The 224003-nt window shown below is 66.9% G+C and carries 212 protein-coding genes, 3 tRNA genes, 6 pseudogenes and 1 riboswitch (2 of these 222 only partly in view); of the genes and pseudogenes, 117 read left to right on the forward strand and 104 right to left on the reverse strand.

Annotation, left to right across the window (positions count from 1 at the left end):
• Positions 1-13 carry the end of an HPr family phosphocarrier protein gene (locus tag ACYX4P_RS04340; protein WP_248119329.1) on the forward strand. The gene continues 260 nt to the left of window position 1, outside the view, so 13 of the gene's 273 nt are visible here — the last part of the coding sequence; its start codon lies off the left edge, out of view; it ends in the stop codon at positions 11-13.
• A 151-nt stretch (positions 14-164) separates the two neighbouring features.
• On the opposite strand, the gene ACYX4P_RS04345 is transcribed toward ACYX4P_RS04340, so the two are convergent.
• Together ACYX4P_RS04345 and ACYX4P_RS04350 are read right to left on the reverse strand one after the other, a co-directional pair.
• Positions 165-959: a hypothetical protein gene (locus tag ACYX4P_RS04345; protein WP_248119328.1), complete on the reverse strand. Its 795-nt coding sequence runs from the start codon at positions 957-959 to the stop codon at positions 165-167.
• Positions 960-1331: 372 nt separating this feature from the next.
• Positions 1332-2432: a phytase gene (locus tag ACYX4P_RS04350; RefSeq protein ID WP_248119327.1), complete on the reverse strand. Its 1101-nt coding sequence runs from the start codon at positions 2430-2432 to the stop codon at positions 1332-1334.
• Positions 2433-2674: 242 nt separating this feature from the next.
• Between ACYX4P_RS04350 and ACYX4P_RS04355 the strand changes: the two genes are divergently transcribed.
• Together ACYX4P_RS04355 and lpdA are read left to right on the forward strand one after the other, a co-directional pair.
• Positions 2675-5551, forward strand: a complete 2877-nt coding sequence (locus ACYX4P_RS04355; RefSeq protein WP_292048181.1) for a TonB-dependent receptor — start codon at positions 2675-2677, stop codon at positions 5549-5551.
• A gap of 178 nt (positions 5552-5729) precedes the next feature.
• Positions 5730-7136, forward strand: coding sequence for a dihydrolipoyl dehydrogenase (lpdA, locus tag ACYX4P_RS04360; RefSeq protein ID WP_248119326.1), 1407 nt, complete (start codon positions 5730-5732; stop codon positions 7134-7136).
• A gap of 60 nt (positions 7137-7196) precedes the next feature.
• On the opposite strand, the gene mutS is transcribed toward lpdA, so the two are convergent.
• The gene (mutS, locus tag ACYX4P_RS04365; protein ID WP_374322515.1) at positions 7197-9893 is read right to left on the reverse strand and encodes a DNA mismatch repair protein MutS; all 2697 of its coding nucleotides are present in this window, start codon (positions 9891-9893) and stop codon (positions 7197-7199) included.
• Positions 9894-9969: 76 nt separating this feature from the next.
• Positions 9970-10156: riboswitch (cobalamin riboswitch) on the forward strand.
• Positions 10157-10306: 150 nt separating this feature from the next.
• On the opposite strand from mutS, the gene ACYX4P_RS04370 reads away from it, so the two are divergent.
• Positions 10307-12136, forward strand: coding sequence for a TonB-dependent receptor plug domain-containing protein (locus ACYX4P_RS04370; RefSeq protein WP_248119325.1), 1830 nt, complete (start codon positions 10307-10309; stop codon positions 12134-12136).
• Here ACYX4P_RS04370 and ACYX4P_RS04375 read toward each other — a convergent pair.
• The 3 genes from ACYX4P_RS04375 to ACYX4P_RS04385 all read right to left on the reverse strand — a co-directional run bounded on the left by ACYX4P_RS04375 (position 12120) and on the right by ACYX4P_RS04385 (position 14433).
• Positions 12120-12980 (reverse strand): aldo/keto reductase, encoded by an 861-nt coding sequence (locus ACYX4P_RS04375; protein ID WP_292075055.1) that lies wholly within the window; start codon positions 12978-12980, stop codon positions 12120-12122. The genes ACYX4P_RS04370 and ACYX4P_RS04375 overlap by 17 nt on opposite strands.
• 155 nt (positions 12981-13135) lie before the next feature.
• Positions 13136-13768, reverse strand: coding sequence for a maleylacetoacetate isomerase (maiA, locus tag ACYX4P_RS04380; RefSeq protein WP_248119323.1), 633 nt, complete (start codon positions 13766-13768; stop codon positions 13136-13138).
• Positions 13765-14433 (reverse strand): fumarylacetoacetate hydrolase family protein, encoded by a 669-nt coding sequence (locus ACYX4P_RS04385; RefSeq protein ID WP_248119322.1) that lies wholly within the window; start codon positions 14431-14433, stop codon positions 13765-13767. The genes maiA and ACYX4P_RS04385 overlap by 4 nt, the downstream gene beginning before the upstream one ends.
• 149 nt (positions 14434-14582) lie before the next feature.
• On the opposite strand from ACYX4P_RS04385, the gene ACYX4P_RS04390 reads away from it, so the two are divergent.
• From ACYX4P_RS04390 to ACYX4P_RS04450, 13 genes and pseudogenes are all read left to right on the forward strand, one after another.
• The gene (locus tag ACYX4P_RS04390; protein WP_248119321.1) at positions 14583-14927 is read left to right on the forward strand and encodes an ElaB/YgaM/YqjD family protein; all 345 of its coding nucleotides are present in this window, start codon (positions 14583-14585) and stop codon (positions 14925-14927) included.
• Positions 14927-15337 carry a hypothetical protein gene (locus ACYX4P_RS04395; RefSeq protein ID WP_248119320.1) on the forward strand — a complete coding sequence of 137 codons (411 nt, stop codon included), beginning with the start codon at positions 14927-14929 and terminating at the stop codon, positions 15335-15337. The genes ACYX4P_RS04390 and ACYX4P_RS04395 overlap by 1 nt, the downstream gene beginning before the upstream one ends.
• Positions 15338-15448: 111 nt before the next feature.
• Entirely contained in the window at positions 15449-15631 is a 183-nt protein-coding gene (locus ACYX4P_RS04400) for a DUF1328 domain-containing protein (protein ID WP_087121113.1), read from the forward strand.
• Positions 15632-15774: 143 nt separating this feature from the next.
• A complete protein-coding gene (locus ACYX4P_RS04405; RefSeq protein WP_248119319.1) occupies positions 15775-16398 on the forward strand; it encodes a hypothetical protein in 624 nt (207 codons plus the stop codon).
• 2 nt (positions 16399-16400) lie between these two features.
• Positions 16401-16727, forward strand: coding sequence for a winged helix-turn-helix domain-containing protein (locus tag ACYX4P_RS04410; RefSeq protein WP_476070201.1), 327 nt, complete (start codon positions 16401-16403; stop codon positions 16725-16727).
• Positions 16724-17503: a tyrosine-protein phosphatase gene (locus tag ACYX4P_RS04415; RefSeq protein ID WP_248119317.1), complete on the forward strand. Its 780-nt coding sequence runs from the start codon at positions 16724-16726 to the stop codon at positions 17501-17503. The genes ACYX4P_RS04410 and ACYX4P_RS04415 overlap by 4 nt, the downstream gene beginning before the upstream one ends.
• On the forward strand, positions 17500-18819 hold the full coding sequence (locus ACYX4P_RS04420; protein ID WP_248119316.1) for an anthranilate synthase component I family protein: 1320 nt from the start codon (positions 17500-17502) through the stop codon (positions 18817-18819). Before ACYX4P_RS04415 ends, ACYX4P_RS04420 begins: the two co-directional genes overlap by 4 nt.
• 88 nt (positions 18820-18907) lie before the next feature.
• A pseudogene (locus ACYX4P_RS04425) lies at positions 18908-19138 on the forward strand (type II and III secretion system protein family protein); the annotation flags it as partial.
• 7 nt (positions 19139-19145) lie between these two features.
• The gene (locus ACYX4P_RS04430; RefSeq protein WP_248119308.1) at positions 19146-19823 is read left to right on the forward strand and encodes a CpaD family pilus assembly protein; all 678 of its coding nucleotides are present in this window, start codon (positions 19146-19148) and stop codon (positions 19821-19823) included.
• A 4-nt stretch (positions 19824-19827) separates the two neighbouring features.
• The gene (locus ACYX4P_RS04435; protein WP_248119307.1) at positions 19828-21366 is read left to right on the forward strand and encodes a CpaE/TadZ family protein; all 1539 of its coding nucleotides are present in this window, start codon (positions 19828-19830) and stop codon (positions 21364-21366) included.
• Between the two features lie 3 nt (positions 21367-21369).
• Entirely contained in the window at positions 21370-23022 is a 1653-nt protein-coding gene (locus ACYX4P_RS04440; RefSeq protein ID WP_248119306.1) for a TadA family conjugal transfer-associated ATPase, read from the forward strand.
• A 3-nt stretch (positions 23023-23025) separates the two neighbouring features.
• Positions 23026-24003 (forward strand): type II secretion system F family protein, encoded by a 978-nt coding sequence (locus ACYX4P_RS04445; protein WP_248119305.1) that lies wholly within the window; start codon positions 23026-23028, stop codon positions 24001-24003.
• A 10-nt stretch (positions 24004-24013) separates the two neighbouring features.
• The gene (locus ACYX4P_RS04450; protein WP_248119304.1) at positions 24014-24994 is read left to right on the forward strand and encodes a type II secretion system F family protein; all 981 of its coding nucleotides are present in this window, start codon (positions 24014-24016) and stop codon (positions 24992-24994) included.
• Here ACYX4P_RS04450 and ACYX4P_RS04455 read toward each other — a convergent pair.
• Positions 24991-25425 carry an SRPBCC domain-containing protein gene (locus ACYX4P_RS04455; RefSeq protein ID WP_248119303.1) on the reverse strand — a complete coding sequence of 145 codons (435 nt, stop codon included), beginning with the start codon at positions 25423-25425 and terminating at the stop codon, positions 24991-24993. The two genes, ACYX4P_RS04450 and ACYX4P_RS04455, sit on opposite strands and share 4 nt — an antisense overlap.
• A gap of 122 nt (positions 25426-25547) precedes the next feature.
• Positions 25548-25901, reverse strand: a complete 354-nt coding sequence (locus ACYX4P_RS04460) for a hypothetical protein (protein ID WP_248119302.1) — start codon at positions 25899-25901, stop codon at positions 25548-25550.
• 90 nt (positions 25902-25991) lie between these two features.
• Between ACYX4P_RS04460 and ACYX4P_RS04465 the strand changes: the two genes are divergently transcribed.
• Positions 25992-27296: an amidohydrolase gene (locus ACYX4P_RS04465; RefSeq protein ID WP_248119301.1), complete on the forward strand. Its 1305-nt coding sequence runs from the start codon at positions 25992-25994 to the stop codon at positions 27294-27296.
• 78 nt (positions 27297-27374) lie between these two features.
• Positions 27375-27447: transfer RNA gene (locus ACYX4P_RS04470), tRNA-Arg, on the forward strand.
• 455 nt (positions 27448-27902) lie between these two features.
• On the opposite strand, the gene dapE is transcribed toward ACYX4P_RS04470, so the two are convergent.
• Positions 27903-29090: a succinyl-diaminopimelate desuccinylase gene (dapE, locus tag ACYX4P_RS04475; protein ID WP_248119300.1), complete on the reverse strand. Its 1188-nt coding sequence runs from the start codon at positions 29088-29090 to the stop codon at positions 27903-27905.
• Between the two features lie 42 nt (positions 29091-29132).
• Here dapE and ACYX4P_RS04480 point away from each other — a divergent pair, with 42 nt between their 5' ends.
• Together ACYX4P_RS04480 and ACYX4P_RS04485 are read left to right on the forward strand one after the other, a co-directional pair.
• Positions 29133-29609 (forward strand): cupin domain-containing protein, encoded by a 477-nt coding sequence (locus ACYX4P_RS04480; RefSeq protein ID WP_248119299.1) that lies wholly within the window; start codon positions 29133-29135, stop codon positions 29607-29609.
• A gap of 32 nt (positions 29610-29641) precedes the next feature.
• Entirely contained in the window at positions 29642-30898 is a 1257-nt protein-coding gene (locus ACYX4P_RS04485) for an MFS transporter (RefSeq protein ID WP_292048191.1), read from the forward strand.
• Positions 30899-31071: 173 nt separating this feature from the next.
• On the opposite strand, the gene ACYX4P_RS04490 is transcribed toward ACYX4P_RS04485, so the two are convergent.
• Positions 31072-32097, reverse strand: coding sequence for a 2'-deoxycytidine 5'-triphosphate deaminase (locus ACYX4P_RS04490; protein ID WP_248119298.1), 1026 nt, complete (start codon positions 32095-32097; stop codon positions 31072-31074).
• Positions 32098-32178: 81 nt separating this feature from the next.
• Between ACYX4P_RS04490 and apaG the strand changes: the two genes are divergently transcribed.
• Together apaG and ACYX4P_RS04500 are read left to right on the forward strand one after the other, a co-directional pair.
• Positions 32179-32586: a Co2+/Mg2+ efflux protein ApaG gene (apaG, locus tag ACYX4P_RS04495; RefSeq protein WP_248119297.1), complete on the forward strand. Its 408-nt coding sequence runs from the start codon at positions 32179-32181 to the stop codon at positions 32584-32586.
• 20 nt (positions 32587-32606) lie between these two features.
• A complete protein-coding gene (locus tag ACYX4P_RS04500; RefSeq protein ID WP_248119296.1) occupies positions 32607-32939 on the forward strand; it encodes a hypothetical protein in 333 nt (110 codons plus the stop codon).
• Positions 32940-33115: 176 nt separating this feature from the next.
• On the opposite strand, the gene gcrA is transcribed toward ACYX4P_RS04500, so the two are convergent.
• Positions 33116-33661, reverse strand: coding sequence for a cell cycle sigma 70 cofactor GcrA (gcrA, locus tag ACYX4P_RS04505; protein WP_248119294.1), 546 nt, complete (start codon positions 33659-33661; stop codon positions 33116-33118).
• Positions 33662-33940: 279 nt separating this feature from the next.
• Here gcrA and ACYX4P_RS04510 point away from each other — a divergent pair, with 279 nt between their 5' ends.
• The 5 genes from ACYX4P_RS04510 (at position 33941) to argF (ending at position 38280) form a co-directional block, all read left to right on the forward strand.
• Entirely contained in the window at positions 33941-34774 is an 834-nt protein-coding gene (locus ACYX4P_RS04510) for an ABC transporter permease (protein WP_248119292.1), read from the forward strand.
• A gap of 43 nt (positions 34775-34817) precedes the next feature.
• The gene (locus ACYX4P_RS04515) at positions 34818-35807 is read left to right on the forward strand and encodes a M28 family metallopeptidase (protein WP_476070202.1); all 990 of its coding nucleotides are present in this window, start codon (positions 34818-34820) and stop codon (positions 35805-35807) included.
• Positions 35804-35980, forward strand: coding sequence for a hypothetical protein (locus ACYX4P_RS04520; RefSeq protein WP_248119289.1), 177 nt, complete (start codon positions 35804-35806; stop codon positions 35978-35980). Before ACYX4P_RS04515 ends, ACYX4P_RS04520 begins: the two co-directional genes overlap by 4 nt.
• A 107-nt stretch (positions 35981-36087) precedes the next feature.
• The gene (locus tag ACYX4P_RS04525; protein ID WP_248119491.1) at positions 36088-37263 is read left to right on the forward strand and encodes an aspartate aminotransferase family protein; all 1176 of its coding nucleotides are present in this window, start codon (positions 36088-36090) and stop codon (positions 37261-37263) included.
• Positions 37264-37365: 102 nt separating this feature from the next.
• Entirely contained in the window at positions 37366-38280 is a 915-nt protein-coding gene (gene argF, locus ACYX4P_RS04530; RefSeq protein ID WP_248119287.1) for an ornithine carbamoyltransferase, read from the forward strand.
• A 7-nt stretch (positions 38281-38287) separates the two neighbouring features.
• On the opposite strand, the gene ACYX4P_RS04535 is transcribed toward argF, so the two are convergent.
• From ACYX4P_RS04535 to ACYX4P_RS04545, 3 genes are all read right to left on the reverse strand, one after another.
• Complete coding sequence (locus ACYX4P_RS04535; protein WP_248119285.1) at positions 38288-39076, reverse strand: hypothetical protein; 789 nt, start codon at positions 39074-39076, stop codon at positions 38288-38290.
• A 97-nt stretch (positions 39077-39173) separates the two neighbouring features.
• Positions 39174-39671 carry a pyridoxamine 5'-phosphate oxidase family protein gene (locus tag ACYX4P_RS04540; RefSeq protein ID WP_248119283.1) on the reverse strand — a complete coding sequence of 166 codons (498 nt, stop codon included), beginning with the start codon at positions 39669-39671 and terminating at the stop codon, positions 39174-39176.
• A gap of 74 nt (positions 39672-39745) precedes the next feature.
• Positions 39746-39964: a hypothetical protein gene (locus ACYX4P_RS04545; protein ID WP_248119281.1), complete on the reverse strand. Its 219-nt coding sequence runs from the start codon at positions 39962-39964 to the stop codon at positions 39746-39748.
• A 219-nt stretch (positions 39965-40183) separates the two neighbouring features.
• On the opposite strand from ACYX4P_RS04545, the gene ACYX4P_RS04550 reads away from it, so the two are divergent.
• From ACYX4P_RS04550 to ACYX4P_RS04560, 3 genes are all read left to right on the forward strand, one after another.
• Positions 40184-43033 (forward strand): hypothetical protein, encoded by a 2850-nt coding sequence (locus ACYX4P_RS04550; RefSeq protein ID WP_248119279.1) that lies wholly within the window; start codon positions 40184-40186, stop codon positions 43031-43033.
• A gap of 61 nt (positions 43034-43094) precedes the next feature.
• Positions 43095-44018: a sulfite exporter TauE/SafE family protein gene (locus ACYX4P_RS04555; protein WP_248119277.1), complete on the forward strand. Its 924-nt coding sequence runs from the start codon at positions 43095-43097 to the stop codon at positions 44016-44018.
• Positions 44015-44836 (forward strand): TIGR02186 family protein, encoded by an 822-nt coding sequence (locus ACYX4P_RS04560; protein ID WP_248119276.1) that lies wholly within the window; start codon positions 44015-44017, stop codon positions 44834-44836. Before ACYX4P_RS04555 ends, ACYX4P_RS04560 begins: the two co-directional genes overlap by 4 nt.
• Here ACYX4P_RS04560 and gluQRS read toward each other — a convergent pair.
• The 3 genes from gluQRS to ACYX4P_RS04575 are packed head-to-tail and all read right to left on the reverse strand — an operon-like array spanning position 44820 to position 46221.
• A complete protein-coding gene (gene gluQRS / locus ACYX4P_RS04565) occupies positions 44820-45680 on the reverse strand; it encodes a tRNA glutamyl-Q(34) synthetase GluQRS (RefSeq protein WP_248119275.1) in 861 nt (286 codons plus the stop codon). The genes ACYX4P_RS04560 and gluQRS overlap by 17 nt on opposite strands.
• Before the next feature lie 2 nt (positions 45681-45682).
• The gene (locus ACYX4P_RS04570; protein ID WP_248119274.1) at positions 45683-45973 is read right to left on the reverse strand and encodes a type II toxin-antitoxin system RelE/ParE family toxin; all 291 of its coding nucleotides are present in this window, start codon (positions 45971-45973) and stop codon (positions 45683-45685) included.
• Positions 45970-46221, reverse strand: coding sequence for a type II toxin-antitoxin system ParD family antitoxin (locus ACYX4P_RS04575; RefSeq protein ID WP_292075022.1), 252 nt, complete (start codon positions 46219-46221; stop codon positions 45970-45972). The genes ACYX4P_RS04570 and ACYX4P_RS04575 overlap by 4 nt, the downstream gene beginning before the upstream one ends.
• 112 nt (positions 46222-46333) lie before the next feature.
• Here ACYX4P_RS04575 and ACYX4P_RS04580 point away from each other — a divergent pair, with 112 nt between their 5' ends.
• The 5 genes from ACYX4P_RS04580 to ACYX4P_RS04600 all read left to right on the forward strand — a co-directional run bounded on the left by ACYX4P_RS04580 (position 46334) and on the right by ACYX4P_RS04600 (position 50172).
• Positions 46334-46984: a DNA-3-methyladenine glycosylase family protein gene (locus ACYX4P_RS04580; protein WP_292047914.1), complete on the forward strand. Its 651-nt coding sequence runs from the start codon at positions 46334-46336 to the stop codon at positions 46982-46984.
• Positions 46981-47640: a trimeric intracellular cation channel family protein gene (locus ACYX4P_RS04585; protein ID WP_248119268.1), complete on the forward strand. Its 660-nt coding sequence runs from the start codon at positions 46981-46983 to the stop codon at positions 47638-47640. The genes ACYX4P_RS04580 and ACYX4P_RS04585 overlap by 4 nt, the downstream gene beginning before the upstream one ends.
• Before the next feature lie 142 nt (positions 47641-47782).
• Positions 47783-48343: an HNH endonuclease gene (locus ACYX4P_RS04590; protein ID WP_248119267.1), complete on the forward strand. Its 561-nt coding sequence runs from the start codon at positions 47783-47785 to the stop codon at positions 48341-48343.
• 99 nt (positions 48344-48442) lie between these two features.
• Complete coding sequence (locus ACYX4P_RS04595) at positions 48443-48868, forward strand: DUF2231 domain-containing protein (protein WP_248119265.1); 426 nt, start codon at positions 48443-48445, stop codon at positions 48866-48868.
• On the forward strand, positions 48865-50172 hold the full coding sequence (locus ACYX4P_RS04600) for a PQQ-dependent sugar dehydrogenase (RefSeq protein WP_248119264.1): 1308 nt from the start codon (positions 48865-48867) through the stop codon (positions 50170-50172). The genes ACYX4P_RS04595 and ACYX4P_RS04600 overlap by 4 nt, the downstream gene beginning before the upstream one ends.
• A 6-nt stretch (positions 50173-50178) precedes the next feature.
• On the opposite strand, the gene ACYX4P_RS04605 is transcribed toward ACYX4P_RS04600, so the two are convergent.
• From ACYX4P_RS04605 to ACYX4P_RS04620, 4 genes are all read right to left on the reverse strand, one after another.
• Complete coding sequence (locus tag ACYX4P_RS04605) at positions 50179-50649, reverse strand: hypothetical protein (protein WP_248119262.1); 471 nt, start codon at positions 50647-50649, stop codon at positions 50179-50181.
• A 110-nt stretch (positions 50650-50759) separates the two neighbouring features.
• Positions 50760-51512: a ligase-associated DNA damage response endonuclease PdeM gene (pdeM, locus tag ACYX4P_RS04610; RefSeq protein ID WP_248119260.1), complete on the reverse strand. Its 753-nt coding sequence runs from the start codon at positions 51510-51512 to the stop codon at positions 50760-50762.
• Entirely contained in the window at positions 51509-54049 is a 2541-nt protein-coding gene (locus tag ACYX4P_RS04615) for a ligase-associated DNA damage response DEXH box helicase (protein ID WP_374322395.1), read from the reverse strand. The genes pdeM and ACYX4P_RS04615 overlap by 4 nt, the downstream gene beginning before the upstream one ends.
• Entirely contained in the window at positions 54010-54198 is a 189-nt protein-coding gene (locus tag ACYX4P_RS04620) for a hypothetical protein (protein ID WP_248119257.1), read from the reverse strand. The genes ACYX4P_RS04615 and ACYX4P_RS04620 overlap by 40 nt, the downstream gene beginning before the upstream one ends.
• A gap of 80 nt (positions 54199-54278) precedes the next feature.
• Between ACYX4P_RS04620 and ACYX4P_RS04625 the strand changes: the two genes are divergently transcribed.
• The 5 genes from ACYX4P_RS04625 to hisC are packed head-to-tail and all read left to right on the forward strand — an operon-like array spanning position 54279 to position 60539.
• Positions 54279-57134, forward strand: coding sequence for an ATP-dependent DNA helicase (locus tag ACYX4P_RS04625; protein ID WP_248119256.1), 2856 nt, complete (start codon positions 54279-54281; stop codon positions 57132-57134).
• A 3-nt stretch (positions 57135-57137) separates the two neighbouring features.
• Positions 57138-57611 carry a Cys-tRNA(Pro) deacylase gene (ybaK, locus tag ACYX4P_RS04630; protein WP_248119254.1) on the forward strand — a complete coding sequence of 158 codons (474 nt, stop codon included), beginning with the start codon at positions 57138-57140 and terminating at the stop codon, positions 57609-57611.
• Between the two features lie 48 nt (positions 57612-57659).
• Positions 57660-58715, forward strand: coding sequence for a DUF2125 domain-containing protein (locus ACYX4P_RS04635; protein WP_248119252.1), 1056 nt, complete (start codon positions 57660-57662; stop codon positions 58713-58715).
• A complete protein-coding gene (locus ACYX4P_RS04640; protein ID WP_248119250.1) occupies positions 58715-59401 on the forward strand; it encodes a hypothetical protein in 687 nt (228 codons plus the stop codon). Before ACYX4P_RS04635 ends, ACYX4P_RS04640 begins: the two co-directional genes overlap by 1 nt.
• 13 nt (positions 59402-59414) lie before the next feature.
• A complete protein-coding gene (gene hisC / locus ACYX4P_RS04645) occupies positions 59415-60539 on the forward strand; it encodes a histidinol-phosphate transaminase (RefSeq protein WP_248119249.1) in 1125 nt (374 codons plus the stop codon).
• Positions 60540-60560: 21 nt separating this feature from the next.
• Here the strand turns inward: hisC and ACYX4P_RS04650 are convergent, their stop codons facing one another.
• The 5 genes from ACYX4P_RS04650 to ACYX4P_RS04670 are packed head-to-tail and all read right to left on the reverse strand — an operon-like array spanning position 60561 to position 64330.
• Positions 60561-61349: a MipA/OmpV family protein gene (locus tag ACYX4P_RS04650; RefSeq protein WP_248119247.1), complete on the reverse strand. Its 789-nt coding sequence runs from the start codon at positions 61347-61349 to the stop codon at positions 60561-60563.
• 25 nt (positions 61350-61374) lie between these two features.
• On the reverse strand, positions 61375-62106 hold the full coding sequence (locus ACYX4P_RS04655) for a lysophospholipid acyltransferase family protein (RefSeq protein ID WP_248119245.1): 732 nt from the start codon (positions 62104-62106) through the stop codon (positions 61375-61377).
• Complete coding sequence (locus ACYX4P_RS04660) at positions 62107-62748, reverse strand: YdcF family protein (protein WP_248119244.1); 642 nt, start codon at positions 62746-62748, stop codon at positions 62107-62109.
• Positions 62745-63653 carry a cell division protein FtsX gene (locus tag ACYX4P_RS04665; RefSeq protein ID WP_248119242.1) on the reverse strand — a complete coding sequence of 303 codons (909 nt, stop codon included), beginning with the start codon at positions 63651-63653 and terminating at the stop codon, positions 62745-62747. The genes ACYX4P_RS04660 and ACYX4P_RS04665 overlap by 4 nt, the downstream gene beginning before the upstream one ends.
• Positions 63650-64330 (reverse strand): cell division ATP-binding protein FtsE, encoded by a 681-nt coding sequence (locus ACYX4P_RS04670; protein ID WP_248119240.1) that lies wholly within the window; start codon positions 64328-64330, stop codon positions 63650-63652. The genes ACYX4P_RS04665 and ACYX4P_RS04670 overlap by 4 nt, the downstream gene beginning before the upstream one ends.
• Positions 64331-64429: 99 nt before the next feature.
• Here ACYX4P_RS04670 and ACYX4P_RS04675 point away from each other — a divergent pair, with 99 nt between their 5' ends.
• From ACYX4P_RS04675 to ACYX4P_RS04695, 5 genes are all read left to right on the forward strand, one after another.
• Positions 64430-65386 carry an MJ0042-type zinc finger domain-containing protein gene (locus ACYX4P_RS04675; protein WP_248119238.1) on the forward strand — a complete coding sequence of 319 codons (957 nt, stop codon included), beginning with the start codon at positions 64430-64432 and terminating at the stop codon, positions 65384-65386.
• Positions 65379-65912, forward strand: a complete 534-nt coding sequence (locus ACYX4P_RS04680) for a phosphoribosyltransferase (protein WP_248119237.1) — start codon at positions 65379-65381, stop codon at positions 65910-65912. The genes ACYX4P_RS04675 and ACYX4P_RS04680 overlap by 8 nt, the downstream gene beginning before the upstream one ends.
• 177 nt (positions 65913-66089) lie before the next feature.
• Entirely contained in the window at positions 66090-66644 is a 555-nt protein-coding gene (gene rplU, locus ACYX4P_RS04685) for a 50S ribosomal protein L21 (RefSeq protein ID WP_248119236.1), read from the forward strand.
• A 98-nt stretch (positions 66645-66742) separates the two neighbouring features.
• On the forward strand, positions 66743-67030 hold the full coding sequence (rpmA, locus tag ACYX4P_RS04690; protein ID WP_248119235.1) for a 50S ribosomal protein L27: 288 nt from the start codon (positions 66743-66745) through the stop codon (positions 67028-67030).
• Between the two features lie 166 nt (positions 67031-67196).
• Complete coding sequence (locus tag ACYX4P_RS04695; RefSeq protein ID WP_476070203.1) at positions 67197-67712, forward strand: GNAT family N-acetyltransferase; 516 nt, start codon at positions 67197-67199, stop codon at positions 67710-67712.
• A gap of 39 nt (positions 67713-67751) precedes the next feature.
• On the opposite strand, the gene ACYX4P_RS04700 is transcribed toward ACYX4P_RS04695, so the two are convergent.
• A complete protein-coding gene (locus ACYX4P_RS04700; protein ID WP_248119233.1) occupies positions 67752-67946 on the reverse strand; it encodes a hypothetical protein in 195 nt (64 codons plus the stop codon).
• A 116-nt stretch (positions 67947-68062) separates the two neighbouring features.
• Positions 68063-68578 carry a hypothetical protein gene (locus ACYX4P_RS04705; RefSeq protein ID WP_476070204.1) on the reverse strand — a complete coding sequence of 172 codons (516 nt, stop codon included), beginning with the start codon at positions 68576-68578 and terminating at the stop codon, positions 68063-68065.
• Between the two features lie 131 nt (positions 68579-68709).
• Here ACYX4P_RS04705 and ACYX4P_RS04710 point away from each other — a divergent pair, with 131 nt between their 5' ends.
• Together ACYX4P_RS04710 and ACYX4P_RS04715 are read left to right on the forward strand one after the other, a co-directional pair.
• Positions 68710-69912: a threonine ammonia-lyase gene (locus tag ACYX4P_RS04710; protein ID WP_248119231.1), complete on the forward strand. Its 1203-nt coding sequence runs from the start codon at positions 68710-68712 to the stop codon at positions 69910-69912.
• Positions 69893-70408 carry an FKBP-type peptidyl-prolyl cis-trans isomerase gene (locus tag ACYX4P_RS04715; RefSeq protein WP_248119230.1) on the forward strand — a complete coding sequence of 172 codons (516 nt, stop codon included), beginning with the start codon at positions 69893-69895 and terminating at the stop codon, positions 70406-70408. Before ACYX4P_RS04710 ends, ACYX4P_RS04715 begins: the two co-directional genes overlap by 20 nt.
• A gap of 330 nt (positions 70409-70738) precedes the next feature.
• On the opposite strand, the gene queG is transcribed toward ACYX4P_RS04715, so the two are convergent.
• From queG to ACYX4P_RS04745, 6 genes are all read right to left on the reverse strand, one after another.
• On the reverse strand, positions 70739-71866 hold the full coding sequence (queG, locus tag ACYX4P_RS04720) for a tRNA epoxyqueuosine(34) reductase QueG (protein WP_248119228.1): 1128 nt from the start codon (positions 71864-71866) through the stop codon (positions 70739-70741).
• Between the two features lie 148 nt (positions 71867-72014).
• Positions 72015-72272 (reverse strand): DUF6953 family protein, encoded by a 258-nt coding sequence (locus ACYX4P_RS04725; protein ID WP_248119227.1) that lies wholly within the window; start codon positions 72270-72272, stop codon positions 72015-72017.
• Complete coding sequence (locus ACYX4P_RS04730; protein WP_248119225.1) at positions 72269-72490, reverse strand: YodC family protein; 222 nt, start codon at positions 72488-72490, stop codon at positions 72269-72271. Before ACYX4P_RS04730 ends, ACYX4P_RS04725 begins: the two co-directional genes overlap by 4 nt.
• A 34-nt stretch (positions 72491-72524) precedes the next feature.
• Positions 72525-72872: a toll/interleukin-1 receptor domain-containing protein gene (locus ACYX4P_RS04735; RefSeq protein WP_248119223.1), complete on the reverse strand. Its 348-nt coding sequence runs from the start codon at positions 72870-72872 to the stop codon at positions 72525-72527.
• Between the two features lie 466 nt (positions 72873-73338).
• Positions 73339-74025, reverse strand: a complete 687-nt coding sequence (fzlA, locus tag ACYX4P_RS04740; RefSeq protein WP_248119221.1) for an FtsZ-binding protein FzlA — start codon at positions 74023-74025, stop codon at positions 73339-73341.
• A gap of 44 nt (positions 74026-74069) precedes the next feature.
• Positions 74070-75065 carry a cation diffusion facilitator family transporter gene (locus tag ACYX4P_RS04745; RefSeq protein WP_248119219.1) on the reverse strand — a complete coding sequence of 332 codons (996 nt, stop codon included), beginning with the start codon at positions 75063-75065 and terminating at the stop codon, positions 74070-74072.
• 138 nt (positions 75066-75203) lie between these two features.
• On the opposite strand from ACYX4P_RS04745, the gene ACYX4P_RS04750 reads away from it, so the two are divergent.
• From ACYX4P_RS04750 to ACYX4P_RS04805, 12 genes are all read left to right on the forward strand, one after another.
• Positions 75204-76004, forward strand: a complete 801-nt coding sequence (locus ACYX4P_RS04750; protein ID WP_248119218.1) for an undecaprenyl-diphosphate phosphatase — start codon at positions 75204-75206, stop codon at positions 76002-76004.
• Between the two features lie 3 nt (positions 76005-76007).
• Entirely contained in the window at positions 76008-76907 is a 900-nt protein-coding gene (locus ACYX4P_RS04755; RefSeq protein WP_248119212.1) for a class I SAM-dependent methyltransferase, read from the forward strand.
• Between the two features lie 178 nt (positions 76908-77085).
• Positions 77086-77835, forward strand: a complete 750-nt coding sequence (locus tag ACYX4P_RS04760; protein ID WP_248119211.1) for a pseudouridine synthase — start codon at positions 77086-77088, stop codon at positions 77833-77835.
• A gap of 18 nt (positions 77836-77853) precedes the next feature.
• Positions 77854-78114, forward strand: coding sequence for a type II toxin-antitoxin system Phd/YefM family antitoxin (locus tag ACYX4P_RS04765; protein ID WP_248119209.1), 261 nt, complete (start codon positions 77854-77856; stop codon positions 78112-78114).
• Positions 78115-78117: 3 nt separating this feature from the next.
• Positions 78118-78531: a type II toxin-antitoxin system VapC family toxin gene (locus ACYX4P_RS04770; protein WP_248119207.1), complete on the forward strand. Its 414-nt coding sequence runs from the start codon at positions 78118-78120 to the stop codon at positions 78529-78531.
• The gene (locus tag ACYX4P_RS04775) at positions 78528-79169 is read left to right on the forward strand and encodes a phosphoribosylanthranilate isomerase (protein ID WP_248119205.1); all 642 of its coding nucleotides are present in this window, start codon (positions 78528-78530) and stop codon (positions 79167-79169) included. The genes ACYX4P_RS04770 and ACYX4P_RS04775 overlap by 4 nt, the downstream gene beginning before the upstream one ends.
• 74 nt (positions 79170-79243) lie before the next feature.
• The gene (trpB, locus tag ACYX4P_RS04780; RefSeq protein WP_248119490.1) at positions 79244-80446 is read left to right on the forward strand and encodes a tryptophan synthase subunit beta; all 1203 of its coding nucleotides are present in this window, start codon (positions 79244-79246) and stop codon (positions 80444-80446) included.
• Positions 80446-80916, forward strand: coding sequence for a hypothetical protein (locus ACYX4P_RS04785; protein WP_248119203.1), 471 nt, complete (start codon positions 80446-80448; stop codon positions 80914-80916). Before trpB ends, ACYX4P_RS04785 begins: the two co-directional genes overlap by 1 nt.
• Positions 80913-81332: a hypothetical protein gene (locus ACYX4P_RS04790; protein ID WP_248119202.1), complete on the forward strand. Its 420-nt coding sequence runs from the start codon at positions 80913-80915 to the stop codon at positions 81330-81332. The genes ACYX4P_RS04785 and ACYX4P_RS04790 overlap by 4 nt, the downstream gene beginning before the upstream one ends.
• Positions 81329-82171, forward strand: coding sequence for a tryptophan synthase subunit alpha (gene trpA, locus ACYX4P_RS04795; RefSeq protein ID WP_248119200.1), 843 nt, complete (start codon positions 81329-81331; stop codon positions 82169-82171). Before ACYX4P_RS04790 ends, trpA begins: the two co-directional genes overlap by 4 nt.
• 10 nt (positions 82172-82181) lie before the next feature.
• On the forward strand, positions 82182-83072 hold the full coding sequence (gene accD / locus ACYX4P_RS04800) for an acetyl-CoA carboxylase, carboxyltransferase subunit beta (RefSeq protein WP_248119198.1): 891 nt from the start codon (positions 82182-82184) through the stop codon (positions 83070-83072).
• Between the two features lie 7 nt (positions 83073-83079).
• A complete protein-coding gene (locus ACYX4P_RS04805) occupies positions 83080-84354 on the forward strand; it encodes a bifunctional folylpolyglutamate synthase/dihydrofolate synthase (RefSeq protein ID WP_248119196.1) in 1275 nt (424 codons plus the stop codon).
• Between the two features lie 13 nt (positions 84355-84367).
• Here the strand turns inward: ACYX4P_RS04805 and ACYX4P_RS04810 are convergent, their stop codons facing one another.
• The 8 genes from ACYX4P_RS04810 to ACYX4P_RS04845 form a co-directional block, all read right to left on the reverse strand.
• Complete coding sequence (locus ACYX4P_RS04810) at positions 84368-84562, reverse strand: hypothetical protein (protein ID WP_248119195.1); 195 nt, start codon at positions 84560-84562, stop codon at positions 84368-84370.
• A gap of 73 nt (positions 84563-84635) precedes the next feature.
• Complete coding sequence (trxA, locus tag ACYX4P_RS04815) at positions 84636-84974, reverse strand: thioredoxin (RefSeq protein ID WP_248119194.1); 339 nt, start codon at positions 84972-84974, stop codon at positions 84636-84638.
• Positions 84975-85156: 182 nt separating this feature from the next.
• Positions 85157-88669 carry a double-strand break repair helicase AddA gene (gene addA, locus ACYX4P_RS04820; RefSeq protein ID WP_248119193.1) on the reverse strand — a complete coding sequence of 1171 codons (3513 nt, stop codon included), beginning with the start codon at positions 88667-88669 and terminating at the stop codon, positions 85157-85159.
• A complete protein-coding gene (gene addB / locus ACYX4P_RS04825; protein WP_248119191.1) occupies positions 88666-91755 on the reverse strand; it encodes a double-strand break repair protein AddB in 3090 nt (1029 codons plus the stop codon). The genes addA and addB overlap by 4 nt, the downstream gene beginning before the upstream one ends.
• A complete protein-coding gene (gene murU / locus ACYX4P_RS04830; RefSeq protein ID WP_248119489.1) occupies positions 91752-92444 on the reverse strand; it encodes an N-acetylmuramate alpha-1-phosphate uridylyltransferase MurU in 693 nt (230 codons plus the stop codon). Before murU ends, addB begins: the two co-directional genes overlap by 4 nt.
• 20 nt (positions 92445-92464) lie before the next feature.
• Positions 92465-93556: an N-acetylmuramate/N-acetylglucosamine kinase AmgK gene (amgK, locus tag ACYX4P_RS04835; protein WP_248119189.1), complete on the reverse strand. Its 1092-nt coding sequence runs from the start codon at positions 93554-93556 to the stop codon at positions 92465-92467.
• The gene (tsaE, locus tag ACYX4P_RS04840; protein ID WP_248119187.1) at positions 93549-94007 is read right to left on the reverse strand and encodes a tRNA (adenosine(37)-N6)-threonylcarbamoyltransferase complex ATPase subunit type 1 TsaE; all 459 of its coding nucleotides are present in this window, start codon (positions 94005-94007) and stop codon (positions 93549-93551) included. The genes amgK and tsaE overlap by 8 nt, the downstream gene beginning before the upstream one ends.
• Entirely contained in the window at positions 94004-94858 is an 855-nt protein-coding gene (locus ACYX4P_RS04845; protein ID WP_248119181.1) for a GNAT family N-acetyltransferase, read from the reverse strand. The genes tsaE and ACYX4P_RS04845 overlap by 4 nt, the downstream gene beginning before the upstream one ends.
• A 122-nt stretch (positions 94859-94980) precedes the next feature.
• Between ACYX4P_RS04845 and ACYX4P_RS04850 the strand changes: the two genes are divergently transcribed.
• A complete protein-coding gene (locus tag ACYX4P_RS04850) occupies positions 94981-97059 on the forward strand; it encodes a S9 family peptidase (RefSeq protein WP_248119180.1) in 2079 nt (692 codons plus the stop codon).
• 1 nt (position 97060) lies between these two features.
• Here ACYX4P_RS04850 and ACYX4P_RS04855 read toward each other — a convergent pair whose 3' ends face one another.
• Positions 97061-97444: a type II toxin-antitoxin system VapC family toxin gene (locus ACYX4P_RS04855; RefSeq protein ID WP_248119179.1), complete on the reverse strand. Its 384-nt coding sequence runs from the start codon at positions 97442-97444 to the stop codon at positions 97061-97063.
• Positions 97441-97686: a type II toxin-antitoxin system Phd/YefM family antitoxin gene (locus ACYX4P_RS04860; protein WP_248119177.1), complete on the reverse strand. Its 246-nt coding sequence runs from the start codon at positions 97684-97686 to the stop codon at positions 97441-97443. The genes ACYX4P_RS04855 and ACYX4P_RS04860 overlap by 4 nt, the downstream gene beginning before the upstream one ends.
• 111 nt (positions 97687-97797) lie before the next feature.
• On the opposite strand from ACYX4P_RS04860, the gene ACYX4P_RS04865 reads away from it, so the two are divergent.
• The gene (locus tag ACYX4P_RS04865) at positions 97798-99915 is read left to right on the forward strand and encodes a S9 family peptidase (protein ID WP_248119176.1); all 2118 of its coding nucleotides are present in this window, start codon (positions 97798-97800) and stop codon (positions 99913-99915) included.
• Between the two features lie 78 nt (positions 99916-99993).
• Here the strand turns inward: ACYX4P_RS04865 and ACYX4P_RS04870 are convergent, their stop codons facing one another.
• Complete coding sequence (locus ACYX4P_RS04870; RefSeq protein WP_248119175.1) at positions 99994-100311, reverse strand: hypothetical protein; 318 nt, start codon at positions 100309-100311, stop codon at positions 99994-99996.
• A 180-nt stretch (positions 100312-100491) separates the two neighbouring features.
• Here ACYX4P_RS04870 and ACYX4P_RS04875 point away from each other — a divergent pair, with 180 nt between their 5' ends.
• A complete protein-coding gene (locus ACYX4P_RS04875; protein ID WP_248119173.1) occupies positions 100492-102537 on the forward strand; it encodes an AsmA family protein in 2046 nt (681 codons plus the stop codon).
• Between the two features lie 65 nt (positions 102538-102602).
• Positions 102603-103454: an alpha/beta hydrolase gene (locus tag ACYX4P_RS04880; RefSeq protein WP_248119170.1), complete on the forward strand. Its 852-nt coding sequence runs from the start codon at positions 102603-102605 to the stop codon at positions 103452-103454.
• A gap of 12 nt (positions 103455-103466) precedes the next feature.
• Here the strand turns inward: ACYX4P_RS04880 and ACYX4P_RS04885 are convergent.
• From ACYX4P_RS04885 to ACYX4P_RS04915, 7 genes are all read right to left on the reverse strand, one after another.
• Positions 103467-103551: transfer RNA gene (locus ACYX4P_RS04885), tRNA-Leu, on the reverse strand.
• A 55-nt stretch (positions 103552-103606) separates the two neighbouring features.
• Complete coding sequence (locus ACYX4P_RS04890) at positions 103607-104365, reverse strand: hypothetical protein (RefSeq protein ID WP_248119167.1); 759 nt, start codon at positions 104363-104365, stop codon at positions 103607-103609.
• Positions 104362-104898: a CcdC protein domain-containing protein gene (locus ACYX4P_RS04895; protein ID WP_292048730.1), complete on the reverse strand. Its 537-nt coding sequence runs from the start codon at positions 104896-104898 to the stop codon at positions 104362-104364. Before ACYX4P_RS04895 ends, ACYX4P_RS04890 begins: the two co-directional genes overlap by 4 nt.
• A gap of 67 nt (positions 104899-104965) precedes the next feature.
• Entirely contained in the window at positions 104966-105985 is a 1020-nt protein-coding gene (locus ACYX4P_RS04900; RefSeq protein WP_248119164.1) for a fumarylacetoacetate hydrolase family protein, read from the reverse strand.
• Between the two features lie 45 nt (positions 105986-106030).
• Positions 106031-106297 (reverse strand): hypothetical protein, encoded by a 267-nt coding sequence (locus tag ACYX4P_RS04905; protein ID WP_248119162.1) that lies wholly within the window; start codon positions 106295-106297, stop codon positions 106031-106033.
• Between the two features lie 3 nt (positions 106298-106300).
• A complete protein-coding gene (locus ACYX4P_RS04910; RefSeq protein WP_248119159.1) occupies positions 106301-107377 on the reverse strand; it encodes an isoaspartyl peptidase/L-asparaginase family protein in 1077 nt (358 codons plus the stop codon).
• A gap of 121 nt (positions 107378-107498) precedes the next feature.
• Positions 107499-107864, reverse strand: a complete 366-nt coding sequence (locus tag ACYX4P_RS04915; protein ID WP_248119157.1) for a hypothetical protein — start codon at positions 107862-107864, stop codon at positions 107499-107501.
• Between the two features lie 59 nt (positions 107865-107923).
• Between ACYX4P_RS04915 and ACYX4P_RS04920 the strand changes: the two genes are divergently transcribed.
• Positions 107924-108337, forward strand: coding sequence for an SCO4402 family protein (locus ACYX4P_RS04920; protein ID WP_248119156.1), 414 nt, complete (start codon positions 107924-107926; stop codon positions 108335-108337).
• Between the two features lie 33 nt (positions 108338-108370).
• Here ACYX4P_RS04920 and ACYX4P_RS04925 read toward each other — a convergent pair whose 3' ends face one another.
• The 3 genes from ACYX4P_RS04925 to hppD all read right to left on the reverse strand — a co-directional run bounded on the left by ACYX4P_RS04925 (position 108371) and on the right by hppD (position 109989).
• Positions 108371-108613, reverse strand: coding sequence for a hypothetical protein (locus ACYX4P_RS04925; RefSeq protein ID WP_374322347.1), 243 nt, complete (start codon positions 108611-108613; stop codon positions 108371-108373).
• A gap of 89 nt (positions 108614-108702) precedes the next feature.
• Positions 108703-108888, reverse strand: a complete 186-nt coding sequence (locus ACYX4P_RS04930; protein ID WP_248121361.1) for a hypothetical protein — start codon at positions 108886-108888, stop codon at positions 108703-108705.
• Positions 108889-109989: a 4-hydroxyphenylpyruvate dioxygenase gene (gene hppD / locus ACYX4P_RS04935; protein ID WP_476070205.1), complete on the reverse strand. Its 1101-nt coding sequence runs from the start codon at positions 109987-109989 to the stop codon at positions 108889-108891.
• A 225-nt stretch (positions 109990-110214) separates the two neighbouring features.
• Between hppD and ACYX4P_RS04940 the strand changes: the two genes are divergently transcribed.
• From ACYX4P_RS04940 to ACYX4P_RS04950, 3 genes are read left to right on the forward strand one after another with little or no spacing between them, the layout of a single operon-like run.
• Entirely contained in the window at positions 110215-110790 is a 576-nt protein-coding gene (locus tag ACYX4P_RS04940) for a YqaA family protein (protein WP_248121365.1), read from the forward strand.
• A gap of 39 nt (positions 110791-110829) precedes the next feature.
• A complete protein-coding gene (locus ACYX4P_RS04945) occupies positions 110830-111375 on the forward strand; it encodes a disulfide bond formation protein B (RefSeq protein WP_248121367.1) in 546 nt (181 codons plus the stop codon).
• 8 nt (positions 111376-111383) lie between these two features.
• A complete protein-coding gene (locus ACYX4P_RS04950) occupies positions 111384-111947 on the forward strand; it encodes a demethoxyubiquinone hydroxylase family protein (RefSeq protein ID WP_248121369.1) in 564 nt (187 codons plus the stop codon).
• A 245-nt stretch (positions 111948-112192) separates the two neighbouring features.
• Here ACYX4P_RS04950 and ACYX4P_RS04955 read toward each other — a convergent pair whose 3' ends face one another.
• Both ACYX4P_RS04955 and ACYX4P_RS04960 read right to left on the reverse strand, forming a co-directional pair.
• A complete protein-coding gene (locus ACYX4P_RS04955) occupies positions 112193-113395 on the reverse strand; it encodes an acetyl-CoA C-acyltransferase (RefSeq protein ID WP_248121371.1) in 1203 nt (400 codons plus the stop codon).
• Positions 113396-113544: 149 nt separating this feature from the next.
• A complete protein-coding gene (locus ACYX4P_RS04960) occupies positions 113545-114453 on the reverse strand; it encodes an SDR family NAD(P)-dependent oxidoreductase (RefSeq protein ID WP_248121372.1) in 909 nt (302 codons plus the stop codon).
• A 153-nt stretch (positions 114454-114606) separates the two neighbouring features.
• Between ACYX4P_RS04960 and ACYX4P_RS04965 the strand changes: the two genes are divergently transcribed.
• From ACYX4P_RS04965 to aguB, 5 genes are all read left to right on the forward strand, one after another.
• Positions 114607-115761 (forward strand): OmpA family protein, encoded by a 1155-nt coding sequence (locus ACYX4P_RS04965; protein WP_292049424.1) that lies wholly within the window; start codon positions 114607-114609, stop codon positions 115759-115761.
• 299 nt (positions 115762-116060) lie between these two features.
• Positions 116061-117428, forward strand: a complete 1368-nt coding sequence (locus ACYX4P_RS04970; protein WP_248121160.1) for a capsular biosynthesis protein — start codon at positions 116061-116063, stop codon at positions 117426-117428.
• A gap of 166 nt (positions 117429-117594) precedes the next feature.
• A complete protein-coding gene (locus ACYX4P_RS04975) occupies positions 117595-120108 on the forward strand; it encodes a TonB-dependent receptor (RefSeq protein ID WP_248121162.1) in 2514 nt (837 codons plus the stop codon).
• Positions 120109-120259: 151 nt separating this feature from the next.
• Complete coding sequence (locus tag ACYX4P_RS04980; protein WP_248121164.1) at positions 120260-121267, forward strand: agmatine deiminase family protein; 1008 nt, start codon at positions 120260-120262, stop codon at positions 121265-121267.
• Positions 121264-122127 carry an N-carbamoylputrescine amidase gene (gene aguB / locus ACYX4P_RS04985; protein ID WP_248121166.1) on the forward strand — a complete coding sequence of 288 codons (864 nt, stop codon included), beginning with the start codon at positions 121264-121266 and terminating at the stop codon, positions 122125-122127. Before ACYX4P_RS04980 ends, aguB begins: the two co-directional genes overlap by 4 nt.
• A gap of 33 nt (positions 122128-122160) precedes the next feature.
• Here aguB and ACYX4P_RS04990 read toward each other — a convergent pair whose 3' ends face one another.
• Positions 122161-122901 carry an alpha/beta fold hydrolase gene (locus tag ACYX4P_RS04990; RefSeq protein WP_248121168.1) on the reverse strand — a complete coding sequence of 247 codons (741 nt, stop codon included), beginning with the start codon at positions 122899-122901 and terminating at the stop codon, positions 122161-122163.
• A gap of 78 nt (positions 122902-122979) precedes the next feature.
• On the opposite strand from ACYX4P_RS04990, the gene ACYX4P_RS04995 reads away from it, so the two are divergent.
• The 5 genes from ACYX4P_RS04995 (at position 122980) to rplT (ending at position 126802) form a co-directional block, all read left to right on the forward strand.
• Positions 122980-123942 carry a glycosyltransferase family 9 protein gene (locus tag ACYX4P_RS04995; protein ID WP_248121170.1) on the forward strand — a complete coding sequence of 321 codons (963 nt, stop codon included), beginning with the start codon at positions 122980-122982 and terminating at the stop codon, positions 123940-123942.
• Positions 123943-124067: 125 nt separating this feature from the next.
• Positions 124068-124589, forward strand: a complete 522-nt coding sequence (gene infC / locus ACYX4P_RS05000; RefSeq protein WP_201099872.1) for a translation initiation factor IF-3 — start codon at positions 124068-124070, stop codon at positions 124587-124589.
• Positions 124590-124673: 84 nt separating this feature from the next.
• A complete protein-coding gene (locus ACYX4P_RS05005) occupies positions 124674-125978 on the forward strand; it encodes an MFS transporter (protein ID WP_248121172.1) in 1305 nt (434 codons plus the stop codon).
• Between the two features lie 165 nt (positions 125979-126143).
• Positions 126144-126341, forward strand: coding sequence for a 50S ribosomal protein L35 (rpmI, locus tag ACYX4P_RS05010; protein ID WP_003166435.1), 198 nt, complete (start codon positions 126144-126146; stop codon positions 126339-126341).
• Between the two features lie 107 nt (positions 126342-126448).
• Positions 126449-126802, forward strand: a complete 354-nt coding sequence (gene rplT / locus ACYX4P_RS05015) for a 50S ribosomal protein L20 (RefSeq protein ID WP_017506327.1) — start codon at positions 126449-126451, stop codon at positions 126800-126802.
• Between the two features lie 93 nt (positions 126803-126895).
• Here the strand turns inward: rplT and ACYX4P_RS05020 are convergent, their stop codons facing one another.
• Positions 126896-128503, reverse strand: a complete 1608-nt coding sequence (locus tag ACYX4P_RS05020) for an ATP-binding protein (protein WP_248121174.1) — start codon at positions 128501-128503, stop codon at positions 126896-126898.
• 172 nt (positions 128504-128675) lie between these two features.
• On the opposite strand from ACYX4P_RS05020, the gene ACYX4P_RS05025 reads away from it, so the two are divergent.
• Genes ACYX4P_RS05025 through pheT form a run of 5 tightly spaced genes read left to right on the forward strand, consistent with a single transcriptional unit; the run spans position 128676 to position 134027 of the window.
• Complete coding sequence (locus ACYX4P_RS05025) at positions 128676-129659, forward strand: polysaccharide deacetylase family protein (RefSeq protein ID WP_476070206.1); 984 nt, start codon at positions 128676-128678, stop codon at positions 129657-129659.
• A 41-nt stretch (positions 129660-129700) separates the two neighbouring features.
• Positions 129701-130777 carry a phenylalanine--tRNA ligase subunit alpha gene (gene pheS / locus ACYX4P_RS05030; RefSeq protein ID WP_248121178.1) on the forward strand — a complete coding sequence of 359 codons (1077 nt, stop codon included), beginning with the start codon at positions 129701-129703 and terminating at the stop codon, positions 130775-130777.
• Between the two features lie 12 nt (positions 130778-130789).
• Positions 130790-131203: a hypothetical protein gene (locus ACYX4P_RS05035; protein WP_248121180.1), complete on the forward strand. Its 414-nt coding sequence runs from the start codon at positions 130790-130792 to the stop codon at positions 131201-131203.
• Positions 131200-131607, forward strand: a complete 408-nt coding sequence (locus ACYX4P_RS05040) for a hypothetical protein (protein WP_248121181.1) — start codon at positions 131200-131202, stop codon at positions 131605-131607. Before ACYX4P_RS05035 ends, ACYX4P_RS05040 begins: the two co-directional genes overlap by 4 nt.
• Positions 131604-134027 carry a phenylalanine--tRNA ligase subunit beta gene (gene pheT / locus ACYX4P_RS05045; RefSeq protein WP_248121183.1) on the forward strand — a complete coding sequence of 808 codons (2424 nt, stop codon included), beginning with the start codon at positions 131604-131606 and terminating at the stop codon, positions 134025-134027. The genes ACYX4P_RS05040 and pheT overlap by 4 nt, the downstream gene beginning before the upstream one ends.
• Positions 134028-134151: 124 nt before the next feature.
• Here pheT and ACYX4P_RS05050 read toward each other — a convergent pair whose 3' ends face one another.
• Positions 134152-134775, reverse strand: a complete 624-nt coding sequence (locus ACYX4P_RS05050) for a LysE/ArgO family amino acid transporter (protein WP_248121185.1) — start codon at positions 134773-134775, stop codon at positions 134152-134154.
• Positions 134776-134843: 68 nt separating this feature from the next.
• On the opposite strand from ACYX4P_RS05050, the gene ACYX4P_RS05055 reads away from it, so the two are divergent.
• Positions 134844-135737: a LysR family transcriptional regulator ArgP gene (locus ACYX4P_RS05055; protein WP_248121187.1), complete on the forward strand. Its 894-nt coding sequence runs from the start codon at positions 134844-134846 to the stop codon at positions 135735-135737.
• Between the two features lie 140 nt (positions 135738-135877).
• Complete coding sequence (locus ACYX4P_RS05060) at positions 135878-136489, forward strand: DUF1134 domain-containing protein (protein WP_248121188.1); 612 nt, start codon at positions 135878-135880, stop codon at positions 136487-136489.
• A gap of 128 nt (positions 136490-136617) precedes the next feature.
• Here the strand turns inward: ACYX4P_RS05060 and ACYX4P_RS05065 are convergent, their stop codons facing one another.
• Both ACYX4P_RS05065 and ACYX4P_RS05070 read right to left on the reverse strand, forming a co-directional pair.
• Positions 136618-137508: a Rossmann-fold NAD(P)-binding domain-containing protein gene (locus ACYX4P_RS05065; RefSeq protein WP_248121190.1), complete on the reverse strand. Its 891-nt coding sequence runs from the start codon at positions 137506-137508 to the stop codon at positions 136618-136620.
• Between the two features lie 26 nt (positions 137509-137534).
• Positions 137535-138764 (reverse strand): NAD-dependent epimerase/dehydratase family protein, encoded by a 1230-nt coding sequence (locus ACYX4P_RS05070; protein WP_476070207.1) that lies wholly within the window; start codon positions 138762-138764, stop codon positions 137535-137537.
• A 356-nt stretch (positions 138765-139120) separates the two neighbouring features.
• On the opposite strand from ACYX4P_RS05070, the gene ACYX4P_RS05075 reads away from it, so the two are divergent.
• The 4 genes from ACYX4P_RS05075 to ACYX4P_RS05090 all read left to right on the forward strand — a co-directional run bounded on the left by ACYX4P_RS05075 (position 139121) and on the right by ACYX4P_RS05090 (position 143024).
• Positions 139121-140068, forward strand: coding sequence for a DUF4167 domain-containing protein (locus tag ACYX4P_RS05075; RefSeq protein ID WP_248121194.1), 948 nt, complete (start codon positions 139121-139123; stop codon positions 140066-140068).
• Between the two features lie 71 nt (positions 140069-140139).
• Positions 140140-141450, forward strand: a complete 1311-nt coding sequence (locus tag ACYX4P_RS05080; RefSeq protein WP_248121196.1) for a hybrid sensor histidine kinase/response regulator — start codon at positions 140140-140142, stop codon at positions 141448-141450.
• A 41-nt stretch (positions 141451-141491) separates the two neighbouring features.
• Complete coding sequence (locus ACYX4P_RS05085; RefSeq protein ID WP_248121197.1) at positions 141492-142199, forward strand: DUF4893 domain-containing protein; 708 nt, start codon at positions 141492-141494, stop codon at positions 142197-142199.
• Between the two features lie 63 nt (positions 142200-142262).
• Positions 142263-143024, forward strand: a complete 762-nt coding sequence (locus ACYX4P_RS05090) for a DUF4893 domain-containing protein (protein ID WP_248121199.1) — start codon at positions 142263-142265, stop codon at positions 143022-143024.
• Between the two features lie 121 nt (positions 143025-143145).
• Here ACYX4P_RS05090 and ACYX4P_RS05095 read toward each other — a convergent pair whose 3' ends face one another.
• From ACYX4P_RS05095 to ACYX4P_RS05105, 3 genes are all read right to left on the reverse strand, one after another.
• The gene (locus ACYX4P_RS05095; RefSeq protein ID WP_314137218.1) at positions 143146-143601 is read right to left on the reverse strand and encodes a hypothetical protein; all 456 of its coding nucleotides are present in this window, start codon (positions 143599-143601) and stop codon (positions 143146-143148) included.
• A gap of 105 nt (positions 143602-143706) precedes the next feature.
• Positions 143707-145359, reverse strand: a complete 1653-nt coding sequence (locus tag ACYX4P_RS05100) for a serine hydrolase (protein WP_248121203.1) — start codon at positions 145357-145359, stop codon at positions 143707-143709.
• A gap of 46 nt (positions 145360-145405) precedes the next feature.
• On the reverse strand, positions 145406-147292 hold the full coding sequence (locus ACYX4P_RS05105) for a BCCT family transporter (RefSeq protein ID WP_476070208.1): 1887 nt from the start codon (positions 147290-147292) through the stop codon (positions 145406-145408).
• A 163-nt stretch (positions 147293-147455) separates the two neighbouring features.
• Between ACYX4P_RS05105 and ACYX4P_RS05110 the strand changes: the two genes are divergently transcribed.
• Both ACYX4P_RS05110 and clpB read left to right on the forward strand, forming a co-directional pair.
• Positions 147456-149735, forward strand: a complete 2280-nt coding sequence (locus ACYX4P_RS05110) for a TonB-dependent receptor domain-containing protein (protein WP_248121207.1) — start codon at positions 147456-147458, stop codon at positions 149733-149735.
• Positions 149736-149877: 142 nt separating this feature from the next.
• Positions 149878-152466: an ATP-dependent chaperone ClpB gene (gene clpB, locus ACYX4P_RS05115; RefSeq protein WP_248121208.1), complete on the forward strand. Its 2589-nt coding sequence runs from the start codon at positions 149878-149880 to the stop codon at positions 152464-152466.
• Here clpB and ACYX4P_RS05120 read toward each other — a convergent pair whose 3' ends face one another.
• From ACYX4P_RS05120 to prmC, 3 genes are all read right to left on the reverse strand, one after another.
• Positions 152467-153987, reverse strand: a complete 1521-nt coding sequence (locus tag ACYX4P_RS05120; protein ID WP_292048091.1) for a GNAT family N-acetyltransferase — start codon at positions 153985-153987, stop codon at positions 152467-152469.
• Positions 153899-154396: an ASCH domain-containing protein gene (locus tag ACYX4P_RS05125; RefSeq protein WP_248121212.1), complete on the reverse strand. Its 498-nt coding sequence runs from the start codon at positions 154394-154396 to the stop codon at positions 153899-153901. The genes ACYX4P_RS05120 and ACYX4P_RS05125 overlap by 89 nt, the downstream gene beginning before the upstream one ends.
• Positions 154397-154741: 345 nt before the next feature.
• A complete protein-coding gene (gene prmC / locus ACYX4P_RS05130; RefSeq protein WP_248121214.1) occupies positions 154742-155653 on the reverse strand; it encodes a peptide chain release factor N(5)-glutamine methyltransferase in 912 nt (303 codons plus the stop codon).
• A 77-nt stretch (positions 155654-155730) separates the two neighbouring features.
• On the opposite strand from prmC, the gene ACYX4P_RS05135 reads away from it, so the two are divergent.
• The gene (locus tag ACYX4P_RS05135) at positions 155731-157029 is read left to right on the forward strand and encodes a YihY/virulence factor BrkB family protein (protein WP_248121216.1); all 1299 of its coding nucleotides are present in this window, start codon (positions 155731-155733) and stop codon (positions 157027-157029) included.
• A gap of 49 nt (positions 157030-157078) precedes the next feature.
• Here ACYX4P_RS05135 and hslU read toward each other — a convergent pair whose 3' ends face one another.
• Both hslU and ACYX4P_RS05145 read right to left on the reverse strand, forming a co-directional pair.
• Positions 157079-158380 (reverse strand): ATP-dependent protease ATPase subunit HslU, encoded by a 1302-nt coding sequence (gene hslU / locus ACYX4P_RS05140; protein ID WP_292074944.1) that lies wholly within the window; start codon positions 158378-158380, stop codon positions 157079-157081.
• Positions 158381-158449: 69 nt separating this feature from the next.
• Entirely contained in the window at positions 158450-159439 is a 990-nt protein-coding gene (locus tag ACYX4P_RS05145; protein ID WP_248121220.1) for a DUF2268 domain-containing putative Zn-dependent protease, read from the reverse strand.
• Between the two features lie 155 nt (positions 159440-159594).
• On the opposite strand from ACYX4P_RS05145, the gene ACYX4P_RS05150 reads away from it, so the two are divergent.
• Positions 159595-160125 carry a GNAT family N-acetyltransferase gene (locus tag ACYX4P_RS05150; protein WP_248121222.1) on the forward strand — a complete coding sequence of 177 codons (531 nt, stop codon included), beginning with the start codon at positions 159595-159597 and terminating at the stop codon, positions 160123-160125.
• A 68-nt stretch (positions 160126-160193) separates the two neighbouring features.
• Here the strand turns inward: ACYX4P_RS05150 and ppa are convergent, their stop codons facing one another.
• A complete protein-coding gene (gene ppa / locus ACYX4P_RS05155; RefSeq protein WP_248121224.1) occupies positions 160194-160751 on the reverse strand; it encodes an inorganic diphosphatase in 558 nt (185 codons plus the stop codon).
• 130 nt (positions 160752-160881) lie between these two features.
• On the opposite strand from ppa, the gene ACYX4P_RS05160 reads away from it, so the two are divergent.
• Positions 160882-161565, forward strand: coding sequence for a DUF599 domain-containing protein (locus tag ACYX4P_RS05160; protein WP_248121226.1), 684 nt, complete (start codon positions 160882-160884; stop codon positions 161563-161565).
• Positions 161566-161799: 234 nt separating this feature from the next.
• Here the strand turns inward: ACYX4P_RS05160 and ACYX4P_RS05165 are convergent, their stop codons facing one another.
• Positions 161800-162624, reverse strand: a complete 825-nt coding sequence (locus tag ACYX4P_RS05165) for an N-formylglutamate amidohydrolase (RefSeq protein WP_248121228.1) — start codon at positions 162622-162624, stop codon at positions 161800-161802.
• Positions 162625-162735: 111 nt separating this feature from the next.
• Here ACYX4P_RS05165 and cpdR point away from each other — a divergent pair, with 111 nt between their 5' ends.
• Together cpdR and ACYX4P_RS05175 are read left to right on the forward strand one after the other, a co-directional pair.
• Positions 162736-163092, forward strand: a complete 357-nt coding sequence (cpdR, locus tag ACYX4P_RS05170) for a cell cycle two-component system response regulator CpdR (RefSeq protein ID WP_248121230.1) — start codon at positions 162736-162738, stop codon at positions 163090-163092.
• Between the two features lie 126 nt (positions 163093-163218).
• Positions 163219-163293, forward strand: a tRNA-Val gene (locus ACYX4P_RS05175).
• A 250-nt stretch (positions 163294-163543) separates the two neighbouring features.
• Here ACYX4P_RS05175 and ACYX4P_RS05180 read toward each other — a convergent pair.
• Entirely contained in the window at positions 163544-164350 is an 807-nt protein-coding gene (locus ACYX4P_RS05180; protein WP_248121232.1) for a hypothetical protein, read from the reverse strand.
• A 623-nt stretch (positions 164351-164973) separates the two neighbouring features.
• On the opposite strand from ACYX4P_RS05180, the gene ACYX4P_RS05185 reads away from it, so the two are divergent.
• Together ACYX4P_RS05185 and ACYX4P_RS05190 are read left to right on the forward strand one after the other, a co-directional pair.
• Positions 164974-165930, forward strand: coding sequence for a DUF4238 domain-containing protein (locus ACYX4P_RS05185; RefSeq protein ID WP_476070209.1), 957 nt, complete (start codon positions 164974-164976; stop codon positions 165928-165930).
• The gene (locus ACYX4P_RS05190; protein WP_476070210.1) at positions 165930-167174 is read left to right on the forward strand and encodes a hypothetical protein; all 1245 of its coding nucleotides are present in this window, start codon (positions 165930-165932) and stop codon (positions 167172-167174) included. Before ACYX4P_RS05185 ends, ACYX4P_RS05190 begins: the two co-directional genes overlap by 1 nt.
• Positions 167175-167530: 356 nt before the next feature.
• On the opposite strand, the gene ACYX4P_RS05195 is transcribed toward ACYX4P_RS05190, so the two are convergent.
• Entirely contained in the window at positions 167531-167794 is a 264-nt protein-coding gene (locus tag ACYX4P_RS05195) for a helix-turn-helix domain-containing protein (protein ID WP_476070211.1), read from the reverse strand.
• Between the two features lie 124 nt (positions 167795-167918).
• Between ACYX4P_RS05195 and ACYX4P_RS05200 the strand changes: the two genes are divergently transcribed.
• The 3 genes from ACYX4P_RS05200 (at position 167919) to ACYX4P_RS05210 (ending at position 170086) form a co-directional block, all read left to right on the forward strand.
• Positions 167919-168425 carry a GIY-YIG nuclease family protein gene (locus tag ACYX4P_RS05200; RefSeq protein WP_476070212.1) on the forward strand — a complete coding sequence of 169 codons (507 nt, stop codon included), beginning with the start codon at positions 167919-167921 and terminating at the stop codon, positions 168423-168425.
• Positions 168425-168730: a helix-turn-helix transcriptional regulator gene (locus tag ACYX4P_RS05205; RefSeq protein WP_476070213.1), complete on the forward strand. Its 306-nt coding sequence runs from the start codon at positions 168425-168427 to the stop codon at positions 168728-168730. The genes ACYX4P_RS05200 and ACYX4P_RS05205 overlap by 1 nt, the downstream gene beginning before the upstream one ends.
• 93 nt (positions 168731-168823) lie before the next feature.
• On the forward strand, positions 168824-170086 hold the full coding sequence (locus ACYX4P_RS05210) for a hypothetical protein (RefSeq protein ID WP_476070214.1): 1263 nt from the start codon (positions 168824-168826) through the stop codon (positions 170084-170086).
• A 52-nt stretch (positions 170087-170138) separates the two neighbouring features.
• Here ACYX4P_RS05210 and ACYX4P_RS05215 read toward each other — a convergent pair whose 3' ends face one another.
• A complete protein-coding gene (locus tag ACYX4P_RS05215) occupies positions 170139-170798 on the reverse strand; it encodes a hypothetical protein (protein WP_248118002.1) in 660 nt (219 codons plus the stop codon).
• Positions 170799-170892: 94 nt separating this feature from the next.
• Here ACYX4P_RS05215 and ACYX4P_RS05220 point away from each other — a divergent pair, with 94 nt between their 5' ends.
• The 3 genes from ACYX4P_RS05220 to ACYX4P_RS05230 all read left to right on the forward strand — a co-directional run bounded on the left by ACYX4P_RS05220 (position 170893) and on the right by ACYX4P_RS05230 (position 173277).
• The gene (locus ACYX4P_RS05220; protein WP_476070215.1) at positions 170893-171306 is read left to right on the forward strand and encodes a hypothetical protein; all 414 of its coding nucleotides are present in this window, start codon (positions 170893-170895) and stop codon (positions 171304-171306) included.
• Positions 171307-171648: 342 nt separating this feature from the next.
• On the forward strand, positions 171649-172791 hold the full coding sequence (locus ACYX4P_RS05225; RefSeq protein WP_476070216.1) for a tyrosine-type recombinase/integrase: 1143 nt from the start codon (positions 171649-171651) through the stop codon (positions 172789-172791).
• Between the two features lie 39 nt (positions 172792-172830).
• Entirely contained in the window at positions 172831-173277 is a 447-nt protein-coding gene (locus ACYX4P_RS05230; RefSeq protein WP_248117998.1) for a hypothetical protein, read from the forward strand.
• 32 nt (positions 173278-173309) lie between these two features.
• Here the strand turns inward: ACYX4P_RS05230 and ACYX4P_RS05235 are convergent, their stop codons facing one another.
• Positions 173310-173534, reverse strand: a complete 225-nt coding sequence (locus ACYX4P_RS05235) for a helix-turn-helix domain-containing protein (protein ID WP_282438811.1) — start codon at positions 173532-173534, stop codon at positions 173310-173312.
• A 186-nt stretch (positions 173535-173720) separates the two neighbouring features.
• Between ACYX4P_RS05235 and ACYX4P_RS05240 the strand changes: the two genes are divergently transcribed.
• Positions 173721-174542 carry a hypothetical protein gene (locus ACYX4P_RS05240; protein WP_248117994.1) on the forward strand — a complete coding sequence of 274 codons (822 nt, stop codon included), beginning with the start codon at positions 173721-173723 and terminating at the stop codon, positions 174540-174542.
• A gap of 329 nt (positions 174543-174871) precedes the next feature.
• Here ACYX4P_RS05240 and ACYX4P_RS05245 read toward each other — a convergent pair whose 3' ends face one another.
• From ACYX4P_RS05245 to kduI, 9 genes and pseudogenes are all read right to left on the reverse strand, one after another.
• Positions 174872-175063 carry a hypothetical protein gene (locus ACYX4P_RS05245; protein WP_248117991.1) on the reverse strand — a complete coding sequence of 64 codons (192 nt, stop codon included), beginning with the start codon at positions 175061-175063 and terminating at the stop codon, positions 174872-174874.
• A 297-nt stretch (positions 175064-175360) separates the two neighbouring features.
• Positions 175361-176550, reverse strand: a pseudogene (locus ACYX4P_RS05250) (IS3 family transposase).
• Positions 176551-176945: 395 nt separating this feature from the next.
• A complete protein-coding gene (locus ACYX4P_RS05255; protein ID WP_248117989.1) occupies positions 176946-177941 on the reverse strand; it encodes an alpha/beta hydrolase in 996 nt (331 codons plus the stop codon).
• The gene (locus tag ACYX4P_RS05260; RefSeq protein WP_248117987.1) at positions 177938-180958 is read right to left on the reverse strand and encodes a beta-galactosidase; all 3021 of its coding nucleotides are present in this window, start codon (positions 180956-180958) and stop codon (positions 177938-177940) included. The genes ACYX4P_RS05255 and ACYX4P_RS05260 overlap by 4 nt, the downstream gene beginning before the upstream one ends.
• Positions 180925-181242, reverse strand: coding sequence for an L-rhamnose mutarotase (locus tag ACYX4P_RS05265; protein WP_248117985.1), 318 nt, complete (start codon positions 181240-181242; stop codon positions 180925-180927). Before ACYX4P_RS05265 ends, ACYX4P_RS05260 begins: the two co-directional genes overlap by 34 nt.
• Positions 181243-181328: 86 nt before the next feature.
• Positions 181329-182537 (reverse strand): rhamnogalacturonan acetylesterase, encoded by a 1209-nt coding sequence (locus ACYX4P_RS05270; protein ID WP_248117983.1) that lies wholly within the window; start codon positions 182535-182537, stop codon positions 181329-181331.
• A 28-nt stretch (positions 182538-182565) separates the two neighbouring features.
• Entirely contained in the window at positions 182566-183624 is a 1059-nt protein-coding gene (locus tag ACYX4P_RS05275) for a PfkB family carbohydrate kinase (RefSeq protein ID WP_476070217.1), read from the reverse strand.
• A gap of 20 nt (positions 183625-183644) precedes the next feature.
• Positions 183645-184403, reverse strand: coding sequence for a 2-dehydro-3-deoxy-D-gluconate 5-dehydrogenase KduD (gene kduD, locus ACYX4P_RS05280; protein WP_248117979.1), 759 nt, complete (start codon positions 184401-184403; stop codon positions 183645-183647).
• A gap of 23 nt (positions 184404-184426) precedes the next feature.
• Complete coding sequence (gene kduI / locus ACYX4P_RS05285; protein ID WP_248118073.1) at positions 184427-185272, reverse strand: 5-dehydro-4-deoxy-D-glucuronate isomerase; 846 nt, start codon at positions 185270-185272, stop codon at positions 184427-184429.
• A 307-nt stretch (positions 185273-185579) separates the two neighbouring features.
• On the opposite strand from kduI, the gene bglB reads away from it, so the two are divergent.
• The 4 genes from bglB to ACYX4P_RS05305 all read left to right on the forward strand — a co-directional run bounded on the left by bglB (position 185580) and on the right by ACYX4P_RS05305 (position 194574).
• Positions 185580-186686, forward strand: a complete 1107-nt coding sequence (gene bglB, locus ACYX4P_RS05290) for a beta-galactosidase BglB (protein ID WP_248117977.1) — start codon at positions 185580-185582, stop codon at positions 186684-186686.
• Between the two features lie 25 nt (positions 186687-186711).
• Positions 186712-188301 carry an MFS transporter gene (locus tag ACYX4P_RS05295; protein WP_248117975.1) on the forward strand — a complete coding sequence of 530 codons (1590 nt, stop codon included), beginning with the start codon at positions 186712-186714 and terminating at the stop codon, positions 188299-188301.
• A gap of 315 nt (positions 188302-188616) precedes the next feature.
• A complete protein-coding gene (locus ACYX4P_RS05300; RefSeq protein ID WP_292047114.1) occupies positions 188617-191748 on the forward strand; it encodes a TonB-dependent receptor in 3132 nt (1043 codons plus the stop codon).
• Positions 191749-191838: 90 nt separating this feature from the next.
• Complete coding sequence (locus ACYX4P_RS05305; protein WP_292074495.1) at positions 191839-194574, forward strand: exo-rhamnogalacturonan lyase family protein; 2736 nt, start codon at positions 191839-191841, stop codon at positions 194572-194574.
• A 19-nt stretch (positions 194575-194593) separates the two neighbouring features.
• On the opposite strand, the gene ACYX4P_RS05310 is transcribed toward ACYX4P_RS05305, so the two are convergent.
• From ACYX4P_RS05310 to rhmD, 4 genes are read right to left on the reverse strand one after another with little or no spacing between them, the layout of a single operon-like run.
• Positions 194594-195496 carry an amidohydrolase family protein gene (locus tag ACYX4P_RS05310; RefSeq protein ID WP_292074498.1) on the reverse strand — a complete coding sequence of 301 codons (903 nt, stop codon included), beginning with the start codon at positions 195494-195496 and terminating at the stop codon, positions 194594-194596.
• Positions 195497-195506: 10 nt separating this feature from the next.
• The gene (locus ACYX4P_RS05315) at positions 195507-196259 is read right to left on the reverse strand and encodes an SDR family NAD(P)-dependent oxidoreductase (protein ID WP_248117967.1); all 753 of its coding nucleotides are present in this window, start codon (positions 196257-196259) and stop codon (positions 195507-195509) included.
• A complete protein-coding gene (locus tag ACYX4P_RS05320; protein WP_248117965.1) occupies positions 196256-197104 on the reverse strand; it encodes a 2,4-didehydro-3-deoxy-L-rhamnonate hydrolase in 849 nt (282 codons plus the stop codon). Before ACYX4P_RS05320 ends, ACYX4P_RS05315 begins: the two co-directional genes overlap by 4 nt.
• 21 nt (positions 197105-197125) lie before the next feature.
• Entirely contained in the window at positions 197126-198319 is a 1194-nt protein-coding gene (rhmD, locus tag ACYX4P_RS05325; protein ID WP_292048665.1) for an L-rhamnonate dehydratase, read from the reverse strand.
• A gap of 158 nt (positions 198320-198477) precedes the next feature.
• Between rhmD and ACYX4P_RS05330 the strand changes: the two genes are divergently transcribed.
• The 3 genes from ACYX4P_RS05330 to lldD are packed head-to-tail and all read left to right on the forward strand — an operon-like array spanning position 198478 to position 201195.
• A complete protein-coding gene (locus tag ACYX4P_RS05330) occupies positions 198478-199266 on the forward strand; it encodes an IclR family transcriptional regulator (RefSeq protein ID WP_248117961.1) in 789 nt (262 codons plus the stop codon).
• Positions 199267-199290: 24 nt separating this feature from the next.
• The gene (locus ACYX4P_RS05335; RefSeq protein ID WP_248117959.1) at positions 199291-200052 is read left to right on the forward strand and encodes an SDR family NAD(P)-dependent oxidoreductase; all 762 of its coding nucleotides are present in this window, start codon (positions 199291-199293) and stop codon (positions 200050-200052) included.
• 9 nt (positions 200053-200061) lie between these two features.
• Entirely contained in the window at positions 200062-201195 is a 1134-nt protein-coding gene (gene lldD / locus ACYX4P_RS05340; RefSeq protein ID WP_248117958.1) for an FMN-dependent L-lactate dehydrogenase LldD, read from the forward strand.
• Positions 201196-201220: 25 nt separating this feature from the next.
• Here the strand turns inward: lldD and ACYX4P_RS05345 are convergent, their stop codons facing one another.
• From ACYX4P_RS05345 to ACYX4P_RS05375, 7 genes and pseudogenes are all read right to left on the reverse strand, one after another.
• Positions 201221-202417 (reverse strand): SGNH/GDSL hydrolase family protein, encoded by a 1197-nt coding sequence (locus tag ACYX4P_RS05345; protein ID WP_248117956.1) that lies wholly within the window; start codon positions 202415-202417, stop codon positions 201221-201223.
• Between the two features lie 19 nt (positions 202418-202436).
• Entirely contained in the window at positions 202437-203147 is a 711-nt protein-coding gene (locus ACYX4P_RS05350) for a DUF6250 domain-containing protein (RefSeq protein ID WP_292048648.1), read from the reverse strand.
• Complete coding sequence (locus ACYX4P_RS05355; protein ID WP_248117952.1) at positions 203144-205045, reverse strand: rhamnogalacturonan lyase; 1902 nt, start codon at positions 205043-205045, stop codon at positions 203144-203146. The genes ACYX4P_RS05350 and ACYX4P_RS05355 overlap by 4 nt, the downstream gene beginning before the upstream one ends.
• 139 nt (positions 205046-205184) lie before the next feature.
• Positions 205185-205367 (reverse strand): hypothetical protein, encoded by a 183-nt coding sequence (locus ACYX4P_RS05360; protein ID WP_248117950.1) that lies wholly within the window; start codon positions 205365-205367, stop codon positions 205185-205187.
• Positions 205364-206455 (reverse strand): annotated as a pseudogene (locus ACYX4P_RS05365) (PepSY-associated TM helix domain-containing protein); the annotation flags it as partial. The gene ACYX4P_RS05360 and the pseudogene ACYX4P_RS05365, both read right to left, overlap by 4 nt.
• Before the next feature lie 97 nt (positions 206456-206552).
• Positions 206553-206628: pseudogene (locus ACYX4P_RS05370) on the reverse strand (hypothetical protein); the annotation flags it as partial.
• Positions 206601-208709 (reverse strand): annotated as a pseudogene (locus tag ACYX4P_RS05375) (TonB-dependent receptor); the annotation flags it as partial. The pseudogenes ACYX4P_RS05375 and ACYX4P_RS05370, both read right to left, overlap by 28 nt.
• A gap of 132 nt (positions 208710-208841) precedes the next feature.
• Here ACYX4P_RS05375 and ACYX4P_RS05380 point away from each other — a divergent pair.
• The gene (locus tag ACYX4P_RS05380) at positions 208842-209492 is read left to right on the forward strand and encodes a DUF1345 domain-containing protein (RefSeq protein ID WP_248117947.1); all 651 of its coding nucleotides are present in this window, start codon (positions 208842-208844) and stop codon (positions 209490-209492) included.
• A 19-nt stretch (positions 209493-209511) separates the two neighbouring features.
• Here the strand turns inward: ACYX4P_RS05380 and ACYX4P_RS05385 are convergent, their stop codons facing one another.
• The gene (locus ACYX4P_RS05385; RefSeq protein ID WP_248117946.1) at positions 209512-209763 is read right to left on the reverse strand and encodes a DUF2171 domain-containing protein; all 252 of its coding nucleotides are present in this window, start codon (positions 209761-209763) and stop codon (positions 209512-209514) included.
• Between the two features lie 366 nt (positions 209764-210129).
• On the opposite strand from ACYX4P_RS05385, the gene ACYX4P_RS05390 reads away from it, so the two are divergent.
• The 3 genes and pseudogenes from ACYX4P_RS05390 to proA all read left to right on the forward strand — a co-directional run.
• Positions 210130-211464 (forward strand): tyrosine-type recombinase/integrase, encoded by a 1335-nt coding sequence (locus ACYX4P_RS05390; protein ID WP_191554966.1) that lies wholly within the window; start codon positions 210130-210132, stop codon positions 211462-211464.
• A 148-nt stretch (positions 211465-211612) separates the two neighbouring features.
• Entirely contained in the window at positions 211613-212953 is a 1341-nt protein-coding gene (locus tag ACYX4P_RS05395; RefSeq protein WP_191554967.1) for a hypothetical protein, read from the forward strand.
• Positions 212954-213247: 294 nt separating this feature from the next.
• Positions 213248-213541: pseudogene (gene proA / locus ACYX4P_RS05400) on the forward strand (glutamate-5-semialdehyde dehydrogenase); the annotation flags it as partial.
• Positions 213542-213638: 97 nt separating this feature from the next.
• On the opposite strand, the gene ACYX4P_RS05405 reads toward proA, so the two are convergent.
• The 7 genes from ACYX4P_RS05405 to ACYX4P_RS05435 all read right to left on the reverse strand — a co-directional run bounded on the left by ACYX4P_RS05405 (position 213639) and on the right by ACYX4P_RS05435 (position 223469).
• On the reverse strand, positions 213639-216068 hold the full coding sequence (locus tag ACYX4P_RS05405; protein ID WP_039247742.1) for a membrane-bound PQQ-dependent dehydrogenase, glucose/quinate/shikimate family: 2430 nt from the start codon (positions 216066-216068) through the stop codon (positions 213639-213641).
• 283 nt (positions 216069-216351) lie between these two features.
• Positions 216352-217707 (reverse strand): IS1380-like element ISKpn23 family transposase, encoded by a 1356-nt coding sequence (locus ACYX4P_RS05410; protein ID WP_003168745.1) that lies wholly within the window; start codon positions 217705-217707, stop codon positions 216352-216354.
• Between the two features lie 68 nt (positions 217708-217775).
• Positions 217776-218624: a hypothetical protein gene (locus ACYX4P_RS05415; RefSeq protein ID WP_354040120.1), complete on the reverse strand. Its 849-nt coding sequence runs from the start codon at positions 218622-218624 to the stop codon at positions 217776-217778.
• A gap of 127 nt (positions 218625-218751) precedes the next feature.
• Positions 218752-220188 (reverse strand): aldehyde dehydrogenase family protein, encoded by a 1437-nt coding sequence (locus ACYX4P_RS05420; RefSeq protein ID WP_191554969.1) that lies wholly within the window; start codon positions 220186-220188, stop codon positions 218752-218754.
• 31 nt (positions 220189-220219) lie between these two features.
• A complete protein-coding gene (locus tag ACYX4P_RS05425; protein ID WP_191554970.1) occupies positions 220220-221866 on the reverse strand; it encodes an acetolactate synthase large subunit in 1647 nt (548 codons plus the stop codon).
• 569 nt (positions 221867-222435) lie between these two features.
• Positions 222436-223101, reverse strand: a complete 666-nt coding sequence (locus ACYX4P_RS05430; RefSeq protein WP_224761173.1) for an SDR family NAD(P)-dependent oxidoreductase — start codon at positions 223099-223101, stop codon at positions 222436-222438.
• A complete protein-coding gene (locus ACYX4P_RS05435; protein ID WP_291537832.1) occupies positions 222993-223469 on the reverse strand; it encodes a hypothetical protein in 477 nt (158 codons plus the stop codon). Before ACYX4P_RS05435 ends, ACYX4P_RS05430 begins: the two co-directional genes overlap by 109 nt.
• A gap of 338 nt (positions 223470-223807) precedes the next feature.
• Here ACYX4P_RS05435 and ACYX4P_RS05440 point away from each other — a divergent pair, with 338 nt between their 5' ends.
• Positions 223808-224003, forward strand: partial view of a hydrolase gene (locus ACYX4P_RS05440; RefSeq protein WP_191554971.1) — the 5' end (the start) only. 437 nt of this gene lie beyond the right edge of the window; 196 of the gene's 633 nt are visible here — the first part of the coding sequence; the start codon lies at positions 223808-223810; its stop codon lies off the right edge, out of view.

Raw genomic sequence — 224003 nt, forward strand, 5'->3', positions numbered from 1 at the left:
CGAGGATCAGTAGGGGATCGCCAACCGCGGGCTTGACCTGAAAGACAGGCATTCAGCCGTATTGCGCCTGAATGCGGACTTTCCGACTGTTTTCTAGGCGGCGGGAGCGAACCTTTTCGCCGGCTGACATTCTGGACCGCGCCCAAAAGTGGCGAACGACAGAGTCAGTGACGAATTATCATCGCCGACCGAAGCCGCACGGTTTCGACCTGCTCGTCGCCGGTCAGGGTCACGATCCAAGATCTTGCGCCGGGTCCCGATGTGTCGAACTCGACCTCGGCGGCGTTCCAGTTCCGGGGCGCGCCCGTCTGCACGAAAAGCCTCGGTCCCGGCGGGGTCGAGGCGTTGCGCGGCGGCAAGTGACGGCTTGGCCGAACGCTCAGCAGCTTGTCCAAGGGCAACTCCGCCAAGGCTCGCCTGGGATCATTACAGGCCGTGGCCGACTCTTGCGGATCACACTCGAGGGCGAACGGCAGATCATCTGTCCCAGCCGCCAACCGCATCGCCTCGGTCAGCCGGGTGAGTGTTTTCAGCTGGCCGTCCACCTGCCCCTCGGACCCCCCGATATAGCCGGTCAACTCGGCGCACCGCGTCTCAGTCGCCGGCTCGGGATGAGACGGCCCATACTGCATCCCCGAGCCCAGATCGCTGACCGTCAACACCATCTCCGGGTCGTCTAGATTGCCGGGCGCGCTTGGATTGCCGGCCGAGACCACATGCACCCGCCGGGCGCAGATTCCGTCTCGTTCGGGCTGGGACTGTTCCCAAAAGAGCGCCCGGTAGACCTGCCCCGGCATCCAGTAGCGTCGCACCCAGCCGCCGGTGATGCGCTCCGCCGTCTCAACTGGCAGCACCTTCGGCGCCAGGACTAGAGGATCGGCTTGTTTGACCTCCGCCAAGGGCAGGGTCCGCTCGGGTTGCTGCCCTGCGAGGGCCATCGCAAGCAGTAGTTCCATCATGACGCGCACCCTCCTAGGTTTCGCGTCAGCATAGCTTCGATCGGCTTGCAGAGCGACTAAGGCTAATCGACATTCAACTTAAAATCGTCATCCCGGGGTATCCAAGGACGAACCCGGAACCCGGAGGGCGCGCATCCGGCGTCGGATGCGTTCAGCAGCGCGACCGCAGCCCTGGGTTTCGGGTTCTTCGCTTCGCTCAGCCCCGGAATGACGATCTGATAATTCGACCGACTGAATGTCGATTGAACCTAGCCAAACCGCTGAATCCCTTGCTGGGGAAACAAGCTGCGGACCCCGACACCGACTTCCGGATTCAGATCTAGAGTGTAAGGGATGCCGGTCTTGGCGAACCTCGCACGAGGATGGCGGAGGCTACAGCCCCAACGCTCGACGCACATCGCGCCAATCGACGTATTTGAAGTTCTGGGCGCCGCCGTCGTTGACGTCGTCCTGGATGACGACGACGCCATCGGGGAAGGGGCCGACTTGACCGCTGGCGGCCGCCAGGCCGTCCGTGCCGGTGACGCCGTCCACTACGCCGTTCACGATCTTGAAGCGGCCCTTGTATTGCGGCGCCGCGCCGTCGATGCGCCAGACGGGGAAGGTGGAATCGCCCTGGCTGGAAGCGATCAGATAGCGGCCCGAGGCGTCGGTTATGGCGGTCAGGCCTTCGGCGTCGGCGACCAGAATGTCCTTGGCGATGGGCCGGATCAGGGTGCGGGCCGCGCCGGACGCCGGGTCCAGGCCATAGCGCCACAGGCCGACGTTTTCCTCGTTGATATAGAGGGCGTCGCTCGCCTCGTCGGCGGCGCAGCCTTCTGAGATGGAGCCGATCTCTGCGGTGCGGACCAGGCGGGCGGTCGGGCGGCCGGCGGCGTCGGCGCCCAGGACGAACTGGCGCAGTTCACCTTCGTGCCCGACCAGAATGGCGTGAACCTCCGGGCCGCGACGGGCGAAGCAGAAGCCGTAGGGTTCGATCACGTCGGTCGCGACATGGCCCCAATAGCGCACGCCGTTCTGACGAGGGCCGGCCGGGTCGAAGACATGGAGTGAAATGCCCGTCCTGCCCGGCGTGCGGTCGCTGGCGCCCAGCACCAACTGCGGGCGGCCATCGATGGACAGGCCCTCGACCGCATCGACATTGTTCAGCAGTCCCTCGGGCAGGAACTGGAGAATGCGGCCGTCGAAGCCGTAGATATACAGGCCCGACTTCTTGTCGGCACCGGCGACGAAGCCGGGCGTGGCCTGGCCCATCACCATGACGGGCGTGGCGCTGGCCCAGACGGCCGGGTCGTCTGCGGCGTCCTGGCCGGAGGCGCCGACGGGCGGGGTCTCCAGCACGGCTTGGACCTGAGCGCAGGGGCCGACGACGCCGGCGCCTTCACCCTGGAAATCGACCTCGTGCCCGGCGCAACCGGTCAGAAGCGACAATAGGGCGCAGGCGGTCGGCAGGCGAAGACGAGGGCGGCGCATGGCGGGGTCCGGAACGGTGTGCGGGCGTCCTTTCGCCGCGGCGACGGCTTGGTCAACGGCGACGTCGTAACGGTTCGGCGTCCGTTCGATGACCGATGATCCGACAAGGGATCAACCGTCATGCCGCTGTCGGAAAACCGCGAAACGGGCGTCTCGGAAACGTCGCTTTCGCGTCGTCGCCAAAGGTTAAGCGCCGCCCTCATCGGCCAAAGCGAAACGTCGCGGGCCGAGGGGGACAAGAGATGAAACCGAACCTGCTGATGAGCGCCGCGCTCAAGCCCATGTTGATGGCGCCGATGATCCTGGCGCCGATGGCCGCCGTCGCCCATGCTGAGACCGCTGACGCCGTGGTTGCTTCCGCCGCGGCCGTCGCGGGCGACGTGATCTATGGCCGGGTCACCAACGCCTCGGGCGCGCCCCTGCCCGGCGCCGAGGTCGTGGTGCGCGGGTCGGGCCAGCGGGTCGTGACCAACACCCAGGGCGAGTTCACCCTGCCGACCGCGGCGGGCCAGATGGTTCTGGACGTGCGCTACCTCGGGCTGCCCTCGGCCAGCCAGACGGTCGTCACCACGCGCGGCGAAAACGCGAACGTGGCCATCGTCCTGGGTTCCACCTCGGCGACCGACGTGGCGGACGTGATCGTCACCGGCGTGATCACCGACGGCGTGGCCCGTTCGTTGAACCAGCAGAAGAACGCCGACGGCACCGTCAACATCCTGTCGGCCGACGCCATCGGCCGCTACCCCGACCCGAACGTGGCGGAATCCCTGCAGCGCGTTCAGGGCATCGCCATCCAGCGCGACCAGGGCGAGGGTCGCTACATCAATGTGCGCGGCGCGCCCTCGACCTTCACCGCCGTCTCGGTCGACGGGGTGGCCATTCCCGCCGTCTCGGCCTCGACCCGCGCGGTCGATCTGGACACCCTGCCTTCGGACATCGTCTCGACCGTCGAGGTCTCCAAAACCCTGCGCCCCAGCCAGGACGCGGACTCCATCGCCGGGGCCGTGGACATCAAGACCCGCTCGCCCTTCGACAAGCGCCGTCTGGCCCTCAGCGGCTATGCGGGCGGCAGCTATAATGACTACGGCGGCTCCGACACCCGCGCGGGCGCCACGGCGTCCAACGTCTTCGGTACGAACGAGACCTTCGGCGCCCTGGTGTCGGTCAGCTATTCAGAGACCAACCGCCGTCCCGACAACGTCGAGAACGCCTGGACCCTGGGCGCGGACCCTGCTGTCGCGGCCACCTTCGGCCGCTACTATCTCGAAGAAACCCTGTTCAAGGACTATGAGACCAAGCGCACGCGCAAGGCGGTGACCGGCGCTCTCGAATGGCGGCCCAGCGATCAGCTGCGCGCCTGGCTGCGTGGCTCCTTCGCCGAGTTCAACGACGACGAATACCGCAATACCCTGCGCTTCACCTATTCGGACGGCAAGCCCAAGGCGGGGCTGACCGATCAGGCGGGCGAGTTCACCGGCGCGCGCCTCTATAAGGCCCTGCGTCACCGCGAGCAGAACAACCAGATCACCACCCTGAACCTGGGCGGCGAATACACCTTCGGTAATGGCGCCGTCTGGGACGCGACCCTGGCCTGGGCCAGGAGCGAGCAGACCTATCCGCACCGCGACGAGCTGGTGTATCGCTCGGGTACGCAGACGCTGACCTACGATACGACGAACCACTACGCTCCGACCTATTCGCCGTTCGCAGGGACCTATTATTCGACTCCATCCAACTTCTCATTCCGAGAGAACACCTTCCGCTCGAACACGACCGAGCAGGAAGACGTGTCCTTCAAGACGAATTACGAACTGCCGACCGTCATCGGCGGCCGTGAAGTGACGCTGAAGTTCGGCGCCAAATACAGCACGCGCGACGTCAGCGCCGACGAAGAGCGTTTCCGCGACCGCACGCAAACCGCCCCGGTGAACCCTGGCGCATTGGCGGGCTTGCTAAGCGACCGTCCGTCGCAGAACTACGACTACAATTTGGGCGTGAAGTTCGATCACGGTCTTGCAACCGACTATCTCGACGGCATCCGCGCCACGTCCACGACCGCGGCGTCACGCCGCACGCCGCAATCGATCACGGCGGACTACAGCGCCAACGAAGACATTCTCGCCGGTTACGGCCAGGCCCGGTTCGATGTGGGCGCGACCAATGTCCTTATCGGCCTGCGCGTCGAAAAGACCGACTTCGAAGGCTCCGCGACTAGCGTGAACGCAGCCAGCGTCCTGACCCCCGTCACCGTCAGCCGCGACCAGACCGACGTCTTCCCCAACCTGACGCTGCGCCACAACTTCAGCGAAAACCTGATCGGCCGTTTCGCCCTGACCCGCGCCATCTCGCGCGCGGACTACACCGACATCGTCCCGCGCCTGCTGGAGACCAGCGAGAACGTCGACGAGAACGGCGTCACCAAGGTCAAGACCACGGTCTCGCGCGGCAACCCGGACCTGAAGTCCACCCTGTCGAACAATATCGACCTGGGTCTGGAGTACTATCTGCGTCCGCTGGGCGTGATCTCGGCCAACGCCTTCTACAAGGACCTGTCCGACTACCGCTTCACCCTGGTCACCGCCGGCGTGCCCTATCAGCCCGCGCCATCGGGCTTCGCCGAGGTCACCGAGGCCCAGAACGCCGATGGTCATCTGGCCGGGATCGAACTGAACTGGCAGCAGACCTTCGGCTTCCTGCCCGGCTGGGCTTCGGGCTTTGGCGTCTTCGCCAACCTCACCCTGACCGACGCCGAGATCAAGAGCCGCGCCTCCTATGCGGGCCGCAACACCTTCGTCCTGCCGGGCCAGTCGGACACCACCTACAACGCCGCCCTCTTCTATGAGCGCGAGGGGCTGAGCGCCCGGGTCTCCTACACCCACCGCAGCGAGTTCCTGGAAGCCATCGACGCCACCCGCCCGGGCCTGGACCTGTGGGTCGAGGGACGCGGCCAGCTGGACTTCACCGCCAGCTACGACTTCGGCAACGGGATCGAGTTGTTCGGCGAAGCCAAGAACCTGACCGACAGCGCGGGCGTGCGCTACTACGGCGTCAAGGAGCGGACCTACGAGTACGAGAAGTTCGGCTACAACGTCTTCGTCGGCGTGCGCTTCAAGCTGTAAGCGCGCCGTCTGATGATGATCGAAGGCGCTGGGCGGCGACGCTTGGCCCTTTTTCGTCGGTCGACCCTCTGCAATTGGTCGAAAGGCGGCCCCATATGGCGGGCAGCGGTTGACCCGTGCGGGGTCGGCGCTAGTGTCCGCGCGCCTTTTCCCGCGCGCCAGAAGACCAGAGGATACCATGGCCGAAGCCACCGCCGCCTACGACGTCGTCATCATCGGCGGAGGCCCTGGCGGCTATAACGCCGCGATCCGCGCCGGCCAGCTGGGCCTGAAGGTGGCCTGCGTCGAGATGCGCTCGACCCTGGGCGGCACCTGCCTGAACGTCGGTTGCATGCCGTCGAAGGCCCTCCTGCACGCCTCGGAACTGTGGAACGCCGCCAATACCGAATTCGCCAAGATCGGCATCGAGGTCTCGCCCAAGCTGAACCTGGGCCAGATGCACGCCGCCAAGGACGAAAGCGTCCTGGGCCTGACCAAGGGCATCGAGTTCCTGTTCAAGAAGAACAAGGTCGAGTGGATCAAGGGCAAGGGCAAGATCGTCGGCAAGGGCAAGGTCGAGGTGACCGCCGCCGATGGCGCCGTCCAGACGCTGGACGCCAAGAACATCGTCATCGCCACCGGCTCCGAGCCGACCCCGCTGCCGGGCGTGGCGTTCGAAGACGGCAAGGTCATCGATTCCACCGGCGCCCTGTCGCTGCCGGCCGTGCCGAAAAAGCTGATCGTGGTCGGCGCGGGCATCATCGGCCTGGAGCTGGGCTCGGTCTGGCGCCGCCTGGGCGCCGAGGTCACGGTGGTCGAGTTCCTGGACCGGATCACGCCCGGCATGGACACCGAGGTCGCCACCGCCTTCCAGCGCACACTAACCAAACAGGGCATGGTCTTCAAACTGGGCGCCAAGGTCACGGCCGCCAAGGCGGGCAAGGACGGAGTTGAACTGACGGTCGAACCCTCGGCCGGCGGCGCCGCAGAAACGATCAAGGGCGATGTCGTTCTGGTCGCCATCGGCCGTCGTCCCTATACGGACGGCCTGGGTCTGGAGAGCGTGGGCGTGACGCCGGACAAGCGCGGCTTCATTGACCATGACCACTTCAAGGTGGCTGACGGCGTCTGGGTGATCGGCGACGTGACCCACGGTCCGATGCTGGCGCACAAGGCGGAAGAAGACGCCGTCGCCGTGATCGACACCATCGCCGGCAAATACGGCCACGTCGACTACGCCCTGGTGCCGAGCGTCGTCTACACCTTCCCCGAAGTGGCCTGGGTCGGTCAGACCGAGGACCAGTTGAAGGCCGCCGGCGTCGCCTACAAGAAGGGCAAGTTCCCCTTCGCCGCCAACAGCCGCGCCAAGATCAATCACGAGACCGACGGCTTCGTGAAGGTTCTGGCCGACGCCGCGACGGACAAGGTGCTGGGCGTCCACATCATGGGCCCGCAGGCCGGGGAGATGATCCACGAGGCGGCCATCACCATGAGCTTCGGCGGCGCGTCGGAAGACATCGCCCGCACCTGCCACGCCCACCCGACCCGTTCGGAAGCCGTCCGTCAGGCGGCCATGGATGTCGAAGGCTGGATGATGCAGGCCTGATCCGAAACGGATCGACACTCTAAGCAAGGCCCGGACGGCGACGTCCGGGCCTTCGTCACATCAGGCCAGACCCTTCAGCCGATAGAGCGCCTCCAGCGCCTCGCGCGGGGTCAGGTCGTCGGGATCGACGTCACGGAACGCCAGTTCCAGAGGCGAGGAGCCGCGCACCGGCTCCGGCTCGGCGACGGCGAACAGGGGCAGGTCGTCCAGACGGGCGGCGGCGGCCTTTTCGCCCTCCAGACGCTCAAGCACCGAACGGGCGCGGGTGACCACGGACGTCGGCACGCCCGCCAGCTTGGCCACCTGAACCCCGTAGGAACGGTCAGCGGCGCCGGGCGCCGCCTCGTGCAGGAAGACCAGGTCGCCATTCCACTCCTTGGCGACCATCGACAGGTTGCAGACATGGTCCAGCCGCGTCTCCAGCTGGGCCAACTCGTGATAGTGGGTGGCGAACAGGGTGCGGGCGCGGTTGGTTTCGTGCAGCGCCTCGGCGGTGGCCCAGGCGATGGCCAGACCGTCGTAGGTGGCGGTCCCGCGTCCGATCTCGTCCAGCACGACGAAGCTGCGGGGCGTGGCCTGGGTCAGGATGGCGGCGGTCTCGACCATCTCCATCATGAAGGTGGAGCGGCCGCGCGCCAGGTCATCGCCCGCGCCGACACGGCTGAACAGCCGGTCCACCACGCCTAGCCGCATCGACCGGGCCGGCACGAAGGCGCCCGCCTGGGCCAGGATCACCAGCAGCGCGTTCTGGCGCAGGAAGGTCGACTTACCGGCCATGTTCGGCCCGGTGACGATGGCCAGACGGGCGCAGTCGCCGCCTGATCCATCCAGACGGGCGTTGTTGGGGGTATAGGGATCGCCTTGCGCCTTCACCGCCGCCTCGACGACGGGGTGGCGCCCGGCCTCGACGCAGAAGATCAGGGTGTCGTCCACGACGGGGCGGGTCGCGCCCACCTCCTGCGCCCATTCGGCCAGGGCGGCGTGGGCGTCCAGTTCGGCCAGGGCCTCGGCCACCGCTTGCAACGGCTGGGCCAGACGGGCGATCTCGCGGCGCCAACTTTCGAAGATCTCGCCCTCGATGGCCAGGGCGCGGTGCCCGGCCTGACTGATCCTGGCGTCCAGTTCCGACAGTTCGACGGTGGTGAAGCGGACCTGAGCCGCCAGGGTCTGGCGGTGGATGAAGGGGCTGTCGGGACCGGCGCGCAGCAACCCTTCCGCCGCCTTGGCCGAGGTTTCCAGGAAATAGCCCAGGACGGCGTTGTGCTTGACCTTGAACGGCACGCCGGATTCGGCGACGGCGCGGGCCTCAAGGTCGGCGACCACGCGACGGCTGTCGTCTCGCAGGGTGCGGGCGGCGTCCAGCTCGGGGCGATAGTCGGGGCGGACGAAGCCGCCGTCGCGGGCCAGATGCGACGGCTCCTCCACCAGACCGTCGACCAGATCGGCCTTCAGCCGGGACAGATCCGCCGACAGGGTCAGCCGGTCCAGCGCCAGGGCGATGCGGCGCGGCTGGCCGGTCAGGGGATCGACCTGTCCGATAAACAGACCGGCGATGCCCTCCGCAATCGACAGGCCGACGCGCACGGCGGCCAGATCGCGCGGGCCGCCGCGTCCCAGCGCCAGACGCCCTACGGCGCGGGCCACGTCCGATGAGGTTTTCAGGCCGTCGCGCAGGTCGCGCCGCAGGTCGCGGCGCTCCAGCATCCATTCGACGGCGTCGAGCTGTTCGTTGATGGCCAGGGGATCGCGCAACGGCCGGGCGATCCGTTCCGCCAGCGCCCGCGCCCCGCCCGAGGTGACGGTGCGGTCAATGCAGGCCAGCAAGCTGCCTTCGCGCTCGCCGCGCTGGGTGCGGTCGATCTCCAGACTGGCCCGCGTCGCCGGGTCGATGGCCAGAAACCCGCTGTCGCCGAGACGGCGCGGCGGGGCCAGGGCGGGAACCTTGCCCGCCTGGGTCGTCTCCAGATAAGCAGCGATCAGACCCAGCGCCGAAACCTCGGCCTCCTCGAAGGCGCCGAATCCGTCCAGCGCCGCCACGCCGTACAGGCGTTCGACCCGCGCCCGGGCCGCTTGGGGTTCGGCGATGGCCGAGGCCAGGGCCTGGACCACCCCGCCCGAGCCGTTCAGGGCGTCGCACGTCGTCTCGTCGGAGTACATCCGGTCGGTGACCAGCACCTCGGACGGACGGAAGGCGGCCAGCGCCGCGCCCAGGTCCTCGATGGCGCAGGCGACGCTGTCGACCGCGCCGGACGACAGTTCGACCACGGCGACCGCAGCACGGCCTTTGCGCACCGCCACCGCCGCCAGACGGTTGGCGCCGCGCGCGTCCAACAGGCTGTCTTCGGTCAGGGTTCCCGGCGTGACCACACGGACCACGCCACGATGCACCACGGCCTTGCCGCCGCGCTTCTTGGCTTCGGCGGGGTCTTCCAGCTGTTCGCAGATGGCGACCTTGTGGCCCATGCGGATCAGTCGGGCGAGGTAGCCCTCCATGGCGTGGACCGGCACGCCCGCCATCGGAATGTCCTCGCCCTGGTGCTTGCCCCGCTTGGTCAGAGTGATGCCCAGAGCCGCCGCCGCCACCTCGGCGTCCTTGAAGAACAGCTCGTAGAAGTCGCCCATGCGGAAGAACAGGATGGCGTCCGTCTGCCCCGCCTTGGCTGTCAGATACTGGGCCATGAAGGGCGTCGCGCCCTCGATGGCGGCGGCGATTTCGGGAGGAGGCCCATTATCGGGGAATTTGGCGGGGGCGTTCATGTGGCCCTAGGGTGACGGATCGGAACCGACGCCTCAAGCCCGTTCCGCCAGCCTTGCACAGGCTTGTCCCCCCTGCGATAGGCCCCGTCAGGCGGTTTAGGGAACGTGGTCAGACGCCACGGCTGTTCCCGCAACTGTAGGCGGCGAGAGCGTCGTCCGTCCGGGGTCGGTGATCCCGGCGCCACTGGCCCCAGGGCTGGGAAGGCGAGGGCGATGTTTGATGAACCGCAAGCCAGGAGACCTGGCCGCCCAAAGTCGCTCGCCCCTGTCCGGGCACAGGCAGAGGCGCGGTCTCCATCCGTTGCAGCGACCCGATCTTGCGCCGTCCAGACCCTTCGCCGGTCTGGCGGGTCGGTTCGCTCATGACGGTCTCTCGCGCGCATTCGCGGGACCGGAAACGGGGATATCGCTCAATGAAGCGTTCCATTCTGCTCGCCTCGGCCGCGCTCTCGGTCGTCGCCATCGCCGCACCCGCCCTGGCCGACGACACGACCCAGGTCAGCGACGTCGTCGTCACCGCCACCCGCCTGCCCGCCATCGTCGCCGAGACGCCGGGCGCGCGCGTCATCGACAGCCAGACCATCCAAGAGCGCGGCGCCGTGTTCGCCACTGACATCCTGTCGGACGTGCCCGGCCTGTCGGTCTATCGCGCCAGCTTCGGCGGCGTCGCCTCGGTGCGGATGCGCGGCGCCAGCCAGGACAAGACCCTGGTGCTGGTGGATGGCGTAGCCGTCAACGACCCCTCGCAGCCGGCGGGCGGTTTCGACTTCTCGGGCTTCGACCTGGGCGACGTTTCGCGCATCGAGGTGCTCAGCGGCCCCCAGTCGTCGCTTTGGGGCTCGTCCGCGATCGGCGGCGTCATTTCCTTCACCACCAGTGAGTTGAACGGCGTGTCGGCCAATGCCGAAGCCGGTTCGTACGGCACGGCGCGCGGTCGTCTGGGCCTGGGCGTGGCCACTGAGAAGTTCGCCTATGGCGTCTCCGTCTCCAAGTTCCACAGCGACGGTTTCTCGGCGGCTGACAAGATCAACGGCAACACCGAGAAGGACGGCTTCGACAACACCACCGTCAGCGCCCGCGCCCGTTATGAGCTGAACGACCGCTTTGGCGTCGACGCCAGCTATCGTTACTCCGACACCGACGCCGATGTCGACGGTTTCGGCCCGGTCGATGCGCTGGATACGGCGGCGACCGTCAATCAGTCGGGTCTGGTTCGCCTGCGTGTCGCCGATGTCCTGGGCCTGGATCACAAGTTCACGGTCGCCGCCTCCGACATCGACCGCGTCGCCAAGAGCGCCTATCCGTCGGTCTATAGCGGCCAGCACCGCCTTTACCGCTGGCAGGCGGACAGCCGTGATCAGAACGCCCGTCTGGCCTACAGCTTCGGCGCCGAGCATGAGGAAACCCAGGCGGATCTGGACGGCAGGGTCAAGGCTGAACTGGACGTGGACTCGGTGTTCGGCGTGGCCCGTTTCAACGCCACGGATCGCCTGAGCGTCACGGCCGGCCTGCGCCACGACGAAACCGACAAGTATGGCGGCAAGACCACGGGGCGCATTTCGGCGGCCTATGATCTGGGCGCCGGCCTGACCTTCAGCGGCGCTTACGGCACCGGCTTCAAGACGCCGTCCGTCGCCCAGACGGTTTGCGATTTCTGCTTCGTCCTGCCGAGCACCAAGGTGGCCGAACTGGTTCCCGAAAAGGCGGAGAGCGGTGAATTGGCTCTGGGCTGGCGCTCGAACGACGGCCGTTTCGATGGTCGCCTGACGGCTTACCGTCTTGAGGTCGAGAACCAGATCGACGGCTACTACAATCCGGCCAGCTTTGAGTATTATTACGTCAACCTGATCCGCACCCGCACCGACGGCGTGGAGTTGGAAGGCCGGGTCGATCTGGGTCGCGGTTTCGATCTGACGGCCGCCTATGCCTGGACCGACGCCGAAAATGCGGTGACCAAGGCTCCGATCCTGCGCGTGGCGGAACACTCCGGGTCGGCGACCCTGGGCTGGACCGGACAACGCCTGTCGGGCGCGGTGACGGTGCGGGCGGAAGGCGAGATGCCGGATTCGGGCGGCATGCGTGACGGCTTCGTCATCACCAATCTGAACGGCGCCTATGCGCTGACGGACAATGTGACCCTGACGGCGCGCGTCGAGAACCTGTTCGACGAACACTATCAGCGTCTGCTGGGCTACGGCGAAGCCGGTCTGTCCGGCTATGTCGGCATCAGGCTGCGCTACTGATCCGGGCGCGGGCGTCGGCGGCGAAGGCCGCCGGCGCCGCAAGCGCCAGGGCTGACCAGTCCAGGTTGGGGCAGGGCGCGTGGGCGGCGGCCAGGATGGCGCGCAGTTCGGCGGCCGAGGCGACGCTGGCCACCACCTTGTCCACGCCTTTCAGCGACAGGGCGTAGGCCAGGGCGGCCTGCATGGGGTCGCAGCGTTGCTCGGCCAGACGTCGGCGCGTGCGCGACAGGGCCTGGGCGTGGCTGGCCAGCTCGGGCGGCAGGTCCTCGCCTCCTGCGAACAGCAGGCCGTCGGCGAAGACGGACGACAGATGCACGCTGGCGCCAGTGTCGGCGATGGCCTCCAACACGCCGTCCTGGGCCGCGCGCTGATCCAGCAGGCTGCACGGCACCTGGACGACGTCGGCCTCCAGGCGGCGCGCCAGAAGGGCGGGACCGTCCTCGATCGCGGCGCAGAAACCGATGCGGCGGAACAGGCCGCGATCCTTCAGATTGCGCGCGCGATCCCACAGGGCCCGGCCCTCGGCGCCGGCCAGATCGGCGGCGTTAGAGATCAGAAGGACGTCGCCGCGCGGCAGACCCATCCGCTCCAGCGAGCGGCGAGCGCGCGCCTCGACCCGATCGAGACCTTCGCTCAGGGCCACGGTGCGAACCGTGACCTGGAAGGGCGAGGGAAAGGGCCAGGCCTGGCCCAGCAGCCGTTCGCCGTCGCCATCGGGCCGGGTGGCGATCAGTTTGACGCCCGCATCCGCCCCGGTCTGCAGCAGGAACCGCATCGCATCCTCGCGCGCGCCGGACGGGGCGCTCATGAAAGCGCCCGGCGCGCGCTCGGGCGCGGTCACCACGGCCAAGGCCAGGCGATGGATGGGCGACGACGCCGAAGGTGTGGCGGGGGAATACGACACCCCCGCACTTTGACGCGCAATGCTTAAGGGACGCTGAGCGAGACCTTAAGCGAACCCTACTTATCCACCGCTGATATGCGTCGGCGCCGGTGTTTTCAGTCGGCGTCGGGCTGGCGATCCGGGTGGGCGGCGTGGAAGGCGGGGTGGTCCAGCGCCTGGATATCTATGGCCAGAAGACCGGGCCAGGGCGACAGGTCCATGTTGAATCGGCGGGCCGAATAGATTTGCGGGATCAGATAGCAGTCCGCCAGGGTTGGGGCGTCGCCGAAGCACCAACCCGCGCCATGGCGGGCGACCAGGGCCTGAAGCGCGTCGAAGCCAGGCGCGATCCAACCGGCGGCCCAGGCGTCGATCGCGGCCTGGTCGGCGCCGAACTCGGCCCGCAAAGCCTTCAGCACCCGCAGATTGTTCAGCGGATGGATGTCGCAGCCGATCAGGGCGCACATGGCGCGCACCACGGCGCGGTCGTCGGGGGCGGCCGGCAGCAGCGCCGGGGCGGGATGGGTCTCCTCCAGCCACTCCAGAATGGCCGGGCTCTGGATCAGGACGCGGTCGCCGTCCTGCAGAGCCGGCACCATGCCTTGGGGGTTCAGGGCCAGATAGTCCGGCGTCTTCTGTTCGCCCTTCCTCAGGTCGTGGGCCGCCAGGTTGTAGCCGACGCCCTTCAACGCCAGGGCGATCCGCACCCGGTAGCTGGCCCCAGAGCGCCAGTAGCCATGCAGGATCACGGCTGAACCTCGAAACGCAGGGTCTCCAGCCCGGCGATGGTGACGACGACCTGGTCGCCCGGCTTGACGGGGCCGACGCCGGACGGCGTGCCGGTGAAGATCAGATCGCCGGGCTGAAGCGACCACAGGGCGCCGGCCGCCTCGACGATGCGATCAGGGTTCAGGATCATGTCGTCCAGAACGCTGTCCTGTTTGACCTCGCCATTGACGGTCAGGCGTATGGCGCCCGCGGGATCCGGCAGGTCGCCAAGGGTGACGGGGCCGCACGGCGCCGACTGGTCGAACCCCTTGGCGGCGTCCCAGGGGCGGCCGGTCTTCTTGGCCTCGGCCTGCAGGTCACGGCGCGTCAGGTCGCAGCCGACCGCCCAGCCCACGACGCCAATCAGGCCGTCTTCCCTGGGGCCGATGGCGGCGACCAGTTCGGCCTCGTAATGAAGGTTTTCGGTCGCCGACGGATAGGCCGGGTCCGCACCGTCCGACACCAGGGCGTCGCCGGGCTTGGAGAAGAAGAAGGGCGTCTGCTTGTCCGGGTCCGATCCCATTTCGCGCGCATGGGCGGCGTAGTTCTGGCCGACGCACAGGATGCGGCGCACGGGAAACCGCGCGTCATGGCCGACGATGGGCAGGGACGGCGTGGGGCGGGGCGGGAACAGCCATTGGGTCATGGTCTCGTTCTTAATCCGCCGGTCGGAGGCTGACGAGAGGCTTGCGCAAGCGCCGCGCGGATCGAGCGACGGGAACCTCGTCAGGGGAGTGGCGTTGCAATACGGGGTTCTCTATTCTCTACCGTCAAGCTTTCAACGGAGCGCGCATCATGGCCAGCACCAAGGCCCGAGAAGACATCAAGGCCGACCTGAAGACCCTCAAGGAGGATCTGAAGACCGGCGCCCGCGAAGAAACCCAGCGCCTACGCGAAAAGGCCGCCGAGGCCGAGGCCAAGCTGCGCGCCAAGGGCGACGAGGTGCGCGAACAGGCGCGCGGTTATTACGACACCGCCCGCACCCGGGGCCGCGAATATTACGACGACGCCGCCGAACGTCTGGACGAGGCGCAGCGCTATGTGGTCGAGCGGGTGCAGGAGCGTCCGCTGCAATCGACCGCCGTGGCCCTGGGCGTCGGCGTCATCCTGGGGATGCTGCTGGCCGGTCGTCGCCGCTGATGTTCAAGGGTCTCGTCAAAAAGCTGGTCGCGACCGCCGTCGTCGCGGCCAGCGCCTTCCTGGCCGTCATCTTCCTGGGGCTTTCGATCTTCTATGCGCTAAGCCTCAAGCTGACGCCGCTGGGCGCCGCCGCCGTCACCTTCGGCCTGTTCGCCGTGGTCGCCCTGATCGTGATCCTGGTCTTCCTGCGCAGCGGGAACGACGAGGAGGACGATGAGGATGAAGAACCGTCCGGCCTGCTGGGTAAGGTGATCCACATCGTTCGCGAACGCCCCATCGTGGGCGCTGTGGGCGGTCTGGGCGCCGCCTTCCTGCTGCTGCGCAATCCGGCCCTCGCGGCCATCGTCGCCAGCATGGTCGCGGACCGCAAGATGGATCAGGGCGGCTATTCGCGCCGTCGCCGCCGCTGATGGGAATCTCAGCAGACGAGGGAACGGCCAAGACGCCACGACGTTGATGCAACGGACCGACGAGGGCTCTAGGGTCGCCGACGGCAACATCAACTCAGGAGAGCTAAACCCATGATGCGCTGGGCAATTATCTTCCTGGTCGTGGCCTTGGTCGCGGCCGTTCTCGGCTTCGGCGGCATTGCGAACTTCTCGTTCGAAATCGCCAAATTCGTCGCCGTCGTCGCCATCATCCTGTTCGTCATCGCCCTGGTGGCCGGCGGACTTCGCGGACGCGGCGGCACGCCCCGACTATAAGGGGCGCGACCGATCGGAAATCAGGGGACGAGGCTTCGGCTTCGTCCCCTTTTTCATGGCTCGGCCGTCAGGCTATAAAAAGAACTTTACATCACAAAGTTTATGGCTGATTTTCTCTCATCGATTTTTGGGAGGAAACCAACATGACCCGCGACACCCAGGCCATTCACGACGATATCGCCTATATGCGCAGCCTGGCGCACGAGGGGCGCCACGCGCCCCTGTTGGCGGGACCGATCCTGGTCACGGCCGCCGTCGTGTACGGATCGACCAGCCTGATCCAATGGGCCGTTCAATCGGGCTTGGTCAGGCTGAACTCATGGTCGCAGCTATGGATCTGGGTCGTCGCGGGGGCGGTGTTCGCCGTCGCCCTGACCGTTCTGATCGGCCGCATCAAGAAGAAGTCCGGCTTCAATTCCGCCGGCAACAAGGCGGTCGGATCGGCGTGGGAGGCGGTCGGTTACGGCATCTTCGTCACCTGGCTGGCCCTGGTCGCCCTGTCTGTGAAAACCGGAAACTGGTCGTGGATGGCGGTGATGCCGACGGCGGTGCTGGTCGCCTATGGCTCGGCCTGGATGATCGGCGCGGCCATGACGCGCACGCGCTGGATGTCGATGACGGCGATCTGCGCCTACGTCGGCGCCGTGGCGGTGGCCTGGTTCATCGACAGCCCGCTGATCTATCTGGTGTTCGCCGCCATTTTGATCGCTGTCGCCCTGGTTCCCGGCCTGATCCTCATGCGCCAGGAACCGGCGGAGAGCGTCTGAGCATGGCGGACGATTTCGACATCGGCCGTATCGACGAGGTCATTCATGGGCGCATCCGCCTGGGGATCATGGCCTTTCTTTCGGGGGCCGACACGGCGGATTTCGCTACGCTGAAGGCGCGACTGCAGACCACGGACGGCAATCTGTCGGTCCATCTGCGCAAGCTGGAGGAGGCGGGGTTCGTCGCCATGACCAAAAGCTTCAGGGGTCGAAAGCCCCTGACGGAGGCCAGTCTGACCGAGGAAGGCCGCGCCGCCTTCGTGGCCTATCTGGATGCGATGGCGGACCTGCTGCCGCGCGGTGAAAACAGGGTAGAAGGCGGCGCATGAGCGACCGCCTTCACGCCTTCGAGGCCATCGACAACTTTCGCGACTATGGCGACTACGCCACGGCGGCGGGGCGCCGGCTACGGCCCGGCCATCTGTTCCGTTCCGCCCACCATGCGCGGGCGAGCGCGGCGGATCTGGAGCGGCTGGGCGCTCTGGATATCGGCGCGGTGGTCGATCTGCGTCGGCCCGGCGAGCGTCGCGACCAGCCGTCGCGCCGTCCGGACGGCTGGTCGGGCCGGGTGATCGAGGGCGGGATCGACGACGGGGTGGAGGCGCCCCACATCACCTTTCTGAAGACCCAGGACCTGACGCCGGCGTCCGGCCGGCGGTTCATGCAGGACACCTATCGCCGCCTGCCGTTCGATCCGGCGCACAGGGATGTATTCAGCCGCTATTTCCAGGCCCTGGCCGATCAGGACCGACCTGTGCTGATCCACTGTGCGGCGGGCAAGGATCGGACGGGGTTCCTGGCCGCTCTGACCCATCATCTGCTGGGCGTGTCGCGCGACGACATGGTCGAGGACTATCTGCTGACCAATGCGGCGGTGGACCTGGCCGGACGGGCGCCGTCGATCGCGCGGCAGCTGCAGAAGATGACCGGCCGCGTCGCCGCCGACGATGCGGTGGTGGCCTTCCTGGGCGTCGAGGCCGCCTATCTGGACGCGGCCCTGGCCGAGGTCGAGGCGCGACATGGCTCGGTCGAGGCTTATTTGCGTGATGCGCTGGAGGTCGACGCCGCGCGCCGCGACCGGATCGTGGAGCGGCTGTCGGCGTGAGCGATGTGCTGAGCCATCGAGTGGTGCGCGACGCCGCCTGGGTCGAGCCGGTGATGGTGGCGGCGGGACTGGCGGCGGACGGCGGCGACGGGCTGCTGGCCTTGATTTCCGGCGGGGGATCAAACGAACGCTGGTCGCACGTCGCGGTTCAGCCGGACATGGTCCAGGTTGGACCGCTTGGAGTGGCGGCCCTTTTCGATGCCTTGCGCGACCCCGCGTTCTCGGCGGGGACGGTGGGCCTGGCGGCCTATGACGCCGGCGCGCGGGCGGCGACGGGACGGCGTGAGGCCGTCTGGCCGGACCTGATGCTGGCCCGCTATCCCGCGATGCTGACCTTCGATCACCAGGCGCGCTGGGTCCAGGCGACCGGGCGAGGGGCGACGACCTTGCAGGCCGAGGCGGCGGCGGATCGCGCGCTGGCCTGGTTGGCCACAGCCCGATCCGTCGCATCGCCCGGGGCGCCTGCCGAAACCTTTTCCGCCGAGGCGCCGCCCGAAGCCTATCGCGCGGCGGTGGCGGATGTGGTGGATCGGATCGCGGCGGGCGAGCTGTTCCAGGCCAATGTGGCGCGCGCCTGGTCGGGACGGCTGAAGCCGCATGCCGATCCGTTCGAGGTCTTCATGCGGTTGCAGCAGGACCGGGCTTCGCCCTTCGGCGCCTATTGGCGGATCGGCGATCGGGCGCTGGTGTCCAACTCGCCCGAACTGTTCCTGAGCTTCGACGCGGCCAGCCGGCGGATCGAGGCCCGGCCGATCAAGGGCACCCGGCCGCGCGACCCCGATCCGGCGCGCGACGCCGCCCTGGCCGCCGACCTGCTGGCCAGCGCCAAGGACCGGGCCGAGAACCTGATGATCGTGGACCTGATGCGCAACGATCTGGCGCGGGCGTCCGAGCCGGGGTCGGTGCAGGTGGAGGCCCTGTTCGCGGTCGAGCGGCACCCGACCGTGCATCATCTGGTGTCGACCGTGACGGGAACGGCGCGTGTCGGGGCTGGCGCGGCGGAGCTGTTGGAGGCGACCTTCCCACCCGGCTCGATCACCGGCGCGCCCAAACACCAGGCGATGAAGGTGATCGCCGCCCACGAACCGCCGCGCGGACCCTGGTGCGGATCGCTGTTCCTGATCGGGGAGGGGGGATCGATGACCGCCTCGGTCCTGATCCGCACGGCCGGGTTCGTGCGGACGGACGGCGTGTGGCGCTACCGGACCCTGGCCGGCGCCGGCATCGTCGCAGACAGCGATCCGGCCGCAGAAGAGGCGGAGACCGACGTCAAGATATCCGCCATGCGCGAAGCCCTGATCGGGCGTCGAGCGTAGCGGTCAGCAGGTGCTGCATGCGATGACGTCGACCGTACGCGGGCGCAGGTAGGCCATTCGCTCGAAACGGGTGAAATAGGGCGCGACGGTGCTGGGCCAACTGTTCCGGTCGCGCGACTATCTGATGGGCGAGACCGAACTGGTGGTGATCGTGGAGCCCTATATCGTCAGCCCGACTTCGCCTGATCGGATGCAGACGCCGGCGGACGGTCTGCGGATCGCCTCCGACAGCCAGACCATTCTCTTCGGCCAGTTGAACCAGGTCTATGGGCTGCCGAACGCGCCCCCTGCGGGTTCGGTCGGCTATGTGATCGAGTGAGCGCCCCATGATCCGCACCCCGATTATCGCTCTTGCGACCCTCTCCGCCCTGGCCCTGGGCGGCTGTGTCGGCGGCCCGGCCAGCCTGGGCGGCGAGCCGCCGCTGACGCCGACCTCGCGCTATGCCTTGCAGGTGGAGCCGAACCTGGACCGTATCGCCCTGGCGGTGCATGACGCCGGCCTGTCATCGACCCAGAACGCCGCGCTTCAGGGCCTGATCGGCCGCTACGCCCAGGCCGAGGGCGGGCCGCTGGTGATCGAGACCCCGGCCGGCGCCGATCCGGTCGCCTTGAACCAGGCCTACGCCGTGCAGGCCGCCCTGTCCGCCTGGGGCGTGCCGGCCGACCGCATCCGCCTGGTCAGCTATGCCGCGCCCGACCCCCGCGCGCCAGTGGTGGTGGGCTTCGAGACCCTGCGCGCCGTGGTGCCCCAGTGCGGGCGCAACTGGGGCAATCTGAGCCGCTCGGGCGACAACCAGTCCGCCTCCAACTTCGGCTGTGCGGTGACGGCCAATCTGGCCGCCCAGATCGCCGATCCGCGCGACATCCAGCGGCCGCGCGCCATGACGCCCCCAGACGCCAGCCGCCGCACCGTGGTCTTCGACCAATACCGCGCCGGCAAACAGACCTCGGCCGAGGCGGAAACCCTGGTGCGGGAGACCGCTGTCTCGCGCGCGGTGAACTGAAGCCATGAGTACAGCGCCCGCCCCCCGCCCCTTCGAAGCGTTCGACGACGACTTCGACGCGGACCTGGACTTCGACCACCTGCCCGCGGCGCCGGCGCGTGCGCCCATGCCGTTCACCGCCGGGTCCGACGCCATGCCGGCCGACGGATACAATCCGGTGGGCGAGGTGGTGGCCCAGGCCGAGGCCAGTCTGGCCGAACCCTATCCGACGACGCCGGACCTGACGCCCGCGACCCTGGCCCCGACCAGCCTGGCCCCCGCCGCCGCCATCGGCGAGGTGTCGGTGCCGCGCATCGCCATCCATGTCTTCGCCGAGCGCCAGGATACGCTGGCCGCCGCCGAGCGTGCGGCGCAGGACCGGCGCCTGTCGCGCGCCACGACCCAGATCCGCATCGGCGGCGTCGCCGCGGCGGTCGAAACCTATCAGCACGAGCCGACGCCGCCGCTGATCATCGTCGAATGCCTGAAGGACCCCCAGACCCTGCTCTGGGAGGTGGATCAGCTGGCCGAGGTCTGCGACGCCGGCACCAAGGTCATCGTGGTCGGGGCGACCAACGACATCATCCTGTTCCGCGAGCTGATGCGGCGCGGCGTCAGCGAATATCTGGTCGCGCCCTTGCAGCCGCTGCAGCTGATCGCGGCCATCGGCGGCCTGTTCAACGATCCCGCCCAGCCCTTCGTCGGACGCACCATCGCCTTCGTCGGCGCGCGGGGCGGGGCGGGGGCCTCGGCCGTGGCGCACAATACCGCCTATGCGATCTCCGAACGGATCGGCGCCAACACCGTGATCGTCGATTACGACCTGCCGTTCGGGACGGCCGGGCTGGATTTCAATCAGGATCCGCTTAACGGCGTCGCCGACGCCCTGGGCCAGCCCGACAGGCTGGACGCGACGCTTCTGGACCGGATGATGGTGCGCTGCACCGACAAGCTGAGCTTGTTCGCCGCGCCCGCCAGTCTGGACACGGATTGGGACATCTCGACCGAGGCTTTCGAAGAGGTGACAAACCAGATCCGCGCCACCGCGCCGTTCGTGGTGCTGGACCTGCCGCATCTATGGTCGCCGTGGATGCGCCGCACCCTGATCAGCGCCGACGAGGTGGTGGTGGTGGCCACGCCCGACCTGGCCAGCCTGCGCAACGCCAAGAACATGATCGACCTGATCCGTCAGGGACGGCCTAACGATGCGCCGCCGCGTCTGGTGCTGAACCAGATCGGCGTGCCGGGTCGCCCCGAAATCCCGGCCAAGGACTTTGGCGCCGCCCTGGGCGTCCACGCCAGCCTGATGATCCCGTTCGACGCCAAGACCTTCGGGGCGGCGGCGAACAATGGCCAGATGATCCTGGACGCCGGGTCCAAGACCAAGGCCGCTGAGGCCTTCCAGACCCTGGCCCAGATCGTGTCGCGTCGCGAGCTGCCGGCCGTCGCCGGCCCGAAGGGCAAGGCCGCAAAACCGGCCAAGGCCGGCAAGACGGAAAAGGCCGCCAAGCCCGCCGACGGCGCGTCCAAGTCCCTGTTCGCCGGCATGTTCAAGAAGCGCTGACAGATGTTCGGCAAGCGCACAGGTCAGCCCGGCGTCGCTCCGGCGCCCGCACGTCCCGCCCCGGCGCCTGCGCCAGTCGCGGCTGAACCTGTGTCCGTGTTCAGGGCCGACGCCGCGCCCGCCTCGCCAGCCGAAAAGCCCGCTGCGGCCTATGCTTTCGCGGGCGACGATTTCGAGCCGGCGGCCGAGGCCTTCGCTCGCGCAGACGCGCCGCCCGCTTCGGGCGCCTCGGCGTCGGCGGACCGCCTGGACGCCTTGGCGTCACGCCCGCGTCCCAAGCCCGAGGCGGCGCGCCCGGCCATGAACGGCGCGGGTCCCAAGCCCACCGCCGGACTGGAACAGCTCAAGAAGGCCCAGGCGGTCGCCGAGATCGTCCGTGAACAGAGCGACTATTATCACGCCACGAAGACGACCATCTTCAACGCGCTGATGAACACCATCGACCTGTCCCAACTGGCCCAGTTGGACCAGAAGGCGGCGTCGGAGGAAATCCGCGACATCGTCTCCGAACTGGTGGCGATCAAGAACGTCTCCATGTCGGTCGCCGAGCAGGAGCATCTGGTTCAGGACATCGTCAACGATGTGCTGGGCTACGGTCCGCTGGAGCCGCTGCTGGCCCGCGACGACATCGCCGACATCATGGTCAATGGCGCGGGGCGCGTCTTCATCGAAGTCGCCGGCAAGGTCCAACTGACCAACGTCCGCTTCCGCGACAACACCCAGCTGATGAACATCTGTCAGCGGATCGTGAGCCAGGTCGGCCGCCGCGTCGATGAATCCAGCCCCATCTGCGACGCCCGTCTTCCGGACGGGTCGCGCGTCAACGTCATCGCCCCGCCGCTGGCGATCGACGGCCCGACGCTGACGATCCGCAAGTTCAAGAAGGACAAGCTGACGATGAAGAATCTGGTGGAGTACGCCTCCATCAGTCCCGAGGGCGCGCGCGTCCTGGGCGTCATCGGCGCCTCGCGATGCAATCTGGTCATCTCGGGCGGCACCGGGTCGGGCAAGACGACGCTGCTGAACACCCTGACGGCCTTTATCGACCCGACCGAGCGTGTCATCACCTGCGAGGACGCCGCCGAACTGCAGTTGCAGCAGCCGCACGTCGTGCGCCTGGAGACCCGCCCGCCCAACCTGGAGGGGCAGGGCACGATCACCATGCGGGATCTGGTCAAGAACTGCCTGCGGATGCGCCCGGAGCGGATCATCGTCGGCGAGGTCCGCGGACCCGAGGCCTTCGACCTGTTGCAGGCCATGAACACCGGCCACGACGGCTCCATGGGTACGCTTCACGCCAACAGTCCGCGCGAGGCCATCAGCCGGATGGAGTCCATGATCACCATGGGCGGATACGGCCTGCCATCGCGCACCATCCGCGAGATGATCGTGGGATCGGTGGACGTCATCATCCAAGCCGCCCGCCTGCGCGACGGCTCGCGCCGGATCACCCACATCACCGAGGTCGTGGGTCTGGAAGGCGATGTGATCGTGACCCAGGACCTGTTCGTCTACGACATCACCGGCGAGGACGAAAACGGCAAGATCGTCGGCCGTCACCGTTCGACCGGCATCGCCCGCCCGCGCTTCTGGGACCGCGCCCGCTATTATGGGTTGGAGCGGGAACTGGCCGACGCCCTGGACGCGGCGGAGTAGATCATGCTGCCGATCCTCGCCGCCGTTCTGGCCTTTATCACCATCGGCGGCCTGGGCTGGGTCTTCGTCGGCGGCGAGGACTCCTCGTCCCAGGCGGTCAAGCGCGCCCAGGCTATCGGGGACGGCAAGAAAAACCCGGCAAACTCCCGCAAGGCCGTCGCCGCCAACACCCCGGAGGCGCGCCGCAAACAGATACTGGTCCAGCTTCAGGAGGCGGATCGGCGCGACCGCAAGGCGCGCACGACCCTGGACGCGCGCCTGAAGCAGGCCGGCCTGAGGATGGGGGCGCGGGCCTTCTACATCGTCTCGGCCGTGATCGGGGTGGTCGCCCTTCTGGTCGCCCTGGCGCTGGGTCTGCCGATCCTGGTGGTGATCGGCGTGGGGCTGATCTTCGGCCTGGGCGCGCCACGCTGGGTCATCGGCTTCCTGGCGAAGCGGCGGATGAAGAAGTTCTCGCTGGAGTTTCCCAATGCGGTGGACATCATCGTCCGAGGGATCAAATCGGGTCTGCCGGTCCATGAGTGTTTCAAGATCATCGGCCGGGAAAGCCCCCTGCCGCTGGGACCGGAGTTCCAGACCCTGGTGGAGGGCCTGGGGGTGGGCATGACGCTGGAGCAGGCGCTGGACCGGATGTATCAGCGGATGCCGACGCCTGAACTGCGTTTCTTCGCCATCGTCATCGCCATCCAGCAGAAGACCGGCGGCAATTTGGCCGAGGCGCTGAGCAATCTGTCGTCGGTTCTGCGTGCGCGCCGGATGATGGGCGAGAAGATCAAGGCCCTTTCGTCCGAGGCCCTGGCGTCCGCCGGCATCATCGCCTCCCTGCCGCCGGCGGTGATGCTGATGGTCATGCTGACGACGCCTGCCTATATGATTCAGTTGTTCACCGATATTCGCGGCAACTTCCTGCTGCTGATCGCGGCGGTGTTGATGGCCACAGGCGTCTTCGTGATGAAGCGCATGATCTCGTTCAAGTTCTGAGGCGGGCGGAATGGAAGGCTTCATCCGCTTCATCACCGATCCGCAGAACCTGCTCAGCATCGGCGTGGGCGTGCTGGTCTTCGCCACCGTCCTGACCCTGCTGTCGTCGATGACCGGCGGGGTGAACCTGGACAAGCGGATGAAGGCGGTCGCCGAACGCCGCGACGATCTGAAGCGCCGTTCGCGCGCCAGCATGGCCGCCGGGCAGGGCGCGCTGCGTCACACCGACGAAGGGTTCAAGAAGCGGGTCGTGGACCGGCTGAACCTGACCAAGCTGCTGGAAGACCCCAAGGTCGCCGGACAGATGATCCAGGCCGGATTCCGCGGGCCAAAGCCCCTGACCACCTTCTATTTCTTCCGCTTCGCCTCGCCGATCCTCTTCATGATCGTCGCGGCCTTCTACATGTTCGTCATCAATGTCGTGGACTGGCCCACGATGAACAAGCTGACGCTGGTGATGGCGGCTGCGGTGGCGGGCTTCTATGCGCCGAACCTGTATCTGAAGAATCGCATCGACAAGCGCCGCACCTCGATCATGCAAGCCTTCCCCGACGCGCTCGACCTGATGCTGATCTGCGTGGAGGCCGGGATGTCGATCGAGGCGGCGATCACCAAGGTCAGTCAGGAGATGGGGCCGTCGTCCATCGATCTGGCCGAGGAGTTGTCGCTGCTGTCGGCCGAGCTATCCTACCTGCCCGACCGACGGGTGGCCTATGAAAACCTGGGCAAGCGGACCAACCATCCGGGGGTCAAGGCGGTGGCGACGGCCATGACCCAGGCCGAGACCTATGGCACGCCGCTGGCTAACGCCTTGCGCGTCATGGCCAAGGAGAACCGCGATCTGCGCCTGTCTGCGGCCGAGAAGAAGGCGGCGGCGCTTCCGGCCAAACTGACCGTGCCGATGATCCTGTTCTTCCTGCCGGTGCTGTTCATCGTCATCCTGGGACCGGCGATCCTGAACGTCATCGACATGATGAAGGCTGGAAACTAGCCTGCTTCGGCGGCGGCCTTGAGCCCCTCGGCGATGGCCTCGTGGGCCTTTCGGATCGCGGGGCGATGCTTGTCGTGGAACAGCTCGCCGCGCAGGCCGGAGAAGCGTACGCCGACCGCGACGATGCAGTTGCCGGGCGCCAGCTCCTCAATCTGGATGTAGCGCAGACTCTGGAACAGAAAGCCGCGCCGTTCCGCCCAGAGCAGCCGCCCGCGCGGCTGCCATTCGACGATCCGGGCCAGCGACTGATGCGGCGCCATCTCTGGCCAGGCTTCGGTCATGGTCAGGCGGCCGCCAAAGGCGATGACGCCCTCGACATCGGCGTCGACCGGATTCCAGGCGCTCCAGCCTGCCAGGTCCGCGACCAGATCCCAAATCCGGTCCGAGGTCGCCTGAACCCCGACGCGCTTTTCGATGCGAGTGTCATCCATGGCTTCGCTCTGACACGGCTTGCGGCCCGAAGAAAGGCGCCAGTTGGTCGCCGGGCCTGAGGCTTGATCGACATTCAGCCCCGTAATGACGATCCAAGATTTCGACCGAATGTCGATTGATCCTAGTTCTGATCGGCCGCCTTCAGCCGCCGCCCGTCGTCCAGGCCCAGCCGCGTCTTGACCTCGAACAGGTCGGCGCCGGCCGGCACGATCAACAGCTTCTTGGGTTCGGCCGTATTGACCGCCACCACCGCCCCCTTGGGGCAGATGTCGAAACAGTCGGCGCCGGTGACGACCAACTCGCCCTTGCGGCCCGACTTTCCCTTCTTCAGGCGAAGGTATTTCCGCAGCGCCTTCTTCAGCGTCAGATCGCCGTCCGGGCCGAAGCCGCCGTCCAGCTTCTTGGAGCATTTGCGGCACACCAGGACCACGTCCCGCCACTGCGTCCTCGCGCTCTTGAAGTCTTTCTCGGCCATGCGGACAGAAATCGCCGTTCGCGACGTCTTGCACAAGCGGTCGCGGCGCCGTCACCTGCGGGCGGGCTGAAAATTTCACGGGACCTTCACATGCGCCGACTGTTCGCCGTCTCCACCCTGGCGTTGCTTGTCGCGGCCGGCGCTGCAAAGGCGCAGGCCGTCGATGCCGCCAGCGTCGACGCCGCCGTGCAGCGGGTCCTGCCCGAGGTCGTGGCTTGGCGACGCGACTTTCATCAGCATCCTGAACTGGGCTTCGCCGAGACCCGCTCGGCCGGAGTCATCGCCGATCATCTGCGGTCGCTGGGGCTGGAGGTTCGCACCGGCGTCGGCAAGACGGGGGTGGTCGGCGTGCTGCGCGGCGCGCGACCGGGGCGGACGGTGGCCCTGCGCGCCGACATGGACGCCTTGCCGGTTCAGGAGGCGACGGGCCTGGACTTCGCCTCGACCGCGACCGGAACATACATGGGCAATACGGTGCCTGTGGCCCACGCCTGCGGCCACGACATGCATATGGCCATGCTGCTGGGCGCGGCCGAGGTGCTGGCGGGGATGAAGGACCGGATCGCCGGCACGGTGGTCTTTGTCTTCCAGCCGGCCGAAGAAGGCGCGCCTCCGGGCGAGCCTAAGGGTGGGGCGGCCCTGATGATCGCCGAAGGGGCCCTGAACGATCCCAAGCCCGAGGCCATCTTCGGCCTGCACGTCGTGCCTGGCCGTCCGGGCAGCGTCTTCTATCGGCCCGAGGGGTTCATGGCGGCGTCTGACCGCGTGGACATCAGCCTGAAGGGCAGGCAGACGCACGGCGCCTGGCCCTGGCGCGGGGTCGATGTGATCGCGGTGGCGGGTCAGGTGGTCGAGACGGTGAACACCCTGACGGCCCGCACGGTCGATCCGACCACGACCCCCACCGTCTTCACCATCGCCACGATCAACGCCGGCGTCCGCTACAACATCATCCCAGACAGCGCGACGCTGTCAGGTACGCTTCGCACCTTCGATACGGCCCAGCGCGACGCCCTGGTCGCCCGCGCCGAGACCGCCATCGACCACGTCGCCGAGGCCTACGGCGCCACCGCAGAGTTCGGCGTCAAACAGAACGCGGCCCTGGTGTTCAACGACCCCGGCCTGTCCGCCTGGCTGGCCCCGGTCCTGACCGAGGCGGCGGGCGAGGGGAACGTCAACCCCGCCACGCCCCCGACCACGGTGGCTGAGGACTTCAGCTATTTCCAGCAGGTCATCCCCGGCGTCTTCTACCACCTGGGCGCCAGCCCCGACGGCGTGGACCCCGCGACCTCTGCGCCCAATCACTCGCCGGAGTTCTCACCCAACGAGAAGGTCCTGCCGTTGGGGGTGAAGACGCATGTCCTGACGGCGCTGCGGTTTTTGGAGCGGAGTTAGGCGATGGCTATCGCGGCGTGAGGAGAGGTCGCAAACCGACCCGTTGCGGACATCCGACGCTGCCGTATGCTGAGGGCGGGCGCGGTAGCATAACTGGAGAGTGCATCAGGTTCGCCCTGAAGACGCCGGGTTCAAGTCTCGGCCCGCGCCTATGATGTCTGCTTTTCGCGCTTGGATCGCCTGCGGCTTTCGACCCATTGCGGACACTCGGATCGGACTGCCAGTATGAAGTCATGAGAGCATCGGTAGCGACGGGATTTTCGGCATTGCTTCTCACAGCGTGTGCGCCCCACCACCCTCTGCTGGATGTTTATCCTGAACTTCGTAGTGTGCCGCAAAGCGCGTGGTGTGAAGCAAGAGGCGGAACCCCAACAGAAGTTCTTGAGCCTGATGAGGTTGGTCGTCTGAAGGTCAAAGTTGTCGGTTGCAGCATACTTCCCCACACATCGAGCGAAAGTGAGAGGCTGAGCATCCGAGATTGGATAGCCGAACATCCCGAATACCGGCATGAGCCGCGCAAAGTCCCCTAACCACCCATTTCGGACTCATCGGCAGGTCCGGTCTGAGGTGAGCCAAGTGGGCTAGATTAAGTGTCTACGGCCGCGCTTACAACCGCTCGAACACCGTCTCGATCACCTGGCGATAGACGGCCGTCAGCGTCTCCAACTCCGCCGTCGGCACGCGTTCGTCGATCTGGTGCATGGTCTGGCCGACCAGGCCCAGTTCCAGCACCGGGCACAGGGCGCGGATGAAGCGCGCGTCGGAGGTGCCGCCGGTGGTGGAGGCCTCGGGGCGGCGGCCCGCCACGGCCTCGACCGCGTCCTGAACCGCCTCCACGAAGGCGCCCGGCTCGGTCAGGAAGGCTTCGCCCGAGCACAGATGCTCCAGGGTGATCTGAAGTCCGGTCTCGGCCTGCATGGCGCCGGCCTCGCGGTTCAGCCAGTCGATCAAGGCGTCGCCGGTATGACTGGGGTTGAATCGGATGTTCAGCCGCGCGGTCGCCTGGGCTGGAATGATGTTGGTCGCCGGATTGGCGATGTCGATGGTGGTGATCTCCAAGTTCGACGGAGGGAACCCCTCATACCCATCGTCCAGAACGTGGTCGTTCAGCCGGCTCATAAGACGCGCGATCACCGGCGCCGGATTGGCCGCCCGCTCGGGATAGGCGACGTGGCCCTGCTTGCCCTGCACCGTGATCCAGGTGTTCAGCGAGCCGCGCCGCCCAACCTTGATCATGTCGCCGAGATGTTGCGACGACGACGGTTCGCCGACCACGCAGGCGTCGATGACCTCGCCCTCGGCGGCTAGGGCTTCGACTACCCGCTTGGTGCCGTGAAGCGCCGGCCCCTCCTCGTCGCCTGTGATCAGGAAGGACAATGAGCCTTTGGGTTCGCCGTCCGCCAACACCTGCGACACGGCTGCGACCCAGGCGGCGATCCCGCCCTTCATGTCCACCGCGCCCCGGCCATAGAGGACGCCGTCGCGGACCTCGGCCTCGAACGGCTGGGCCGACCACTGGTCCGACGGGCCGGTCGGGACCACGTCCGTATGGCCGGCGAAACAGAGGTTGGGCGAGGCGGTCCCGCGCCGGGCGTACAGGTTCTCGATCCGGGCATGGACGCCTTGGCCACCCGGTCCTTCGAAGGCCAGGCGGCGGCAGGTGAAGCCCAGCGCCGTCAGATGGCGCTCCAGCACCTCCATCGCCCCCTCGTCGGCGGGCGTGACGGACGGGCGGCGGATCAGCGCCTGGGTCAGTTCGACAGGATCGATAACGGGAGTTGATGCGCGGTTCATGCGCCTATGCTTTAGGGACATCGCGGGGAGGCGAGAAGGCCCATGCCGAAGATCGATGTCGAGACCGCGCCGAGAGGCGATGGCACGAGCTATCCCGAGGAGTTCGCCGGCCCGTGCAAGCCGCGCCGCCGATGGAAACTGGGCGATGCGGCGGGCCTGAGCCAGTTCGGCGTCAACCTGTTGCGCCTGCCGGACGGCGCTTGGTCCAGCCAGCGTCACTGGCACGCCGAAGAGGACGAGTTCGTCATGGTGGTCGAGGGCGAGGTGGTGTTGATCGAGGACGACGGCGAGACGACCTTGCGCGCCGGCGACTTCGCTGGGTTCAAGGCGGGCGTGCCGAACGGCCACAAAATAGAGAACCGATCGGGCCGCGACGCGGTTCTGCTGGAAGTCGGCACGCGCAGCCCGACGGTCACCGCCTGCGATTATCCCGATATTGATATGGTCCTGCCCGACGGGGCGGATCGTTATTTCCACCGCGAGCGCCAACCCTATCCGAAATCTCCCAGACGAACGTGACCACAGAAACCATCGACACCGGCCCCGCCGCCCTGCCCGTTCCGCCTGCGCCGCCCGAGGGGCCGTCCAGCCCGTGGGGGATACGCGACTTCCGCCTGTTGTGGTTCGGGCGGGTCGTGGCGGTTCTGGCCATCCAGATCCAGTCCTCGGCCCTGTTGTGGCAGGTCTATGAGATCGCGCGGCGCGATCATCCGATCGAAGAGGCCAGCCTGTATCTGGGGCTGGTCGGCCTGTGTCAGTTCCTGCCGCTGCTGGCCTTCACCCTGCCGGCCGGGGCGATGGCGGATCGGCGCGACAGGAAGCGGACCGTGTGGATCTCCATCCTGGTCGAGGCGGCCTGCGCGGCGTCGTTCCTGGCCATGGCGCTTCACGGCGCGCCGCCGCTGTGGGGGCTGCTGGCGGTCGCGGCCCTGTTCGGCGCAGCGCGCGCCTTTCTGGCCCCGGCCAGCCAAGCCTTCCTGCCGATGGTGGTGGGTCGCAAGGCCTTGCCGCCCGCCATCGCGGCCCAGTCCATCGCCTTCCAGACCGGGGCTATCGCCGGCCCGGCCCTGGGCGGGGTGATCGTGGGCGTCAATGTGCCCCTGGCCTATGCGGTGTCGCTGGGGATGTTCCTCTTGGCCGTCGCCGCCTTCATCCTGATCCGCACCAGCGGCAAGCCCGCGCCCCAGGCCAACCCACTGTCGCCGGTGGATTCGGTCAAGGAGGGGCTCGCCTATGTGTGGAAGACCAAGATCGTGCTGGGCGCCATATCGCTGGATCTGGTGGTGGTGCTGCTGGCGGGCGTGGCCCTGCTGACGCCCATCTTCGCGCGCGACATCCTGCATGTGGGGCCGCAAGGGTTCGGTCTGCTGCGTGCGTCGTTCGGGGTGGGGGCCATGGTCATGGCCATCTATCTGAGCCGCTATCCGATCGTCCGGCACGGGGGCGTGTGGATGTTCGCGGCGGTCGCGGTGTTCGGGATCTGCACCATCACCTTCGGCCTGTCGCGCATCGTCTGGCTGTCCGGCCTGGTCCTTTTCATCGGCGGGGCGGCGGACATGATCAGCGTCAATGTGCGCCAGACCCTGATCCAGCTGGCCACGCCCGATCATATGCGCGGACGGGTGTCGTCGGTGTCCATGCTCTTCATCGGCGCCTCGAACGAACTGGGCGAGGCCTATTCTGGCGTCATGGTGCGCCTGCTGGGCGCGGTGGGCGCAGCGGTCTTCGGCGGTTTCGGCGCGCTGGCGGCCACGGGCGCCTGGTCGGCGATGTTCCCAGGGCTGCGGAAGGCGGACAAGCTGACGTGACGAGATCAAGTCTCCTCCCCATCGGAGATGGGGAGAGGGACCGCGAAGCGGTGGAGGGGCTCTTGAAGCCCCACGGGCTTCCGTTCTTCGCGCTGGAAGAACCCCTCCGTCTTTTCGCTGCGCTTCGAGCCACCTCCCCACGAAGCAGGGAGGAGACACTGGCGGTCACGTCGTCACCACACCCTGAAATGCTTCGACAGCTTCAGGCCCTGGTTCTGATAGTGGCTGCCGCTTTCGCCATACAGGCGGCTGGGGCGTTCGGTCAGGGGTTCATAGACCAGGCGGGCGACGATCTGGCCGTGTTCCAACAGGAACGGCGTGTCGTGGGTGCGGACCTCCAGCACGCCTTTCGAGCCCGCGCCATGCGCCTCGTCCGTGCCGAATCCGGGGTCGAAGAAGCCGGCGTAGTGGACGCGGAACTCGCCGACCGACGGGTCGATGGGGGTCATTTCGGCGGCCTGATCGACGGGGATCTCCACATCGTCGGAAGAGGCCAGGATGTAGAACTCGCCCGGATCCAGCAGCAGTTCACCGCGACGCAAGGACAGCGGCTCCCAGAAGTCGCGCGGATCATGCCCGTCGATATGGTCCAGATCGACCACGCCCGCATGGCGGCGGCCGCGGAAGCCGACGATGTCGCCGCCCTGCAGATCGACGCCGACCGAGCGGGTTTCCAGCTTGGGCGGATCGCCCGCCTTCAGCCGCAACTGGTTCAGGCGCGTGCCCGGCCGGACCAGGATGGAGAAGGTCTGGGGCGCGACCTCCAGATAGAGGGGGCCGTCATAGCCCTCGTCCACGTCGTCGAAGCTGGCGCCGCGATCGGTCAGCAGACGGACGAAGACGTCCACGCGGCCGGTTGAGCTTTTCGGATTGGCGCGCGCGATCAGGCCCTGCGGCAGCTTCAGTCGCTCCTGCAGGCGCACGATGTAGACACAGCCCTTTTCCAGCACGACGCCGGCGTCGGTTATCTCGATGGCGTGCATGGCCACGTCGGCGATCCGCTCCTCGACCTTGCGCTTGCCGGGCAGGAAGGAGGCGCGCACGCGCCACGCCTGGTCCGATAGGCGCAGGTCCAGGCTGGCGGGTTGGACCTGGTCGTGATCGAAAGCGGTGTCAGACGTGATGGCGCCGGTCGCGATCAGCGTCTCGATGGACTGGGCGGGAAGGATGCCGGGGCGCGGCGCCTGGAAAATGCTCATGGCGTCTGTCTCACACGGTTTTCACGACTTGTCTTCAAGTCGCGCTTGCAGCCCGCGCGCGGCGGGGCGAGCATATAGCCCATGCACGATGGTCCTGCCTATAGCGCCGAAACGAACGGCATCCTGATCCGGGTCCGGCCCAGCTATCTGGCAGGTCAGTCCGATCCCGAGGCGGGGCGCTGGGTCTGGGCCTATCATATCGAGATCGTGAACCTGTCGGGATCGACGGTTCAGCTGATGGCGCGCCGCTGGACCATCACCGACGCGCACGGCCATGTCGAAGAGGTCGCCGGGCCGGGTGTGGTCGGAGAACAGCCGGTGATCGAAGCCGGCGCCAGCTATTCCTACGCCTCGGGCTGTCCGCTGGGCGCCGACAGCGGGTCCATGGTCGGGGCCTATTCCATGACGGATGCGGAAGGCCGCAGCTTCGAGGTCGAGATTCCGGCCTTCTCGCTGGATACGCCGGATGCGCGGCGGGTGTTGAACTGAAAGCGCCAGTTGAAGGTGATATGAAACGCGTAGCGGTGTTGGCGTCTTTTGCGGCTATGTCGTCTTTCGGCTGTTCTTCCACCCACGGAATGAGCGAAAAGCAGGCCTGCGAACTGGCCATGGACCGCGTCGCGAATAGTCGTCTTTTGCTGGGGGCTTCGGCGGCGTTCTGCGACCACGTAGCGGCCGAAACCAATCCTACGGGCTATTATGTCTTGTCCCTGCATAGCGGCCGGGATTGCGACGGAATATGTAGCACAAACCTAGGATGGTTCGCCGTTCAGAAATCGACGGGCGAAGTGTTCAATTGGAACGTGGCGGAATCCAAGCTTGGATCACCGATCGCCGGCTGATGCTCGCCTGCTCTCTTACATAACGTTTTCGAAGAGGATGGAGCTGCGTCAACCCGGATGAACCGCAGCCCCCGCCCCTGAAGTCTCGCCGACTTGCTTGCGCGAGTCGGCGAGGGGGATTTGCGCAGAACGCCGCGCTCAAATCGTGAGCGACCGCGCGGCGAGCGATAGCGCGCTTAGATGTAGCGACGCAGGCTGCGGGCCAGGTCGGACGAGCCGTCCTTGCCACGCTTGATCTGGGGCTGGTAGGCGACGCGGGCGTGTTCGACGCAATAGACGCCTTCCGAGGCGCGGCGGCCGCAGAAGCTGAACTCGCGCGACGACGGGTCGCCGATCGGCCATTTGCACATATGCGCGCCCAGAGTCATGACCGTGGCGGTGCCCGGCAGGTCCGGCATCGGGGCGGGGACGGGCGCGGCCGGCTGGACCGGCTTGGGCTGGACGGCTTCCAGACGGCGCGGGGCCGAAGGCTGGGCCGGCGCCGGGACGGGTGTGGCGGGCGCGGCAGGGCGCGGGCGCGTCGTGCGGAAGGTGGCGGCGACGGTGCGCGCCGGCTGCGACGGGGCGGCCCGGCCCGACAGGCCCAGACGGTGCACCTTGCCGATCACGGCGTTGCGGGTGACCCCGCCGCCCAGTTGCTTGGCGATCTGGCTTGCGGACTGGCCTTCCAGCCAAAGCTTCTTCAGTGCGCCTACGCGGTCGTCGGTCCAGCCTGCGGTCATGCCACCCTCCAGCGAGTTGGATTCAATATCTAGGTCCAGGCTCCCCCTCCGGGGTCTTGACCTACAACTAATCGTAAACCAGCCGTTAAGAACCGCAAGATGTGCGAATCATCCTGTCCACAGAAACCAGATGTTGAATCATCGTTAAGGTTAAGGTCGGGTCGTGAGGGGTGACGCGTGAATCGTGAGTGGGGCGACTGCATCGAGACGGTCACGCTTCACTACTCGCCCCTCACGACGCCCTTGCGCGGCAGGGACGCAAAGCGCATCTGGCGGTCCATGACCGAGACGACCTCCGACCTGATCGCAACCCGTCCCTCCGGCCTGCCGCAGCCGCGTCGCTATCCGGGGATCAACTGGATCGGGGTGCAGACCCTGTATCTGCGCGAGGTGCGGCGGTTCTGGAAGGTGGGGGCCCAGACGGTGGCGGCGCCGGTGGTGACGACCCTGCTCTACATGCTGGTGTTCGTGGTGGCGTTGCAAAATGCGCGGCCGCCGCTGCACGGCACGCCCTTTGCGTTGTTCGTCGCGCCCGGCCTGATCATGATGGCGATGTTGAACAACGCCTTCGCCAACGCCTCGTCCAGCCTGATCCAGGCCAAGATCATGGGCACGGCGACCGACTTCCTGACCCCGCCGCTCAGCCCGCTGGAGCTGACCCTGGGCTTCACGCTGGGCGCCGCGACGCGCGGTCTGGCGGTCGGCCTGGTCACGGCGATCTGCGTGCTGCCGTTCGCGCCGCTGCACATCGCCAATCTGTTCGCCGTCGTCTGGTTCGCCCTGGCGGCCAGCTTCATCATGGGCATGGTCGGGGTTCTGGCCGGCTTGTGGAGCGAGAAGTTCGACCACCTGGCGGCGGTCCAGAACTTCATCGTCATGCCGATGACCTTCCTGTCTGGCACCTTCTATCTGGTCGACAATCTGCCAGAGCCGTTCCGGTCGATCAGCCACTACAACCCCTTCTTCTATCTGATCGACGGCTTCCGCTATGGCTTCATCGGCCATGCCGAGAGCAATCTGGCGGTCGGTGTCATCGGTTCGGCCGTCCTGATGGCCGCCATGGGCGCGGCCTGCTGGCTGGTGTTCCGCTCGGGCTGGCGCCTGAAGAGCTAGATCGCTACCTGTTGCGGATCGCTCCTCCCAGGAAGGTCCGCCAATGCTGTTCCGTTCGCTTGTCGCCGCCACGGCCCTGTTGGCCGCTGTCCCCGCCTTCGCCCAGGAAGCCACCCCGCAGGCTGGCGATCGGCCCGATATCGCCGCCGGCGCCGCCCAGTTCGTCAAGCCCACCAACGCCGAGCGAACCCAGGTCCTGGTCGGGTTTCTGAACACGCTGGGCTTCACGCCCGAGGTTCAGACCTTCGAGGGCGGCAATCGCACGACTGGTCCGATGCAGGGCTCAAACGTCGTCGTGACCGTGGGGCAGGGCGACAAGGATATCGTGATGACCGCCCACTACGATGCGGTCAAACTGCGCGACGGAACCCTGTCGCAGGGCATCGTCGACAATGTCGGCTCGGTCATGGCCATGATGGAGGCGGCCAAGACCCTGGGCATGGCGCTGGAAGGCCAGCCGGTCGCCCACCGCTTCGTCTTCGTCTTCACCGACCAGGAGGAGCTGGGCCTCTTGGGCGCCAAGGCCTTCCTTGAGACGCACGGCAAGGACCGCATCGCCGCCGTCGTCAACGCCGACGTCGCCGCCTATGGCCAGACCATCATGTACGGCGAGAACAACGGCGAGCAGTCGCGCTTCGTGCTGGAAACGCTGCGCGGCCTGTGCGCCGAGCGCAACTTCGACTGCATGCCCTATCCTACCTATCCGCCCAGCGACGACCGCGCCTTCTCGGCCGCCGGGGTGCCGGTGGTGTCGTTGGGAACCCAGGACGCGATCGGCGCCCACCAGATGTGGCTGGCCTTCAACGGCGGCGAGAACAACGGCCTGAAGGAGGGCTTTGTCCCGCCGGTGTTCCAGCGCATCCACTCGACCGAGGACAAGCTGTCTTATCTCAAAGGCGTGGACGTCGCCCGGTTCGGCTTGTTCATCGCCGATCTGGGCCTGGCCCTGGACAAGCGGCTGGTCGAGAACCAGGCCAAGGCCGACGCCGTCGCCGCCGAAACCGCGCCTGCGACACCGCCCAGCAATCTGTGACGGCCGCTGTCGAGATACCAGGCGTTCAGCCGACCCCGCGCGAAGGCCGGTCCGCGCCCAACACCAACTTCGTCCTGCCGCTGCGCGTTCTGGACGCCGGTCAAATCCAGGCCCTGCGCGCCATCGTCGCGGATGTCCGCGTCCGCGGCCTGCTCGGCGCCGGTGTTGACTAACCCCTTCACTAATCCGACAACGCCTTTCCGTATCAATCCGGCTCCGTCGCTCGCGGCGGAGCCGTCTCGCTTTTGGAGGTCTTGGTCCCGTGTCCACTGAACATCTGATGGGTGTCTACAATCGCGCGCCGCTGGAAGTGGAACGCGGCCGAGGCGCGCGTCTGTGGGCGACCGATGGGACCGAATATCTCGATTGCGTCGCCGGCATCTCGACCAACGGCCTGGGCCACGCCCATCCCGAACTGGTCCAGGCGGTCAAGGACCAGGCGGAGAAGCTGTGGCATGTGTCCAACATCTTCCGCATTCCGGGCCAGGAAGCGCTGGCCGACGCCCTGTGCTCATCAAGCTTCGCCGACGTAGTCTTCTTCACCAATTCAGGCACGGAAGCGGTCGAATGCGCGCTGAAGACGGCGCGCAAATATCATTCGGCCAATGGCCAGCCTGAGCGGATCGACATCTACGGCTTCGACGGCTCGTTCCACGGCCGGACCTATGGCGCGATCAACGCCGCCGCGAACCCCAGCTACACCGAGGGCTTCGGCCCGCCGATGCAGGGCTTCCACCAGCTGACCTGGGGCGACAAGGACGCGCTGAAGGCCGCTTTCGAGAACCCGACCACGGCGGCCGTCATCCTGGAGCCCGTCCAGGGCGAGGGCGGGTGCCGCGAGACGCCGGTCGAGGACCTGCGCTGGATGCGCCAGATGGCCGACGACAACGGCGTGCTGCTGATCTTCGACGAGGTTCAGTGCGGCATGGGCCGGACGGGCAAGCTGTGGGCCCACGAATGGGCCGGCATGGCGCCCGACATCATGGCGGTGGCCAAGGCCCTGGGCGGCGGTTTCCCCATCGGCGCCTGCCTGGCCTCGGCCAAGGCGGCCAAGGGCATGACGGTCGGCGTCCACGGCTCGACCTTCGGCGGCAATCCTCTGGCCATGGCCGTGGGTCAGAAGGCGCTCGGCCTGATCAACAGCCCCGAGACGCTGAACAATGTCGCCGAGATCGCCGGATATCTGAAGCAGCAGCTGGCCGGTCTTCAGGCGCGCTTCCCCGACGTGATCGTGGACGTGCGCGGCAAGGGCCTGTTGATCGGGGTCAAGCTGGTCCCGAACAATCGCGAATTCATGGCCCTGGCGCGCGACACGCAACAGCTGCTGATCGCCGGCGGCGGCGACAACTGCGTTCGGATGCTGCCGCCCCTCAACCTGACGCTGGACGAGGCCCGCGAGGCCATCACCCGCTTCGAAGGCGCCTGCGAGGCGGCGCGCGAGACGCTGGCCGCCTGATTTCAAACCGCTCATCCCCGCGAAAGGGATGAAGCCCACACCGGGCGTCTGTCGCCCAAAGCACCAGGTCCCCGCTTTGGCGGGGATGAGCGGAGTTAGGCAATGGTCCGGCACTTCCTCGACATCCACCGGCTCGGCGCTGCCGATCTGCGCGCCATTCTTGACGACGCCCACGCCCGCAAGGCCGCGCGCAAGGGTTGGCCCCAGGGGCGGGCCGACGCCGATGCGCCGGGCCGGGATCGGGTTCTGGCCATGATCTTCGAAAAGAACTCGACCCGCACCCGATTCAGCTTCGATGCGGCCATCCGACAGCTGGGCGGCGCCTCGATCATCGCCACCGCTTCGGACATGCAGTTGGGGCGCGGCGAGCCGGTCGAGGACACCGCCCGCGTTCTGTCGCGCATGGTGGACGCGGTGATGATCCGCGCCAACAACCATGAGGATGTCGAACGCTTCGCCCGCGTCTCCACCGTGCCTGTCATCAACGGTCTGACCGATCGTTCGCACCCCTGCCAGATTTTGGCCGACCTGCAGACCATCGAGGAGCATTGCGGGCCAGTCGCCGGCAAGACCATCGCCTGGATCGGCGACGGCAACAACGTCTGCCACAGCTTCATGCACGCCGCGCCCAGGTTCGGCTTCCACCTGAACGTCGCCTGCCCGGCCGAATACCATCCCGACCTGCGCGATCTAGAAAAGGGGGGCGCCGCCGTCACCCTGACCAGCGATCCCAAGGACGCGGTGAAGGGCGCCGATGTCGTCGTCACCGACACCTGGGTGTCGATGGGCGATCAGGATTACGAGGCGCGCCTGGCCGCCTTCGAGCCCTATACGGTCGACGAGGCCCTGATGGAGACGGCGGCACCCGGCGCCGTCTTCCTGCACTGTCTGCCCGCCCACCGCGGCGAGGAGGTCACCGACGAAGTTATCGACGGCCCGCGCTCTCTGGTGTGGGACGAGGCCGAGAACCGCATCCACGCCCAGAAAGCCGTACTGGCCTGGTGCTTGGGCGGCTGATCGCGACCTATGGTCCGACGTTAAGGGGGGGAGACGCGGTCCACGGACCGAGCGCCAGAACGCCGTCATAGCCGCCGTCTTCCGGCGGGGTCATGATCACCCCGCGGGCATTCTCATCGTAGAGGGCATGAGACGGATTGACCCCGCACGTATCGTTTGAACAGTTCCAGGCTTCGCCGCCCTGCTGAGCGATCTTGAGACTGATCGTCTCGCGCGCAGGCAGATGGGCAGCGGCAGGCAGGCCTATATGGGGATAGCGCTCGATGGCTGTCTTTCGCGCGTGGACATTGCCCGCCAGGCCGATGACCCGGGCGTTGGGGTGCAGTTGGCGCGCGCGCCCCAACAGATATCCCATGTTCAATTCGTACCATGCCTGATCCAGGCTATCGCCTCGACCCAGGCTGGACGGTTGAAACAGATTAATGCTGATGTCACGGCCTGACGCTCTCAATTGGCGGACCCTGTTCAGCAGATCCAAGAGCGCCCGACTGGTGCGGCCGTCCTGCACCGCGCGCGTGGTCAAAGATGATCCGCGCAATGTAGCCAAGGCCGAGGCTTGGTCGGGCGAGGCCATGAAGGCGTCGATCGTTGGCTGAAGCGTCTCGCCGAGCTCAAGGGCCACTACAACCCGCCCACGTTCGGCGGCGGCGCAGGCGATTTCTCCAACGGCGCGCGGCGCCTCCGCCGTACCATGCGACTCGCCGATCATGATGACGTGTTCGGGCCGGTCAAGCAGCTCCGCGACGCCGTCCGGCGGCGCGCAGGCGATCGACATAGCGGTCAAAAATCCCAGCACGACATAATCCTTCGAGCAATCTAGATTGCAACTGATACAACCGAAGGTGACGGAATTACGGTCGAGCTGGGACTGTGTGTCGTCGTCTGAAGCCGACTTAAAGCTTCACGTCGGCCACGCCGCCGGCGTCGGGGATGGACTTGGTCATATTGGCCTTTAGAACTTCATAGCCGAAGCCGATGGCGCCCTTGTCGGACACCCAGACGCGGCCGTCGTCGGCGTCGAAACGCACCATGGTCAGATGCGGGTCGTCCTTGCCGTCCGGGTACCAGGCGGCGACGACGGGGTTCCAGTATTTGTCGATCCTGGCGCGGTCCTGATCGATGCCCAAGGCGCCGTGGATGCAGGCCTGAACCTTCTGGTCCTTGGCCTGATAGCAGAACATGCCCTTCTGGCCGCCAGCGGCGACGTCACGGGCGAAGTCGGTGTCGTCGCGGGTGAAGAACCAGATCGTCCCGGTGTCGTCCTCGCCAAAGCCCGTCATCGGTTGGTGGTGATAGCCGGGGCGGTCGATCCCCAGCATGCCGGTGTTGGACTCCTTCAGGCTTTTCCAGAATTCCTTCTCGGCCTCGGCCGGGGTCAGTTTGTCGCTCATGTGGCGTCTCCGTTCATGGGTCGCACCATCAACCGCCCGGCCCATGTCGGGTTCCTAAGGCCAAGCTTTCCGATCTAGCGGCCGGGGATCCAGGGCGTGCGCTCAGCGCCGAACAGGGTCGCTAGATGGATCAACAGCAGCAGGGCCACGGCGGCGGCCCCGATCATGAGAAACCGCCAGGGCATCAGGCGCGGTCCCTTCATCGGATCGGGCGGCAAGGCCCCGCGCCAGCCGGTGAAGACCATGAGGGCGAGGGCCAGGCCCAGCAGGATGAGGGTGAGGGTCAGGCTCATGGTTTCGCAGGTGGCGAAAGCGGCGGGCCTTGGCAAGCGAAACCCTTGCCCGGAGGTTAATCTTCACGGCGCATTAACCGTAATGATTCAGTAATCCAGGGCCGCAGAGGCGCTGTCCACAGGATTGGCGGACCGCTGCTAGATATTGCGGTTAACCATCAGTTTACACCCTCGATATTGACGGTATAGCCTTCGTCGCATGGGCCGGGAGACGAATCAGTGAGCGCAGCGGCGCCGTGGAGCGTTAAGGGGATCGATCCGAAGGCGCGTGAAGTCGCCAAGGATCTGGCGCGTCGTTCCGGCATGACGCTGGGCGAATGGCTGAACTCCATGATCATGGAAGACGAGGAGGAGGGTTACGCCACCCTGCCGCGTCGCGGCCCGATTTCCGAAAGCTATGAGCGCCGCAACCGCAGTCGCCGGCTGGACGACGCCTACGAACTGCCCGAAAGCGACGGTCATCGGATCAGCGCCTCCATAGACGCCATCGCTGCGCGGCTGGAAGCCGCCGAGCGCCGCTCGACCGTGGCCATTCAAGGCGTGGACCAGGCGGTCGCCGGCCTCATGCGTCGGCTGGACGGCCAGGACGTCGAGACGCAGGGCCATGCCCGCCGCATCGACGACATCGCCGAGGAGCTGCGCGAGGGCCATCGCCGCCTGCGCGCCTTCGAGCGCGAAACGGGTCCGACGACGCAGGAGGGTTTCGCCAAGGTCGAAACCTCGCTGGGCGCCCTGTCGGGGCGGCTGTACGAGATCGAGGAGCGCCAGCGCCTGGGCGTCAACGACCTGCGCGAACGGATGGAGGCGGTCGAGAAGGCGGCCGGGCCGGGCGTCGGCTCCGAACTGATGGCCCAGGTCGGCGCGCGACTGGACGCGGCGCAGAACCGCACCACCGAGGCCCTCAGGACGCTGGAACGCTCGTTCGCCGAACTGGATGCGCGGATGCGCGCGGCCGAGAGCCGGGTCGAGCCGGAAGGCGCGCGCGACGCCGCCCGTTTCGAAAAGCTGGCCGAAAGCCTGTCGCGCCAGATCGAGAACAATCGCGCCGAAATGATGCAACGGCTGGACGCCGCCGAAACCGGCGCACGGATCGACCGCATCGAGCGGGCGGTCCAGGCCGTGGGCGACCAGCTGAAGGCTTCGGAACAGAAGTCGGCCGTGGGCCTGGAGGCCATGGGTCGCGAGGTCATGCGCATCGCCCGCAATCTGAGCGCCCGCGTTCAGAAGGTGGAGGGCGAGAGCGCCGGACGCGCCGACGCTATCGGCCGCGCCGTCACCGAGGCGGTCGGCCAGACCATCGAGGCCGAGGTCGCGCGCCGCGCCGCCCGCCTGGACCAGGATTTCGCCCGCCATCTGGATCGTGTCGATCAGCGCCTGACGGCCAGCGACGACCGCCACGCCCTGGCGCTGGAGAAGCTGGGCGGCGAGATCACGCGCATCTCGGACCAACTGAGCGACCGCATCGCCCAGTCCGAGCGCCGCTCGCAGCAGGCGCTGGACGACATCAGCCGTCGCCTGTCGGAAAGCTCGGACAAGATCGAGCAGCGCTACGACCGCGCCTCGGGCGAACTGGCCGAGCGGATGCGGATGAGCGAGGAGCGCACCGCGCGCCTGCTGGCCGAGGCGCGCGAGAGCATGGAGACGCGCACGCCGACGCCGATCCGCGACAAGCCTCTGGATAGCGCCTCGTCTCGCGCGGTCGCCGAACGCACGACGCCTGCGCCTATCCAGTCCGCCTCGATCGAGAGCGACTGGCGCGCCGCCGCCTTCCCCGACGAGACCTTCACGGAACAAGGCGACTGGTCCAGCGATCCGGTGACGCCGGCCGTCGCCGACGCCGCGCCCTTCCCGGCCAGCGCCTTCTTGGAGCCCCAGCCGAAGGCTGAAGCCGTCGAGGCGCCGACCGCCGAGAGCGAACCCGTCATCCAGCCGTTCAGCGGTTTTGGCGGCGCCGACGTGGACGATGCGCTGGAGGCGACCTCGCCTGGCTTCTCCGCCACGCCGTCCGCTTCGGAACCCCGTCCTTCCAACGCGCTGGACGCGGACGAGGACGATTTCGGCGGCGAGACCGAGTTTGTCGATCCGCGCCAGTTGCGCGCCAGCATGGGGGCCGCCGCCGCCGCCGGTCGCGCCTCCTCGACCCGCTCCACCATCGACGCCGCCCGCGCCGCCATCACCACGCCGCCCGAGCCTGAACCGACCTCGCGTCAAGGCTTCGGCCTGAAGCGCGGCGGCAAGTCTAAGCTGCAGGAGCGGCTGGACCGACAGGCGGCCCGCGACGGCTCCACGGTCAAGAAGACCTTTCTGGCCTCGGTCACGGCGGTCGCCCTGACCGGCGGCGTCTATGGTTATCTGTCGCTGACGGACGGCGGCGCGCCCGGTTTCGAACTGCCGAACCTTGGGGGCGGGTCTCAACCAGCCAGCGACCAGAAGACGTCGGCGACGCCTCTCGCCGCCTCGGCCGTGACGCCGACTGGACCGCGCGCCGCCTTCGACATCGCCGGCCCCGGCGCCGCCGACTACGAGGCCGCGATCGGCAAGCTGGATGGCGGCGACATGTCGGGCCTGGCGGGCATGACCCGCGCAGCCGACCTGGGCTACGCCCCGGCCCAGACCTATCTGGGACAGCTGTATCTTGACGGGGCCGCCGGCGTGCCGGCCGATCCGGCCAAGAGCCGTCAATGGGGCCGCCGCGCGGCCGAGGGCGGCGATCCGCGCGGGATGCATCTTTACGGGATGCAGCTGTACGAAGGCGACGGCGGCGCGACCAACCAGTCCGAGGCCCTGGCCTGGCTGCTGAAGGCGGCCCAAGGCGGTCTGCCCGACAGTCAGTACAACGTCGCCCGCATCTATGAGACCGGGGCCGACGGCGTGGCCAAGAACCCGACCGAGGCGTTGAAGTGGTACATGATCGCCGCGCGCGGCGGCGACACCGAGGCCCAGGCCGCCGTGACGCGGCTGCGTCCGCAGGCCAGCGCCGTGGATCAACGCGCCGCCCGAACCGCCGCCGACGCCTTCGTCGCCCAATCCCGGCCTTTGTCGCAGACAGCGTCGCAGGCTTCAGGCTAAGACACCGCCTCCGCCCCGCCTGACGGCGAACCTGTAACCGCTCCAGCCGAAGGCCCGTCCTTTGGACATCTATCTGCCGATCGCCGAGGTTTCGGTGAACTGGCCGACCCTGGTGATCCTGGGGGCGGTGGTCGGGTTCGTCTCGGGCCTGTTCGGCATCGGCGGGGGCTTCCTGATGGCCCCGATCCTGGTGTTCCTGGGCATTCCCCCGACCGTCGCCGTGGCCAGCCAGGCCAGCCACGTCGTGGCCTCCTCGACCTCGGGCGTGATCCGCTACGCCGGCCAGGGGGCGGTCGACTTCAAGATGGGGTCGGTCATGGCGACCGGCGGGGCGGTCGGCGCCCTGGCGGGGGTGGAGCTGTTTCGATACCTGCGCCTGCTCGGCCAGGCCGATCTGGTGGTGGCCCTGTCCTATCTGGTTTTCCTGGGCGCCATCGGCTGCCTGATGCTGAACGAGAGCCTGACGGAAATCCTGCGCCGCCGCCGGGGCGTGCCGGCGCCGCGCAAGGATCGTCGCCGCCCGATGTGGCTATACGGCCTGCCGCTGCGGATGAAGTTCCCCAAGTCGGGTCTGTACATCAGCGCCCTGCCGCCGTTCGGCCTGGGCGTCTTCGCCGGGGTGCTGTCGGCCATCATGGGGGTGGGCGGCGGCTTCATCCTGGTGCCGGCCATGCTTTATATCCTGCGTATGCGGGCGGGCGCGGTGGTGGGAACCAGCCTGTTCCAGATCATCATCACCACCGCCATCACCACCATCCTGCAGGCCGGACGCAACCAGACGGTCGACGTCGTTCTGTCCACCATCCTGCTGCTGGGCGGGGTGGTGGGGGCCCAGATCGGCGCCCGGTTCGCCGGCCGGTTCCGCGCCGAGGAGCTGCGCGCGGCCCTGGGGCTGATCGTGTTGCTGGTCGGGATCCAGATGGGGCTGGAGCTGTTCGTGCGGCCTGCCGACATCTTCATGCTGGCGCCGGGGATTCCGGAATGATCCAGGCCCTGCCGCCGCCCGATCCCGCACCGGCCGCCGTCGCCGCGCCTGCGTCCGACCGCTCGGAGGCGACCACCGGGACCCTGCGCGTCGCCGCCGCCCTGACGGACGCCCAGGTCCATGTCGATTCCAGTTTCCGGGGCGCGTCGATCGTCCTGTACGGGGCGGTGTTCAATCCGACGCCCGATCCGACCGACGTCGTCGTGGTGGTCCGCGGGCCGGACGCTCCGATCCGCCTGGTCAAGAAGACCCGCACCTCGGGCGTCTGGCTGAACAGCCGGCCGGTGGTGTTCGAGGGCGCGCCGGGCTTCTACATGACCGCCTCGACCCGGCCGCTCAGCGACATCGCCGACTTCGGTCAGTTGCGGCGCCTGGGCGTCGGGGTCGATCACCTTCGCATCGACGCGCCGCAGGAGAGCCGCACGGTCTCGCGTTACGGCGTGCGCGACGTCGTGGTCAGCCGTCTGGGCGACGACTATCTGGACTGGCGCCGCGCCGTGATCCGGCTGAAGGAGGCCGCCGCCCTCTACGACACTGATTCCCAAGGGGTCGAGTTCGTGGACAAAGGGCTGTTCCGCGCCGAGGTCAAGCTGCCGACCGTGGCGCCGACCGGCAAATACTACGCCGAGGTCTGGCTGTTTCAGGACGGCGAGCCGCAGTCGGTCTCCAACCTGACGTTGACGGTCGAGAAGGTGGGGCTGGAGCGCGACATCTACGAGTTCGCCCATCGCCGCCCGTGGCTGTACGGCGTGCTGTGCGTCGTGCTGGCGGCGCTGACCGGCTACGGCGCCTCGCGAATCTTCAGCCGCCGCAGCTGAACCCCAGTTCGTCGCGGAGCGCCTCGGCCGTCAGCCCGCCGGCGCGCAGCTCGGCCAGGGTGACCGACCGATCCCGCTTGGCGTAGCGCCGCCCGTCGGGTCCCGCCAGCAGCCGATGATGACGATAGGTCGGCGCCGGCCAGCCCATCAGCGTCTGGATCAACCGCTGCACAGGGGTGGCGGCGAACAGGTCCTGGCCCCGGATCACATGGGTCACGCCCTGCAGGGCGTCGTCATGGGTCACGGCCAGATGATAGGCGACCCCCGTATCCTTGCGCGCCAGCACGACGTCGCCCGCCGCCGCCGGATCGACGGGCAGGGGGCCCGTCTCTCCATCGGGACCTTCGCCCTCTTCGACGAAGGTCATGCCGTTCCAGACCGCCTCGCCCAGCGCGTCGCGCGCCCGATCCAGCGACAGCCGCCAGGCGAACGGCGCGCCCGAGGCCAGCAATCGCGCCTCCTCCTGCGCCGAATGGGGGCCCGGCCGCACCGCCTCCATGGCGCCGTGCGGCGCGTCGCCGATGGCGTTCAGGATGTCCTTGCGCGTGCGAAAACAGCGATAGAGAAGTTCGCGCGCCCTAAGGCGTTCGATAACGGCGGCGTAGTCGTCCAGATGATCGGACTGACGCCGAACCGGTGCCTCCCAATCCAGCCCCAACCAGGCCAGATCCTCCAGAATCCCGGCCACATATTCGGGCCTGCATCGTGTCGGGTCGATGTCCTCGATCCGCAGCACGAACCGCCCGCCCGCCGCCTTCGCCGCCGACCAGGCCGTCAGGGTCGAAAAGGCATGGCCCTTGTGCAGTCGGCCGGTGGGAGACGGGGCGAAGCGGGTGGCGAACACGGCTAATCTTCGTCCGTGTCCAGCAGATGCGTCCAGTCGCGGGCCGCGTGAAGGATGCGGACGACTTCTATGACAGGGCCGACGCGATAGAAGATGAGATATGCACCGTGAGCCCGTTTCCTCAGGCCAAGCGTAGAAGCCTTGGGATAGCGGTTGGGATTACGCGCCAACTCCCTACACGCGGCCAGCAGTCCTTCCACCAAACGTGCAGCAGCGGGGGGACTGTCCTGTCGGATATACTCGCCGATTTCTCGAATGTCGTCTTGGGCAGGTTCGGTGACGAGGACCTTCATTCGTCGTGAGCCGTGCCGAACCGCGCCAACATCTCCGCGTGAACCGCTTCTAGCGGCCGAACGCGCCCTTCGTCAGCCGCCTTTATGCCTTCCTCCAGCTTGCCCAGCAGGACCGCCAGCCGCGCCTCATGCTCCTGCACCAGTCGGACGCCGGTGCGCAGCACTTCGCTCTTGGAGCCGTAACGGCCGTCGCGCACCAGCCGGTCGACGACCTGCTCCAATGCGCCCAGTTCGACGGTCATGGTCATGGCGGCCTCCTCGATGAAGAAGCCAATAATAGTTATTGGCTCGGTCTGTCGCCAGCCGAAATCCGCCATCGACCGCATTTCCTTGAGCGTCCCGGCGCGTCATAGGTAGGTCATGCCGCTTCAACCCACGCCCGATGACATCGCCGCCGCGCGCGAGGCGCTTGTCGCCGCCGATCCGGCCCTGGCGCGCGTTCACGCCCAGACGCCGCCGTTCGAATGGCGGTTGAGGATCGGCGGGTTCGAGGGGCTGTTTCGCATGATTGTGGAGCAGCAGGTGTCGGTGGCCTCGGCCGCCTCGGTCTGGGCGCGGTTGCGCGAGGGGTTGGGCGAGATCACGCCCGAGCGCCTGCTGGCGTACGATGTGGACCAGTTACGCGGCATGGGCCTGTCGCGTCAGAAGGCGACCTACGGCCAGGGCATGGCCCGCGCCCAGATGGCTGGAGAGATCGATCTGGAGCATCTGTCGAAGCTGGACGACGTGGCGGCCATCGCGGCGTTGACGGCGCTAAAGGGCGTCGGCCTGTGGACGGCCGAGGCCTATCTTCTGATGTGCGAGGGGCGGTTGGACGTGTTCCCCGGCGGGGACGTGGCCTTGCAGGAGGCGATCCGCTGGGCCGACGGCGCCGAAGTTCGGCCCGATCAGAAGGCGGCCTACGCCCGCGCCGAGGTCTGGCGACCGTATCGCGCGGTCGCGACCCATATGCTGTGGGCCTGGTACACGGGCGTCAAGCGCGGCGATATCGTGCTGGAGACGCCCGCATGACCCCGCTGGATCCCGCCCTGACCGAGCCGCTGCGCAACGCCCAGACCGTGCTTTCGGCGCTGGATTTCGCGGGCGTGGCCGTCTTCGCCGCCACCGGCGCCCTGGCCGCCGCGCGCGAAAAGCACGACGTGGTCACCTTCGCCTTCTTCGGGGCCATCACCGGGGTCGGGGGCGGGACCCTGCGCGACCTGTTGCTGGGCCTGCCGGTGTTCTGGGTTCAGGATTGGCGCTATCTGGCCGTCTGCCTGTTCGCCTCGACGGCCCTGTGGCTGGTGGGGCAGCGCGACTGGCGTTTCCGCGCTCTATTATGGCTGGATGCGATCGGCCTGGCGGCCTACGGCGTCATGGGGGCGGCCAAGGCCGAGGCGGCCGGGGCGCCCGCCCTGATCTGCATCGTCATGGGCACGCTGACCGCCTGTTTCGGCGGGGTGGTGCGCGACACCCTGGCGGGCCAGCCGTCCATCCTGCTGCGGCGAGAGATCAACGTCACGGCGGCCATCCTGGCGGCGACCGTCTATATGGCGCTGCGGGCGCCAGGCGTCGGCGTGTGGCCCGCCGCCATCGCCGCCGCCCTCTGCGGCTTCCTGTTGCGAGCGGCGGCGCTGCGGTGGGGCTGGACCCTGCCGGGCTTTCCCACTCATGCCGCGCGGAGTTGAGGCGGGGGCGTCACGAAAACGCTGCACGTCGGTCATGGCGATGAACGGGAATCGCGCGTAGGCTAGCCCCATAAGACTAGGGAAGGAGACGTGTCCTCACCTCTGTCGCCTCAAAATCCCCCCGCCAGAACGGGAGGGCCTGATGCAGGTTCTCCATAGACCGCCGTCCGGTTTCCCGGCCCTGGTGCTGAACGCCGATTTCCGGCCTCTGTCCTATTATCCGCTGTCGCTCTGGCCGTGGGAGGAGGCGGTCAAGGCGGTCTATCAGGACCGCGTCGACGTGGTGTCCCTGTATGACAAGGTGGTGCGATCCCCGTCCATGGAGATGCAGCTCCCCAGCGTGATCGCGCTGAAATCCTATGTCGACCAGGACCGCAGCCCAGCCTTCACCCGTTTCAACGTCTTTTTACGCGACGGGTTCGCCTGCCAGTATTGCGGGCGATCGACCGAGCTGACCTTCGATCACGTCATTCCCCGATCTCAGGGCGGACGCACGACCTGGGACAATATCGTCGCCGCCTGCAGCCCCTGCAACCTCGCCAAGGGCGGCCGCACCCCGCGCCAGGCCATGATGCCGATCCGCCGCGAGCCGTATCGCCCCAACGCCTGGCAACTCCAGGACGCCGGCCGCCGCTTTCCGCCCCACTATCTGCACCAGAGCTGGCTTGACTACCTCTACTGGGACATCGAACTGGAGCCCTGAGGTCCGCGCAACGAAATGACGCAGGGCGGGCCTTTGCGGGTCGGTGAACCATTTCGCGATCAGGCGGTTAGCCCATCCTGACACAGGGAGAGGGCAGGCATGAACACCCATGAGATTTCGGGGGCGGTGATCCGACCGCTGCACAGGCTGTTGCTGGCGTTTCCGGTCGCCTTGTTCACCTTCGCCCTGTTCACCGACATCGCCTATCTGCGGACAGCGGAGATGCAATGGTCGAACTTCTCGGCCTGGTCGATCGCGCTGGCCCTGGTGTTCGGCGGGATTGCGGGCGTCTTTTCCATCGTCGATCTGGTGCTGTCGTTGCGCCGGGGGCGGTCGACCTGGCGGATCGTTCATGTGGCGACGCTCGCCCTGGCCTGGCTGCTGGGCCTGGTGAACGCCTTCAAACACAGCCAGGACGCCTGGAGCTCGGTCGGCGCGTTCGGCCTTATCCTGTCGCTTCTTTGCACCCTGCTGGTCCTGGTCGCCGGCTGGACCGCCTATGCCGATCGGGAGATCGTCCGATGAACAAGAACATCCTGGCCGCCAGCGCCGCGACCCTGGCCGTGGCCCTGACGGTGGCGTCGTGCGGCTCCTCGAGCGATCCCAAGTTGAATCAGAAGGGCGCCACGCCCGACCTTCCCCGGGTCAACGAGACCCTGGTCCCAGCCATGAAGATCAGCCCGCCGGCGGCCTGGAACGGCGAGACGCCCGCCGTGCCCGAAGGCTTCACCATCAGCGCCTTCGCCACCGATCTGAAGATTCCGCGCCAGATGCTGGTGCTGCCCAACGGCGACGTTCTGGTCGCCGAAGGACGCGGCGGGGGCGCGCCGGCGGTGCGGCCCAAGGACGTCATCGCGGGCGTCATCAAGAAACAGGGCAATACCAAGATCGACGGCGGAAACCGCATCACCCTGTTGCGTGACGCCAACAACGACGGCGTGCCGGAACTGCGCACCGTTCTGGTCGAGAACCTGAACGCCCCCTACGGCCTGGCCTGGGTGGAGGGCTATCTCTACGTCGCAGAGCAGGACGCCCTGGTCCGCTTCCCGTTCCAGCCTGGTCAGACCGGCATCAGCACCCGGCCCGAGCGGGTCACAGAACTGCCGTCGCGCCTGAACCACCACTGGACCAAGGCCATGACGGTCAGCGCCGATGGGACCAAGCTGTATGTCGGCATCGGCTCCAACTCCAACATCGGCGAACGCGGGTTGGAGGTCGAGGAAGAACGCGCCGTGGTGTGGGAGATCGACCGGGCGACCGGCGCGCGACGCACCATCGCCACCGGCATCCGCAACCCCACCGCACTGGCCATCGAGCCGGGCACCAGCCTGTTATGGTCGGTGGTGAATGAGCGGGACGAACTGGGGCCGCAACTGGTGCCCGACTATCTGACCCAGGTGAAGGACGGGGCCTTCTACGGCTGGCCCTACAGCTACTGGGGTCAGAACCTGGACCCGCGCGTGATGCCGCAGAAGCCCGATCTGGTGGCGCGCGCGATCAAGCCGGACTACGCCCTGGGATCGCACGTGGCGGCGCTGGGTCTGGACTTCGCGCGCAACGGCGGCTTCGGCGGCCCGTTCGCCAACGGCGCCTTCATCGGCATGCACGGCAGCTGGAACCGCCAGGATCCGTCCGGGTACAAGGTCGTCTTCGTGCCGTTCAACAATGGCCGGCCTAGCGGCCAGCCGGTCGATTTCGCCACCGGCTTCCTGAAGGACGGCAAGGCGCGCGGTCGCCCGGTGGGGGTGTCCTTCGACCAGAACAAGCGCATCCTGCTGGTCGCCGACGATCTGTCCAACACCGTCTGGCGGATCGCGCCGCGCGGCTGAGGCGGGTCAGTCGCGAACTGTTGCTATGGGCGACGGCCGGCGCCGTTCGTTCTGTGGGCGCCGTCGACGCAGGCGGCGGTCGGCGCGAGCCATCTCGTTGAACGTGAGATCGGGCGACTGTCGGAAGGCGGCGCGCAACTGTTCGATACGGCCTGGCGCCCAGGCGGCCGCGACGCCGGCCGATCCGGCCAGGAAGTCGATGATCGAGACGGTGCGCCCCGTCAGCCCCTGCAGCAGTTCAAGCGCGAAGGCGGCGGCGACGACGAACAGGGCCAGATCGTCGCGACGCTGACGCGGGGCGATCAGGAACAGGCCGCTGGCCAAGCCATAGAAGGCGACCACATGGGCGGTCTTGTCGTTCAGGCCGAACATCTGTTCCACCCCCTGAAACGGACCCAGCATCAGCACCGCCATACTCAAGCTGGCGGCCACGAACATAAGGCGGGCGGCCATGACGATGTGGCGCGGCGTGAGCATGAGGCGGGCGTCCCTGGATCCGATGCCGTCCCACTGTGCATGGCCCGCCCCAAGACGCGGTGAAGCGACGTGCTGAACGCTTTACGAACGCCGCGCCAGCACCAAACGGATCAGCGCAGCACTGACCAAGTCAGCGCATGGACCCGGTCGCGTCCGAGGGCGGCGGCCAGCGGCGGGGTCGCGAACAGATTGGCCACCGCCGGATCGCGCACATTCAGTCCCCCGGTGAAGGCGCCGAAGGCCGGCAGCACGATCCGGCGCCCGTCCGTTACAAAACAGGGCCGCCGCACCCCGCGACCATAGGCGGCGACGCGCGCGGCTGGATGCAGGTGGCCCGCCACCTCGCCATGGCGGTCGCCTTCGGCCGACAGCGGCTCCGGCTCGTGCGTCAAACGCAGCGGGCCCAAAATCATGTCGCCGACGATCCGTCCGGGCAGGCGGCTGACGCTTTCGGCGTCACGCTTCAGCGCCTCGCGGTCGTGATTGCCCTCCAGCCACAGCCAGTCGCGCCCGCCCGCCAGCCGATCCAGTCGGGCCCGGTCCTCGACCGCCATGCGCGGAACCGCCCTGGTGTCGTGGAAACTGTCGCCCAACAGGACCACCCGTTCGGGCGCCAGCGCCTCGACCTCGGCTTCCAGCCGATCAAGGGTCGCGCGGCTGTCATAGGGGGGAAGCATCTGGCCGCGCACGGCGAAGGCCGACCCCTTCTCCAGGTGCAGATCGGCGACGATCAGGGTGTGGTGGGCCGGAACCCACATCGCCCCCGAACAGCGCAGCACGCAGACCTCGCCCGCGACCCGAACGCTGAGGGAGCCGCACGTCCGGCGCGCCGGGGCCAGGGTCTGACGCAGGGCCGCGTTCATACCGCCCCGCCCGTGACGGCGTCCGGTTCGTCGTCGTCCATCACCTCGGCGATCAGCATTTCGGCGCTCTCGTCCAGGATCATCTCGGCGGCGTCCCCGCCTACCCTCTCGCGTCCGATCTGGACCAGGACCGGCACGCAGAAGGGCGACGGGCGGGTCAGGGGCTGATGGCGGATTCGCCCCTCGATCCGTGTCAGCATCTGGCCCAGGCGCGACACGTCCAGCAGGCCGGAAGCCGCGTCGGCGCGGGCGGTCTTCAGCAGCAGATGGTCGGGTTGGTGGCGGCGCAGCACGTCGTAGATCAGGTCGGTGGAGAAGGTCACCTGCCGGCCGGTCTTTTCGGCGCCGGGCTGGCGGCGTTCGATCAAGCCCGAGATCAGGGCGCAATTGCGGAAGGACCGCTTCATCATGAAGCTTTCCTCCAGCCAGGCCTCCAGATCGTCGCCCAGCATGTCTGGCTGGAACAGGGCGTCCAGGTCGATCCTGTCCATCGGCCGGATCGACCAGATGGCCAGCGAATAGTCAGTGACGACGAACCCCAGCGGCCCGACGCCCAGCCGGTCCAGCCGCCGCGTCAGCAGCATGCACAGGGTGGTGTGGGCCAGATTGCCCTCGAACGGATAGGCGACCAGGAAGTGACGGCTGCCGCGCGGGAAGGTCTCGACCAGCATGGATTCGGCGTCGGGAATGACCGAGCGGGTTTCCTGCAACTCCAGCCATTCCTGCACGTCGGGAGGCAGGACGCGCCAGTGGTCGCGGTCGTGGACCATGTCGCGCACCCGGTCGGCCAGGGAGGTGGACAGCGGGAACTTCGATCCGCCCCAGGACGGGATTTTGGGGTCGCTGTCGTTGGCGTGCGTCACCAAGGCGTCGGCGCCCGTGATGCCCTGAAACGCCCAGATCTGGCCGGCGAATTGGAAGGTGTCGCCGGGCGTCAGCTGTTCGAAATACCATTCCTCGGCCTCGCCCACCTTGCGACCGCCGATCAGCTGGCGCGACGCCCCGCCCCGGCGGCTGGCGACGCGGACGTTCAGGGTTCCGGCAGAGACGATGGCGCCGACATTCATGCGGTGGCGCTGGGCGATCTGCTGGTTTCGCACCTTCCAGCGCCCGTCCTGCGTCCGCACGATGCGGGCGAAGCGGTCATAGGTCCGCAGGGCGTATCCGCCGGTGGCGACGAAATCGACCACCTCCTCAAACTGCTCCCACGTCAGGTCGCGATAGGGGCCGCAGCCGATGATCTCGTCATACAGGGCCTGCATGTCGAAGGGTTCGGAACAGCCCACGCCCATGACGTGCTGGGCCAGGGTGTCCAGGGTGCCAATGTGGATCGGCTCCCAGTCGAAGGCGTTGGCGGCGACGGCCTCGCGCGCGGCCTGGCACTCCAGCATCTCGAACCGGCTGGCGGGCACCATCAGGGCGCGCGACGGCTCGTCCAGCCGGTGGTTGGCCCGGCCGATCCGCTGGACCAGACGGCTGGAGCCCTTGGGCGCCGCCATCTGGATGACCAGATCGACGTCGCCCCAGTCGATGCCGAGGTCCAGGGTGGAGGTGCAGACCACGGCCCGCAGGTCGCCGCGCGCCATCGCCGCCTCGATCTTGCGGCGTTGCTCCGCCGCCAGGGAGCCGTGGTGCAGGCCGATGGGCAGGTTGTCGTCGTTGATCGCCCAAAGCTGCTGGAACACGAACTCCGACTGCCAGCGGGTGTTGACGAAGATCAGGGCCAGGGTCGAGCGCTGGATGGCGGCATAGACTTCGGGAATGGCGTGCCGCCCCGTATGGCCCGCCCACGGCACCTTGCCCTCCGAGATCAGCACGTCGATGACCGCCGGCGCGCCGGGGTCGCCCTTGACCAGGGTCACAGTATCGAGAGGGCCTCCAGCCGGCGCCAACCATCCCCGGATCAGATCGGGGTCTTCGATGGTTGCGCTCAGCCCCACCCGCCGCATCTGGGGCGCAAAGCTCTGCAACCGGCCCAAGCCCAGCGACAGCAGGTCGCCGCGCTTGCCGCTCCAGATCGCATGCACCTCGTCCAGCACGACGCATTTCAGGTCGGCGAAATAGGCTCGGGCGCCCTCCCAGGCGCAGAACAGGGCCAGCTGTTCAGGCGTGGTCAGCAGGATGTCGGGTGGGAAATCCCTCTGCCGCTGGCGCTTGGACTGTTTCGTGTCGCCGGTGCGGGTCTCGACATGGATGTTCAGCCCGATCTCGCGGATCGGGGTCATAAGGTTGCGCTCGACGTCGGTGGTCAGGGCCTTTAGCGGCGACAAATAGAGGGTGTGGACCCCCGATCCCGGCCCGATCTCAGGCCTCGGCCCCCGCTCCGCCAGATCGATCAGGCTGGGCAGAAACCCCGCCAGCGTCTTGCCGCCGCCAGTCGGCGCGACCAGCAGGGCGTGCGCCCCGGCTTGACCCGCCACGACCATCTCCAACTGATGCCGCCGAGGCGACCAGCCGCGGCTGGCGAACCAGTCGGCGAAAAGCGGGGGGAGGGACGTCACCTCAGACGAGCGCCCACGCAGGTCTGACCGTTCCATGCGTCGCCTGAATCCAGGCAGGAATCCTGGGCGATGGCGGCGCTGAGCGGCGGCCAGGCGATGAATCCGATCAGGACGACAATCGCTGCCGCCAGCAGGGTCACGGCCAGCAGGCCCTTGGGGGTCAGAAGCTTCGTCTTGGCGGCCATGAGCCAGAAATAGCGCGCCAGAGCGCCGGTCGCTAGATGTTCCCGTTCCGTTTCGCTTTGAGGCTCGCTATCTATCGGCTGTGTCAGACGAATCCGTCATTGCAGAAACGATCCAGACCGGGCGCCAACTCTGGTTCGACCTGCCGCCCGCACTGGCGACGCCGCCGGGCGCGGGGGCCGTGTGCGATGATGCGGGGGCCAGAAAGATCGGCCGTGGGGCGGCTGAGGGCTTCTTCACCACCGGGCCGGTTCTGGTGGCCCATGCGTCCCTGACGGCGCGGCGGTTGGGCCTGACGCCGCCGCCGCGATCATCTGATCTGAAGGACGTGTTGGAGCTTTACGCCTTTGTGCGACCGGCGCGGTTCTGTGCGCCGTCGCCGACGGGGCTGGCCCTGTCGCTAGGTCTGGCCGAACCGAAGTCGGCGGAGGAACAGGCGGCGGCGCTGCGCGAGGCGGCTGGTCTGCTGCTGAGCGAACTGGCGCAGCCGGCCTATCCTGAGCGGGAGGCGGCCTATGTCCTGGCCCTGACGATGCAGCGCGCAGGCTGGGCCTGGGGTGAGCGGGTGGTTCAGGCGCTAGAGGCGGGCGGGGTGCGGGCGCGCCAGCATCGCGGATCGGGTCTCGACGTCTGGTCGCGCCTGACGGAGTGGGAGGACGAGGCGCCGCGGGGCGAGGCGGGATCGGCCCCGGTCGACAGCGAGAGCGCGCGCATCCGGCTGGAGAAGCTGCTTCAGGCCTCGGGCCTGGACGAGACGCGGCCCAGCCAGTCCGACTACGCCGCCGAGGCCGCCTTCGCCTTTTCGCCGCGCAACGACGAGGGACGACCCCGCGTCCTGCTGGCCGAGGCGGGGACCGGCACGGGCAAGACTCTGGGCTATCTGGCGCCCGCCTCCCTGTGGGCCGAGCGGAACCAGGGGGCGGCCTGGATTTCGACCTATACCCGCGCCCTGCAACGCCAGATCGACCGCGAGAGCCATTCGCTGTGGCCCGATCCGGCCGAGCGCAAGAAGAAGGCGGTGATCCGCAAGGGGCGCGAAAACTATCTGTGCGTCCTGAACCTGCAGGACATGGTTCAGGCGGCCCAGTTGGGGAACGGCGACCTGATCGGCTTGGCGCTGGTCGGCCGTTGGGCGCTGCATACGCGCGACGGCGACATGACGGGGGGGGACTTTCCCGGCTGGCTGCCCGGCCTGTTCGCCCAGCCGGCGGCCCATGCGGCGGGGGCGGGGAACCTGGTGGATCGGCGGGGCGAGTGCGTTCACGCCGCCTGTCCGCACTACCGCACCTGTTTCGTCGAAAAGACCATCCGCGCCAGCCGCCGCGCGGATCTGGTCATCGCCAATCATGCCCTGGTCCTGACGCAGGCGGCGTTCGACGGCGCGCGGTCGGCGCGGGGCCAGCAGCAGGACGGCGAGACGGCGGCCCTTAAGCGGATCGTCTTCGACGAGGGCCACCATCTGTTCGACGCCGCCGACAGCGCGTTTTCCGCCTGTCTGTCCGGTCAGGAGGCGGCGGAGCTGCGTCGCTGGATTCGCGGGCCGGAGGGGCGGGGGCGTCGTGGGCGCGGGCTGGAGCAGCGCCTGGGCGACATGGTCAATGACAATGAGGCGGCGCTGAAGGCGTTGCAGGACGCCATCCGCGCCGCCGCCGCCCTGCCGGGCGAGGGGGTGTCGGGTCGGGTCGCGCCCGCCTCGGGCGAGGTCAATCCCATCGGTCCGATCGAGGCCTTCCTGGCCGCCGCCCTGGACCAGTTGCGGGCGCGCACGGCCGAGACCAATACCTATGGCGGGCCAGAGTTCGGCATGGAGTGCGCGCTGAAACCCGTCACCGATCCTGTGGCGGAGACCGCGCGCGCGGCGGCCCAGGCCCTGGCGGCCATAGAGGCGCCGTTGCTGGCCCTGTCGCGGCATCTGGAGGACATTCTGGACGACGAGGCCGCCGAATTGGACGGGTCGCAGCGCTCCCGCATCGAGGGCGCCTTGCGCGGACTGGACCGGCGCGCGCGCATGACCCTGCCGGGCTGGCGGTCGATGCTGGCGGCGCTGGAGGACGGCGGCGACCAACCGGACCCGGATTTCGTCGACTGGCTGTCGGCCGAGACGGCGTTCGGCCGCATCCACGACGTGGCCCTGCGCCGCCACTGGATCGACCCGACCGTGCCGCTGGAGGCCGCCGTGATCGTGCCCTCGCATGGGGTGCTGGTGACGTCGGCGACCCTGTCCGATCCCTTGCAGGAAGACCCGTTCGATCTGGCGCGGCTGCGGACCGGATCGGCGCGGCTGATCGAGCCGCCGCGCACCCTGAAGGTCGAAAGCCCGTTCGATTACGCCGCCAACAGCCGGGTCATCGTCGTCAACGACCTGATCAAGGACGATCCCCGCCAGACGGCGGCGGCGATGCGCGAACTGTTCCTGGCCGCCGGGGGCGGGGGCCTGGGTCTGTTCACCGCCATCCGTCGTCTGAAGGCGGTCTATGAGCGGCTGGGGCCGGACCTGGCGAAGTCTGGCTTTCCGCTGTACGCCCAGCACGTCGATCCGCTGGAGGTCGGGGCGTTGGTCGACATGTTCCGGGTCGAGGAGAACGCGTGCCTCCTTGGCACCGACGCTGTGCGGGACGGGGTGGATGTGCCGGGGCGGTCCTTGCGGGTTCTGGCCTTCGACCGGGTGCCGTGGCCGCGTCCGGACCTGCTGCACAAGGCGCGGCGCGAACGTCTGGGTGGAAAAGGCTATGACGACGCCATCGCCCGCGCACGCATCGCCCAGGCTTTCGGCCGCCTGATCCGGCGTGGCGACGACAAGGGGGTGTTCCTGATGCTGGACGCCGCCACCCCCACCCGCCTGTTCGCCAGCCTGCCGCCGGGAACCGAGGTGCAACGTATGGGTCTGGCCGATGCGGTGGAGCTGACCCGCAGTTTCCTGAACCCCGAGCCGGCCTGAGCCATGTCCAAGACCACTCCCGCGACCGTCGCCCTGACCAAGGCCGGCGTCGCCTTCCTCCTGCACCCCTACGACTACGATCCCGACGCGCCGCGCACGGGATTGCAGGCGGCGGAAGCCCTGGGCTGGGCGCCGGAACAGGTGTTCAAGACCCTGATGACGCTGGTCGACGGCGCGCCCGCCTGCGTCGTCGTGCCCTCCGACTGCGAGGTCAGCATGAAGAAGCTGGCGGCTGTCTTCGCAGCCAAGTCGGCCCATATGATGAAGCCCGCCGACGCCGAGCGGCTGACCGGCTTCAAGGTCGGCGGGGTCAGCCCGTTCGGTCAGCGAAAGGTCGTCAGGACCGCCCTGGACGAGACCGCGATCCTGTTCGACCGCATCCTGATCAACGCCGGACAACGCGGCCTGCTGCTGGAGATCGCGCCCGAGGACGCCCGGCGCGCCGCCGACGCCGTAATGGCCGATCTGACCGCCTAGAAACCCGTCGCCCGACTGCGGTATAGGACGACGAACGCCGGAGCCTGCATGACCGAAACCCCGCCCGCGAGACACAGCCGTAAGGGCCTGTATGCGCCCTTCATCCTGGTGCTGATCGTCCTCGCGGGGTGGACCGGCTGGTGGTTCTATCTGACGCGCCAGATCGACACGCGGCTGGAGGCCCAGGTCCAAACCCTGCGCCAGGGCGGCTGGACTGTGCGCTACGATGACAAGACCATCACGGGCTGGCCGTTCCGCACCCATGTCGTGCTGGATCGCCTGGTGATCGGCATGCCGTCGGGCCACGCCCTGGCCGCGCCCGAGCTGACGGCCGAAGCCAACGCCTATCAGCCGACCAAATGGGTCGTGGCGGCGCCGCAGGGGCTGGTCCTGACCCGCGCCGGCAAGGGCGAGGTGGCGGTCAAGGGCGACGCCATCCGCATGAGCGCCAGCGGCATCGACCAGCGCTGGCCCAATCTGGCGCTGGAGATGGTCAATCCGATCTTCACGACCCAGACCGGCGCCGAACCCTTTCCCATCGCCCGCGCCGAACGGATCGAGCTTTACGCCCGCCCGCATCTGGAAGGCTCGACCGCGCCGGCCGACGACGTCGACGTAATGTTCCGTCTGGTCGGCGGCCAGGGCCGCGCCGACGGTCCGGTCGAGGGTTTCGCCCAGGACGGCTATCTGACGACCCAGCTGGAGGCCGTGGTCGGCCGGGCCAGCCTGTTGAAGACAGGCGGGGACGCCGCCGGGGTCTTTTCCGCCTGGACCAGGGCGGGCGGCGCCTTCCGCGACGTGCGCGGCGATCTTCAGGCGGGCGACAGCCGCGCCACATTGACCAGCGACCTGTTGAAGGCCGACACGAACGGCCGACTGACGGGCCAGGTGGAACTGCAGGCGCAAAAGCCGTTGCCGGCGCTGTCCGGCCTGATGGCGACGCGCCAGGGCGCGGTCAATCGCATCGGCGCGGCGGGGGCGGCCGCAGCGGCGGGCGCGGCCCAGGCGACGGGGCAGGAGCAACTGCCGCTGACGCTGGTGTTCCGCGACGGACGAACCTGGCTGGGGCCCTTCCCCCTGGCCCCGGCGCCCAAGTTGTTCTGATGAGCCTGCTGGACGAACCGCAAATGGACGCGGACCTGCTGGCGCTGGACCAGGCTGTGGTCCGCGCCGTGGCCGCGCGCATCGCGGCGGGACCACGCGACAGGCTTGACGCCGCCGCCATCGCTCTGCGCGGGCTGCTGGACGGCCTGTCGCCGGTCGAGGCCGCCGTTGTCAAGACGGTCTGGGGTCGGCTGGAGGCGGCGACCGGCCCGGCCCTGGTCGCCAGCGGCGGCGTGGCCCAGGCCCTGGCGACGGATCGGTTTGGCCTGGGCATCCGCCCCCTGTCGGCAGAGGACGCGCTGAAGGCGGCGGATTCGGGATCGCGCGCGGTGATCGACCTGTCGTCCGACCGCCCGTGGTGGGGGCGGCTGCTGGCGCGGCCCGACCTTCGGATCGTCGCCGCCCTGCCGGACGACCGGCGCGGCCGGCCTCAGGCGTTCGTCGTGGCCAGGGAGACGTCCGGGCCCACCGGCGCCGACCGCAGCTTCTGGGTCACCGACAGCGGCTGGTCCGAGACCAAGATCGCGGAGGCCCTGGGCGAGGCTGGGCTGGTCGCCGACCCGCTGGCGGCGGCGGGCGGGTTGAAGCTGTTCGTGCTGACAGGTTATGTGCAGGCCGATGACGGGCGGCTGACGACCGCGCCCGGCCGATTGAACGGCGTCATCGGCGCCGCCCCCCTCTATTAGTTCAAGGCTTCTCATGACCGACGCGACCGCGACCGCGACCCCAGGCCCTGCGCCCCAAGGCCCGACGCCCAAGCCCGGCATCCTCGACATCGCCCCCTATGTGGGCGGCAAGTCGTCTATCGCGGGCGTCGCCGAGCCGATGAAGCTGTCGTCGAACGAGAACATGCTGGGCGCAGGCGAAAAGGCGCGCGCCGCCTATGAAGCCGCCGTCCGGAACATCCACATCTATCCCGACGGCCGCGCCGGCAAACTGCGGGCCGCCGTGTCCGATCTGCACGGGCTGGAGCCAGAGCGGCTGATCTTCGGCAATGGCTCGGACGAGGTCTTCGCCCTGCTGAACCAGACCTATCTGACGGCGGGCGACAACATCGTCTGCGGCCAGTACGGCTTTTTGGCCTACCGCATCAGCGCCCTGGGCTGCGAGGCCCAGGTCAAGCTGGCGCCCGAGCCGAACTTCAAGGCCGAGGTCGACGCCCTCTTGGCCCAAGTCGATGACCGCACCAAGATCGTCTATGTCTCCAACCCGTCCAACCCCACCGGCAGCTACAACACTGGCGAGGAAATTCGCCGCCTGCACGCCGCCCTTCCGTCGCACGTCATTCTGGTCGTGGACGAGGCCTATGCGGAATATGTGACCGAGGCGGACTGGGAGACGTCATTCCCGCTGGCCAGGGACGCCGAGAACATCGTCGTCACCCGCACCTTCTCCAAGATCCACGGCCTGGGGGGCTTACGCATCGGCTTCGGCTATGCGCCTGTCGCGGTGGCCGAGGCCATTGACCGCATCCGCCTGCCATTCAACGTTTCGGTTCCGGGGCTGGAGGCGGCGACGGCCGCCCTGTCCGACACGGCGCACCAGGAGGCGTCGCGTGAGCTGATCACGACGTGGAAGCCGCGCCTGACCCAGGCCCTGCGCGGCTTCGGCTTCGAGGTCCTGCCCAGCGCCGGCAACTTCGTCCTGGTGCTGTTCGACGCCGCCGACCGCGCCGCCGCCGCCAACGACTATCTGAACACAAAGGGCATCATCGTCCGCCCGGTCGGCGGCTATGGCCTGCCCCAGGGCCTGCGCATCACGATCGGCACGGAAGATCAGAACCGCGCCGTGATCGACGCCATGAGCGAGTTTGCGGCGACCTGATCGGTCGCCGCCTTTTCGTCGTCAGCCGCCGAAGCGACGGGCGATGAAGACGCCGGTGCGGATGGCGTCGTCATTCCTGGACAGGGGGCTGTCGGCGACGTCGCCCAGCCGACGTTCATAGTTGAGCAGGCCGCCAGCGCCCCACTTGTCGCCGATCGGAACCAGCAGGATCAGACTGGCGCCGGCGCCCTGCAGGCCGCCGCCCGGCGAATAGGCGGCGATGCCGTTGGCCGTCGCTTCCGAGGGGCTGACGCCATAGTAGGCGTCGGCCAGTTTGGCGTCGCCGCCGCGCACATAGACCGAGGCGTTCAGAAGCCCGACCGGCGTCACCCGCTGATGGCCGACGGAGGCGTAGTATTCGGTGCCCTCGCTGACGTCGCTGATGTCGCGGCTGATGCGGCCGCCGACGACGACGTTGCCTGGCAGGCGTTTGAAGGCGTAGGCGGCCAGATCGGCGCCGAAGCCAGGCCTGTCCAGCGCCAGCCCCTCGATATCATCGGCCGAGAAGCGCGGGCGAACCTGCACCCCGGCGCGGAAATCGTCGGTCTTGACCACATTCCAGCCCAGACCGTCGATCGGCGTCAGATAGACGATGTCGCGATAGTTGGCCGAAATCCAGGGCGCGACCGTGGTCTTGGAGCCGGTGTCGCCATTGCTGTCGTTACGATACAGCACCCCCGCCCCCAGATCGACGGTCCAGCCTTCGGCGGCGGGCCGGACCTGTTCGTAGGGCTGCGACTGCGCGAAGGCGGAACCGGCTAAGGCCGTTGCGGCGATGGCGGCCGTCATGGCCAGGAAGCGCAGGGACATGGAAGTTCCTCGATTGTAGTTCAGATCACCCGATACGCTCGGGCCGGCCGTTTGGCTTCAACAACCCCAACGACGCCGTTTCGATGCGACTTTCCAGCAACGCCATCATGGCGCCGCGCTTCAGGCCGGCGGGGATGGGGTCCAGGAATTCGAACACCACCACCCCGGGATTGCGGCGAAAGCCGTGGGCCGGCCAGTGAACGCCCGAGTTGGTGGCCACGGGCCAGCAGGGGCCTTCCAGATCGCGATAGATGGCGGCGACGCCGGGCTTGTAGTCGCCCGGCACGCCGGGGTCGTTGCGCGTGCCCTCGGGGAAGATGACGATCTGGCGGCCTTCGGACAGACGGTCCTTGGCCTGGCGGGTCATGTCCTTCAGCGCCTTGGCGTGACCAGCGCGGTCCACGGCGATCATCTTGGCCTTCCAGGCGAACCAGCCGAAGAAGGGCAGGGGCATCAGCTCCTTCTTCATGACGAAGCAGGCGTCGGGCAGCACCGCCAGCAGGGCGACGATATCCAGCATCCCCTGGTGCTTGGAGGCGACCAGTGCGGCGCCCGACGGACAGTTCTCCAGCCCCCGGAACTCCACCCTAACCCCGGCGATCCAGCGCAGGCCGAACAGCACCGACTTGGCCCACATCTGGATGACGCCCATGGCGAACCCATGCGGCATCAGAAGCGCCGGCGACAGGCCGACGGCGAAGACCGGCATCGACAGATACAGCCAGACGGTGAACAGGAGGGAGCGCAGCATAGTCACCTAAGCGGGGGCCTTTTCTTCGGCGGCGGAAACGGGCGTCGCGGCGGCGGCGGGCTGCTCGCGGGTCAGGCGACGCAGGCCTTCGCGCCCCAGGACGGCCAGGTATTTCATATATTCCAGCGTCATGCGCCGCGCCGTCACCGCCGCCCGCCACCAGCGCGCGTTGTCCAGCGATGGGGTCGAGACGGCGTATGGCGTCAGCTTGACCCCCGGCAACTGGCCCCGAATCTCCACCAGCGAGCGCGGCATATGATAGTCGGACGTCACCACGATCAGGCTGCGATAGCCCTTCGACCGCGCCCAGGCGGCGATCTCCTGGGCGTTGCCGACCGTATCCTCGGCCTCGAAGCCCAGATCGACGCAGCAGTTGAACAGGCGGCTGGAGCCGGGCGTCAGTTCGCGCAGCTCGCGGCGGCGCACCTCGCGGTTGACGCCCGAGATCAGCACCCGCTCGCCCTTGCCCTGTTCCAGCAGGCGGATGGCGGCGTTGACGCGCTCGGACGACGGGCCCGTCAGCGCCACGATGGCGTCGGCGCGGGCGGGATCCTCGGCGGGCGTCAGTTCGCGCACACGGTGGGCGAAGGCGAACAGTCCGACCAGCCAGATCAGGCCGGCGATGAAGACGACGCTCAACAGTCTCATGCGTCCCCCCCGCTCGCGCCCGAAGCCAACACCCGCATGGCGGCGAATCTCGCGGCCAGAACCGCAACCGTAGCCGCCAGCAGCGGGCATGGCGAGAGCAGCAACAGGTCGCCCCACGCCACGGGCAGCGCCGCCGTCAGGCCGCCCGACCCGCCCAGCAGCCGCAGCAAAGCAACCAAGATCGCGGCCAGGCCCGCCCCTATGGCGCCGGCGGCGGCGGCCAGCAGACCGAAACGGCGCTGGAACAGGCTGGCGATCCGTCCGTCCGTCGCCCCGTTCAGGCTCAGGGTCTGGATCACGTCCCGCCCGGCGGCCAGGCCTGCGCGGGTGGCGTAGGCGATGGCGGCGGCGGCAGCCAGGGCCGTGGCCAGGAAGGCGGCCCCGGCCAGGACGGTGATCAGATTGGCCGAACGCTCCACCTCGCCGCGCCACAGGCTGTGGTCGTCGACCGTGGCGTCCAGGCCCGCCTCGGCCAAGGCGCGGCTCAGGGTGACGGCGCTGGCGGGGGCCTGGGGGTTCAGCCGCACGGTGACCAGATGCGGCAGGGGCAGGTCGGGCAGGACCGCATCCCCCAGCCAGGGACGCAGCAGATCCTCGGCCGCCTTGCGGTCCAGGGCGGCGGCCTCCTCCACCCCGGCGACGCCCGACAGGGTCTCGGCCGCGCGGGCGGCGGCGGTGTCGCCGGTCTCGCCGACGCGGGGGCGCACCTGGACGGTGGCCTCGGCGCCCAGTTGGCGCGCCCAGCCGTGGGCGGCGCGGTCTGCGGCGGAGGCGGCCACGGCGGCCAGACAGGCCAGGAAACATAGCACGGCGATCACCGTCATCAGCCACGGCTCGCCTGCGGCGGCGGGCGGCAACAGACCGGGCCGGCGGCTGGTCAGGCTGAAATCCGAAAGGCGGATCATGCGGCGGCCCGCCCCGGCTCGTGCAGCCGCCCGCCCTCCAGCCGCAGGACGCGCGCGCCCGAGCGTTCGGCCAGCCCCTGGTCGTGGCTGGCGATCAGCACCGTGGCGCCCAGTTTGTTCAGAGACTGGAACAGGCGCAGCAGCTTGTCGGCCATCACCGCATCGACGCTGCCGGTCGGTTCGTCAGCCACGATCAGGCCGGGCCGGGCGATCACCGCGCGCGCGATGGCCAGCCGCTGCTTCTCGCCGCCGGACAGGGCCGGGGGGCGGGCGTCCATGCGACGGCCCAGGCCCACCCATTTCAGCATCTCCTCCACATCGGCGGCGTAATCGGCTTCGGCGCCCCCCGCCAGCCGCAAGGGCAGGGCGGCGTTGTCGAAGGCCGACAGATGGTCCAGCAGGCGAAAATCCTGGAACACCACCCCCATGCGGCGACGAAAGGCGGGGATGTCGCGCCGATCGATATGGGTGACATCGGCCCCGAACAGGCGAAGACCGCCTCGCAGCGGACGGTCCGCCAGGGTCAGCAGGCGCAGCAGCGAGGACTTGCCCGCCCCGGACGGGCCGGTAAGAAAGTGGAAAGAGCCGCGCGGCAAAATGAGGTTAACGTCCCGCAATACGTCGGGCGCGCCCGCATAGCCGAAGCCGACGCCCGACAGGCGCACGGTCTCGGTCATGAGGGCGGGTTCGGCGGACGGCATGGGATGACGGGTTTCAGGAACAGGGGCGCGACGTCGCGCCTTACGGGAGGGGGCGACAGCCTCGCAGTCAGCCACATGATACTGACCTGCCCGGCCTGCGCCACCAGCTATTTCATCAGGGACGACGCCGTGGGGCCGGAAGGCCGCAAGGTGCGCTGCCAGTCGTGCGGCGAGGTGTGGCGCGCGACGCCTGACGAACCGCTGGAACTGACGCTGACGCCCGAGGTCTCCGCCCCCCTGGCCCCTACGCCGGCGCCCGAGCCGGAGCCCGAGGCCCCCAGTCTGGCCGAGACGCCCGCGCCGGAGTTACCCCGCGCCTTTCGCGCCCGCGCCGAACGTCAGAAGAAGCTGCGGCGCGCGGCCGCCCACGGGGTGGTCTGGGCCGGGCTCGCGGCGGTCTTCATCGGCCTGATCGCGGCGGCCCTCGTGTTTCGGGTCCAGATCGTTCAGGTCTTCCCCCGCGCCGCCTCGGCCTATGCGATGGTCGGCGCCCCGGTCAATGTGGTGGGCCTGGACTTCGAGGCCCTGACCGCGAAGTCGGCGCCGAACCGGCCGGGCATGGTTCTGGTGTCCGGCGCGGTGCGCAACGTGCGCGACGCCGAGATCGTGGCGCCCCCCATTCGCGTCGCCCTGCTGGACGCCCAAGGCGCCGAGGTCGGCTCCAAGATCGTCAAGATGGAGGGACCGCCGGTCCTGCCAGGCAAGGTCCAGGGGTTCGCCGTCCTGATCCCTGATCCGGGCGGACACGGCGCAGGCATTGGCGTGGACTTCGCCCCGCCGCCCGCGCCCGCCAAGCCGTCTGGCGATCATCCGCAGTCTGCAGCGCCGCAGCCGGCCGCCAGCCCTGCGTCGCCTTCCGCCGCCCCGACGGGGCAGGGCGCCGCCTCGCATGGTCTGCGCTCGGCGACCGCGCCCGGCGCCGATACGTCGCACGCCGCCCCGGTCGAGGCGCGCCCGGCTGGCGCGGCCGTCGACACGCCGGCGGTGGACAAGTCCCATGGCCAGGCGGTATCGGCCTCGCATCATGGCTGATCCCTCCCCGACGCCGACCGTTCTCCTGCCCGAGGCCGATGTCGCCCGCATCGTCGCCGAACTGGCCCAGCGAATCGCGCCCGTGATCGACGACGAGACGGTGGCCGCCGTCCTGCTGACCGGCGGCCTGTGGTTCGCCGCCGATCTGACCCGCGCCCTGGCCCGCGTCGGCCGCAACGTCCGCTTCGACGCCCTGTGGCTGGCCTCCTATGGCGACGAACAGTCCAGCCGGGGCAAGATCGACGTCTACGCGCCGTTCCAGCGCCCCATCGCGGGCCGGCGGGTCCTTATATTGGACGACGTGTTCGACACCGGCCTGTCCCTGGCCGAGGCGGTCCGCATCGCCAGGGAGGGCGGGGCGTCCGAGGTCCTGACCTGCGTCTTCGCCCGCAAGCCCTGGCCAAAGCCGCGCGCGCCCGAACCCGACTTCGTCGGCTGGGAGGCGCCCAACCGTTTCCTGGTCGGCTACGGCCTGGACCACGCCGGCGCGCTGCGCGGCCTGCCCGACGTTTGCGCTCTGGACTGAGGGCGCCGGGACTGAGGTCATCGGGCCGCGACGACGAGGTATAATCCGGGCGGGGCTGAATTTCCGCTGGGTTCGGCGTTGACTCTCGAACACCCTTCCGTATATGTCGCCGCTCTTCGCCGCCGGGGGTATCTCCGGGGGGCGTATCTTTTTTTGCGTTTGCGCTGAGGCTTCAACATGTACGCGGTGATCAAGACCGGCGGCAAGCAGTACCGGGTCCAACCGGGCGACACCATCGTCGTCGAAAAGCTCGACGGCGACGCCGGCGCTGAGCTGAAGTTCGACAGCGTCCTGATGCTGGGCGGCGACAAGGGCGTGACCCTGGGCGCCCCGCTGATCGACGGCGCCTTCGTCGGCGCGACCCTGGTCGAGACCCGCAAGGGCGAGAAGATCAAGATCTTCAAGAAGACCCGTCGTCAGGGCTATCGCCGCACCAACGGCCATCGCCAGATGGAATCGGTCCTGCGCATCACCGGCATCGAAGGCGCCGGCGAGACCGCCAAGTGGGACGGCACGGTCGATCTGACCACCAAGGCCGAGATCAACCTGCGAGCCCGCAACCTGGCCACGCGCGGCGCGACCTCTTCGCTGGGTTCGACCGAGACGGTCGTGACCGACGTGGACGGCGCCGAGGTCAAGGGCGTCGTGGTCGAGAGCTCGGCTCCCGCCAAGAAGGCCCCGGCCAAGAAGAAGGCCGCGCCCAAGGCTGAAGCCGCCGGCGACGAAGCCTAAGACATTCACCGGCGCTTCACGGCGCCAGACCTAAGTTGCGGACGCGCTCAAGTAGGCCGAACGGCCGGTAGCGCACCAAGAAAGTACGGAGCGGCAAGATGGCTCACAAGAAATCCGGTGGTTCGTCGCGCAACGGTCGCGACTCCGAGTCGAAGCGCCTCGGCGTGAAGAAGTTCGGCGGCGAGCGCGTGCTGGCCGGCAACATCATCGTGCGTCAGCGCGGCACCACCTTCCACCCGGGTGAGAACATCGGCATGGGCCGCGACCACACCCTGTTCGCCCTGACCCCGGGCGCGGTGAAGTTCACGACCAAACGTGGCGGCCGTTGTTACGTGTCGATTCTCGCGGCGAACGACGACGCCCAAGTGGCGATGGCCGCCGAGTAACGCGAGCTGGGATTTCACCGGATCGCGTTGCTCACGACAGCAGCCGATCCGGACCAGGGAAATATTCCGCGGGGAGTCTGGATCACCAGGCTCCCCGTTTGCGTTCCCCGCCTCGAAGACCGTCCGAGCCCTTCAAGGAGATGGTCGAGAGAATGAGGCGATCGCCATGTGCGTCATTGAAACCTCCCCCGTCGTCGAGACGCGGCGCCTGGTGCTGCGTGCGCCCGCGCCCCAGGATGCGCCGCGCATCGGCGCCCTGGCCAACGATCTGGACATCGCGCGCATGACCAAGCGGATGCCGCACCCGTTCCGGGTTCGCGACGCCGACGACTTCGTGCTGCAGGTCGCATCCCAAGACCCGGCGCGGGCCAACACCTTCGTCATCGATCACGAGGACGCCGGTCCCATCGGCGTGATCGGCCTGTTCGAGGGCGAGGATCGCGTGCCGGAGACAGGCTATTGGATCGGGCGGGAGTATTGGGGTCGGGGCTTCGCCACCGAGGCGCTGGACGCCGCCCTGCTTTGGGCCAGCCGCAGGTGGAAGCGTCGTGCGTTGGTCGCTGGCCATTTCGCCGACAATCCGGCTCGGGCCGGGTGCTGGAAAAGGCCGGCTTCCTCTACACCGGCGAGACGCGCCGCGCCTGGAGCCGCGCGCGGGCGGCCGAGGCGGACACGCGGATGATGGTCTGGCTGGCCTGACGCTTCGGTCGGGCCTTTAGCCTCAGCTCGCCAGGGCGGGGCCGTAGATGGCGGCCGCGGCGATCAGCCCGGCCGTCAGCATGGCGGCAGCTCCGGCGATGAAGGTGGCCACTGTCTTGGCGCGGCGGCGGCGCATGCCGCCAGACTTGTACTTGCGGATGATGACCGACGGCCCGCGCGTGAAGGCCTCGGAGCCGATGATGTTGTGTTGGGACAAAGAAGACGCTCCCCCGACTGGCACACAGAAGCCCTAACCCCTCCGGGTCGCTCGCGGCCAGAAGATGGCGACCCGCGTTACCGGGGTCGCCATCTTCGTGACACGCGGCGATGGAATCACAGGGTGAGGGACACCACTCGGCCGCCGCGCGTCTGGACACGGCGCATCAGGACGATGGGGTCGCCATCGGCCTTGACCGGCGCGATCACGAACCAGCCGCCGTCCGGCAGGCCGTCGAACTGGAACCGGCCGGCCCGGCACTGTGTGTCGCGGACATAGGTGACGTAGTTGGCGTTGGCGTCGGCCACGGTGCGGGCGCGGACCACGGCGGCCGGCACGGCGGCCCGCTCGGTCGAGCCGTACAGGGTGCGGAAGCGGGCGCGGGTATAGGGAGTGTCGGGCGTCAGGCCCACATTGCCGACGCAGGCGAAGGCCTTGCCGTCCTGGGCGAAGGCGATCTGGCCCTGGATCGCGTTGGGGCCGGGCGTCTGGGACCAGGCGAAGTCCGATTCGGCGAAGGCGGCGGGGCCGACGCCGGGCAAGCCGCCGCCAACGGTAGGGGCGCAGGCGGCGAGCGCGGTCAGGGCCAGGCCCGCAACGGCGGTGGCGGCGACGGTGAGACGGGGGGACATGGGCTTTTCCTCCGAAAGCGACGGGTCGCGGGGAACGACCCGCGCCACTATCGCACGACCCAAGGGGCGACATCCACGGTCAAGACGCCCCGGCTCTGGACCGGGGCCCGACAACGCGCGAAACAGGCCGCATGACCGTCACCTTCGCCGACATCCAAGCCGCCCGCGCCCGCATCGCGGGCCAGGTCGACCACACCCCGACCCGCTATTCCCGCCGGCTGTCGCAGCTGACCGGGGCCGAGGTCTGGGTCAAGTTCGACAATCTGCACTTCACCGGCAGCTTCAAGGAGCGCGGGGCGCTGAACCGCCTGCTGCTGCTGAACGCCGACGAGCGCAGGCGCGGGGTGGTGGCGGCCAGCGCCGGCAACCACGCCCAGGCCCTGGCCTATCACGGCGGCCGGCTGGGCGTGCCCGTCACCATCGTCATGCCCGAGGGCACTCCCTTCGCCAAGATCAACGGCACCCGTTCGCACGGGGCGACTGTGGTGATCCACGGGCTGGACTTCACCGGCTCGACCGAAGAGGCCAAGCGGCTGGAGGCCGAGAAAGGCTATGTCTTCGTCTCGGCCTTCGACGACGAAGGGATTGTGGCGGGCCAGGGCGTCTGCGGCATCGAGTTCCTGGAGGATGCGCCAGAGGTCGACGCCCTGATCGTGCCGATCGGGGGCGGCGGCCTGATCGCGGGCACGGCCATCGCGGCCAAGGCGATGAAGCCGGGGATCAAGGTGTTCGGGGTCGAGGCGGCCCGCTATCCGTCATTCACCGCCAAACGGGCGGGCCTGCCGCCGGTCTGCACCGGCCAGACCATCGCCGAGGGCATCGCCATCAAGGCGGTGGGAGACATCCCCTTCGGCCTGGCCAATGACCTGATCGACCAGGTCTATGTCTGCGAGGAGGCCGATTTCGAACGCGGCGTCTCCTATATGGCGACCCTGGAGAAGACGGTCTGCGAGGGCGCGGGCGCGGGCGGTCTGGCCGCCATGCTGGCCAACCCCGAGGCCTTCAAGGGCATGAAGATCGGCATCGAACTGACCGGCGGCAACATCGACGCGCGGATGCTGGCCGTGGTGCTGAACCGCGAGATGGTCCGTGAGCGGAGATTGCTGGTCTATCGCATTCTCGGCGACGACCGTCCGGGGATGTTGTCGGCCATGGCGGCGGTGATCGGGGGCCTGGGCGGCAACATCATCGACGTGGTCCATAACCGTCTGGCCCTGGACGTGCCGGCCAAGGGCGCCGAGTTCGACATCATGGTCGAAACGCGCGATAGCGCCCACGCCGACGAGATCGGCGAGGCCTTGAAGGAACGCGGCTATGAACTTCGGATGGGGTAGGGCGGCGCTGCTTGCTGCGGTGATGCTGGCGGGCTGCGGCCGGGCCGAGCCGGTCGATCCCAATGCGGGCAAGGCCGAGGCGGCCGCCTTCATGGAGAAGAACGCCAAGGCCGAAGGCGTCCAGACCCTGCCCAGCGGCCTGCAGTACAAGGTGGTCCAGTCCGGCCCGGCGGGCGGCGCCAGCCCGGACCGCAACGACCTGGTCAAGGTCGATTACGAGGGCAAGCTGGTCGACAACACCGTGTTCGACAGTTCGTTCGCGCGTGGGGCTCCGGCGGTGTTCACGCCCGAGGAGGTGGTCAAGGGCTGGACCGAGGCGCTGCAGAAGATGCGCGTGGGCGACGAATGGCTGCTCTATGTCCCGCCGGAGCTAGGCTATGGCGAGCAGGGCAATCCCAAGATTCCGGCCAACTCCGTGCTGATCTTCCGATTGAAGCTGCTGGACGTGGCCAAGGTGCCGGGCGGCGGATCGGGCGCGGGCACGGCGATGGGGTGAGGCCGATTGGCTCCTCCCAGCGAAGCGGGGGAGGTGGCGCGACGCCGCTTGGCGCCGTGACGGAGGGGCTGTGCGCCGCATCGCAGGCGCCTGTGGGACGTCAAGAGCCCCTCCACCGCTACGCGCTCCCCCTCCCCCTTTCATGGGGAGACGCAAAGTGCATTGCAGTTTTTTTGAGTGCACTTTTCTGCAGGTTTTTGCGAGTGGTTTGCAGTTCTGCGGCGAATGTCAAAGACCAGGCGGGCAGTATAGCTCAGCGTGCGAGGGCGATAGGGTAGCGGTCGCTGGTCGTCTTCAGGATGTTGAAATCGCTGCGGTTCGTCGCGGCGATTATGCGGGTTGAGGCGTTTTCGCCTGTCGCCATTCGGCCAAGACCTGGGGGTCGGTCTCTGTGGTAGTCTCGGCAAGGGTCGCGAACTGGGCGGGTAGCATCAGCCGCCACAGCGCCCAGACCGCGGCGCCGCGCACCAGGGGCGAGGGGTCGGCCAGCAGGGCCTGGGTCGGTTCGATCAGGGTCGGGTCGCCTGAGTTGCCGACGGCGTAGAGAACGTTCCTGAGGAAGCGGTCGCGGCCGATCCGCTTGACCGGACTCTTGGTGAACAGGGCGCGGAAGGCGGCGTCGTTCAGCGTCAGAAGGTCATGCAGGCGCGGGCTCTCGAAGGCCTCGCGCGGCAAAAGCCGGATCTCGCGCGCTTCTTGCGCGAACTTGTTCCAAGGACAGACGGCCAGACAGTCGTCGCAGCCATAGATGCGCGATCCGGTCAGGGTGCGGAACTCGACTGGCCAGGGCCCGGCGAACTCGATGGTCAGGTAGGACAGGCAGCGCCGGGCGTCGAGCTGGAACGGGGCGGGAAAGGCCTTGGTCGGACAGGCGTCTAGACAGGCGGTGCAGCGGCCGCAGTGTTCGGTCTCGGCGGCGTCCGGCTCGATCTCGGCGGCGGTCAGGATGGTGCCCAGGAACAGCCAGTTGCCGTGGGTGCGGCTCAGCAGATTGGTGTGTTTGCCCTGCCAGCCCAGGCCGGCGCGCTGGGCCAGCGGCTTTTCCATCAGGGGGGCGGTGTCGACGAAGACCTTGATGTCGGCCCCGTTGCGGGCCGCGATCTGACCCGCCAGCTGTTTCAGCCGGCCCTTGATGACCTCGTGATAGTCGTCGCCGCGCGCATAGACCGAGATGTATCCGGCCGAACGGTCGGCCAGCTGGTCCAGCGGGTTCTCCTCGGGGCCGTAGTTCATGCCCAGGACGATGGCGGTCCGCGCCTCGTCCCACATGGCGGTGGGATGCTGGCGGCGATCCAGCGTCGTCTCCATCCATTCCATGTCGCCGTGCCGGCCCTCGTCCACGAAGCGCCGCAGCCGCTCGCCCGCCGGCCAGGCGTCGGCGGCCGAGGCGAACCGGCAGACATCGAAGCCGAGCTCGGCCGCGCGCTGGCGGATGAAGGTTTTCAGGCGGTCGGACACGGGGCGGGGGATAGCACGAGTGCGCTGAGACGTCTTGAAGGCGCGAATGCTGGTGGAAGAGGCCGAGAACCTTATTCGATCGTAGCGGCCATCAACAGCGTCCAGATCCGGGAGCTGATTGTCGAGATTTGACGCGGCAAAGCAGCTGTTATTGCTGCCTTCCCGGCTGGTCCGTCGAGAGCCGGTCGCGCCAGAATTTTTCCCCGCGTTCATATACCGCGTCGGGTATCAGCCTGTTGAAGATGGCGAGCACACCCTTGCCGACACAGACGTTGCCGCTGGCGTCGTAATAGGCAAGGGCTTCATCGTGGAGATGGAGCAAGTGCGAAGCCGCTGCCTCCTGATACAGGAAGCGCTCTGCCTCGTAGCGTTCCAGCATCCATTGCGCAGCCTCGTCGAGCGTCATTTCTTCACAGGGGCGACGTAGGGCTGAAGTAGATGCTCCGAGTAATCGCCCCGGGCCGCTGTAGCACCCTTGAACCATTCACAGTGATAGTCGTCCCTTTTGGCGCCCTCGGGTTTGTGCTTGAACTTCGGATCTATGCCTGGAACTGCATCGACGGTCATCGCTGGCCCGCCTGACTTCAGTTGGACGATGTCGCCCTTTTTGAACATGTTGGCCATGAAGCACCTCTTAGTTTGGCAATGGTATCATCAATTATACAGCGACAAGATCAGCTAGCTTTGTCGCGATTTCGCTCATCGATCCGTCTTCGGTGTTGAGGCCGGCTCGAGAAGCCAGCATGGGACTTTCGTTGTTCAACTCGTCGAAAGAGGCCCCGTGGATGATGGGTACGATAGCGCCGCGATGGAGAAGTACGGAGAGCTCTTTGTCAGCGACTCCCTCACTCTTGATGCGTTTGAGAAAACTTGGCGTCACCAAAACGATGCCAACGCGGGACTTCGCTAGTCCCCTGTCGATCTCGCGCATGAACGGCGTTCCGAGCGGGATGTCCTTCTGGCTAAACCAGACCCTCACGCCGCGAGCCTCAAGCAGATCGTGCAACTCTTGAGCGGCTCCGTTTCTGTCGTCCCACGCGTGGCAGAGGAATACGTCGCGAAGGTCAGGAACGGTCGCTCGCTGTTCGACGTGCGCTCGTGCGGGTTCGAGCTCAAGCACCTCGGCAGGTGTGTACCAAACGGCTGAGCCAGCTCGCGCCCAGCGGGGTTTAGAGGTCTTGCTAGCCCCGCCGGTGCTTCGCCCGCTGCCTCCGCCTGACGACGAGGTGGCTGGAGGCGAGTAAGACGGCGATGAATATGACGGCGAATACCCCCAGCTAGAGCCGCGACCATACCGGCTGCTACAGGCGGGACAGCTTGCTGCGCCACCCCCAGTATGCCCTCTTATTGGTGCGGTGCATCTAGCCAACGTGTCCTCCCCAGGGTTGAATCACGATATAGTGTCGCTTGTATAGTTTCCAAGCGTTAACGCTTTTTTATTCTTTCAATCAATGCGGTAGCCAACTGCAGCTTTAGAAATCCAAATCCGCATACCACGCCGACGGCGGGACGCCGACGAAGCGGTCCACCAGCAGGGGGCGGAAGCAGGGGCGGGATTTGAGCTTGGAGTACCAGGTTTTCAGCCCGGGCCAGGTCTTCCACTGGATTTCGCCGAAATAGTCCAGCACCGACAGGTGGGCCGCGGCGATCAGGTCGGCCTGGGACAAGCGACGGCCGGCCAGCCAGTCGCGGGCGGCGATCAGGTCCTCCAGCATGGCCAGGTGGAATTTCAGGGCGTCGCGGCCGTCGCGCAGGGCGCGGGCCTCGGGCGGACCCAGCTTGAGCAGGGGCTTCTCCATCCGCTCGTGCAGCAGGACGGCGTCGACCTCGTCCATGAAGCGGCGCTCGAACCAGCCGGTCAGGCGGCGGGCCTCGGCCCGTTCGCCGGCGTCGGCGGGCAGCAGCAGCGGCCCCTTCTGCTGATCCTCGATCCAGCCCAGGACGGCGGGCAGTTCGCACAGGGTCAGCGGGCGCCCACGGTCGGTCGTCTGCACCACCGGCGGCAGACCCGACGGGTTGAAGTCGTTGACCGGGCAGTCCTCCTCCCACGGACGGACCGGCGTATCCGTCCATTCGATCCGCGCCTCGCCCAGCGCCAGACGCGCGGCGCGAGAGGCGGGCTGGAAGGCGAAGTGGAAGAGAACGCAAGGGTCGGCCATCAGGGGGTGATGCGCCCCGACCTGTTAAATCGGCGTTTACCGCCTTACGACCACGGGCCCTTGGCGACCGGGGCGGCGGGGGCCGCATTCGGGGCATCCGCCGGCGTCTCGGCAGCTGGATCGGGCGACGCGGGGAGCGTCGCCTGCGGCCGTCCGCGCGGATCGGCGTGGATCAGGATGTCGGCGCCGGGAAACCGCGCCAGCACCCGGCGTTCGGCCTCGACCACGATGGCGTGGGCGGCGTCCAGCGTCAGTGCGCCGTCCAGATCGACGTGCATCTGGATCATCATGACCGGCCCGACCATGCGGGTCCGCAACTGATGCACGCCCGTGACGCGCGGATCGGCCAGCACGGCCTGGGTGACGGCGGCGCGGTCGGCCTGGGGCGCGGCGCGGTCCAGCAGATGGTCGGCGGCGGCCCGCAACATCCCGGTCGCGCCCCAGAACAGCCAGACGGCGACGACCACGCCGGCCGCCGCATCCAGCCCCGGCGCGCCCAGGAAGGCGCCGGACGCCACCCCGATCAGCACGACGGCGTTGGCCGCCAGGTCGGCGGCGTAGTGGGCGCGGTCGCCGGCGACGGCCAGGGAGCCGGTCTTCTTCAGCGCCTGGGTCTGCATCCACACCAGCCAGCCGGTGATGGCCATGGCCGCGACCATGACCCCCACGGCCCAGGCGCCGGCGGTGACCGGGCGGGGATCGAAGATGCGCTGCAGCCCCTCCCACCCGATAAAGACGGCCGAGGCGAACACCAGCCCGGCCTGGACCAGGGCGGCCAGCGCCTCGCCCTTGCCATGGCCGTAGCGGTGATCCTCGTCCGGCGGGGCGGCGGCCCAGCGCACGGCGAAGAAGGTGGTCAGGGACGCTGCGAGGTCCAGCGCCGAATCCGCCAGGCTGGCCAGGATGGAGACCGAGCCGGAGGCGCCCAGGGCGAACGCCTTCAACGCGATCAACACCACCGCGACCCCGACCGACAGCCGGGTGATGCGCCGGGTGGCGAGATGGGCGTCTTCGAGGGGGGCGGGTGCGGGCGTCGTCATTGTCGGCTTCTTCTCGCGCAATCGTGGCCGAAAGCCAACCGCTGGCCCAAAGGGGTCGTTCCGTCCGAAACGATCATGCTCTAGGGGAAGACATCCGGGCGCGCGGCGATCCCGGCGCTTTGGTTTTCGGGGTTTTCCATGTCGGACTGGTTGGCGGCCATCATCCTGGGTCTGGTCGAGGGGCTGACCGAGTTCATTCCCGTGTCCTCCACCGGCCATATGCTGCTGCTGGGCCATTTCATGGGGTTCGAAAGCGCGGGCAAGACGTTCGAGATCGTGATCCAGCTGGGCGCCCTGCTGGCCATCGTCAGCGTCTATTTCAAACGGCTGTGGACACTGGCGACGCGCTGGCCGTTCGACCCCGAGGCGCGGCGGTTCCTGATCGGCCTGCTCGTCGCCTTCGCCCCGGCCGTGGTCATCGGTTTCCTGGCCTATGACTTCATCAAGGGGGTGCTGTTCGAAACGCCTCAGGTGATCTGCATCGCCCTGATCGTGGGCGGGCTGATCCTGCTGGCGCTGGACCGGATGGACAAGAAGCCGAAATGGCTGGACGCCGAGGCCTATCCGATGCGGATCTATTTCCTGATCGGCCTGTTCCAGTGTCTGGCCATGATCCCCGGCGTGTCGCGATCGGGGGCCACCATCGCCGGCGGCCTGCTGCTGAAGACCGACAAGCGTTCTGCGGCCGAGTTCAGCTTCTTTCTGGCGCTTCCGACCATGGGCGCGGCGGTCGCCTACGACCTGCTGAAGAACCACAAGACGCTGGATTTCAGCGATGTAGGCCTGATCGCCGTGGGCTTCGTGGTGGCCTTCATTTCGGCCCTGGCGGTGGTGCGGTTCCTGCTGGACTTCGTGTCGCGTCGCGGCTTCGGCGTGTTCGCCTGGTGGCGGATCGTGGTCGGGGTCGTGGGGCTGGCGCTGTTGCAAATGGGGTTCTGAGGCATGGCCACGCTTCTCTATGGCCGGCCGCCGGTCGTCTTCGACCCACCAGGCGGCGCCACCCAGACCTCACCCCTGATCCCGGATTCGGCCGCGCTGGAGGCTCAGACGCCCGGTTCGGCCGATACGGTGATGATCTACGCCCCGCCCGGCGTGCTGGAGCGGCGCTATGTCCTGGCCCTGGCGCTGAGAGCGCTGAATGTCGGCGGGCGGCTGGACGTCATGGCGCCCAAGGACAAGGGCGGGTCGCGCCTGGGCAAGGAGTTGAAGGCGTTCGGCCTGGAGGTCGCCGAGACGGCCAAGGCGCACCACCGCCGATGCACCGTCATCCGCCCCGAAAGGGTGGAAGGACTCGACGAGGCGATCCAGGCCGGCGGGCCGCAGATCGTGCCGGGCCTGGAAGCCTGGTCCCAGCCTGGAATCTTCGCCTGGGACCGGATCGATCCGGGTTCGGCCCTGCTGGCCCAGCATCTGCCGCCGATGAAGGGCGAGGGGGTCGATCTGGGTTGCGGCTATGGGGCGTTGGCGACGGTCGTATTGCGGTCGCCCGCCGTGACCAAGCTGAAGTTGGTCGATCTGGACCGCCGCGCCATCCGCGCCGCGCGCGAGAACATCCGGGACGAACGGGCCAAGGTCTGGTGGTCCGACGCCCGGACGCTGGAGGGCAAGGGCGACAAGGATTTCGTGGTCTCGAACCCGCCCTTCCACGACGGCGGCGCCGAGGACCGGCGGCTGGGTCAGGCCTTCATCCGCAAGGCCGCCGAGCTGTTGAAGAAGGGCGGCGTCGCCTGGATCGTGGCCAACCGGCACCTGCCTTATGAGGCGGAACTGAATGCGGCGTTCAAGCGCGTGCGGCTGGTCGCGGAGGCGGGCGGTTACAAGCTGTTCGAGGCGGTGAAGTGATCTTCGTTTCGTTATTCTCCGGCAAGCCGCTTGCGGCGCAGACCGGAGAACCCAGCGGCGCCGAAGGCGATGGCTCAGCTATACTGATGGTCGAGAAGCAACGTCGCGACAGGTTCGCGCTCGCGCGCGCCGCTGGGTCCCCCGGTCTCGCTGCGCTCGCCGGAGGATGACGAAAGATATGGCCAAGATCCCCACATCCCGCGTCGACCGCCTGCTGGGGTCGATGGGCTATGGCTCGCGGGCCGAGATGGCGCGGATGGCCAAGGCGGGCGGGATCGTGCTGGACGGGGCGGATCTGACGGATGTGTCCAAACGCATCCCGGTGACGCCCGAACTGACCCAGCGGATGGAGATCGACGGCGAGCCGCTGGACCCCGTGCCGGGCCTCGTCCTGATGCTGAACAAGCCGCTGGGCATGACCTGTTCGCACAAGGAGGAGGGCGCGCTGGTCTATGACATCCTGCCCGACCGGTGGCGTCGGCGCGATCCGGCCATCTCCACCATAGGGCGGCTGGACAAACAGACCTCGGGCCTCCTGCTGCTGACCGATGACGGGGACCTGCTGCACCGGGTGATCTCGCCCAAACGCCATGTGGCCAAGGTCTATCGCGCCGGGCTGGCGCGCCCGCTGGCCGGGACCGAGGGCGATCTGTTCGCCGCCGGCGAACTGATGCTGGAAGGCGAGGACAAGCCGTTGGCCCCGGCGTGGCTGGAGGTCGTGGCGCCGACCGAGGCCCTGCTGACGGTGACGGAGGGGCGGTATCACCAGGTGCGGCGCATGTTCGCCGCCGTCGGCAACCACGTCGAGACCCTGCATCGCGAACGGATGGGCGGACTGGTCTTGCCGCCCGACCTGGCGCCCGGCGAATGGCGACTGCTGACCGCCGAGCAGATCGCGTCGATCTTCGCGGAGCCGACGGGCGGCTGATTGAACATTATGCGGCGGATGGCTATCTTGATGGCCATGTCCAGCTATTCCGTCGCCGAAGCCAAGAACAACCTGCCCAAGCTGCTGGATCGCATGCTGGCGGGCGAGGCGGTGACCATCACGCGACGCGGCGTGCCCGTGGCGCGGCTGGAGCCGGCGCAGGAGGTCGTTCCGACGCCTCGAACCGTCGATATGGACTGGTTCAGACACGTCCGCGCCAAACCCACGGATGGACTGAACGCTGTCGATCTGGTTCGTCAGATGCGTGACGAAGACTGAATCTTGGCCCTTTATCTGGATACAAGCGTCCTCGTTTCGGCCTTCGTGCAGGACGCTCATTCGGAGTGGGCGGCGGCGCTGCTGATCCGTAGGATGGATGTCGTGATCAGCCGGTGGACCGAGACCGAGTTTAGTTCGGCCCTTGGGTTGCGCGTCAGGTCTGGCGCCATGAAGAGCGCGAAACGTGACCAAATCGAAAACACGTTTGATGACTGGCGCATAGGTCGCGGAGAATGCCGCATGGACGATCAGGATTTTTCGCGCTGTCGCTTGCTGCTGCGCGAAGGGGTTCGATTGAGGACGCCTGACGCCCTGCACTTAGCCGTGGTGTTGAGGCATGGCTACGACATGGCGACGCTAGATAAGGATCTCGCTGCGGCTGCTCTGCTAAAAAATGTTGAAGTCGTTTCCCTATGACGACCAAGATCAAGATCTGCGGCCTGACCACGCCGGACACCCTGGACGTCGCACTGGATGCGGGGGCAGATTTCGTCGGCTTCGTGATGGTGAAGGCCAGTCCTCGATACGCCGGACCAAGCTTGGCGAAGCGGCTTGTGGATCGGGCTCGCGGCCGGGCCAAGACCGTGCTGCTGTTTGCGGATATGGTCGGTCCTGAGATGGACGCCCTGGTTCATGATCTTGAGCCTGACATGATCCAGTTGCACGGTCGGGAAACGCCGCTTGAAGTTCGCAATGCGCGGGCAGATTACGAGATTCCTGTAATCAAGGCGGTAGGGGTGTCCGGCGCGGATGATCTGGTCGGGCTGGAGGTAATGGAGGCGGCGGCTGACTATCTGCTGCTGGACGCCAAGGCGCCCAAGGGCGCGACCTACAGCGGCGGACATGGGGTGGCTTTCGACTGGACCCTGCTGGCGGAACGGGCGTTCCGGCATCCGTGGTTCCTGGCGGGCGGTCTGAACCCGGACAATGTGGCCGAGGCGCTGCGGATCACCGGCGCGCCGATGGTGGACGTGTCCTCTGGCGTCGAGAGCGCGCCGGGTGTTAAGGACGCCAGCCGGATCGCAGCCTTCATCCGAAACGCGCGCCGGTCGTAATTACGACGCCTACCCGCGTGAAAGTCGAACCCGTGAACGCTCAGACGCCTCTCCAAGCCGCCGATTCCGCCCCTCTGGCGAACGCCTACGCCTGGCCCGACGCGAAGGGGCGGTTTGGGCCCTATGGCGGGCAGTTTGTCGCCGAAACCCTGATGCCGCTGATCCACGAACTGGATGCGGCCTATAAGGCGGCCAAGGCAGACCCCAGTTTTCAGGCCGAGCTGGACGGCTTTCTGACCCACTATGTCGGTCGCGAAAGCCCGCTGTATTTCGCCGAGCGGCTGACCGACCATTTCGGCGGGGCCAATATCTGGCTGAAGCGCGAAGACCTGAACCATACGGGCGCGCACAAGATCAACAACTGCATGGGCCAGATCCTGCTGGCCCGGCGCATGGGCAAGACCCGCATCATCGCCGAGACCGGCGCGGGCCAGCACGGCGTGGCTTCGGCCACCGTCGCCGCGCGCTTCGGCCTGCCCTGCACCGTCTATATGGGGGCGGTGGACGTGGAGCGACAGCAGCCCAACGTCTTCCGCATGCGCCTGCTGGGGACCGAGGTGTTTCCGGTCACCGCCGGCGCCGCGACCCTGAAGGACGCGATGAACGAGGCGATGCGTGACTGGGTGACCAATGTCTCGGACACCTATTACATCATCGGCACGGCGGCGGGGCCGCACCCCTATCCGGCCATGGTGCGCGATTTCCAGTCGGTGATCGGCAAGGAGATCAAGGCCCAGTCGCGCGTCCAGATGGGCAAGCTGCCCGAGGCCGTGGTCGCCTGCATCGGCGGCGGATCGAACGCCATCGGCGCCTTCCACCCCTTCATCGAGGATGAGGGCGTGCGGCTGATCGGGGTCGAGGCGGCGGGCCATGGGTTGGATACGCCCGATCACGCCGCGTCGCTGAAGGGCGGCCGGTCGGGCGTGCTGCACGGCAACCGGACCTATCTGCTGCAGGACGAGGACGGCAACATCGTCGAAGGACATTCGATCTCGGCCGGCCTCGACTATCCGGGCATCGGGCCGGAGCACGCCTGGCTGCACGACATCGGCCGGGCCGAATATCGTTCGGCGACGGACAATGAGGCGCTGGAGGCGTTCCAGCTGTGCTCCAAGCTGGAAGGCATCATTCCGGCGCTGGAGCCTGCCCACGCCCTGGCGCGGACGGGCGAGATCGCGAAGGAAGTCGGCAAGGGCGGCGATGTCGTCCTCTTGATGTCGGGACGCGGCGACAAGGACATCTTCCAGGTCGCCAAACATCTGGGAGTGGAGTTGTGATGCGTCTTCTGCTGGCCGCGAGCGCCGCGCTCGCCCTGTGCGCCCCCGCCGTTCAAGCTCAGACGCCGGCGCCGGCCGCGCCCCAATCGGCCCAGCAGGGCGGACCGGCCGATGTCGGCCTGCTGCCCGGCGCGGAACTGTCGGCCGACTGCGGCGGGCTGAACAATCTGGCGGGTCGCGCCTGGTGCGTGACGGCCCCGCTGGGTCAGATCGGCGCCCTGGCCGACGCCTATATCGCAGACCTGGCGTCCAAGACCTGGCTGGCGGCGGGCGGCGACGAGAACCGCGTGGTCTTCATCAAGCGCCGCGAGGCCGGCGGCTGCGACGGCATGCAGATGGTCGCCTTCTACGACACGACCAAGACCGCCGTCGCCGAACTGCCCGCCTATCTGGGCTTCGCCACCATTCCCGGCGATGTCTGCGCGGCCCAATCGGCCGCGCCCGCCGCCGCTGGAACGCCGCCGAAATGATACTGGCGTCTATTGCCGCCTTTACCTTGATGGGGTCGCAAGCGGACTGGCGCGATGAGTTTGTTTTGCCGGATATCCCGGACGCGGTTGTCGCCGGCGGGTGCCCTGCGTCAGAGGAAGGCGGCGACCGTTATTTGTGCCTGGCGTATCCTCGCGAGAAGGCGCGCGCGGTCCGTGAGCGTTTTACACATGCGCTTGAGCAACAGGGATTCATGGTGCGATCAGCTCCCGAGGTTAGCTTTGGCTTTTTGCGGCTCAGGGGAGCCGATTTAGACAATCCTGAATCCTGCGAAGGCGGATTGGTTTCGACCTTCGCGGTCGAGGGGGAGTCCGATCCTGCAAAGACGGCTGTCATGGTGATTGCCCTGGCGAGAGACACTTGCGGGGAACCCGCGACCGAGGGCAAAGATCAATGACGACCGCACGCATCGACGCACGTTTCAAGGTGCTGAAAGCCGAGGGCCGCGCCGCTTTTGTTCCCTATGTGATGGGGGGCGATCCGTCGCGCGAGGAGGCTCTGGCCATCCTGAAGGGCCTGCCCGCAGCGGGCGCCGACATCATTGAGTTGGGCTTTCCGTTCAGCGATCCGATGGCCGAGGGGCCGCCGATCCAGAAGGCGGCGATCCGGGGGCTGGCGGCCGGGTTCGGCCTGCGGTCGACCATGGATCTGGCGAAGGAATTCCGCAGAGGCGACGACGCCACGCCCATCGTGCTGATGGGCTATCTGAACCCGATCGAGAGCCTGGGCTATGACGCCTTCGCCGCCTATGCGGCCGACTGCGGCATCGACGGCCTGATCGTGGTCGACTGCCCGCCGGAAGAGGCCGCGCCTCTGATCGAGGCGCTGGATAAGGTGTCGATCTCGCTGATCCGGCTGGCCACGCCGACGTCCGATGACGACCGTCTGAAGATCGTCGTCCAGGGCACGTCGGGCTTTGTCTATTATGTCGCCGTGGCGGGCGTGACCGGGGTCAAGGAAGCCGACGCCGATGTCGTGGCGCCCGCCGTGGCGCGGGTGCGGGCCGCCTCGGGGCTGCCGGTCGCGGTCGGCTTCGGCATCAAGACGCCGGAACGGGCCGCCGCCATCGCCAGCGTAGCGGACGCCGTGGTCGTCGGCTCGGCCCTGGTCGAGGAAGTCGCCGCCGCCGTCGCCGCGAACGAACCGGCTGCGCCGCGCGTTCTGGCCAAGGTGAAGCTGCTGGGCGACGCGGTTCGATCCGTCGCCGCTAGTGCTTCCGTGGCGGAAACCGTCTAAGAGCGCGCGGATGAACGACAAGACCAAGCCTCAGGAAAAGCGCGGCGGATGGCTGAGCCGCTTTGCGCCGGGCGTGCGCAAGATCGTCTCGCGCCGCGACACCCCCGACAATCTGTGGGTCAAGGATCCCGACAGCGGCGAGATGCTGTATCGCTCGGATCTGGAGACCTCGCTGTGGGTCACGCCGTCGGGCCGTCATATGCGCATCGATGCGCCGACACGCCTGCGCGCCACCTTCGATGACGCCAAATATGAGGCGATCGACACCCCGGACGTGCCGGAAGACCCGCTGAAATTCTCGGACGGCAAGTCCTACAAGGACCGCCTGAGCGCGGCGCGCAAGGCGGCGGGTCGCAAGGACACCATGGCCATCGGCTATGGTTCGGTCGGCGGTCAGGATGCGGTCGTTATCGTTCAGGACTTCACCTTCATGGGCGGATCGCTGGGCATGGCGGCGGGCGAGGCCTTCATCAAGGCGGCGCGCGAGGCCGTGGCCCGCAAGGTTCCGCTGATCTGCTTCACCGCAGCCGGAGGCGCGCGGATGCAGGAAGGCGCCCTGTCGCTGATGCAGATGGCGCGCACCACCCTGGCCATCGAAGAGCTGAAACAGGCGAAACTGCCCTATGCGGTGGTCCTGACGGACCCGACGACGGGCGGGGTGACGGCCTCATACGCCATGCTGGGCGACGTGCATCTGGCGGAACCGGGCGCCCTGATCGGCTTCGCTGGTCCGCGCGTGATCGAGGCCACCATCCGCGAGAAACTGCCGCCGGGCTTCCAGCGCGCCGAATATCTGCAGGAAAAGGGCATGGTCGATCAGGTGGTGGCGCGCGCCGAACTGCCGCGCGTGCTGGGTCAGATTCTGTCGATGTTGATGGGCGGAACCCGTCAGGCGGCCTGACTGGCCGATGGATCCGATTTCCGAACGCCTGCGTGCGCGGCATCCGCAACGGATCGACCTGTCGCTGGATCGGATGAAGGCCCTGTGCGCGGCCCTGGGCGATCCGCAACTGCGTCTGCCGCCGGTGATCCATGTGGCCGGCACCAATGGCAAAGGTTCGACCGTGTCGATGATCCGCGCCATCGCCGAGGCGGCGGGGCTGAAGGTTCACGCCTACACCTCGCCCCATCTGGTGCGGTTCAACGAGCGTATCCGGCTGGCCGGGACGCTGATCGAAGATGATCAACTGAACGCCATCCTTGATCGGATCGAGGCCGTGTCCGGTGAGGCGACGGTGTTCGAAAGCACGACCGCCGCCGCCTTCGTCGCCATGTCCGAAACCCCCGCCGACCTGGCCATCATCGAGGTGGGGCTGGGCGGGGTGCTGGACGCGACGAACGTGATCGAACGCCCGTTGCTCAGCGTCATCGCGCCGGTCGATTACGACCATGCCGAGTTCCTGGGAACCGACCTGGCGGGCATCGCGGCGGAGAAGGCCGGGGTGTTGAAGCCGGGCGCGCCGGGCGTCATCGCCCGCCAGCAGGAGGTCGCCATGGCCGCCATCGAACGGGCGGCGCAGGTGGTTCATGCGCCCCTGACCGTCATGGGCGTGGACTTCGACGCCTGGGCCGAGCGGGGCGGACTGGCGTTTCAGGATCAGGAACGGTTTCTGGACCTGCCGGCGCCGGGTCTGGCGGGCGCACACCAGATCGACAATGCGGGCGTGGCCATCGCGGCGGCGCTGGAGCTGGACCTGCCGGAAGCCGCCATCGCCGAGGGGCTGAAAGCCGTGCGCTGGCCTGCGCGCCTGCAACGGATCTCGGCTGGCCCTTATGGCGAGGCGGCCAAGGCGGCCGACGCCGAACTGTGGCTGGACGGGGGGCACAACCCCCACGCCGCGCGGGCGCTGGCGGCGTTTCTGGCGGATCGCCAGGCGCGGGCGCCGCGCCCCTTGGCCCTGATCTGCGGCATGCTGGCCAACAAGGACGCGGGCGGCTTCTTCGCCGCGGTGAAGGACAGCCAGGCCACCGTCTTCACTGTCGGCTTCGATGGCGCGGCGGCGGACCCGGCGGCCCTGGCGGCCGTGGCGCGCGGACATGGCCTGGCCGCCACGCCCGCCGGATCGGTCGATGAGGCGTTGAAGCTGGCGCTGCGTCTGGGCGCTGGCCGGGTGGCCATCTGCGGGTCGTTGTATCTGGCCGGCGAAGTGCTGGGCGCCAGCCGCGAGACCTGGCCGGTCTAGGCGTCCGCCGTCCCTATTTGCTCATCCACGGGCGCGACTTGCCCGCGGCGATCTTGGCGTTCTGCTCGCGCTGGAACCGGCCCCCGCGCGGCGGCTTGGGCCGGGCGTCGATCCTGGCGGTCTTCAGACGCAGCGCCTTTTGCGCCGAGGTTTCGCTCGGCAGGTCGTCGGGTGCTGCTGGGGCGGTGATGTGTTCGTCGTCGCTCATGGCGGCATCCTAGCATGAAAACGCCCGCCGGTCGGAACCGGCGGGCGCGATCGTTCAGCGGGACTTAAGCGGATCAGGCGGCGTCGGTCTTGACGCCGGCCTCGGCCAGCCATTCGACGATCTTGCCCTTGGGCATGGCGCCGACCTTCATCGAGGTCATCTGGCCGTCCTTGAACAGCATCAGGGTCGGGATGCCCTTCACGCCCAGCTTGGACGGGGTCATGGGGCTGTCGTCGATGTTGATCTTGGCGACCGTGACCTGACCGCCCAGTTCGTCGGCGATCTGCTCCAGCGCCGGGCCGATCTGCTTGCAGGGCCCGCACCATTCGGCCCAGAAATCGACCAGAACGGGGGTCGAGGCTTTCAGGACGTCGGCGTCAAAGCTTTCGTCGGTGACTTTCACAGTCGCCATGAAGGGCTCCTTGGGGCGCTGTCGCTCGGCCCGCAAGGCCTGGCTGTTTGCGCGAATAGAGGTTGTCCGGAAGCGTCCGGGTTCGGTCGCAGATGTGGGAGCGAATCGCGGGCAATTCAACTCCTGCCGTCACGGCCGTTCTTCCTCCGTCATCATCGGGTCGAGCCCGAGGATGACGGAGGTCAAGGGGCGAGCGCCGCCTCCAGCATCGCCTGCGGGATCGGCATCAGTTTGGGACCGTCGGTCCAGACCAGCGCCGCCTCGACCGGACGGTCGGGATAGAGGCGTTTCAACACCGCGACATAGACCGCCGCCTGCAGCACATAGGCCGGATCGACGGCCTCGATGACGTCCGGCGCGGGGCGGTTGGTCTTGTAGTCGACGACCAGAACCCGCTCGGGCGTGACCACCAGCCGGTCGATGCGACCGTTGATCGACACGCCGGAGGGCAGGTCGGGCGCGGACCCGGTCAGGGCGACCTCGGCGCGGGAGCCGGGGCCGAAGACCGGGGCGAACCGGGCGTCGTCCAGCACCGAGAAGGCGGCGGCGATCATTTCGGCGCGCTGGGCCGCGTCCAGATCGACCTCTCGCGACAGCAGGCGGGCGGCGGCGTCGGGGCGGTCGGCGGGGGCGATGTCGGGCAGGCGTTCCAAGAGGCGGTGGATCAGGTCGCCGCGCCGGAACCGGCCCAGCGACGCGCCGCCCGCCTCGGTCTTGGCCAGCGGGGAGGGGGCGGGAATGCGGATGGCGGCGCCCTCCATCCGCGACGGCGAGGCGAAGCGGGCGGCGGCGTCGGCGGGCGGCGCTGTGGCGGCCCAGGCGGGGATGGGGACGGCGCTGGCCGCTGTCGACACAGTGCGGAGCGTGGTTTCAGGATCGGCCCCGAACCGCAGCCGTCCGCCATCCAGCAACTGAACCGCGTCAGGCCGGTCCTGCGCCAGCCGTTCGAAGGTTCCGGCGATGACGTCCCACCAACTGCCCTCCTCATAGCCCGTCTCCTTGGGGCGGCTCATTTTCCTGCCCATGACGATCAGGCGGTCGCGGGCGCGGGTGAGGGCTACATAGAGCAGGCGCAGGGATTCCGCGTCGGTGCGGTCCACGCGCGCCTGACGCACTTCGGCGGAGACGGCGCAGTCGGACTTGGCGCTGGACGGACACATCAGCCAGGCCTCGGTTCCATCACCCAGGGTGGCGGGCATCAGGGTCGGTCCCTGCGGCTTCGCCTTGCCGGTGGTGTCGGGCAGGATGACGATGGGCGCCTCCAGCCCCTTGGAGCCGTGGACGGTCATGACGCGCACCTCGTCGCGCGCCCCTTCCATCTCGCGCTTCACCTCGACATCGGCCTGTTCCAGCAGGGCCAGACAGGTTTCCAGATCGCGTCCGCCGCGTTCCTCGGCCGCCAGAACCTGAGCCAGGGTTTCGTCGATGGCCTCTTCCGCCTCGCGGCCCAGTCGATCCAGAATGCGGGCGCGGCCGGAACGACCGTCCGGCCCGACCCGGTTCAGGGCGGCGGAGAAGAAGGCGAAGGGATCGCGGTCGCGTGCGTCGATCAGGGCGGTCATCAGATCGCGCGCGGCGGTCCAGGCCGGGTGTTCATGTGCGCGGCGTTGCAGTTCGCGCCACAGGCTGCGCCCCTCTCGTCCCACCTTGTCCGCCAACGGATAAAGGGCATCGGCAGGCCCGAAATCGGCGACGTCGCACAGGGGGCTGCGCAGGATTTCCGCCAGCGACAGGTCGTCGTCGGGGAACAGGGCGAACCGGGCCAGGGCGATCAGGTCATCGAAGACGATATGGTTCGACAGCTTGAGCCGGTCGGCGCCCGCCACCGGCACGCCCTCGGTCTTCAGGGCGCGGATGATCTCCTCGAAGGTCGCATCGCGACGGCGCACCAGCACCAGGAAGTCGCCGTAGCGCACGGGCCGCAGGGCGCCGCGCTGTTTCGGGTCATAGATGGCGACGCCCGCCGCAACCTGTTCGCGGATGTGACGGGCCAGCGACTGGGCCAGCTGCTTGCGGGCGCTGCGGCTGTCTTCCTTGTCGACGGGGGCGTTCCAGGCCTCGCGCTCGGGCGCCGCCGGGTCTTCGAACAGGGACCAGAGTTCGACCGCGCCATACTGCTGCAGACGGGCCGGGCGGTGGATGGCGATTTCGCCCGTCTCTCCGACCAGGGCGCGGGTGCGGCTGGGGCTGTCGAAGGCGACGTCGACGAAATGCAGCACTTCTTCCGTCGAGCGGAAGGAGGTGTCCAGCGGTACTTCGCGGAAGTGGGCGCCCGCCTCGCGCACCAGGGCGTCATAGGTCCGCGCCTCCTGACGCAGCCGTTCGGGCCGCGCGCCCTGGAAGGAGTAGATCGACTGTTTTTCGTCCCCCACGGCGAAGACCGTGCGCGGGATGGCGGTGTCTTTACGCTCGGCGCCCGATCCGGCGAAGAAGGGTTCCGTCAGGGCGCGGACGATGTCCCACTGATCGGGCGCGGTGTCCTGCGCTTCATCGATCAGAACATGCTCGATCCCGCCGTCCAGCTTGTACAGAACCCAGGCGGCGGTGGCCCGTTTGGTCAGCAGTTCGACCGTGCGTCCGACCAGATCGGTGAAGTCCAGCGCGCCTTTCGCCCGTTTCGCGGCCTCGTAAAGGGCGGCGTGGACGCGAGCCAGGGTCAGCACCTTTTCCGTCTCGTCCGCCACGCGCGCGGCGCGCACCCGGTCCAGGGTCGAGACGTATTTCAGCGACACATCCGCCAGATAGGAGGCCGCGCCGGGCGGGGCCTTTGACGTGCCGAACCTGTCGCGCGCCACGCCCTTGGAATCGATGAAGATGGGCGTCATGGCGGCCAGGGTCGTGGCGGGCGGAACCGCATCGCGCATCTGCCCGGCCAGCTTCTTGTCGTTGGCGCCGCCCGTGGCGAACCCCTCGGCGGCGGCCAGCCAGTCGGCGGGGTTCAGCCAGTCCATGAACCCGGCCTCGATCTCGGCGGGCGTCTCGTCGCGGGTGACGCCGACCCGTTCGTGCGGACCGGGGGCGGTTCCGGCCTCGATCCGCGCCAGATAGTCCAGCAGCGGCTCGCGTTTCGCCTCGATGGCGTCCAGCAGGGAATGGAAGGCGTCCCAGGCCAGCTCGACGGCGAAATGGGCGTAGGCGCGGCCCACCGGACCGTCGCCGTCGTTCAGGGCGTAACGGGCCAGATCCTCTCGCGCCGCGTGGGACAGGGCCAGCGCCGCCTGATCCTCCAGCACCTCGAACCCCGGCGCCACCCCGGCCTCCAGCGGGAATCGGCGCAGCAGCTTTTCGCAGAAGGCGTGGATGGTCTGGATCTTCAGCCCGCCCGGCGTCTCCAGCGCGCGGGCGAACAGGACGCGGGCCTCGGACAGTTCGGCGTCGGTCAGGCTGGCGGGATCGCGCCCGTCCAGCCGCGCCAGATCGGCCGCCAGCGCCCGGTCGTCGGCGACCGCCCATTCGCCCAGCCGTTCAAACAGCCGCGCCTGCATTTCGGCGGCTGCGGCCTTGGTGTAGGTGATGCACAGGATTTCGCCTGGCCGCACCCGCTTCAACAACAGGCGAGCCACGCGGCTGACCAGGGTGGTGGTCTTGCCCGAACCGGCGTTGGCGGTGACGAAGACCGACAGGGCGGGATCGGCGGCGGTCGCCTGATGGGCGCGGGCCATGTCGACGGGGTTGGGGGGCGACAGATCGGTCATTCGGGCGCCTCGTCCTCGCCGCCGACGACGTGCCATTCCCAGACGCGCGCCAGATGGTCGTAGTTGCCGCCGAAGTTGCCCATGAACTGCGGCGCGACCCATGAGGTGTAGGGCGTCGCCGCGTCATCGAAGGCCGCGACGCCCAGCTTCAGCCGGTCCAGTTCGCGCGTCGCCATCTGGGCGGCGGTCTGGGTGTTGCCCCGGCCCTGACGCGACACGTCATCGACCGTCCCCGGATCGCGGCGGCCGGTGACCTTTACGTACAGAAGCTCGGTCGCCTCGGTGGGCGGGGCGGCGAACCCGCCCTCGGCCAGGATGGCGGCGGTCAGGGTCAGTTGCGGCGCGAACCCCTGCACCACCTGCTTCTGGCTGGGCGTCTGGCCGGTCTTGAAGTCGATGATGGCCGCGCCTGTCGCATCCAGTTCGATCCGGTCGGCGCGGGCGGTGACGGTGAAGGGACCGGCGGGGGCGTCGAAGACGACGGCACCCGATTGTTCGATCAGCAGGGTCGCGCCGCGCGCGCGCCGTTCCCGCTCGAACCTCTCCAGCCACAGGGCGGCGTTGCGGGCCAGCGGGCGTTCGCGGGCCAAAGCGGCGTCCTCGAACCCGGCCTCGGTCATGGCGTTGACGATCAGGTCGGCGATCTGGTCGGCGCAGTCGTCGGGCAGGGCGTGGGGCCAGATGCGGACCATCTGTTCGATCGCGTCGTGGATGGCGTTGCCGCGCGCCATGGCCTCGGCCGAGGCGCCGGGCCGGTCCAGCACCTTCAGCCCCAGTATCCGCTGGGCATAGACGGCGTAGGGGTCTCGCACCCAGCGCTCGATGCCCGTGACGGGCAGTTCGCGCGGGCGGCGGTCCACCGGCGGGGTCGGGGCGGGACGGCGCGCATAGTCGGGCGTGTCGCGCAAAGGCGCGTCCAGCGCGCGGGTCCAGTCGGCGACATGGACGGGGGCCGAAACAGCGACCGGCGTCTCATCCGTATTCGCCCCGCGCGTCAGCATGTCGAGGCGCCACAGCCAGCGGGACCGGACGGCGGGCTGGCCGCCGCGCCTTTCGGTATGGATCAGGATGGCCTCGTCGGCGCAGGCGGCCTGAACGAAGTCCTGCGCGCTCTGGCCGATGCGGCGCTCGGGCGGGGGCAGGCCCAGCGCCTTTCGCATGGGGCGCGACAGGAAGGGATCGACCGGCGCGCCCTGCGGCCAGACGCCTTCCTCCAGTCCGGCCAGGATCATCCGGTCGGCCCGCACCAGACGAGCCTCGATGGCCCCCAGGATGCGCAGCGACGGGTGGGTCGCCCCGCCGGTGCGGACCACGGCGTCGGCCAGCAGACCCTTGACCAGTTCGACCGTCTCCTCCGCCGAGACGGCGCCCAGCGAGGCCCCGCCCGTGATCAGGTTCGACAACAGACCGGCGGCGCATTCGCCGTCCGCGCCGGCCCAGGCGTTCTGGCCCGCCAGCGCCTCGATCAATACGGTCAGGGCGCGGGCGGCGGCGTCCAGCGGGGCGGTGGGGGCGAAGGCGGCGCGGGCGGTGGCGACCAGATGCTGCAGGTGATCGGACAGGGCGCGGGCCAGAGCGTGGCGTTTCAGGCGGCCGTCTGACGGCGGGGCGCCGTCCCGGTCGGGCCGCAATGCGCGGTCCAGCTTGCGGTTCATCCGCTCGAAACTGGCGTGGCGCGGGCCGCGCAGGGCCATGTCCTCGAAGGCGGCGATGGCGCGGGCGACGTCGATCTCGCCAAGGTCCACCCGCACCAGCGGATGTTTCAACAGACCCAGCAGCACCTGCGGATCGGTCGGGGCGGCGATCCAGCGGGCGCACAGCTCGACCAGAACGCCTGCAGGCATCCGGTTCAGCGGCTGACCGGCCGAGGCGTCCGGCACGACGCCCCAGCGTTCCAGACGCGCGGCGACGCGGCGGCCCAGCCCTTGATCGGGCGTGACCAGGGCGCAGGTCTTGCCGGGCGCCTCCAGCGTTTCGCGCATCATCAGGGCGATGGCGGCGGCGGCTTCCTCGTCATGGCGCAGGTTCAGGACCGACAGTCCCTCCAGACCCTCGGCGATGGGGTCGGCGGCGCGGCCCGCCTCGGCGGCGCGGGCGCGGATGTCGCGTATGGCCTCGCGCCAGTCTCCGGTCGCATCGGCGGGTCGCAGGGCTTCGTTCAGCAGACGCTGGCGGGCCAGACCGCGTTGCTCCGTACGGGGGGCGACCGGCGGCTGGCACCACGGGCGCACGGCGCGGCGGTCGATGTCATGGCGCTCCAGCAGGCGTTTCAGGGCGCGCTGGGGGTGTTGTTCGTTCTCTTCGTCGATCTGATCCCAGACGCGGTCGTCCAGATCGAGATCAAGACCCGGCAGGACGACGCAGCCCAGAGGCGCGCGGGCGACGGCGCCCAGAACATCGGCGGCGGCGGGCACGGTGCCGGTCGATCCGGCGGCGATGACGGGCTGGGTCGGCGGCTCGCGGTCCCAAAGGTCGGCCAGACGGCGCAGCAGGGTGGCGCGCCGCCACGCCGGATCGACCAGACCTAGTTCGGCCAGACGTTTCGGCCAGGCGACGACGCCCAGGCTCAGGAATTCGGCGGACCGTTCCCAGTGTTCGGCCATCTCGCCGTCGACCAGGGTGGCGACCCGTTCGGGGTTCTGGACCTCTTCCAATTGGCAGGAATCGAGGAAGCCGCCCAGGGCGTCGGCCAGGTCCAGCGCCCGCATCGGCGTCAGGTCGCTGTCGAACTGCTCCACGATCATCCGCGCCATCTCGAACCGGCGCGTCAGGGGGGCGATGGCCGGCGGCAGATCGAGGCCCAGGGCGCCGGGCGTGAAGGGCGGCTCATCCTCCTCCAGATCGCCCAGAGGCCGCACCTGCGGCAGCAGGACGGGCCGCCCGTCCGCCAGCTTCGACAAGGCCCCGGTGAAGGCCCGCGCCGCCCGGCGGTTGGGCAACAGTATGGTGGCGTCCGACAGGGTTTCGGGCGGCAGTTCGCCCAGCCAGTCAAGGACGCCGGCGGCCAGATCTTCGAGGAACGGCCGGTGCGCCGGAATGGCGTACCAGCGCGAGCCGGACGCCGCGAAGGGGTCGAACAGGCTCACCCCAAGCCCGCCAGGTTCGCCTCGGCGTCGTCGCGCGCCTGCGGGTCGCCGACGTGCATCCAGTCGCCGTCCAGGACGCAACCGAAAAGGCGGCCCTCTGCGGCGGACTTGCGCCACAGGGGGCTGAGCGAGAAGGGGCCGTCCGGGCCGTGGTCGGCGTATCCGGGCCGGGTGATGTGGACCCCCATATAGGCGAAGGGCGCCGAAGCCGCCTCGCCCCGGAAGGTCAGCCTGCCGTCGTCCAGAAAGAAATCCCCGTCGCCCTCAAAGCCGATGGCGCCTTCGCGACGGGCCAGCAGCAGGGCGGCGTCCATCGTCTCGGAGTTCCACAGACGGACCAGATCGGCCAGAGCGTCGCCCCGGTCGATCCAGACGCTGTCGATATTGGCCACGAAGACGGGATCGTCGCCCAGCAGGGGATGGGCCTTCTTCAGCCCGCCGCCGGTCTCCAGCAGTTCGGCGCGCTCGTCGGAGATGACGATGTCCGGTCCGCGACCACGCCCGGCCAGATGCTGCTCCAGCCGGTCGGCGAACCAGTGGACATTGACCACCGCCCTTTCGACGCCCGCATCCGCCAGCCGGTCCAGCACATGGTCGATCAAGGCGCGGCCCCGCACCTCGACCAGGGCCTTGGGCCGGTCGTCGGTCAGGGGGCGCATCCGGGTGCCGAGCCCGGCGGCCAGAACCATCGCGGTCTTCGGAGCGGCGGTCATGCGCGGACCTCGGCTGGGACATGGCGGTCGAACCAGCGGGCGACGGGCGCCAGGGCGGGCTGTTCCAGATTGGCGTTCAGATGCCGCCACATGCGCGGCAGGAACTGACGATACCGGGGCTTGCCGTCGCGGGCGATCAGGCGGGCGAAGATGCCGATGATCCGCGCCTGGTTCAGCGCAGCCAGACCGGCATAGTCGGCCATGAAGGCGGCGCGGTCCACGCCGGGACGCAGGGCGAAATAGCGGTCCAACGCCTCGGCCTCCAGCGCGGGCGACACGTCGCGGCGGGCGTCCTGCAACAGGGAGTGCAGGTCCCACGACGGGTGGGCGCGCACCGCGTCCTGAAAGTCGATCATGCCGACGCGGGCGGCGCCGTCGCGCTGGGGCAGCCAGATCAGGTTCTCGGCGTGATAGTCGCGGTGCGCCATGACCGAGGCGCCCGCCGCGCCCGAGGTTACGATCGGCGCCCAGGCCGCGCGCCAGTCGGCGATGGCGGCGTCATCGAACGACACCCGATCATCCAGCTTCGGCAGCCATTCGACGAACAGATCGGCCCCGCCCTGCAACGCCGTCTCGTCATAGGTCAGCATCGGCCAGTCGCCTGCGGGACCGTGCAGGGCCTCGGGCGGGTTTCCGGCGTCGTGCAGGACGGCCAGAGCCTCGATGGCGCCAAGATACAGCGGGGTTTCGTCGGCGCCGTCCGCGATCACCCGGACGAACAGATCGTCGCCGAAATCCTCCAGAACGGCCAGACCGTTCGGCGCATCCAGGGCCGGGATTTGGGGGGCGGACAGGCTTAAGCGTTTCAGATGGGCGGCGACGGCGGCGAAGGCCTCGATCCGACCGGCGGACAGGCGCGCGACGGCGTTCCAGCCCGCGGCGCGGCGCTGATCCGGCGTCCATGACGGATCGCATGGCGGGCTTTCGGCGGCGGGCGCCTGATCCATCAGCATCAGGGACGCGCCGTCGGCTGTGGTCAGCCGCTCATACCGCCGCGTGGAGGCGTCGCCGGGCAGGGGGGCGCGCACGGCCTCGGTCAGACCGGCGGCCTTCAGGAAGTCGAGACGGAGGGTTTCGCGGTCAGACATGCAAATCCTTCAGCCCCGTTTCCCATCGGCCTACGCCGGAAACGGTCGCAAGCCGGCCGTCGCCCTGTTCCGAGATTTCGATAATCAGCTGGTCCGCCCCCAAGAACCGTGCAGGGTCATCGCCCAGGCGTTCAGGCCATTCGATGACGGCGCAGCCTTCGTCCAGCGCCTCGTCCAGACCGATCTCGAACGCCTCTTCGGGACGGGTCAGGCGATAGAGGTCGAAATGGGCGACGGGCGGGTTGCTTTCGTAGAACTGGACCAGGGTGAAGGTGGGACTGGGCACATCCTCGTCCGGCGTGGTCAGGGCGCGGATCAGCCCGCGCGCCAGGGTCGACTTGCCCATGCCCAGCGGGCCGTACAGCAGGACGCTGTCGCCCGGCGCCAGCAGGGGGGCGATGATCTGGCCCAGGCGGGTGGTGGCCCGGGCGTCGGGCAGTTCGATTTTCATGCAAACACCGCGTCATGATCGGCGGCCAAGGTCAGTTCCGTGAACTGTTTCAGCGCCTCGGTCGCCTTGGCGGCGTCCACGTCCAGCCGGTCGGCGGGGATGGGCAGGCCGACGTCGACGCCGAAATCCTTGCCCGCCTTGTTCAACAACTCGTGGAACAGGGTCACGTCGCGCAGTTCCTGAGAGAAGCGATCAAAGGTGTGGAACAGCTTGCTGTATGGGCCGGTGACATGCATCGGGACCACGGGCGCATCGTATTTGCGCGCCATGGAGGCGGCGGTCGGCGCCCACTCGGGATCGGTCAGGACGCCGTTCACCTCGCGCGCCAGACGCCCGGCGGGGAACATGACCACGCAGCGTTCGGCCTCGAAGGCTTCCTTCGCCGCGTTCAGGGTCGAGCGGGTCTTTTCGCGGGTGCGTTTCTCATGGACCCACTCGACGGGAATGATGGTCTCGTCCAGACGCGGCGAGACGCGGATGGCGTCGGCGTTGGCGAAGAAGATCATGTCGCTGCGCCGCCGCTTGATCGCATCGAACACGGCTACCCCGTCGGCGATGCCGGTGGGATGGTTGCACACCACGATGCAGCGGCCGGAGACGGGCAGGCGGTCCAGATGGCTGGTCGCGACCTTCAGCTTCAGCAGGTCGGACACATAGTCGAAGGTCTCCACCCCCGACAGGTCCCGAATGGCGTCGGCCATCCGCACCGCCGCCCCATAGCCGAGCACCCCGTAAAGCGCCGGCCGCACCACGTGCCAGAAGGGCGAGGCGGTCAGGCGCGGCGCACGTTCGGCGATCAGCACATCGACGATGTGCGGCTGGCGTCGGGCGGGGGGCGAGGCGGTGTTCATGAAAGACCGCTTGTCGCCGGTTCGCGGGAAACGGGCAAGCCGGATGCGCGACGGCATGACGGCTTGGCGCGGACGGATCGGCCCCCTAACAAGGCGATCTTGAGTTTGGGGAGCAGAGATAGATGATCCGTTCACGCTGGATGGCCGCCACGGCCTTCGGAGCCTTGCTGCTGGCCGTCGCGCCCGCCTTGGCCCAGACGGCGCAGCCGGTGGCCGCCGCAGCGGCGCCCGCCGAAGCTCCGTCACGCGGCCTGTCCCTTCGCGACATGGCGATGATGGAGCGGGTCAGCGATCCGCGCGTCTCGCCCGATGGCCGCCAGGTCATCTATTCCGTCCGCACGACCGACTGGGACGCCAACAAGGGCGTGAACAGCCTGTGGCTGGCTGATGTCGCGGGCGGCGCGCCGAGGAAGCTGGCGATTTCCGAAGGCGGCGCCTCGGGCGCGCGCTGGGCGCCGGACGGCGGTGCGATCTACTTCCTGTCGGCGCGCGGCGGATCGAACCAGGTCTGGCGCACAGACCGCACCGGCGCGGCGGCGGCCCAGGTGACGACCCTACCATTCGATGTGTCGGGCTTCCGCATCGCCCCGGACGGCCGCTCGCTGATCCTGGCGGTTTCGGTCTTCACCGATTGCGACACCCTGGCCTGCACCAAGACGCGGCTGGATGAGCGGGCCAAATCGACCCTGCAAGCCTATGACCGCCTGCCGTTGCGCGATTTCGACCACTGGGTCGACACGCGCCGCACCCATCTGTTCCACCAGCCGCTGAACGGCTCGGGGCTGGGTGGTGGAGAACCGCGTGACCTGATGGCGGGTCTGGATGCGGATGTGTCGGCGGGCGACGCCAGCTTCGATCTTTCGCCGGACGGCAAGGTGCTGGTTTACGGCGCCCAGACGCAAGGGCGGGGCGAGCCCTTCACCAACAACAGCGACGTATTCCGCGTGGCGCCTGATGGCGGGACGCCGGTCAATCTGACGGAAGCGAACAAGGGGGCGGACGGCAATCCGGTCTTCTCGCCCAATGGTCGCCAACTGGCCTGGCTGTCGGCCCCGCGCGAGAATGTCGGCGGGGATCAGGCGGCGGTCTGGCTGGCCAACGCCGATGGTTCGGGCGCGAAGAAACTGACGGATTGGGATCGCGGGGCCAGCGGCCTGCAATGGCGGACGGACGGCCGCGCCCTGCTGGTCTCGGCGGCGGACGAAGGCCAGCAGCGCCTCTTTTCGGTCGATGCGCGCTCGGGTCAGGTCACGCCCCTGACAGGCAAGGGGACGGTCGGCGGTTATGAAGAGGTCGCGGGCGTTCTGGCCTATGCCCATGAAAGCTATGTCGCCCCGACGCAGATCTTCATCCGCACGGCGGGCGAGCCGCGCCAGATCACCCATCACAACGCCGAACTGGTCGCGCGCCTGCAACTGCCCGCCGCCGAGGCCTATAGTTTCGCGGGCTGGAACGGCGAACAGGTGCAGGGCTGGGTGTTCAAGCCGGTCGGCGCGGTCGAGGGGCGGCGCTATCCGGCGGTCTACATCATCCACGGCGGGCCGAAATCGCCCTGGACCGAGAACTGGTCGTATCGCTGGAACCCGCAGATCTACACCTCGGCCGGCTATGCGGTGGTGATGGTCAACTTCCACGGTTCGCCCGGCTATGGTCAGGCCTTCACCGACGCCATCAACGACCACTGGGGCGACCGCCCGCTGGAAGACCTGCAGAAGGGCTGGGAGGCGGCTCTGGCCGACAATCCGTGGATCGACGGCGAGCGCGCCTGCGCCACCGGCGCCTCCTACGGCGGCTATATGGTCAATATGATCGCGGGCAAGTGGAACGGGCCCTGGCGCTGCCTGGTCAACCACGCAGGCGTTTTCGACGTGCCGCAACTGATGAACGCCATGGATATCGGCAACTTCATCCACGAGTTCGGCGGACCCAGCTGGGAGCGCAAGGATGTCTATGACGCCTTCAACCCGGAAACCTATGTCGGGAACTGGAAGACGCCGATGCTGGTGCTGCATGGCTCCAAGGACTTCCGCGTGCCGATGGAGCAGGGTCTGGCCACCTTCTCGGCCCTCCAGCGTCAGGGTGTTCCCAGCCGCTTCGTCCATGTGCCGGACGAGAACCACTGGGTGCTGAAACCCCGCACCTGGGTCGATTGGCAGCAGGAGATTCTGGACTGGGTGGGGCGTTACACGGCGGCTCAATAGGTCACCAGACCCGGGCGACCCCAAAACGGTCGAACAGGCGCTCGTTGGACACGAGCGTCAGTTCGTTCAGCAGACCCTGGGCGATCAGCAACCGGTCGAAGGGGTCGCGGTGATCGCCCTCCATGCGGCCGGCAAGGCTCGCGTCGCGCCAGGTTATGGCAAGCTCTGTGAACGCTTCGTTCTGCATGACCTGAAGAAAATGCTCGGCCAGCATCTCGCCGTTCGGCAGTTTGCCGATCCGATATTTGATGGCGATCTCGATGGCCGAGACGCTGCTCACGAATATGGTTTCGGCCGATCGAATGGCTTGTCTCGCCGATCGCGTCAGGCGCTCGTCATCCCAGACCCACCACATGAGGGCGTGGGTATCGAGCAAGATGTTCAATCGCCGCGTCCTTCCCACAGCCGAAGCTCTTCCTCAGGAAGCGGATCGAAGAAGCTTTCGTCGAACTTGCCCATACCCTTCAGCTGGCCCGGCTTGCGATCAGGCCTGGCGGCGGGCTCGAACGGCACGATCCGCACGGCGGGCTTGTCGCCGCGGGCGATGACGACCTCTTCTCCGCGTTCGGCGGCGGCGATCAGCTTGGACAGGTGGGTCTTGGCGTGGTGGACGGTGACGATGGTCATGTCGCGCTCCTTGGACCAACCATCTTAGCTAAGTTGGCCGTTCGCGACAACTTTCGCCCGGCGAACGGCGGTGCTACGCCATGCCGCAGCGAGATTTCCGAGGAAGAGCCCATGCGCCACCGTTCCCTTCTGTCCGCCGCCTGCGCGGCCGTCGCCCTGATGAGCGCCGTTCCGGGCGTGGCCCTGGCCCAGGTTCCGCCGGCGCCCCAGCCGGCGGTTCCCGCGACGTCGGACGCCTTCACCTATCAGGACATGATCTCGGCCAATCGGCTGGGCGATCCGCAGGTGTCGCCGGACGGCCGCTATGTCGTCTATTCGGTCACGACCACGGATGTGGAGGCCAACCGCCGGGCCGGCAGCCTGTGGATGCTGGACCTGAACATGCCGGACGCCGCGCCGCGCCGCCTGGCCATCTCGGACCAGGGCGCCAACACCGCGCGCTGGAGCGCGGACGGCAATCTGTACTTCCTTTCGGGCAAGTCGGGGACCAGCCAGGTCTGGCGCGTGGCCTCCCCCACTTCGGCGCCGGTTCAGGTGACCAATCTGCCGCTGGACGTGAACGCTTATCGCGTCAGCCCGACCGGTGACAAGGTGGCGGCCTCGCTGGCCGTCTATCCGAACGCCCCCGACCTGAACGCCTCGGTCGAGATGGGCAAGGCCATGGCCGAGCGGAAGACGACCGGCCAGGTCTATGACCGGATGTTCGTGCGTCACTGGGATACGTGGAACGACCACACCCAAAACCACCTGTTCGTCCAGTCCATCGGCCGCGACGGCAAGGCGACGGGAACGCCGGCCTGGATCACCAAGGGCTTCGACGGCGACACGCCCTCCAAGCCGTTCGGCGACGAGAGCGATTTCGTCTTCACGCCGGCGGGCGACGCCGTGGTCTTCTCGGCGCGCCTGGCGGGCCAGACCGAGCCGTGGAGCACCAACTTCGACCTGTGGAAGACCAACGGCCTGACCGGCGACGGCACGTTCACCAACCTGACGGCGGACAACAAGGCCTGGGACGCCGGCCCGGTGTTTTCGCCCGACGGACGCACCCTGGCCTATCGCGCCATGGCGCGGCCGGGCTTCGAGGCCGACCGCTATCAGATCGTGCTGATGGACGTGGCCACGGGCCAGAAGCGCGAGATCGCCTCGAACTGGGATCGGTCGGCCGATACGCTGCAATGGTCGCGCGACGGCCACACCCTGTACACCACCGCCGGCGATGTCGGATCGACCAAGCTGTTCGCGGTGGATACGCGCAACGGGGTGGTGACGCCGATCACAGGCAGCGGCCACGTCTCGGCCTTCCAGCAGACGCCCTCGGGCTTCGTCTTCGCCCAAGACAGCCTGCGTGAGCCGGGCGACCTGTATTTCAAGACCTATCTGGGCCGCGAGATGCCGCGTCGCCTGACGCAGTCGAACCCCGCCTTCGCCGCCAAACAGTTCGGCGAGTATGAGCAGTTCAGCTTCGCCGGCTGGAACAACGAGACGGTCCACGGCTATGTCATCAAGCCGGTCGGCTACGTCGAGGGCCGCAAATATCCGGTCGCCTTCCTGATCCACGGCGGGCCGCAGGGCTCGTTCGGCGACGGCTGGTCCTATCGCTGGAACCCCGAGACCTATGCGGGCGCGGGCTATGCGGTGGTGATGATCGATTTCCACGGCTCGACCGGCTACGGCCAGGCCTTCACCGACGCGATCAGCCAGCACTGGGGCGACCGCCCTCTGGAGGATCTAAAGAAGGGCTGGGCGGCGGCCCAACAGAAATACAGCTTCCTGGACGGGTCGAACGCCTGCGCGCTCGGCGCCTCCTACGGCGGCTATATGATCAACTGGATCGCCGGCAACTGGTCGGACGGGTTCAAATGCCTGGTCAACCACGATGGCGTCTTCGACACCTTCGCCATGGGGTATTCGACGGAAGAGCTGTGGTTCACCGAGTGGGAATATGGCGGCGCGCCGTGGCGCAACCCGGAGGGGTATCAGAAGTTCAACCCGGCCAACCACGTCGACAACTGGAAGACGCCGATGCTGGTGGTTCAGGGCGACCGTGACTTCCGCATCCCGACCGCCCAGGGCCTGTCGACCTTCACCGCCCTGCAGGGCCGCAACATCGACAGCCGTTTGATCGTCTTCCCGAACGAGAACCATTGGGTGCTGAAGCCGGCCAACAGCCTGCAATGGCACAACGAGGTGTTCGGCTGGCTGAACAAATATCTGACGCCGGCGCGCTGATCCGGGCTTCGGATCAGGCACGAGAAAGGGGCGCGGTCAGCCGACCGCGCCCCTCTTTTTTGGTCTCGACGCGAAGCCCTAGAGCGAGGCGCGCTGGACCGCCGGGCCAGCGAGGCGGTTGTACTGATGGGCGGTCATGCAGCGCGGCGTCGCCCAGCGCTGGCCCGTCTGACGCGCGGCCAGGGCTTCTTGCGCGGTGACGAACGACGGCGCCGACCCATAGGTCTGCTGATAGGCGCGGCGCGCCTCGGCGTCGCCGCCGCAGACCATGACGGACTGCAGGGTCTCGGCGCGCAGGGTCTGGCGCGACACCTCGCGCGGCGAATGGGCCAGGGCCGGGGCGGCCGAGGCCATCAGGGCGGCGGCGATCAGGGCGGGCGTAGCGAAACGGATCATCGGAAACCTCCTCCATTTCCCGAATTAAGATCAGGACTCGGACGAAATATGCGCCAAATTCTTCGATTGTAAAGAATATACGACAGATAGGCGTCAAATCGACGACATCCACGGCTTTGTTGACCTTGCGGCGCCAAAGTGATCGTGGCGCGTTTGCATATCCGAGAGGGAGATGCGCGTTTGTCCAACCCACTGAATTGGCGAAGCTTCGGATCGGATTTTCGCCGTCGCGCGGTGGCGCCGACCGTGGCGCAGGCGCGCGTCTGGCGCGACTGGGTGCGCGAAAACGACCCCGTCTATGCGGCGGCCCGTCATCCCGGCGCAGCCGAGAAATGGGCGCTGGGGGTGGTTCTGGTCCTGACGCTGGCGGTGGTGCTGTTCCTGGCCCTCTTCGACTGGAACATGCTGCGTGGACCGATAGGCCGCTGGGCCTCGGCGAAATACGATCGCCAGATCGCCCTGACTGGCGATCTGGACGTCAATCTGTTCAGTTGGACGCCTTCGGCGGTGGTGCGGGGCTTGAAGATCGGCGGGCCGGACTGGGCGCGCCAGCAGGATACAGCCGATGTGGACGAGATCCACGCCTCGGTGCGGCTGCGCAAACTGTTGGCCGGCCAGATCGAGATGCCGCTGCTCAGCTTCACCCGGCCCAGGGTGGTGCTGATCGCCAGTCAGGACGGCCGCAAGAGCTGGGACCTGAACCCCAACAAGCCCGACACCGGCGAGGGAATGAAGCTGCCGGTCATCCAGCAACTGGTCATCACCGACGGTCAGCTGTCCTTCGACGAACAGCGGCGGAAGATGACGTTGCAGGCCGCCGTCAATGCGCGTGAGGCGGCCAACGGAAGCGCCGGCTTCCTGCTGGAGGGACGCGGCACGGTGAACGGATCACCCCTTACGCTGAAGATCGAGGGCGGTCCCTTCATCAACATCCGCCGCAACCGACCCTATCAGTTCGAGGCCAATGTCAGCGGGGCGGGATCGTCTTTGATCGCCAAGGGGGCGATCACCCGCCCGTTCGACCTGGGCCGGTTCGACGCCACCCTGACGATGCAGGGTCGGGACCTGTCGGACCTGTATCTGTTGACCGGCGTGACCCTGCCGAACACCCCGCCCTATCGCCTGTCGGGCGCGCTGAACCGCAACGAGCGGGTCTGGACCTTCAAGGATTTCGACGGCCGGGTCGGGGCGTCGGACCTGTCGGGCCAGGTGCGGGTGGACGCCGCCCAGCGCCTGAGGGTGGACGCCGACCTGCGGTCGCGTCGGTTGGACATCGACGACCTGGCGGCCGTTCTGGGCGCGCGGACCCGTACCAATGCGGCGGGCACCAATACCGAGGCGCCGGTGGTCGTGGGCGGCAAGCTGCTGCCTGACGCCAAGCTGCAGACCGAACGGCTGCGGACCATGGACGGCTCTCTGACCTATCGCGCCGTCGCGGTGAAGGCGAACCAGTTCGATGTGCGCGCGGTCAATCTGGGCGCCGATCTGAAGGACGGCGTCCTGAAGCTGGACCCCATCAGCTTCAACTTCAATCGCGGCGAACTGAACGGCACGGCCCGCATCAATGCGACCAGGGACACGCCCTACAACACGGTGGACCTGCGACTGTCCGGCTATCCGCTGGAATCGATCATTCCGGCGCGCAACGGCTCGGTTCCGTTGAGCGGGCGTGCACTGGGCCGGGCGCGGCTGGAGGGGCCGGGGGCCTCCATCCACGACTTCGCCGCCGCCTCCAAGGGGTCGATGAGCCTGGTGGTGCCGAACGGGCGGATGCGTGCGGCCTTCGCCGAACTGCTGGGCATCAACGCCAGCGCGGGCCTGCTGAAGCTGCTCAGCGGCGATCAGTCCGAGAGTCAGATCCGTTGCGCCGTCGCGGATTTCGGCGTCGCCAATGGCACGGCGACGGCCCGGACCTTCGTCATCGACACCGACGTCGTCCTGGCCCAGGGCAAGGGGTCGATCGACCTGGGGGCCGAGACGCTGAACCTGCGCATCGAAGGCGAATCCAAGAAGCCGCGCCTGCTGCGCCTGTGGGCGCCGATCACCGTCTCCGGGGCCTTGAGCGCGCCCAGGGTCGGGGTCGATGTCGGCAGCGTCGTGGGGCAGGGCGGGCTGGCTGGTCTGCTGGGCGCGGTGGTGGCGCCGGTCACAGCCCTGTTCGCCTTCGTCGATCCCGGCTTGGCGGAAGACGCCGACTGCGGTCGCCTGATCGCCGGGGCGCGCTAGGGCGCCGCGTCGGATGACGACCGAATCGGCGCTTGGAACGTATTGAGGCCTATGGACACTCACGCATGACCCGCCGCGGCCTGTTCGCCCCCGCCCTGGGGTTTGTCGCCGCGGCCTGTTCGCCGCTGAACCTGTTGAACACCCTGGGGCCGCGCGATCCCGGGGTGCGGCGCGTGGCCCGCGACATCGCCTATGGCGACGATCCTCGCCAGCGGCTGGACCTCTACGCGCCCTCCGCGCCGGGCCTGTATCCGACCCTGGTCTTCTTCTATGGCGGAGGCTGGGATTCAGGGTCGCGCGACCAGTATGGCTGGGCCGCCCAGGCCCTTGCGGCCAAGGGGTTCGTGGTGGCCCTGCCGGATTATCGGGTCGTGCCTCAGGTGGTCTTCCCGGCCTTCATCGAGGATGCGGGCGCCGCCACGGTCAAGGCGGCCCAGGTCGCGGGCGCCTATGGCGGCGAGCCTGAGCGTCTCGGCGTGCTGGGCCATTCCGCCGGGGCGCATCTGGCCCTGATGATCGCCCTGGATCGCCGCTATATGGCCGCCGTCGGCCAACCTGGCCTGATCAAGGCGGCGGCGGGTCTGGCCGGACCCTACGACTTCCTGCCGTTCGACGTGGCGGCGTCGAAGAACGCCTTCGGCCGCGCGCCGGACCCCACCCTGACCCAGCCGGTGACCTTCGTGCGCGCCGACGCCCCGCCGATCTGGCTGGGCCACGGCACGGCCGACACGGTGGTGCATGACGAGGACACGATCATCCTGGACGAACGGATGCGGGCCGTGGGCGGACGCTCGGAGGCCAAACTCTATCCCGGCCTGGACCACGCCGACCTGATCGCGACCTTTTCGCCCCTGTTCCGCAAGAAGGCGACGGTGCTGGCGGATGTGACGGAGTTCTTCCATCGGCAGCTGGGCTGAACCGACGAAGAGTGGTGCGGGCGGCCGGGGTCGAACCGGCACTCCTTTCGGAACTGGATTTTGAGTCCAGCGCGTCTACCAATTCCACCACGCCCGCAGCGGAAGGACCGCCTCATGCCACAGAGGGGCGAGGCGGGTCTAGTGCCAGTGATCTATCTTGGGCTGTCTTGCACGCGATATGTCATCACCGTCGCAAAGGAGCTGCCGGCCTGGATCGGCTCTCCGTTGATCTGGCGCACCTTTCCTGTTCGAACCATCTGGATGGCGTGGCGGGCGAAGCCTGAGCGCGCTGGCCTTTCCTCAAGAACCGCGCAGTCCTGCGGACGACCTTCACCATCCACCGAACACTGCACCAGAACCTCCGCATAGTCGGTTGATGGTAGAGTCGAGGGGATAGTGATCCGAGGCGTGCGTTCCCAGATTATGTGGGTTTCGCTGGGATCGTAGGCGGCGTCCGCAGGATTTTCGAACGGCACGTCGCAGCTCGCCATAATGGCATCCAGAGCCGTGTGATCGGAAGGAAGGGCGAGTTGGTAGCGTCGAGCCGGCGTTTCCCCCTGTGCGGGAATGCGGATTGTGAAGCTGTCCGTCGCGCGAAGACGTCGCGCATATACGGATGGAGCCAGCGAAACCACGACTGAACCACTGCTGTTCGGCGCAATGTTCCAGTTGGAGGATACAAGGGTGTTATCGCGCAGGCTAACATCCAGCTTTCGGTATTCGGCATTTCCTTCCACGGGAGGAAGCCCGGCGATCGCCACGACGAAACTGGAGTCTCTGCAAGCAGCGGACAGGGTGATTCCTACATCGTATTCTGCGGATGCCGCTTTGAGGGCGCCGCGTTGCACGGTTGTCCAGGCCAAGTCCGGCGAAGCTGTTTGAAGCAGCCCTAGAAACGCGCCCATGATCACGCCGCGACCTCCACATGCTCGTCCAGGCGGCCGGCCTGGACGCGGCGGGCGCGGATGTACATTTCGACGCGCTGCAGGACGATCAGGCCCATGGCGAAGACCAGGAAGGCGTCGGTGACGGCCAGGGCGTTCAGATGCCACTGGGCGGCGTGGCTTTCGATCAGGTCGCGTAGCAGAGACCGGCCGGCGAACAGCACGACCAGCAGGATCAGGCCCAACGGCGACGCCTGGGCCATCAGGTCGCCGTTCGGTTCGCGCGCGATGGTGACGGTCTTGCCGCGATACCAGCCGACGATCCCGCCCAGCACGCCGCCGACGGCCAGCACCGCCCAGGCGTCGGGGCCGAAGGGGGCGTGCGCGACATCAGGGTTCTGGGCCGAGCCCCAGATGCCCAGCCCGATCAGGGGTACGACGACGGCCGGCATGATCCACAGCAACTGGGGTTTCAGCACGCGCTTGCGCCGGTTCTTCAGCAGGACGAGCACCAGCATGATCGGAATGATCGCCAGCGGGATCAGTTTTTCAGGCGTCACGTCGCGTCTCTCCCCAAAGACCTTTTGCGGCCTCTCCCCCGAGGCCGGCGCGATCACCCTAGCGCCGTCAGCCGACGCTGGGAAGCGGGGCCACGGTCTGTTCGATGGCGCCGAACAGGGTGTGGTGGCGGTCGTCCAGCATCTCGATCCGCACCGTGTCGCCGTGCTTGAGGAAGGGGGTCTCGGCGGCGCCGCGCAGGATGGTCTCGACCGTGCGGACCTCGGCGATGCAGCTGTAACCCAGACCGCCTTCGGACACCGGCTTGCCGGGGCCGCCGTCGGCGTCCTTGTTGGACACGGTGCCCGACCCGATGATCGTCCCGGCGCCCAGCGACCGGGTCTTGGCCAGGTGGGCGATCAGGGTTCCGAAGTCGAAGGTCATGTCCACCCCCGCGTCGGCGCGACCGAAGTCCTGGCCGTTCAGCTGAACCGACAGGGTTCCGTGCAGCTTGCCGTCCTTCCACCGGTCGCCCAGGGCGTCGGGCGTGACCAGCACGGGCGACAGGGCGCTGGCGGGCTTGGACTGGACGAAGCCGAAGCCCTTGGCCAGCTCGGCCGGGATCAGGTTGCGCAGCGACACGTCGTTGACCAGGCCGACCAGGCGGATGGCGGCCAGGGCCTGTTCGCGCGTCGATCCTTGCGGCACGTCGCCGACGACCACGACGATCTCGGCCTCCAGGTCGCAGCCCCAGGCTTCGTCGGCCAGGGGGATGGGATCGCGGGGGCTGAGGAAGCCGTCCGAGCCGCCCTGATACATCAGCGGGTCGGTCCAGAAGCTGTCGGGCATCTCCGCGCCGCGCGCCTTACGCACCAGCTCCACATGGTTCACATAGGCCGAGCCGTCGGCCCACTGATAGGCGCGGGGCAGGGGCGAGGCGGCGTCGCGCTCGTGGAAGCGGCCGCGCGGCACGCCCTCATGCTCCAGGCTCTCGGCCAGGGCCTGAAGGCGGGGGCCGCAGTTCTCCCAATCGTCAAGCGCCGCTTGAAGGGTGGGGGCGATCAGGAAGGCGTCGGTGAACCAGTTCAGGTCCTGGGAGACGACCACGAGGCGGCCGTCGCGGCCGTGCTTGAGCGAGGCGAGTTTCATGACGTCAGGCCTAGACCGGATTTGCGGGATTGGGAACCGGGCCGATCAATCGGCGGCCGTCAGCAGGGCGCGGGCCTCGGCTCCGGTGCGGGCGGCGCGGTCGCGCACCTCGACCTCGACGATGACGCCTCCCTTGGGCTCGACCGCCCAGAGGTAGCGCCGCTCGATCTCGACCGTGCGGCCGGAGGGGGCGAAACCCTCGTAGCTGTCGCCCCAAGGCGTGATCTTCCTGACCTCGACGAAGGGCATGGCGCAGGCGGCGTCCAGCTCCTCCTGAGCCATCACGGTCAGTTCGGCGTCGGCTGCGGGCATGGGTCAGTTCTCATCCGCATAGATGGCGACATGGGCGGGTGTGCTCGAAGAGGCGGCGCCTCGGTACATGCCGGAGGTGTTCATGGCGAAGGCGGGCGTGCCGTCCTTGCCCATGACGATGACCCCGCCGTCGCCGCCGATGGCGCCGACTTCGTTGATCTCGGCCTGGGCTGCGGTCTGGACCGATGCGCCCCCGGCGGTGCGATGGCAGATGTCGCGGGCCACGGTCGCCCGGATGAAATACTCGCCTGACCCAGTTGCGGACACCGCACAGCCGTCGGCGTTGGAGGCGTAGGTGCCTGCGCCGATCACCGGCACGTCGCCGACCCGGCCCCATTGTTTGGCGGTCATGCCGCCGGTCGATGTTCCCGCCGCCAGCCGTCCCTGGCTGTCCAGCGCCACGGCGCCGACCGTGCCGAACTTGCGTTCGTCCAGCGGGGCTTCATTGAGCGAGGCCAGCGGAACCGGCGCGCCGAGCGTCGTCGGCTCGGGCGGCGCGCCTTGCGGGCGCGCGGGCAGGGGCAGGCCCTTGTCGCGCAGGGCCTTGAGCAGGGCCTGCCAGCGGCTTTCGGTGAAGAAGAAGCCCGGTTCCACCTGCTCCAGGCCGACCGAAGCAGCGAAGTTCTCAGCGCCTTCGCCGATCAGCATGACGTGGGGCGATTTCTCCATCACCGCCCGCGCCGCAGCGATCGGGTGGCGCGTGTGTGTCAGACCCGCAACTGCGCCTGCGGTCAGGTCTGCACCGTTCATCACTGCGGCGTCCAACTCGTTTTTGCCCGCAGCGGTGAAGACCGCGCCGCGCCCGGCATTGAACAGCGGGTTGTCCTCCAGGGACTGGATGGCGGCTTGAACGGCGTCGAGCGATGATCCGCCTTGCGCCAGAACCGCTGAGCCGGCGTCCAGCGCAGCCTGCAGCCCCGCGCGATAGGCGGCGTCCTGCTCGGGCGTCAGACTGGCCCGCTCGATCACGCCCGCCCCGCCGTGGATCGCCAGGGACCAGCGCGGCGCGTCGTCCTGAGCCTGAGCCGAGGAAAAACACAGTGCAAAGAGTGCAATCAGTCCCGAACAGACGATACGCATTGTGAACCTCCTCCGCGCCGCAAAAATGGAGTGCAATCCCTACACTTTCCTGAGGAACGCCGGTTCGTCGCAGTGTAACGCGACCGCTTTGAGACTGGTAGGCTAGGTCGCAAATCTACCCTTAGAGGACTTTCGCAGTCTCAGCTGCCGGGTCGGCATAGCCGGGCCAGACCTTCACGGAACCAACAAACAGTAAGAATGCTGGCACGGCGATTAGAGCCGCGAACATCAATCCAGCGACTGCTGCCACAGCAAAACCTGCTGCCATTGAAAGCAATCCTGCGCCGCCCGCCCATAGCGTCGGTCTCGCCCGTATGGAGAGGGGGAAAATGAAGGTTGCGGCTAGGGCAAAGACGACAAATGGAAACGACGACAGACTTAGAAGCCTGACGGCCCAGAAGCCCTCGCTAGCCTCCCCGATGCTCATGGCAAACAGGCTCAGACCCAGCAACGACAGAACCCAGCTTGCAAGCAGGCGAAGGGCCAATGTCCGTCTCATACCCATGCCTAGCCATACCGGAGCCAACGTCGGATAACCACCCCTTGATGACGTTGCAGCTTATTGCCTCGCCCCTTAGCCTCATGCCCATGGATATCTACTCTCCCAGTTGGGCACATCTGAGCCATCCGTTTATTCGAACGCAGCTTATCTCAAGTCTGCAGGAACTCGCTACGCCTGACACTCGACCGCTTTGGGCTGCCCAAAGACGCGAGAGGCTGGTTGTAGGCGCAAGTCAGGTTGTCCACTTCCTGTTCGACGACAACGATTTCGGTGAAGCGTCGGTTGGCGCGATGTTGCTTAGCACCGACGAGGTGGCTTTTATCGACGCCTTGAAACGAGAACTCGACTCGGTGATCGATGGCCTTCCGCCGGACGGACCGGACGACGATTACGTCACACATCCCCGCTGGCCCTACGTAACTGCTGCTTCGCTGACCGCTCGCAAGGCAATCATCTGATCAAGCGATTTTCGCTGTCCACCTATTGCAGACTTACACTTCTTCCCAAAACGACCATACGCCATTGGATATCTCTGTAGCCGCGAAACGCGCTTGCACCGGCCAACCTACGCCGCCGATCTCGTATATTTGGAATTTCAGTTGCGCGTCCGCCGGAGCCGCCTCGGGAAGCCAAACCTCACTCGCTAGCTTGCGCCATTCATGCTTCCAGACCGGCAGGCCGCCGACGTTGCCGTGATCATGTTCTGGTCCAACGTGTGTGCGCTGCCATGCCATCGGTCGAGCTTGTCTGAAAGCGTGACCGCAATCCACCCATATCAGACCCCGATCCGGCCCGCTTCCATAAGAGACCGATCTCTCGCCCCTCACCCCCGGTGGTGCAGCCGTTTCCACACCTGATAGCCCACGATGGGCGCGAAGCCGCAGATCAGGGCGGTGAACAGCACCACCCAGAACCCGCCGCCCAGCCAGTATTCGCCCGCCAGGGCCCCGGCGCCGGCCGCAAGGACCGGGCCGAGCCAGGGCAGCCATGTCGGCGGCCGCATCTTCATTCAGGCGTCGACCTTGATGACGCCGCGACGGATCTGGTCCAGCTCGATGGAATCGAACAGGGCCTGGAAGTTGCCGTTGCCGAAGCCTTCGTTGCCCTTGCGCTGGATGATCTCGAAGAAGATCGGGCCGAAGGCGTCCTGGGTGAAGATCTGCAGCAGCAGACCCTCTTCGTCCGAACCGTCGATCAGGATGCGGTTCTTGCGCATCCGCTCCACGTCCTCGCCGTGCCCCGGCAGGCGTTTGTCGATCAGTTCGAAATAGGTCTCGATGGTGTCCTGGAAGTCCACGCCGCGCTCGCGCATGGCCTCGACCGTCTCGAAGATGTTCTCGGTGGTCAGGGCGATGTGCTGGATGCCCTCGCCGTTGTAGCGACGGATGAACTCCTCGATCTGGGAATTCTCGTCCTGGCTTTCGTTCAGCGGGATGCGGATGGCGCGGTCGGGCGCGATCATGGCCTGGGAGAACAGGCCCGTGGCCTTGCCCTTGATGTCGAAATACTTCTGCTCCTCGAAGTTGAACACCGAGCCGTAGAAGCCCGACCAGGTCCGCATCTGGCCGCGACGGACGTTGTGGGTCAGGTGGTCCAGCACCTCCAGGCCGACGCTGTTCTTGCGCTCGGCCTCCTCCCAGCCCTCGATCTCGTCCCAGGCGTCGTAAAGCGAACCTTCGTCGCCATATTGGTCGATGACATAGAGCAGGCTGCCGCCGATGCCTTCCAGGATATAGGGATAGTCGTCGCCCAGCGCCCCGCCGTTGACGCTTTGCGCGGGCTTGGCCCCGCGTTCGACCGCGCCCTCATAGGCGGCCTTGGCGTCGGTGGTGCGGAAGGCCATGCCGTTGGCCGAGGGGCCGTGGTCGCGGGCGAAGTCGGCGGCGTGGGCGGCCGGCGAACGGTGCACCAGGAAGCTGATGTCGCCCTGTTTCAGCCTGACGACGTCGGTCCTGGGGTTCACATGGGTCTGGGTGAAGCCCATCGTCTCCAGGCGCGCGATCATCGCCTTGGGCTCGGGCCCGGTGAATTCGACGAATTCGAAACCGTCGACGCCGAGGGGGTTCTCCAGATCCAGCTTCTCGACTTCGGCCTTGGTCATGTCGTTCATGGCGCGTCTCCCGCACAGATTTTGAGGCGGTCTTACCCGGAAGGGGCCGCCGATTGGGGCGGAACCTAGTCATGGAAGTCCACGGAGCCAAGACGAAGCCACGGGGACGTGATGACCGGCCCGGGCGCCAGCGACGGTTTGCGTCAGGTGCGGGCGGATGACGCGACGGCGCGCGGCGTGTTATCCGCATCGTCAAAGGGCGTCGGTTCGACGCCGAGGATTCCCATGCTTCGCAAACTGTATGACCGCGTGTTCGAACTGGCCCGCAGCCGGCACGCGACCAAGGCTCTGGCTGTGGTCTCCTTCGCCGAGAGTTCGTTCTTTCCGATCCCGCCCGACGTGATGCTGGCGCCGATGATCCTGGCGCGGCCGCAGAAGGCGTATTTCTATGCTGCGGTCTGCACCGTCGCCTCGGTGCTGGGCGGCGTGCTGGGCTACGCCATCGGCTATTTCCTGACCGATCTGGGCCTGGCCATCATGCGGGTGTTGGGCCATTCGGACGGGCTTGAGCAGTTTCGTCAGTGGTTCGATCAGTGGGGGCTGTGGGTCATTCTGGTCAAGGGACTGACGCCCATTCCCTACAAGCTGGTGACGATAGCATCGGGCCTGGCGGCGTTCAGTTTCCCGATCTTCATCGCGGCGTCCGTGGCGACACGGGGCGGGCGGTTCTTCCTGGAGGCGTGGATCCTGAAACGCTGGGGTCCGGCCATGCTGGCCCAGGTGGAGAAGCGGCTGGCGCTGTGGACCGGGGTGGGCCTGGTCGCCCTGGTCGGGCTGATCGTCGTGCTGAAGGTTCTGTAAGTCGACGGATGCGGGCGGGCGCGGTAAGAGCGAAGCACGATGACAGACGCCTATCGCCTTCTGACCCGTTGGTGGACCGCCTTCGCCCTGGCCGCGTCGCTGGCCATGCTGGGCGCCGCCCATGCGTTCGAGCGGTTCGGCGGGCTGGCGCCGTGCAATCTGTGCCTGAAGCAGCGCGAGGTCTATTGGGCCGCCGTCGTGGTGGGGGCGGTGGCCACGGCCTGGACCCTGTTCAGCGGCGGACGACGCGGCACGCCGCGCATCGCCGCCTTCCTGCTGGCCGCCGTCTTCGCCACGGGGGCGATCACGGCCGTCTTCCACATGGGCGGCGAGTATAGATGGTGGGCCCTGCCGGCGACCTGTTCGCCCGGCGGCGGCGCCATCGACATGGACAGTCTGGCGGCGCTGGCGCTGGGCACGGGACCGGTCGTCAAGGTGATCGGCTGCGGCGATGTGGCCTGGAGCTGGCTGGGCCTGTCGATGGCCGGGTGGAATGCGATCATCAGCGCCGCATTGGCCGTGTTCAGCCTGCTGGCCGCCAAACGGCCCAAGGACGCCCGCGCGCCCCGGATCGAAAAGGCCTGACATAGATTATGAGCGGCTCCATTCCTCTCCCCCGCCCCGGACAAGGCGCCGACAAGGCCCGGATGGACGAAATCCTGCGCGTCGATCACGCGGGGGAATATGCGGCGGTGCTGATCTATCGGGCGCAGAAGGCCGTGTTCGAGGGGCGCAAGGCCCATGGCGACATGGCGCGCGACCTGTCGGAGATGCAGGATCAGGAGGCGGTGCATCTGGACCGCTTCAATCGCCTGCTGAACGAACGCCGGGTGCGGCCCACGGTGATGACGCCCCTGTGGCGGATCGCGGCCTCGGCCCTGGGCGCCGGCACGGCCCTGATGGGCGAAAAGGCCGCCCACGCCTGCACCGAGGCGGTCGAGAGCGTGATCGAGAAACACTATGCCGACCAGATCGCCGAGATCGGCGAGCGCGACCCGGCCTTGGCCGCCGAGCTGAAACAGTTCCGCGACGAGGAAATGGCCCACCACGACCACGCCGTCGAACACGGCAGCCGCGAAGCGCCCGCCTATCGGCTGCTGTCGGGTGTGATCAAGGCGGGCTGCAGGGTCGCGATCAAGATCAGCGAGAAGGTTTAAACCGTCTCCTCCCTGCGGAGCGGGGATGGGACCACGGAGTGGTGGAGGGGCTCTTGAAGACCCACAGACGTCTGCGATGCGGCGAAGACCCCCTCCATCTCTCCGCTTCGCTCCGCGCCACCTCCCCGTGAATAGGGATGAGACGATGGTTTCTCCTCAGAAAATCTCGAACAGGCCGGCCGCTCCGCTTCGAAACGCTGGCGTTTCGAAGCCTTGTCTTCTGTGGGCGCGGCTTTCGGCCGTTCTCAGAAAATCTCGAACAGGCCGGCCGCGCCCATGCCGCCGCCGATGCACATGGTGACGACGCCGTATTTGGCGCCGCGACGCTTGCCCTCGATCAGGACGTGGCCGGTCATGCGGGCGCCTGACATGCCGTAAGGGTGGCCGATGGAGATGGCGCCGCCCGAGACGTTCAGACGCTCGTCGGGAATGCCCAGCTGATCCTGGCAATACAGGACCTGGGCGGCGAAGGCCTCGTTCAGTTCCCAGATGCCGATGTCGTCCACCGTCAGGCCGTGACGCTTCAGCAGTTTGGGCACGGCGTAAACGGGGCCGATGCCCATCTCGTCCGGTTCGCAGCCCGCGACGGCCATGCCGCGATAGGCGCCGAGCGGCTGCAGATTGCGCTTCACCGCCTCGCCGGCCTCCATGACGACGCAGGCCGAGGCGCCGTCCGACAACTGCGAGGCGTTGCCGGCCGTGACGAACTCGCCCGTCTGGATCTCCTCGCCGCCGCCGAAGACGGGCTTGAGCGCCTGGAGCCCTTCCAAAGTGGTGTCAGCGCGGTTGCCCTCGTCCTTGGACAGGGTCACCTCCTTGGACGAGGTCCGGCCGGTCGCCTTGTCCATGACCAGCATGGTCGTGGTCATCGGTACGATCTCGGCGTCGAACCGGCCGGCGGCCTGGGCGGCGGCGGTGCGTTGCTGGGACTGGAGGGCGTAGGCGTCCTGACGCTCGCGCGACACGCCATAGCGGCGCGACACCACCTCGGCCGTCTCCAGCATGGACATATAGATGTGGGGCGACAGCTTCAGCAGCGCCTCGTCCTTCATCCGGTACAGGTTCATGTGCTGGTTCTGGACCAGGGAGATGCTTTCGAGGCCGCCGCCGACCGCCATCTTCTGCTGGTCGAAGACGACCTGTTTGGCCGCCGTCGCGATGCCCATCAGGCCCGAGGCGCACTGGCGGTCCAGGCTCATGCCCGGGACGGAAGAGGGCAGGCCGGCGGCCAGGGCGATCTGGCGGGCCACATTGGTTCCGGTCGAACCCTGCTGCAGGGCCGCGCCCATGACGACATCCTCGATCTCGGCCGGATCGACGCCGGCGCGCTGAACCGCGTGTCGGACCGCATGGGCGCCGAGGCTCTGCGCCTGGGTGTCGTTGAAGGCGCCGCGATAGGCGCGGCCGATGGGGGTGCGGGCGGTGGAGACGATGACGGCTTCGCGCATGGATGCTCTCTGTCCTGGGCCTATCGCGCGTTCGCGCTACTTGAGGCCATTTCTGTTTGGCCTATCGCGCGTTCGCGCTACTTGAGGCCGGTTTCCTCTCCGAACACGATAGGCGCCTCACGTCGCGTCAACGCAAGGCGCCTTCTTGTTCAGCCGCCGTGCGCCTTCTGGGCCTTGGTCAGTTCGATCATGCCCTGGGCGGCGCCCATGTCCGGCACGATCTCGCCGGCGCGGTCCGAGATGGCGTCAAAGCGGGCGGCGACCTGTTCGGGCGCGTCGTCGCCGGCGATGAAGTCGCCTTGGGTCAGGGTGACATAGGCGCGCTCGAACCCGCCGGCGCCGGCGGCCAGGATGGCGCGGCTGGGGGCGTCGCGGCTGACCAGATACAAAAGGCCAGGCGTCACCAGGGCCGGAGCGAGGGCCTCCAGCGGCAGGGCCGCGCCCAGGTCCTCGGTCATGCGGGTGTGGGCGGTCGGCGCCAGGCAGTTGACGCGGATGTCGTTCTTGGCCCCCTCGATGGATAATGTCTGCATCAGCCCGACCAGCGCCATCTTGGCGGCGCCATAGTTCGATTGCCCGAAGTTGCCGTACAGGCCCGAGGACGAGGTGGTCATCACGATCCGGCCATAGTTCTGACCCCGCATGATCTCCCACACCGCCTTGGTGCAGTTGACCGCCCCCATCAGGTGAACGTCGACGACGAAGCGGAAATCCTCCAGCTCCATCTTGGCGAAGGACTTGTCGCGCAGGACGCCGGCGTTGTTCACCAGGATGTCGATCCGGCCCCACTTGGCCACGACCTGATCGACCATGGCCTGGACGGCGGCGGCGTCGGTGACCGAGGCCGCATTGGCCATGGCCTCGCCGCCCGCCGCCTCGATCTCGGCGACAACGGCCTCGGCGGCCGTGGCCGATCCGCCCGAGCCGTCGCGCGCCCCGCCCAGATCATTGATCACCACCTTTGCCCCGCGCGCCGCCAGCGCCAAGGCGTGCTCGCGCCCCAGACCGCCGCCGGCCCCCGTCACGATCGCCACCTGTCCGTCGAACCGCATCGTCATAATCGCTCCCTTTCGCGGGCTGCCAATGTGTTGAAATGGCGCCACAGTGGACACAATCATAATCTGGGAGCGGAACCGCGCGCCAGCCTCGCCGTTTGGATCGCGAATGCTGTGCTAGTGCGCAGCTTCGCGCATTCACACAGTGAGGAAGCTATGAAGCTCAAACTTCTCGCCTCCGTCGCCGCGGTCGGGCTGTTCGCAGCCGGCGCCGCATCGGCGGAACCCAATGGTTGGTACGGCGCCATCGACGCCGGTTATCACACCATGGACGACATCACGGCCGAGTCGTCCACCACCGGCGCAAGCTGGAAGTATGAAGTGAACAACGGCTGGGCCGCCTTTGCGCGCCTGGGCTATCGCTTCAACCCCAACTGGCGTGTCGAGCTCGAAGGCGGTTACCGCTCGGGCGACATCGGCAAGATCCGCGCCGTTTCCGGCACGCAAGGTCTGTGCAACCTGACCCCGGCGACGGGCGGCTGCTTCTCGCCGGAAGGCGACATCGAGTCCGCCACCCTGATGGCCAACGTCATCTATGACTTCGGCTACGAAGCCTGGGGCATCCGTCCGTTCGTGGGTCTGGGCGCCGGTGTGAACCGCGTCAACGTCGACACCATCGGCGCTCTGCGCGCCAACCGTTCGGCCGCCTTCGCCATCGACGACACCTCGACCAAGTTCGCCGCTCAGGCGATCGCCGGTCTGGCCTGGGCGATCGGCGACCGCGCCAACATCGACCTGACCTACCGCTATCTGACGGGCGACGCCTCGTGGGATTCGACCACGGCCGGCACGGGCGTGGGCGCCACGCAGTTCGGCACCTGGGACGGCGACTACGATCAGTCGCACACGGTGACCCTGGGTCTGCGCTACAGCTTCGGTGCGGAAGACGCGCCGCCGCCGCCGCCTCCCCCGCCCCCGCCGCCTCCCCCGCCGCCTCCGCCCCCGCCGCCCCCGCCGCCAGTCGCTCAGACCCCGACGCCTCGCCAGTTCGTCGTCTACTTCGACTGGGATCGTTCGGACCTGACGGCGGAAGCCCGTTCGGTGGTGACGCAGGCCGCCAACTACGCCAAGTCGGGTCGTCCGACGCGCGTTCTGGTCGTCGGCTACACCGACACCTCGGGTTCGGCCGCCTATAACCTGGGTCTGTCCAACCGTCGTTCGCGCACCGTCGCGGACGCCCTGGTGGCTCAAGGCGTCAACGGCGGCGTGATCGCCCTGGACGGCAAGGGCGAAACCAACCTGGCCAAGCCCACCGCCGACGGCGTGCGTGAACCGCTCAACCGCCGCGCGACCATCGACATCAACTTCTAAGACCCAGCGGAAAGTCGGTCTGGATATCCAGACCGGCGATCCAGTGGATTGATGAAAGTCTTGATTTCGAAACAGGAAGCCGTCGTCGCCGTAAGGGCGGCGGCGGCTTTCGTGCGATTAAGTCACAGGGGACGTCCCAATTTATGAAACGACGCCCTGATCGACATTTCCTGTTGATCGCGCTGAACCTGCGCGACACAAGGCAAGGAATGACCGCTTTGTTTGAACGTCCTGATTGCGCGCCGCCCGCCGGACGGCGGCGCGGAAGCCAGGATCGTCTCGACGCAGGGCGCATCTAGATGACCGATCTCAGATCGTCCCGGTCCCTTTCCGCGCGGCGTCGTCGGCGTTATCGGCTGCGTGCCGATACGTCTCAGCGCGACATTGTGCTGCGCGCGCGATCGCCTCAGGTGAACGTCTCAGCCACGATTTCGGCCTTTCCGTCGCCGACGCCCCGTGCGCGCGATGGATTGAAGGGGCGTCGCTTTCTGATCGTCTCGGCGCCGTTCGGCGCCTTTGGCGCGGCCTTGGCCGGCGTGCTGGAAGCTCAGGGCGCGAGCGTGAACCGCATGATCTTCAATGCGGGCGATGCGATGAACTGGCGCCGCGCGGGCGGCATACGTTTCAAGGATACGGCTCAGGCCTGGGCCGAAGGCGTTTCAACGCTCGACGCCTATAGCGACATCGTCGTCTTTGGCGAGGCCGGCCCCTACAATCGCGCGGTGCTGGCGGCGGCCGACATCCTGTCCGCCCGCATCTGGGTGCTGGAGAACGGCTATTTCCGCCCCGACTGGATCACGGTGGAGCGCAACGGCGTCAACGGCTCCAGCGCCCTGCCGCGCTTCCGCGACGGCTATCCCGAACCTGCGCCCAGCCTGCCCGAACCGCATCAGGTCGGGAAAATCCTGCCGCACCATGTCGCCAACATCAGCGCCTATCATACGGTGCAGATCTTGGGTGGGCTGCTGTTCCCCAACTACGCCGCGCCCTATGTCTTTTCGCCCCTGAAACAGTGCGCCGGTCATATCCGTCGCTACGTCAGCCTGGCCTTCCGGCGTCCTGAGAACTGCGACGCGGACGTCATCAAGGCCAGGGGCGACTTCTTCATCGCCTGTCTGCAGCGCGAGGGCGACGCCCAACTGCTGCGCTATTCGCGCTACGCCGACAACTGCGCTTTCCTGACGGCGGTCATCAAGAGCTTCGCCGAACGGGCGCCGGCGGCCGCCCGGCTGGTGGTCAAGAACCACCCGCTGGATCCCGGCATCATCGACCTGCGCAAGATCACCCTGCGCCTGGCGCGCGAGCATGGACTGGAAGGGCGCGTCGACTTCATCGACGGCGGCAATCTGGCGGCCCTGTGCCGCGCCTCGCAAGGGATGGTGGTCAACAACTCCAGCGCCGCCCTGTCGGCCCTGGGCTTCCACACCCCGGTCAAGGTGATGGGCGACGCCTTCTTCGATTTCGAGGGGCTGACCGACCAGCAGCCCCTCGACGCCTTCTGGTCCGCGCCCCAGGCGCCGGACACGGCCCTGTTCACCCGCTTCCGCGCCCATGTGATCGCCCAGAGCCAGGTCAACGGCAACTTCCACGAGCCGCACGCCATCCTGCCCACGGCGCGCGGCGTCGCCGACGTATTCGAGCGCGCTGGCCGACAGGATTTGGCCTGAAGCCCATGAGGTGTGGCGTCTAGGCCACCCTCTGTCTCTGTCATATTGCTGTTACATAACTGTCGCCCCACGTTCGGACATCAGCCCTAGAGGGGGCGGGATTACGACGGGCGATGGCCGCTTGTCGCCTTGGCCCTGCGCCACCATCCATCTGGGGATAGATGTAATGACCACTCGCAAAAGCCTGATCTGGGCGACCACCGCCCTCGTCGGCTCGCTCGCCATCGCCGGCGCCGCCGCCGCGCAATCGACCGGCACCGAAGCCACCGAAGTCGGCGAAGTCGTCGTCACCGGCGTTCGCGGGCAGCGCACGATCGAAGGTCTGGCCACTGCTGAAACCGTCGCCAAGACCCGCAACACGATCGGCCAAGAGTTCATCGCTACCCAGTCGGCTGGCCAGACCATCCTGCAGACGCTGAACCTGACGCCGGGCCTCAGCTTCACCAACGCTGATCCCTACGGCTCGTCGGGCGGCAACATTCGTCTGCGCGGCTTCGACGGCAACCGCGTTTCGCTGACGTTCGACGGCATCCCGCTGAACGACACCGGCAACTACGCCACCTACACCAACCAGCAGTTGGACCCGGAACTGATCGAGCGCGCCTCGATCAACACCGGTTCGACCGACGTCGACAGCCCGACCGCCTCTGCGACCGGCGGCACCATCAACTACGTCACGCGCCGCCCCGCCAACGACTTTGGCGGCTGGCTGCAGGGTTCGCTGGGCGACTTCAGCTACAACCGTATCATGGGCCTGATCGACACCGGCGCCGTTGGCCCGTGGGGCACCTCTGCCTGGTTCGCCGTCTCGCACCAGGAATACGACAAGTTCAAGGGCATCGGCCAACTGGAGAAGACCCAGTACAACGCCCGTATCTATCAGCCGCTGCGCGATAACGGCGACTTCCTGTCGCTGGCCGCGCACTGGAACGAGAACCGCAACAACAACTACAACGGCCCGAACCTGGCCACCGCAACCGGCTTCTGCGACGTGGCTCGCACCCAGGTCTGCGTCAGCGACGTCGAAACCAGCCCATTCGGCTGGGGCGTCGACTTCGACCGCACCTACGCCGCTCCGACCGTTCGTCCGGGCTTGGCCGACGTCGACTCGAACGGCGCAAACTACTGGGGTCTGCGCATCAACCCGTCCGACACAGGCAATATCCGCGGCCAATCGCGCTTCACTCTGAGGGACGGCCTGATCCTGACGGTCGATCCTTCGTTCTCCTACACCTTGGCGAACGGCGGCTCGCAACAGACCGTCCTGGCCGAGAACGACGCGCTGCTGCGCGGCACCCGCACCACGGGCGGCGTCGATCTGAACGGCGACGGCGATATCCTGGACCGCGTGCGCGTCATGTCGCCGTCCAACACCCACACCCAGCGCTACACCCTGAACAGCTCGCTGATCTGGGACCTGAACGCGCAACACCGCATCCGCGCCGCCTATGCTCTGGACTGGGGTCGTCACCGCCAGACCGGCCTGTTCGGCCGCATCGACTTCTCGGATCCGACCAGCCCGCGCTTCGTGGACGAGTTCGGCGGCCTGAAGGAAGAAGGCAACCGCGTCGTCAACCTTGACGGCTACGCCCTGCGCTCGCGTGACCGCCTGTCGTATGCCGAACTGAACCAGTTCTCGCTGGAATACATCGGCCGCTTCCTGGATGAGGCGCTGACGGTCAACATCGGCGTGCGCGCGCCCTTCTTCAAGCGTGAGCTGAACCAGTTCTGCTACACCCAGAACGCCTCTTCCAACGTGCTTTGCACCTCGGAGCGTCCTTCGGCGACCCTTGCCAACGGCAACCTGACCTTCGCCAGCCGTGGAACCACCCAGTACATCGCTCCGTATCAGCGCACGGTGAAGTACGACGACGTGCTGCCCAACATCGGCGCGACCTACAAGTTCGGCGCCGCTCAGTCGATCTACGCCAGCTACTCGGAATCGCTGTCGGCGCCGCGTACCGACAGCCTGTACGCCGCAACGCGTCTGGCCGACGGCTCCATCGGGAACCCGACGGTCCAGCCGGAGACCTCCAAGAACGTCGATTTCGGCTATCGCTATGTTTCGGGCACGCTGATCGCTCAGGCTTCGGGCTTCTTCAACCAGTTCGACAACCGTATCGTCAGCACCTTCGAACCCGATCTTGACCAGTTCGTCGATCGCAACGTGGGTTCGGTGGAATCCAAGGGCGTCGAAATCTCGGTGGGTTGGTCGCCGATCCAGGCGCTGAGCCTGTACGGTTCGGCCTCGTTCCTGGATAGCGAACTGCAGGACGACTACGTCTACGATCGCGCTGGCAACCGCCTGGCCACCAAGGGCAAGAAGCAGGTCGAAACGCCCGACCAGATGTATTCGCTGCGGGCGTCGTACCAGTTCAACGACGTTTTCTCTGCCGGCATCCAGGGCAAGTATACCGGCGAGCGTTGGGTGACCGACGTCAACGATCTGAAGGTCGACGCTTATACGGTCGTCGATCTGGACGCCCGCTTCGACTTCGCTTCGCTGGGTTTCGAAGGCACCTATCTGCAGCTGAACGTCACCAACCTGTTTGACGAGCAGTACTACAGCACCCTTGGCACCCGCGCATCGGGCACCCCGGGGCAACTGGGCTACAGCCGTTCGTTCGCTGGCGTCGGCGCGCCGCGCACGATGATGGCGACGCTGCGCTACGCCTTCTAACTCTTAGATCGCGCTGAACACCACGAAGGGCGGTCCGTGCGCGGGCCGCCCTTTTTGTTTGTCTGAGGCCTGGCGTTGAAGTCGGCGGGGGTTGGGGCCATATGGCGCGGCCCGGCGGCCTGCCGGGTTTCGCCGCTTTGAGGACGTCCGCATGACCGCTCCCATCCCCGCCGAATGGGCTCCGCACCGCGCTATGTGGGTGGGGTGGCCCAGCCATGCGGAATACTGGTTCGATGCGCTGAAGCAGGCGCAGGACGAGGTCGAGGGGCTGGTGCGGGCGCTGGCCGGGCCGGGGCGCGAGCAGGTCCGGCTGATGGTCGGCAAGTCCGAAATCCTGGCCCAGGTTCAGGCGCGGTTCGCGGGCGTGGAGAACGTCGAGGTGGTGGCCGGGACGTTCGGCGACATCTGGCTTCGCGACACGGGGCCGATCTTCGGCGAGGGTTCGAAGACGGCGGCGGCGTTCCGCTTCAACGGCTGGGGCGGGAAGTACGACATGCCGGGCGACGATCGGGTCGCGGGCCAGATCGGCGAACATTCGGGCACGCCCCTGACCTGGAACGACTTCGTCATGGAAGGCGGGTCGCTGGATCACGACGGGGAGGGGACGGTCCTGACCACCCGCCAGTGCCTTCTGAACCCCAACCGCAATCCGGCCTGGAACCAGGACGAGGCTGTCGCGGCGACCGCGCTGGAACAGGCCGTGGGGGCCAAGGCGGTGCTGTGGCTGGGCGACGGTTTGCTGAACGACCACACCGATGGGCACGTCGATAACCTGGCGCGGTTCGTGGCGCCGGGCGTCGTAGCCTGCCCGATCGCGTGGGGGACCAACGACGTCAACGCCGATGTCTATGACGCCACCGCGCGCGATCTGTCGGCCATGACGGATGCGGCCGGACGCCGGCTGAAGGTCGTGCGCATCCCGTCGCCCGGCCTGGTGCTGGACGAGGACGAACGCCCGATCCCGGCCAGCCACATGAATTTCCTGATCGCCAACGGTGCGGTGATGGTGCCGACCTATGGCGACGCGCGTGCAGCCGACATGGCCTGTCAGGCGTTGCAGGAGGCCTTCCCCGATCGCGAGATCATCCCGCTGCCGTCCAACGCCATCCTGACGGGCGGCGGATCCTTCCACTGCATTTCCCAGCAGGAGCCCGCATGACCCGCAAGATCACCGTCGCCGGCATCCAGACGTCTTATGGCGAGGACCTGCAGGCCAATATCGACAAGACCATCGGCTTCGTGCGCGAGGCGGCGGGGCGGGGCGCGCAGGTGATCCTGCCGTCGGAACTGTTTCAGGGGCCGTATTTCTGCGTGTCGCAGGAGGAGCACTGGTTCAGTCACGCCTATGAATGGCGCACCCATCCGTGCGTGACGGCTTTGTCGCCGGTGGCGAAAGAACTGGGCGTGGCCATTCCGGTCTCCATCTTCGAGAAGGACGGGCCGCAATATTACAACTCTCTGGTCATGCTGGATGCGGACGGAGAGGCCCTGGGGATCTATCGCAAGAGCCACATCCCCGACGGCCCCGGCTATCAGGAGAAATACTATTTCCGGCCGGGCGATACGGGCTTCAAGGTCTGGAACACCCGGTTCGGCAAGGTCGGCGTCGGCATCTGCTGGGACCAGTGGTTCCCTGAAGCGGCGCGGGCCATGATGCTGATGGGCGCGGACGTCCTGATGTATCCGACCGCCATCGGCACCGAGCCGCACGACGCGACCCTGCACACGGCCGAGCCGTGGCGGCGCGCCATGCAGGGCCATGCGGTGTCCAACGCCGTGCCGGTCGTCGGCGCCAATCGCATCGGCCATGAGACGGTGACCGAGGTGGGCCAGACCTTCTACGGCCATTCCTTCATCGCCGATCAGCAGGGCGAATTGGTTGAGAGCCTTGGGGCGGATGAAGAGGGCGTACTGGTGCACGGCTTCGATCTGGATGAGTTGGACAAATACCGTGCGGCCTGGGGCTTCTTCCGCGACCGCCGCACGGACCTTTACGGGGCGTTGACGGGCAAGGGCTGATCCGATCCGCCCCCTGCGTCAGGGGGGGAGGATTTACAGGCGCATCGCCTCGACCGCCGCGATCAGCCTGTCGAGATCGGTTGGCGACGACAGCCGATGGTCGCCGCCTTCGATCAGGTCCAGTCGCACGTCGCCGCCGGTCAAGCGTTCGACCAGTTCGACCTGATGGCGCCAAGGCACCACGTCGTCGGCGCGGCCCTGAAGAATGTGGACGGGGGCCGCGATGGCGATGGCGCCGTCCAGCAGCAGCCAGTCGCGCGCCTCCTCGAACATACGCCGCGTCAGGACATATTCGCCCAACCCGTCCTCGACGATCAGGGTCTCGCCCTCGCGCAGGATGGTCTGACGCTCGTGATCGGCCAGGCCAGGCCACATCAGCCGTTCGGTGAAGTCCTGGGCCGGATTGACCAGCACCAGCCCCTTGATCCGTTCGGGCCGCACCAGCGCCGCCAGCAGCGAGACCCAGCCGCCCATCGATGAACCGACCGGGATGACCGGCCCCGACAGGCTGTCGATCAGGGCGACGGCGTCCTCTCGCCAGCGGCCGATGGTCGCCTGGCGCCAGTCGCCGGAGGACCGGCCGTGGGCGAAATGGTCATAGCGGACGAAGTTCCAGCCGCGTTCGCGCGCGGCGGCGTCCAGCGCCAGGGCCTTGGTCCCCTCCATGTCCGAGCGGAAGCCGCCGATCCAGATCACGGTCGGGCCGTCGCCCCCGACGCGCTTGAAGGCCAAGGTTTCGTCCTCGGGGCGGGGCAGGTGCTGGATGTCGGTCATGCCGACGTTCTGCCCTGTCAGAAGGCGTTCGTCATCCTCAGGCTTGACCCTGCGGCGACGACGCGGAACTAGAGCGGCATGTCCGCACCCCAGGTTCTGTTCGTCACCTCCAACCGTATCGGCGATTGCGTCATCTCGTCCGGCGTGATCCGCGAGATCGCGCGCCAGGTTCCGGGCGCCGCGATCACCGTCGCCTGCGGTCGGCCGCCCGCGCCCTTCTTCCGCAATGCGCCGGGCGTGGTGCGGACCATCATCCTCGACAAGAAGAAGCTCTCCGGCCACTGGTTCGATCTGTGGAGGCAGGTGCGTTCGACGCGCTGGGATCTGGTGATCGACATCCGGGGATCGGCCCTGTCCTATCTGATCCCGGCCAGGCGTCGGGTCGTCTATAATCGCCGTTGGGAGACCGGGCTGCGCAAGGTCGAGATGGTGTCGCGCCTGATGGGTTCGCAGACGCCTCTGGACCCTGAAATCTTCCTGGACGATCGGGCGCGGGCCGAGGCCGCCGCCGTCATCGATCCGCAGCTGGGTGGGGGCGCAGGTCCTGGCCCGATCATCGCCCTGGCCCCCATCGCCCACCAACCGGGCAAGAGCTGGCCCGCCGACCGCTGGGGCGCCCTGGTCGAGAAGCTGAAGGCCGAGCCGCGCTTCGACGGCTGGCGCTTCATGCCGGTGGGCGGGCCTGGCGACCGGCCGCCCGCGACGCCCGCGCTGGAGGCCGCCGGGCCGCGCGGCGTCGACTTCGTGGGCAAGGGCGATATTCTGGCCTCGGCCGCCGCCATCGACCGGGCCGATCTGTTCGTCGGCAACGACAGCGGCCTGATGCACGTCTCGGCGGCGCTGGGGCGTCCGACCCTGGGCCTGTTCGGTCCGACCGAGTGGTGGCTGTATGGGCCTTGGGGGCCCAGGACCCGCACGGCGGCGTCCAATGAGACGCGCGGCCAGTTCGCCCCCATTGAAGATTTGACCGTCGATCACGTGTTCGAGGCCGTGTTGGCCCTGCACGACGCCTATATCGCCCAGACGCCCGCCAAGCCTTGAAAAACCGGGGCTTCGGGCGCATATTGCCGACCCTGCGGGAAACGTGGCGGCAGCCGCGCATTTCCGCTTATCGAAAAACACGCCTCTTCTGACCACATAAGGAAACGACGCCCATTCGCCGTCCCATGCAAGCGCCACCCGTGAAAGACGGGCCGCGTATGAACCAGGATATCCGCGCCCCTCGCGTTCTGCTCATCGACCAGAACGGCGAAAAACAAGGCGTCATGCCCACCTCCGCCGCGCTTGAAGCCGCCGAGGAAGCCGGGATGGACCTGGTCGAGATCGTCTCCACCTCCGAGCCGCCGGTGGCCAAGATCCTCGATTACGGCAAGCACCGTTTCCAGGAGCAGAAGAAGAAGGCCGAGCAGCGCAAGCGCCAGAAGGTCGTCGAGCTGAAGGAAATCAAGCTCCGTCCGAACATCGACACCCACGACTATGAGGTGAAGGCCAAGGCCATGCACCGCTTCTTCGACGAGGGCGACAAGGTCAAGGTCACCCTGCGTTTCCGCGGTCGTGAAATGGCCCACCCCGAACTGGGCATGAAACTGCTGCACAAGGTGCAGGCCGACTTCGACGAAATCGCCAAGGTCGAGTTCGCGCCCAAGATGGAAGGCCGCCAGATGATCATGATCCTGGCCCCGCGCTGATCGCGATTCCACGCTGAATACGAAACGCCCCGGTCGAAAGGCCGGGGCGTTTTTCTTTGCCGGAGAAACGGCTAAGCGGGTCCAATGACGAACGCCGATACGGTCGCTGCGCGCACCACCCCGCCCAAGCTGAAGACCCCCGCTCTGGCCGTGCTGTTCGCGGTGGTGTTCATCAATCTGGTCGGGTTTGGGCTGGTGGTGCCGCTGCTGCCTTTCTTCGCGCAGAGCCTGAAGGCCGAGGCGTGGCAGATCACCCTGATGTTCTCGGCCTATTCGCTGGGTCAGTTCTTCGCCGAGCCGTTCTGGGGGCGGCTGTCGGATCGGATCGGGCGAAAGCCGGTGCTGCTGATCACCCTGATCGCCAATGCGCTGGGCTATCTGATGCTGGCCTTCACGCCCAACATCTGGCTGGCCATCGCGGTGCGGCTGTTCACCGGCCTGGGGGCCGGTAATATCTCGACGGTCCAGGGCTATGTGGCCGACGTGACCCCGCCGGAGCAGAGGGCGGGGCGGATGGGGCTGATCGGGGCGGCGTTCGGCTTGGGCTTCATCGTCGGGCCGGGCCTGGGCGGGCTGCTGACCCAGCCGCAGCTGGGTCACATCGGTTATCAGCTGCCGATCTTCCTGGCGGCGGCGCTGGCGGCGTTGGCCGCGGTCGGGGTGGTGGTCTTCCTGCGTGAAAGCCGCGCCAAGGCGGACCCGGCCGCGCCGCGCCCGGCGTTCCTGTCTGGCCTGAAGGCCGCGCGCGACAACGGGGTGGTGTCCCGGGTTCTGGTCGTGACCCTGATCTATATGGCCGGGTTTTCGGCGATGGAGAGCGTGTTCGGCCTGTGGGCCGAGAGCCGTTATCAATGGGGCGCGCGCGAGGTGGGGCTCAGCTTCATGATCGTCGGCATCATCTCGACGTTGAACCAGGGCTTCTTCGCCGGACGGCTGGCGCGGCGGTTCGGGGAATCGCGGGTGCTGGCGGTCGGGATGCTGCTGTTCGGAACCTCGCTGGTGCTGCAGGTGCTGGCCCCCGTCGCCTGGTTCCCGGCGATGCGGCTGGAGCTTGGGGCGGTGTCGATTCCGCTGGTGCAGGGCTGGATCATTCCCATCGTCATGGCGGTGGGGGCCTGCGGCATGTCGCTGGCCATGCCCAACATCTCGGCCATGATCAGCCGGGCCTCGCCGCCCGACCGGCAGGGGGCGATGCTGGGGCTGAACATGGCGTCCAGCTCGGTGGCGCGCATCTTCGGGCCGATGATCGCCGGAGCCCTGTTCTCGGGCCTGGGGCACGACTGGCCCTTCCTGGTCGGGGCGTTGCTGACCCTGCCGGCCGCCGTCATGGCGATCAACGCCGGGCGGGCGATCCGGCGGGCGCAGGCGGCGGCCAAGCCGTTGAACTGACTCGTCTTGCGTCGCGGGGCGTCTTGGCGTAGAAGCCGCGCCTTCGCGTACCGAACCGTCGGGCGAACAGGCATGCCTGGGCGGTTCTTAAACTCTGGAGAGACGCCTCGCCCAGCGGGCCCATGTGGTCCGAAGGGGGGCGGCCTCTCCAAAAAGGAGACTGAAATGCCGAAACTGAAGACGAAGTCGGGCGCCAAGAAGCGCTTCAAATTCACGGCCACTGGCAAGGTGAAGGCCGGCGTTGCGGGCAAGCGTCACCGCTTGATCAGCCACAACTCGAAATACATCCGCCAGAACCGCGGCACCTCGGTCATGGCCGACGCCGACGCCAAGAAGATCAAGTCCTACATGCCCTACGCTTAAGGCGCAGGGTTCGACTTCTTCTCACCGTATCGAATTTGAACAGACAGTCCCTCAAGGAGTGAGCCGCCGCGCGGCGAACGACAGGGACTTCCCGAAGGGAACAAAAAATGGCTCGCGTTAAACGTGGCGTAACCTCGCACGCCAAGCACAAGAAGGTTCTGGAGCAGGCCAAGGGCTTCTCCGGCCGCCGCAAGAATACGATCCGCACGGCCAAGGCCGCCGTCGACCGCGCCGGGCAATACGCCTATCGCGACCGTCGCGCCAAGAAGCGCAACTTCCGCGCCCTGTGGATCCAGCGCATCAACGCTGCGGCCCGCCTGGAAGGCTTCACCTACAGCCAGTTCATCAATGGCCTGAACAAGGCCGGCATCGAACTGGACCGCAAGGTCCTGGCCGCCATCGCCGCCGATGCGACCGGCTTCAAGGCCGTCGCCGACAAGGTCCGCGCCGCTCTGGCGTAAGGGTCGCGCTCAAGTCGCGAGCGTAGCGCAAGAGAAATGACGCCCGCTCCGGTTCGCCGGGGCGGGCGTTCTCGTGTCTGGGGAATGGGGCCTTCAGGCCGCCTGGGAAAGGGCGGCGGTCTCTGCGGCGGCGGTCATCACCAGGCGGATCGCGTTCAGCAGGGCGTCGGGTTGGATCGGCTTTTGCGCCACCCCGTTCATACCGGCGGCGACATAGTCCATCTCGTCGCGCTCGTCGGCGTTGGCGGTCAGGGCCAGGATGGGCAGGGCGCCGACAGGAGCGGGCAGGGCGCGGATGGCGCGAGTCGCCTGAACACCGTCCATCACCGGCATCTTGATGTCCATCAGCACCAGGTCGAACGGCCGGGCGGAGACGGCGGATACGGCGGCGACGGCCTCGCGCCCGTTCTCGGCCATCTCGGCGGTGCAGCCGAACATCTCCAATAGCTTTCCGGCGACGAAACGGTTGGCGGCGTTGTCGTCCACCACCAGCACATGCAGCGTCGCGTGCGGGGTGGGGGCGACCATGTCCGGCGTGGCGGCCTGGCCCTGGATCGCCGGGCGCAGCGGCAGTCGGACCTGGAACCGCGCGCCGCCCTGGGGCGAGGCGCTCAAGGCGATGTCGCCGCCCATCCGCTCGGCGATCTGGCGGCAGATGGCCAGGCCCAAGCCCGCGCCGGCGCCCTCGCGGCCCGCCTTTCCGGTGTTGAACGGCTCGAAGATGGTCGCGGCGGCCGCCTCGGGCACGCCCGGCCCGCTGTCGTCCACGGTCAGGATGACCTGGCCGTCCGCGCGGCTTTCGATCAGGGCCGAAACCCCGCCCGTCAAGGTGAACTTCAGCGCGTTGCCGATCAGATTGTTCAGCAACTGCTTCAGCCGCATTCCATCGGCCTGGACGAAGGGGATGGCCAGTTCGGTGCGGACGCTGAGCGTCAGGGCCTTCTCCTCGGCCCGCGCCCGCCACAGGGCGTCGATGTCGAAGGCGACCGAGGACAGGTCCAGCGGCTCCTCCTCCAGGGTCAACATTCCGGCCGAGGCGCGCGACATGTCCAGGGCGTCGGTCAGCAGCCGCAGCAGGCTCTGGCCCGAATCGACCACCGTGCGGACGTAGGGGCGCAGTTCCTCCTGCTCCAGCTTCTTGTCCATCAGGGCGGCGACGCCCAGCACCCCGTTCAGGGGCGTGCGGATCTCGTGGCTCATCACAGCCAGGAATTCGGACTTGGCGCGGCTGGAGGCGACGGCCTCGGCTTCGGCCAGGGCCAGGTCGCGGGCCAGGGCGCCCATCTCCTCGGCGCGCTGGCGGTGCAGGGCCGCGCCCGCCTGGACGATCTGAAGCGCCGTGCCGACCCCGACATAGCGCCCGTTCGACACCACGATGAAACCGCCCAGCAAGGCGCCCAGTTCAGCGGCGTCATAGGCGTGGAAGAAGGCTTCGGCGCTGGTCGCGGCTTCGGCCACCGGCGCATTGCGGTCCATCAGGCTCTCGGCCGGCTTGCGGGCATAGAGGGCGCGTCCAAACTCGGCCGCCATGCGCAGGGTGAAGGCGTTGCGCTCGATGACGCCCAACGGCCGGCCCTGGTCGTCCACCACGGCCAGCGCCAGGGTGTTCGGCTCGTTCTGGAAGCGCTCGAACACCTCTGCACCCAAGGTGGACGGCGCCACGGGCGCAATCAAATCGACGAAATCACCGATCAGCGGCATCAAGGTCCCCACCTGTTCCGCCATCGCCTTAGAGGCGGATATTTAACGCCAGCTTTGCGGTTCATGAACCTTTCGTGGCGGCTTTTCGACAGTCGATCCGTGAACGGATTGAAAAGCCGCATGGCGATAGATCCGCGTTCCCACGCTCCCGTTCAGCCGCTAGGTTCGGCCCATGATGCGCGCCCTGATCTGCGGCCTGGCGACGGCCTTCTTTGTCACCCACGCTGCGATGGCGCAGGACCGGCGCGTCGCCGTCACCTTCGACGACCTGCCGTTCCAGGCGGACGCCGCCACGATGTGCGATCTCGCCAGGGTGATGGCGATAACCCGCGACTTCACCGCCATGCTGAAGCCGCTGGACACCCACGGCGCCGCCTTCGTCAATGCGGGGCGGCTGTGCGATGCGGCGCGCGACGCGATCCTGCCGCAGTTGCTGAACGTCTGGCTAAATGCAGGGCTGGACCTGGGCAACCACACCTTCAGCCATATCAACATCCATCGCACGACGGCAGAAGCCTATCTGGCCGATGTCGATGCGGGGGCGCCCGTCGTGCGGACGGCGTTGGAGGCGCGGGGGATGCGTCTGCGCTGGTTCCGTCATCCCTATCTGTTCACCGGGGAGACCCAGGACAAGCACGACGCCATCGCCGCCGGCCTGGCCCAGCGCGGCTATGCGATCGCGCCCGTCACCCTGGACAACAACGACTGGATGTTCGCCGACGTCTATCGCAAGGCCGAGCAGATCGGCGACGAGGCGCTGAAGCATCGGATCGGCGCGGCCTATGTGGCGCACATGGCGACGGTGCTGGACTTCCTGGAACCCTACAGCGCCGAGATCAACGGCGGTCGCGAACCGGCCCAGGTGCTGCTGTTGCACGCCAACAGCCTGAACCAGGCCTATTATCCTCAGATCCACGCCCTTTATCTGTCGCGGAGCTATCGTTTCGTGCCGTTGGAGGAAGCCCTGGCCGATCCGATCTACAGCCACGCGGACGCCTTCGTGGCGGCCAATGGCGTATCCTGGCTGCACCGCTGGACCCAGACGGACGGCCGTCCCATCCGCTGGGAGCCCAAGCCGCCCGCCTGGATCGCGGCGGCCAATGCGGCCCCGGCGTCGGAGCTTCAGGCCATCGCGGCGGGCCAAACCGCGCCTTGAAGGGTGACGAAATCGCTCAGGCCCGCTAAGGCACGGCCCAAATGACCGATCTCGCCACACTCGAACTCGAACTGATCAACGCCATCGGCGGCGCCGAAACCGTCGCCGGCCTGGAAGAGGTGCGCGTCGCCGCTCTGGGCAAATCCGGCTCGGTTTCCGGCCTGTTGAAGGGCATGGGCGCCCTGAGCCCCGATCAGCGGCGCGAGCAGGGGCCGATCATCAACGGCCTGCGCGACCGGGTCGCCTCGGCCATCGCGACGCGCAAGACCGAGCTGGAGGCCGCCGAACTGGACGCCCGGCTTCAGGCCGAGCGCATCGACCTGACCCTGCCGGCGCGGCCGCGTCGCAAGGGCGGCGTGCATCCCACCATGCAGGTGATGGACGAGATGATCGCCATCTTCGCCGAGATGGGCTTCGCCGTGGCCGAAGGCCCGGATATCGAGGACGACTTCCACAACTTCACCGCCCTGAACTTCCCGCCCAAACATCCGGCGCGGGAGATGCACGACACCTTCTTCCTGAAGCCCGATCCGGAAACCGGCGAGCGCAAGGTGCTGCGCACCCACACCAGCCCGGTGCAGGTCCGCACCATGATGTCGCAAAAGCCGCCGATCCGCATCATCGCGCCGGGCCGCACCTTCCGTAAGGATTCGGACGCCACCCACACGCCGATGTTCCACCAGATCGAGGGTCTGGTGATCGACCGCGACATCAATATGGGGCACCTGAAGACCACGCTCGAGACCTTCATCGCCCGCTTCTTCGAACTGGACGCGGTTCAGGCGCGCTTCCGGCCGCACCACTTCCCCTTCACAGAGCCGTCGGCGGAGATGGACATCCAGTGCGACCGTTCGGGCGGCAAACTGGTGTTCAACACCGGCGACGACTGGCTGGAGATACTGGGCTGCGGGATGGTGCATCCCAATGTGCTGATCAACTGCGGCCTGGACCCCGACGAATACCAGGGCTTCGCTTTCGGCATGGGCGTGGACCGGCTGGCCATGCTGAAATATGGCGTGCCGGACCTGCGCCCCATGTTCGAGGCCGACACCCGCTGGCTGGCCCACTACGGCTTCTCCGCCTTCGCCGCCCCCAACCCGGCCTCGGGCCTGAGCTGAACGAGTTTCAAGATGACAGATCAAACCGAAACGCCGATGTCGCCTGACGAAAAGTTCGGCCGCGAACTGGTGGCGCGCACGACCTTTGAGAAGGAGGCCGTGTGGCTGCCGTCTCTGGCGGTGCATCACATGAATGCGGGCAAGACCTTCATCGAGGACAAGACCTTCACCGAATGCCTGATCGAGGGGCCTGCCGTCATGGCGGTCATGAACGGCACGACGTTCGACGGCTGCAACATGGGCGTGGCCGGAAACCCGCGCACCCTGCTGCTGCAGCCCCTGGGCGACATGATCGCGGGCGTGGTGGGGATGTCCAACTGCCGCTTCGTGCGTTGCCGCTTCGTCCAGGTGGGCTTCACCGGATGGCCGGAACTGCTGAAGCAGATCGAAGAAAACCTGCTCAGCGCCCAGGCGGCCCGGGCATGAGCCGCCTGCCGATCACCCGCCCCATGAGCGTCGCCAAGTCGCTGACGCAAATGGACTTTGTCGACGTGGACATCAATCTGTACGACCTCTACGCCGCCCACCAGCAGCAGGGGGCCATCGTCGGTCGAACCTTCACGGGGTGCCGTCTTCAAGGGCCGGCCATCGTCCTGATCGGCGGTGGCACGACCTTTGACGAAACCAACTTCGGCGATCCGCGCGGCGGCATGAAGAATCTGCTGCTCCAGCCGATGGGCGACAAGGCGCTGGGCACCGTGCCCATGCATGACTGCACCTTCGTCGGGTGCGAGTTCTACAACGTCGGCTTCACCGGCGCGAAGGACATCCTGGAGCAGTTGGCGGCGGTGCCGACCGTGGCGGGCCCGAACGCGGGATCGGCGGCATGAAATTCACCCTCTCCTGGCTGAAGGACCACCTCGAGACCGAGGCGGATGTCCACCAGATCGCCGAGGCCATGACGATGGCCGGGCTTGAGGTCGAGGAGGTTCTCGATCCCGCCGCCAAACTGGCCCCCTTTACCGTGGCCAGGATCGTTTCGGCCGAGCGTCACCCCAACGCCGATCGGCTGCAGGTCTGCCAGGTCGAGACGGTCGATGGAATGAAGGAGATCGTCTGCGGCGCGCCGAACGCGCGCGCGGGCCTGACCACCATCTATGCCCCCATCGGCGCCTATGTGCCGGGCCTGGGCGTCACCCTGGTCGAGAAGCCGGTGCGTGGCGTGGTGTCCAATGGCATGCTGTGCTCGGCGTCCGAGCTGGAGCTGGCTGACGAGAGCGACGGAATCCAGGAGCTGCCGCCGGAGATCCCGGTGGGAACCCCGGTCGCCGGCCTGTTCGGCGCCGAACCCGTCATCGACTTCGAGGTCACGCCGAACCGTCCCGACTGGCTGGGCGTGACCGGCATCGCCCGCGATCTGGCCGCCGCCAGCGTGGGCAAGCTGAAGCATTTCGACATCGCCGTGGTGCGCGGCGCCTTCCCCTCGCCGATCTCAGTGCGGCTGGAGGCGCCCGAGATGTGTCCGGTCTTCGCCGGTCGCGTGATCCGGGGCGTCAAGAACGGCCCGTCGCCCGCCTGGCTGCAGAAGCGTCTGACCGCCATCGGCCTGCGCTCGATCAACCGCCTGGTCGATGTGACCAATCTGATCGCTTACGACCGCGCGCGGCCGCTGCACGTCTATGACTTGGCCAAGCTGTCGGGAACCGAGATCGTGGTGCGCGCGGGACAGGCCTCGGCCGAGACGGGCGAGGCGGAACACCTGATCGCCCTGGACGGAAAGACCTATGCGGTGTCGCCAACCGACTGCGTCGTCGCCGACGCGGGCGGAGAGCGGCCCATCGGCCTGGGCGGCGTCATGGGCGGAGAATCGACCGGCTGCGACGACGACACGACCGACGTCTTCCTGGAAAGCGCCTGGTTCGATCCGCTGGTGATCGCCCAGATGGGCCGAACCCTGGGCATCCATTCCGACGCCCAGTATCGGTTCGCGCGCGGCGTCGATCCGGTCTCTCTCACACCGGGGGTCGAGCTGGGAACGCGCTTGATCCTGGACCTGTGCGGCGGCGAACCGTCCGACATCGTCTTCGTGGGCGAACCGCCCGCCAACCCCGCGCCCTTCGCCTTCGACCCCGCCCATGTGAAGCGACTGACGGGCATGGGGCTGTCCGACGACCGGATCGGGACCATCCTGGGTCAACTGGGCTTCCTGGTGCAGGCCGCGCCCGCCGGTCAGGCCGAACCGTGGGTCGTCACCCCGCCGTCGTGGCGCCGCGATGTCGAAGGCCCGGCCGATCTGGTCGAGGAGGTCGCACGGATCGAGGGCTTCGACAGCCTGCCCGACGTGGCCCTGCCGCCGGTCGCCGTTCCGGCGGGGGGGGTGCTGAACCCGCGCCAGGCCCGCGTCCGCACCGCCCGCCGCGCCCTGGCGTCGCTGGGATACGCCGAGGCCGTCACCTGGTCCTTCACCAAACAGTCGACGGCCGTGCTGTTCGGCGGGGGCGATGACCGTCTGGTGCTGGAGAATCCCATCGCGGCCGATCTGGACTGCATGCGCCCCTCGGTGCTGCCGAACCTGATCCTGGCCGCCGCCCGCAACGCCGCGCGCGGTCACGCCGACGCCGCCCTGTTCGAGATCGGCCCGATCTATCTGGGCGAAGGACCCAAGGATCAGCGCACGGTGATCGCCGGCCTGATCGCGCCCCACGCCGCCCGGCATTGGGACGGCGCGGGCGAAAACCCGCTGTTCGCGCTGAAGGCCGACCTGAACGCGGTGCTGGAGGAGATCGGCGCCCCGGTCGCCTCGCTGCAGTTGGTGCAGGGGCAGAACCGTGACTGGTGGCACCCCGGTCGTTCGGCCCGACTGCAGCTGGGACCCAAGAATGTGATGGTCGAGTTCGGCGAACTGCACCCGCGCATCCTGAAGGCGCTGGATGCGGACGGCCCCATGGTCGCCTTCGAGATCGTGCTGGACAATGTGCCCGAGCCGCGCGGACAGAAGGGCAAGGCGCGCGGATCCGCCGACCTGTCGGCCTTCATGCCCCTGACCCGCGACTTCGCCTTCGTGGTCGAGGACGCCAAGCCGGCGGGCGATCTGGTCCGGGCCGTCAGCGGCGCCGACAAGGCGCTGATCGCCGATGTCCGGGTCTTCGACGTCTATCGCGGCAAGGGCGTGGAAGACGGTTTCAAGTCCGTCGCCCTGGAGGTCGTCCTCCAACCCCGCGACGCAACCCTGACCGACGCCGAGATCGAGGCCCTGACCGCCAAGGTCGTGGCGGCGGTGGAAAAGCAGGGCGGCAAGCTGCGGGCCTGATCGTCAGAGCGGCTTCCAGGCGCCAGGCTCGGAAGCCGCTTTCGGCGTTTGACGACTTCAATCGACGGGCGTCATGTCGATGTAATCGAAGCGCGCGGTTCGGCGCTCGATATCATGCCGTCGATCATGGCCGGAGCTCCAGCAACAGACCGAGAGCCAGGGCCGTCATCATCAGGCCGTTGACGGCGTCCAACGCCCGCCAGGCGATGGGTTGGGCGAACACGGGCGTCAGAAGGCGTGCGCCGAAGCCGATGGCCGCGAACCAGATGAAGGAGAAGGTCGCGGCGCCGAGCACGAAGTACGGCCACTCCCGTTTTGGCAATGCTGATCCCACCGCGCCCATAAGCATCACCGTGTCGATATAGACATGCGGATTCAGAAGGGTGAAACCAGCGGTTGCGGCGATGGCGGCCCCGAGGGACAGGGGCGCGGCGCCTGAGATGATGAGTTTGGAGCGCCTCAAGGCGCGGCCGAAGGCCCCGAAAGCGTACCAGAGCAGAAAGGCCGCCCCTCCCAGGCTGAAGGCGACGGTCAGACCGGGAACAAGCGCCAACATGGCCCCCAGGCCATAGACGCCCGCGAATACGAGCGCGGAATCGCACGCCGCGCAGAACAGGACGATGGGGCCGACGTGTTCACGTCGCAGACCCTGGCGCAGCACGAACATATTCTGCGCGCCGATGGAGACGATCAAGCCCGCCGTCATGGCCAGGCCCTTCATCAGGGGAGGAAGAAAGAACACGGTCATGACGGCGCAATGCCATCTGGTGTCGATGTAGACGAGCTAATCCTGCTTACTCTAGATTAGTCGACCTAATGTTGGACTATTCCGCCCTTGCCGCCTTGGCGGCCGTTATCCGCACCGGCGCCTTCGACGCCGCCGCCGAACGGCTGGCCGTCACGCCGTCTGCGGTGTCGCAGCGGATCAAGGGGCTTGAGGAGCGTCTCGGCCTGCCTCTGATCGTCCGATCCGCGCCGTGTCGGCCAACGGACGCGGGCGTCCGCCTGGTGGCGCATTTCGATCAGGTGTCGCTGCTGGAGCATGACCTGCTGCAGGAGGGGGCGCCGTGGGCCGCAGCATTCGGCGGGCCGCGTCCGACCGTCAGGCTGGCCGTCAACTCGGACAGTCTGGCCACCTGGATCCCTGCCGCCGTCGCCCGTTTCTCTACCTCGGCCGCGGTCACCCTGGCGCTGGTGCTGGACGACGAAAACCACACGGCCGAGCGACTGCGGACGGGCGAAGTCATCGCGGCGGTGACCACGATCGGCAAAGCGGCGCCGGGATGCCGCGTCGCGCCATTGGGGCAGATGCGTTACGTGGCGACGGCTTCGCCGGATTTTGCAAGGCGGTGGTTCGCCGACGGCGTGACGGAGGCGGCCCTGAGCCAGGCGCCCGTCCTGCGGTTCGACCAGGATGACCACCTGCAGGATCGGTGGGCGGCGGATGTCGTTGGTCGCGGTGTGTCGGCGCCCACATACTGGGCGCCGTCGACGCAAGGGATGCTGGACCTGACCCTTGCCGGGGTCGCCTGGTCCCTGACGCCTGAAAAGATCGCGAGGCCCCTGGCCGCGTCCGGGCGCCTGATCCAGCTGAAGCCCGAGGCGTCGCTGGACGTGCCCCTGTTCTGGCAACATCAGCGGATCGCCTCGCGAACGCTCGAAGGCCTGACCCGCGCGGTGCGTGAAGAGACCTCGCACTGGCTGATCTGACTCAGGAGGCCCGAGACCCTGCCGTCCGGTAAGTCCCCGTTAACCTTGAAGCCGCAAGGCTGCCGCAAAGGTCGGGGACGGTGGCGTCAAGTTCGGCGCCTCAGCCGGCCGTCCTCTCGCCGTCTTTCGGAGCGCCCCTCATGCATCGTCGCCAACTGATTCTGTCCGGCCTGGCCACCGCCGCCGGGGCGTCGTCCCTGGGGGCGTGCGCCACGGCGCCGGCGCGCGATCCCAACTATCCCATCGCCTCTGACCAGACGGCCCAGGCCTACAGCTTCGACGAACTGGTGGCGGCGGGGTCGCGCGAGCTGGGCATCGCGGCCGAGGTCGTGGGCGGCGCCATCGAGCGCGTCTTCGCCGATCAGGGCGACCGACCGACAGCCTATATCGCGGGCGAGGAAGGTTCCGGCGCCGTGGTCGTGGGCGCGCGTTACGGACGCGGCGCCCTGCATATGAAGGATCTGTCGGCCTCTCAGGAAGTGTTCTGGCAGGGCGCGTCGGTGGGCTGGGACTGGGGCGGCAACGCCAGCCGGGTCTTCACCCTGGTCTATGGCCTGTATCACCCCGACATGATCTATCGCCGCTATCCCGGCATCGAGGGGTCGGCCTATCTGGTGGCGGGGCTGGGGGTGAACTATCAGCGCGCCGACGGCATCGTGCTGGCGCCGATCCGCACCGGCGTCGGCCTGCGCCTGGGGGCCAATGTCGGCACCATGAGCTACAGCCGCCAGCGCAACCTGCTGCCGTTCTGACGCCTCTCTTCTCTCGTCAGCCTAGGGTTCGCCCCCAGGATCCATACGCGCGGCCTTCGACGAGCGAAGATCCTGCGAATGGGTTCTCGTCACAAGGACGAGGATGACGTCAGTTTGGCGGGGGCGGTCTAGCTGACCAACCGCAACGGCGGCGGCGCGTCCAGCAGCGCGGCCAGACCCTCGCGCCAGGTCGGATAGGCGGGCCGCCAGCCCAGTTCGGCCTTGGCCAAGGCGTTCGAGACGCGCTTGGAGTCCAGATAGAAGCGTCGCATGGCTTCGCTGACGCTGTCGTCGGTCCAGTCGATTTCGGGCGGGCTGGCCAGGCCCATGCGGTCCGCCGCCCAGGCCATCACTACGTCTGCGGGCGCAGGTGCGTCGTCGGTCAGATTGTAGGCGGCGCCCGGTCGCGGGCGGGCCATCGAGGCGAACAGGCCCGAGACGATGTCGTCGATATGGATGCGGTTGAAGACCTGACCTGGCTTTCTGACCAGCCGGGCCGAGCCGTCGCGCAACCGCTCCATGACATTGCGGCCGGGGCCGTAGAAGCCGGGCAGGCGGAAAACCTGCACGGTCAGGCCCATCCCTTGCGCCCCGTCCAGCCAGTCCCGCTCGGCCCGGACGCGCCGCGCGCCTTCCAGATTGGCGGCGTTCAGCGGGCCGTCCTCGAACACCCAGCCGCCCGCCCGGTCGCCATAGACGGAGGTGGAGGAGATATAGCCGATCCAGTCGGGCCAAGCGTCGCCCGCCAGCGGCCCCAGGGCGCGCAGGGCGGGACAGCCGTGGGCGTCGGGGGCGGCGGTGATCAGGACGGCGCTGGCGGCCTCCAGCGCGGTCTTAAGGGCCACGGCGTCGCCGGGATCCAGCGCCGCGATCCCCTCGGCCTCCAGCGCCCTGCGCCGTTCGGGATCGCGCGAGGTGGCGGTCGCCCGGCCGCCGCGCCGGATCGCCTCCAGCGCCGCCGCCCGCCCCACATAGCCGCCGCCGAAGACCAGCAGGTTCAGGGCGGAGGCGTGGGGCATCGGATCGGAGCTCGGGCGGTGAAAGATCAGGCGGACAGGGCTTGGGCGGGGGCGGCGACGGACGACGCCCCATCGGCTTGCAGCGCCTCGGCGCGGCGTTGGTTCCAGGCCGAAACGCAGGGCACCCGGCCCAGGTCGGCGCGGTCGGCGTAGCGGCGGGCGATGTCGGTCACGTCCTGCATCAGCCCCTCGGCCAGGGTGATGGGCTTCAGCCCCAGTTCACGGAACTGGTCGTTGGCGACGACCAGTTCGTTCTCGTCGGCCTCCTGACGCGGGTTGGGCAGGTTGCGGATCTCGGCCCCGGTCATGTCGGCGACCATCCCCGCCAGGTCGCGCACCCGGCGGCTCTCGGTCATCTGGTTCAGAATCTTGACCCGCTCGCCCCGACGCGGCGGGTTCTTCAGCGCCAGTTCGACGCAGCGCACCGTGTCCTGGATGTGGATGAAGGCGCGCGTCTGGCCGCCCGATCCGTGCACCGTCAGCGGATGGCCCAGCGCCGCCTGCATCAGGAAGCGGTTCAGCACCGTGCCGTAGTCGCCGTCATAGTCGAAGCGGTTGATCAGCCGCTCGTCCATCTTGGTTTCGCGCGTCTGGGCGCCCCAGACGATGCCCTGGTGCAGGTCGGTGATCCGCAACTGGTCGTTCCTGGCGTAGAACTGGAACAGCAGGGCGTCCTGCGTCTTGGTCATGTGATAGATGCTGCCCGGATTGGGGGGGAACAGGATTTCCTGCTCGGACGGGCCCTGGTCGGTGTCGACCGTCACCTTCAGATAGCCCTCGGGTATGCGTAAGCCCGCCGTGCCATAGCCATAGACCCCCATGGTTCCCAGGTGCGCCAGGTGGACGTCCAGCCCGCTCTCGACGATGGCGGCCAACAGGTGGTTGGTGGCGTTGATGTTGTTGTCGACGGTGTAGAGCTTGTGCCGCGCCGACTTCATCGAATAGGGGGCCGCTCGCTGTTCGGCGAAATGGACCACGCTGTCGGGCGCCAGATCGCGGATCAGGGCGACCAGGCGGTCGAATTCTTTGCCGACCGTCATGTTGACGAAGCCGATGTCGCGGCCGGACACGTCCTTCCACGCCTTGATCCGCTGGCCCATGGTGCGGATGGGCGTCAGGGACTGGATCTCCAGCTCGTTGTCGATGTTGCGCCGGCTTAGGTTGTCGACGACGGTGACGTCCCAACCTTCGGCCGACAGATGCAGGGCCGTCGGCCAGCCGCAGAAACCGTCGCCGCCCAGAACCAGAACGCGCATGGATGGATAGCCTTTTCGTCGTCTCGAAGGTCATGCCTAGCCCAGCGGAGCGGTCGCGGCAAAGCGCGGCTGTTAAAGACCCGGTGCGACGCTTTGACGAATCCCCCTTGGAAAGGCGGCGCGCACGGGTTAAGTCTGGCCTGTCTCCCACTCAAACGCAGCTTTACGGGCGCATACCCGGCTGTTCGCGGCTTGAGCCGATCATGACGGTCGGTCCCGAAAGGACCGGCGCACCATGCGGGCGACAAGGCATTCCGACAGATCGACAATCGGGGATCGGCCCCGAGCGAAACGGAACCCAGAAACGGACGATCTGGCCCCCCGGCCCGGCCTCGTCCCTGCACACGGTAGCGCGAATGAGAGATTTCAAGGGCATGAAGCGTCAGCGCGGACGCAATCGGAACAAGGCGGGCGCCAACAACGCCAACAACGCCAATCCGAATCGTTCGTGGGATTCGCAAGGCCCCGAAAACATCAAGGTCCGGGGCAACGCCCAGACGGTCTATGAACGCTATCAGCAGCTGGCCCGCGACGCGGCGTCCAGCGGCGACCGGGTGCTGGCCGAAAACTATCAGCAGCACGCCGAACACTATTACCGCGTGCTCAGGGCGCTTCAGCCCCAGCGGTCCTTCTCCGACATCGCCGCGCGCGAACAGTCGAACCAGGGCTTCGACATCGATTTCGAGGACGAATCGGGCGTCCAGGCCGCCGCCTTCTTGGCCGCGCAACAGGCCGCCGAACGCCAGGCCCAGGAAGCCGCGGAACGCGCCGAGCAGAACCACAGTCAGCCGCGCGATCGTGACCGCGACTACAATCGCGACCGGGATCGGGACCGCGATCAGAACCGCGAGCCGCGTGAACCGCGCGAACCGCGTGAGGACGGCGAGACCCGCGCCGACGGCGAAGGCGGCGGTCGTCGCGAAAGCCGCCGCGAGCGCTGGGAGCGTCGCCGCGAGGAACGCAACCGCCGCTTCGACAACCGCGAGGAGGGCGCCGAGGACGTCGCCGCCCGCGCCGAGGGCGAAGCTGGCCCGACCGAAGCGCCCGCCGTCGAAAGCCCGGCCGAGGAACCGACTGCGGAGGTCGCCGCCCCGCCTGTCGCCGACGCCCGTCCCGCCCGTCGCCCGCGTCGCACCGCCGCCGCCGCCGTGTCGGACGAGGGCGAGGCCCCGACCGCCCTGCCGGGTTTCCTGACCCGTGAGCCGGCCGCCGCCCCCGCCGCTTCGACGGAAGGCGAGGCTGAGGCCCCTGTCCGCCGTCGCGCCCCGCGTCGCAAGACCGAGGCCGCGGTCAGCGAGGACTGACGAAAGGCGCACGCCAGCATTTTACCATATCGCAACCCTGGCGTGTTATTCGTGCCGCGTGGGAGGGCGTTATGGATTTCGTCTTGTGGGTTTTGTCCCTGTCCCTGGCGGGGACCTGCGCGGGGATCTGTCTGTGGATTCGCGCCTATCGCGCGGTCGAGGGCTTGACCCAGGATCGAGCCCGGCTGGAGCAACGTCTGTCCCTGGCGGCCGAGGCGCACCTTAAGGCCCTGGCCGTCGTCGAGGCGGAGGTTCGACGTTTGACCGCAGAGGACGCCAATAAGGGCGAGGTCATCCAGGCGTTGGGGCGCGAACTCCGTACGCCCTTGACCACCATCATGGGTTTCGGCCAGCTGCTGCGGACCCACGCCGAGGCCGATCGGCTGACAACGCGCCAGTCGCAGGGCCTGCGTCAGATCGAGGCCGCCGGCGGCGTGCTTCTGGCTCTGATCGAGGAGGCCGACGATTTCGTCGTCTCGGGCGACGCCCGCGCGGCCCCGTTTCTTCAACGTGTCGATCTGCGGCTGGCTCTGCGCCAGGTCTGCGACGGGCTGGAGCCGCAGGCGAAGACGGCGGGCCTGACCCTGGCCTGTCCCGACGCTCAAGCGGGTCTCGGCGTCATGGCCGATCCGGTCCACGTCCGGCGCATCCTGCGCAGGCTGGTCGCCAACGCCCTGCATCATTCTCCGCCCGGCGCGACGGTGCGGATGACGGCGACCCGTCAGGGCGACCGGGTGACGGTGGATGTGCACGATCCCGCCCGCCAACCCGAGGAGGCGACCGCCCGGCCGTTCCAGCCGCTGGACGGGCAGGACGCGCGGGGCGGCACGGCCCTGGGCCTGGGCGCCGCGCAACGATTGGCCGAGCGGATGGGCGGACGTCTGCACGCGGCGCACGACGCCTGGGGCGCGACGACCTTCTCCTTCACCCTGCCGGCGGCGGGCGCGGACCTGGCGGCGATGGATCGTGCGCAGGCCACGGTTCTCTATGTCGAGGACAATCCGGCCAACGTCGCCCTGATGCGCCATGCGGTGGAGACGATGGGGCTGACGCTGCACGCCGCGACCACGGGGCCGGAAGGGCTGGAACTGGCGCGCGTTCTGGGGCCGGACGTGATCCTGCTGGACCTAGGTCTTCCCGGCCTGGACGGCTATGCGGTCAAGGCGGCGCTGGACGCCGATCCGCTGACGCGCGACATTCCCGTGATGGCCGTGACCGGGGCCGGCGCGCCTGCGGATCGGCGGCGTGGACGGGCGGCGGGCTTCGACGCCTATCTGACCAAGCCGTTGGACCTGAACGCCCTGACGGACGCCCTGTCGCGCCTTCTGTCGCAGTCGCGGAAGGTTGGCGGTCTTGACGGGGACCGGCGCCAAAGGGCCTAAGGGACCGATCTCGCCCCAGGTCCGCCCAAGGTCAGCGTTCGATGCCTCAGTTTCTCCGGTTGGTTTCGTCCCGTCTTCGCGTCCGCGTCTGGTCGTCTCTGGCCGTGCTGGGCGGGGTGGCGACCCTGGCCGCCTGCGCCGCGACCCCGCCGCCGCCTCCGCCTCCGCCCGCATCGACGGGCGCGCCGGGCGCGGCGACTCTGCTGGACTGGCGCGGCGTCGTCACCTCGGGCGACCGAGACCGATATCGCCGCGTGGACGCCGCCTGGACCCTGGCTCTGCAACAGGCGCGGCGCCAGCCTGGGTCAGGCGATCTGAGCGGCCTTGGCGACCTGATCCAGCCCAAGGCCGCCCGCCCCGGCGTCACGCCCCCGCCCGGCGACTATCGCTGCCGCACCGTCAAACTGGGGTCGCAGGGCGGCGAGGACGGGTTGGGCTATGTCGTCTATGGCTGGTTCGCCTGCCGCATCGAAATGACGTCGCGAGGGCTGAAGTTCTCCAAACTGACCGGCTCGCAGCGTCCGTCCGGCCTGCTGTTTCCCGAGAATGACCGTCACATGGTGATGCTGGGGTCGCTGGCCCTGGCCCAGGAGCCGGCGGCCAACTCCTATGGCCGCAATCCCGAGCGCGACCTGGTCGCCATTCTGGAGCGGATCGGAGAGGCGCGCTGGCGGCTGGTCGTGCCCTGGCCGCAGAACGAATCGAACCTTGATCTGATCGAACTGGTCCCCGGTCGGCCGACGTCCTGATCCACACGGCTGAACCGGGCGCGCACCGCCGCGTTTTCCTCCTCGCAATCGAAGGAGACGTCTATGCGCGGCACATCGTTGATCCTGTCCCTGACCACGGCGACAGCCTTGTCCGCTGTCCTGGCGGCCTGCGGCGACAACCGACCGGCTGGGCCGGCCGAAACCTCGCCCGCCGTGTCCGAACCCGCCGCCGGCGTCCCGCCCCAGGCCGCGCCGGAAGCGACGGCGACGCCCCAGCAGCAGGCCGCGACCCCTGATGCGTCCACAGACGGCGGAATGCAGGGCGGGACCGACGACTGGCGCAAGATCGCCAAGCCTGATGACGCCTCAAACCTCGGCCGCATGGACCAGGCGTGGCGTCTGGCCCGCGCCGAGGCCGAGAAGGGGGGCTTCTCTCGTCAGGTCGAGGCCCTGGGACCGCTGGCCGATCCCAATGCGGGCCAAAGCGGCCGCCTTCAACCCGCGCCCGGAACCTACCGCTGCCGCACGATCAAGATGGGCAGCCGCGACGGGGGCGGTCTGGCCTATGTCGACTATCCCTGGTTCGCCTGTTCGGTCGAACTGACGGCGGGCGGCGATCTGATCCTGAGCAAGACCACCGGCTCGCAACGGACCCAGGGGCTGCTCTATCCCGACACGGACCGTCGCCTGGTCTATGTCGGCGCCCAGGCCTGGGGGGACGAGGCCCACTACCCCCGCTATGGCCAGACGGCCGAGCGCGACCAGCTGGGCGTGCTGGAGCGGATCGGTCAGAACCGCTGGCGTCTGGTCATCCCCTGGCCCAAGCAGGAGGCCAAGCTGGAGCTGCTGGAGATCGCGCGCTAGGTCAACGGACCTGCATTCGGCATGGGCTCCGGGTTCGTCATTCCGGTGTCGTCCTTCGGACGCCCCGGAATGACGTTATCGGCTCGAGTTTCGATCACACTAAGCCCGGCAAGGTCGCCTATCAGCGCGCCCCGGTCGCACGGGCGATCGCGGCGCGCATCCCTTCGGCGTGAAGGGCGCCGGAGGGGGCGATCTTGGTGTTGGGCGTCTCGGCCGGGCCGGTGTTGGCGGTGCGGTCGTCCGGCCCGGTCCAGCGGGGCGTTTCGGCCTTTCGCGCCACGGCCTCGCGCAGGTTGGCGGCGGCGGATCGGCCGTCCTTGCGCGCCGCCATTTCGTCGGCGACGCGGGCGATCGCCTCGGTCAGTATCTCCTTCTTGTCGCGCGCGCCCGTATCCGGGCCTTCGCGGCCGTCGCGCACACGCGTTCGAATCTGACGCTGCACCCGGTCGCGACGCGCCCGCAGCCGGCCGATCAGGTCGCGCAGCTCGGCCGGGCCCTGGTCGGTCAGGGCCTTGGACTGCTCCACCATCTGCGCTTCATCGCGGTCGAGCGCGCGGGGGTTCTGGGTCTTGGACATGACGGTCTCCCTTCGGGTTGATGGGAAGACAGCGCCCGGCCCCCGGGCCCGTTCCGGCTTTGCGACCCTGGGTCACAGGGCCGACCGGCGACCCTCAGGCCCGCGTCATACCCGTGTCAGGCGCAGGTCCTGATAGTCGTAGCTGAAGTCGATGTCGGGGCTGACGCCCTTCATCGTCGCCGTCGCGGGACGGGCCGTCTGGATGGCGAAGGTGATGAAGGCGTCCTCCTCGCGCTTGTCCGGGAAACGAGTGCGGAAGGTCTCGCCGTCGTACGGCTCCAGCCAGCCCTGAAGCGCAGGCGTGTGGGTGAAGCGCAGCCATAGGCCGCTTTTTCTGTTGCGACCCCGGCCCTGGGTGCGCGGTTCGATGACGATGTCGCCGTACCAGGGGTCGCGCCAGGTCCCGGCGTAGGCGTCCAGCGGCATGGCGGGCGGGGCGCCGGCGCGCTGCTTGGCGTCGATCTCGATGGCGGCCGCCTGGGACTTGGCCTCGCCCTCGGCCTCCTGCTTCTTGGAATCGGCGATCCAGTCGACGTCCACCTTACCCATGCAAAGGTCGGAAATCCCCGAGCGCAGGGCGCGCAGCAGGAAGCTTTCCTCCGCATTGGAGAAGATGCAGAAGCCGGTCTTGCGGCCGGGGATCAGCACAGTCGCCGAAATCCCGCCGGGCGATCCGCCGCCGTGGCTGGCGATCCGCTCGCCGCGATAGTCCTGGACCTGCAGACCCATGGCGTAGGTCGAGGCGATGGCCCGGTTCGGCAGTTCCGCCGTCGGCCCCGGCGACGATCCGACGATGATGTTGGGCCGGTACATCTCGCGTGCGGCGTCTTCGGAGAACAGGCGCGAACCGTCCGGCAGCCTGCCTTCGTTCAGGCGCACGGCGATCCATTTGGCCCAGTCGGCCGGGGTGGTGCAGATGCCGCCCGCCGCCGCCGCCGAATCCCAGTTCCAGACCTCGGCGATGGACTGGGCGATCTGAACCATCGGCCCGTGGGTGCGCAGCGGCGGTCCGACGCGGGCGTGGGGCAGGGCGGACCTGGCGGGGTCGGCCAGACGCGCCAGCGGCACGGTCTCAGTCATGCCCACCTTGTCCAGGATGCGAGTCTGGATGAAGGCCTCCCAGGTCATGCCCGACACCGCCTCCAGCACCGCGCCCGCCACCACGAACATCAGGTTGCAGTAGTGATATCGCGCCCGGAGCCCGTCCTCGATCGGCACGAAGGCGGCCTGGGCCACCACCTCGGCGCGTGTGCGGTCGCTGTTGGGCCAGAACAGCAGGTCGCCGGCGCCCAGGCCGAACCCAGCCCGGTGGCTGAGGGTGTCGCGCACCGTGATGTGGTCGCCGATATAGGGGTCGGACAGTTTGAAGTCGGGCAGATAGGCTTTGACGGGTTCGTCCCATTTCACCCTGCCCTCGTCGACCAGAATGGCCAGGGCGGCGGCGGTGACGTTCTTGGTGTTGGACGCGATGGCGAACACCGTATGCTCGTCGGCCCGCGTCGGCTTGCCCTGAACCTTGACGCCGTATCCCCGCGCCAGGACGGTCGCTCCGTCCTTGACCACGGCGACGCCCAGCGCCGGCTGATCGGGCCAGGCCGCCATGCATTTCGCCACATAGGCGTCCACCGCCTGAGCCAGCGCGGCGTCGTCGTTCGCCGCCGGCGTCTGAGCCTCCGCTCGTGCGAACGCCGGCTGCGCCGCCAGCGCTGCGGCGCCCCCCGAAGCGAACAGGGACCGGCGCGAAAGGCGAATGGACATGGCGAACTCCGACGAAGACCCCGCGACGCTAGCGCCCCACATCGGCTTACGCCAGTCGCCAGCCCTGCAGCTTGTCCAGGACGTCGGCGACGATCTGGCTATGGGTGAAGCCGGTGATGTCGTGGGGGCGTTCGCCGGCGCCGGTCTGGGCGGTCAGGCGCCATTCCAGAGGGCGCCGGCCGACGGGGGCGTCGCGCTGGGTGATGGCGGGACGGGCGCGGGATCGGGCGCCCAGCCGATACATGAACACCCGGTCGGCGTGACGGATCGTCAGCCAGGCGGCGGCGTCGTCGCGACCGATCTCGGCGTCGGAATCCTCGGCGCCCAGGGCGGCGTAGACCGTCTCGAGCGCGGGCAGGCCCTGGCGTTCGATCTCCTTTAGGATGTCGCTGCGGCTGGCCGGCGTCATGATCCGCTTCAGCTGTTGCGACAGGGGCGCGGCCTCGGTGGTCAGGGTCTCGCCGCTCAGGTCGGCGTTCATCTGACGGAACAGGCCGAAGACCAACAGGATCATGATGATGCAGAAGGGCAGGGCGGCCACCAGGGTCGCGGCCTGCAAGGCCCCTAGGCCGCCGGCCAGCAGCAGCAGGGCCGCCGCCGCCCCCTGCATCACGCACCAGTAGATCCGCTGCCAGCGTGGGGTGTCGTCCGCCCCCCCCGAGGCCAGGGTGTCGATCACCAGAGAGCCTGAATCCGCCGAGGTCACGAAAAAGACCCCCACCAGCAGGATCGCCAGGGTCGAGGTGAACAGCGTGCCCGGAAGCTGTTCGAAGAAGTGGAACATGGCCGTGGACAGATCGGCCTGCACCGCCTGGGAAATCGCGCCAGCCGCCTGGCCCATGTCATAGGCCATGGCCGTATTGCCGAAGACCGTCATCCACAGGAAGGTGAAGCCGGTCGGCACCAGCAGCACGCCCACCACGAATTCGCGCACCGTGCGCCCGCGCGAGATGCGGGCGATGAACATGCCCACGAACGGCGACCAGGCGATCCACCAGGCCCAGTAGAACAGGGTCCAGTCCGCCATCCAGGCCCGCGGCTCATAGGCGTAGAGGGTGAAGGTGCGCTGGAAGAAGTGGTCCAGATACAGGCCGAAATTCTGCACCAGCGCACGCAGCAGGAACAGGGTCGGCCCCGCGAACAGGACGAACAGCATCAGACAGACCGCCAGGATCAGGTTCAGCTCCGACAGCCGGCGCACGCCTTTCTCCACGCCCGACAGCACCGACAGGGTCGCGATCCCCATAACCGCCACGATCAGTCCGACCTGGATCAGCACCGTGTTGGGAATGCCGAACACATAGTTCAGGCCCGCCGCCATCTGCGCCACGCCCAGCCCCAGCGAGGTGGCGATGCCGAACAGGGTGCCGCAGATGGCGAAGATGTCGACCGCATCGCCGATCGGCCCGTTGATCCGCCTGCCCAGCAGGGGGAACAGGCCCGACCGCATGGTCAGGGGCAGGCCCTTCCGGTGCGCGAAATAGGCCAGGCTGAGTCCAACGACCGCATAGATGGCCCAGGCGTGGACGCCCCAATGGGTGAAGGTGATGACCATGGCCTCGCGCGCGGCCTTGACCGTGCCGGGCGCCTCGTCGGGCGGGGCGATATAGTGCTGCACCGGCTCGGCGACGGCGAAATACATCAGGCCGATGCCCATGCCCGCCGCGAACAGCATGGCCAGCCACGACAGATAGGGGAAGTCGGGATCGGCGTCGTCCGGCCCCAGTTTCAGCCGCCCGGTCGGCCCGACCGCCAGCCAAACCACAGCCCCCAGAAAGCCCGCCACGGCCGCGACGTAGAACCAGCCGAAGGTGTCGATCACCCAGGCCTGGGCGTGTCCGAAGATCAGGTCCGAGGTGTTGGGCGCAACCAGCGTCATCAGCAGCAGGACGCCCGCGATGGCGCTGGCGCCCCAGAACACGCGGGGGTTCATCTTTGTGGTCAGCATCGCGCCAAAGCGTATGGCGACGCTGACGGTTCCCCAAGCTTGGCCACGCGGCCGCCTTGTCGATGAAAAAGATGTAACTCGGGCGCGCGGGCGCCGCCTGATAGTTGCGAAAAGATAGGCGGCGCGGAAACGCCGTAGGGGGACGTCAATGTCGATCATCAAACTCGCGCCCGTGGTCGGCGCTGTCCTGGCCCTGCCCGCCGGCGCGGCCCTAGCCCAGACCCCGGCGGCCGCCACGCCGCCTGCACAGGCCCAAGCTCCGGCCCAAACTCCGGCTCAGTCTCGGGAACAGACCCCGCCCGCCCCGCCGACCGCCAACGACCAGAAGGCCCCCGCCGCTGTGGGCGACGTCGTGGTCAACGCCCGCGCCGCGGACGTCCGCACCTCCATCGATTCCATCAGCTACAGCCTGGCCAACGACCTGCAGGCCACGACCGGCAGCCTGGCCGACGCCCTGCGCAACGTGCCTTCCGTCGATGTTGACCCGGAAGGCAATGTCTCCCTGCGCGGCGACGCCAATGTGACTATTCTGGTGGACGGCCGTCCGTCCGGCATCCTGACCGGCCCCGGTCGCGGCCAGGCGCTGATCCAGTTGCCCGCCAGCCAGTATGCGCGCATCGAGGTGATGACCAATCCGTCCGCCGCCTACAGCCCCGAAGGCTCGGGCGGGGTCATCAATCTGATCACCAAGCCCACGGCGCCCAAGCCGGGCACCCAGACGACCGGCTCGTTGCGCGTCAACGTCGGCGACAACGGCCGCTGGAACACCGGCCTCAGCGGTTCGTATCAGAAGGACCGTCTGACCCTGTCGGGCGACTTCAGCTACCGCGCCGATCCCACCGACATCACCATCCTGCGCCAGCGCGATCAGCGCGATCCGATCACCGGCGCCACGGTTTCGACCACGCGGATGGATCAGGACGTCGCCTCCGAGCAGAACGGCGCCTTCGGCCGCCTGACCGCCGAATACAAGTTGGACGACAAGACCCAGCTGACCGGCGAACTGCGTGGCGTCGCCTTCGATGGAAGCGGCGCGGGCGGCGGCCTGTTCGAGACACGCGACGCCAGTGGCGCGGTGACCAGCAGCTATCGCCGCGACGGCGCCTCGGACTTCGACTTCGCCAACTGGGGCGTCACCGCCCGCGTGCTGCGCCGCTTTGACGATGCGGGTCACGAATGGTCCAACGAGCTGCGCTATGACAAGAACAGCAACGACAGCTCGGGTCTCGCCGTCACCGACTATCTGATCCCGGCCGGTCAGGCGCTGTACGAACGCACCGCCAACGCCACCGATCAGGTCAACTGGGGCTTCACCAGCGCCTACACCCGTCCGCTGTCGACCGGCGGCAAGCTGCGTCTGGGGTACGAGCTGAACGACCAGCGCCCGGAACAGCGCACCGACTTCCTGCGCGGCCCGTCCGAGGCGGCGGTGGTCCCGGTTCCGGCCCTGAACAATCGGTTCGAGGCGCGCCAGACGGTCCACGCCCTCTACACCACCTATGAGCGGCCTCTGGGCGAGAAGCTGTCCGGCCAGCTGGGTCTGCGGCTGGAGCGGGCTGACATCCGGATCGAGGATCTGACCGGCGGGGCCGCGGCGTCCCAGGACTATTTCCGGGCCTATCCGACCGCCCATCTGCAGTATCAGCTGAACCCCGAACAAACCCTGCGCGCCAGCTATTCGCGCCGCATCCAGCGGCCCCAGCCCAGCCAGCTGAATCCCTTCGTCTCCTATCAGGACCCGCTGAACCGGCGGTCCGGCAATCCCGACCTGCAGCCGCAGGAGACGGATTCGTTCGAGGCCATGTGGCAGATGCGGAAGGGCCAGAGCTTCTATCAGGCCACCGCCTATCTGCGCGACACCGACAAGGCCTTCACCGACGTGGCGACCGACATCGGCGGCGGGGTCCTGCTGACCCGGCCAGAGAACCTGGGGTCGCGCCGCGACATCGGCCTGGAGTTGACGGCCAACGGCCGCCTGCACCCGACCCTGCGCTACAACGCCAGCATCAACGTCTTCCGTCAGGAGATCGACGCCGGGGCCGTGGCGGGCGGCGGCGACCGCGAGTCCACCCTGGCCAGCGGCCGTCTCAGTCTGAACTGGCAGCCGACGACCAAGGACTTCGTCCAGCTGAGCGGCTTCTGGCAGGGCGACAGCCTGTTGGCCCAGGGCACGCGCGAGGCCGGCGGCATGGTCAATCTGGGCTATCGCAGAAAGCTCAGCGACACCCTGTCGTTCAACTTCACCGGCCGCGACCTGTTCAACTCGTTCAGCAACACGACCGTCTATGACACGCCGCTGTTCAGCGAGCGGAACGAGCAGAAGATCAAGCTGCGCGCCTTCTATGTCGGCCTGACCTGGAACTTCGGCGGCGGCCAGCGTCGCCAGCCCGAACAGTTCGACTTCTCGACCGGCCCGTCGGGCGGTTGAGGCCCCGCGCGGGCGGGCGAAAATCTCCGTCAGCCGACCCCTTGTGTGCCTCATCCGCCACACCATCTCGGTTTCACAGACCCGCGTCGTCGCTTCCTGAAAGGGCGTCGCGGGCGGAAATCCGCCTGATGAGGGGACACCGATGAATCTCGAACTCTATTCCGACCGCGCCAAACAGGCCGTCCAGTCGGCACAGTCGCTGGCCTTGGCCCGCCGTCACCAGCAGTTCGCGCCCGAGCATCTGCTGAAGGTGCTGCTGGAGGAACGCGACGGCCTGGCGCGCAATCTGATCACGGCCGCCGGCGGCGACGCCCGCCGGGCCGAGGCCGATGTCGAAACCGCCCTGAAGAAGCGCGCCCAGGTTTCGGGCGGGTCGGGCCAGCTCTATCTGGACGGCGACACCGCCCGCGTCTTCGCCGCCGCCGAGCAAGCTTCCAAATCGGCCGGGGACGCCTTCGTCACCACTGAACGCCTGCTGGCCGCGCTGGCCAAGGAAGGCGGGGTCGCCGCCGAGGTGCTGAAGGCCTCGGGCGTCACGGCCGACAAGCTGGACGCCGCCATCGCCGAGGTGAGGAAGGGCAAGACCGCCGACAGCGCGGGCGCCGAGGATGGCTATGACGCCCTGAAACGCTACGCCCGCGACCTGACCCTGGCCGCCCGCGACGGCAAGATCGACCCGGTCATCGGCCGCGACGAGGAAATCCGCCGCACCATCCAGGTCCTGGCCCGCCGCACCAAGAACAACCCCGTCCTGATCGGGGAACCCGGCGTCGGCAAGACCGCCATCGTCGAGGGCCTGGCCCTGCGCATCGTCAACGGAGACGTGCCCGAATCCCTGCGCGACAAGACCGTCATGGCCCTGGACATGGGCAGCCTGATCGCAGGCGCCAAATACAGGGGCGAGTTCGAGGAGCGGCTGAAGTCCGTCTTGGCGGAAGTCTCCGCCGCCGAGGGGGGCGTCATCCTGTTCATCGACGAGATGCACACCCTGGTCGGGGCCGGTAAGGGCGACGGGGCGATGGATGCGTCGAACCTGCTGAAGCCGGCCTTGGCGCGCGGCGAACTGCACTGCGTCGGCGCGACCACGCTGGATGAGTATCGCAAGCACGTGGAGAAGGACGCGGCCCTGGCCCGTCGCTTCCAGCCGGTCTTCGTCGCGGAGCCCACTGTTGAGGACACGGTGTCGATCCTGCGCGGACTGAAGGAGAAGTACGAGGTCCACCACGGGGTCCGCATCAGCGACAGCGCCATCGTCGCCGCCGCCACCCTGTCGAACCGCTACATCACCGACCGCTTCCTGCCGGACAAGGCCATCGACCTGATCGACGAGGCCGCCAGCCGCGTGCGCATGGCCGTGGACTCCAAGCCCGAGGCCCTGGACGAGATCGACCGCCGCCTGGTCCAGCTCAAGATCGAACGCGAGGCCCTGAAGAAGGAAACCGATACGGCGTCCAAAGCCCGTCTGGAGAAGCTGGAGGACGAGATCGCCGATCTGGAAGGCCAGTCCGACGATCTGACCACCCAGTGGAAGGCCGAAAAGGACAAGGTCGGCCAGGGCGCCCAGCTGCGCGAAACCCTGGACCGCCTGCGCCTGGAACTCGCCAACGCCCAGCGCGCCGGCGACTTAGGGAGGGCATCAGAGATCGCCTACGGTCAGATCCCCCAGATCGAAAAACAGCTCGAAGACGCCGAGGCGAACGAAACCAGCGGAAAAGGCCCTCTGACCCTCGAGGTCGTCGACGCCGAACAGATCGCCGCCGTCGTCAGCCGCTGGACCGGGGTGCCGGTCGACAAGATGCTGGAAGGCGAGCGCGAAAAACTGCTTCAGATGGAGACCGCGCTCGGCGGTCGCGTCGTCGGTCAGGACGAGGCTCTGGCCGCCGTCTCCGACGCCGTGCGCCGCGCCCGCGCCGGCCTGAACGACCCGAACCGTCCGCTCGGCAGCTTCCTGTTCCTGGGCCCGACCGGCGTGGGCAAGACCGAACTGACCAAGGCCCTGGCCGACTTCCTGTTCGACGACGAGGCGGCCATCACCCGCCTGGATATGTCGGAATATATGGAGAAACACTCGGTCAGCCGCCTGATCGGCGCCCCTCCCGGCTATGTCGGCTATGACGAGGGCGGCGCCCTGACCGAGGCCGTGCGTCGTCGCCCCTATCAGGTCGTCCTGTTCGACGAGGTCGAAAAGGCCCACCCCGACGTCTTCAACGTGCTGCTGCAAGTGCTGGACGACGGCCGCCTGACGGACGGGCAGGGCCGAACCATCGACTTCCGCAATACCCTGATCATAATGACCTCCAACCTGGGCAGCCAGTATCTGGCCGATCAGGGCGAGGGCGATGATGTGGAGGCTGTGCGCCCCTTCGTCATGGAGGCCGTGCGCGCCCACTTCCGGCCCGAGTTCCTGAACCGGATCGACGAGATCATCCTGTTCCACCGCCTGGGCCGCGACCAGATGGGCGGCATCGTCCGCATCCAGCTGTCACGCTTCGAGAAACTGCTCGCCGACCGCCGCCTGACCCTGGACCTGGACGACAGCGCCCTGGCCTGGCTCGCCGACCGCGGCTACGACCCCGCCTATGGCGCGCGGCCGCTGAAGCGGGTGATCCAGAAGGACCTGGTGGACCCGATCGCGCGCAAGCTGCTGGCCGGCGAGATCGAGGACGGCGGGGTGATCGCCGTCACCGCTGGCGAGGGCGGATTGGAGATCGGGAAGATGCGGGTGCATTGACTAAGCCGCCTCTAGATTGCCGCGGACGATTTGCTCGAGCAGCTTGAGGCGATTTCCCGAGACTCCAACGAAAGACTGCGGAGGGCCGTCGAGCAATCCTCGGCCCTCGACGTCCTTCCGCTGGAGAGGTTCTTTCAGGTATCCGTAAAATAAAAAAGTGAGTGCCTTTAGTCCCGGCTTTCGTACGAGGCTTTCTAGCTCCTCGTTTGTGTAGACTGATCTTTTAGCAACGATAGTAACTGCCTGCTCGTAGTCTGCTATGTGGTCGTATCGCTCGGCTATTCCCACGGCAGCGATCGCGCTTTTGACGCCCGTTTCGTTGTCGCTGGATCTGTAAAACGCGATGAGGGTCCCCGGTGCGACTTCGCTGGTTGGCGTATAGCCTAGATAGACTTTTCTAATGCTGTTGGACGGGCTGGAGCGTTCCGGCGTTCCCTGTGACCAAGCAGATGCGAAAAGATCGCCCGGCATATCGGCCAAACGTGATGCTGCCTCTGGGAAAAGGCGATCATGGTAGCCGGGTCGCACAGGGACGATCAGCCCGTTGTGGAAGATTGACGGCCAAGCGGGATAGTTTCGACGTACTCGGACAGCGTCGGAAGCATCTAATTTTTGCGTCCGATCCCAGTGCTTGGCATAAACAAGCTCGCCGTTACTTTGCTCAGAGACATTTCGAAAACCGAACGATTGGATCAACTCGCGCAGAGCAATCTGCTTTGGAAACACGGTCAAATATGTCGTGTCATATCCGCCATCATAAGCGAAGCACATCGCCTGTCTGAGTAACTGCTCTCCTAGCCGACCGCCGCGATAGCGCTCCGAAACTTTGAATGTGCAGAGTTTGAGAACGCGCTCTCCAACCACGCCCTCCGGTGTTTCGTCGCTGGCTTCATCCTTGAATATGACTAAAGCAGCTATCGAGCTATCGTCCTCAACAACCCAACACTCACGATCATTCTTTCGGCACTTTTCCATCCAAGCGGCGAAAGGCGGATAGTCTTCAATCAAAGAACCAAAAATTGGGTCGCTGGGCTTAAGTTCGTAGCAGAATTTTCTAGATACCGATTTGAGCACATAGTCGATGCGCGCGTATGTGCCGTTGATAAAATCTAGCGCCTGACGAACTGTCAGAACCTTTTGTCCGAGACCTCGGCGGTGGGCCCTCGTGTGAAGCCCTTGGTCCTCAGTTATCAGGGCGTCCACGATGCCATCATAGAGCGCACTGAGAATGTGGGCGTCAGACAGATCGTTGTCGTTACGTATCTCTCCGAAGTCTTTCGTTAAGGCAGCTGCGTCTCGCCAGCTATTCTTCACATGCGGATACTTTGCGGCCTTGGATAGTGAAATTGATCTGCGCGAAACGTCCGGATCGCGCTTGATGTCAGCTAAGGTAGCCTCATGAATGTGTGAGGTGTGACCTTTTGCTTGTAGATCACGCAGCAGCGAGGCGTAGGAATCCGGTGTGGCTCTTGCGTCCTCCACTGGGATCAGAATGTTGGTGTCCAGCAGAAATTTGGCCATGCCGAAGAAGCGCCGCCGTTACGTGATCGGGTATCTCTCTGTAAGATTGTGGCGCTTGCAACTCATATTTTTCCATCATGGCGCTTAGAGGCACTGGGACTGGAAACTTTGTTGCAGACCTTATGCTGATCGCGAAGCCGTCCTCTAGCCCGTCGAAATATGAGAAGAACGCATCCCGTAAGATGCCGCCTTCGCGTTCCGCCACGCTCCAGAGGGAATGCAATGGCATGGCGTTAACCGAGGTGATGACTGCCACGCCAGTTATGGCTTTCGTAGGCATGGTTTCGTAAACCAGCATCAACGAACCCACAGAAATCCGGGGCGAAACTCGGCGGCGAAGTTCGACCGTTTTCAGTCCATCGAAAATCTGAGCGCAGTATTCTGGCTTGATGCTGAATATGTAGGCCATACAGCGCTTTCCGTCTTCTGGCAGCAAAGTGACGTGACAATCCTAAGGTGCCATTAATCACGTCAATGTTGAGCATGACGACACTCTGCGTCAATCTCGGACGTGAACGCGTAAACGCTCGCAGCAGTCCTAAAGAAAGCCGCCAGCCCGCGCATCTGCGACGCATATCGCGAACGATTCCAACACCCTGCCGCCCGCCAGCGTCATCCTCCTGCCCACGCCCCCGAACCGTGCGACCCTGTCTCGGTTCGTCCGCAGGGGACGCATCGCACGGTCGGGGAGGGGCAATTCAGACGAATTAGACGAATTAGACGGTGTTTTTGTCCGCCGACCGTCTGATCTCGGTCAGTCCTGCGGGATCGGATTGGTGCGCGGGTCGGGGCCGTTGGTGACGACGCGGTCGCGGTCGCCCAGGTCCTGGATGATCTTGACGTCGGTGAAGCCGACGGCCTCGAACAGCGCCTTGACCTGCGGGCCTTGGTCGAAGCCGATCTCGACGGCGAAGACGCCCAGCGGCTTCAGGATGCGTTTCACCTCGGGCGCGAGGTCACGGTAAGCCTGCAGGCCGTCGGGGCCGCCGTCCAGGGCCAGGTGCGGGTCGTGGTCGCGGACCTCCGGGTCCAGGGTCGCGATATGGTCGGTCGGGATATAGGGCGGGTTGGACAGCACCAGGTCGAAGCTGGCGTCGCCGAAGCCCGCGGCCCATTCGGTGCGCAGGAAGGTCGCGCGCTCGTTCAGGTCCAGATTGGCGGCGTTCTCCTTGGCCACCGCCAGGGCCTCCGACGAGATATCCGTGCCGACGCCCCTGGCGGCCGGCCGCTCGCTGAGCAGGGCCAGCAGGATCGCCCCCGAGCCGGTCCCCAGGTCGATGGCCTCGAACGCCTCGTTCTTGGCGAAGGCCAGCATGGCCACGTCCATCAGGGTCTCGGTGTCGGGGCGGGGGCTGAGGACGTCGGGGGTGACATTCAGCATGATCTTCCAGAACCCCTTCTTGCCGACGATGCGCGACACCGGCTCGCGCCTCATCCGGCGCTCGACCATGGTCTCATAGGCGCTCAGCTGATCGGCGGTGATGGGCCGATAGGGGTCGGTCAGGATGTCCATGCGGCTGGCGCCGGCGGCGGCCTCCAGCAGCAGGCGCGCGTCGATGGCGGGGCTGTCGATGCGGCCGGTCTTCAGCCGGGCCTGCGCCGCCTTCCAGGCGGTCAGCAGAGTGGGGGCGTCGTCGACGGGCTTTGGCGTGATCGGGTCGGTCATGGGCGTTGATTGGCCCCAGCCGACGACGATTTCAAGCATTTGCGGAACGCGCGGCCAGCTATACCGTTCGCCTGTCCATGTCCAAGCACGCCTCGCCCCTGTCCCGTCTGACCGCCGCCGTCTCGGCCCGTTCGCCCCTGCGGCGTGGATGGCGGGGGGGCGGCGGCCTGTGGCGCTATCTGGCGGCGGCGGCCGGCGGACTGGCGGCCGGCGCGGGCGCGGCCCATCTGCTCTACAGCCAGGGGCACAAGGTGGGGGTGGAGCTTCGCGCGCCCCGGCCCGAGGTCCTGCCGCCGCCCCCGCCCACGCCCGCCGATTACGACGCCAAGGAGCCGGGACGGGGGCGTCTGGCGGACCGTCCGCACCGTATCCCGCGCAAGGGCTGGACCGACATCGTCTGGCGGGCCGGAGCGTCCTATTTCGGCGACCGCGTGGGCTTTGTGGCGGGCGGCGTGACCTTCTTTACCCTGTTGTCGCTGTTCCCGCTGCTGGGTTCGTTCGTGACGCTGTACGGCCTGTTCGCCGATCCGGCCGACGCCTGGGGGCGGCTTCAGTTCCTCTACGCCCTGATGCCCGACAGTATCGCGGAGTTCCTGGGCGCCCAGATGCAACGGCTGGCCGAGAACTCCAACACCCAGTTGACCCTGACCCTGATCTGGACCCTGATCCTGTCGCTGTGGGCGGCCAACGGGGCGGTCAAGATGCTGTTCTACGGGCTGAACGTCGCCTATCACGAGACAGAGAAGCGCAACTTCATCCGCTACAACCTGACCTGCCTGACCTTCACCATCGGCGGCCTGCTGGCGGTGCTGGTGACGTCGGGCCTGGTGGTCGGGGTGCCGGTGGTGGTGCGCCTGTTCGGGCTGGAGGAGGAGTGGGGTTTGTTCGCCCCCTTGCGCTGGCCCCTGCTGTTCGCCGGTTATGTGCTGGCCCTGATGGGCATCTATCGATACGGCCCGTGCCGCCAGAACGCGCGCTGGCGCTGGCTGACGCCGGGCGCGATCTTCGCGGCGACGCTGAGCGTCAGCCTGTCGTTGGCGTTCAGCTGGTATCTGAGCCACTTCGTGCGGACCGACAGCTATGGCCCGTTGGCGGCCATGATGGGTTTCCTTCTGTGGACCTGGCTGTCGGTGCAGGTGATCCTGCTGGGGGCCGCGCTGAACGCCGAGATCGAGCATCAGACCGCCGTGGACACCACCACCGGCAAGCCGCTGCCGCTAGGCGAGCGGGGCGCCATGGTCGCCGACAGCGTGGGCGCCCGGCGCGGCAACCCCGCCGCCCTGGCCTTCACCCAGCGTCAGGCCGAGGCTGTGGCCGACAAGCTGCTGAAGCGCCGCTTGAAGCGCAACGGCCGACAAGGCGACGAGCGCGCCTGATCGTCATTCCGGGTTCCTCGCCTTGCTGGGCCCGGAATGACGCTGGGTGTCAGAGGATGAACCGGCTCAGGTCCACGTCCTTGGTCAGGGCGTCCATGCGGTCGCGCACCGCCGGGGCGTCGAAGGTGACGGTCTGGCCGGACAGGTCCGAGGCCCTGAAGCTGGTTTCCTCCAGCACGCGCTCCAGGACGGTCTGAAGCCGGCGGGCGCCGATGTTCTCGACCGCGCTGTTGGCCGCCACCGCCGCATCGGCCATGGCTTCCACCGCATCGTCGGTGAAGATCAGGGTGACGTCCTCGGTGGCCAGCAGGGCCTGGTTCTGGCGGATCAGATTGGCTTCCGGCTCGGTCAGGATGCGCTTGAAGTCGTCGCGGGTCAGGGCCTTCAGCTCGACCCGGATCGGCAGCCGGCCCTGAAGCTCGGGCAGCAGGTCCGAGGGCTTGGCGACGTGGAAGGCGCCCGAGGCGATGAACAGGATGTGGTCGGTCTTCACCGGCCCGTATTTGGTCGAGACGGTGGTCCCCTCGATCAGGGGCAGGAGGTCGCGCTGCACCCCCTCGCGCGACACGTCGGCGCCGGATGCGCCCTGGCGCGCCGCCACCTTGTCGATCTCGTCCAGGAAGACGATGCCCTCGTTCTCGGCCAGCGACAGGGCCTCGCTGGTCAGGCTGTCCTGGTCCAGCAGCTTGTCGCCTTCCTCGGCGATCAGGGGCGGGGTCGCGTCGCGCACGGTCAGCTTGACGGTCTTGGTGCGCCCGCCGCCCATCTTGCCCAGCATCTCCGACAGGTTCAGCAAACCCACATTGCCGCCGCCGGGGATGTCCAGTCCCTGGATTGGCGAGGCGTTGTCGGCCAGCGAAATCTCGATCTCCTTGTCGTCCAGTTCGCCGGCGCGCAGCTTCTTTCTGAAACTGTCGCGGGTCGCAGCCCCCGCGCCCGGCCCGACCAGGGCGTCCAGGATGCGGTCCTCCGCGGCGGCCTCGGCCTTGGCCCGTACGTCGCCGCGCCGACGGTCGCGCACCATGACCAGGGCGCTCTCCACCAGGTCGCGCACGATCTGGTCCACGTCGCGGCCGACGTAGCCGACCTCGGTGAACTTGGTCGCTTCGACCTTCAGGAAGGGCGAGCCGGCCAGCTTGGCCAGGCGCCGCGCGATCTCGGTCTTGCCCGCGCCGGTCGGCCCGATCATCAGGATATTCTTGGGCGTCACCTCATCGCGCAGGTCGCTCGGCACGCGCTTCCGGCGCCAGCGGTTTCTCAGGGCGACGGCGACGGCGCGCTTGGCGTCGTTCTGGCCGACGATGTAGCGATCCAGTTCCGAGACGATCTCGCGGGGGGTCAGTTCAGTCATGCCGACCAGATAGGAGGCCGCAAACCGTTGCGGGAGAGGGCAGGGCGTCGCGGCGCGTCAAATCCTCGATCAAACGCCCGCGTCCAGATAGCCCGAGCCGTCGACGAAAGCCTGCACCGCCGCCTGATCGGCATAGTCCAGTTCCAGCATCGTCTTTATCGCGGCCGCCTTGTCCGGCGCGCGGTCATAGTAGCGGCTGGCGATGACATAGCCGACGTAATAGCCTAGGTCGGCCGTGCCGAACGGGTTGTTGACCCCATTGTACAGCCAGCCGCTGAAGTCCTCGCCGTTCATGTCGGCGCGGAAGGCCGTCCTGATCGCCGCATCGTGGGCCGGGCCATAGGTCACATAGGGCAGTTTCGGCAGCCGGCCGGTGGCTTTTTCGGCCACGAAATCGGCGACGCCTTCATACACCACCTGGGCCAGCAGGGTCTGGCGCTCGCCCCGCTGTTGGGTGTGGACCACCTCGTGCGCAGCCAGCAGGTCCAGGTTCTCCAGCGGATCGCTGGCGAAATAGGTGGTGAAGAAGCGCTTCAGATTGGGCGGCATCTGCGACAGGTCCACGCTGGCGTCGCCGGCAGCCATCTCGACCCCGATCAGCACCTTGTCGTCCTGGGTCGTGCCGGCCGAGCGCAGGGCGCCGACCTCGAAATAGACGCTGGCGGGACGCAGGTCGGGATAAAGTTCGCGCAGTCGCGCCAGATGGATCTCCAGCTTCTCCAGCGCCTGACCCGCCAGGGCCGTGCGCGGACGCACCGTGTCCCAATAGGCCGGATAGGCGCGGATCGCGTCGAGGAAGGTGTCTATCGTATAGCCCTTGGCCTGCATGAAGGCGGCCAGGCCCGGCGTGCCCTGGTCGATGTAGAGCCGTTGGAACAGATCGCGCTGGCGGGCCGGATCGCTCTCGGCGCGCACGGCGTCATAGGCGGCCCAGAAACGGGCGATGTCGCCGTCGACGACCTGGACACGCGGTGTGGGAGCGGCGGGCGACTGGGCCGTCACGGGCGCGGACGACAGGACGGCGAGCGCCGTAAAGGCGGCGAACAGGACGTGGCGCATGATGGTCTCCCCTCGAAGGACGGGCATGGGGACCCAAGCGCCGCTGGGGCTCAAATGAAATCGGTGTAATCCTCGGGCCGGTCAGGGGCGTCATGTCGCGCCGTGCCCGCCGCCGTCCTGCGCTAGGACTGTGGCCGCCTAACCGGAGACTGCGGATGACATCGATTGAGACGGATCGGCTGATCCTGAGGGATTTTCAGGCCGGCGACGCCGTCGACCTGTTCGCCTATCTGCATCGGCCCCGCGCCGATTGCTTCCTGTCGATGCAACTGGCCGACATGGAGGCTGCTGAAGCCGAGGCGGCCAAGCGTGGTGCAGCCGGCGAATACATCGCCGTCCAGTCCAAGGCCGACGGGCGCGTGATCGGCGATGTCTTCGCCCATTTCGAAGAGCCGGACACCTGGTCCATCGGCTGGAACTTCAACGCCGACTTCGCCGGGGTCGGCTATGCGTTCGAAGCGGCGAGCGCCCTGGTGCGGCATCTGTTTGATGACAAACAGGCGCGTCGTCTCTACGCCTATGTGGAGGATGACAATCTGGCGTCCCAGCGGCTGTGCGAACGGCTGGGCATGCAGCGCGAGGGACTGTTCCGGGATTTTGTCTCTTTCGTGAACGATGTCCGGGGCCAGCCGATCTACGTCAACACCTTTCAGTACGCCCTCCTGAGGCGTGAATGGCCGGGCTGAGGCGGAGTAAAAAAAGGCGCCCCCCTGCCGGAGAGCGCCTTTTGCGGCTCATCGCTGTCTGCGCCGGATCAGGCGGCGTTGGCGGCCTTCTTGGCCAGCTTGTCCTGATGGGCCTTCATCCCGGCCTCGATCAGGGCGGCAGCTTCGCCTGCGTCGCCCCAGCCCTTTACCGTGACCGACTTGCCCTTCTCCAGATCCTTGTAGCGGGTGAAGAAGTGCTCGATCTGCTCGATCAGGATGGCCGGCAGCTGACGGTAGCTGGCGATCTCGGTGTAATAGGGGTTCAGCTTGTCGACCGGCACGGCCAGGATCTTCTCGTCGCCGCCGGCCTCGTCCACCATCATCAGCACGCCGATGGGACGCGAACGGATCACGCAGCCCGGAACGACCGGCGTGGGGTTCAGCACGATCACATCGCACGGATCGCCGTCGTCAGACAGGGTGTGGGGGATGAAGCCGTAGTTGCCCGGATAATACATGGCCGTGTGCAGAAAGCGGTCGACGAACAGGGCGCCCGATTCCTTGTCCATCTCATATTTCACCGGCAGGCCCCCTTGAGGGATTTCGATGACGACGTTGATGTCCCAGGGGGCGTTCGGACCGACGGGAATGGCGTCCAGGTTCATGGCGGGTCTTTGCTGCGACTGCGAAATTCTGAAAGGCGAAGGGTGATAGGCCGCGCGGGCGCGAACGGCAAGCGCGACCTGTGGCGAACGGGCTTGCCTAGGCCCGGCGGATCGCGGACATCATGACGTCATGACCTGGATCGACTGGGCGGCGCTGGCCCTCTTCTTCATCTGCTGGCTGGGCTATGGACCCATCCTGTCCTTCATCAGCAGGAAGGGCGGGTCGCTGAACGACGACATGACCCATGTGCGCGCCATGTGGATGCGATCCATGACGCACCGGGAGATGAAGCTGATCGACAGCCAGCTGATGGGTCATTCCATCAACTCCGCCTCCTTCTTCGCCTCGACCAATCTGCTGCTGATCGCGGCGGTGGCGGGCATATTGTTTGGCGGCGAGAGCGCTCTGCAGGGATTCGCGGCGGTCGGGGCCGAGAATGTGCCGACCCGGATATTGGAGGCCAAGCTGGCCCTGGTGCTGATCTGCCTGGCGCGCGGCTTCCTGGATTTCATCTGGGCCCTGCGTCAGATGAACTACGCCCTGGCTCTGATCGGATCGGCGCCGGAGTTGCATTCCAATACCGACCGCAAGGCGTTCAGCGAGGCGGCGGGCCAGTTGCTGAACCCGGCGCTCAGTTCGTTCAGCCAGGGGGTGCGCGGCTATTACTTCGCCCTGGCGGCGGCGGCCTGGCTGTTCGGGCCGTTGTGGCTGGCGCTGGGCGTGGCGTCGTCGTTCGGCCTTCTGATCTATCGCCAGGAGGCGTCGCCGGCCGCCCGCGCAATCCGAAATGCGCGCCGTCTGCTGGAGCATTGATCCTTGCGTCTTCGCACCTGCGAAATCGGCTGCATGTTCGACTTTGGTCTAGGACGTAGTCAGAACGTTGGAATTACGTAACACGGCGTGACAACTGGGGCCTTGACCCATTGTGCATCGCAACCTAGATTGTTCTTCGACGTCTCCGGACGTCTTGCCCTTCCTGGGCGTTTCCTCCCTATAGACTTATATGCCGCACCCTCGGGTGCGGCTTTTTTTTGATCTGATCAACGATCAGTCAGCCCAGCGTTCCGCGCACAGGGCGGCGATGACCCGGCTCAGCGCCTTGTGCGTGCGGCCATAGCCGGCGCTGGGCGTCAGGGTCGCCTCGTTCAGGTAAAGGCCCCGGCTGATCTCGATCTGGATGGCTTCATACCCCTCGTCCGGCCGGCCCCAGCATTGCGTGGACCATCCCCCGGCGTAAGGGCGGTTCAGCGACACCCGCCACCCCAGTCCCTCGAACAGGTCGCGCAGCCTGCGGGTCAGTCGTGCGCTGCAGGCCGAGCCATAACGGTCGCCCAGCACCACTTCGACCCCCGCCGCACGCGCCGGCATGGAATGCCAGTCGATCAGCACCGCCCGCCCGCGCCGCGCCCGCGTCGCCTGCATCAGTTCTCCCAGCGCCTTGTGATAGGGGCGGTGGACTGTCTCGATTCGCGTCTCGGCCTCTTCCCGCCTCATGCGCCGCGCGTAGAGCGGCGTGCCGTCGCCGGCCAGGCGCGGCAGCACCCCATAGCCCGCCGCCGTCTTGGCCCCGACCGGGCCGTCCAAACCCTCGATCAGGGCGGGGTCCAGTTCGCCCGGATCTCGGTTCAGATCGACATAGGCCCGGCCGATCCGACCCTCGATCAGCGACGCGCCCCAACGCGGCCCATCGGCGATCAGTTGGGCGACCAGGGCGTCCTCGGCGCTTCTCAGGCTGGCGGCGGTCAGGCCCGGCGTGGCGCCCATGTCCTCGGGATAGAGGTCGCCCGAATGGGGCGAGGCGAACACCAGGGCCGTGGCCTCGGCCGTCGGCGACGCCGGGGTGATGCAGAAGCTGTCGCCGACGTCGGTCATGCCCCGGCATAGCGGGTTTCGCTGTGGAAGGAAGTCGGCTGATCGTTGAATTTCATGGGCGGTTTACCGTTGGGGCCCTAGGCTGGCCGTCAGTTTCAAGGGTGTTTCTCCATGGCGCGTATCCTCCTGGCCGAAGACGACGGCTCCCTGCGCGGGTTTCTGACCCGGGCGCTGGAGCGTGCGGGCCACCAGGTGATCGACTGCGAGAATGGCGACGACGCCATCGACGCCTTGGAACACGGCCCCTACGACCTGCTTTTGACCGACATCGTCATGCCGGGCGCGGACGGGATCGAGGTGGCGCGCGTCGCCGCCGCTCGCCAGCCGGGCCTACGCATCATGTTCATCACCGGCTTCGCCGCCGTCGCCCTGACCGCCGCCCAGGCCAAGCCGGACGCCAAGGTCCTGTCCAAGCCCGTCCATCTGCGCGACCTGGTCAACGAGGTCGAGCGCATGGTCGCCGCCTGACGCCTTTGTCCGACGACGTTTTTCGAGAAATCTCTTTCTTGCCGTGAAATCGGCTTGATGCCGACAGGCCGCGCCGCTATACGACCGCTCTTCCCGCTCCGAACCGCTTTTTCGGAGCCCTACGGCGGATGCGTAGCTCAGCGGGAGAGCACCTCGTTGACATCGAGGGGGTCACAGGTTCAATCCCTGTCGCGTCCACCATTTCCTTCAATAACTTAGCTGATTTCCGTACATAGCCGCTGCCCAGAAACTGGCCAGAAACCCGGCTGCGAAGTTGTTGTTCAGCCACCAGGTCCTCGTCCGGCACTAGTCGGACGGTGCACTTCAGCAGCCGCTCGTGACTCTTAACGGCGGTTGGGAACGTCGACTGCTGGGCAGGTCGCAGCCGCTCAGCATAGGTGTCCAAAGCGGCCTCTCCCATCAGGCAGGTTGGGTCAGGAAGACGGCGAACCTACCGATAGGGACTCAGGACGGGCGGACCGCCGTCGTAGATGGGGTCCATCGCCGACCAATCGCCGTGATGACTGATCCGAACGAGACCGGCTCCGTGTGCCTTCGCCCAGCTATCCAGCATCAGGCCCAGGAACTGGGCGTCTTGGATCGGGATGTCGGTTTGGCGGCAGACCAAAAGCAGGGGGTAGCCCTCACCGCCACCCGGTAGCCTGATCCTGTGGCTCTCAATGATGGCCAAGACGTATCTGATCTCGGGATAGCCGCTTTCGACGGCCTCAATGGCCGCCTTGATTGAATAGCCGATGCAAGCCGCGTCGATCATAGGCTCGCCGTCGTTCATCAGGACGAGCATTCCGGCCGCATCGTCCAGCGACAGGCCCTCCCGAGTGGACGCGACTTGCTCGTTGGTTTTCTGGAGATGGCGTCGGACGGCCCGCGACGAGAGGTCGAGAACGGCCTTATAAACCGCTTGGCTGTCATCCAGGCCGTCAACGATCTGACTGAGGCCGACTTGGCCGAAGACGATCGGGCCGCCCGGCTGAGCGAACCGCTCGCGAAGACGGTTCTCGACGCGATCCTTGGGGTCGCCGTTCAGCGTCTTCAGTTCGAAGATGAACGCCCGGTTGGCCAGCAAGTAGTCGGCCTTGCTCGCCGAACCGATGACGTCGGCAAATTTGGCGTCATCCAGCGACTCCGTCATCGGAGACGATTCCAGAAAGGCTTTGACGCGATCCTCCAAACCGCCGTCGCGCGGACCGGTCGCCGGAACCGCGAAGAGTGTCAGATAAAAGTCCGAAGCGGCCACGCCAAATCCCCGTTTGCGCGCTGGATACCCTCGTTCTTGGGATCTGAGAACGCGGTGGGGCAGTTCTCCACCGATTTCGCGTCGGACACTCATGGGTGGGCTGCGGAGCAAAATGCTCCGAACCCCTCACCAAGGAGCCAAATGGCCTTTCGAATCTCTGACGCCGCCGCATCGGCGGCCCTGACCGCCCTCAACACGGCAATCAGAACGTCGGCGACGATCAAGTTCTACAAGGGCTCGCAGACCGCCACGGTGGAGATCTCTGCGACGGGAAACCGGATGACTGCGTTGGCGCGGCCGATGTTGCGCGCCGTCAGTGGAGACCGAAGAAGTCCTCATCGGCCCGGTCGGTGTCCTCGACGTTGCGTGATTGCCGCGACGCGGGGTCGAGGCCACGGGCGTCTCACAGTCCGCCAGCGTCTCGTCAAAACGCTCGAGCCAGTGCGCCATCTCGGCGGCGAATCGTCGACTTTGATCCAGCGAGGCTTCGGTCCGCATGGACGCAGGGTGTCAGCGGCCCGCCGTGACCGCAACCGCGCCTCGCCATCGGCGGTCGGGCGTGGTCTTTCCCGGCGTCACTGGCCTAGACTGCCGTTCGTAAGAACCCCAGCCTGACCCGCACCATGACCGCGTCCAAACCCCCGAACAAGCCTTGGCGGCACCATTATGTGCCGAAATTCCTGCTCCAGCAGTGGAGCAACCCTGAAGGCAAGGTCGCGCTTTACCAGAAGCTGCCGACCGGCAAGGTGACGGTCGACTGGCGCGTGCCCAAGAGCATCGCGTTCGAGCCCGAGCTCTACAGCTTCCCGGCTCTGGGAGAGGCTTCAGCGACGATCGAGACCAACCTGTTCGGCAAGCTCGACGACCAGGCGGCAAAGATCGTCCATCGCATGATCGAGACGGGAGGTGACGAGCTGAGCGTGGAGGAGATGGAGTGGTGGAGCCACTTCCTGCTGAGCCTCATTATAAGGGGGCCCGAGAGCACCCGCGCGCTCAAGGCTGCGGCGGCGGAGATTTGGGCCGCGCCGGACCCGAAAACCCAGGCGGACTACGAGGCGCTCAGGGGGGCGAACGACCCGCCCACGGTCGAGGCCTGGCTGGCGGAACAGGCCGGGTCGAACGATCTGGGCGGGCAACGTCTTGGCCACCGGATCCTGCACTCCCTAGTCATGCACAGCAGCCTGGCCGAGCGTATCCGCCAGATGAATTGGTACGTCTGGCCGACCGACCGGAAGAGCCAGCCGTTCCTAATCAGCGACAGGCCGGTATTCATGAGCAATGGGCTCGGCAAGGAGAGCGGACAGATCCTGATGCCGCTGGGGCCGCGTCACCTGTTTCTGGCCTTCTATGACGAATCCTACGCCAGGGGGGTGATGCAGATGCCCGCGGAAGAGACGGTGGACATGGCGCGCAAGCTTATGGCGGTGCGGGCCCAGAAGCACGTCTACGCCAGCACCACCCACGAACGCGAGTTCCTCAAGACCTGGCTGGGCTACGAGAAGGTCTCAAGCGTTGGAGAGACGCTCGCGGCGAACTGGGCCAACACGGGACCGGACGGATCGGGGACTGCGAGGGGCTGATGTTCGAGCGCGCGCCCTTCCGCGACTGCCCCGCGTGCGCCGCCGTCGGCGAACTGGGCGTTCTGTCGGTGGGCAAATCGATCCTGACGCGTCGGTGCAGACGGTGCCGGCACACTGTCCGGGAGGTCCTGCCTCCGGTGGACAAGGCGGTCATCTATCTGGATCAGTTCGCCATCAGCAACGTCTACAAGGTATCCTCCGGAACCCTGCGCGATAACGCGACTGGCCGGGCGTTCTGGGTTCGGCTGCACGACGCTGTCCGCCGCGCCTACCTCCTTCAGCAGGCGGTCTTCCCGTCGTCGAACATCCATGACGACGAGACCCTCGTGAACCTCGGCATGGCGGACGGGCTGAGGCTCGCCCATGACATGCTGTCGGGGGATACGGAATTTCATCGCGTCGAAGACGTGGTGATGGCCCAGGTCTGGGCGTTTGCCGAGGCCTATGCCGAGGGTCGGCCGCCACCGGACCTGGATTTCGATGTCGACGGGATCCTCGACGGCGAGCGAAACGCCTGGCTGCCCGAACTGCACATCTCGGCCAACATGTCCTTCAGCCAGTTCGCGCCGGCGGTCCGGGCTGGCCGGGACAGCGCCGCGGCCGAGTTCCAGGCGTTCGCGGTTCAATGGGCCAAGGACAAGCCGTCGTTCCGGACCGTTCTCAAGCGGGAGCTGAACAGTCTGTCCAGCGCCAACCGGGGTGCCGTGAGAGCATCGGCCGAGCGGCTTCAGCGGGGTCTGGAAACCGGGGACTGGGTCGAGATGGTCGAGGGAAACGACAGCACCGTCATGCGGCAGTTCCGGCAGCTCCGATCCTTCTTCGAAAAGAGGGGCGTGGCCGAGGACAGGTCCGCCCAGGCGGTCGTGGACTTCTGGGACTGGAAGGGAAATCACCAACTGCCGGAGCACCGGGTGTCGTCCTACCTCTTCGCTGGCCTGGCGCGGCGCATGGCCAGCGGGCAGGGTCCTCCCGACCGGGGAACCCTGAACGATATCCGGGCCATCGCGACCTATGGCTCGTATGTCGACGCCATGTTCATCGACAAAATGTTCGAGACCCTCCTTGGAGAGAGACCGTTGGCGACCGAGCTGTCGATGAAGGCGCGCTTCTTCTCGGTGCGGAACGGCGAAGCCTTCCTCGCCTATCTAAATGCACTTTCCGCGCGGGCTGGCGAGGATAGGGAAGTCGGAAATCGGCGTCGCCGCAGGCGACGGACTGGATTGCGTCAGCCTGAGGCTGCTTGAGACGGTGTGGGTTGGTTCCGGGTTTGCTGCTCTTCCTAACTCATTGAAATCAGTAATCTCCATCGGGCGGGGAACGAGCGACCTATAGGTTCAACTCGGCGCGACGCGGCAGGCAACTGCCTCAATATCAACGGAATTTTTGGTGCGGCCGCTTCGGCGGCCTCACGAGAGCGGACTCGCGACGGACTCAGCCCTCTAGCGAGTCAACTGTCCTGACTTTCGGTGGAAATCGACGACGCTGGTCGTAACCACGGTGACGTCGACATGCGCCACACCCTCACCAGCTAACGGATGGTGGGGTTCGGAAGCGCCATCCCAAATCGGTCTGCCGTCTGTGGTGGATGCATGCCAGCTGGCTAGGGCTGACGAACTCTGAGTCCGGGGCCATTCTCGTCGGCATCGAGGAACAGTACGCCCAAGCGTGCAAAGGTATCGAGGAGACGCTGAGCATTCGCCGCGGTCAGCACGTGAGCGCCGTCATCCTCGGCGCGCCTGATGGTGCTGACGCCCAATAACGCTTCAGCCGCTAAATCCTTGACGGTCAAATCGAGCGCCGCCCGAGCTGCCTTCAACTGCCCGCGGCTGGGCAGTTTTCGCTCGTGTGAATGAATGTTGACCATAGGCGGGCGGTGTGCTACCGAGCTCAATGTGAACAAAAAATGTTCATATGAATAAAAGGAGTTCTAGTTGTCTTCAATCTCTACCTACATGATTCAGCCCGTCAGTGCGATGCGGCGTAATCCTATGATGATCCCGGACGTTCCTGGCCTCTACGCCTTACTTCTTGATCATCCCGAAGCGTTGGAGCCTGCGCTGGACCGGGCCGGACTCAAACTCGAGCCCGTGCGACTCGGACGTCGCGCCGTTCTCTACATCGGCGCCTCTGAGGACAGCCTGCGTCGTCGGGTCAAATGCCATCTGTCGGACGACACCTGTCGCTCTACTTTTCGAATGTCCCTTGGCGCCGTCCTGGCCGAGCAGTTGAGGCTCATCGCTCGCCCTGTGCCGCGAAAGTCCTACTTCGGCTTCGAGCCCGAGAGCGAGCAGGCGCTCAGCCGTTGGATCGGTGATCATGTCTCGGTCGCGATCCGCCCGGCGACGGGGGCGCGTGCCAAGGAGAGCGAGTTGATCCACGCCGAGCAGCCCCCGCTCAATATCGCCGCTCGTCATCGTTCTGCTGGCGCCGAAGTCATGCTGATGCTGCGGCGCCGTTGCCAGGGTTTGTCGTTCCAGCCTCGGAGCCTCAACTGATGGCTGGGCACATTACGAGTTGCGTCGCCGACACGACAGGTGACGATGTTGATTGCGATGCACCCGCGCGGCTGACGACGGGCGAAGTGTGTCAGATCGCCCGTTTTTCTCGCGCGACGCTTTGGCGCCGGGTGGCTGCCGGCCGTTTGCCGGAACCAATCGACCACGCTCGCCAAGCACTCTTCTGCGCCAAGGACGTCATGTCGGCGCTACGCCAGGGCAAATCCGCCGAGGCAACGGCTCTGGATGTGGCAATTGCGCAACGGCTGGCCCGGATGCACGCAAAATACCGCCTTAGCGCTTGATAACTGACCATCGGTCGGAATAAAGATTGTCCTGATTTCTGACCATCGGTCGGAAATGGAGGTTGTTGAACGGGCTGGGCCCATAGGAGGAACATGAAAACCAAGATTGGCTATTACATAGAGGAGCGTAAGCGCCACGACGGTCGTTCGCGCTTGCGGTTTGTCGTCCCTGAGCGGCTTCGTCCTGAAGGCTGGCCGAAATCTCGTCCTGTTTTTCTTGAGGGCCACGACGGCGTAGATATGGAGCAACTAACTCCTGAGCAGGAGGCTGAGCTCCGCCGCCAAGCCGACATCCTCTACACCCAACTCTGTAAGGCGCGAGCAGGCCTCAGCCACCCCTATGCCGACTTGGCCCAAGAGGCTGTGGTCCAGAAGACGTCGCTTGAGACTTGGCGAACCGTCATCGCTCTGCGTCACGCGTCTGAGAAATGGCTTGGCAACGAAGACCGAACTCGAGAGACCAACGAGCTTCTGCAACAGCGCCTTGTGATGTTGTCTGAACGCCAAGGCCTAGATCTGGCGATGTCGACGCAAAGCGAATTTGAGCGTGCGCTGATGTTTGAGGTGAAGTCCAAGAGCTCGCGTCGTGAGTTGTACAGAGAGCTGCGCGTCCTGGCATCGATGGCGATTCGGGAAGGACTGCGACCTGCACACCTGGCAATCACATCGACGTCCAAGCCGGCGAAGGCGGAGACCCAGTTGTGGACGGAGGATGATGTCTACTGCCTTGTGACGGAAATGTTGCGGCACAACGAGGAGGGACTCGCCAAGTTCATCCTTACACAGTGGGAAATCGGTCAACGTATTAGGAGTGTCCGTAACCTTCGCTACGGTATCAACTATGCGGACGGCTGCTTTTTTTATCGATGCCGCAAGACCAATGCTGTCATCCGACTTCGCGTCGAAAACTCCTCCGCTCGACGTATCCTTGATCGCGATTTCCGCCACGGCGACTACATGTTTTCACGACGCAAGGATGGGAAGCCGTTCGGGCGGGAAATCAGTGCTCGGTTTGGCTATATCCGCTCTCGAGCGACGGGCTACGAAAACAGCAAGTTGAAGCTAGGCACGCTGCGCCATACGGCGATCGTCGAGTTCGGTCGCGCGGGCTGTACGGTGCCCATGATCGCTTCCGTCACCGGGCATTCGCTCAAGCACATCCACGCTACCCTAGAGCACTACCTATCCCAGGACGAATTGACGGCTGTTCAAGCCATGGGGCGGCGCCAGGCCATGCGGGATGCGAACACTTCCGGCACGATGCTTATCGAAGGCGCGCGGCGACAGCTTCTTACACACCGCAAGGCTGAGCAGCCGCTAACCCCAGCGGAGGTGGCGGCCTATGGATCTCTGTAAGCGACGTGTTGGAAGCAAAAGTGCTCGTCTTTGGCAAGGCGGCTGCGACCGCTCAACGCCTCTCCAACCGGGAGCCAGGTTCGGCGCCGAACAGGCTTTGATGCACCGCGCGTATTACGCCGCCGTTGACTCGTGTCTTGATCTTCACGAAGGGCGCGCGCGGCGGGGCGGGTGGTCTCGCGCCATCGAAGATGAAGATGATCTCATCGTATCCATGTTCTTCAGTCGAGTCTGGTCGCACCAAGCCCAGCCATACGGAAGCATTGGGACGCTCGAAGGTCAGATGGACTGTCCACCCCTTCGGCAAAAGCTCGGGGAAGCGCGCCCCTCCAGACATTTCCATAAAAGTGTCCGCAAGAGAGGTTGGAGCCGCAACCAGCGGCGCGAGTTCGATCAAGGCAGCCAAAGCGTGCACCAAATCGGGGGCCGCCCTGATCGCTTCCAGTTCTGGATAGACCCTTCCTGGGACGACGTTCTTAAAACTGGCCAACTCCTGCGCCGCGGCCTTTGCGTCGGCTGGGGTCGGGGCACCATAAAGTCCAAGCATAAGGTAGGCTGCATCAATCGAAGTCATGTCGGCCGCGCCGCGACCCCTCTTGGTGGTTCGAATCAGCCCCGCCTCGCGTACCTCACGGGCGACATGATCGACGCTGCGACGCGGGCGCCCGTCAGCGGCGGCAAGTGCATCGATAAGAGCCGGAAGGCGCGCCATGTCAGTCTACCCCAAATCAACCACATCTCTTATTCTGACCATTACGCAAAAAGTGACTCCTTTGTCTATGGGGTCTTCAAACAGGGAGCGCTGTATGACTGATCTTGAAGGTTTTCATCCTGCATGTCTGCGGGGCAATCTGCCAACATCGGCGCCAGGAGCCGTGTTGTTCAAGCTGCGGACGAGCATTGCCGCACGCGGTCCGAGCCCAGATGAACTTACCATAATTATGGAAGGTGAGCTGATGTTCGCCGAAGCGTCCACCCAGAGCGTGCGCGAATTGCTTGCCCGTCATCTTTGCGGACCAGCAGTAGGATCCATCCTTCGCCAAGGGGTGTGTTGGCTTGTCGGCATTGACGCGACGACCAGTGGGAACGCCGAGGAAGCCGCCATCAACAGCTGGATCGACGAGTCGCTCTTGGTGTTCCTCCAGCCTAACCTAGCCGCGTCGATCCCGTCGGGTTGGTTCAACACTCAGAGTCGTCATGGTGGCGGACCCGCATGGTGAGCATGTGGGTCTCCAGCCGCCCCCGCCAAACCTTCCAGGACGCGCAAGCCGTCGCCCTAATCCCTGTGACTGGCACGACGAAGAGCCACTTACGCTCGTGGAAGCAATCGCTGTTTTCTTTCCAGAGGGTCCGCTCACCGTCACCTCGCTCCGAACCGAAATCCGAAACGGCAACTTACGCGCCGCGAAAGTTGCGGGCCGTCTTTTTGTCACGCCTGCCGCGCTGCGGGCGCTCTTCGAGCTGCGCACATGGGTAGGCCGTCAAAAGGCGTCCGCCTCTACCTGCGAAGAGGGCGTGTCGATGCTCGATCCGGCCGAGCGATTGCGCCCGTCTACTTCATCATGGACGGCACGAAGAGCATCAGCACAGGCTGCGGCCCAGAGCGCCTTGCAGAAGCTGAAACGCTCCTCGCCGAGTACCTAAGCGAGCGCCACGCAGCCTCCCGTCCGAAGGACCGCGCGCAGGCGCCGGAGGAGGTGCTCGTTGATGACGTCGTCGCTCTTTATGCGCGAGAGAAAGGCCCTCGGGTCGCGGACCCTGTCAGCCTATCGGTACGGCTTTCAGCGGTGCTGACGTGGTGGGGCGGCAAGACCTTGGGGGCGATCCGACGCAGCACCTGTGAGGCATACATCGCCTACCGGGCACAGCAGCCGATCAAGGCCTTCAAGAATGCAGCGCTCGCGCGTTGCGTTACGCCGGCCGCCGCACGTCGGGAACTGGAAGATCTGTCGGCGGCGGTGTCTTATTGGGCAGCCGAGTACCCGCTGACGCGTCGGGTGATCTTCACCTATCCCTCGAAGGTGGAGGGGCCGCGCGATGCCTTGAGCCGTGATGATGTGGCCGCGTTGTTGCGCGCCGCGCGGGGCTGGCGCCGGAACGGCGGCGAATGGGTTGCGACCGCGGCGTCGACCAAGTCGAACCGCAAGCACCTTCCACGGTTCGTCCTTCTGGGAATCTACACCGGCACTCGGCCTGGCGTGTTGCCAAAGTTGAGCTGGACGCCGTCCGATGACAGCGCCTGGGTGGATTTGGAACGGGGTTGGATATTCCGGCGAGGCCGCAACGAGGCGGACCGTCCCACAAAACGCCGTCCGATGTTTCGGATCCCTCTGCGCCTTCTCCGGCATATGCAACGCTGGCGCCGCCAGGACGATGCGCTGAACGAAGAACGGGCGCAGCAAGGGCTGCCGCCGGTCGAGACCGTTTTGCACCACGGCGCCCGCGCTATCCGGGGTCGGATTCGCAAGGGGTATTCGAGCATCGTTAAAGACGCCGGTCTTTCCGATACCGTCACGCCTCACTGGCACCGCCATACGGCGGCGACCTGGCTGATGGAAGCCGATGTGCCTACCCGCAAGGCGGCTCAGTACTTGGGTATGACCCCTCGAACCCTCGAGCGTGTCTACGGACATCACCGGCCTGACTATCAATCCGATGTCGGCGCCGCACTGACGCGCGGCGGACGCTCGTCATCCAAAGCCTGAACGACGCCGCATCATTTCATACTTACGAAAGGAAACTCTATGGAACTTGAACGCCTGCTGGACGACGCGGTTGGTGCTGCCGAAATCGACCCTGCCACGGAATGGCTCGACTCATCGATGGTCTTTCATGACCTGCCGCCAGCCGAGCGTGACCCTCGCGTCGAGGCTAACCGCGAAGCAGCGAACCGTGTCTGGCGGCTCGGTGGGTGGCGATCTTGCATCGATGCTATCGAGGCAAAACCGTCCTTCCAACGCCTGCCCCATGACGAACGACTCGAACAACAAGCGATGCACGATGCGATCTGTTTTCTGGGATCGGCACGCGAGGAGCGATTGCCGGCAAGTATGACGAAGCGTACCGCGCTGGCGTTGGCGGCGGGATTCGACATGGGGCGGCTGAAGAATCGAATGATCTACATGATGATCGTCCGTTTGTGCGACGAGGCCGTGGCGCAGGGGCTTCGAGAAGAGCCCCTGACGGAGTGATACTTGCCTCGCGATCATATGCCGAGGACTTGTCAAAATTTCGCGGCAGCGATCTCGTCGTAGAGCGCGGATGGATGAACGCCGAGTACGGTCGCAATCTTAGCGACCATCGACACTGTGGGATTGCCCTCGCCACGTTCGATCCGGCCGATGTGGCGCATCGCGAGGCCTGCGTCGCCGGCAAGCGCCTCCTGGCTCAACCCACGCTCTTTGCGGAGGCGCCTGATATTCGCGCCGACGATCTTCTCCCATTCCATCGGTGCGATGGTGTTAGCGGAGCGGTAACCCCGCTAGGACATAGATGTCCTATCTGAAGGGGGATGCAAAATGGGTTGCCTGATGGGCATCATATTCGGAGTGGTCGGCTTCTTCGTTGCCGGTCCTGTCGGGGCGATCATCGGGCTTCTCATCGGCATCTTCGGCGCCGTTCGGGGAAAACGTCGATGAAATCCAAACTGCTCGCAACACTGGTGGCGAGCGCGGTTCTTGCGGGCTGTGCAACTGTCGAGCCAGAATATCGCATGATCCCTACGGGTGATCACAATGTCGGTGTCCGGTTCTCGCGCGGCAACGCCGCGATGGTGTCGAATGGCCCGGCCGGTGCAGTGATGCTTCTGCCGGTCCGGTACAACGCGACCTCGAAGATGTATTTCGCCCTTGCAGCCTTCAACACGTCAGGTCAGCCGATCAATTTCGGCACCGAAGATGTTCGCATATCCCTAGAGGATGGCACGCCACTCTACGTTCAGGACTTCAACTATCTGCGCCATCAAGAGCGCGTTAAAGCCCAGCGCGACCTCAACGCGGCCTGGATCGACGCTGGTGTGGAGGGGTATTTGGCCTACCTCGACACGAAAGGCCTGCCCGACCGAACCCGCCGCCAGATCGCCTTCCGCACGGCTTCCGGTTCCTATGCAGTGGACTCCGCCACAATCGAAAGCCGACTACGCCATGCCATGTCGGCGTGGGGACGGAACGTCCTCCAGACCACAACCATCGACTCCGGAGCCACCTTCGGGGGCTACATCTTTGCGGACCAACTGCTGATCCCGGAAGGAACGGGCGCCAGATCGTCGTCGAGGTCAACTTCGCCGGCGCGCCACATCGTTTCACGCTGTATCTTGTCCCGTCTGGAACGGACTTTCCCGTCCCCACCGGCATTCCGGCGGTGCCCGGTCAGACCATCCAGTCCATGCAGCGGACGCCAGAGACGTGGCATTGGCCCGATGGTCCCCCACCGTCCAGAGCCGACGGTGTGCCGGTGATCGAGTAGAATGCGACAACCGCGCCTGCGAAGCCGTGGTGCAGAACCACCACGTCAGGTTCAGCACGACGTACAGCAGTAGGCAAACGACCATGCGGACGGTCAATCGGCCGAAAACATGCTTAGAGAGGTGGAAGGCCTCTTTCCGACCTATTGGTCGTCGGCTTGGTTGGAACGCGGACCGTCGGTGCCCATCCCCATCGCGATGATACGCTTGTCTGATCGGGTATCGGCTGTGCGGCTGTCGTCAGCGGTTGTGGATCCGCTCCTGCCGGGTCTGCAAGCCAATCTAAGCTTTGCGATGGAAGCGCCCATCATCTGAAGTCAGGTCTACGCGAACGTCTGGCTGATCAACTGATCGGTCAGGTCGAAGTGAACCTCCAGGGCGGCAAGGGCTTCCGTCCGCGCTCGCTCGGCCGCTGCTCGGTCGCCTGCCGTCAAGTGCGCCCCGAACTCGGTGATCTTGGCGGCGACCAGCTGTTCAGCCCCCATAGCGCGCCGCTCCAGCGTACCGTCATCCATCGCACCCCCCAATCGCTGTGATGCGGCCCGGCCGAATGTGCCCTCGCCCCGCCCGGGCCGCGTGACGCAGTTCGGGCATGAGCCGCGACAGCTCTGCCGTATCGCCTCAATGCCCGGCTTGGCAAATTTGGAAGACTGGCCGGGGCATCTGCGGAACCTCCGGCCCTAGCTCCCCGCTAGAGCGAGCCGAAAGGCTCAGCCTTGACGTTATCGCGCGCACCTATCGCGCGCAACCATCACAATCTGGAGAATGACAATGAGCGCCAAGGCTATTCGACGTGACGTGACCCCCGTTTCTCATCCAGCCATAACGAGAGTCCTTTGGTGATCTGAACTGGGGTTGGTGGGGTTGGCAAGAGGCCGGTCAGCGCAGCCTCCAACCAGCGCAGCGGACCGGCCGATCTTTCCGCTGAGCGCATCTGCGTAGGCCTGCGGCGTCAGCCAGCCGAGCTTCGAGTGCGGCCGGGTTTCGTTGTAGTCGCGCCGCCAGGTTTCGAGCACCGCACGGGCGTGCGGCAGGGATCGGAACAGCGTCTCGTTCAGCAGCTCGTCACGCAGACGGCCGTTGAAGCTCTCGTTGAAGCCGTTCTGCTGAGGCTTGCCCGGCGCGATGTAGTGCCAGCCCACACCGGCGTCGTCGGCCTAGGCCAGGATGGCGTTGGACGTGTATTCCGTGCCGTTGTCGCTGATGATCGTCTCGGGTCGCCCGCGTCGCAGGATGATGGCGTCCAACTCGCGCGCCACCCGTCGCCCTGACAGCGAGGTGTCGGCGACGAGCCCGAGGCACTCGCGGGTGCAGTTGTCGATCACCGTCAGGATGCGGAAGCGCCGCCCGTCCGTCATCTGGTCGGACACGAAGTCCAGCGACCAGCGCTGGTTTGCGACCAGAGGAATCTCCAGCGGCCGCCTTGTGCCCATCGCGCGTTTGCGCCCGCCGCGCCGACGCACCGTCAGCTTCTCCTCGCGGTAGATCCGCTGGACACGCTTCTTGTTGACCGCATGGCCCTCGCGCCGGAGCATCACGTGCAGACGTCGATAGCCGAACCGCCGACGCTCCTGAGCCAGGGCCTTCAGCCGATCGCGCAGGGCGCCGTCGTCCGGTCGCGTCGCCTGATAGCGCACGCTCGTCCGGTCCACGCCCAGCACCCGGCAGGCCCGCCGTTCGCTCATCCCGTAAGCCGACTGCAGGTGCGCCGCCGCCGCTCGATGCGCAGCGGGCGTCACCACTTTTTTCCCAGCAGATCCTTCAGCGCGACGTTGTCCAGCATCGAGTCCGCCAGCATCCGCTTCAGCTTGGCGTTCTCCTCTTCCAGCGCCTTCAGCCGCCGGGCCTCCGACACGTCCATGCCGCCATACTTGGCCTTCCATTTGTAGAAGGTCGGCGAGCTCAGCCCGTGCTTCCTGCACAGGTCCGCCACCGGAACACCGGCCTCCTGCTCGCGCAGGATCCCGATGATCTGCTCTTCCGTAAACCGTGATCGCTTCATTCTGTCCGTCCTTTCGAGGGGCGGACTCTAGCTATTCGTGGAGGAGTTTCAGGGGGTCACGTCATGACGCTTCGCCCTCGCTGCCCGATGACGGCGCTTACCAGAAACTAACCAGAAACGCATGAAAAAGGGCAGCATCTAGCTACATCAGCCGCAAACGAAGTGGCTCCACGGCTCAATCGTCGTCTGGATTTCTGTCAGAGCGCAGTTCGTTGACATCGAGGGGGTCACAGGTTCAATCCCTGTCGCGTCCACCATTTCCTTCTCTCAATGACAGATCGCCGACGGCTTGGCCGGGAGCCGACGTGCATCGTTCGTACAGGCTAGGCGAAGGCGGAGACCCTTCCGCGCCGCGATAGGGTCTTGCGTTCTGCTGGGCTGATGGGGCTCCAACGCTAGCGTGTGGGCGGTGTGCGATCGCGTTGCAGGAAGGCGTCGAACAGACCTTCCCACGCGGGCGGGCCTGACTGACCCGGATCGTTCAGGCCGTGGCCGCCTTTTTCGAACACGTGCAGTTCGGTGGGCAGGTTCTGGGCGCGCAGGGCCTGCCACAGCATCAGACTGTTCTCGACCGGCACCACGCGGTCGTCCGCCGCCGAGGCGATGAAGGTCGGCGGCATGTCGGCGGGTACATGGCGTTCGTTGGACCAGGCGTCGCTGGCGGCGTCCGTGGGTGCGGAGCCGACCAGGGCGCGCGTGGATGGGCCGTGGGCGTAGGGCTGGGTCAGGGTGACGACCGGGAACATCAGTCCGGCGAAGTCGGGCCGGGTCGGCAGGCGGTCGATAGCGTCGATGGGGGCGTAGGTCTCCTGGGCGAAGCGTGTCGCCAGCATGCCCGCCACATGGCCCCCGGCCGAGAAACCGGCGACCGCGACGCGGTTCGGGTCGAAACCCAGTTCCGCCGCGCGTGAGCGGACGATGCGGATGGCGCGCTGGGCGTCCTGCAGCGCGACGGCGGGACCGGCGGCCCAGCCGTCGCCGGGCAGGCGGTAATCCATGATGAAGACGGTGTAGCCCATCTCTGCCAGGCGCGCGTCGATGGCGCCGCCCGCCTTACTGACGGCGACGCGCTGATAGCCGCCGCCGGGGATCATCAGAATGGCCGCGCCATTGGGCCGGGCCGGACGACGCAGCATGATCCACGGATCGCGCACATGCACGAAGGCCGTGTCGTTGGGATCGCCGTTCGGGTTACGCAGCACGACCTGCTCCTGAACCGTCACCGCCTCGCCGCCCGGCGCGGCGCTGGGCCACAGGGGGCGGACCTCGAAGGGCGCGGACACGGCGGGCGTGGCCGAGGACGCCGTTTGCGAGCGGGCGACGGCGGGCGCAATGACGGCGCCCGCGCCTAACGCCAACAGAGCCCGACGCGGCAGGCGGGGTGCGGTCATCGCCGCCCCCCTTCCGTCGTGGTCTGAACGCCGCCGCGCACATTGCGCTGGGTGATCAGGCGAACGTCCTCCAGCACATTGCCGGGCGCCCCGTCGGTCGAGACGGCCAGGGCGATGCTGTTATGGCCGCGGGCGTTCAGTATGCCTTCCGGCAGGGTGAAGACCCGTTGCGGGCCGACGTTGGCGATGAACTGGCCCATGTGCCAGCCATTGACGAAGATCAGCACGCGATAGGCGGTGTCCGAACGCGGCTTGTCGATGTCGCCGAACGCCAGGGCGATGGAGGCGTCCTGGCCCTGGGGCACATTCAGGTCGAAGCCGGTGCGATACCAGGTTACGCCCGCCTGCAGGGGCTGACCGACCGTGGCGGCGCTCCAGCCCGTGTCGTCGAACTGCGGCAGGTGCCAGCCGTTGCGCTCGCCGAACAGACCGCCGTTGTTGGCGACGCCCCGCACGGTGTCCGTGAAGTCCTCACCGCCCTGACGGCCCTGGATCTTCCAGGCGACAGGCGCCGAGAAACCGGGGCCGCTGCGTGGTCCGACCGAGGCCGAGACCAGACCACGCGCCTCCTTGTGGAAGTCGTTGGCGTCCAGGTTCCAGTTGTGGCCGTTGTTGCGCACCATGACCGACAGGACGTGCGGACCCGGCGTGCGGGCGGCGGCGGGCAGAGTGAAGCGCGCCATGCCCGTGGTGATCGGGCGCGGCATTCCGGTGGGCAGTTCGTCCTGACCAACCAGTTCGCCGTCCAGGAACAGCTGCAGCATGCCTGCGCCGCCTGCGCCGTAGAACAGCTCGATCGTCTCGGCGTTCGGACCGCCCTCGAACCGGCCGCGATACCAGACGTCGCCTTCATGGAAGCCATAGGCGTCCATCAGCATGTTCGGCTGGCCGTCGGGGCGCAGGGTGTTGCTGGCGTAGGCGCGGTTGTCGATGGCCTGCCAGTCGCGGTCGTCGAAGTCCGGCTTGGCCTCGGGCGATCCGGGGGCCGCGCGCCAGTTCGTCAGAACGGGCAGGGCGAAGTCGGCCGGGCCGGGCAGGGCGGACCGGGCTTCCAGTCCGCCAGAGGCCGTGGTGCGGGTGGCGACGGTCGCGCCGTTCCAGCGGACGGACCGCACCGCCTGGGACGACCACAGCTCCAGCGGCGTCGCCTCACGGGTGTCGCCGGTCAGCAGCAGCTGGCCGCGGTCGATACGGGCGTGACGCAGAAGGGCCGGGCCGCGCACCAGGACATCGCCCTGACGCCAGAAGCGGGCGGCTTCCTTCTCTTCGCCGATCAGCAGCAGAAGGTCGGGACGGCCGCCGCCGCTGATCTTCACGCGGGCCAGACCCTGGTGGGCGTAGTCCAGCTTCAGGTCGCCGGCCGCCGCGTCGAAGGCGGAGCGAACCTGCCCCTCCAGCACCGTCACGGTCGGGGCCGAGGCGAAGCGCAGCATGGTCTGACCCGGCTCATCCTTACGGCCGTGGATCAGCACGACCGGCTGGCGCGCCGACGGCAGGACCGCCTGGACCTCGGACGTCGAATAGACCAGCCGCTGACCGGCCAGATCGACCCCCGCGACCAGCCATTTGGCGTCGAACCCGTTGAGCGTCATCGGCACGACATAGCGGCCATCGGGCAGGCTGGCGGTGACGGTGAAGTCGTCGTTCGTCTGGCCGTTCGACGGCTTGTGCGTGACCAGCAGGAAGCGGGCGTCCGTCTCCGGGCTGCGGTTATGATAGACTTGGATGTTCGGCGACGAGATTTCGACCGGCCCGGCGGGAATCATGCCGGCCAGATCGGGAACCGACTCCAGCAGGCCCGCCAGCTGCTTCATCTCCTCGGCCTTGGGCCGTATTTCGCGCGCCTCCGAGATGGCCGCGCCATAGTCGTAGCTGGTGAAGACCACGGGCGCCGCCAGCCAGCCCCAGCTGGTGCCGCCAAAGCCGACATAGATGCTCTGCAGCGTGATGCCGTTGGCCAGGTTCACGCCGTAGAAGACGCGCTGGAACCGTTCGCCGCGCTGGCGGGCGTTGCATTCATAGCCGCCGTTGGAGCCCCAATAGTCGAACCAGCCGCCGCCGATCTCGGCCATGAAGCCGGGGGTCGAAGGCGAGGCCGAGGCTCCGCCCTTGGCTCCGCCCGGACCATAGAAGCCCCAGTCGGGCGCCGCCGCGCCGCGCGTGACTTGGCCGCCTACTGTGCAGGTGCCGCCGGGATAGCCGTCGAAGGCGTAGAGGTCGACCGGACCGTGCACCACCTTGTCGACGGGCGAGGTCTCGGGCGCCCAATAGCCGTTGCGGCCCTGGTCGTTATGGAAGATCGGCACATTGATGCCGTCCGCCCGCGCCTTGGCGTACAGATGGTCCATGTAGCGGCGGTGCGCAGGCGTGGTCAGCGCCAGCTCGTTCTCGATCTGATAGAGGATGACCGAGCCCTGGTTGCCCTTGCCGTCGCCGTTGATCTGGTGGCGGGCGATGATGCCATTGATCTGGGTCATCCACTCGTCGGCGGCGGCCAGATATTCGGGCGAATCCGTGCGCGACGGCGCGCGCTGATTGACCAGCCAGCCGGGGAAGCCGCCGCGCGTCAGTTCGGCGTTGGCGTAGGGGCCAGGCCGGACGATGACGTACAGGCCTTCTTCCTCGGACATCTTCAGCAACAGATCCAGGTCGCGGATGCCGGTGAAGTCGTAAACCCCCTGTTTGGGGCTGTGGTATCCCCAGTCGAAATAGAAGGCGACGGTGTTGAACCCGCTCGCCTTCATCTTCTGCAGCACGTCGCGCCACAGCTCGGGGCTGGGCAGGCGGAAGGGGTGCATTTCGCTCGACCAGATGACCAGGCGCTTGCCGTCGATCATCAGGGATCGCGCGTCATAGGAGACGCGGCCGAAGGTCTGGGCGGGGGCGGTGAAATCGGCGGTGGCCTGGGCTGTCTGGGCGACGGCGGTCGAGGCTTGAACCAGCGGGGCGGCGGCGACGGCGGCCGCGAGAAGAAGCGCCCGCATCAGGCTTGATGGAACATCAGTTGCAGGGGCCATTCGCGCGGCTGGTCGCCGGGCAGGACCTCCATCAGGGGCGCCATATGCGTCCACCATTTCTTCATCAGCGGATGGTTGGGCAGGTCGTTCAGCGTATGGTCGTCCGCGCGGCGCAGCACCGCGAACAGGGACAGGGTCTCCTCATCCAGGAAGATCGAATAGTCGCTGACCCCGCTGGCCGTAAGCAGTTCGGCCAGTTCGGGCCAGATGGCGTCGTGACGCGCCTTGTATTCCTCGACCGCGCCGGGCTTCAGTTGCATGCGGAAGGCGTGAAGCGAACTCATGATTCCTCCAGTTCCGATTATTCGGTATTCTGTTTCACCATTTGGTAGTGGCTCCGACGTCGCGCGTCAAACGCTTCGCAGCGCGGTCAATCGCCGCGCGGGCGTTCCCGGCTTGCCGACAGGCTGGGGGCGATGTCGGTCTCGGACATCGGCGGAGCGTCGGGCGTGAAGGTGCGGAACTCGGGCGCGATGTGCGCCGCCAGATCCGGCGCCTTTTCGGCGAGTTGGGCGGCGACGGCGCGGGCCAGCAGCCAGGCCCCGGCATTGTCATGATGGGTGCGGTCCGCCCCGCCGTCGTTGAACAGGCTCGCCGCCTGATCCGGGCCCAGCGCCTCATAGATGCGGCGGGATGCGTCGTTCAGGTCGATCAGAGGCACGTCCTCTTCGCGCGCGACCTTGCGCGCCGCCTCGGCATAGGCGCCCAGGGTGTCCTGGATGCGTCCGTCGCGGAAGTTGCGCCGTTCGGGCGAGGTCACCAGGACCGGGTGGGCGCCGCGTCGCTTCGCCTCGGCGATGAAGACCTTCAGATAGGCGGGATAGGTAGTTTCAGGGTCCACATAGGTCTGGGGCCACTGGACCTTCTGATCGTTGTGACCGAACTGGATCAGCAGCCAGTCCCCGGCCTTCAGCGTGGTCAGAATCTTGGCCAGGCGCAGTTCGCTTATGAAGGATTTCAGCGTCTCTCCCGACTGGGCGTGGTTGGCCACGGCGATGTCGGGACCAAGCAGGGCTGGCAGCATCTGGCCCCAGCTGGCCGCCGGTTCGGACGGCTGGTCGGTGACGGTGGAATCGCCCGCCAGATAGATCACGGGCGCCTCGACCGGCGCGATGTCGATGGCGGCGACCTGTGGATGGTCCAGAAACTCCAGCGTCAGCCGGTCGTCCCAGGTGCGCGAGGCGAGCTCCTGCGGCGTCAGCACGACGGCCGCGCCGCCCGGCGCATTGGCGGGCGGCGCGGCCAGGGCGGGGCCGCGCACGGGAACGATGAAGCTGCGGGTCTGATAGACGCCGGGGGCGGTGACGATGTCGCGCGCCATCAGCCGCCGAGCCTCGGCCTTGACCGTGGTGCGCCCAGCCTGGGCGCTGCCGAAGCGGACCGTCACGCGATAGAGGCCCTCGGGGACGGCCGCCGAGAAGGCATAACCGTCCGGCGTCAACTGTGGCTCAAAGCCGTATCCGCCCGGCTGATAGGTCTGGCTGGGCTGGACCGCGATCCGATCCGGCGCGGTCGGCTGGGGCGCCAGGTCGAAACGCCAGGTCGATATCGTCGCCGCCATCAGGATCGCCGTCAGCATCGGGGTGTCTCTTTGGTGAGAGGACGGCCTATCGCCGGATGTCGAACCCGCCGTCGCCCATGGCGGCCTGAACCTGGTCGGCGGTGAACAGGTTGAAGTCGCCGGGGACCGAGCGTTTCAGCCCGGCGGCGGCCAGGCCGAAGTCCAGGGCCTGCTGATCCGCCCATCCGCTCCACAAGCCGAACAGGACGCCCGAGGCGAAGGCGTCGCCGCCGCCGACGCGGTCGACGACGCCGCTCAGGTGGATGGCTTCGGCATGGGTCTCGATGATGCTGTCCCCGTCGCGGGTCAGCATGACCGCCGACAGGGCCTGGTCGGCGACGCTGTCCTGAACCCGCAGGGTGCAGGCGATGCGTTCCAGGCGGGGGAAGGCGGCGAAGGCGGCCTTGGCGGCCTGACGGCGGCGCTCGGCTGGGTCGGGGCTGTCGAAGCGGGTCTTCAGCACCAAGGCGAAGTCGCGGTCGTCGGCGAAGGCGACGGTGGCGCCCGCCAGCATCTTGCCCAGTGTCGCGGGCGGATCGCCGTCCCACTGGTCCCACAGCTTGCCGCGGAAGTTGCCGTCATAGCTGACCTTCACGCCCATGCGGACGGCGGCCTCGATGAGGGCGACAGCGGCGGCCGAGCCGTTGGGGCCGGTCGCGGGCGTGACGCCCGAGGCGTGCAGCCACTCGACGCCGTCCAGCAGCCGGTCCCAGTCGAAGGCCGTGTGGACACGCTCCACGAAGGCCGAACCGGCGCGGTCATAGAGGACTTCGGACGGACGGCGCACGGCGCCGGGCGTCAGGAAATACAGGCCCATTCGTCCCGCCGTGAAGACGATGGGGGTGGTGTCGACGCCGTGCTTTCGCACCTCGTCGCGGGCGGCGTGGCCCAGCGCATTGTCCGGCAGGACCGTCGCCATCCGCGTCGGCGCGCCGAAGCGGGCCAGGGCCACGGCGACATTGGCCTCGGCCCCGCCCGGACGCACGGTCAGGGCGGGGGACTGCATCAGCAGTTCATTCTGATTGGGCGACAGCCGCAGCAGCATCTCGCCGAAGCAGAGGATGGCGCGGGAGGCGGCCGAGGGACCCGAGGCGGTGTTGGTCATGTCGGAACGCTAACCGTGTCTCAGCGCGCCTGCCAGCCGCCGTCGACCGGCAGGATGGCGCCCTGAACATAGTCGGAGGCCCGGCTGGCCAGGAAGACGGCGGCGCCGCCCAGGTCCGAGGGCTGGCCCCAGCGACCGGCGGGAATGCGGCCCAGGATCTCGGCCGACCGCACCGGGTCTTCACGCAGGGCCTGGGTGTTGGCCGTGGCGAAATAGCCGGGGGCGATGGCGTTGGCGGTGATGCCGTGCGGCGCCCATTCGTTGGCCATCAGCTTGGTCAGACCCGCCACGCCAGACTTGGACGCGGTGTAGGACGGCACGCGGATGCCGCCCTGGAAGGACAGCATGGAGGCGATGTTGATGATCTTGCCGCCATCGCCCTGTTTGATGAAGTGGCGGGCGACCGCCTGGCTCATGAAGAAGACGGTCTTCAGATTGATGTTCATCACCAGGTCCCAGTCGGCTTCGGAGAAGTCCACCGCGTCGGCGCGGCGGATCAGACCGGCGTTGTTGACCAGAATATCCACCCGACCCATGGCCTGAAGCGCCTCGGCCAGAACGCGCTCGACCGGTTCGATCGAGGTCAGGTCGGCGCTGACGGCGTGGGCGCGCCGGCCCATGGCCTGAACCTGGGCGACCGTATCGTCGGAATCGGACAGGGCGACCGAAACGATGTCGGCGCCGGCCTCGGCCAAGGCCAGGGCGATGCCCTGACCCAGACCCGTGTTGCCCCCGGTGACCAAGGCGACCTTGCCGGTCAGGTCGAACGGATTGCTCATGGTTGTTTCCTCTCCTGTTCGGATCAGCGCAGTTGGCAGATGTCGAGCTTGTGCATGTCGGTATAGTCGAGGTTCTCGCCGCCCATGCCCCAGATGAAGGTGTAGTTGGACGTGCCCGAACCCATGTGGATCGACCAGGGCGGGCTGATGACGGCTTCGCCGTCGGCCACGACGATGTGACGCGCATTGTCCGGCTCGCCCATGAAGTGGAAGACGCGGTCGTTCTCGCCCAGACCGAAATACAGATAGGCTTCGGAACGGCGGTCATGCAGATGCGGCGGCATGGTGTTCCACACCGAGCCCGGTTTCAGGACCGTCACGCCCAGCAGCAGTTGGCAGGACTTCACCTTCGCCGGGACGATGTACTGATAGATGGTGCGCTCATTGGAGGTCTCCAGCGACCCCATCTCCAACGGCACCGCCTCATCGATCGAAATTTTGGTCAGGTCGTAGCGGGCGTGGGCCGGCGTGGCGACTAGATAGAATCGGGCCGGCTCAGCGGCGTCCTTCGACGCGAAGGTCACTTCGGTCGACCCCATCGGCACATAGAGGCCGTCGCGGAAGGCCAGTTCGATGGTCTCGCCATCAACCGTCACCGAACCGGCGCCGCCGATATTGACCACGCCCAGTTCGCGGGCGTGCAGGAACGGCTTGCCCGCCAGGGACGGCGGCTCCGAATGGCTGGGCAGGCCCAGGGCGCCGTCCACCGGCATCGCCCCGCCCAGCACCATCCGCTCGTTGTGGGAATAGTTCAGGCTGACCTTGCCGGGCGTGAACAGCCCGCCGACCAGATAGCGATCCCGCAGCTGCTGGTTCGTGGCTCCCTCCATCATGTCCGGGTGGGTGGCCTGATAAATCTTGTCGTACATCGGATCGGACATGGCGTGGGTCTCGCGCTGGTTTGAGAGGGGCCGAGGCGTCTGACGTCGACGATCGATCCCAAGGCTATCTGAGAGCCGGCCGTCGCCTTGACGAGGCATTTCGGCTCACATAATGAGAGAGCTATATAAAAAATGGGACGGTGATGCCAGTCGCCGTTTCAAGGAATGGGGTGGAAACTGTCGGGGACGCCGAAGGCGCGCGATACGGCCTAGGCTGTCGCGCCAGCGGACAGACCCGCCTGCCGACGCCCGATGTTGTCTGAGCGACGGCGCCTCGGCGCCTTGGGAACCCGTCATGCCGAATCTGATCCACGACCTGCCTTACGCCGACGTCCGCGACGCCATCGCCCGCCTGCTGGACAATCTGGTGAACATCAAGGACGACACGGGCGAGTTCCTGCTGCGTCTGGAAGACGGTCGCGTCATCGACACCAAGGGCTGGAACGACTGGGAGTGGACCCACGGCATCGGCCTGTACGGCATCTACAAGCTGTATGAGCAGACCAATGATCAGGCGGCGCTGGACATCATGCTGAACTGGTTCCGCGACCGCTTCGCCGCCGGCACCCCCACCAAGAACATCAACACCGTCTCGCCCTTCCTGACCCTGGCCTATCTTTACGAGCAGACAGGCGACCAGACCTTCATCCCCTATCTCGACACCTGGGCGGAGTGGCTGATGGATGGTCTGCCCCGCACCGAGGAAGACGGCTTCCAGCACATCGTCTTCAACGACGAGAACCCGCAGGAACTGTGGGACGACACCTTGATGATGAGCGTCCTGCCACTGGCCAAGATCGGCCTGGTGCTGGGCCGCCCGCACTATGTCGAGGAGGCCAAGAAGCAGTTCCTCCTCCACATCAAATATCTGTTCGACCGCAAGACCGGCCTGTGGTTCCACGGCTGGACCTTCCTGGGACGGCACAACTTCGCCGACGCCCTGTGGGCGCGCGGAAACTGCTGGGTCACCATCGCCATCCCCGAGTTCATCGAGCTGCTGGACCTGCCGCCAGAAGACAGCCTGCGCCGCTTCCTGATCGAGACGCTGGAGGCCCAGGTGAAGGCCCTGGCTGAACATCAGGATGAGAGCGGCCTGTGGCGCACCCTGATCCCCGATCACGACAGCTATCTGGAGGCCTCGGCGACCGCCGGTTTCGCCTACGGCGTCCTGAAGGCGGTGCGCAAACGCTACATCAGCGCCGAATACGCCCCAATGGCGCTGAAGGCGGTCAAGGGCGTGCTGGCCAACATCTCGGATGACGGCGAGCTGCAGCAGGTGTCGTTCGGCACGCCGGTCTTCGACGACCTGCAGGGCTATAAGGACATTCCGCTGACCTCCATGCCTTACGGCCAGTCCCTGGCGATCCTGTGCCTGGGCGAATTCCTGCGTCAGTACATCTGACGCGCCGCGGTCTGGAGAAGCCGAGATGACGTCCACGGAACCGTCCGCCCGCATCCCGCGCTGGTACAACTACTGGGGCTGGGGCTCCGGCGACATGCTGGGGGCGGGCGCCCAGGCGGTGATCACCGGCTGGCTGTTCTACTTCTTCACGACCTTCTGCGACCTGACGCCGGTCCAGGCCGGCCTGATCCTGGGCCTGCCGCGACTGCTGGAGGCCATCACCTGTCCGCTGATCGGCTATGTGTCGGACAATCTGCGCCACACCTGGATCGGCAGGACGGTGGGGCGGCGCAAGATCTTCCTTCTGATCACCATTCCGCTGCTGCCCAGCTTCGCCCTGATCTTCATCAGCGGCCAGACCTTCGTCTATTATCTGACCGCCTTCATCTTCTTCGAGCTGCTGTACACGATGTTTCTCATTCCCTGGGAAACGCTCGCGGCCGAGATGACCAAGGATTACAAGGAGAAGGCCAAGTTTGCGGGCGCGCGCATGCTGATGGCCCAAAGCTCGGCCATCCTGGCCTCCTATCTGCCGACCCTGATCATCAACAACTTCGGCGGTCGGGATTCGGCCCAGACCTTCCTGATCATGGCGACCATCTTCGGCCTGTTGTTCAGCGCCGTTGTGATCCTGGTCGTGATCTTCACCTGGGAACGTCCGTTCACCGACGCCGAGAAGGCGGTGAAGGCCGAGCCGCCCAGCCTGCGCAAGGCGCTGCTGATCCCGGTGAACATGTTCCGCGACCTGTTCTCGACCCTGCGGATCCGGGCCTTCCGCCAGCATCTGTCGATCTATCTGGGCGGCTATATCTCTCAGGACATCTTCAACACCGCGTTTCCGATCTTCGTGGCGACCGTGATGCTGGGCGCGACGGTGATGATCTCGCAGATGATGACCGCCATGTATGTCGCCCAGCTGATCTCCGTGATGGTGGCGATCCATCTGGTCATCCGCATCGGGCCGGTGATCGCCTATCGGATCGCGGCGGGCTTCTTCACCGCCGCCCTGATGCTGTTGTTGATCTTCTACTTCGTGCGGCCGACGGTCGGGGGGCAGGATCTGTTCGCCCTGGTCAATCCGGGCTCAGGCGGGTTCAACCTGGGCGCCGCCTTCTGGCTGCTGGGGCCAATCGTCTTGGCGGGGCTGGGGCGCGGCACGCTGAATTTCGTGCCGTGGTCGGTCTACAACTATCTGCCGGACGTCGACGAGGCGGTCACGGGCCAGCGTCGCGAGGGCATCTTCGCGGGGGTAATGACCCTGGTGCGCAAGGTCGCCCAGTCCGGGGCCATCATCCTGACCGGCTGGATCATCGAGACCGGAGGCTATGTCTCGCCTAAGGCTGGCGCAGCGGGGGGCGTGGTCGCGCAGACGCCGGGGGCGGTGGCCACGGTCGCGGGGCTGCTGGTCGCCGGCCCGATCCTGGTCATGGCGGCGGGCGCGATCCTTTCGTGGTCATTCCGCCTAGATCAACCCAGCCACAAGGTCCTGATGAGCGAAATCGACCGTCTGCGGTCTGGAGAGACCGAGCCGTCCAGCCCAGAAGCCAAGCAGATCGTCGAAAGCCTGACGGGGTGGAAGTACGAGCGTCTGTGGGGCCGCAACCGGCTGGTGTGATTAAGTTTTTCTGAGCGCCATCTCTGATTTCCTAAAATGTGAGACGACAAATTCATATTTGGCACAAATCAGACCCGGTGCTATAGAGGGCTGGGTAGCGAGAATACGAGTCCGCAAAGGACCGCTGTCAGGAGGGAAGCGTGAATGGGCGCGTCTTCGCGTCCGGCGTCGATGGACGCTGACCGGAGCGCCAGCCGCAGATGATTTGCGGGCGTCGCAACGCCCGCGCCACAGCCTTCACACAATGCGCCGCCGGGGGGCGGCCGCGAGGGCGCCGCTCAAACAATAAGGCCATAGGCCGCAGGAGGAACTTCAGTGACGACACAGTCGAACGGGCGACGGGCCCGCCGCTTCATGTACACCGCCGGGGCCGCCGCCCTGATGCTGGCGTCCGCCGGCGCGGCGAACGCCCAGCAGCCGACGGGAACCCAGGCGTCGGACGCTCCGGTTTCGACCGTCGATGAAGTCGTGGTGGTCGGCACCCGTTCCAGCCTTCAGTCGGCCATGAACCGCAAGCGTTCGGCCAGCACCGTGTCGGACTCCATCGTCGCCGACGACATCGGCCAGTTCCCCGACAAGAACGTGGGCGAGGCCCTGGGCCGAGTGACGGGGGTCCAACTGTCGCGTGACTTCGGCGAAGGCAACGCCGTCTCGATCCGTGGCGTCGAGCCCGACCTGAACCGCGTCGAAGTCAACGGCGTCAGCGTCCTGTCCACGGCCGGAAACCTGAACGTCTATGGCGGCGGCGGCCGGTCCAACGACTTCCGTGAATTGCCGGCCGAGATCGTCAAGTCCATCGACGTGTTCAAGGGCTTCACTTCCGACATGACCGAGGGAGCCGTTGGCGGCACGGTGTCGGTCCAGACGCGAAAGCCGCTGGATTTCCGCGCGCCGACCTTCTCCATGACCTTGTCCGGTCAGAAGCTGGACACCCTGCCGGACTGGAAGCCCCGCGCCAGCGTGTTTGGTGCGACCCAGTTGCTGGACGGCCGTCTCGGCCTCATGGCAAATGTCACCTATGACAATGTCCTGACCCGCGGTGACTTCTACGACGATCACTCGTGGGCCCGCCTCGCGGACTTCGACAACTCGCCGAACAAGACGGTCAACTATTATAACCAATCCTATAGCCGCGCGGTGAACGACTATATCGCCGCCGTGGGCAGCGAGGCGGCGTGCGCGACTCTCACCACGCCCGACGCCAACACCCTGACTACCGCGCAGGCTCGCACCGCGTGCCAAAGCCAGTGGTACGACTATAATCCGCGCGTGCCGCGCTATCGTGTTTGGACGCGGGAGGACAAGCGCAGCTCCGGCGAGTTCACTGCGGAATACAAGTTCGCCGACAATCTGCGTGGCTTCGTCACCTATCAGACGAACCACCGGACGCAGCAGTTGAACGACATCAACTATGGTACGGACTTCACCGCACTTGACCGTCTGAACTACGGTCCGGCGTGCACCCGCGTCACACCGGCCACCGCCGAAACCGTTCCGGGCGTGGTCGTGGATGCGAACCACAACGTCATAAAATACACTGTGGGCAACTGCCTGGGCACCTCGGGTCGAGGCGGCGATTCGGCATTCAGCATCTCGTCGCGCGATTTCCGCTACGAGACGGACTCCGACTACATCACCTACGGGCTGAAGTGGTACAATGACCGTTTCAAGGTCGATTTCCTCGGCGCCAACGCCAAGAGCGAGACGCTGAGCCAGACCAACAACGTCTCGGTCAGCTTCAACACGCCCGGCATGGTCGTCAGCCTGGAACCAGGCACCTCGGCGCCGATCTTCACCTTCGCGCCCGGCTTCTCGCCGTCCGACGCCTCTGCGGTCAGCCAATACCAGATCCAGTATCGGCCCTCGCAATCGTCGAACAAGGAGGATCAGTACAAGCTGGACATCGATTTCGACCCGCGCACGACCTTCCTGACCAACATTAAGTTCGGCGGGCGGTATTCGAACGCCGAAACCAAGGGCTACGATTACGGCGGCTTCATCGTCAGCCCTGGCGCAAATCTGGCCTCGGAACTCGACAACATCGTCATCTACGCCAACTCGATTAACTCCACGGCCCGAGTCAGCGACACGGCGACGGTCGATCAGACGGCGCCGCTGTACGGCAATGCGTATCAGACCAACTATTGGAACACGACCGAGACCTGGTCGCGCGCCTTCTCGAACTCGGTGTTCGGCTCGGCCATGACGGCTCTGCCGTCCGACTTTTACTACGGCGGCGGCGCTCTGCCTTCGAACTGGCTGTATCCGAACTTCGGCGCCATCGCCCAGAACCTGGACACCAGCCACTTCAACCTGGACAACCTGTATTCCGGCGTCGGCAACGACGGCAAAACCTATGACCAGATTCCGTACCGCGTGAAGGAACAGACCGACGCTCAGTACGTCCGTCTGGACTGGGCCCTGCCGATCTTCGGCCTGGATCTGGTCGGGAACCTGGGCCTGCGCCGCGTCCATACTCAGACCAATACGGCGGGCAAGTTCACGCGCAGCGAGACCCGTCTGGTCAACGGCGTGGCGACCACAGCGGTCGTGTCCAACACCCTAGTCGAGCAAACGCGCGACTATACCAAGTGGCTGCCCAGCTTCAACGTCAACGCCTGGCTGATCGACAATATGCTGAGCATGCGGGTCGGTTACGCCAAGCTGATGGCGCGGCCGCTTTACAACTACCTACTGCCGAACATGACCTGCACCATCAACTACGCCAACGACGGAACGGCGGAAGATGGTCCCGACAGCTGCTCGGCCGGCAACCCAGACCTGAAGCCTTATGAAGCGGCGCAGTACGACCTGTCCTTCGAATGGTATCCGAACCGCGACACCCAGTTCTCGGCCGGCTTCTTCTATAAGGACATCCAAACCTTCTATCTGCCCTCGCGCACCAGCCTGGGCCAGCGGGACGTGTTTGGCGACGGCGTGCTGTACTACTATAACAGCTTCATCAACGGCGAAGGCGCTAAGATTTCGGGCGTCGAACTGACGGCCAAAACCGCCTTCACCTTCCTACCCGGCCTGTTGTCCGGCCTCGGCGCCGACGTGAACTACACCTATCAGGAAGCCTCGGACGTCGGCGTTTTCAGCCAACTCGATGGTTCGGAGTTGTCGTATCCCGGCCTGTCCAGCACCAGCTACAACGCGACCCTGTGGTATGAGCGCGGTCCGATCAACGCGCGCCTGGCCTACAACTATCGCTCGCAGTACCTGGTTACGGCCGCCGATCAGTCGGGCAATCCGATCATCAAGGAGCCAACCGGCTATCTGGACGGCAAGATCTCCTGGAAGCCCGGCCTGAAGGGGCTGACCCTGTTCGCGGAAGGCAAGAACCTGACCGAAGAGGATGAAAGCACCTATGCGGGCGACATCCGCCTGATCAACAGGGGCTATTCGGGCCGCCGCTTCTTCCTGGGCGCGACCTACAAATACTGATCATCTCGGTGATCGCGGCCGTCGCCTCTAGGGGCGGCGGCCGTTTTTCCTTCAGTGCGTAAAGCGCCGCTGGGGCGGCGGGAGTCGAACATGTCGTTCCAACCTTCGCGGCGTCACCTGCTGATGGGCGCCGTCTCTCTCGCCGCCGCTCAGGCCGTATCCGGCGTCGCCTTGGCCGCACCGCGCCGCGGCGCGCCCGCCACGCCTCTTCGCTGGCTGGATGGCCATAAGCCTGCCCGGCTTGAGGGCGCGACCTTCGGCGTGCCGTGGCCGCGCGGCGCCCTTCGCCCCAATCAGGCGTTCAGTATCCGCGACGGATCGGGCCGCGCAACCCCCGCCCAGTCCTGGCCGATCGCCTATTGGCCGGATGGTTCGCTGAAATGGTCGGCCCATGCGGTGACCGGGGATGCTTCGCTGGACGGTCTGACGCTGGCCCCCGGCGTCTCGCCTGCGCCCGGCAAGCCGGTGCGGGTCGCCGATCGGGGCCAGCAGATCGTCGTCACGGTCGGCGATCTGGAATGGCGCGTGCCGAAGTCGGGCGACGCCCTGGTTTCCGGCGCGACGCGCGGCGGCCGTTCGGTCGTGGGCAAGCTGTCCCTGGTCGCCCTGTCGCAAGACAAGCCCGAACTGGAAGAGGGCGGGGCGGTGAAGTCCTCGCGCTACGGCGTCCGCATCCGTCAGGCTGTGGTCGAGCAGTCCGGCCCCGTACGCGCGGTGATCAAGCTGGACGGCGTTCACACCGATGGAACGCGCGAGTGGCTGCCGGTCTCGGTGCGGCTGTACTTCTACGCCGGGTCCGACAGCGTGCGGATCGTCCACAGCTTCATCTTCGACGGCGACCCGAAGACCGACTTCATCCGGGGGGTGGGCGTCGTCGCCGACACGCCGATGACCGACGAAAGCTATAACCGCCACATCCGTTTCGCCGGAGAGGGCGAGGGGGTGTGGGGCGAGGCGGTGCGGACGCTGACGGGGCTGCGGACACGCGCCAACCCGGCCCCCGCCGTACGTCAGGCCCAGATCGAAGGCCGCGCCGTGGCCTTCGCCGACCTGCCCGACATCCTCAAGAACGACGGTCTGCAATGGGTGCCTGAGTGGGGCGATTTCGCCTTCAGCCAGTTGTCGCCCGACGGCTTCACCCTGCGCAAGCGGACCAGCGAGGGCCATGCCTGGATCGATTCCAATGCGGGCAGGCGCAGCCGGGGCCTGGCCTATGTCGGCGGCGCCTCGGGCGGGGTCGCCCTGGGGTTGAAGGACTTCTGGCAACGCGCGCCGGTCGCGCTGGACATCCGCAACGCCCATACCGACACGGCGCAGCTGACGGCCTGGATGTGGTCGCCGGAAGCCCCGGCCATGGACCTGCGCCCCTATCGCAGCGCCAACGGCATGGACACCACGGCCGAGGAGCTGGTCGGGCTGGACATCACCTATGAGGATTATGAGGCCGGCTGGGACGACGCCCACGGCATCGCCCGCACCTCGGAACTGACGCTCTGGGCCCTGGGCGGGACGCCCTCGCACGCGGACTTCTCGGCCATGGCCGAACAGATCGCCGATCCGGCGCGCCTGACGGTCGAGCCGGCGCGGATGCATAGGGCGGGCGTGTTCGGCGACTGGTCCCTGCCCGATGCCTCCACGCCCGTTCGCGCGGCGCTGGAGGGGCGGCTGACCCACCTGCTGGACCACTATATTCAGGAGGTCGATCAGCGGCGCTGGTACGGGTTCTGGTCCTATGGCGACGTCATGCACACCTATGACCCCGATCGCCACATGTGGCGCTACGACGTCGGCGGCTACGCCTGGGACAACTCAGAGCTTTCGACCGACCTGTGGCTGTGGACCAGCTACTTGCGGACGGGCCGAGCCGATGTGTTCAAGCTGGCCGAGGCCATGACGCGCCACACGGGCGAGGTGGACGTCTATCACCTGGGCCGGTTCAAGGGCTTCGGCACGCGCCACGGGGTGCAGCACTGGTCGGATTCGTCCAAACAGCCGCGCGTCTCGAACGTCGCCTATCGCCGCATCTACTATTTCCTGACGGCGGACGAGCGGGTCGGGGACCTGATGCGCGAACTGAACGAGTCGGACCACGCGCTTCAGAACGTCGACATCTCACGCAAGCTGCCGCCCGCGCCGGGACGCGCCGTCCCCGAGGGGCAGGTGGTGTCCGGCTTCGGCACCTCATGGGGCGCCTTCATCTCGGCCTGGCTGACGGAATGGGAGCGGACGGGCGACCGCCGCTGGCGCGACCGGATCGTCAACGGCATGACCACCATCGGCGGCATGAAGCGCCGCTGGTTCGCCGGAGAGGCGCCGTTCGATCTGGCCACCGGCCGCTATCAGGGGCAGGGCGATTATGTCGCCGTGTCGCATCTGAACGCCGTCTTCGGCGTGGCGGAGATGAACGCCGAACTGCTGGACCTGCTGGATGTGCCGTCCTATCGCGCCGCCTGGCTGGAATACTGCCGCTACTACAACGCGCCGGACAACGAGATCGCCGGCCTGCTGGGCCAGGCGCCCAGGGGCCGGTCGCTGACCGAGGCGCACTCACGCCTGACCGCCTATGCAGCCAATAAGGAAGGCGACCCCGCCCTGGCGCAACGGGCCTGGAGCGAGTTTCTGGGCAAAGATCCGGCCAAGCTGCAGGCGCTGCTGGGCGCCCGTTCGATGCCCGTGGGCGGCGTGGATGTTCTGCGTCCCATCCAAGAGGACGCGCAGGTGTCGACCAACGACGCGGCGCAATGGAGTTTGGCGGCCATCGAAAACCTGGCCCTGATCGGCGACAGTCTGGAGGAGGCGGCGGCGCGTCTGGGCTACAGGCCCTGACCGCCACATAGCGGCGAGGTCAGAGGCGGTAGATCGCCTCGGCGTTGCCCGCGAACAGGCGGTCTCGCTCGTTGGGCGAGAAGTCGGCGGTGATGGCGTCGAAGGCGGAATAGAAGGCGTCGAAGGTTCCGTGGACGCTTTCGACCGGGAAGTCCGAGGCGAACATGGCGCGCTCGGTTCCAAAGGCGTCGATGCACTCGAGGACGGTCGGGCGGATGCTGTCGGGCGTCCAGGCGCGGTCGGTGATGCCAAGGCCCGAAATCTTGATCGAGACCTGGGGCTGGGCGGCCAGCAGGCGCAGGCCGATCCGCCAACGCTCCATGCCGATGTCGTTGCGGTCGGTCGGCAGACCGGCGTGATTGACGATCATCGGAATGTCGGGATGGCGGGCGGCGATGATGGCGGCGGTCGCCATCTGCGACGGATAGAGCTGGAGGTCGAACGACAGGCCGTGTCGGGCCAGCTTGGCGAAACCCTCGACCCATTTGGGATCGCGCAGCAGATCGCGGTCGGTGTAGGTCTTCAGTGGGTCTTCGTGCCAGCAGACGATCTGGCGCACGCCGCGCACGTTCGGACGCGCCGCCTGGGCTTCCAGCAGGGCGTCCAGGTCGGGATCCAGCAGGTCGGCGCCGGCGACGATGGCGTGGGGGTAGCCGCGCTGGTCAGCGATGGATTGCAGCCAGTCGGTCTCGGCCAACTGCCGACCGATGGGCTGGCCAGCCTCGACATGGACGATCTTGTCCACGCGCCAGCCCGCCGTATCGGCCAGATAGTCGTCCAGCAGATAGTTCCGGTGGGCGATGGGGCTCATGTCCCCCGCCGGATTGTTCGGCAGGGGATCGTCCTGAAGCCAATCGTAGCGGGCGCGCGACAGGTCCCACAGGTGGACATGGCTGTCGACGATGCGGAGGTCGTGGGCCACGGCTGCGTCCTTAGTACGTCGTTCTTCCGCCGGAGGTGTCGAAGGTGGAGGCGGTTGTGAAGCTGCATTCCTCGGAGGCCATGAAGCAGACCATAGCGGCGCTTTCGTCGACCTCGCCGAGGCGGCCCATGGGGATCTTGGAGCGCATGTAGTCGACCTGGCTCTGGGGCAGCTGTTCCAGGATGGGGCTTTCGAAGGTGGCGGGGGTCAGGCTGTTGGCGACGACGCCCTTGCCGGCCAACTCCTTGCCCAGCGACTTGGTGAAGCCGATCACCCCGGCCTTGGAGGCGGAATAGGCGGATGCGTTGGGATTGCCTTCCTTGCCCGCGACCGAGGCGACGTTGACGATGCGGCCATAGCCGTTGGCCAGCATGAAGGGCACGACGGCGCGGCAGCAGTAGAAGACGCCGTTCAGATTGATGTCGACCACGCGCTTCCAGCTGTCGACGGGGAAGTCCTGCACCGGCACGGTGGCGCCGGTGATGCCGGCCGAGGCGACCAGGATGTCGATGCGGCCGTCCAGCGCCTGGGCCGAGGCCTCGGCGGCGGCGGCGACGGCGTCAGGGTCGGCGACGTCCAGGGCGATCACATGGGCGGCCCCGACCTCGGCGGCGGCGGCGGTCAGCGCCTGGGCGTTCAGGTCCCACAGCACCACCCTGCCGCCTTCGGCGACGATGCGGGCGGCGGCGGCCTTGCCCAGGCCCGAGGCCCCGCCGGTGACGACGGCGGTGCGGCCCGCGAACCGGTCCCGATAGGCGCTCATCGGGTCCACTCCACGAAGGTCTGGCCCTGTTCGCCCAGCTTCTGGATGCCCAGACGCACCGTGTCGCCCGCCTTCAGATAAAGGGGCGGCTTCTGGCCCAGACCCACGCCAGGCGGGGTGCCGGTGGTGATCAGGTCGCCGGGCTCCAGCGTCATGAACTCTGACAGATAGGACACGATCTCGGCGACGCCGAAGATCATGGTGCGGGTGTTGCCGGTCTGCATGCGCTTGCCGTTCAGGTCCAGCCACATGTCCAGGTTCTGGACGTCGCCGACCTCGTCGGTCGTGACCAGCCAGGGGCCGACGGGGCCGAAGGTGTCGCAGCCCTTGCCCTTGTCCCAGGTGCCGCCGCGCTCGGTCTGATAGGCGCGCTCGGACACGTCGTTGATCAGCACATAGCCAGCGACGTGATCCAGGGCCTCTTCCGTGGTCACATAGGAGGCGGGCTTGCCGATGACGACGCCCAGTTCGACCTCCCAGTCGGTCTTCTCGGACCCGCGCGGAATGACCACGTCGTCGTTCGGCCCGTTCAGGCAGGTGACGGCCTTGGTGAACAGCACCGGCTCGGCCGGGATCGGCAGGTTGGATTCGGCCGCGTGGTCGGCGAAGTTCAGGCCGATGGCCAGGAATTTGCGCACGCCGTTTATCGGCACGCCATAGCGGGGCCGGCCCTCGACCAGGGGCAGGGTGGTCGGGTCGATGGCCTTCAGCGCCTCGAGCGCAGGGCCATGCAGTTGGTCCGGGGTGATGTCGGCGATGTGGCCCGACAGGTCGCGGATGCGCCCCTCAGTATCCAGCGTGCCCGGCTTTTCCTGGCCCCTGGGGCCGTAACGCAGCAGTTTCATGGTGGGGGAAGGGCTTTCGTCTTAACGCGCGTAGGGGCGCTGCAGGGCGATGTCGCGGTTCAACTCGACGCCGAAACCGGGCGCATCCGGCACCTTCAGGCGGCCATTCACCGGAACGGGTTCGCCGATCAGTTGCGGATGGAACATGGGCACGACCTCGTCGGCGCCGGGGGCCATCATCAGGAACTCCGCGAACGGGCTGTTATGGCGCGTCACCACGAAGTGGTAGGAATAGACCGATGAGCCGTGCGGGATCATCAGCACGCCCTTGGCGTCGGCCATGGCGGAGATCTTGATCAGTTCGGTGACCCCGCCGCACCAGCCCACGTCGGGCTGGATGATGTCGCAGCATTCCATCTCCAGCAGCATGCGGAAGCCCCAGCGGGTGGCCTCATGCTCGCCGGTCGTGACCAGCATCCCCTTGGGGGCGTTCTTCTTCAGCGCCTGATAGCCCCAGTAGTCGTCGGGGCTGAGCGCCTCCTCGATCCACTTCAGACCCAGCTTGTGGGCCTCGTGCGCCAGGCGGGTGGCGTAGTTCAGGTCCAGCGCCATCCAGCAGTCGAACATCAGCCAGAAGTCGTCGCCGCAGGCGTTGCGCATGGCCTCCAGCTCGGCGAGGTTCTTGCGCAGGCCTTCCTCGCCCTCGGCCGGGCCGTGGTGCAGCGGCATCTTGCCGCCGATGAAGCCCAGCTCCCTGGCTTTGTCGGGACGGGCGCCGGTGGCGTAGAAGGTCAGTTCGTCACGAACCGGACCGCCCAGCATGGCGAAGACCGGCTCCTGCCGCAGGCGGCCCAGCAAGTCCCACAGCGCCAGATCGACGCCGGAGATGGCGTTCACCACCAGACCCTTGCGGCCGTAATACTGGGTGGAGAAATACATCTGGTCCCAGATCTTCTCGACCTCGGACGGATCGCGGCCCTCCAGGAAGCGGGCCAGATGCTTCTCGACGATATAGGCCGCCGGTTCGCCGCCGGTCGTGACCGCAAACCCGACCACGCCGTTCTCGGCCTCGATCTCGACAACCAAGGTGCCCAGCACATTGATGCCGAAGCTGCGGCGGCTCTGGCGGTACTCGGGGTATTTCGCCATGGGGGTGGTGATATGATCGTCGATCCAGTGACCGTCGCCCTGATCGTGATAGTCGGCGCCGCCACCTGCGCCATCGTTCTTCACGACGAAGGCGCGGACGTGTTTGATGCGGGGCAGGCGGCTCATCGCGTCATCACCAGTGATTGGCGATTCGCTCCCATAATGCGGGATTTCACTGGCGTTCCTCCGTGCATGGCGTCAAAGTCAGGCTCGTGTGACGGAGCGACTTGCGCGTTTTGCTACATTCTGAGAATGAGGATTACGAAATGGGACGAACGCCGTCAATGAAGACCGCACAGGTCGATGGAGATGAAGAGATCGGCGCCAAGGCGTCCGGCAGCCAGACCCTGCTGCGGGGTCTGGACGTCATCGACGCCCTGATCGACGGCTCCCTGCCCCTGGCCGAACTGTCCGAAAAGCTGGAGCTGACGCGCAGCACGACCCACCGTCTGGCCTCGGCCCTGGTCGAGCGGCGGCTGCTGTCGTTCCGCCCGCGCGAGGGCTATTCCCTCGGTCCCAAACTGCTTGAGCTGGGCCATGCCGCCAGCCAGCAGATGCATCTGCCGCGCGTGGCCCGCCCGTGGCTGGAGCAACTGTCGGCCCAGACCGACGACACAGTGCATCTGGGCGTGCTGGACGGGCGTCATGCGCTTTATCTGGACAAGGTGGCGGGGCGCCGGCGCATCAACATCGGCTCGCGCCTGGGCGAACGTCACCCCATCGCCTCTACCGGCCTGGGCAAGGCGCTGATCCTGGACAAGACCGAGCCGGAGTGGATCGACTTCTACGCCGAGCCGGGCGCCGCCTTTGACTCGTCGGCCCGCGCCGTCTGGCTGGAGCGGATGCATGGCTATGCCCAGAAGGGCTACGCCTTCGACCTTGAAGAGAACGAGGACCAGATTCGCTGCGTCGCCGCTCCGATCCGTTCGGTGAACGGCCAGATCGTCGCCGCCCTCAGCGTCTCCTCGGCCGCCCAATATATGTCCGACGCCCGGATGACCGAACTGACCAAGACGGTGACCGAGGCCGCCGACGCGATCAGCGCCGACCTGGGCTGGTCGCCCAAACCCTGAAACCGAACCATCGCCGGAGCCCCCATGCTGCTTGAGAACAAGGTCGTCCTGATCACGGGCGCATCGCGGGGCATCGGGCGGGCGACGGCGATCGAGGCCGCGCGCCAAGGCGCCGACGTCGCCATCAACACCTTCCGGGACGATGCCGCCGCCGCCGAGGTGGTCGCCGAGATCGAGGCGCTGGGCCGCCACGCCATCGCCATCGACGGCGACGTGGCCCAGCCGGAAAGCGCCGCAGTCTTCGTCGCCGCGGCGGTGCAGGCGCTCGGCCGGGTGGACGTCTTCGTCTCCAACGCCGGCATCTGCCCGTTCCACGCCTTCCTCGACATGCCGGTCGAGACCCTGCGCCGCACGATGGAGGTTAATCTGCACGGCGCCTATTACATGGTGCAGGCGGCGGCCAATCAGATGGTGAAGCAGGGGGACGGCGGCGCCATCGTGGCGATCAGCTCGATCTCGGCCCTGGTCGGCGGCGAGATGCAGACCCACTACACCCCGACCAAGGCGGGGGTGCACAGCCTGATGCAGTCCTGCGCCGTCGCCATGGGTCGTTACGGCGTTCGCTGCAACTCTGTCCTGCCCGGCACCATCGCCACCGACATCAACAAGGACGACCTCGCCGATCCGAAGAAGCGCGAATATATGGAGGGTCGCATTCCGCTGGGCCGCCTGGGGCGACCCGAGGACATCGCCTCCGTCGTCGCCTTCCTGGCCTCGGACATGGCGTCCTACATGTCCGGCGCGGCCCTGCTGGTCGACGGCGGCGCCTTCGCCAACTTCCAGTAGGACAGGCGCGTGATCATCTCCTCGCCCGGCGATTATCGCGAGGCCGCGCGGCGCAAGCTGCCGCCTTTCCTGTTCCACTACATCGACGGCGGCGCCTACGCCGAACAGACGCTGAGGCGCAACGTCGAGGACTGGCAGGCCATCGCCCTGCGCCAGCGTGTGCTGCAGGACATGACCAGCCTCAGCCTTGAGACGAAACTGTTCGACGAAACCCTGCGCCTGCCCATCATCCTGGCGCCGGTCGGCCTGACCGGCATGTACGCCCGGCGTGGCGAGGTGCAGGCGGCCAGGGCGGCGGCGTCGCGCGGGGTTCCCTTCATCCTGTCCACCGTTTCGGTCTGCCCGATCGAGGAGGTGACGCCCGCCATCGACCGGCCCATGTGGTTCCAACTCTATGTGCTGGGCGACCGGGGTTTCATGAAGAATGCTTTGGAGCGCGCCAGGGCGGCGGGGGTGAAGACCCTGGTCTTCACGGTCGACATGCCCACCCCCGGCGCCCGCTACCGCGACGCCCATTCGGGCATGAGCGGCCCCAACGCCGAGATGCGCCGGATGGTCCAGGCCATGACCCATCCCGCCTGGGCCTGGGACGTAGGGTTGAATGGCCGCCCGCACGACCTGGGCAATGTGTCTGCCTATCTGGGCAAGCCGACGGGATTGGCCGACTATATCGGCTGGCTGGCCAATAATTTCGATCCGTCGATTTCATGGAAGGACCTGCAATGGATCCGCGACTTCTGGGACGGGCCGATGATCATCAAGGGCGTGCTTGATCCGCAGGACGCCCGCGACGCCGTCAGTTTCGGCGCCGACGGCATCGTGGTGTCGAACCACGGCGGACGGCAGCTGGACGGGGTCTTGTCGTCTGCCCGCGCTCTGCCCGCCATAGCCGATGCGGTGAAGGGCGACCTGAAGATCCTGGTGGATTCGGGCGTCCGCAACGGGCTGGACGTGGTGCGGGCGATCTCGCTGGGCGCTGACGCGGTCCTGCTGGGCCGGGCCTTCATCTATGCGCTGGCGGCGAACGGTCAGGCGGGCGTCGAAAACCTGCTGGACCTGTTCGAAAAGGAAATGCGCGTGGCCATGACCCTGACCGGGGCGAAGTCGGTCGCGGGCATGACTCGCGAGATGCTGGCGATCTGACCCGCGTCAGACCGCCAGCCGCTTCTCATCGATAGGGCGTCAGGTCGATGGCGTCGGCCATGGCGCGGAAGCCCGCGTCATTGGGGTGCAGATGGTCGCCGCTGTCATAGGCGGCGGCCAGTTTCAGCGGCTGGGCGGGGTCGCGCATCACGGCGTCGAAGTCGATGAGGCCGTCCGCCTCTGTGTTTGCACGTATCCAGGTATTGACGGCCTGGCGGGTCGCCTCGCCCTGTTCGGACCAGTAGTTGGCGTCCTTGAACGGCAGGATGGTCGCCAGCCTGATCTTCAGGCCGGCGGCATGGGCGCGGGCGATCATCTGGCGGTAGCCCGCGATCAGATCGGCCGGGGTCGGCGGCTGCGGATCATGATCGCGCCAGGCCATGCCGAAGTCGTTGACGCCCTCCAGCACGATCACATCCGTCGCGCCCGGCAGGGCCAGAACATCGCGGTCGAATCGCGCCAACGCCGCCACCCCCAGACCGGGCTTTGGCTTCAGGATGCGGTTGCCCGAAATGCCTGCGTTGGCGACAGCCACCGAGGTCAGGCCCGCCGCCTGCAAACGGCGCGCCAGCAGGTCGGGCCAGCGCCGGTCGGCGTCGCGCGTGCCGTTGGCGCCGTCGGTGATGGAATCGCCCAGGGTCACGATCACCCGGCCCGCTTCGGCCCGCTCGACATCGACGCCCGAGATCAGCAGCCGCTGCGTCACCAGGGTCGGGTCGGTCAATTCGGCGGCCGCCGTCTGATCGCCCGGCGCGATCCAGGCGGACGACAGGCCCAGCAGATGTATGGTGGGATCGGCGACCTCATCAGGCAGATAGAGGCTGATCGACAGACGGCTTAGCGCAGGCAGGGCAAGATCGACCGGATCGCTGAGCAGGGGCGCCTCCGGGGCCAGCAGGGCGCCCGCCGCGCCGTCGAAGGTCAGGTCGCGCGCCGCGCCGGGGACGGGGGCGCCGTCATCGGCTAACTGCACGATCCGCACCCGTCCGATCCGCGCGGCGGTCAGGCCGTATTCGTTTGTCAGCCGCAGTCGGAACCGTTCGCCGCCCGCGCTGACGCGGACCACCTGGCGGACCGTGACATCCTTCAGCGTCGGCGGGCGGCGGTCGGGCGCGGCGGCCAGGGGCGAGGCGTTCCAGCTTCGCGCCCAATGGTTCTGCGCCTGGGCGCCGGGGGCGAGGGCCGAAAGGGCCAGCGCCAGGATCAGAGCTTGCTTCTTCATGGGTTCCTCAGGCGGGCGATCAGGCGACGGTCCAGACGGAGAAGTCCCGGACGGTCATGTGATTCCAGGTGGTCCTCAGGGCGAACCAGCCGCGGCGATAGGGGGCGGGGTCGTCCAGGGCGAACAGGCGCCGATCGTCGCGCCAGTATTCGATACGGCCGCCATCGGCGATCAGGCGGATGCGGTAGGGGCGGTTGGCGACGATCAGATCGTCCGGCGCCGACAGATCGTGCTGGGGCAGCAGCGGCCGTTCTCCGTTCCCGACATAGCGACGGAAACGCGAGGAGGTGTTCGAGTTGCCGCCGAGCCCGACATAATAGGTCCGCATCACGTCATAATCGGCGAAGGCGCCCGAGCGCGGGCGGGCCAGCAGATCGCCGGGACTGCGTGGATCGTCGGCCATCCAGAAGCAGTTCAGGTCGCTGACGCGATCATGGGCGCCGCCCGCCGACACGGCCATCGCGGTGAAGCGGATCTCGACCGGCGAGGTCAGTTCTCGCCTGAACCAGGCGCTGGCGCCCAGCGGCACGTCGAAGGTCATGACCCCGTCCGCCGCGCTGACCGTACCGCGCCCCTGCTCCAGCTCGATCAGCCACTGGTCTAGCCCGCGTCGGAAGTCGTCGGCGTAGAGCCGCCGGGGCCCGGTCTTGGAGCCGATACGGGGTGCGGTGGCGCATCCCGCCGCCAGACCGGCGGCGCCCAGCAGGGCGAGGCGTCGGCTCAGGCTCACCGGCCCTGACCCAGGGGCGCGTCGAAGGCGAAGCTGGGGTGCGACGGCTGATTATAGGCCGAGTTCTGACCAGACACCTGCGAGCGATACTGGGCGTCGTGCATCAGGGTGGCATGACGCAAGGGGGTCGGGTGCGGGGTCACATAGATGCGCAGCGCCGAACTGTCGGCCGTGCGCCAGATCACCTCTTCACGCCAGTCGCCCAGGATGTCGGCGACCAGAACCGGATTGGCCTTGGTGCCGTTGTTGGAGGCTGCGCCCTCGGCGCTCAGCAGGGGGATGGATCGCTGGTTCTCCCAGTCCCATTTGAAGATGCGCGTGCCGTCCAGCAGTTCGCGCAAGCCGTCGCCGTCCCACCAGATGCCGAAATTCATCTGCTGCGGGCGGGTGTGGGAGATGACCCGGCCGTCCGCCGAATACAGATCGTTGCTGTTCGACGCCCAGATCTCGGCGCCCGGATAGCGCGGATCGATGTCGATGGCGACGCCGCGCCCGACATCCTGCTGTCCGGCTGTGCGCCACAGGACTTCGCCGGTGCGGGCGTCGACCATGGCCGAACCGACGCCGCCATTGCCGACGACGTTTTCATGCACCCCGAACTTCTCAAGCCCCGGACGGGTCGGGTCCAGGTCGCCGACGTGCATGGCGTCGCCGTGGCCCAGCCGCGTGGTCCACAGCGGCGTTCCGTCGTCATCCAGCGCCATGGCGCCGTAAATGATCTCCTGACGGCCGTCGCCGTCCACGTCGGCGACGCTGAACTGGTGATTGCCCTGACCGGCGTAGCCTTCGGGCGCCGTGTCGCTGTCGAAGACCCAGCGCTGGCTCAGCCGCCCGTCGCGCCAGTCCCATGCGGCGACCACGGTGCGTGCGTAATAGCCGCGGGCCATGACGATGCTGGGCAGACGCCCGTCCAGATAGGCCGCGCCGCCCAGATACCGCTCGGACCGATTGCCATAGCCGTCCCCCCAGATGGCCGCCATCTCTTCAGCGGTCGCCGAATCGCCCGCCCGACCGCGCGACGGGACATAGGGCGCGCTGGCCAGGGCCGCGCCGGTGCGGCCGTCGAAGACGGTGATGAACTCCGGCCCCGAAAGGATGCGGCCGACCAGACCGGCCGCCAGGCTTCCGTCCGCCTTGCGCTCGGCGCCCGTGCGATCATGGCTGGGGATTTCGCCGCCGTCTTCGCGCCAGTCGGCTTCGGCGTCGCCAATCATCCGACCGGCGCCGTCGATCGTGCCATCCGCGGTCTTCAGCACGACCTCGGCCCGTCCGTCGCCGTCGAAGTCCTGCACGACCATCTGGGTGTAGTGGGCGCCCGAACGGATGTTGCGACCCAGGTCGATGCGCCAAAGCCGCCGGCCGTCCAACGTATAGGCGTCGATCAGCGTGGGGCCGGTGAAGCCGGCGAAGGCGTTGTCCTTGGCGTTTGTCGGTTGCCATTTCAGGATGATCTCATAGCGCCCGTCGCCATCCAGATCGCCGACCGTCCCGTCATTGGCCTCGTAGTCATAGGCGACGCCGTCGGGCGTAACGCCGCCAGCGGGGCGGTCCAACGGAATGGTCAGATAGCCGTCAGCCAGGTTCTGCGCGACGGCGTCCTGCCTTTCGCCCGTCAGACGCACGGCGTAGCGGGCGCTGAGATCGCCGGACGGATCGCGCCATCCAGTCGGATCGGTCGATGTCGTCCGCCCAAGGCGAACGCCGTCCCTAAACACCTCGAAGCGCGCCCGCGCAGGGTCGGAGGCGCTCAGTCGCCATTGAACGAACACGCCTCCGTCCGCCATCGGCGTGGCGACAACGGATCGATCCAAGGTTTCCAGCCGGATGGCCTGCGGCTCCGCCTTCGCCGCCTGTGGCGCAAGCGAAAGGACGCCCGCCAAGGCGACGGCGGTTGTCATCCACGTCACAGACTGGACCACGACAGTTTCCCTATCAAATGTCCACTTATTGGGACTTTGTATCACTATAGGGGTTGTGATCCGTTTTGTTAAAGTCCGTTTTTGCGAAGTCGGACGCCGCGCCCTTGATCGGCCTCGCCTATCGGCGCCGCCGGATCAGCGCCCACGCCAGGACGATCAGCCATGCGGTCAGCAGGGCGGCGCCCAAGAAGTCCCAGAGACCGTCTTCCAACAGGGCGCCGATCAGGCCCGTGAGAGTCAGGGCGAACAGGATGGCGGGTATGCCGAAGATGGCGCGCAGGCCGAGGTCCTTGCGGCTCATGCCGGCTTCCTGCGCTTGGCCAGCCACAGATAGAGGCCGGAGATCAGGATAACGATGGTGGCGATGTCCAGCAGCGCCCAGACGATCTTCAGCCCCAGCCCGCCATAGTCGCCGAAGTGCAGCGGCTGGGACAGGGACAGGGTCTTCACATACCAGGGCATGGAGGCGACCGCCGCCAGTTCGCCCGTGCGCGCGTCGATCAGGGCGGGCGTGGTCATGTGCTTGGTCAGCGGCGTGTCCCCGTGGAAGAAGACGGCATAGTGATGGTCGGTCGAATAGGTCGATCCCGGAAAGGCCACGAACTGCAGCGTCATGCCGGGCAGGGCGGCCTGGGCGCGCTTGACCGCCGCATCCAGCGAGGCGCGCCGGCCGGCCGGCGCGGGGGCGTCATAGGCGACGGTCAGCTCCTTCAGCGCCGTATCCTTCCAAAAGGCGATGATCGGCGTCGCCAGGGTGTTGACCACCCCGGTCGTCCCCACCACCAGCACCCAGGCCAGGGTCACGACGCCCAACAGGTTGTGATAGTCCAGCCAGCGGGTCCGCGCCGCCTTGGACGCCCGAACCGTGCCGAACGGCAGACGGCGCATGAAGGGCGCATACAGGACCACCCCCGACACCAGGGCCGCCACCAACATCAGCCCCATGGCGCCCAGGAACAGCATTCCGGCCAGGCCCAGGAACATGTCGGTATGCAGTTGCAGCAGGAACTCCATCACCGGATGGCCGGCGACCAGGGGGGCGACCTCGCCGCTGGTCTGGTCGATGGGTTCGAAACTGTATTGGCCGGCGGGGGCGTCGGGCGCGCGGCTGGTGACGTTCACCACCGGCCGATCCTCGTCAAAGCTCATGAAGGCCGGAACCTCGCCCGGATGCAGGGCCAGGGCCGCGCTCAACACCTGGTCCAGATCCAGAAGGGGCCCGTCCGGGTTCTTGGGCTGCCAGGGCTCATGCAGCAGCACCTCGTCCAACTCGTGGGTGAACACCAGCGGCAGGCCGGTGACGCACAGCATCAACAGGAACACCGTCGAGACCAGGCTCGACCATTTGTGGACCCAGGACCAGGCGCGGATGGTTCGGGCTTTCATCGGTAGCCTCTAGAACGGGCGGCCTCCGGACGGAACCAGCTCCTGGCTCCGTCCGGGGGCGTCATCGTATCGCGATTGAGCGGGCTCAGAACTCGGCCGAGACCGACAGGCGCAGGGTGCGCGGCCCGCCCAGCGTAAGATAGTTGGACCCCGGATAGCCGCCGACCGCGACCCACTGGTTCTTGTCCGCCAGGTTCTCGACCCGCGCCCGCAGCGTCAGCGGCTTGCCGCCCGCCTCGAAGGCGTAGCGGACGCCGGCGTCGTAGCGTGTCCAGCTGTCCAGTTCGACGGCGTTGTCCGCGCTGGCCGGTTGGGCGCCGGTATGTACGACCCGACCCTCCAGCGTCAGGCCGTCGATGGCCCGCACGTCCCATTCCACGTTCAGATTGGCCTGGAAGTCCGGCACGCCGATGGCGGACTTGCCGTTGAGGGCGGGGTTCAGGGCGCGCTTGATCTCGGCGTCCAGCCAGGTCGCGCCGCCGAGGACGCGCAGGCCCTCCAGCGGTTCGCCGAAGACGGTCAGTTCGACGCCCCGGTTCTCCTGCTCGCCGCCGGCGGAATAGGTGCGGGTCGCCGTGTCGAAATATTCGCTGGGCAGGGTGGTGCGGAAGGCGCTGAGCGTGGCGCCGAACAACCCGGCGTCATATTTCACCCCGATCTCGTTCTGCTCGGCGCGGAACGGCTCCAGAACCTCGCCGGCGTTGGCGACGGGCGCCCCGTTGACCGCGCCGGGCGCGGTCTTTCCAGGCACCAGCGCCTCCGAATAGTTGGCGTAGAGCGAGACCCGGTCGATCGGGCGGTAGACCACGGCGAAGACCGGGGTCACGGCATCGCTGGCGTAGCCGCCGTTGCGGGCGGTGGTGTTGTAGTCATAGGACCGGGTGTCGATCTCCTGATAGCGGGCGCCCAGGGTGATCATCAGACGGTCGTCCAGGAAGGACGCCATGTCGGCGATGGCGACGCTGTTGGTCCTGACCCGGCCCACCACGGTCGGGTCGGTCAGGGAGCCGGCGGCCAAGGCGGTCGGGGCCGGAGCGGGCGCGAACACCGGATCGTACAGGTTGCTGGCGAAGCCGCCGAAGTTGGAGAAGGCGTAGGAGTTCTTCTCGCGCGACTGCACCTGGGCGGCCGAGGCGACCAGGCGGTGTCGCACCGGGCCGGTGTCGAAGTCGGCGCGCACGCCCACGTCGGCCGAGAAGACCTGATCGCGACGGCCGTTGTCGAAGCGGTAGGCGTTCAGCGACCCGTCGGCGTTGGCGCGGGGATTGGCCAGGCTGTTGCGCTCCTTGCCGTCGCGACCGCCCACGGCGGCCCAGACGGTCACGGCGTCGGTGACGTCGAACTCGCCGCGCGCGGCGCCGAACAACTGGGTCTCGTCGGTATAGGTCCAGGGCTGGGCGAAGTTCTTGTCGGCGTCCGGCGCGCGGGGAATGGCGCCGTTCGGCGTCACCTGGGGACGCGGCGCGTCGATACGGTTGTCCTGCCAGCCCAGGTCGGCGGAAAAGCGCGCGCGGTCGCCGCGGTGGTCCAGACCCAGGCCGAGCACCTTCATGTCGCGGCCCTCGCCCTCGACGCCGCCCTCGCCGGCGCGGCTGGCCAGGTTCAGACGCAGGCCCCAGTCGCCATCGGAGCCGAAGCGGCGCGACAGGTCGGCGGCGGCGTAGATCTGATCGCCGCCTTCCCAGCCGGCCGTCAGCCGGTTCAGGGGCGCGTCGCCCGCGCGCTTGGGCACCAGATTGACCGCGCCGCCCACGCCGCTGCCGCCCGGCGCCGCGCCGTTCAGAAAGGCTGTGGCGCCTCGGAAGACCTCGACCCGTTCCAGCAGTTCGGCCGCCACATACTGGCGCGGCAGCACGCCGTAGAGACCGTTATAGGTCATGTCGTCCGAATAGACCGGGAAGCCCCGGATCACATACAGTTCCTGGAAGTTGCCGAACCCCTTGGTCAGCCGCACGGCCGGATCGTTCTGCAGCACGTCGCCGACGCTGCGGGCCTGCTGATCGCGCGCCAGCTTTTCGGTGAAGTTGGTGGAGGAGAAGGGGGTGTCCATGGCGTTCAGGGCGCCGAACAGGCCGACCCTTCCGCCACGCGCCACCTGACCCCCTGCATAGGCCGGCGGCAGGGCCACCTGCGATCCCGTCACGACGATGTCCGACAGGGTGGTGGGCGCATCCTGCTGCTGGGCCAGGGCGGGGGCGGCGCCAAGCAGCGTCGCGACGGAGGCGGACGCCAGAAGGCCGAACAGGGAAGCACGCATCGGGGGAGGATCGCTTTTGATTATAAGAATGCGTCGCAATACTCTCGTAACCGTCGGGTGACAACTGCGGCTTTCCGCTCACGTCTCGGGTTTGCCGATGGACGGCGATGGGCAAATGCGCGATCTCGGGCCATGGGGTTCGTCACGCGCCTGTTCCGTCTGCATTTCTCCCTTTGGCTGGGGCTGGCCGTGCTGGCGGTCGTGGTCGCGGCGACGCCCGCTTCGGCCGGTTTGGCTGTGCGGCTGGCGGCGGGATGGGACGCCGGGGTGGCGGCCTTTCTGCTCCTGACGCTGGTTCACATCCTGCGCTCAAGCTCTCAGGCGGCCATCCGACGCAGGGCGGCGGAACTGGATCAGGCCGGGGCGCTGGTCCTGCCGCTCAGCCTGACGGCGGCGGCGGCCAGTTTGGTCGTGCTGGTGTTGTCCCTGTTGCATGGCGGCAAGCCGTCGCTGGCGCAGGCCGGCTTTTCAGTTCTGACGGTGGGGCTGTCGTGGCTCTATGTCCACGTCATCTTCGCCTTGCACTACGCCCACGAGTTCTATTCGCCCAAGGACAAGGGCAAGGGCGATCAGGGCGGCCTGATGTTCCCGGGCGAGGACGACGCCGACTATTGGGATTTTCTGCACTTCAGCCTGATCATCGGGGTGGCGAACCAGACCGCCGACGTTCAGATTTCAAGCCGCGACCTGCGCCGGCTGGCGACGCTGCACTGCCTGATCGCCTGGTTCTTCAACGCCGTGATCCTGGCGCTGACGGTCAATCTGGCGGCGGCGCTGTTCTGAACGCCGCCGCCGAAGCGGTTCAGAGATCGACCGGCTTGCCGGATTTCTCTTCTTCCAGGGTGACGGCGACATCGGCGTTGGCCGACAGGCGCACCTTGTCGCCCTCCACGCCGGCGACGAAGCCCTTTTCGATATAGTGGTGATGGTCGCTGTGGGCGCCGGTGTTCTCGCGCCGGGTCAGCTTGATGCGGTCGCCGTCCAGGCGGTCCACCGTGCCGACATGGACGCCGTCGGCGCCGATGACGTCCATGCCTTCCTTGATCTCGCTCATCGTCGTTCTCCTGGCTGAAGCGGATTGCAGCAGAGGAGCGCGGCGGCAAAGCCGAGGTTCCCGTGGTGAACACCGGCGGACAAGGCAAAGATTAAAGTGTCATGGAGGATGGCCAGTCTCCCTCTTCCCTGGCGAACCGAGGAAAGAGGGAGACTGATGGTGGAGCTTAGCGGAGTCGAACCGCTGACCTCTTGCATGCCATTAGGATAATGTTCCTATTTCATGCCTTTTCAGGTCATCTCATTCTGTTCCAACTTACGGAAAAGATTGTAGAAATCCTGTTTTCCGGTACGATGTGCAAATCGCGGAAACAGGTAGCAAATCGCACTTTCTGCTACCCATACGCTACCTTTTTTGGGCCGTTCGATGCCGAAACTGACGAAGAAACTGATTGAAAACCTAGAACCCGCAGCCGCCGAGTTCTGCGTGTGGGACACCCAGGTCACAGGCTTTGGAGTTCGCGTCAGGCCCGGAGGCGGACGCAGCTATGTCCTCTTTTATCGACTGGGAGGCCGGTTCCGGAAGCTCACCCTTGGCAAGGCCGACGGAGGGTATGGTCTTGATGAGGCGCGTGACCGGGCGATCGAGAAACTTCAGGACGTGAGGGACGGGGTCGATCCCCAAGCCCAGAAGGTCGCCGACAGGAACGCGCTGACCGTGGAAGCGCTGACCGACCTCTATCTCGAGCAGGGACCCGCGCTGAAGCCGAATAAGAAGGACTCAAGCTGGGAGACGAACCGCATCATGTTCGATTGCCACATCAAGCCGCTGCTCGGCCGGCATCTCGCCCGCGACGTCACCGCGATGGATGTGTCGCGGATGCAGTTCGACATCTCTCAGGGCAAGACGGCCAGAAACGTCATGCTTGGACACCGTCGTCGGTCGAAGGTGAGGGGCGGCAAGCGCGTGGCCGCGATGGCGGTGATCACGCTCGGGGCGGTCTACGAGTTCGCGATTAAGGCCGAGTATCTCCAGAAGAACCCGACCAAAGGCGTCGAAAGGTTCAAAACGATCCGAAAGGAGCGATACCTATCCGAGCGGGAAATTGCCGCGCTCGCCGAGGCCTTGGCGGAGTTTGAGCGCGAGGACGAGCGCTACGCCGTCATGGCCGACTCGGTGCGCCTGCTGATGCTGACCGGGTGCCGCAAATCGGAAATCCTGACGCTGCAATGGGACTTCGTCGACTGGTCCAAGGGCTGCCTGCGCCTCCCCGAGTCAAAGACTGGGGCCAAGGTCGTGCCGCTGGCCGACGATGCGATCGCGGTGCTCCGGCGTCGTTGGGACGAGACCCGAGCTCCCGAGGCGTCGAGGGGCCACAACTCGGGGGACACGACGCCGGCGCTTGGCACGGGATCGCCCTGGGTGCTGCCCGCCCTGAAGGGAGACGGCCACTTCGTCGGCCTCCCCAATCTGTGGACCAAGGTCAAGGCAAGAGCGGATGCGATCCTGCATCGGCGGATCCACGACCTGGGCGGCGACCTTCGCGAAGTCCGGTCATTAACGACCGTCCGACTCCATGACCTCCGGCACAGTTTCGCGAGCTTCGCCATCGCGGATGGCGCGTCACTGTTCCTCGTCGGAAAGGTTCTCGGCCATAAGCAGGCGAGGACGACCGAGATCTACGCGCACCTGAGCGATGATCCGCTGAAGCTTGTGGCGAACAAGACGGCAGCGAGACTGAGCCAGGCCATGAGGTTCTAGCCGCTGCTCTATCATTGCCGCTTAAGCACCCTCCCTTACAGCTCCCAGCCGACAGTTAGACGGTCGCGGCCCGGAGGCAACAGGCCACTCACCCTCCGCCAACGAGAGGCCTCTTGCCCCGCCACAGCTTTAACGTTGATGGTGGGCTATGCCTTTCCCCGACCCAAACTGGATCGCGCCGCGCACGGGCCACGATTGGCGTGACGAAGACGTGCGCGCCGCGGTCGATTGGCTGAAAGGCTTCGTGCCGGTCAGTGAAATGGAGGGCCGGCTTGAGGTCCAGCGCGCTCACCTTGCGTCGGCGCTCGAAGCTTGGAAGCGAGGCCAACACGCCGATCCCTTTGATCCATCCGACGCCGCGGCGTGGTGGATCGTCCAGGGCGAGGCCTTCGCCGCCAACCGCGAGAGCTTCGTGCCGGACGCCATGGTTCGGTCTGTTCCCTACCTGAAGCGCCTCGGCCTGGAGTTGGGGCGATTGCGGGCGATACCGGGTGCCGAGGACCGGGCCGCGCGCCTGATGACGGGCGATCGGCGCCAGCCCGAGCCCGGCATTTATGAACTGCTGGTCGCCCTAGCCTGGAACAGGCATGGCTGGGACACCCGGTTCGTACAAGAAATCCGTGGCGGACCGCCGACCCCGGACTTGCATGCCTCCCGGGGCACTCGTCGCTGGGCCATCGAATGCAAGCGCCTCATGCCATCGGCCTACGCCATCAAAGAGCGTCAGCTTGGCTTGGCGCTCGCTGCGCCCGTCCATCGCCTGAGGGAGCGCCTGGACACGTCCTTCATCCTGACAATCGACTTCAAGGTCGAACTTCAGGACGTCCCGCCCGACTATCTCGTAAACCGGGTGGAGACGGCCCTTCGCGAAAAGCGGGCAGTCTGGTCCGATCAGGTCTCGGACGGTGCGATCGCCGCGCCGACCTGGCATCTGGCGCGCCGGGTCATGGCCCATGACGACGTGTTCTACGGGTCGAGCCGGATGATCGAACTGGTCTCCGGCAACTACGATCACGAAGCCGACCACAGCTTCTCGGCCCGGTGGCGCCCGGCGAAGAAGCGGCCAATCTACGCCCATACCATCTACCGTGTGAGCGTTGTGACCTGGACAAGTTCCTCGCCCGCCGCCATCCGGCACAAGGCCAAGCACTTCCGGCAGGTGGTTGCGAAGGCCGAGCGGCAGCTGCCGGCCGACCGGCCTGGTGTCGTCCACGTCGGCGTCGAGACCATGGGCGGACGCGACGTGAACACCGTCAGGCACGTTCGAAACATGGTAGAGGCCCACCAGTTCACGCCCGACAATCCGCGCTTCCGCTGGGTATACGCCAACTACTTGCGCCCTGAACTGACCACGGATCGAAATGAGACCTGGGCGCTGACGGAGTCGATGGCGCCCTACCGTATCGGCCGGCACGCGACGCCGTGGCCGCTTCCGGATCATCTCTTAGTAAGCGAGGAGGCCGAGTCGAGTCCTGGTCTTCGGTTCTGACCGGGGATGCGGATCGTATGAGCGCGCACCTAGGTCGATGTTTTCTTCGTTCCTGGTTTCAAGGCAAAGGTTCCGGCAACCACGCCCGCAGCAATGGTCGCGCTAGAAGTTGTGTCCAGATGGAGCATCGCCTCGCACGCCTTTAAAGGGGTATACGCCGACCCAATCATGGCCGTGATAAATGCCGACACTGGAGAGGCGGTTCAGGATGCCAATCTTGCCCTCGTCACTATCCTAGACGGACGCCTCAAGGCGGAGCGCGGAGCTTTCGATCAGTCTATTGCAGGTTTGACGATCAGCTCGGCTCTTGTCGATTCCGCTGTGCACCACATCGCCCGCTACGGCTCGGGCCACACCGAGGCTATCGTCACCGCCGACGCCGAGGCGGCCGAGCGTTTCGCCGCCCAGGTCGACAGCGCCATCGTCCTGGTCAACGCCTCCACCCAGTTCGCCGACGGCGGTGAGTTCGGCTTCGGCGGCGAGATCGGCATCTCCACCAACCGCCTGCACGCCCGCGGCCCCGTCGGCGCCGAGCAGCTGACCACCTACAAATACGTCGTCCGCGGCCAGGGCCAGATCCGGCCGTGACAGCAGGAAGCCGGAGACGTCTCCGCCTCCGGCTCCTCGCCGTTCACCTCATCCGGGCCTCAAGCCGCGCGAAGCGCGATGGGCCCGCAGAGCAATCCTATGCTCTGCCCTCGGGCAGAGCATAGGCGATCACATAGTCGCCTTCCGGCGTCTCCATGAAGTGATGGCCGCCGGCCATGATGACCAGGTATTCGCGGCCGTTCTGCTCGTAGATCATGGGGTTGGCCTGGCCGCCCGCGGGCAGGACGTCGGACCAGACGGTCTTGCCGGTCTCGATGTCGATGGCGCGGATCAGGTCGTCGGTCGCCGCGGCGATGAAGATCAGGCCGCTGGCCGTCACCACCGCGCCGCCGTTGTTGGGCGTGCCGATCTCCAGCGGAAGCATCGAGGGGATGCCCCACGGGCCGTTCTTGCGCGCCGTGCCGAACGGACGGTCCCACAGGGTCTGGCCGGTACGCATGTCGATGGCGGTGATCCCGCCATAGGGCGGCTCCTTGCACAACAGGCCCGTCCACTTCACGCGCCAGCCGGCGTTGACGTCGATGGCGTAGGGCACGCCGATCTGCGGGTCGCCGGCGCCTTCGCCCTTGGACAGGCTGCCGCCGCGTTCGGCCGCTTCCTTCTGCTGGGCGATGTAGCGCGGGTCGTCGCGCGGGAACCAGCCCTTTGCATTGGCCTCGGCGCGCGGCACCAGCCGGTTGTAGTTGGGCATGTCGTTGTAGTTGGCCACGATCACGCCGCGCACGGGATCGACCGCCACGCCGCCCCAGTCCGAGCCGCCGTTATAGCCCGGATAGTTGATGTAGTGGTTGGTCGAGGGCGGGGTGTAATAGCCTTGATAGTTCGCCTTCTTGAAGTTGATGCGGCAGAACATCTGGTCGATCGGGGACATGCCCCACATGTCGGCCTCGACCAGGTTCGGCTTGCGCAGGGTGGCGAACAGCGAGAACGGCTGGGTCGGCGAACGCTGGCCCTGTTCGGTCCCGCCGGTGGTCGGCACCGGCCGTTCCTCGACCCGGTGCAGCAGTTGTCCGGTGGCGCGGTTGAAGACGTACATGTCGCCTTGCTTGGTCGGCACCAGCAGCGCCGGTACCACGCCCGCCGCCGTCGGGAAGTCGATCAGCGTCGCCTGCGAGCCGTGGTCGAAGTCCCACACGTCGTTGTGGACGGTCTGGTAGTGCCAGCGCGGTTTGCCCGTCGTCACGTCCAGGGCGACGATGGAGGTCGAATACTGCTTCTCCAGCGGGCGGCGCGAACTGGACCAGTAGTCGGCCGAGGAGTTGCCCATCGGCAGATAGACCAGACCCAGATTCTCGTCGACAGAGGCCGTCGTCCACATGTTGGGGGTGCCGGGCGTATAGGTCTCGCCCTCCGGCGGCAGGCCGTTGCGGTCCGGACGCATCATGTCCCAGGCGAAGCGCAGTTCGCCCGTCTCGACGTCGAAGCCCTGGATCACGCCCGAGGCGTTCCACCGCTTCTGGCCGTCCAGAACCTGGTGGCCCGTGACGATAACGCCACGCACGATGACGGGCGCCGAGGTGATCGACACCATGCCGGGATAGGGGTCGCCCATGCCGACCTTGATGCTGACCGCGCCGTTCTGGCCGAAGGCCGGGCACGGACGCCCGGTGCGGGCGTCCACGGCGATGATGCGGCCGTCCAGGGTGCCTTCGATGATCTTGACCGCGCAGGGTTCGGCCGGATTGGCGTTCGCCCGGGCATGATAGGCCACGCCGCGGCAGGCGGCCGTGTAGGGAATCTGGTCGTCGGCGACCTGCGGATCATAGGTCCACTTCTGCTGGCCCGTATTGGCATCCAGGGCGAACAGCTTGTTTCGGGCCGAGCACAGATAAACGGTGTCGCCGATCTTCAGCGGCGTGGTCTCCGCCCCCCACCGCTCGCCGGGCAGGTCGCCGGTGCGGAAGGTCCAGGCGCGTTCCAGGCGGCCGACGTTGTCCTTGTTGATCTGGGTCAGCGGCGTATAGCGCTGCGCGCTGTCGGTGCCGCCCCAGGCGGGCCAGTCCGCGCCCGTCTTCAGCAGGGCGGGATCGTTGTAGCTTCCGCGCGCGCCGGGCACCGGGTGGTCGATCTGCGCCTTGTTGGCCTGGGCGATGACGACGCCGAAGATCAGGGTCAGAACCGCCAGACCGGCCGCCGATCCGGCGGCCAGCCGCCCCGCGCCGCGCCGCAGCGCCGGCAGGGTCGCGATGACCAAGAACATCAGCACCAGCGGCCCGACCAGGCGCGGCACCAGGGCCCAACCGTTCAAGCCCTTTTCCCAGAAGGCCCAGATCAGCGTCGCCAAGAAGGTCGCGGCGTATATCCACGCCCCACGCACGTCGCGCAGCACCAGCAACACGCCCGAGGCGATAAGCGCCAGGCCAGCCAGGACATAGTACCAGGAGCCGCCCAGAGCGGCCAACTGCACCCCGCCGACGGTCAGGATCAGACCGATCACGGCCAGCAGGACGCCGAGAAGCAGGGTCAGCCAGCCTCCCAGACGGGTTGGCGTTGTCCATCGTGGCATGAGAGCCCCCTGAAACTGCGGATCAAGGAACGGCAACGCTGTCTCAGAGGCGGAGTTCCAAACATACATTCCCCAAGTGGCATGCCGTCTGACGTGAGTTTCGCCTGAATCCGACCGCAGGACAATCATTTTCCGTCCCGAGCGGCGTCGTCGGGCGCGCAAGGCGCTGAGACAGGGCAGATCGGCCCGCGAAGCCGCCGTGTTGTGCCCTGGTGGCGGTGTTTTTCAGCGCAGCGGACAGACCCATCCTGCCGTTTTCGTTCAGTTTGGGCGTGGATGGCGGTCATGCGCATAGCGGAGGCGCTCGCAATCGGCGGATGGCGGCGAGGATGGCGCGGACCATCGGACCGGTGACGGCCACCTCGGCCAGCTGGAAGGTGATGGCGCGGGCATGGCGGACGACACGTGCCCCGATCTTGATCAGCTTCAGTTGCAGGCTGGTCAACGACCAGTCGGCCATCGTCTCGGGCAACTCGATGCAGCGCAAGAAGATGGCCAGGTTGTAGGCCAGCGCATGCAGTTGCAGTCGCACCTCATTGTCGCGGAACTTCCGGCATGACAGCCGCGTCCAGTGGAAGGCATATTTACCTTCCTTGATGTGCTGCTCGGCGGTGCCGCGCTGGTTATAGAACCGCACCACCCAGTCGGGCTCCATCGGCAGGTTGGTGACGATGAAGCCGACACGCGGGAACAGTTCGCCCGGATGCCATTCGATCTTGGCGATCACCCGGCGTTCCTTGTCCCAGGATGCCGCCTGATACTCGAAGTCTTCGTAGAAGCGCTTGACCTTGGTCAGCGAAGGTCGCCCGACAGGGCGCGTCAGCCGATGCGCGATCTTCTCGCGCAGGACGTTGTTCGCAGGCAGCCGGATGGCGTAGAAGAATCGGGCTTCTTCCAGCCGCTCATAGATCGCGGGGATCGCGTAGGCGGCGTCAGCCCGGAAGAACCGGCCGCAAAGGTCGCGCTCCGCGTAGCGGGCGATGACGGGGTCGAGAACGTCCCGCCAGCCATCGGCGCTGTGGACGTTGCCATGGCGCAAGGCGCAGCGCTCCAGCATGCCGAACTGGTTGAACAAAAAGTTCGGGTGATAGCAGGTGCAGTCGAAATGCCCGTTCCAGGCCGCGCCCTCCTGATCGCCATGGGTGGGGCTGACCGAACTGTCCATGTCCAGAACGATGTACTTCAGCCCGTTACGGTCATGGAACCGGTCGATCCATTGGCCATTCAGGTCGGCCAGCGCGGCACGGTTCTCGGGCTGTGCCAGTGTCTCGGTCTCGAACCGTCCCATCTGCGAGGCCGAGGCCGCTTGCGCATCGACAGCCCTTCCACCCACGACCTGGCGCATCACCGGATCGAGGGCCAGGCGGTCGGCGTCGTTCACATCCTCGTATCCGGCCAGTCGCCCGAACACCGATTGCCGGAACAACCCGTCAAGCCGGTGGACCGTGTTCTTGCCGCGCCGGGTGTCGCGCAATGCTTTTGCCGCCAGATCGGACAGCCCGAGCGCGTCATCCAGCTCGCGCATCACCAGCAGGCCGCCGTCGGAACTGAGCTGCGCACCTCGGAACTCCACATGCACCCGGCGGTCGAACTCGACCCGATCTGCCCGCTTCGAACCCGCACCCTCTGGGTGATCCATCAAACGCGCCCCTCACGGCCATCAACACCATGATTTATATCGGAAATATTGAGATCCTGACAGCAAAATCAGCGATTTACTTGGGGAATGTGGGTTAAAGTACCTAGCGCGGGGAGGGCGGATGCCGCGAGCGGGGGGAGCCCATTGACGAAGAGTTCTCCAGTTTCCTTTCCAAGACGAAATACGCCTTGGAAAAGCTCACTAACCGCAGCCCATTGGGTTTCAAAAGGGCGTCCTGCGCGGGCCAAACGCAGCAGGTCGCCGAGTTCCCGATGGAGCCTGTGGAGAGCGTCGATCTCCTCCCACAGAAGCGGTTGAGATGCGTTTGAGGCTCCCGGAATGCTCCGATCACGGATCAGCCGTTCCAGACCTTCAAGAGCAATCGGCGCTAGCCGGACCACTCGTTGCGCTCGCGCTGTAAGCGGCATGTCAAAGTTATCGAACGGCTCATCCTCTGAGGAAGAAGGAGTTGGCTCGATCGCTACAGGAAGACTGCCTGGGAGGGGTGCAAATGGCGTGTCTTTGGGTTTGTCGGGCCAAAAGGTGCGAGCGTAGTTTGTTGATCTCGGGCGAAAAACGAGCTCCATGTATTCGCCGAGGGGTTCAAATGCCTCATGCACGTGGGCGATCTGCTCATCAATCGAAAGGCCAGTTCTGGCCAGATATCGCGTGAGCGCCGGCAGGTCCGCGCTGTCTTCGACGAAGTCTGGCACAAGGTCGGACATACCGGTGTCGCGCGTAAAATGCCGCCGGAGAAATGCGTAGGCGGGCTCGAGATTGACGCTTGGTTCGAGCAACGCGGTTTCGATAAGGTCCGTAAAAGCGAGCAGAAGATCCCAGTGGTCCTCAGGCATGTCTTCGACAGCCAACGTAAACCGCCCCATGTTCCGTCCTCGTATGGTGATGCGCTCCACCATACTTCGGAGTCGCAAGAGCGAGCTTATCCGAAGAGGCCGCCAGCCACGATCCGATCATCCAGTCGTCGGCCAAAGCGTCTCTGCCCCTGGCTTCCGGACTTCAACGCCGGATGTGGAGCGATGGCGACTACCCGTGCCTTCTGATCACCAGGTTGCGGATTTCGGTCATGTCTTCCATGGCGAACTTGACCCCCTCGCGTCCCAGCCCTGAATCCTTGACCCCGCCATACGGCATGTTGTCCACGCGATAGCTGGGAACGTCGCCGATGAGCACGCCGCCGACCTCCAGCACCTCCCAGGCCCGCATCGCCTTGTGGATGTCGCGAGTGAAGATACCGGCCTGCAGGCCGAACCGGCTGTCGTTGACCTCTTCCAGCGCAACCTCGAAATCGGAGAAACGGGACAGGATCGCGACCGGCCCGAACGCCTCCTCGTCGCGGATCTTCAGGCCCCGACCTACGCCCTCCAGCAGCGTCGCTTCCAACATCGCGCCCTGACGGCCGCCGCCGCACAGTAGGGTCGCGCCCGCAGCGGTAGCCTCGGCGATCCAGCTCTCAAGCCGGCGCGCCTCCCCCTCGTCAATCATGGGGCCGATGAAGACGTTCTCGTCCAGAGGATCGCCAGAGACGAGCGCGCGGACCTTGGTGACCAGCATGTCCCGCAAGGCCTCGTAGATGTCCTCGTGGATCAGGATGCGCTGCACGCCGATGCACGACTGCCCCGACTGGTAAAAGGCCCCGAAGATGATCCGGTCCGTGGCGTCCGCCAGATCGGTATCGCGATCGACGATCACCGCAGCATTGCCGCCGAGCTCCAGCACCACCTTCTTCTTGCCGGATCTGGCCTTGAGGGCCCAGCCCACCTCGGGCGAGCCCGTGAACGAAAGCAGCTTCAACCGGTCGTCGGTGGTGAATAGATCCGCGCCGTCGCGGGTCGCCGGCAGGATGGAGAAAGCGCCTTTGGGAAGGTCGGTCTCGGCCAGCACCTCGCCGATGATCAAGGCGCCCAGCGGCGTCCTCGACGCAGGTTTCATCACGAAGGGGCAGCCGACGGCCAGCGCCGGGGCGATCTTGTGCGCCGCAAGGTTCAGAGGGAAGTTGAACGGTGAGATGAAGGAGCAGGGGCCGATCGGAACGCGCTTCCACATGCCTTGATATCCTTTGGCGCGGGCGGAGATGTCCAGCGGCTGGACCTCGCCGGTCATGCGCACGGATTCCTCGGCCGCGATGCGGAAGGTGTCGATCAGTCGGCTGACCTCGCCGCGCGAGTCCCGGATCGGCTTACCGGCCTCGATGCACAGGGCATAGGCCAGTTCGTCCGCCCGTTCCTGGAACCGAGTCACGCAATGGGCGAGGACCGCCTGGCGTTCGTAGGCCGCCATCTCGGCCATCGGACGCGTGGCCTGAACCGCCGCGCCGATGGCCTTGTCGATCGTCGCCGCGTCGGCCAGGGCGACCCTTGTCGCCACCTCGCCGGAGTATTTGTTGGTGACCTCGAGGTCCTGGTTCGGGCTCAGCGCCTCATTGGCCAGGTAGAGCGGATAGGACGTCTTCAGGGAGGGCAAAGGATCGCTCCGGCATAGGCTGGCGGTTGACCTAGAGCGCGGCGCTCAGGTCACGAATGTCAGTGTTCAGAATACGGTCGTTGTCGGCATAGTCGACCGGAACCTCCACCAGATGGACGCCCGGCGTATCGAGGCAGGCCCGCAAGAGGTCTGGCAGGCCTTCCGCGCTGGTCGCGCGGTGCCCGTGTGCTCCGTAGGACTCGGCGTATTTGACGAAGTCCGGATTGCCGTAGGTCAGACCCCAGTCGGCAAAACCCATATGCGCCTGTTTCCAGCGGATCATGCCGTAACTGTTGTCGTTGAGAACCAGAACGACCAGGTTGAGCCCCAGCCTGACGGCGGTTTCCATCTCCTGGCTGTTCATCATGAAGCCGCCGTCGCCGCAGACGGCCATGACCTTTCGCCCCGGGCAGATCATGGCCGACGCCATCGCCGAGGGCAGGCCGGCGCCCATGGTGGCCAGCGCGTTGTCCACCAGCATGGTGTTGGGCATGTAGGCCGGGTAGTTCCGGGTGAACCAGATTTTGTAGACGCCGTTGTCGAGGCAGACGATGCCGTCGTCCGGCATCACCTGCCGGATCTGGTCGACCAGGTATTGCGGATAGACCGGATAGCGCGTGTCACCCACCGAGGCGGCGGAATGCGCGATCTCGGCGCGCCGGAACCGCTCCATGTCCGCGAATGTCCAGTCGGCCTGCGGGTCAAGGGCTTCCTTCAGCTGCCAGATGGCGTTGGCTATGTCGCCGACCACCTCGATCTGGGGGAAATAGACAGGATCCACCTCGGCTGTGCGGAAGCCGATGTGGATCACGTCGCAACCCTCGGCAGTCATGAAGAAGGGCGGCTTCTCGATGACATCATGGCCGACATTGATGATGACGTCCGCCGCATCGACGACGCGATGAACGAAGTCGCCTGACGAAAGAGCGGCGCAGCCGAGATATTTCGGATTGCGCTCGTCGATGACGCCTTTGCCCAGTTGGGTGGTGATGAAGGGGATGCCGGTTTTCTCGACGAACTCGGTAAGCATCCGGCTGGTCATCTTGCGGTTGGCGCCCGCCCCGACGATCAGAAGCGGGGATTTGGCCCGCGCAATCCGGTCGGCCGCGATCTGGATCGACTTGGGGTCTGGAATGGGACGGCGCACCTGGCTCGCGGGGATCGGGCCGTTGTCGGTCTGTTCGCGGGCGACGTCTTCGGGCAGTTCCAGATGCGTCGCGCCGGGCTTTTCCTCCTGGGCCAGGCGCACGGCCTCGCGCACCCGGGCGGGGATGTTGTCGGCCGAGGCCAGTTGATGCGTGTATTTGGTGATCGGCCGCATCATGTCGACCACATCCAGAATCTGGAATCGTCCCTGTTTGGAGGACTTGATCGGCTTCTGGCCGGTGATCATCATCATTGGCATGCCGCCCAGCTGCGCATAGGCGGCCGTGGTGACGAGATTGGTCGCGCCTGGACCCAGCGTCGCCAGGCAGACGCCGACCTTGCCCGTGTGCCGGCCATAGGTCGCCGCCATGAATCCTGCGCCCTGTTCGTGGCGCGTGAGGATCAGCCGGATCTGTTTTGATCGGGACAGGCTGTCCAGAAGGTCGAGATTCTCCTCGCCCGGCACGCCGAATACGTATTCGACACCCTCCTGTTCGAGGCATGCGACGAACAGATCAGACGCCTTGGTCATGGAAACTCCGGGGTCAGGTGACGATCAACTCCCGGACTGGGGGGCCGGGCGTAGGTGGATCAACGATGGGGCGGTCAACCGACGCGCGATTGATCCTGTAGCTGGCGAACGGTGGCGCGGTCGCCCTGAAGCTCGACCGACTGCTGGCCGATCAGGTGGTTATACCGTCTCGAAAGTAGCGAGATAGGCGCTGAAGTGTGGACCGGCGTAGAAAAGGGATCCCGTTAGCTGTGTGGTCGGCGTCAATAAGGACCCCTGATCCCTGAAGCCTAACGGTGGCGGCTTGGCGGATAGCGCGCGCCGTTTGCTGAATGATCGGATCACGCTTCGCGGCCTGCTCGGTTGGCCGCAGAAAGCCACAGCCTTGCTTGCTGCTCCAAAGCAGACGTCGTGAAGCGCCGTTCTCAGTCCTTGAGGCATGGAGCGACCGGTAGGGATTCGATCCCAGAACCCGCGAGCCTTCCAACGCCAGATCGACGTTATAAACCGCTGCTCTGCGCCGCTACCGACGGCGTCGCCCGTGTCAACGCCCGCATCGGCAATGCGCCGATGCGGGCGTCTTTGACAGGCTAGGCGTTCGCGCCGCCGTCGACCGTTATAACCGTGCCGTTGATCATGCTGGCCGCCGGGCTGGCCAGGAAGGCGACGGCGTCGGCGATTTCGCGCGGGTCCGCATAGCGTCCCACGGACGACAGACCGCGCTGAAAATCGGCGCCTTCGCCGTCAGCCGGATTGGCCTCGGTATCGGTCGATCCTGGCGAGACGAGGTTCACGGTGACGCCGAGCGGACCAAGCTCCCGCGAAAGGCCGCGCGTGAAGGACAGTAGAGCCGATTTCGTCATGGCGTAGGCCGTCACCCCAGGGAAGGGGACCCGATCACCCAAGGCGGAGCCGATCGAGATGATCCGCCCGCCCTGACCGAGGTGCGGGATCGCGGCCTTGGAAAAGGCGACGGGTCCGCGAACATTCACGTCCATCAGGGTCTGGAATTGAGCGAGGTCCAGATCCGCGACGGGACCGGCTAGTCCGATGGCCGCGCTATTGACCAGGATGTCCAAGCCGCCGAGCGCATTGACCGTCTCAGCTACGGCGCTCTCGATGGCGTCGGTGTCGGCGCTGTCGGCCTTCACGGCGAGGCCGCGGCGCCCGACCTTCTGGATCGCAGCGACGACGCTGTCCGCGCGCTGCGGGGAGTTTTGGTAGGTGATGGCGACGTCCGCGCCGCGCTCGGCCAAGGCCTGAGCAATCGCAGCGCCAATAGCGGCATATAGCCCGGGGCCAGGACGACGGCGATGAAGCCGATATCGGTGGCGCTCACGGCCACGAGGTTGATCCACCAGCCCCGTGAACTGTTCCGCCAGTTCAGGACCACCGCGGCTACGATCGCTATCAGGGCGAAGCAGAGCAGGTTCCAGGCGTTCTGCAGAACTCGCGCGCGTTCCATGCCGTCCGCCATCTGCTGTCCGAGACTGTAGACCTTCCACGCCGCCTGAACGTGGAGCAGGCCCCAGATCACGTAGGCGACCGCGCCCGCCTTCGCCAGCCAGGCGGCGGCCGGGGCTGAGGAGGGGGGCGGGGCGGAGCGGGGGCGCTGAAGCGTCATGACGGTCTCTGGTCTCGTGTTGTCGCGCCGAAGCCTTCTTGGCGACCGGTGCTCGGGCGATGTCCGCACGGCGCCGCCGTGTCAGGTTTCCGCTCGTGACGGGGTTGCCAGGGGCGGGCCCCCGGGAAGGTCTAGCCCGTCGGCTGACCAGCGGCGGCGCCGGACTGGAGAACACTGAGTTCTCCCGGTCCAGGCGGACGGCGACAGGCGAGGGGGCTACCTTGACCCCATCGTCGCCTTGGCCGGGCTTCCCCCCAATCCCCCGACCCGGCCGGGCGTCGTCAGCCTGCGTGCTTGCGCGCAGGCGCATCCCGATCTCAACGCCAGGAGTATCTGTAATGGCTAGCGAACCCATCCGTGATCCGAAAACCGATCACCTCCTCACGCCGCAAAACTGCGCTTTTCTTCTGATCGACTATCAGCCGATCCAGGTCAGCTCGATCCGGTCCATCGGCCAGGAGGAACTGCTCTTCAACATCGTCCACACCGTCAAGGCGGTCGTGAATTACAACGTCCCGGTCATCCACTCGTCGG

The sequence above is a fragment of the Brevundimonas sp. ABV4_179 genome, from assembly GCF_056311945.1.

What these genes read in the sequence shown, in the direction of transcription:
- aguB (WP_248121166.1), top strand. Translation starts at nt 121,264, where the DNA reads ATGACCCGCAAGATCACCGTCGCCGGCATCCAGACGTCTTATGGCGAG.
- ACYX4P_RS05050 (WP_248121185.1), bottom strand. Translation starts at nt 134,775, where the DNA reads ATGACCGTGTTCTTTCTTCCTCCCCTGATGAAGGGCCTGGCCATGACG.
- ACYX4P_RS04965 (WP_292049424.1), top strand. Translation starts at nt 114,607, where the DNA reads ATGAAGCTCAAACTTCTCGCCTCCGTCGCCGCGGTCGGGCTGTTCGCA.
- ACYX4P_RS04790 (WP_248119202.1), top strand. Translation starts at nt 80,913, where the DNA reads ATGATACTGGCGTCTATTGCCGCCTTTACCTTGATGGGGTCGCAAGCG.
- rplU (WP_248119236.1), top strand. Translation starts at nt 66,090, where the DNA reads ATGTACGCGGTGATCAAGACCGGCGGCAAGCAGTACCGGGTCCAACCG.
- ACYX4P_RS05105 (WP_476070208.1), bottom strand. Translation starts at nt 147,292, where the DNA reads ATGAACCCCCGCGTGTTCTGGGGCGCCAGCGCCATCGCGGGCGTCCTG.
- ACYX4P_RS04650 (WP_248119247.1), bottom strand. Translation starts at nt 61,349, where the DNA reads ATGTCCCTGCGCTTCCTGGCCATGACGGCCGCCATCGCCGCAACGGCC.
- ACYX4P_RS04910 (WP_248119159.1), bottom strand. Translation starts at nt 107,377, where the DNA reads ATGCGTATCGTCTGTTCGGGACTGATTGCACTCTTTGCACTGTGTTTT.
- prmC (WP_248121214.1), bottom strand. Translation starts at nt 155,653, where the DNA reads ATGACCGACCCGATCACGCCAAAGCCCGTCGACGACGCCCCCACTCTG.
- ACYX4P_RS04705 (WP_476070204.1), bottom strand. Translation starts at nt 68,578, where the DNA reads ATGTCCCCCCGTCTCACCGTCGCCGCCACCGCCGTTGCGGGCCTGGCC.
- ACYX4P_RS04490 (WP_248119298.1), bottom strand. Translation starts at nt 32,097, where the DNA reads ATGAGCATTTTCCAGGCGCCGCGCCCCGGCATCCTTCCCGCCCAGTCC.
- ACYX4P_RS04350 (WP_248119327.1), bottom strand. Translation starts at nt 2,432, where the DNA reads ATGCGCCGCCCTCGTCTTCGCCTGCCGACCGCCTGCGCCCTATTGTCG.
- ACYX4P_RS05160 (WP_248121226.1), top strand. Translation starts at nt 160,882, where the DNA reads ATGACCTGGATCGACTGGGCGGCGCTGGCCCTCTTCTTCATCTGCTGG.
- addA (WP_248119193.1), bottom strand. Translation starts at nt 88,669, where the DNA reads ATGACCGATCTGTCGCCCCCCAACCCCGTCGACATGGCCCGCGCCCAT.
- hisC (WP_248119249.1), top strand. Translation starts at nt 59,415, where the DNA reads ATGACCGACGCGACCGCGACCGCGACCCCAGGCCCTGCGCCCCAAGGC.
- ACYX4P_RS04805 (WP_248119196.1), top strand. Translation starts at nt 83,080, where the DNA reads ATGGATCCGATTTCCGAACGCCTGCGTGCGCGGCATCCGCAACGGATC.
- ACYX4P_RS05295 (WP_248117975.1), top strand. Translation starts at nt 186,712, where the DNA reads ATGACGTCCACGGAACCGTCCGCCCGCATCCCGCGCTGGTACAACTAC.
- dapE (WP_248119300.1), bottom strand. Translation starts at nt 29,090, where the DNA reads ATGAACCGCGCATCAACTCCCGTTATCGATCCTGTCGAACTGACCCAG.
- ACYX4P_RS04540 (WP_248119283.1), bottom strand. Translation starts at nt 39,671, where the DNA reads ATGAGCGACAAACTGACCCCGGCCGAGGCCGAGAAGGAATTCTGGAAA.
- ACYX4P_RS04575 (WP_292075022.1), bottom strand. Translation starts at nt 46,221, where the DNA reads ATGACCATGACCGTCGAACTGGGCGCATTGGAGCAGGTCGTCGACCGG.
- hslU (WP_292074944.1), bottom strand. Translation starts at nt 158,380, where the DNA reads ATGACTGAACTGACCCCCCGCGAGATCGTCTCGGAACTGGATCGCTAC.
- ACYX4P_RS04730 (WP_248119225.1), bottom strand. Translation starts at nt 72,490, where the DNA reads ATGGCCAACATGTTCAAAAAGGGCGACATCGTCCAACTGAAGTCAGGC.
- argF (WP_248119287.1), top strand. Translation starts at nt 37,366, where the DNA reads ATGGTCCGGCACTTCCTCGACATCCACCGGCTCGGCGCTGCCGATCTG.
- ACYX4P_RS04460 (WP_248119302.1), bottom strand. Translation starts at nt 25,901, where the DNA reads ATGGCCGAGAAAGACTTCAAGAGCGCGAGGACGCAGTGGCGGGACGTG.
- ACYX4P_RS04545 (WP_248119281.1), bottom strand. Translation starts at nt 39,964, where the DNA reads ATGAGCCTGACCCTCACCCTCATCCTGCTGGGCCTGGCCCTCGCCCTC.
- ACYX4P_RS05270 (WP_248117983.1), bottom strand. Translation starts at nt 182,537, where the DNA reads ATGCTGACGGCGATCCTGATGGCGGCGACGATATCGACCTGGCGTTTC.
- apaG (WP_248119297.1), top strand. Translation starts at nt 32,179, where the DNA reads ATGCACGATGGTCCTGCCTATAGCGCCGAAACGAACGGCATCCTGATC.
- ACYX4P_RS04385 (WP_248119322.1), bottom strand. Translation starts at nt 14,433, where the DNA reads ATGACCCAATGGCTGTTCCCGCCCCGCCCCACGCCGTCCCTGCCCATC.
- ACYX4P_RS04635 (WP_248119252.1), top strand. Translation starts at nt 57,660, where the DNA reads ATGACCGAAACCCCGCCCGCGAGACACAGCCGTAAGGGCCTGTATGCG.
- ACYX4P_RS04990 (WP_248121168.1), bottom strand. Translation starts at nt 122,901, where the DNA reads ATGACCGACATCCAGCACCTGCCCCGCCCCGAGGACGAAACCTTGGCC.
- ACYX4P_RS04765 (WP_248119209.1), top strand. Translation starts at nt 77,854, where the DNA reads ATGGCTATCTTGATGGCCATGTCCAGCTATTCCGTCGCCGAAGCCAAG.
- ACYX4P_RS04900 (WP_248119164.1), bottom strand. Translation starts at nt 105,985, where the DNA reads ATGAAACTCGCCTCGCTCAAGCACGGCCGCGACGGCCGCCTCGTGGTC.
- ACYX4P_RS04695 (WP_476070203.1), top strand. Translation starts at nt 67,197, where the DNA reads ATGTGCGTCATTGAAACCTCCCCCGTCGTCGAGACGCGGCGCCTGGTG.
- ACYX4P_RS04850 (WP_248119180.1), top strand. Translation starts at nt 94,981, where the DNA reads ATGATCCGTTCACGCTGGATGGCCGCCACGGCCTTCGGAGCCTTGCTG.
- amgK (WP_248119189.1), bottom strand. Translation starts at nt 93,556, where the DNA reads ATGTCTGACCGCGAAACCCTCCGTCTCGACTTCCTGAAGGCCGCCGGT.
- ACYX4P_RS05200 (WP_476070212.1), top strand. Translation starts at nt 167,919, where the DNA reads ATGATGATCCCGGACGTTCCTGGCCTCTACGCCTTACTTCTTGATCAT.
- ACYX4P_RS05380 (WP_248117947.1), top strand. Translation starts at nt 208,842, where the DNA reads ATGGGGTTCGTCACGCGCCTGTTCCGTCTGCATTTCTCCCTTTGGCTG.
- ACYX4P_RS05120 (WP_292048091.1), bottom strand. Translation starts at nt 153,987, where the DNA reads ATGGCCAAATTTCTGCTGGACACCAACATTCTGATCCCAGTGGAGGAC.
- infC (WP_201099872.1), top strand. Translation starts at nt 124,068, where the DNA reads ATGCAAGCGCCACCCGTGAAAGACGGGCCGCGTATGAACCAGGATATC.
- ACYX4P_RS04970 (WP_248121160.1), top strand. Translation starts at nt 116,061, where the DNA reads ATGACCGATCTCAGATCGTCCCGGTCCCTTTCCGCGCGGCGTCGTCGG.
- ACYX4P_RS04465 (WP_248119301.1), top strand. Translation starts at nt 25,992, where the DNA reads ATGCGCCGACTGTTCGCCGTCTCCACCCTGGCGTTGCTTGTCGCGGCC.
- ACYX4P_RS05100 (WP_248121203.1), bottom strand. Translation starts at nt 145,359, where the DNA reads ATGTCCATTCGCCTTTCGCGCCGGTCCCTGTTCGCTTCGGGGGGCGCC.
- ACYX4P_RS04880 (WP_248119170.1), top strand. Translation starts at nt 102,603, where the DNA reads ATGACCCGCCGCGGCCTGTTCGCCCCCGCCCTGGGGTTTGTCGCCGCG.
- pheS (WP_248121178.1), top strand. Translation starts at nt 129,701, where the DNA reads ATGACCGATCTCGCCACACTCGAACTCGAACTGATCAACGCCATCGGC.
- ACYX4P_RS04595 (WP_248119265.1), top strand. Translation starts at nt 48,443, where the DNA reads ATGAACACCCATGAGATTTCGGGGGCGGTGATCCGACCGCTGCACAGG.
- ACYX4P_RS04955 (WP_248121371.1), bottom strand. Translation starts at nt 113,395, where the DNA reads ATGCGCGAAGCCGTCATCGTCTCCACCGCCCGCACCCCCATCGGCCGC.
- ACYX4P_RS04975 (WP_248121162.1), top strand. Translation starts at nt 117,595, where the DNA reads ATGACCACTCGCAAAAGCCTGATCTGGGCGACCACCGCCCTCGTCGGC.
- rpmI (WP_003166435.1), top strand. Translation starts at nt 126,144, where the DNA reads ATGCCGAAACTGAAGACGAAGTCGGGCGCCAAGAAGCGCTTCAAATTC.
- murU (WP_248119489.1), bottom strand. Translation starts at nt 92,444, where the DNA reads ATGGTTCTGGCCGCCGGGCTCGGCACCCGGATGCGCCCCCTGACCGAC.
- ACYX4P_RS05315 (WP_248117967.1), bottom strand. Translation starts at nt 196,259, where the DNA reads ATGAGCGCCTATCGGGACCGGTTCGCGGGCCGCACCGCCGTCGTCACC.
- ACYX4P_RS04920 (WP_248119156.1), top strand. Translation starts at nt 107,924, where the DNA reads ATGACGTTGCAGCTTATTGCCTCGCCCCTTAGCCTCATGCCCATGGAT.
- ACYX4P_RS04580 (WP_292047914.1), top strand. Translation starts at nt 46,334, where the DNA reads ATGCCGCTTCAACCCACGCCCGATGACATCGCCGCCGCGCGCGAGGCG.
- ACYX4P_RS04445 (WP_248119305.1), top strand. Translation starts at nt 23,026, where the DNA reads ATGCTGCCGATCCTCGCCGCCGTTCTGGCCTTTATCACCATCGGCGGC.
- ACYX4P_RS04515 (WP_476070202.1), top strand. Translation starts at nt 34,818, where the DNA reads ATGCTGTTCCGTTCGCTTGTCGCCGCCACGGCCCTGTTGGCCGCTGTC.
- ACYX4P_RS04410 (WP_476070201.1), top strand. Translation starts at nt 16,401, where the DNA reads ATGGCGGACGATTTCGACATCGGCCGTATCGACGAGGTCATTCATGGG.
- ACYX4P_RS05395 (WP_191554967.1), top strand. Translation starts at nt 211,613, where the DNA reads ATGCCTTTCCCCGACCCAAACTGGATCGCGCCGCGCACGGGCCACGAT.
- ACYX4P_RS05145 (WP_248121220.1), bottom strand. Translation starts at nt 159,439, where the DNA reads ATGCGCCACGTCCTGTTCGCCGCCTTTACGGCGCTCGCCGTCCTGTCG.
- ACYX4P_RS04525 (WP_248119491.1), top strand. Translation starts at nt 36,088, where the DNA reads ATGGGTGTCTACAATCGCGCGCCGCTGGAAGTGGAACGCGGCCGAGGC.
- ACYX4P_RS05435 (WP_291537832.1), bottom strand. Translation starts at nt 223,469, where the DNA reads ATGACGCTTCAGCGCCCCCGCTCCGCCCCGCCCCCCTCCTCAGCCCCG.
- ACYX4P_RS05065 (WP_248121190.1), bottom strand. Translation starts at nt 137,508, where the DNA reads ATGCCCCACGCCTCCGCCCTGAACCTGCTGGTCTTCGGCGGCGGCTAT.
- ACYX4P_RS05135 (WP_248121216.1), top strand. Translation starts at nt 155,731, where the DNA reads ATGTCCAAGCACGCCTCGCCCCTGTCCCGTCTGACCGCCGCCGTCTCG.
- ACYX4P_RS04480 (WP_248119299.1), top strand. Translation starts at nt 29,133, where the DNA reads ATGCCGAAGATCGATGTCGAGACCGCGCCGAGAGGCGATGGCACGAGC.
- ACYX4P_RS04930 (WP_248121361.1), bottom strand. Translation starts at nt 108,888, where the DNA reads ATGAAGATGCGGCCGCCGACATGGCTGCCCTGGCTCGGCCCGGTCCTT.
- ACYX4P_RS04370 (WP_248119325.1), top strand. Translation starts at nt 10,307, where the DNA reads ATGAAGCGTTCCATTCTGCTCGCCTCGGCCGCGCTCTCGGTCGTCGCC.
- ACYX4P_RS05020 (WP_248121174.1), bottom strand. Translation starts at nt 128,503, where the DNA reads ATGCCGCTGATCGGTGATTTCGTCGATTTGATTGCGCCCGTGGCGCCG.
- ppa (WP_248121224.1), bottom strand. Translation starts at nt 160,751, where the DNA reads ATGAACCTGGACGCCATTCCCGTCGGTCCGAACGCCCCCTGGGACATC.
- ACYX4P_RS05235 (WP_282438811.1), bottom strand. Translation starts at nt 173,534, where the DNA reads ATGGAATGGGAGAAGATCGTCGGCGCGAATATCAGGCGCCTCCGCAAA.
- ACYX4P_RS05005 (WP_248121172.1), top strand. Translation starts at nt 124,674, where the DNA reads ATGACGAACGCCGATACGGTCGCTGCGCGCACCACCCCGCCCAAGCTG.
- ACYX4P_RS05185 (WP_476070209.1), top strand. Translation starts at nt 164,974, where the DNA reads ATGACCGCGTCCAAACCCCCGAACAAGCCTTGGCGGCACCATTATGTG.
- tsaE (WP_248119187.1), bottom strand. Translation starts at nt 94,007, where the DNA reads ATGAAAATCGAACTGCCCGACGCCCGGGCCACCACCCGCCTGGGCCAG.
- ACYX4P_RS05385 (WP_248117946.1), bottom strand. Translation starts at nt 209,763, where the DNA reads ATGAGCGAGATCAAGGAAGGCATGGACGTCATCGGCGCCGACGGCGTC.
- ACYX4P_RS04675 (WP_248119238.1), top strand. Translation starts at nt 64,430, where the DNA reads ATGATACTGACCTGCCCGGCCTGCGCCACCAGCTATTTCATCAGGGAC.
- ACYX4P_RS04775 (WP_248119205.1), top strand. Translation starts at nt 78,528, where the DNA reads ATGACGACCAAGATCAAGATCTGCGGCCTGACCACGCCGGACACCCTG.
- ACYX4P_RS04345 (WP_248119328.1), bottom strand. Translation starts at nt 959, where the DNA reads ATGATGGAACTACTGCTTGCGATGGCCCTCGCAGGGCAGCAACCCGAG.
- ACYX4P_RS05305 (WP_292074495.1), top strand. Translation starts at nt 191,839, where the DNA reads ATGTCGTTCCAACCTTCGCGGCGTCACCTGCTGATGGGCGCCGTCTCT.
- ACYX4P_RS04440 (WP_248119306.1), top strand. Translation starts at nt 21,370, where the DNA reads ATGTTCGGCAAGCGCACAGGTCAGCCCGGCGTCGCTCCGGCGCCCGCA.
- ACYX4P_RS04585 (WP_248119268.1), top strand. Translation starts at nt 46,981, where the DNA reads ATGACCCCGCTGGATCCCGCCCTGACCGAGCCGCTGCGCAACGCCCAG.
- ACYX4P_RS05410 (WP_003168745.1), bottom strand. Translation starts at nt 217,707, where the DNA reads ATGGATCACCCAGAGGGTGCGGGTTCGAAGCGGGCAGATCGGGTCGAG.
- ACYX4P_RS04760 (WP_248119211.1), top strand. Translation starts at nt 77,086, where the DNA reads ATGGCCAAGATCCCCACATCCCGCGTCGACCGCCTGCTGGGGTCGATG.
- ACYX4P_RS04620 (WP_248119257.1), bottom strand. Translation starts at nt 54,198, where the DNA reads ATGGCCGCCAAGACGAAGCTTCTGACCCCCAAGGGCCTGCTGGCCGTG.
- ACYX4P_RS04905 (WP_248119162.1), bottom strand. Translation starts at nt 106,297, where the DNA reads ATGCCCGCAGCCGACGCCGAACTGACCGTGATGGCTCAGGAGGAGCTG.
- ACYX4P_RS04660 (WP_248119244.1), bottom strand. Translation starts at nt 62,748, where the DNA reads ATGAGACTGTTGAGCGTCGTCTTCATCGCCGGCCTGATCTGGCTGGTC.
- ACYX4P_RS05150 (WP_248121222.1), top strand. Translation starts at nt 159,595, where the DNA reads ATGACATCGATTGAGACGGATCGGCTGATCCTGAGGGATTTTCAGGCC.
- ACYX4P_RS04405 (WP_248119319.1), top strand. Translation starts at nt 15,775, where the DNA reads ATGACCCGCGACACCCAGGCCATTCACGACGATATCGCCTATATGCGC.
- ACYX4P_RS04430 (WP_248119308.1), top strand. Translation starts at nt 19,146, where the DNA reads ATGATCCGCACCCCGATTATCGCTCTTGCGACCCTCTCCGCCCTGGCC.
- ACYX4P_RS05330 (WP_248117961.1), top strand. Translation starts at nt 198,478, where the DNA reads ATGAAGACCGCACAGGTCGATGGAGATGAAGAGATCGGCGCCAAGGCG.
- ACYX4P_RS04455 (WP_248119303.1), bottom strand. Translation starts at nt 25,425, where the DNA reads ATGGATGACACTCGCATCGAAAAGCGCGTCGGGGTTCAGGCGACCTCG.
- ACYX4P_RS04450 (WP_248119304.1), top strand. Translation starts at nt 24,014, where the DNA reads ATGGAAGGCTTCATCCGCTTCATCACCGATCCGCAGAACCTGCTCAGC.
- ACYX4P_RS04665 (WP_248119242.1), bottom strand. Translation starts at nt 63,653, where the DNA reads ATGATCCGCCTTTCGGATTTCAGCCTGACCAGCCGCCGGCCCGGTCTG.
- ACYX4P_RS04870 (WP_248119175.1), bottom strand. Translation starts at nt 100,311, where the DNA reads ATGATCCGTTTCGCTACGCCCGCCCTGATCGCCGCCGCCCTGATGGCC.
- ACYX4P_RS05060 (WP_248121188.1), top strand. Translation starts at nt 135,878, where the DNA reads ATGCATCGTCGCCAACTGATTCTGTCCGGCCTGGCCACCGCCGCCGGG.
- ACYX4P_RS05190 (WP_476070210.1), top strand. Translation starts at nt 165,930, where the DNA reads ATGTTCGAGCGCGCGCCCTTCCGCGACTGCCCCGCGTGCGCCGCCGTC.
- ACYX4P_RS05165 (WP_248121228.1), bottom strand. Translation starts at nt 162,624, where the DNA reads ATGACCGACGTCGGCGACAGCTTCTGCATCACCCCGGCGTCGCCGACG.
- ACYX4P_RS04670 (WP_248119240.1), bottom strand. Translation starts at nt 64,330, where the DNA reads ATGACCGAGACCGTGCGCCTGTCGGGCGTCGGCTTCGGCTATGCGGGC.
- ACYX4P_RS04745 (WP_248119219.1), bottom strand. Translation starts at nt 75,065, where the DNA reads ATGACGACGCCCGCACCCGCCCCCCTCGAAGACGCCCATCTCGCCACC.
- ACYX4P_RS05125 (WP_248121212.1), bottom strand. Translation starts at nt 154,396, where the DNA reads ATGGCCTACATATTCAGCATCAAGCCAGAATACTGCGCTCAGATTTTC.
- ACYX4P_RS05260 (WP_248117987.1), bottom strand. Translation starts at nt 180,958, where the DNA reads ATGGCCCCTGCAACTGATGTTCCATCAAGCCTGATGCGGGCGCTTCTT.
- ACYX4P_RS05335 (WP_248117959.1), top strand. Translation starts at nt 199,291, where the DNA reads ATGCTGCTTGAGAACAAGGTCGTCCTGATCACGGGCGCATCGCGGGGC.
- mutS (WP_374322515.1), bottom strand. Translation starts at nt 9,893, where the DNA reads ATGAACGCCCCCGCCAAATTCCCCGATAATGGGCCTCCTCCCGAAATC.
- ACYX4P_RS04860 (WP_248119177.1), bottom strand. Translation starts at nt 97,686, where the DNA reads ATGACCATCGTCACCGTCCACCACGCCAAGACCCACCTGTCCAAGCTG.
- ACYX4P_RS05230 (WP_248117998.1), top strand. Translation starts at nt 172,831, where the DNA reads ATGGAACTTGAACGCCTGCTGGACGACGCGGTTGGTGCTGCCGAAATC.
- bglB (WP_248117977.1), top strand. Translation starts at nt 185,580, where the DNA reads ATGCCGAATCTGATCCACGACCTGCCTTACGCCGACGTCCGCGACGCC.
- ACYX4P_RS04500 (WP_248119296.1), top strand. Translation starts at nt 32,607, where the DNA reads ATGAAACGCGTAGCGGTGTTGGCGTCTTTTGCGGCTATGTCGTCTTTC.
- ACYX4P_RS05035 (WP_248121180.1), top strand. Translation starts at nt 130,790, where the DNA reads ATGACAGATCAAACCGAAACGCCGATGTCGCCTGACGAAAAGTTCGGC.
- ACYX4P_RS05405 (WP_039247742.1), bottom strand. Translation starts at nt 216,068, where the DNA reads ATGCCACGATGGACAACGCCAACCCGTCTGGGAGGCTGGCTGACCCTG.
- ACYX4P_RS05360 (WP_248117950.1), bottom strand. Translation starts at nt 205,367, where the DNA reads ATGAGCCGCAAGGACCTCGGCCTGCGCGCCATCTTCGGCATACCCGCC.
- ACYX4P_RS04615 (WP_374322395.1), bottom strand. Translation starts at nt 54,049, where the DNA reads ATGGAACGGTCAGACCTGCGTGGGCGCTCGTCTGAGGTGACGTCCCTC.
- ACYX4P_RS04640 (WP_248119250.1), top strand. Translation starts at nt 58,715, where the DNA reads ATGAGCCTGCTGGACGAACCGCAAATGGACGCGGACCTGCTGGCGCTG.
- ACYX4P_RS04710 (WP_248119231.1), top strand. Translation starts at nt 68,710, where the DNA reads ATGACCGTCACCTTCGCCGACATCCAAGCCGCCCGCGCCCGCATCGCG.
- rhmD (WP_292048665.1), bottom strand. Translation starts at nt 198,319, where the DNA reads ATGAGCCGCCTGCCCCGCATCAAACACGTCCGCGCCTTCGTCGTGAAG.
- ACYX4P_RS05240 (WP_248117994.1), top strand. Translation starts at nt 173,721, where the DNA reads ATGAAATCCAAACTGCTCGCAACACTGGTGGCGAGCGCGGTTCTTGCG.
- ACYX4P_RS04755 (WP_248119212.1), top strand. Translation starts at nt 76,008, where the DNA reads ATGGCCACGCTTCTCTATGGCCGGCCGCCGGTCGTCTTCGACCCACCA.
- ACYX4P_RS05070 (WP_476070207.1), bottom strand. Translation starts at nt 138,764, where the DNA reads ATGCGCGTTCTGGTTCTGGGCGGCGACGGTTTCTGCGGCTGGCCGACG.
- accD (WP_248119198.1), top strand. Translation starts at nt 82,182, where the DNA reads ATGAACGACAAGACCAAGCCTCAGGAAAAGCGCGGCGGATGGCTGAGC.
- trpA (WP_248119200.1), top strand. Translation starts at nt 81,329, where the DNA reads ATGACGACCGCACGCATCGACGCACGTTTCAAGGTGCTGAAAGCCGAG.
- ACYX4P_RS05055 (WP_248121187.1), top strand. Translation starts at nt 134,844, where the DNA reads ATGTTGGACTATTCCGCCCTTGCCGCCTTGGCGGCCGTTATCCGCACC.
- ACYX4P_RS04590 (WP_248119267.1), top strand. Translation starts at nt 47,783, where the DNA reads ATGCAGGTTCTCCATAGACCGCCGTCCGGTTTCCCGGCCCTGGTGCTG.
- ACYX4P_RS04945 (WP_248121367.1), top strand. Translation starts at nt 110,830, where the DNA reads ATGACAGACGCCTATCGCCTTCTGACCCGTTGGTGGACCGCCTTCGCC.
- rplT (WP_017506327.1), top strand. Translation starts at nt 126,449, where the DNA reads ATGGCTCGCGTTAAACGTGGCGTAACCTCGCACGCCAAGCACAAGAAG.
- ACYX4P_RS04960 (WP_248121372.1), bottom strand. Translation starts at nt 114,453, where the DNA reads ATGACGATGCGGTTCGACGGACAGGTGGCGATCGTGACGGGGGCCGGC.
- ACYX4P_RS05275 (WP_476070217.1), bottom strand. Translation starts at nt 183,624, where the DNA reads ATGACCAACACCGCCTCGGGTCCCTCGGCCGCCTCCCGCGCCATCCTC.
- ACYX4P_RS04810 (WP_248119195.1), bottom strand. Translation starts at nt 84,562, where the DNA reads ATGAGCGACGACGAACACATCACCGCCCCAGCAGCACCCGACGACCTG.
- rpmA (WP_248119235.1), top strand. Translation starts at nt 66,743, where the DNA reads ATGGCTCACAAGAAATCCGGTGGTTCGTCGCGCAACGGTCGCGACTCC.
- ACYX4P_RS04395 (WP_248119320.1), top strand. Translation starts at nt 14,927, where the DNA reads ATGTTCAAGGGTCTCGTCAAAAAGCTGGTCGCGACCGCCGTCGTCGCG.
- kduD (WP_248117979.1), bottom strand. Translation starts at nt 184,403, where the DNA reads ATGAGCAATCCGTTCGACCTGACCGGCAAGGTCGCCTTGGTCACCGGG.
- ACYX4P_RS05345 (WP_248117956.1), bottom strand. Translation starts at nt 202,417, where the DNA reads ATGAAGAAGCAAGCTCTGATCCTGGCGCTGGCCCTTTCGGCCCTCGCC.
- ACYX4P_RS04725 (WP_248119227.1), bottom strand. Translation starts at nt 72,272, where the DNA reads ATGACGCTCGACGAGGCTGCGCAATGGATGCTGGAACGCTACGAGGCA.
- ACYX4P_RS05215 (WP_248118002.1), bottom strand. Translation starts at nt 170,798, where the DNA reads ATGGCGCGCCTTCCGGCTCTTATCGATGCACTTGCCGCCGCTGACGGG.
- ACYX4P_RS04750 (WP_248119218.1), top strand. Translation starts at nt 75,204, where the DNA reads ATGTCGGACTGGTTGGCGGCCATCATCCTGGGTCTGGTCGAGGGGCTG.
- ACYX4P_RS04605 (WP_248119262.1), bottom strand. Translation starts at nt 50,649, where the DNA reads ATGCTCACGCCGCGCCACATCGTCATGGCCGCCCGCCTTATGTTCGTG.
- ACYX4P_RS04415 (WP_248119317.1), top strand. Translation starts at nt 16,724, where the DNA reads ATGAGCGACCGCCTTCACGCCTTCGAGGCCATCGACAACTTTCGCGAC.
- ACYX4P_RS05110 (WP_248121207.1), top strand. Translation starts at nt 147,456, where the DNA reads ATGTCGATCATCAAACTCGCGCCCGTGGTCGGCGCTGTCCTGGCCCTG.
- ACYX4P_RS04570 (WP_248119274.1), bottom strand. Translation starts at nt 45,973, where the DNA reads ATGAAGGTCCTCGTCACCGAACCTGCCCAAGACGACATTCGAGAAATC.
- fzlA (WP_248119221.1), bottom strand. Translation starts at nt 74,025, where the DNA reads ATGGCCGACCCTTGCGTTCTCTTCCACTTCGCCTTCCAGCCCGCCTCT.
- ACYX4P_RS05320 (WP_248117965.1), bottom strand. Translation starts at nt 197,104, where the DNA reads ATGAAACTGCTGCGTTACGGCCCCAGGGGCCAGGAAAAGCCGGGCACG.
- ACYX4P_RS05220 (WP_476070215.1), top strand. Translation starts at nt 170,893, where the DNA reads ATGACTGATCTTGAAGGTTTTCATCCTGCATGTCTGCGGGGCAATCTG.
- ACYX4P_RS04845 (WP_248119181.1), bottom strand. Translation starts at nt 94,858, where the DNA reads ATGAACACCGCCTCGCCCCCCGCCCGACGCCAGCCGCACATCGTCGAT.
- ACYX4P_RS05265 (WP_248117985.1), bottom strand. Translation starts at nt 181,242, where the DNA reads ATGAGTTCGCTTCACGCCTTCCGCATGCAACTGAAGCCCGGCGCGGTC.
- ACYX4P_RS04560 (WP_248119276.1), top strand. Translation starts at nt 44,015, where the DNA reads ATGATCCAGGCCCTGCCGCCGCCCGATCCCGCACCGGCCGCCGTCGCC.
- ACYX4P_RS04940 (WP_248121365.1), top strand. Translation starts at nt 110,215, where the DNA reads ATGCTTCGCAAACTGTATGACCGCGTGTTCGAACTGGCCCGCAGCCGG.
- ACYX4P_RS05095 (WP_314137218.1), bottom strand. Translation starts at nt 143,601, where the DNA reads ATGTCCAAGACCCAGAACCCCCGCGCGCTCGACCGCGATGAAGCGCAG.
- trxA (WP_248119194.1), bottom strand. Translation starts at nt 84,974, where the DNA reads ATGGCGACTGTGAAAGTCACCGACGAAAGCTTTGACGCCGACGTCCTG.
- gcrA (WP_248119294.1), bottom strand. Translation starts at nt 33,661, where the DNA reads ATGACCGCAGGCTGGACCGACGACCGCGTAGGCGCACTGAAGAAGCTT.
- ACYX4P_RS04715 (WP_248119230.1), top strand. Translation starts at nt 69,893, where the DNA reads ATGAACTTCGGATGGGGTAGGGCGGCGCTGCTTGCTGCGGTGATGCTG.
- ACYX4P_RS04355 (WP_292048181.1), top strand. Translation starts at nt 2,675, where the DNA reads ATGAAACCGAACCTGCTGATGAGCGCCGCGCTCAAGCCCATGTTGATG.
- ACYX4P_RS05425 (WP_191554970.1), bottom strand. Translation starts at nt 221,866, where the DNA reads ATGACCAAGGCGTCTGATCTGTTCGTCGCATGCCTCGAACAGGAGGGT.
- ACYX4P_RS05080 (WP_248121196.1), top strand. Translation starts at nt 140,140, where the DNA reads ATGGATTTCGTCTTGTGGGTTTTGTCCCTGTCCCTGGCGGGGACCTGC.
- ACYX4P_RS05075 (WP_248121194.1), top strand. Translation starts at nt 139,121, where the DNA reads ATGAGAGATTTCAAGGGCATGAAGCGTCAGCGCGGACGCAATCGGAAC.
- ACYX4P_RS05415 (WP_354040120.1), bottom strand. Translation starts at nt 218,624, where the DNA reads ATGGTGGAGCGCATCACCATACGAGGACGGAACATGGGGCGGTTTACG.
- ACYX4P_RS04400 (WP_087121113.1), top strand. Translation starts at nt 15,449, where the DNA reads ATGATGCGCTGGGCAATTATCTTCCTGGTCGTGGCCTTGGTCGCGGCC.
- ACYX4P_RS05355 (WP_248117952.1), bottom strand. Translation starts at nt 205,045, where the DNA reads ATGACAACCGCCGTCGCCTTGGCGGGCGTCCTTTCGCTTGCGCCACAG.
- ACYX4P_RS05205 (WP_476070213.1), top strand. Translation starts at nt 168,425, where the DNA reads ATGGCTGGGCACATTACGAGTTGCGTCGCCGACACGACAGGTGACGAT.
- pheT (WP_248121183.1), top strand. Translation starts at nt 131,604, where the DNA reads ATGAAATTCACCCTCTCCTGGCTGAAGGACCACCTCGAGACCGAGGCG.
- ACYX4P_RS05025 (WP_476070206.1), top strand. Translation starts at nt 128,676, where the DNA reads ATGATGCGCGCCCTGATCTGCGGCCTGGCGACGGCCTTCTTTGTCACC.
- ACYX4P_RS05195 (WP_476070211.1), bottom strand. Translation starts at nt 167,794, where the DNA reads ATGGTCAACATTCATTCACACGAGCGAAAACTGCCCAGCCGCGGGCAG.
- ybaK (WP_248119254.1), top strand. Translation starts at nt 57,138, where the DNA reads ATGTCCAAGACCACTCCCGCGACCGTCGCCCTGACCAAGGCCGGCGTC.
- ACYX4P_RS04510 (WP_248119292.1), top strand. Translation starts at nt 33,941, where the DNA reads ATGACCGAGACGACCTCCGACCTGATCGCAACCCGTCCCTCCGGCCTG.
- ACYX4P_RS04925 (WP_374322347.1), bottom strand. Translation starts at nt 108,613, where the DNA reads ATGGCATGGCAGCGCACACACGTTGGACCAGAACATGATCACGGCAAC.
- ACYX4P_RS04435 (WP_248119307.1), top strand. Translation starts at nt 19,828, where the DNA reads ATGAGTACAGCGCCCGCCCCCCGCCCCTTCGAAGCGTTCGACGACGAC.
- pdeM (WP_248119260.1), bottom strand. Translation starts at nt 51,512, where the DNA reads ATGAACGCGGCCCTGCGTCAGACCCTGGCCCCGGCGCGCCGGACGTGC.
- clpB (WP_248121208.1), top strand. Translation starts at nt 149,878, where the DNA reads ATGAATCTCGAACTCTATTCCGACCGCGCCAAACAGGCCGTCCAGTCG.
- cpdR (WP_248121230.1), top strand. Translation starts at nt 162,736, where the DNA reads ATGGCGCGTATCCTCCTGGCCGAAGACGACGGCTCCCTGCGCGGGTTT.
- ACYX4P_RS04390 (WP_248119321.1), top strand. Translation starts at nt 14,583, where the DNA reads ATGGCCAGCACCAAGGCCCGAGAAGACATCAAGGCCGACCTGAAGACC.
- ACYX4P_RS05040 (WP_248121181.1), top strand. Translation starts at nt 131,200, where the DNA reads ATGAGCCGCCTGCCGATCACCCGCCCCATGAGCGTCGCCAAGTCGCTG.
- ACYX4P_RS04865 (WP_248119176.1), top strand. Translation starts at nt 97,798, where the DNA reads ATGCGCCACCGTTCCCTTCTGTCCGCCGCCTGCGCGGCCGTCGCCCTG.
- ACYX4P_RS05090 (WP_248121199.1), top strand. Translation starts at nt 142,263, where the DNA reads ATGCGCGGCACATCGTTGATCCTGTCCCTGACCACGGCGACAGCCTTG.
- ACYX4P_RS04995 (WP_248121170.1), top strand. Translation starts at nt 122,980, where the DNA reads ATGTCCGCACCCCAGGTTCTGTTCGTCACCTCCAACCGTATCGGCGAT.
- ACYX4P_RS04785 (WP_248119203.1), top strand. Translation starts at nt 80,446, where the DNA reads ATGCGTCTTCTGCTGGCCGCGAGCGCCGCGCTCGCCCTGTGCGCCCCC.
- ACYX4P_RS04980 (WP_248121164.1), top strand. Translation starts at nt 120,260, where the DNA reads ATGACCGCTCCCATCCCCGCCGAATGGGCTCCGCACCGCGCTATGTGG.
- ACYX4P_RS04600 (WP_248119264.1), top strand. Translation starts at nt 48,865, where the DNA reads ATGAACAAGAACATCCTGGCCGCCAGCGCCGCGACCCTGGCCGTGGCC.
- ACYX4P_RS05255 (WP_248117989.1), bottom strand. Translation starts at nt 177,941, where the DNA reads ATGACCGCACCCCGCCTGCCGCGTCGGGCTCTGTTGGCGTTAGGCGCG.
- ACYX4P_RS05210 (WP_476070214.1), top strand. Translation starts at nt 168,824, where the DNA reads ATGAAAACCAAGATTGGCTATTACATAGAGGAGCGTAAGCGCCACGAC.
- ACYX4P_RS05225 (WP_476070216.1), top strand. Translation starts at nt 171,649, where the DNA reads ATGGACGGCACGAAGAGCATCAGCACAGGCTGCGGCCCAGAGCGCCTT.
- ACYX4P_RS04680 (WP_248119237.1), top strand. Translation starts at nt 65,379, where the DNA reads ATGGCTGATCCCTCCCCGACGCCGACCGTTCTCCTGCCCGAGGCCGAT.
- ACYX4P_RS05245 (WP_248117991.1), bottom strand. Translation starts at nt 175,063, where the DNA reads ATGGATGACGGTACGCTGGAGCGGCGCGCTATGGGGGCTGAACAGCTG.
- ACYX4P_RS04950 (WP_248121369.1), top strand. Translation starts at nt 111,384, where the DNA reads ATGAGCGGCTCCATTCCTCTCCCCCGCCCCGGACAAGGCGCCGACAAG.
- lpdA (WP_248119326.1), top strand. Translation starts at nt 5,730, where the DNA reads ATGGCCGAAGCCACCGCCGCCTACGACGTCGTCATCATCGGCGGAGGC.
- ACYX4P_RS05390 (WP_191554966.1), top strand. Translation starts at nt 210,130, where the DNA reads ATGCCGAAACTGACGAAGAAACTGATTGAAAACCTAGAACCCGCAGCC.
- kduI (WP_248118073.1), bottom strand. Translation starts at nt 185,272, where the DNA reads ATGTACGACAAGATTTATCAGGCCACCCACCCGGACATGATGGAGGGA.
- hppD (WP_476070205.1), bottom strand. Translation starts at nt 109,989, where the DNA reads ATGAACGACATGACCAAGGCCGAAGTCGAGAAGCTGGATCTGGAGAAC.
- ACYX4P_RS05085 (WP_248121197.1), top strand. Translation starts at nt 141,492, where the DNA reads ATGCCTCAGTTTCTCCGGTTGGTTTCGTCCCGTCTTCGCGTCCGCGTC.